Origin of the sequence: Mesorhizobium sp. M1348, from assembly GCF_040317925.1 — a bacterium.
Taxonomy (GTDB): Bacteria; Pseudomonadota; Alphaproteobacteria; order Rhizobiales; family Rhizobiaceae; genus Mesorhizobium.
Map to the genome: position 1 here is coordinate 1 of NZ_JAMYLH010000002.1, position 221,280 is coordinate 221,280.

Here is a 221,280-nt window from a genome sequence, read left to right on the forward strand (position 1 = left end):
TAAAGCCGCGTTCCAACGCTGAAGGAGCAACTTTGTTCTTGCTTTGTGCCGGCAGCTATGCTACTAATTTGGTTATGGTGCTAATTGGCTCCAACGACCCGCCTCCCGAGGCGGGTTTTTTGTTTTGGCCCCATTCATGGCAAAATGGCCCAAGCGGAATATGATTCCGTTGCGGCCAATCAGCTTTCGCCGCGTTAGCGGATCTTCTGAATCGACGGTCGCTGAGTTTGACGCACCCCATCGTTCGAGCCTTCAGCCGGTTCAATCAATTCGATCCCGAACTGTCACTTTTTGCTCGGATCGTCCGCCGGGTTGACGTAGGTGATCTTGAATGGCCCCTCGCCATGAACCTGGATAATCGTGTCGCTTGTCGTCCAGGCGAAGTGATTCATTCCGGCCGGCGCGACGCCGAAGCCGCCAGCAGTCAGTTCGACACCTTTCGCCTCGTCGAGCTTATCGCCCATTCCAATATGGAAGTTGCCGGAAAGCACCGTTACGTATTCCGTGGTGGGATGATTATGTGCGGCAATTTTGTAGCCGGCGGGTGTCTTCAACCGCAGCACATAGGCGCCGTCCTTTGAGGGATCTCCAGAGATAACAGCCATTTCAGCGCCAGCGGGAATGACAGCAGGCGCAGGAGCCCATTTGATGTCTTTGGCGTTCATCGGCATGTCATCGGCAAACAGAGGCGCCGTCCCAACAAGCAGCAGTGCCAGGGCAGTGGCAAGCTTGAGCATGACAATCTCCCAGTGGTTCGTAGAGGACGGCGTCGAGTATCGGCGCGCCGATCCCCTTGCCAATTCGAGTCTATCAGGGCGGAGCGCCTCAACGCATCCTGCGAACGGGGGACGCGCATTCGCGGTAGCCGCGGAAGCTGCCGCTAAAAACTTTCCAGGTGAAACGATTTTGTTTGTATCTCTGTAGGTAATAGGCCCTCGCTAGCTTCCAGTGCCAGATTTGTCGACGGCAGAAGACGGCTTGACGGCCTTTGGCTGCCGGCTGAAAAGGGCTGGCCTGCGGACGTGGCGGAATTGGTAGACGCAAGGGACTTAAAATCCCTCGATCTCTGATCGTACGGGTTCGATTCCCGTCGTCCGCACCAGATTGGTCTTCGTTTGATACCCTTCGTAACTGGAGACCAGACCGCTCGACCCGGTTCTGGCCGCCTCACCTCCCGATCGGGTTCAGCTTCAAATGCTGGATCAGGATGATCGTCTTGGCGTCGATAATCCGACCGTCGTGGATGCCGGCCAGCGCCTCGTCGAGCGGCATTTCCAAAACCTCGATGTCCTCGCCTTCGTCATGGGCGCCGCCACCGTCGGAAATGCGATCGGCGGGCGAATAGCGGGCGACGAAGAACCAGAGCCGCTCGGTTACGCTGCCGGGGCTCATATAGGGCGAAAACAGCCGCTGCACGTCCTTCAGGCGGTAGCCGAGTTCCTCCTCGGCCTCCTTGCGGATACAGGTTTCGGGATCGTCTTCGTCGAGCAGACCGGCGCAGGCCTCGATCAGCGGCTCCTTGTGGCCGGTGACGTAGGCAGGGTAGCGGAACTGCCGCACCAGAAGCACCGTCGAGCGGTCGGGATCGAAAGGCAGGATCACCGCGCCGTCACCGCGATCGTAGGTCTGACGGGTGTGCGTTTCCCATTTGCCGTCGCGCCGGCGGTAGTCGAAGACGGTCTTTTTCAAAACCGCCCATTCGTCGGAAAGGACTTCCTCCGAGCGGATGCGAATGCGATCTTCCATGGTGGACTCCCTGCTGCCGCGGCAAGGCGTAGCCGCGAATGGCGGTTCGTGCAATCCGGCCAGCTATTGGTCCAGAGCACCGGTTCACCGTCTCGTGTCTGGCGCTGGCACAATCGGCTGCATAAATAGCGGCAACCCTTCGCGGAGTTTTTTATGACCTCATCGCTTTTCCAGCCGATCACCCTCGATGGCCTCACCTTCCCCAACCGCATCGCGGTCGCGCCGATGTGCCAGTATTCGGCCGAGGACGGCTCGGCCAGCGATTGGCACCTCTATCACTGGATGAACCTGGCGATGTCGGGTGCCGGCATGGTCACCGTCGAGATGACCGAGGTCGAACGGCGCGGCCGCATCTCGCATGGCTGCCTCGGCCTCTATTCCGAAGACAACGAGGCGGCGGCGCGACGCACGCTGGATGCAGCCAAGCGGGTCGCCGCGCCGGGCACGAAATTCGGCACGCAACTTGCGCATGCCGGCCGCAAGGCGTCGAACCGCAAACCCTGGGAAGGCGGCGGACCGCTGACCGCCGATCAGGACCCGTGGCCGATCGTGTCGGCGTCGGCGATCGCCTACGACACCGGCTGGCAGGTGCCGCGGGCGCTGGAGGACGACGAGATCCTGCAAATCATCGAACGCTTCGCCGAAGCGGCAAAGCGGGCCGAGCGCGCCGGCTTCGACTTCATCGAGCTGCATGCCGCGCATGGCTATCTGATCTTCCAGTTCCTGTCGCCGCTCTCCAACCGGCGCACCGACCGCTGGGGCGGCTCGCTGGAAAACCGCATGCGTTTCGCCGTCGAGATCGCCAAGGCGGTGAAGAAGGCGGTGCCCAGGCTGATGCTGGGCGCGCGCCTGTCGATCAAGGAATGGGTCGATGGCGGCTTCGACGTCCAGGATGCGATCGAAGTGGCAAAAGCGCTGAAGGAAGCCGGCGTCGCCTATCTCTGCTGCTCGAGCGGCGGCAATTCGCCGTTGCAGAAGCTGCCGTCCGGGCCCGGCTACCAGGTGCATCTGGCCGAAGCGGTGCGCAAGGCCGTCGGCATCCCGACGCGGGCCGTCGGCCTGATCGACGATCCGAAACAGGCCGAGGCGATCGTTGCCGACGGGCGCGCCGACATGGTGGCGCTGGCGCGCGCCTTCCTTGCCGATCCGCGCTGGGGCTGGCGCGCCGCGGCCACCTTCGGTGAAAAAATCCACCCGGCGCCGCAGCTTGCCCGCTCGGTTACGACGATGCAGCATTGGATGAAGGCGGTGAACTGACGGCGGGTTCGTCTCGCTGGACAGGGCACCATAGCTTCGCTTTGATCCTCTGCCGGTGTAGAGTAGCCGGGGCCGCGGCTGGGCGCGGCGGGTTGGGGGAGCAGGGACATGTCGTTCAGGGGGATTTCCATTGCGGCTGCCGCCGCGGTTGTGGCCGGGCTGTCGTTCGCCTCATCGACGCCGGCCGGGGCGCAATATTGCGAAGGTACGGTGCACGGTCTTTCCAGGCACTACAATCTGGCAACGGGAAGCGGCTTTCTCGCCGTTCGGGCCCGGCCGAACTCGTCGTCGCGTATGATCGGGCAATTGTTCAACGGCGACCAAACCGAGATCTTCGATCGCCGCGGAAACTGGTACAAGGTCGATTTCGGCGGCCGCACCGGCTGGGCGAATGCACGCTGGCTGCGCAACGACTGCGGCTATTGAGCTATTTTCGCCTGAGCTAAAATAGCAGTTGCAACCAAATCGGCCGCTCCGCGTTGGCGGCGATGATGGACAGCAAGCCATTTGAAAAGCCGGTCGTGGTCGAACTCGGCCATGTCGGCAAGTATCGCCATATCCGCAGCGCCCAGGAGGCGGCGGAGTGCCTGATGACGGTCTGGCCACTCAATCGCGGGCCGCGTCATCGTGATGCCCTCGACACTTGCCTAAAAGTGCTGGAAGGTTATCGTTCGACGGCGGATGCGCGCCGGGCACTGATCGAAGCCGCCAGGGAATCGGACGTGCTGGTCCCAGACGACAGGCTGCCAGACGACAGACTGGCCGACGACAGACTGGCCGACGACAGGCTGCATTGAGGCAACGGGCTTTCAACCGGAGGGTTTCATGGCGAAACTGACCTACAAGATCGTCGAGCATGACGGAGGCTGGGCCTACAAGGTCGGCTCGACATTCTCCGAAACGTTCCCTACCCATCAGGACGCGTTGCGCGCCGCCGAGATCGCTTCCGCCGAACAGCAGGTCGCCGGCAACACCGACGGCATCCAGTACGAGGACGCCGACGGCAAATGGCACGACGAGCTCGCAGACGGCCGCGACCGGCCGCAGACCGAGGTTTCGGATTAGGGTGTGTCGATATCCAGGTGATGCCGGCGTGCTTTACAGGTCGGTTTGGTAGCGCTACCGTCTCACATCGCGCGTGACCGGGGAGGAGCCTGGCGCTGTCGCGGGCCAGGCAGGAAAGCGGTTTCCTTCGAAGTCGTTGCAGGAATCAATCGGGAGGAGATCGATGGCGTCTGTCGCAATCGGCGATGTCTACAAATCATTTGGGACCGTCGAGGTCCTGCACGGGGTCAGCGTCGATATAAATGACGGCGAGTTCGTCACGCTGGTCGGTCCTTCGGGTTGCGGAAAGTCGACCCTTCTCAGAATGATCGCCGGCCTGGAAAAGATCTCGCGCGGCCAGATCGCGATCGGCAAACGTGTCGTCAACAACGTTGCGCCAAAGGAGCGCGACGTCGCCATGGTCTTCCAGAACTATGCGCTCTACCCGCATATGACGGTCGCCGAGAACATGGCGTTCTCGCTGATGCTCAAGGGCGTTCCCAAGACGGAGAGCGATGCCGGCGTGCGGCGCGCGGCCGAAATCCTGGGACTGGTGCCGCTGCTCGACCGCTATCCGCGCCAGCTTTCCGGTGGCCAGCGCCAGCGCGTTGCCATGGGCCGGGCGATCGTGCGCGATCCGCAGGTCTTCCTGTTCGACGAGCCGCTCTCCAATCTCGATGCCAAGCTGCGTGTCCAGATGCGCGCCGAGATCAAGGAACTGCACCAGCGCCTGAAGACGACGACGGTCTACGTCACCCACGACCAGATCGAGGCGATGACCATGGCCGACAAGATCGTCGTCATGCATGACGGCATCGTCGAGCAGATCGGGCCGCCGCTCGAGCTGTACGACCGGCCGAACAACCTCTTTGTCGCCAGCTTCATCGGCTCCCCCGCCATGAACATGCTGAGGGGCGAGATCGTAAGCGACCGCTCGCCGTCGTTTCGCGGCGCCGGGGGGATTTCAGTCCCGTTGGCGTCGGCACTTTCCATCGGCAATGGTGAGCCGGTCGTGCTGGGAATACGGCCGGAGCATTTACGGCTGTCCGACCACCAGGGCATTCCGGTCACCGTCGTGGTGGTCGAGCCGACAGGGTCCGAAGTGCAGCTCATCGGCCGCACCGCCGGCGGCGAGGAGATCGTCGCCAATTTCCGGGAACGCCATTCCTTCACGCCGGGCGAAACCATCTGGCTTACGGCCGAACCTGGCCTCATCCATCTCTTTCACGGCAAAACCGGACAGCGGTTCGAAACACCCATCGAGCAGTAGGACGGCAAGGACAATAAGCAGGAGGAAGCAAGCATGAAATTCACCAGACGCGACGTGATCCGCACCACCGCCGGCGTGGCGGCGGGAGCCTTGGGAAGCCGGCTCATCGGCTCTCCCGCCTTTGCCCAGGAGGGATTGAAATACAAGCCCGAGGACGGCGCCAAGCTCAGGCTGCTGCGCTGGTCGCCCTTCGTGCAGGGCGACGAGGATCAATGGCTGGCCAACACCAAGCGCTTCACCGAAGCGACCGGTGTGGAGGTCCGCGTCGACAAGGAAAGCTGGGAGGACATCCGCCCCAAGGCGGCGGTCGCCGCCAATGTCGGCTCCGGCCCGGACCTGATGTTCGTCTGGTTCGACGACCCGCACCAATATCCCGACAAGCTGCACGACGTGACGGAGCTGGGCGAATATCTCGGCTCGAAATATGGCGGCTGGTACGACGGACCGCATCAATATGCGACGCGGCAAGGCAAGTTCCTCGGCCTGCCGCTGGCGACCATCGGCAATGCCATCGTCTATCGCGAAAGCTGGGTGAAGGAGGCCGGCTTCTCCGAATTTCCGAAGGACACGGCAGGCCTGCTCGAGCTTTGCAAGGCATTGCAGGCGAAGGGACACCCGGCCGGCTTCACGCATGGCCACGGCGTCGGCGACGGCAACAACTACGCCCACTGGCTGCTATGGAGCCATGGCGGCCAGATGGTCGACGAGAGCGGCAAGGTGACGATCAACAGCCCCGAGACGCTCAAGGCGATCGAATACGCGCAGGAGCTCTACAAGACCTTCATTCCCGGTACCGAAAGCTGGCTCGACGTCAACAACAACCGCGCCTTCCTGGCCGGCGAATTGAGCGTCATCGCCAACGGCATCTCGGCCTACAACACCGCCAAGATCAACAAGGATAAGGATCCGAAGTTGACCGAGATGGTCAAGGACATCCGCACCACCAACCTGCCGATCGGTCCGGTGGGGAAATCCGTCGAGCTGTTCCAGGTGACCACGGCCGTGATCTTCGACTACACGCCCTACCCCAACGCGGCCAAGGCCTACCTGCAGTTCATGTTCGAGGATCCGCAAATGTCGCAATGGATCACGTCCTCGGCGGGCTATTGCTGCCAGACGCTCAAAGCCTTCGACAACAACCCGGTGTGGACGGCCGATCCGAACAATGCCGCCTACGCCAAGGCCTCGGCGACGCTGCGGCCCAACGGCTATGCCGGCCCGCTCGGCTATGCCTCGGCTGCGACCATGGCCGACTATGTGCTGGTCGACATGTTCGCCAAGGCGGTGACAGGCCAGGCGACGCCGCAAGAAGCGATGGAAGAAGCCGAGAAGCGCGCAAACCGCTACTATCGCGTTTGAGCCGGGTTCAGCCGGGCAGCCATGGCTGCCCGGCTTCGAATCGCGCATGGCCGCCTGGCCGATCAATGGGACCTTAGAGGAGCCGACCCATGGCCGTGACCTCCGCTGCCGCTCAGCCACGCCGGTCGACGCTGTCGCGCATTCTGACGTTCGTGTCTGAAAGTCATAACGCGCTCGGCTTCGGCTTCATGCTGCCGGCGGCGGCCCTGCTGCTGGTCTTCCTGACCTATCCGCTCGGGCTCGGCGTCTGGCTCGGCTTCACCGATGCCCGCATCGGCCGCCCCGGCATCTTCATCGGCATCGAGAACTACGAATATCTGTGGGATGACGCCGTCTTCTGGCTCTCCGTCTTCAACACCTTGCTCTACACGATCAGCGCCTCGATCCTGAAGTTTGCGCTCGGCCTGTGGCTGGCGCTTATCCTCAACCAGAACCTGCCGTTCAAGTCGTTCTTCCGCGCGATCGTCCTGCTGCCATGGGTGGTGCCGACGGTGCTGTCGGCGATCGCCTTCTGGTGGATCTACGATTCGCAGTTCTCGATCCTGTCCTGGGCGCTGATGGAAATGGGCCTGATCGACCATCGCATCAACTTCCTCGGCGATCCGGAGAATGCGCGGGCTTCGGTCATCGCCGCCAATGTCTGGCGCGGCATTCCTTTCGTGGCGATCACGCTGCTTGCCGGCCTGCAGACGATTCCGCAGTCGCTCTACGAGGCCGCCACGCTCGACGGCGCCAGCCGCTGGCAATTGTTCCGCTATGTGACGCTGCCGCTGCTGACGCCGATCATCGCCATCACCATGACGTTTTCGGTGCTGTTCACCTTTACCGATTTCCAGCTGATCTATGTGCTGACCCGCGGCGGGCCGGTGAACGCGACGCATCTGATGGCGACGCTGTCGTTCCAGCGCGGCATTTCCGGAGGCCAGCTTGGCGAAGGCGCCGCGATCGCAGTCGCCATGATCCCGTTCCTGCTGGCAGCGATCCTGTTCAGCTACTTTGGCCTGCAACGCCGCAAATGGCAGCAGGGCGGCGGAGATTGACATGACCGCGATCGAAACGAGCAAACGCCCTGAACTCGACGAAGGCGGCATGGGTTACCTGCAGAGTGTGCCGCGCCGCGTGGTGACGGTCTACCTGCCGCTGCTGATATTCGTCATCGTGCTGTTGTTTCCGTTCTACTGGATGACGATCACGGCGGTTAAGCCCAATCTCGAGATGACCGACTACGCCAATTTCAATCCGTTCTGGGTGGTGCATCCGACGCTCGAGCATATCCGCTATCTGCTCTTCGAGACGTCTTATCCGGGCTGGCTGCTCAACACGATCATCATCTCGACCGCCGCCACGTTCCTGTCGCTGCTGGCTGCGGTGTTCGCTGCCTATGCGATCGAACGCTTGCGGTTCTCCGGGGCGCGGCAGGTCGGCCTCGCGGTGTTCCTCGCCTATCTCGTACCGCCCTCGATCCTGTTCATTCCGCTGTCGGTGATGGTGTTCAACCTTGGACTTTACGACACGCCCTTTGCGCTCATCCTCACCTATCCGACCTTCCTGATCCCGTTCTGCACATGGCTGTTGATGGGTTATTTCCGCTCGATCCCGTTCGAGCTGGAAGAATGCGCGCTGATCGACGGGGCGAGCCGATGGCAGATCCTCACCAAGATCGTGCTGCCGCTGTCGGTGCCGGGCCTGATTTCCGCCGGCATCTTCGCATTCACCCTGTCATGGAACGAGTTCATCTACGCCTTGACCTTCATCCAGTCGTCCGAAAACAAGACTGTGCCGGTCGGCGTGCTCACCGAGCTGGTGCGCTCGGACGTCTATGAATGGGGGGCGCTGATGGCGGGAGCGCTGATCGGCTCGCTGCCGGTGGTGGTGCTCTATTCGTTCTTTGTCGAGCACTATGTTTCCTCGATGACCGGAGCCGTGAAGGAATAGCCGACATGGTGAGGAATGCGCGAGGTCCCGGAAGGGTGTCAGCTGCCGGTGTCGGACTTCGGCGCAAATGCGCGGTCGGCAATGCGTTCGATGAAAGCGACGACCCGTTCCGGCTCGACGAATTGCGGCATGTGGCCAAGCCCCTCGACCGGCTCGAAATCGAGCCCGCTGATCTTTTCCATCACCGGCCAGCCATGGATATCGATGCCCAGAACGATGTCGGAAGCACCAAACAGAATGCCGGCCGGCATGGTGATCTCACCATAGCGTTGCTCGATGCGGCCAAGATCCTGCTCGATGGCCACGACATCGGTCGACGTTGCGTAGAAATGGCTTGGCCTTAGCCCGCACCAGCCGCCGCCCTCGACCATATAGTCGGCCGGCGTCGCCTGCGGCGCGAAGATGAAGGCCAGCGTGCGCTCTGCGTATTTGAAAGCCGCCGGGATCGCCATCGTATGAGCCATGATCCGGCGCCGCAGCGGCGACTTGACGTATAGCGGGCCGAACTTCTCGCGCGCGTCCAGCTCCAGATGGGTCAGCGGTGCCAGCAAGGCGATGCCGGAAATCGCCTCTGGATGCTCGACAGCCAGCGTCAGCGCGATGGCGCCACCCAGCGAATGGCCGACGACCAGAGGCTTTTCCAGCCCAAGCGCCTCAATAAAGCGCCGCACGATCTCGGCCTGCTCGGGCAGCCGTCCGCTGGCGCCCCCGGCCCGCACCGAATAGCCGGAACCCGGACGATCGAGCGCGATCAGCCGATAGTTCGGGCCGAAGCGTCCGAACAGCCTGTGGCGGAAATGATGAAGCTGCGCGCCAAGGCCGTGCAGGAAGACGATCGGCCGCCCCTCGCCCGTCTCGACATAATGGATGCGGTTGCCGTCGATCTCGATGAATTTACCGCTGGCCGGCACCAGCTTTTCGGCTTTCGCCGCAATCCGCCGCGTCGCCAGAAACGGATAGGCTGCCATGACGAGCGCCAGCAAAAACAGCACGCCAAGCAGCCATAGAAGAATCGATAACGGCATGTTCTTGCTCAAGGCCCCAAACCGGCACGCAGCATCACCCGCCGAAGGGTCCACTGCAAGGGAGGTGGTACAGGTGGATCCGTGGTTTGGCGGCATTGCCGCCGGCCGTTCCCCGCGCTATCTCAGGCGACCCGTTGCCGGAGCCTGCCATGACCGAAATCGTCACCGCCGCCATGCTCGTCATCGGCGACGAGATTCTGTCCGGCCGCACCAAGGACAAGAACATCGGCCACCTCGCCGACATCATGACGGCGATCGGCATCGACCTGAAGGAAGTGCGTATCGTTGCGGACGAGGAAGACGAGATCGTCGCTGCGGTGAATGCGCTGCGCGCCCGCTACACCTATGTCTTCACCACCGGCGGCATCGGCCCGACGCATGACGACATCACCGCCGATTCCATCGCCAAGGCCTTTGGCGTGCCATGCGAATACGACGCCAAGGCCTACGCCCTGCTGGAAGCAAGCTATGCTGCCCGCGGCATCGAATACACCGAGGCGCGCAAGCGCATGGCCCGGATGCCGCGCGGGGCAGACCACATCGACAATCCGGTGTCGGTTGCGCCGGGCTTTCGCATTGGCAACGTCCATGTCATGGCCGGCGTGCCGGCGATTTTCCAGGCGATGCTCGACAATGTCGTGCCGACGTTGCGGGCCGGCACCAAAATGCTGTCGGCAACCGTGGAATGTCCGCTCGGCGAAGGCCTGATCGGCGGCCCGCTGGGCGACATCCAGAAGGAGCATCCGGACACGATCATCGGCTCCTACCCGAAATATGGCGACGGCAAATTCTGGACCGAACTGGTGGTGCGCGCCCGCAGCCAGCAGGCGCTGGACTCGGCACGCGCCGACGTAGAGGCTATGGTGGCGAGCTTGACCAGGGCAAGCAGAGTGGGCTGATCGGCCGGCCTGACGGAACCAGCATCGCGCAGTGACGTTTGTCACGAGTGGGATCGCCGTAAAACTGAGGGATTGCCATGCGCTTCAAGACCATCGTCGCCATATTGCAGAATGAACAGGACGCCGAACGCGTCCTCGACTGCGCGATCCCGCTGGCCAGCCGATTCCAGAGCCATCTGATCGGCATCCATGCCGAGGCGCTGCCCGTGCCCTACACCTCGGCCACCGGCTTTCCGGACACCGAGTTCCTGCAGGTTTCCGCCGACATGAACCGGGAGCGCGCCGAGAAGTTGCAGGCCGCCTTTCACAAGCGCATCGAGAATTCCGGCCTGTCGTTCGAGTGGCGCAGTCTCGAGAGTTTTTCCGGCGACAGTGCGCTGACCGGCATCTCGACCGTTCGCACCGCGGACCTGATCATCGCCGCCCAGCGCGAATCGGGCAGCGACCCGAGCGCCGACGTCGACACGCTGGTCTACGATGCCGGCCGGCCGGTGCTGGTGGTACCGCATTTGGGCCCCCTCGTCACCAGCTTCAAGCATGTGCTGCTCGCCTGGAACGGCAGCAAGGAGGCCGCGCGCGCGGCCTTCGATGCCCTGCCCTTCCTCATCGAGGCCGAGAAGACGGACATCATCGTCATCGACCCGCCGGACACGCTCGACGAGGCGCCGGAAACGGCCGGCGCCGAGATCGCCGCCTCGCTGTCCAGGCACGGCGCGACCGTGAGCGTCTCGGTGCTGAGGTCCGGCGGCGCCTCGGTCGACGACATCATCCAGACCAGGGTCGCCGAATCGGGTGCGGACCTGCTCGTGCTCGGCGCCTACAGCCATTCCTGGCTGCGCCAGCTGCTGTTCGGCGGAGTGACGCGAACGGTGCTGCGCACCGCACCGGTGGCGGCTTTCCTGTCGCGGTAAGTTCGTAGGGACCGCTGGCAGGACAATCGCTTTGCCACTCCCCTTGCCAAGGCCAAGCCTTTCCAGTTAATTCCGCGCGCATTCCATAGTGTCTGCGCGCGATGCGCGCTTTGCGGAGTGCGCGAAAGATGTCCCTGCCCGAAAAAGCCTTCCCGGTCTCCTGGGACCAGTTCCACCGCGATGCGCGCGCGCTCGCCTGGCGGCTTGCCGGCGCCAACAAGGGGCAATGGAAAGCGATCGTCTGCATCACGCGCGGCGGCCTGGTTCCGGCCGCCATCATATCGCGCGAGCTCGGCATCCGCATCATCGAGACGGTCTGCGTCGCCTCCTACCACGATTATACCAGCCAGGGGCAGTTGCAGGTGCTGAAGGAGGTCACGCCGGCGCTGCTCGCCGATGATGGCGCCGGCGTGCTGATCATCGACGACCTCACCGACACCGGCAAGACGGCGGGCATCGTGCGCGCGATGATGCCCAAGGCGCATTTCGCCACCGTCTATGCCAAGCCGAAAGGCAGGCCGATGGTCGACACCTTCGTCACCGAGGTCAGCCAGGACACCTGGATCTATTTTCCCTGGGACATGGGCTTCACCTACCAGAAGCCAATCGCCGACGACCACGCCGGCTGATTCGCGCAAGGTGTTCCCTTCGGAACGCACTGGCGCACACTCCTTGAAAAAGTGCCGTCGCGCACGATATTTCCTGAATCTACGCCTCTTGGCGTAGTTAACAAGTCGATATGAAGTTTTTTACTTTCATTGCTTATGATTAGCCGTAAGATTCACGAGACGGCAAATGATTCTGGGAGCTGGGGCAAGCTTCTCCGATGTTGACGAGGCCAACGACGCATAACCATCTGGCCGAAAGGGTCCGGCGACTCTTCGGTACGGCGCCGTGTCGCCTGCAGGTTGCAGCGCTGCCCTGGCGCGATAGCGGGCACGGCGTCGAGATCATGCTGATCACCAGCCGCGACACCGGCCGCTGGGTGCTTCCCAAGGGCTGGCCGGAAGCAAAGGAGCCGCTTTGCGAGGCGGCGGCGCGCGAAGCCGGCGAGGAAGCCGGGCTGCGCGGCACGATCTCGCATCACGAGGCCGGCCGCTATTTCTATGCCAAGGTGCTGGCGTCCGGCGAGGAAGTGCCGTGCGAGGTGCTGGTATTCCCGCTGCACGTCGACAAGGTCGCCGACCGGTGGAAGGAAAAGCGGGCGCGCATCCGCAAATGGGTCAGCGCCGCCGAGGCGGTACGCATGGTCAACGAGCCCGACCTTTGCCAGATCATCGCTCATTTCGGTGCTGACCCGCATCGCTTCAACTGAGTCGGCACATGGCTTCCGAGTCGGCATGGTCTTCGCTGCGGCGAAGGGCCTTCGAGCGTCGGCACCAGGCTTGTGGCTACAAGCCATAAAAAACTGAATCAGCGCGCGCTTCTATCCCCGTTATCCACATATGTGACACACAAGATGTTGGGGTCATAAAAGCTACGCAAACGAATCCTTGACGCCGCAAAACGAGTCGCCTTTTATAGGCCATGCGCTCCTGTTGAGAGTGCGACCGGAAAAGTTTCGAGGCCGGTCTTTTTCCCGGAATATGTGCGTTTTGATCCGCATTCCCGCCTGTTTACGAGGCCGGCGAAGGCGTGGGATTTTGAAGCCTTGGGTGGCGAAAGGGGAGGATTGTCGGACTTGAATAAATTGTCTGTTAACACTATATTTAGTGTTTGCAGGTAGGTTCGACGCTAGATAATGTGAATTTCCCTCGATCGAGGGCGTTACAAAAAGTTTTCAGTTTTGAGGGACCCACAGGGTCCGTGAGCGCGTTGGACAGCGGCCTCGCAAGAGGTTCGACCGGCAGGGCGGCGGAGACTGTGACGATGAGAGCCGGGGTTTTCGAACGCCGGCAGACGGCGGCCATGCGCGTTTCGTCAAGAGGGCAGAAATCCTCTGGGAAAAGCGCTATATGTAGACAAAAGGGACCGGACCAATGCGCATCGAGCGTCGTTTCACCAAGCCAGGGCAATCAGCTTACGCGGAGATCGAATTCCGCAAGGCGCTTTCGGAGATCAAGAATCCGGATGGCTCGGTGGTGTTCCGCTTGGACAATATCGACGTGCCGGCGCAGTTCTCCCAGGTTGCCGCCGATATCCTGGCGCAGAAATATTTCCGCAAGGCGGGCGTCCCGGCACGGCTGAAGAAGGTCGAAGAGACGCAAGTCCCCTCATTCCTGTGGCGCTCCGTCGCCGACGAAGCTGAACTGGCAAAGCTGCCGGAAGCCGAGCGCTACGGTTCCGAGACCGATGCCCGCCAGGTCTTCGACCGGCTTGCCGGTACTTGGACCTATTGGGGCTGGAAGGGCGGCTACTTCAAGTCGGAGGAAGACGCGCGCGCCTTCCGCGACGAGCTCGCCTATATGCTGGCCACCCAGCGCGTCGCGCCGAATTCGCCGCAATGGTTCAACACCGGCCTGCATTGGGCCTATGGCATCGACGGTCCCAGCCAGGGCCATTTCTATGTCGACCCGTTCACCGGCAAGCTGACCAAGTCGAAGTCTTCCTACGAGCATCCGCAGCCGCATGCCTGCTTCATCCAGGGCGTGCAGGACGACCTCGTCAATGAAGGCGGCATCATGGACCTGTGGGTGCGTGAGGCGCGCCTGTTCAAATACGGCTCCGGCACCGGCTCCAATTTCTCATTCCTGCGCGGCGAAGGCGAAAAGCTGTCGGGCGGCGGCCGCTCGTCGGGGCTGATGAGCTTCCTCAAGATCGGCGACCGTGCTGCGGGCGCCATCAAATCGGGCGGCACGACGCGTCGCGCCGCGAAAATGGTCATCGTCGACGCCGACCATCCCGATATCGAGGAATTCATCGACTGGAAGGTCAATGAGGAGCAGAAGGTCGCCTCGCTGGTCACCGGCTCGAAGATCGTCAAGAAGCACCTCGAAGCGATCATGAAAGCCTGCATCAACTGCGAAGGCAACGGCGACGATTGCTTCGACCCGGCGGTCAACACAGCGCTGAAGCGCGAGATCAAGGCGGCCAAGAAGGACGCGGTGCCGGAGAACTACATCTACCGCGTCATCCAGTTCGCCAAGCAGGGCTATACCTCGATGTCGTTCAAGACCTACGACACCGACTGGGATTCCGACGCCTATCTCACCGTTTCCGGCCAGAACTCCAACAATTCGGTGTCGCTGAAGGACGATTTCCTGCGCGCCGTCGAGCAGGACGGCGACTGGCATCTCACCGCCCGCAAGGACGGCAAGGTGCTGAAGACGCTGAAGGCGCGCGATCTCTGGGAAAAGATCGGCTATGCCGCCTGGGCGTCGGCCGATCCGGGCCTGCATTTCAACACGACGATGAACGACTGGCACACCTGCGCCTCGGCCGGTGCGATCCGGGCATCCAATCCGTGCTCGGAATACATGTTCCTCGACGACACCGCCTGCAATCTGGCCTCGATCAACCTTCTGCCCTACCGCAACGCCGACGGCACTATCGACATCGCCGCCTACGAGCACACGGTGCGGCTGTGGACCATGGTGCTGGAAATCTCCGTCATGATGGCGCAATTCCCGTCGAAGGAGATCGCCAAGCTCTCGTACGAATACCGCACGCTCGGCCTCGGCTACGCCAATATCGGCGGCCTGCTGATGACCTCGGGCATTCCCTATGATTCCGACGAGGGCCGCGCCATCTGCGCCGCCCTCACCGCGATCATGACCGGCACGGCCTATGCGACTTCGGCCGAAATGGCCGCCGAGCTCGGCGCCTTCCCCGACTATGACCGCAACGCGCAGAACATGCTGCGTGTCATGCGCAACCACCGCCGCGCGGCCTATGGCGAAAGGGACGGCTACGAGAAGCTTGCCGTCAACCCAGTGCCGCTGGTCGCCTCAGACCTCAAGCAGCAGGAGCTTGCCGACCATGCCAAGGCCGCCTGGGACCGCGCCATCGAGCTCGGCGAGGAGCATGGCTACCGCAATGCGCAGGCAACGGTGATCGCCCCGACCGGCACGATCGGCCTGGTGATGGATTGCGATACCACCGGCATCGAGCCCGACTTCGCGCTGGTAAAATTCAAGAAGCTCGCCGGCGGCGGCTATTTCAAGATCATCAACCGCGCGGTGCCCGAAGCGCTGCGCACGCTCGGCTATTCCGAGGCCCAGATCGCCGAGATCGAGGCCTATGCCGTCGGCCACGGCAATCTCAACCAGGCGCCGGGCATCAATCCCGGCTCGCTCAAGGCCAAAGGCTTTACCGACGACAAGATCGCTGCGCTCAATGCCGCGTTGAAGTCGGCTTTCGACATCAAGTTCGTCTTCAACCAGTGGACGTTGGGCGCCGACTGGGTGAAAGAGACGTTCGGCTTCACCGATGAGCAGCTCAACGATTTCTCGTTCGAGATGCTGCCGGCGCTGGGCTTTTCCAAGAAAGACATCGAGGCCGCCAACATCCATGTCTGCGGAGCGATGACGCTGGAAGGCGCGCCGTTCCTGAAGGCCGAACACCTGCCGGTGTTCGACTGCGCCAGCCCGTGCGGCAAGATCGGCAAGCGTTCGCTGTCGATCAACAGCCACATCATGATGATGGCGGCGGCACAGCCCTTTATCTCCGGCGCCATTTCCAAGACCATCAACATGCCGAACGACGCGACGGTGGAAGATGCCAAGGGCGCCTACATGCTGTCGTGGAAGCTGGCGCTGAAAGCCAACGCGCTCTATCGCGACGGCTCGAAGCTGTCGCAGCCGCTCAACGCCTCGCTGCTCGCCGATGGTGAAGAGGACGAGGACGAAGCCGTCGAGCAGCTGATCGCGGCACCGGCCGCACAGCGCGCCGTTCAGGTGACCGAGAAGATCGTCGAGCGCGTCGTCGAGCGTCTCTACCGCGACCGCGAGAAACTGCCGAACCGCCGCAAGGGCTACACCCAGAAGGCGGTCGTCGGCGGCCACAAAGTCTATCTCAGGACCGGCGAGTTCGACGACGGCCGTATCGGCGAGATCTTCATCGACATGCACAAGGAAGGTGCCGCCTTCCGCGCGATGATGAACAACTTCGCCATCGCCATTTCGCTCGGCCTGCAATATGGCGTGCCGCTCGAGGAATTCGTCGAGGCCTTCACTTTCACTAAATTCGAGCCGGCGGGCATGGTGCAGGGCAACGACGCCATCAAGAACGCCACGTCGATCCTCGACTATGTCTTCCGCGAACTTGCCGTCTCCTATCTCGGCCGCAACGACCTCGCCCATGTCGATCAGTCGGACTTCGACAAGACCGCACTCGGGCGCGGCATCAACGAAGGCAAGGCGACGCCCTTCTCCAAGGGTCTCACCCGCGGTGCCTCGCCGGTCAAGCTGGTGTCGGGCATGGGTGCCGAGCCCAAGGGCTTTGCCGGTTCGGGCTCCGGAACTCCGGCCCGTACCGCCCCGACCGCCTTCTCCGGCTCCAACGTGCTGACGCTGAAGCCGGCAAGCGACGAAGCCATCGCCTACAAGCGCGACTACGAGGAGCGCGCCAGGGAACTGGTCGAGGACATCGTCTACGCGGAAGCGTCCGACCCGACGGAGCTGTTCACCGACGAGGCGGCGAAAGAAGCAGCCGAAGCCAAAGCGCTCGCCGCCAACCGGCGCCAGCAATCGCTGATGCAGGGCTACACCGGCAACGAATGCTCGGAGTGCCACAATTTCACGATGGTGCGGAACGGGACGTGTGAAAAGTGCGATACTTGTGGGGCTACGAGCGGGTGCAGCTGAGATAGCTGATAGGCAAGTTGATCGCTTAGAGGTGGGTTGACGGCAACCCACCTCTAACGGTCAAAGCAAGCCAATTGCCACTACCCGATCAGGCACGCCCGATGCCTAGCTACTCAAAGCTCGCGACGTTGCTCGTGCGGTCGTTCAAACGCTGTGCTCGGCCCTAACCCAATAAGCGGGTCAGTAGTCCCAGACAGCCGGCACGCAACGAAAGACATCGCCGTCCACCGCCACATGGCAGATAGACGGGAACGGCAGGTGAGTGGCCACCAGCGGCTCGCGGGTCGCCGCCAGCTCCCGCAAAAGATTGATGCGGACGCGGGCCGCCTCCTCGGGGTCGTGTTCGAAGCCGTTGTGCCAGTCGGGTTGGTCGAACCCGACCTGGAACACGGCGTCGCCGGCGAAGGTCAGTCGATCGCCGCCGGACGCTAGGCGGACCACGCTGTGCCCGGGGGTGTGGCCACCGGTGAGCGTGACGACCACCCCCGGCGCCACCTCGTGCTCCGTCTCAAACGGCCGCAACTGGCTGTGGTAGTCGTTCACGAACCGCTTGGCCGCCCGCCGCAGCGCATCCGGGAACCCCGTTGGCATGGAGACGCGGGAGAAATCGGGCGACTCCCAGAACTTGAGCTCGGCGGCCGCCACGTGAATCCGCAGATCCGGACGCAGCCGGTCCTTCACCCCGTCGATGAGCAGCCCGCCGATATGGTCCATGTGCATATGGGTAAGCACCACGTCGGTGACTGATGCGAGATCGATGCCGGCGGCCTCCAGTCGCGAGACCAACCGCCCGGCCCTCGGCAAGTGCAAGTCCGGGTCCATCCCCAGCCCGGCGTCCACCAGTATGGTCCGGTCGCCGCTGCGTACGACGACCACGTTCAGCGGCCACTCGAGCACGTCCGGCGGCAGGAACATGTCGTCCAGCCAAGCCTCCCGGAGGGCCGGGTCGACGTTGTATGCCATAACCGGCGCTGGTATCGGCAGCACTCCATCGCTGACCACCAGCACGTCGATGTCGCCGACCTGCAGCGCGTAGCGCGACGGAACCAATTCGGGCTCCGGTCTACCGTTGCTGTGCTTGGCGTTCAGGCTGTCGGCGCAGTGCTGGATCGAGGGGTGTGAAATGTTGTCCAAGCTCATGTTTGTCTCCTGCTGACCAGTCGTGCGGGTTTTTGTTTCTGCCTGCGACATGATGCGCTCCTGTTTTGCGTGATCGAGACGTGTCGGTCACAAGCCACGTCGGGGACCCTATGGGGAAGCGTGTCGGCTATCGAGCTACACCTGAGGATGGGTCAGCCTGTGCTCTCAGTGGACCGCAGCGAGGATTTGGTGGTGAAGAGGCTGGCATGAGGGAGTAGACGCCCTCGCCCACCGAACGGCGCCCTGCGCTCAGCGTTGACTCGAAGCCGTCCTCGATATCCGCGACGATGTGCTCTTTCGAGCAGGAAGGATGTCAGGAGGAGCTGCTATTCAACTACGTCAGTGTAGATGATCGGCCGCTGGCCATAATGACATTTCCAACCGAAGAGGTTGCGCAATGCGTTACGCGGCGGTCATCGAAAAAGCCGGAAACAATTTTTCCGCTTAGCTGCCGGACCTACCCGGCTGCATTGCGATCGGTGCTCGAGGTGGAAACCGAAATTCGCGACGCAATACGCTTTCACATCGAAGGCTTGCGAGCCGATGGACTGGATGTGCCCAAAGGGGTCAGCTTGGCGAATATATAGAGGCGTAGAGCCGCCAGCCGAACCAAGGGCTGGTAGCTATCACCGCGCGTTTCTCTTCGACGGCACGGCATGGATCCTAGGGTCTGCGCTCCGCTTCGCGTTCGCTCCGCCCTAGGATGACGAAGACACGGAGGCCGAAGGCCAATCGCCAAGGCCGGTAACTAGCGGGAACATCCCTTCCTTCGTCATCCTAGGGCGGAGCAGGAGCGAAGCGACGTTGCGGAGACCCTAGGATCCACGCCGTGACCGCGGCGGGATACCGACGGTGGAAGCCAAGCACCCGACCCGCCGCGCTACTCCGCCTCGGCCACCATCTGCCGGCCGCCAGTCCAGTCTCGCCAAGCCTTCTCATCGCCGTGGAAGACGTTGAGGTCGATGCGGCCCCTCACCCCGTGCGACAGGCCAGAGCCGGAATATTGCCAGAACAGCCATTTGCGGTCGGGATAGACCTTTGATGGGTGCGCCGCCACGGCGCGCAGCCAGAATGGGTAATCGGGAAAGGCGCCCCTGAGATTGTCGCGGTAGAAGTCGGGCGCGGTGTAGATGATCGGGCGCTGGCCGTAGTGGCGCTCGAGCTTGTCCATGAACACCTGCATCTTTTCCAGCACCTTTTGCCGCGACGGGCGGCGCTTGCAGCTCGATTCGCCGTTCCACTCGACGTCGATCACCGGCGGCAGCGCGCCCTCGACCCTCGGCACGTTGCGGATGAACCAGTCGGCCTGCTCGCCGGCGGTGCGGCACCAGTAGAAGAAGTGATAGGCGCCGCGCTTGAGGCCGGCGGCGTCGGCATTGCGCCAGTTCCTGGTAAACATCGGGTCGATATGATCGCCGCCGTCGGTGGCCTTGATGTAGGCGAAGTTGGCGCCCTGGGCGCGCAGCTTTTGCCAGTTCACATTGCCCTGCCAGCGCGAAACGTCGACGCCGTGAACGGCAAGGCGCCTTGGCGAGGAGGACTTGCCGAAATTGATCGGCTTGGCGTCGCGAAAGCCATAGCGCGTGACCGGCTCGGCAAGCATCGCCGGTGCTGCGCGTGCCAGCCGCTTCGGCGGCGACATCAGCGCGATCACCTCGGCCGGCGGTTCGACGCCCTGATCGGGTACGTCCATCGCGACCGGCTGTTCGTCCTGCTCCTGTTCGGCAAAAGCGGGCGCGGCATCAGTTTTCGCCACGGATGCCACCGGCGCGGGTGGCCGTACAACCGAGCTGGTGGTCTCGCTGGACGGCATTTGCAGCGCATCGACGCCGGAGGTCGACGTGCAGCCGGCAAGGCACAGCGCTGCGATCGAAAAGATGACGACGCCTGATATCCGCATCTGGACCTGTACGCAAAACACAACAGACCGAAGGCAGGACAACGCCGCCGGACAAACCAAGCTGGATTCCTAACAAGAAACTACCAACAAAGTTTGAATCGACTTGTTAGGGCTTTGTATCGGGAAATCGGCCGGACAGAGGGGCGCTATCCCTCCGACGTTCGGCCACGTCGCTGCCTCGCAATCCCGCTTGACAACTCACTGCATGAGATTAGTCTCCCCTAATCTTACAGTGTAAGGCCATACTTGGGAGGACGTCATGCAGCCTGCCGCCTTGTCAGAATTGCAGCCCGTCGTCCCGCCGGAGCCGCACTCGCCTGCCATCAGGATTGACGAGATATCCCGCGACCTCAGCCGCGTTATCGAACGCGCCGAGGTCAATGCCTGGCTCGATCTCTATCGCGCCGCTCCGGCAGACTTTGCCGCAAGGCAAGGCTTGGCCATCGCCGAAGATGGCGATCTCGTCTGGACCACCTGCACGACGATCCCGTTCATCCATTTCAACTGCGTCAAGAATTTCGGTGTCGATAGCGCGGCCACCGAGAGCCGGCTCGATGCGCTTCTGACGCATTATCGCGAGGCCGGTATTCTGCGGCCCTGGTTCTACACCAATCCGCATACCGAGCCCGCGACGCTCAGCTGCTGGCTCGAGGCACGCGGCCTGCAGCGTCAGGGCGGCTGGGAACGCATCTTTCGCGACGCCACGCCATTGCCAACGGAGCCGCTTTTCCCGACGAAGGATGTCTCGGTCGAGCGGGTGACGCCGGCAACGGCAAGAGAATGGGCTGGGTTCATCGACAGCCAATATCGGTTGCCGACCTCACCGTGGTTGCTGGTGCTGGCCGGCCGGCGCGGCTGGCATCATTACATGCTGCGGCGGGAGGGCACGGTGGCGGCGGTGCGCTCGATGTTCATCGGTGCCGACGGCATGGCCTGGAGCGGCATCGACGCACCGGTGCCCGGCATCATGGCGCCGAGCTTCGACCTCGATGCAATGCTCGGCGAACCGATGGTGCGCGACGGACTTGCGGCCGGTGCAAAACTGTTCGTGGCCGACATCGAGGCGCCGCACGCCGAACGCGACGGGCCGGCGTATCGCAACTATGCGCGCCTCGGCTTCAGGCTCGCTTATTTCCGCAGCCATTACAGCTATTTGCCGGCAAATTCCGGCTGACCGCTTCAAGACCCTAGCCGCACAGCCACAGCTTGTGGCAGGTCGTGGCCATCAAGTGGGCCGGCGGTACAAAACGATCGTTGACCGCCACATCATCGTCCGCCCGGCGGACCTTTTCCTCGAGCAGAGTGCGAAGTTCCGCCGGCTGCACGCGGTCGCGCTCCATCACCAGCTTGATCATCGGATCGCTCAAGAGTTCGTCCAGGGTGTTGATGCTGTCGTTCATCCGTCGCCTCCTCGACTGCCTGCCCGCACACAATAGATAGGCAGCAATGATGGCCCACCAATGACGCTTTGCCGGCTATCTCGTGTCGCTTCGGATTAAATTTTGTCCAGATTTCACCTCAAACCGGCGGTGGCGCGCCTTCATATTGCGGCAGGCCGTCGTCGATCTGAACCCAGGGCTGCTTCGAGGCGGTCCAGATGTGCATCTCAGGCCTGAACACTGAGGGATCGTCGAGCGAGCCAGTGGTGACGCCCACGATGCCGGCGGAATCGCGTCGGGAAAACATCGTCGTGCCGCAGCGCGGACAAAAGCCGCGCTTGAGATCGGGGGAGGAATTCACCATCGCCAGCGGTCCTTCGACCGTCACATCGTCGATGCGGAACAGCACGCGCGCGTTGAAGGCGGCACCCAGCGCCTTCTGGCAGATCCGGCAATGGCAGACGCGCTCATTGATCGGTGCCGCCTCGGCGCGGTAGCGCACCGCCCCGCATAAACATCCACCCTGATATCTTGCCATTGCTCCGATCCGTCATTTGGAGAAGATCGGCGAACCGTAGCGACGGGCATGGCAGCGTCAATTGAAAAGCTTTGATAGGGCGCCATCGGTTCCTGTGATCCGGCCGATACACGATGCCCGACGCGCCGGGCCCAAGGCCTCATGCCGCGAAAACCGGCCATCTCGCGAGAGACGGCCGGCAGACAATTGACCGGGCGTCAGTTAGTTTCGTTGACGACCTCATCCCAGGTCTTGACCTTGGTCTCGCCATTGAGGAACGGCAGCGCGGCAGCTGTCAGTTCCGGCGCGAAGAACACGTCGTAATGGGTGCGGTTCGGCACGATCGCCAGACGGTTCTGCGACAGGTTCTCGCGCATCCAGCCGGCGTCCTTCAGCCCGCCGCCAAGCATCTGATAGAATTTGATCTCGTGCTCGGGCCGGTACATGTCGCTGTCGCCGAACACCAGCATCACCGGCATTTTCAGCTTCGGCACGTCGGCCGAATAGTCGTAGTCCTTGCGCATGTAGGCGCCGAGCTGGTCAAGGAGTTTCGGAAAATCCTCCGGATGCAGCGCGACCGCGACGTAGGATTTGTACATCGGCGTGTCCTTCATCATGTCGGCCATCGCCGCGCCGACTTGTGCCTGCTGGCCACGCATCTCGGCATAGAAGCCGTCCGCGGCGTAGCCGGTCGAGACCAGGACGAGCCGTCGCACCACGTCGGGATGCTGCACGGCCATGCGGAAGGCGACGCCGCCACCCAGCGAATAACCCATGACGTCGACCTTGTCGTAGCCGAGCGCCTTGACGATCGCCGCCATGTCGTCGCCCATCGCCTCCAGGCTGAGCGGCCGATCGCCGAGCGCGGTGCGGCCATGGCCCTGCAGGTCGACCCCGATGACGGTGCGGTTTTCGGTAAGCTTCGGCAGGATCGGCGCGAACATGTCGGTCGTGCCGAGACCGCCATGCAGCAGGAGCAGCGGCTCGCCCTTGCCATAGACGGCGTAATAATAGTTCAGGCCGTTGATCGGCAGCAGGCCGGATTTTTCCGGCGTCGGCAGTGTTGCGGTTGCGGTCGTCATGGCGGGCTTGGCCTCCTCTGCGTTGATGGTGCCCGGCGCCGCAAAGAGCGCGGCGGCCGAGGCGAAAATGGCAAAAAATATAGATCTGGACATATCAGTCTCCCTCTCCCGTTTGCATCAAAGTCGCTTTGCGACCTCCTCGAGCTGTTCGGCGCACTGGCCCCAGCCCTCGTGAAAACCCATTTTCTCGTGCTGTTCGCGGTCGGCGACCGACCAATGCGCAACCCGGGCGATGTAGCGGGTCTTGCCCGTGCCCTCGTCCTCGAGTGTCACAATCCCGGTCATGAACGGTTTGGCGGAAGGCTCCCACGCCTTGGTATAGGCATCGGTGAAGACGAGCTTCCTGCCCGGCACGACTTCGAGGAAGACGCCGGGGTTCGCAAACTCGTTGCCGTCAGGACCGGCCATGACGACGAGGCTGGTACCGCCGGGCCGAACATCCATCTCCGCGCGCGGCGTCGTCCACGGCTTCGGCGCGAACCATTGCGTCAAGAGCTTCGGCTCGGTCCAGCAGCGATAGACGTTCTCGCGCGGCGCATCGATGATGCGGGCGAGAACCAACTCGCGGTCGGAGTTGGGGGCGATGTCGAGCTTGGTGGTCATGGTGTTTCCTCACATGTCGGTTTTGGCTTTCGTGTCTAGGACGAACCGACAAGACGCAAGCCGACACGGTTCGCGAGAAAAAATCCGCGGGACCGGAGATTCGAACGACGGAAATGAGTGGCTTCAGTGACGCTTGGCTTGCACCAGATAGGCGTCGATCTCGGTCTCGCCGAGCCACTTGGCCGCTTCCAGCCGATGCAACCCTTCGACGAGGATGTGGCGCTTGCCGTCATGGCGCACCTGGATCGGCATCTTCATGCCGTTTTCCAGAATGTCCTCGGCCAGATGGCGGACGGTTTCGGGATGCAGCGTCTTCTTGCGCGCGGTCGGCACGTAGATGTCGTCGACCCTGACCTTTTGCACTCTCAGCATATCGGCTCCCATGCGGACAAGGCCGCCCTTGTGAGATAGTCTGTTTGGCCGGCAAGGCCAAGGGAGCGGCCCGGCAATGGCTGGCCCGATCGTTTCCAATTGACGCTTGGCCGGCCGATGGCCGAAATGGCGGCCTTCGACCTTAGCGGTGTCCATGAACCATCTGCCGACAGAGTTTCCCGATTTCGGACTGACGCCGGAGCAGCGACGCCAGGCGGTGCGCAGCCATTACTGGGAATGGCCGGGGATGGATGGCGGGCGTGGCGAAATCTGGTGCTACAGCGACCGTTTTTCCTACCGTCCTGGCGACATGATGGCGCTGCATGTCAGTTCGACAGCCGCCAGTTTCGGCATCGCGATCATCCGCGACGGCGGCGCGGAAGCGACAATGTTCGAGGAGGCCGGTATCGCGGCGCGCTGGCAGGATACGCCCGATCAATGTTCGGTCGAAGGCTGCGGCTGGCAAGTGTCGTTCGAGTTTCGCATCGGCGACGATTGGCCGTCCGGCGCCTATCGCGTCACACTGACGGCAGATGGCCGGGACGGCGAGGTGATCCGCTGCCACCATCTTTTCGTCCTTGCGCCGCAACCCGGCAAGAAACCCGGCCGCGTGCTGCAGGTCGCGGCCACCGGCACCTGGCTCGCCTACAACACATGGGGCGGTTCCAACCATTACGAAGGCATCACCGGGCCAGGCCGCGACCAGTATGCACGAATGGTATCGACGCAGCGGCCGTGGTGCCGCGGCTTCGTCGTGCTGCCCAAGGACGCGCCGCGCGTGCCGCTCGAAGTCGCCGTGCAGCCGAAAACCGTGCCGCGCTATCCGCATATGGAATGGGCCTTTGCTACCGGCCATTCCAAGAAATACGCCTCGTCGGGCTGGGCAAGCTACGACAGCCATTTCTTCCGCTTCGCCGAGCGTGCCGGCTACGCCGTCGATCTCGCCAGCCAGCACGATCTGCATTTTTCGCCCGACATCCTCGACGGCTATGACTGCGTCGTCTTCGTCGGCCACGACGAATATTGGACCTGGGAAATGCGCGATGCGGTCGACACCTATGTCGAGCGCGGCGGCCATGCAGCGCGCTTTGCCGGCAATTTCATGTGGCAGACCAGGCTGGAGGACGAAGGGCGTCGGCAGGTCTGCTACAAATACCGCGCCCGCGCCGAGGACCCGGCCTATCGCGGCGGCGACATAAGGCGCGCCACTAACTCCTGGGAGGCGCCGGAAATCGGCCGGCCGGGTGCGGCGACCTTCGGCCTCAACGCGACAAGAGGCGTCTATGCCGGCTGGGGCGGCTGCGCGCCGCGCGGCGTGCGCGGCTTTCCGGTCTACCGGCCGGAGCATTGGGCCTTTGCCGGTACCGGCATCTACTATGGCGACCTGCTCGGCGCCGACAGCCATGTCTATGGTTACGAGGTCGACGGGCTCGACTTCGAGATCCGCGGCGGCCTGCCCTACCCCGAGCCCGACAGCGGCGCACCGGACGGCCTGCAAGTGCTGGCCGTCGGCATGGCGAGCCAGGTCGAGGAAAGCGCCGACATTCCGCTCAAGGACCAGTTTCTCGGCGACGAGGACGGGCGCTTCACCGCCGAAACGCTGTTCGGCGAGGCAAGCGATGCCAATCTCGACAAGGTCAAACGCGGCAACGGCATGATCGTCAATTTCCGGCGCGGCAAGGGCGAGGTGTTTCACGCCGGAAGCTGCGAATGGGTTGCCGGCCTGCTAAGGCAGGATGCGATGGTCGAGCGTGTCACCAGAAATGTCCTCGACCGCTATCTTGGAAAGTCATGACATGCTGAAGTCCCCTGCCCCGGAAGCCCGCGAAGCCTCGCATCTGTTTTATCTGTCCAGCCTGCGCCGGCCGTTGATCGACCGCGCCGAAGGCATCTACATGTGGACGCAGGACGGCCGCTGCTTCATCGACGGATCGAGCGGGCCGATGGTCGCCAATATCGGCCATTCCAACCGCAACGTGCTCGACGCGATGAAACGGCAGATGGACCGCGCCACCTTCGCTTACCGCCTGCATTTCGAGAACGAACCGGCCGAGGAGCTCGCGCGGCAACTGGCGGCCAAACTCCCCGAGGGCCTGGACCGCATCTTCTTTGTCTCCGGCGGCTCGGAAGCTACGGAATCCTGCATTAAGCTGGCGCGGCAATGGGCGGTCGCCACGGGCCAGCCCAGCCGCTGGAAGGTGATCACGCGCTTTCCCTCCTATCACGGCGGCACACTGGGTGCGCTCGCCGTCACCGGCGACGATGCGCTGGCCGAAAATTTTACGCCGATGATGCAGGTCATGCCGACCGTGCCGGCGCCCATCGCCTGGCGCGACCGCGACAATCTATCGATGGAACAGCGCGGCATCCGCTACGCCGATATGCTGGAAGAAAAGATCCTCGCCGAGGGGCCGGAAAGCGTGCTCGCCTTCATCATGGAGCCGGTCGGCGGCGCTGCCACGGCAGCACTTGTGGCGCCGGACAGCTATTATCCGCGCATCCGCGAGATCTGCGATCGCTACGGCATCCTGCTCATCCATGACGAAGTGATGAGCGGTGCGGGTCGCACCGGAAAATTCCTCGGCGGCGACCACTGGAACTGCAAGCCCGACATCGTTGCGCTATCGAAGGGGCTGGGCTCGGGCTACGCGCCGCTCGGCGCGCTGGCGGCACCGATGCGGCTGGTGCAGCCATTGCTCGCATCGGGCGGCTTCCAGCACGGCCATACTTATGCCGGCAATCCGCTCGCCTGCGCCGCCGGGCTCGCCGTACTCGGCGAAATGGACCGCCTCGGCCTAATCGCCAACGCGGCTGTCATGGGCGACCTTTTGATGGACGAACTGAAGGGATTGGCCAAACGGTTTCCATTCATCGCCGATGTCCGCGGCAAGGGCCTGCTCACCGGTGCCGAAATGGTCGCCGATCCCGACACTCTGAGGCCGATCGAGCCCGCGAAAATGGCCACCCAGCGCCTGCTCGACCTCGCCTATGAGCGCGGCCTGATCATCTACGGACGCAAGGTCAAGGGCGGTGTCGACGGCGACAATTTCATGGTCGCGCCGCCGATGATCGTCACCGCCGCGCAGATCGGCGAGATCGTATCCATCATCGGCGACTCGCTCGAGGTGCTGGCCGGCGAGCTCGACCTGCCGGTCGAAGGTTGAGGCGACCATGGCACCGCGAAAAGTCATTATCACCTGCGCCGTCACCGGGTCGGTGCATACGCCGTCGATGTCGCCGCATCTGCCGGTGACGCCGGACCAGATCGCCGCCGACGCGATCGCCGCCGCCGAAGCCGGTGCCTCGATCCTGCATCTTCACGCCCGCGACCCTAAGGACGGGCGGCCGACCGCCGACCCCGAGGTGTTCATGCAGTTCCTGCCGCGCATCAAGCAGGCGACCGATGCGGTGATCAACATCACCACCGGCGGCTCCTCGCTGATGACGCTCGACCAGCGGTTGGCCGCCCCGCTCAGGGCCGCGCCGGAAATGTGCTCGCTCAATATGGGCTCGATGAATTTCGCGCTGTTCCCCATGCTCGACCGGCCGCGGGAGTGGCAGCACGAATGGGAGCCGAAGCTGCTCGAAGCGACCCGCGACACGATCTTCAAGAACACCTTTGCCGACATGGAGACGGTGCTCGAAAAGCTTGCGCGCGGATGCGGCACGCGCTTCGAATTCGAATGCTACGATGTCGGCCATCTCTACTCGCTGGCGCATTTCCGCGACCGCGGGCTGGTGTCGGGACCGCTGTTCATCCAGTTCGTGTTCGGAATCCTCGGTGGCATCGGCGCCGATCCCGAAAACCTGGTCCACATGAAGCACATCGCCGACAAACTGTTCGGCGACAGCTACCAGTTTTCGGTGCTGGCCGCCGGACGCCACCAGATGCCGATGATCTCGATTGCGGCGGCGATGGGCGGCAACGTCCGCGTCGGGCTGGAGGACAGCCTCTACGACGGGCGCCAGCTCGCCAAGTCCAATGCCGACCAGGTGCGCCGCATCCGCAGCGTGCTCGACGGATTGTCGCTGGACGTTGCAACGCCGGCCGAGGCGCGGCAGATGCTGGCGCTCAAGGGCGGCGACCGTGTGGCGTTCTGATGGTTGTGGCCTGAGATGATTGTGATCCGTCACACCCCCCTCTGTCCTGCCGGACATCTCCCCCTCAAGGGGGGAGATTGGACATCACTGCGGCCTTCGCCAATTGCCGATGTTGCAGGATGGGCGACAAGATCGAAGCTACCAATCTCCCCCCATGAGGGGGAGATGTCCGGCAGGACAGAGGGGGGTGCCTGGGCACTCTGCCTGCCGTGAGTACGCCATCGACAAACGTACTTATCCGCCCCGGCACCAGCGAAGACGTCGAAACCATCCACGCCGCGCTCCTACGGCTGGGCGCGCATGTCGGCGCCCATCAGGAGATCGCCTCGACAGCTCAGGATCTCCGCACCTATGGCTTTGGCGAAAAGCCTGCCTTCTCGACCTTGATCGCCGAAGTCGGCGGCGAATTTGCCGGGCTGTGCCTCTATTTTCCGATCTTCTCGACATGGATGGGCCGGCCCGGCGTCTATGTGCAGGACCTCTATATCGAGGACCGGTTTCGCGGCCGCAGGATCGGCGAGCGCCTGCTGCGCCGGGTCGCGGCGCAATGCCGCAAAGACGGCGGCGTTTACCTCAGGCTGTCCGTCGACACCGACAACGAGACCGCCAAGGCTTTTTACGAACGGTTGGGCATTGCCTGGTCGAGCTACGAGCAGGTGCAAAAGATCGTCGGCGAGGCCTTTTTCGCCTTTGCCGACGCACCGGAGGAGCCAACATGAAAGCCTTCTATGCCGAAGAACAGAAGCGCCACGACCCGAAGGCGTTCCTCTCAAGCGGCGCGCCGCAGCCCAATCCGGAAAAGCCGGTACGGGTCGAGCGATTGTTAGCCGGCGCAAAGGCTGCCGGCTGCACGATCGAACGGCCGCGGGATCACGGGCTCGGCCCGATTGCGGCGGTGCATACGCCGGAATATCTCGATTTCCTCCAGCATATCTTCGCGCGCTGGCAGCGCATCGAGGGCGCCTCGGCCGAGGTCATCCCCAACATCCACCCGATCGCGCGGAACGGCTCCTATCCGGCCTCGGCGGTCGGCCAAGCCGGCTACCACATGGCCGACACCGCCTGCCCGATCTCCGGGGAGACGTGGCAGAGCGCGCTTTGGAGCGCCTGGAGCGCGGTTGAAACCGCCGAGGCGGTGATGTCGGGAGCGCCGGCCGCCTATGCGCTGTGCCGGCCGCCCGGCCATCACGCCTTTGCCGATGTCGCCGGCGGCTTCTGCTTCATCAACAATTCGGCGGTCGCCGCACAGGTTCTGCGCAAGCAGGCGGCGCGGGTGGCGATCCTCGATGTCGACCTGCACCACGGCAACGGCACGCAAGGCATCTTCTATGCCCGGCCGGACGTGCTCACCGTGTCGCTGCATGCCGATCCGGTGCGGTTCTATCCGTTTTTCTGGGGCTATGCCGACGAGCGCGGCGAAGGCGCCGGCCTCGGCTACAATCTCAACCTGCCGCTGCCGCGCAAATCCGGCGATGCGGCTTTCCTCGAAGCGCTCGCGGCAGCGTTCCAGCGCATCAACGCCTTCTCGCCCGATGCGCTTGTGGTGGCGCTGGGGCTAGACGCCTTCGAAGGCGATCCGTTCGGCGGACTGTCGGTGAGCACGTCTGGTTTTTCGCGCATTGGCGAGGCGATCGCCGGGCTCGGCCTGCCGACGGTCATCGTCCAGGAAGGCGGTTATCTCTGCGACGAACTCGGCGACAATCTCACCGCCTTCCTCACCGGTTTTGGCGGCGCCCACAAGCGATGATCCGCCCGCGTGGCCCGCTCAGGATCGCTCCTGCCTCAGCATGGCGACAACGCGGTGCACGCTCTCCAGCGTCTCTTCGATCTCGGCTGCAGTGTTGTAATGAGCGATGCCGATGCGCACCACGCCCTGCTCGGCCGGAATGCCGAGCTGGTGCACGATCTCCCAGGCGTAGTTGTGGCCGGACCACAGGAAGATGTTTTCGGCATTCGTCTGCCGCACGATCGTCTCCGGCACGATGCCTTCGACAGTGAACGACACCGTCGGCACACGCTCATTGATCCGCTTCGGATCGGTGATGCCGTGGATGGTCAGGCCGGTAATATCCGACAGACCATCGATCAGCTGTTGCGCCAGCGGGTTCTCGTAAGCGATTGAAACTTCGAAGGCCTTGGCGATTTTCTGCCGACGCGACGCTTGCGCGCCGGCTGCCGCGCCCAGGTCGGCAAAATAATCGACAGCCGCCGACAGGCCGGCCATCAATTCAATTTGCGGCGTGCCGAGCTCGAAGCGCTCCGGCAGGGCATTGGACGAGCAGCGGCATTTGTACGGCTGCAGTGCATCGACGACGTCCAGCCTGGCCCACAAAATTCCCATATGCGGGCCGAAGAACTTGTAGGCCGAGCAGATCAGAAAATCGCAGCCGAGGTTTTGGACGTCGATCAGGCCATGCGGCGCGAACTGGACGGCATCGACGTAGACCAGCGCACCAGCCTGCCTCGCGATGCCGGTCAACGCCTTCACCCGGTTGATCGACCCGGTGAGATTGCTGGCATAGTTGAGCGCGACGAGCCGCGTCCTCTCGGAAAGCAGCGCGGCGAGTGCTGCCTCCTCGACCTGCCAGCTCTGCTGGTCGAAAGGCAGCCAGCGCACGACAAGGCCAAGGTCTTCAGCCAGTTGCAGCCAGGGCGAGATGTTGCCCTCATGGTCCATGCGGGTGAGGATGATCTCGTCGCCGGGTTTCATCGTACGGCCAAGCGTTCGCGACATCTGGTAGGTCAACGTCGTCATGTTGGCGCCGATAATGACTTCCTGCGGACTTGCCGCGCCAAGGAAATCCGCCATCGCCAGATGGGCCTCGTCGACAATGTCCTGTGCCGCAATGGTGGTCTCGAAGAAGCCGCCGAGATTGGCATTGGTGGTCAGTAAGCAACGCGATACTGCGTCCGCCACCGCCTGCGGCACCTGCGTGCCGGCAGGATTGTCGAGATAAATGCGCCTGCGGCCCTTGTCGGTCAACGACAAGGCCGGAAATTTCGCGCGCACCGCGTCGATCCGGAAGTCCATGGCTGTTCCCTCCCCTTATGACTATCGGACAACTACGTCCCGACGCATCAAGGGCACGGATTGCCGACGCGCTGGTGGATCGCGTCGACGGCTTTCTGCATCTCGTCGGTCCAGACCACGTCGGCGGAAGAGAGCGCCATTTCGAGTTGCGAAATGGTCGTGGCGCCGATGATGTTCGAGGTGACCAAGGGCCGGTTCGAGACATAGGCATTGGCAAACAGCGCCGGCTCCATGCCGAAGGTGCGCGCCAACCGGTTATATTCGAGCTGCACCTCGGCAGCATTCGGCGTCTCGTAGCGCTGGCCGCGGTTGAACAATTGCGAGCGCGAGCCCTGCGGCCGCGCGCCATGATCGTATTTGCCGGTCAAATAGCCTTGCGCCAGCGGCGAATAGGCAAGCAGCGACACCTGCTCGCGCTCGCAGACTTCGGCAAGGTTCACCTCGAAGGTGCGATTGACGAAATTATAAGCGTTCTGCAGCGAGGCGACGCGCGGGCCGAGGCCCTTGTCGGCTTCGGCAATGAAACGCATGACGCCCCAGGAATTCTCGTTCGACAGGCCGAAATGGCGGATCTTGCCGGCCTTCACCAGTTCATCGAATACGGCAAGCGTCTCGGCGATCGGCGTCTCGCCTTCCGGCACGCCGGCGGCATCGGATCGTCGCGGTACGGCCCCGATGCGGTTCGGATTGGCGCCCCACGGCACGTCGCGTTCCGGCCAATGGATCTGATAGAGGTCGATGTAATCGGTGTTGAGCCTGGCGAGTGACTTTTCAATAGCGTCGACGATATCGGCGCGCACCAGCTTAGACGGGCGGTCGCCGCGAAACCAGGTGTTGGCGGTGCGACCAACCACCTTCGAGGCGATGATCACCTGGCCGCGATTGCGCTTCTCCTTCATCCAATTGCCGATGATTGTCTCGGTACGGCCTTGTGTCTCCGCCTTGGGCGGGATCGGATAGAGTTCCGCGGTGTCGATGAAATTGACGCCGCGCGCAAACGCCAGATCCAGCTGGGCGTGACCGTCCGCCTCGGTGTTCTGCTGGCCCCAGGTCATCGATCCGAGGCAGATCTTCGACACGAAAAGATCGGTCTGGCCGAGACGGCGTTTGTGCATGGAGTTTCTCCGGCGGGAATTTTGCGCGGCTGCGCGAGGAGGAAGCAATAGCATACAGGAAAGCGCCGCCCGCTTCCAAGCCCACCGACGGCAGGTCAGGCGACTTTCCCAGGACGCCGGCGGACGGGGTTCATCCCAGCGGCCAATAAAAAGCCGGACTGCATGTGAATGCAGTCCGGAAGTTCGCCAGGAATGGCGAGGAAAAACCGGCCAAGGGCCGGCACTGAGGCCTACGGTCGAAGCACCGCAGAAGTTTCGCCGGAACAGCCGAATTATGTCAAAAAAGATCAGGGCAGCATGGCTGCCATGCGAATGCTGCACTGCACAATTGTCATGATCTGCCTATATTGACGGCCGTGGAGGTTCAATAAGGGGCTTGAATCATGGGATTCTTCACTGAAATGTTCGCCCGTCCGCGTCCGCGGGAACAGCTGCGCTATCGTGCGGCACTGGCGCTGCTCCATTCGATGAGCAATGCCGATCGCGCCGATATCGGCGTCAAGCCGGCCGATTTCCCGCGCATCGCCCGAGAAATGTCCCTGCGCTAAACAGCGCACCGTGAGATATCCCGCCGCAGCGGGAAATCTCACGAGCGGACCTCAACGCAATCCGAGGAAGATCGACTTGCCCAATGGCACGCCGTTGTGGCGCAGGATGTCGTAGGCGGTGGTCAGGTGGAAATAGAAATTAGGCATGGCGGCATGCAGCAGATACTGCATTCCCGGCATCGAAACCTCGCGTCCCGCAAGCCGCAGTTCGACCATTCTGTCATCTGAACCATCGAATTCGGCTGCCGAGAACGTGGCGAGTAGATCGAGCGTCTTGGCTATGCGCGCCTGCAGATCGGCGAAGCTCGCCTCATTGTCCTCGTATTTTGGCACCTCACGCCCGGCAAGCCGCGACGGCGCGCCCTTGGCGTGATCGGTGGCAATCTGTACCTGCCTGGTCAGCGCAAACATGTCCGGCGCCAGCCTCGCCGTCAGATACACCTGCGGATCGATCTTGCGATCAGCCGCATTTTGCTCGGCAATGTCCAGCACATTGGCTAGTGCCTTCAGCCTCGCCGAAAATACCGGCACGGATGCTTCATACATTGATATGGTCACAAGAAATCTCCACGCGGCCCGACTGCCGACGGCGAGAGGTAGCGCTTTCGCAGGCGATTGTTCAAGCGTCACCACGTCGCCGCAATCGATATGATAGGATTTTTCATCGAGTGGAGGTTCCCGATGAGACGCGCCCTTTTTGCAGCGACCGCTTTTATCTCGCTTGCCGTTGCTGGCCAATCGGCGCTCGCCGCAGACGCGCCTTATATCGACGACAGGTCGAATGCCGAAGCGGTCATCCGGTCGCTTTATAGTGCCATCAGCCGGCACGAATTCGCGCGCGCCTGGGACTATTTCGGCGACACCAAGCCGGCCAAGGATTTCAATTCCTTCGTCAAAGGCTATGACAGCACCGACACGGTCGAAGTCAAAACCGGTGGCGTATCCGAAGATGGGGCTGCCGGCAGCATCTACTACAGCGTTCCGGTCGCCATCCGGGCGACGGCCAAGGACGGCAGCGAGAATGTCTTTGCCGGCTGCTATACGCTGCGCCAGATCAACGCCTCGATCCAGGAACCGCCATTTCGCGCGATCTTCATCGACAAGGGTGCGCTGAAACCGTCAAAGGCCGATTTCGAGGATGCCGTGCCGGCAAGCTGCGGCGAAGGACCGCCGCCGCCTAAGAAGGACGCAGCGCTTGAGCAGGCCAACAAGGCGTTTGCCGCGACTTATGGCGACCAGTGCGACAAGGATCTTTTGGCGCAGGAGCCGGACATTTTCTCGATCCACTATAAGGACAAGGATGCGGCTGCCAGCGATCCCGAAAGCGAAACGCGGCTTTTCCATTTCGCCTGCTCGGCCGCGGCCTACAACGAAAACTCGATCTATTACATGAGCGACGACGTGCTTGGCGTGAGACAATTGCAGTTCGCCGAACCTGAAATGGACATCCGCTACGAGAACAATGACAGCGACGGCAAATTGCTGGGCATGACCATAGTTGGCTTCCAGACCTCCGACTGGGCAACTAATTCCGACTACGACGAAGAGACCAAGACGATCACCACCTTCAACAAATGGCGTGGCATCGGCGATGCCTCTTCATCAGGAACCTATCTGTTCCGCAACGGCGATTTTTCCCTGGTCCAGTACGATGTCGACGCGTCTTACGACGGCGAGGAAAATCCGCAGACGGTCGTCGACTACAACACCGCGCCCTAAGGGGCCTTCGACAACATCCAGTTGAGTGTGCCGCGCCAGTCGGTCATGCGGATCGGTGTGCCATGCGTGCCGGTCTCGAAGCGGACGAAGCGCGTGGGATAGCTCTTCGATTTGGCCAGGATGGAGCGGAAGAAGCCTTCCTGTTTCTCGACCGGAAACACCGGATCCTTGCTGCCCTGGCCGAAGAAGACCGGAACACGGCGCTTGAAGGCCGGGCTTGAGAAGAAACTCTCATCCCACAGCGAGCCGAGCAGCAGCAGCCCGTCGATGCGCCCGCCGGTATCCTTGCGGGAGGCCAGCTTCCAGCACAACGCGCCTCCCATAGAGCCGCAGGCGACGAAGATTTTTGCGCGCGGCGATTGTTCGGCATAGTGGCCGATCAATGCGGCGATCTGGGCGGCACCGGCGTCGCCGAAGTCGGAAAAATCCGGCGACAGATAGAGGCCGCCATTGCCGGCCATCAAGTTCTTGATGCGGTTGAAATTACCGCCGAAGGTGAAGTCGTCGGTGCCCTGCTTACGGCTGCCACCCTGTCCGTGCAGATAAAGTACGATGATGCTGGCGCCCCCGACCTTGCCGACGGCGATGTGGCGGACATTGCCTGCATCGGTCGGCAGCAACAGATCCTGCTGCACCTTACGCACGCCGGTGTCGGTGTATTGCGCATGCACACGACGTTCAGGCACTTCGTCGCGGGCGTTGATGTCGCGCATCTCACGATAATCGATAACCGAATAGGCGCCGTTGTTTTCGGATGAGAGCGTCGCCGGATAGGCGAAGAGATCATCCTTGAAGGGTTTGAGTTCGAGAGCGTTGGCGTAGGCGGCGCAAGAGAGCGGCAAAAGAATCGCCATCAGCAGGGCTGGGAGGCCAGAGGGAGGCAAGCGGAACCGGAAGCAGGAACGAAAGGCCATCCCGCAGCCATGCGTTTTTCGGCTTTGGTTTGTCAATCCTGCAGCACGCCGCCGGCGCTTTCCAGCGCCTCGGGCGTGTCGACATCGACGGCTGCCCCTTCGCCGATCTCGACATCGATGACGTCGAGCCCTTCGGCCTCGACCAGATGGCGGGCACCGGTATCGCCTCCGAGGTGAGCGATCGCGGCGAACAGCGAGCGCGGCAGCACCACCGGGTTGCCGCGCCGGCCATCATGGGAGGCGCGCACCACCGATCGCCATTCGGACTTGCGGAACGCCTCGATCAGCCTGTCGAGGTCGGCCGAGGCGACGCCGGGCATATCGCCGAGGACGATCATGGCGCCGGTGGCGTCTCCGGAAATCTTTGCGATGCCTGCCTTCAGCGACGAAGACAGGCCCTCGGCGAAATCCGGATTGTCCGCGAAGGTCACATCCATGCCCGACAGTGCATCGCGCACGCGCTCGCGCTGGTGGCCGGTGACGACGATGGTGGCCGCGGCTTTCGAAGCGATCGCGCGTTCGGCAGTGCGACGGACCAGCGGCTTGCCGTCGAAGAGCGCCAAGAGCTTGTTCGGCCCGCCCATGCGGCTGGAGCGACCGGCGGCCAGAAGCACGATCTCGACCTTTGGTTCGGCTTTGGCCGGCAATGGCTCGCGCGGCTGCGGCCGCGTCGGAATTTCCATCAACAGCCCGCCGACACCCATGCCGGCAATATCCCTGGCGGTCACGTCGAGACCGGCGATCAGCCGGTCGAGCACCCAGTCGAAGCCGTTCTCCTTGGGGCTGCGGGCGCAGCCTGGCGCACCGATGATGCGCTTGCCGCCTAGAGTGCCTAGCACCAGCAGATTGCCGGGATCGACCGGCATACCGGCGCGGATGACAGTGCCGCCTGCCTTTTCGATGGCAGCGGGAACGACGTCGCCAAAATCGGCCATCGCCGAGGCGCCGAAGATAACCACCATATCGTTGTCACGGATCAGCGAGGCCGCAGCCTCGGCGACGGGAATAATTTCATGCGGCGTTCGACGCTCCGCCGTCAGCCTGCCGCCCGAACGCGCCAGGCGTGCTTCGGTGACGCGCAGCGTCTTATCGAGCACGCTGGGTTTGATGCCGGGCAGCACCGTCTGGATGACGCCGACGCGCACCGGCTGATAGGCGTTGACGGCAAAGATCTCGCCGCCGGCGCAGATCCTTGCCACCGCATCGACCAAAGCGGAGGCGACCGCAAACGGAATGATCTTCACCGTTGCTACCATCTGACCTTTTTCGACCGGCGCATGCTGCGCGAGCGTGGCGATGGTGATCGTCGGATCAACAGCGTTGATAGCGTCGATCATCGCCGCGTCGACGGTGAACATGCCGGCAGCGTGCGCGTGGAGGTTGACCCTGCCGGTCGCGGCGGGCTTCGCCTCGATGTTGCGGTGGACCATACATGCGGCGATCTTTTCGGCGGCCGCATCCTCGCTAAGATCATCGGGCGCCAACACCGCCGCGACGACCTCGGAAATGCCAGCGGCCTTCAACAGGGACAAATCCTCGGCGCTTAGCCTGTGCGCCTTGCGGAAGCGGCGCTCTCCGGCTGTGGTGGCGTGCGCAAGCACTGCCCCTTCGGCCGCATCGATCGCAACGGGACCAAATTTCACGCGACCGCGCCTTTGGATTCGAGGCCGCGGGAGCGAAAGGCGTGGATCGCTTGCGCCAAGACCGCGACGGCGATCTCGGCCGGGCTGGCGGCGCCGATGTCGAGGCCGATCGGGGCATGAATGCGAGCGATCTGGTCGGCGGTCGCCCCCGAAGCCAGCAGGCGTTCCACACGTTTGGTGTGGGTCTTGCGGCTGCCGAGCGCGCCGACATAGAAGCAGCCGGCGTCGAGCGCCGCCTTCAGCGCGAAATCGTCGATCTTCGGATCGTGGGTGAGAGCAGCCAGCGCCGTATAGCTATCGAGCGGCTGACGCTTCAGCACATCCTCCGGCCATTCGGCATGCAGCGCGATGTCGGGAAAGCGGTCGGACGTGGCAAAGGCCGTGCGCGGATCGATGATCTCGACAGGATAGCCGGCGATCCTGGCCATCGGTGCCAGCGCCTGGCTGATGTGGACGGCGCCGATCACCACCAGGCGCGGCTGCGGCAGATGTGCGTTGAGGAAGAACGTCCGCCCCTCAGCTTCGACCGAACCGGAATTGCCCGTGCGAAATGCCTTGGCGATGGCCGCCCCGAGTTCGCCGGCTACCCGGTCGCCCTCGCGCACGACACGGTCGCGGCCGTCGCCGAGGTCGGTGACCAGGATCGCCGCGCGGCGTGCGCGGCGTTCGGCGTTGAGTGTCTTCAGCGCGTAAGGATCCATCGAGAATCAGCCCAGCCTTTCGACATAGACCTTGATGCGGCCGCCGCAGGACAGGCCGACCTGCCAGGCGGTTTCGTCGGCGACCCCGAACTCCAGCATCTTCGCCTTGCCGCTATCGATAACATCGACCGCCTCGGTCACCACGGCGCCTTCGACGCAGCCGCCCGAGACGGAGCCATGGAAATTGCCTTCGGCGTCGATGACCAGGTGGCTGCCGACGGGACGCGGTGCCGAACCCCAGGTTTCGACCACGGTGGCGATGGCGACATCCTTGCCGTCCTTCATCCAGCTCTCCGCGATGATCAGCGGGTCGCGGGCCTCATCGAGATAGATGCTGTGTTCCATGATTTTCTCCCAGGGAGACATGTGGTTATGCCACGCGCTTCGCACCAGCCTCGATCCATCTGCGCGGGTCGACCGAACGGACCGAATTTTTTATCCAGCGACGCACAGAGATCGGCGAGCGCATCGAGATTGTGCACCGAACGGAATTCGTCGACATGCGGCAGCATCGCCTTGACGCCGCGGGCACGCGCCTCGAAGCCGTCGAAGCGCAGCAGCGGGTTCAACCAGATCGGCCGCCGGCAGGATTTATGCAGCCGTTCCATTTCTCCGACAGGCGTCTCGTCGATCGTCCGCGGCGCCGGACACTGTTTCAACTCGGTCATTCTGTCTCCGTGGGCGCGGCCATCTAAAGCCTCTACAGAGCGTGATAGCCGCGGTTGTGATAGATCAGTGGCCGCAAATTATCGCCGATGCGCAAACCTGTCACGTTGCCAAAAAGCACACGGTGCGTGGCCAGATCCTTGGTGTCGACCAACTCGCAGTCGAAGACGGCAAGGGCGCCCTTCAACGTCGGTGAACCGGTCGAGATCACATCCCATTCGGCCAGCGCGAAACGCTCCTCGACCGGTAGGCCGGTAATGCCGGAAAAGCCGATCGACAGCGGCTCCTGATCCGAAGCCAGCGTGTTCAGGGCAAATTTGCCGTTTTCCACGAACGGCTCGTTCTTGGAATTTTCACGATTGAGGCAAACCAGGATGGTCGGCGGCGTGTCCGACACCGAGCAGGCCGCGATCACCGTCGCGCCGCGCCTGCCGGCGGGGCCATCGGTGGTGACTACATGTACATGGCCGGCAAAATGGGCCATCGCGTCGCGGTAGGCCTGCGGCCCGATGTCATTCTTCTTCAGCACCGATGATTTCCACTAGTCAGAACCAACCGTTATATATGGCGGGATATTGCATGCCACAAGCGAAGTGCTTGAGCTATATCCCGAATTCCCGTGTTGCGCCAAAGCTGGCCAGCCTTTAGGTCTTGACGGCATTGGCGCCGGCAAAACACGCGATCGGCGCGGAGGAATTCTTCGCTCGCATGCGACCTTGGACAACCACGATAGCGGTGCTGGCCTGGCTCTCGGTCGCCTGCAGTGCAAATGCCGAGACGCTGCTGGTCGGCGTCGCGGCACCTTTGTCGGGGCCGTCGGCTATGCTCGGCAAACAGATCGAGGCAGGCGCGAAAATGGCGGCTGAAGCTGACGGTACCGAGATCAGGACGATCGATGACGCCTGCACGGCCGATGGTGGCGCCGCCGCAGCGAGGGAATTCGCCGCGGCGAAAGTCAATGTCGCCGTCGGTTTTCTCTGCACCGACGCAATCGAGGCGGCGCTGCCGATCCTGAAGGACGCTGGCATCCCGGTGATCACCGTCGGCGTCCGCACGGAAAGCCTGACCGACCGGCGCGCCAAGACGGGATGGCCGATCTATCGTCTCGGGCCGCGCGGCGACGACGAGCGCAATGCCGTCGCAGCCATCCTCACCCGCCTATGGCAGAACGAGCTGTTCGCCGTCGTCGACGATGGCACCATCTACGGCCGCGAAATGGCCGAGACGTTTCGGGCAGCCGCCGAGCAGGCGGCTCTGAAGCCGGTGTTCGTCGACACGTTCCGGCCGCAGCTCGACAACCAGATCGGCCTGATCGGCCGGCTGAAGAAAGCCGGCGCAACGCATGTCTTTGCCGGCGGCGACGGCGATGATGTCGCCATTATGGGCCGCGATGCCGGCCAGCTCGACACCGGCATGGTGTTTGCCGGCGGCGAAGCGTTGCGGGCGCCGCTCGGCGACGCGCCTTATGCCGCCGGCACGCTGATGATCGCGCCGCCCGAATGGGCCGATGTCGCCGACCCAAAGGTGCTGCAAAGCTTTGCCGGACAAAACATCGTGCCGGAAGGTTACACGCTGCCCGCCTATGCCGCGGTCGAGATCGCCAAGGCGGCCTCAGCATTGACGCAAAGCTCCGGCGAGAGGCTGGCCAACGTGTTGACCGCGCACGACTTCACCACGGCGATCGGACCGATCCGCTTTGACGAAAAAGGTGACCTGACGCAAAATCCTTATCGCGCCTACCGTTTCGACGGCGGCCGTTTCGTGCCGGTGGAGAGCCAATGATGTCCAGCACAGGGATGTTCCATACGGGTCCGCGCAATCTCATCACCGACGTCGCCGGCCTGCGTGTCGGCAATGCGGCTAATGCCAAGCTGAAATCCGGTGTGACCACCGTTGTCTGCGACGAACCGGCCGTCGCCGGCGTGCAAATCCTGGGCGGTGCGCCGGGCACCCGCGAAACCGACCTGCTCGAGCCGCACAATTCGATCCACGCCATCCATGCCGTGGTGCTTTCGGGCGGCTCGGCTTTTGGCCTTGACGCCGCGTCGGGGGTGCAGGCGTCATTGCGCGAAAGAGGCATCGGCGTCGAGGTCGGCGGCTTTCGGGTGCCGATCGTGCCGGCGGCGATCCTGTTCGACCTGCGCAATGGCGGCGACAAGGATTGGGACCGGTATCCGCCTTACCGTGACCTTGGCTACGAAGCCGCGCAAGCCGCCGCGATCGACTTTGCGCTCGGCACTGCCGGCGCAGGTAGCGGGGCTTTGAGCTCCGGCCTGAAGGGCGGGCTCGGCTCGGCCTCGACAGTGCTGGACAGCGGCGTCACCATCGGCGCGCTCGCCGCCGTCAACCCAACCGGCTCGGTGACGGTCGCCGGGACCCGCCATTTCTGGGCGGCGCCGTTCGAGATCGGCGACGAGTTCGGCGGCTTAGGCTATCCCCACCCGATGCCTGACGATGCCAGAAAGATCCTGCTGAAGTTCCGTGACAGGCATGCCGGAGAGCAGGCGGAAACCGGCGCCAACACGACCATTGCCGTGATCGCCACCGATGCGGTACTCACCAAGGCCGCCGCCAAACGCCTGGCGATATCAGCGCATGACGGCTTTGTCCGTGCCATCTGGCCGACGCACACGCCCGCAGACGGCGATCTGGTCTTCGCGCTGGCAACGGGCAAGAGCGGCATCGAGCTCGCACCCAACGATGCCATCGATCTCTACGCCGCGGCCGGCGCCACGATGGCGCGGGCCATCAGCCGCGGCGTCTTTGCCGCGACGCCGGCCGAGGGCGATCTGTTCCCGGTCTGGTCGTCGCGCTGACCGCGCCACGCTCATTCGGGTGAGCCGTAATCAGACTGGACTTATGATCAGGTGGGTTCGGATTTTTCTTCTTCGAACGTGACCGCAACATCCGAGTTTGCTGAGAGCCGCACCTTCTGGCCCTCGACCTCGGCGACAAGGCTGAGAGGAATGAAGTGGTGATGGCCCCTGTGAGCGCCCTCGCCGCTGTCGCGCTTGGTCAGCTTGATACGATCTCCGTCAACCTTGTCGACGGTACCGACATGGACGCCGTCGGCGCCGATCACTTCCATACGTTCGCGAATCTTGGCTGCATCTGTCATGGGGGTCTCCCTTAGAGCGCCGCGCGTCCTTTTGAACGCGCAAAGGACGCTCTAAACATTTTTAATCAATGCACCGTGCCTTCCGAAAATCGATACTGATTTTAGGAAGGCACGATGCGGTGAAGCTGCCGACAATAACAAACGACGGCCGGATTGGATGCATCGACTTTGTGTTTCAGTCAGCACGATCTTTTGACGGCATCGTGATAGGAATTTAACGGCGTCGACCGCCTGAATGGAAAGCCCCATGCGAAATCTTGCCCTGTTTGCCGTCTGCCTGCTTGCCCCGCTTGCAACCTTGGCCGCCGCCCACGCAGGCGATGTCGCCGAGCTTGAGATCCTCGGCTTCAGCCGTGATGGCGGGGTCTTTGCCTTCGAGGAATACGGCGTCCAGGACGGATCGGGATTTCCCTATGCGAACCGCTATTATATCGACACGGCCGACGACAGTTTCCTGAAGGGTTCGCCGATCCATGTCCGGCTCGACGACGAGAATGCCGCGGTGGACGCAGCGCGGCTGCAGGCCCGGCAAAAGGGCGAAGCGATCGTCAGTCAGGCGGAACTGACGGCAAATCGCGGCATCACCGCCGGCCTCAACCCGGTGACCGAGCTTTCTGCCGATCCCTTCCGGATGGTGGTCAATCCGCGCCCGATCTTTTCGCCGGTCGACGATCCGCTTGAGTTCCGGCTCGACCAGATCGGCATGAATGACACCGAACGCTGCCAGAGCCAGGGCGAGATCAATGGCTTTCGCCTGCTGCGCATCGAGGCGAAGGACGGCGGCCAGACGAGGATTATCCACGAGGACAAATCGATCCCGCAAAGCAGAGGCTGTCCGAATGGCTACCAGATCGGCGCGGTTCAGACATTTTCGCTGGATAGCCTCAGCGCCTATGCCGTGCTGATCGCGGTGCGCCAATACGGCTTCGAAGGGCCGGACTATCGCTGGATCGCGGTAACCGGTCGCCTTTGACGTTCCCCGCCATGCGCTATAGCGCTCTGCGCCGTCTCCGCCGCGCTCTGCCGTCGCTGCGCGCCGCATTTGCCGGTGCCTTGCTGTGGGCCACAGCGATGGGCGCCAGCGCGCTGCTCAATCTGCTGCAGTACGATTGGGAGACCCCGGCAAAGATCCGCTTCGTCTCGCTGCTTTATGCTGCCGGCGGTGCGCTCGCTTTCCCGATTGGGCTGTTCCTGGCGCGGCTCGTCTCGCTCGGACGCCACTGGGAGATCGCCCTCGCCGCCGCCTTCGTCTGCCTTCTCGCAGCGACGATCGCCTGCACCGGCGGCCTCTTTGGGCTGCAATACCGCTCCTACTATGTCCAATGGCATGCGCCCGTGTTCACCATCACCTGGGTTTTCCAGTTCGTGTTCACGATGTTGACGGCACTCTATCAGTTCGTCGTCCTCGGCATCCGGCTGTATTTTCCGCTCGGTTTCATTGCGCTCGCTGTCGCCAGTGTCTGGTTTGCACGCCAGCAACGTTGAGCATTTTGCCTGCCTCTGTTAGGACGCGGGCAAATGCTCTCGCAAGTCAGGACCGACTGATGATCCCTCGCTACTCCCGGCCGGAAATGGTGGCCATCTGGTCGCCCGAAACCCGGTTCCGCATCTGGTTCGAGATCGAGGCCTACGCGTGCGACGCATTGGCGGAGCTCGGCGTCATCCCGAAGGAGGCCGCCAAGACCATCTGGCAGAAAGGCGGGGCGGCGAAGTTCGATGTCGAGGCGATCGACGAGATCGAGCGCGTCACCAAGCACGATGTCATCGCCTTTCTCACCCATCTTGCCGAATTCGTCGGGCCGGATGCCCGCTTCATCCACCAGGGCATGACATCCTCCGACGTTCTCGACACCTGTTTTGCCGTGCAGCTCACCCGCGCCAGCGACATCCTGCTGGCCGACATTGACGGGCTGCTTGCGGCGCTCAAGCGCCGCGCCTTCGAGCACAAGGACACGATCACAATCGGCCGCAGCCATGGCATCCATGCCGAGCCGACCACCTTCGGCGTCAAGCTGGCGCAGGCCTATGCCGAATTCTCGCGTTGCCGCGAGAGGCTGGTGCACGCACGCGAGGACATCGCCACCTGTGCCATCTCCGGTGCGGTCGGCACCTTCGCCAATATCGACCCCTATGTCGAAGAATATGTGGCCAAGAAACTCGGACTGAAACCGGAGCCGGTGTCGACGCAGGTGATCCCGCGCGACCGCCATGCGATGTTCTTCGCCACTCTCGGCGTCATCGCCTCGTCGATCGAGCGGCTGGCGATCGAGGTGCGCCATCTGCAGCGCACCGAGGTGCTCGAGGCAGAAGAGTACTTTTCACCCGGACAGAAGGGTTCGTCGGCGATGCCGCACAAGCGCAACCCGGTGCTGACCGAGAACCTCACCGGCCTTGCCCGCATGGTGCGCTCCTTCGCATTGCCGGCAATGGAGAATGTGGCGCTCTGGCACGAGCGCGACATCTCGCATTCCTCGGTCGAGCGCATGATCGGGCCCGACGCGACGGTGACGCTCGATTTCGCGCTCTCACGGCTGACCAGCGTTGTCGATAAACTGCTCGTCTACCCCGACAACATGCTGAAGAACATGAACAAATTCCGCGGCCTTGTGCATTCGCAGCGCGTGCTGCTAGCGCTGACGCAAGCCGGCGTTTCGCGCGAGGACGCCTACCGGCTGGTGCAGCGCAATGCGATGAAGGTATGGGAGCAAGGCGCTGATTTTCTTGAGGAACTTCTGGCCGACAAGGACGTTGTCGCAGCCTTGCCCGAGGCCGAGATCCGCGAGAAATTCGACTTGGGCTATCATACCAAGCACGTCGATACGATCTTCAGCCGAGTGTTTGGAGAAGCCTGATGATTTCGGCGGCCGGAGATTTCGATTTCCTTGCCCTGCCCGGGCGCGGCAATTCCGGGCCAGATCATTGGATGTCGCATTGGTGCCGGGTGTTCCCCAATTCGAGCCGCGTGCTGCAGGCTGAGTGGGACCGGCCGAAGCCTGAAGACTGGATCGGCCAGGTAGATGCCGCGGTGGCCGCCGCACCGCGCCGCATCGTGCTGCTTGCGCATTCGCTAGCGGTGGCGACGGCGGTGAAGTGGGCTGCTAGCGCCAGTCAAAGCCAACTCGACAAGGTCGCGGCGGCATTCCTGGTTGCCGCGACCAATGTCGAGGATGCCGATCCCTCATTCGACGCGGTGCGCCCGTTCGCGCCGATGCCGCTGAAGCGCCTGCCCTTCCCGACATTGGTGGTGGCGAGCCGCAGCGACCCACGCGTCACCTTCGACAAGGCGACCGTTTTTGCCGCCGCCTGGGGCGCGGATATCGCCGATGCCGGCGATCTTGGCCATATGGGGAACGAGGCCGGCCTCGGCTTATGGCCAGCGGGCCTGCTCATGCTTGGCCGCTTGCTCGAAAAAGCAAACCTCTAACCTACGCCTTACCGGGAACCGTCCTTATCACCGTGCCCCACGGATCCTCGCGGGTGGTCTCGCTTGCGGCATTGTCCGAACGCATCTCGACCCAGGCCAGGCCGGAGCGGGCGGGATCGCGGCGACCGGCGCCCGCGCTCTGCCACGCATTTGCGCCAATGTGGTGATGATAGCCGCCGGACGACAGGAATACCGCCGCGCCACCGTACTTTGCCACCGTGTCGAAACCGAACTCCTGATGCCACCATGCTTCGGCTTCTTCCGGCCTGCCAACCCGCAAATGGACGTGGCCGATAATGCTGTTTTCCGGCGCGCCCTGCCAGCCGGTGTCGCCGGCCGGCACCTCGGCAACGACCGACGGAATGTTCAGCCGCTCCGTCGCCATCGCTATCTTGTCGCCGTTCCATTTCCAATCCTGCGGGCGGCGGTCGGCATAGATCTCGATGCCGTTGCCTTCCGGGTCGGTAAGATAAAGCGCCTCGCTGACCAGATGATCGGATGCACCCTCGATGCCGATCTTGCCGGCGATGGCGTGGTTGATCCAGCGGCCGAGATCGGCACGGCTGGGTAGCAGGAAGGCGGTGTGGAAAAGACCGGCGCTGCGCGGGTCATCGGGTTTCGCGGCCGGATCCGCTTCGATGTCGAGCAAAGGGCGATTGACTGCGCCGAGCGTAATCGTGCCGCCGGCGCGGCTCAGTTCCTGCAAACCGACGACTTTGCGATAGTAGGCAGCGAGATTTTCTGCATCGCGCGCCCGCAAGCCGACGCGGGCAACGCTGACCGGGGTCGTCGCGGCAAAAGGCAGTTCGCTCATCAAAGTGCTCCGTTCAGGCGGCGCTCGACAAGCTTCCAACAGAGGAACCCGGCGCCATCAATCATTCTACGCCGTGTCCGTGCCAAAATCTCGGAACAGCCATTCTTTCCCGGCGACAGATCGTCGATCGCGATCGTTCACACAAGAGCGCAAGAAGCGAACATGGTGTTCACAATAGCGATCAGAACCGGGTTCGTGAGAGGCCGTTTGCGTGTCGCTGTTGAGTTCATACCCGGTTGCACCCGACAGCGCCTCTCGCTACATGCGCGCCATGAAAGTCAGGGAAGCAGATATTCTCATCGTGCCGGGCTACACCAATTCCGGCCCCGATCATTGGCAGAGCCGCTGGCAGTCGAAACTGTCGACAGCGCGCCGCGTCGAACAGACGGAATGGTCGAAGCCGGTGCGCGAGGATTGGACGGCCGGTGTCGCCAAGGCGGTTAACGAGGCCGAGCGGCCGGTCGTCATCGTCGCTCATTCGCTTGGCGTCGCAGCGGTCATCCAGGCCTTGCCTCGGTTTGAGCGGCCGGTCGCCGGCGCTTTTTTCGTGGCGCCGCCCGATGTCGCCAATCCAAAGATAAAGCCCAGGCACCTGATGACCTTCGGCCCCTATCCGCGCGACCCGCTGCCGTTTCCGTCGGTGGTGATCGCCAGCCGCAACGACCCGTTCTGCGCCTTCGGCGTCGCCGAGGACATTGCCGCGGCTTGGGGGTCGCTGTTCATCGACGCCGGCGATGCCGGCCATCTCAACGCAGATTCCGGCTTTGGCCCTTGGCCCGAAGGCTCGATGACGTTCGCGAAATTCCTGACGGATCTTTAGGAAGCGATCGAATCCCTGACGCTGTTCAGCAGGGTCTTTGCCCCAAGCGAAATCAGCGAATGCTCGGAACCCATCGCCAGCAGCCGGTAACCCATCGACACCACGCGACCGGCGATGGCCGGTTCCATCACATAGATCGCCGCATGCTTGCCGGCTTTGCGGGTGCGCTCGGCGATCGAGGCGACGGTCTCCATCATGCTCTCCAGCGTCGAACTGACGGTGGTGCCCTTCGACCAGGCGATCGAGAAATCCGAAGGGCCCAGGAAGATACCGTCGATGCCCGGCGTGTCGAGGATGCCATCGAGTGCATCAAGCGCGGCGCGCGTTTCGACCATGGCGAACGCCATGGTGCGCTGGTTGCTGTCGCGCAGCCAGTCGGCATAATCGCCCTTGCCATGGCGCGGAAAGGCATAGGTGGGGCCCCAGGAGCGCTCGCCTAGCGGCGGGTATTTCATGGCGGCGGCAAACAGCTTTGCGTCCGCCACCGAATTCACCATCGGGGCGATCACCGCCTCGGCGCCGAAGTCAAGCGCACGGCTGGCCATGTCGAAGCGGCCGACCGGAATGCGCACCAAAGCCGGCTTGTTGGCGGCCAGCACCGGCACAAGCCCGCGCAGCACGCTGTCCTCGTGATGGCCACCATGCTGCATGTCGAGCGTAACCGCGTCGAACCCTTGTCTGGCCAGTATCTCGACCGTCAAGGCATCCGGCACGCCGGACCATGCAGTGAACAGCGTCTCGTCGGCCGCAAGGCGTGACTTCAGGGACATTGGCGATTTCCTCTTTGGTTGCAGCAATTCAGCCGGAAATGACCGCAAAGGCAAAGAAAAACCGCCCGGCTAGGCCGGGCGGTCGATTGGTCCAGAATGCGATCGGAACGAGCGGAAGGATCAGGTGTTCTTGATCTGCTCGATCGCCTGCGCCATCAATTCATCCATGGTGCGGCGGATCTGATGGTCCGACTGGTCGATGCCGGCTGCATCGAAATCCTTGCGTATCTTGCGGAAAACGTCGTGATCGCCTGCTTCCTCGATGTCGCTGACGACCACTTCCCTGGCATAGGCGTCGGCATCGGCGCCTGACTTGCCGAGCTTTTCGGCAGCCCACAGGCCGAGCGCTCTGTTGCGGCGTGCCGCAGCCTTGAACCGAAGTTCCTCGTCGAATGCGAATTTGCGCTCAAAGCCCTCTTCGCGGTCTTTCATGCTGCTCATGGCATCCCTCCGTGAAATCCGATTCGTTGTGCCAATATGTGTTGCCGGAGCACAAACCAAAAGGGCGCCGGCCGGTCAATATGCTACATTGCTTGCTGCGCTGCGGCATTTCGGTCCCCGAAAGCGGTTGATTGAAAGGATTTGCCGATTGAGCAAACAGTGCGATTGGGATAGACACCGGCATTGAACCCCACCGTCGCCATCTTATTTTAGGCAGACGGACAGGAACTGGTCGCTTGCCGCCTGCCCGCAAATCCAGAGAAAAATCAGATGAAAAATCGCCGCCGCATTTATGAAGGCAAGGCCAAGATCCTTTATGAGGGACCGGAGCCTGGCACGCTGATCCAGTTCTTCAAGGACGACGCCACCGCTTTCAACAAGAAGAAGCATGAAATCGTTGATGGTAAAGGCGTACTCAACAACCGCATTTCCGAGCACATTTTCAACCACCTCAACCGGATGGGCATTCCGACCCACTTCATCCGCCGGCTCAACATGCGCGAGCAGCTGATCAAGGAAGTCGAGATCATCCCACTCGAAGTGGTGGTGCGCAACGTCGCCGCCGGCTCGCTGGCCAAACGTCTCGGCATCGAGGAAGGCACCGTGCTGCCGCGCTCGATCATCGAATTCTATTACAAGGCCGATGCGCTCGACGATCCGATGGTCTCGGAAGAGCACATCACCGCCTTCGGCTGGGCGAGCCCGCAGGAGATCGACGACGTCATGGCGCTGGCCATCCGCGTCAACGACTTCCTTTCCGGTCTGTTCATGGGTGTCGGCATCCAGCTCGTCGACTTCAAGATCGAATGCGGCCGCCTGTTCGAAGGCGACATGATGCGCATCGTCGTCGCCGACGAGATCTCGCCGGATTCCTGCCGGCTGTGGGACGTGGCGACCCAGGACAAGCTCGACAAGGACCGCTTCCGCCGCGACATGGGCGGGCTCGTTGAAGCCTATCAGGAAGTTGCCCGCCGCCTCGGCATCATGAACGAGAACGAGCCGCCGCGCCCTGCCGGACCGGTGCTCGTCGCTTCGACCGACGGTGTCAAAGGCAAGCCGCACTGACGGCTTACCCGCTCAACAGGTGAACAGGAGCATGTCCAGCGTGATCAAGGCCCGCATTACCGTAACCCTCAAGAACGGCGTGCTCGACCCACAAGGCAAGGCAATCGAGCATGCGCTTTCCGGAATGGGTTTCGGCGGCGTCGGCCAGGTGCGGCAAGGCAAGGTTTTCGATATCGAGCTTGCCGAGGGCGACAGGGCCAAGGCCGAGGCGGATCTGAAAGCCATGTGCGACAAGCTTCTGGCGAATACGGTGATTGAGAATTATAGTGTGGCCATTACCTGAGGTTGTGCCCGAGGGTAGATGACCGAGATCAATGGAAGCCTGATTTTTGAAGTCCTCAAATCCATTCAGTTGCGGCTGGACACGATGGATTTGACACTTGGCGAGGTAAAGTCCGAGTTGGGTTCGATCCGTGGTCATCTCGTCGCCACCGAGGGCGATGTGAAGAACATTTACGGCGTGCTGGCGCGGCAGGACGATCGCCTCGAACATATCGAACGCCGCCTAGAATTGCGCGAACTCGCCGAAGCCCAGAGGCCCTACGAACCAAAATGAAATCAGCCGTCGTCCTGCTCCCCGGCCTTAATCGCGACCGTGACATGATCGCGGCGCTGACCAAGATTTCCGGCACGCCGCCGGTCACCGTCTGGCAGACCGACACTGAAATCCCCGATGTCGACCTGATCGCCATTCCCGGCGGCTTTTCCTTTGGCGATTATCTGCGCTGCGGCGCTATTGCCGCGCGCATGCCGGTGATGCGGGCTGTCGCCGAAAAAGCGGCCAAGGGCGTCACGGTCATCGGCGTCTGCAACGGCTTCCAGATCCTGGTCGAGGCCGGCCTGCTGCCGGGCGCACTGATGCGCAACACCTCGCTGAAATTCGTCTGCCGGCAAGTCAAGCTGCAGATCGCCAATGCCAACACGATGTTCACCAGCCGGTATCAGCCGGGCCAGGTCATCCGCGCGCCGGTGGCGCATCATGACGGCAATTATTTTGCCGATGCCAAAACGCTGGCCCGCCTCGAAGGCGAAGGCCAGGTGGTGTTCCGCTACGCGGAAGGCACCAATCCCAACGGCTCGATCAACGACATTGCCGGCATCCTCAACGGCCGTGGCAATGTGCTCGGCCTGATGCCGCATCCCGAGAACCTGATCGAAGCGGCGCATGGCGGCAGCGACGGCCGGGCGCTGTTCGAAAGCGCGCTGGGCATCGCCGCTTGATGCATTCAATTTTCCTCCTGGAGCGACGGCCATGAAACTCTATTCGCGACCGCTGTCGCCCTATTCGTCGATCGTGCGGGCCCTGGCCTACATCAAGAACGTGCCGCTCAAGCTCATTGCACCGCCGCCGGGGTTTCCCATCCCCGAGGCATTTCGCGCCATCTCGCCGCTCAACAGGATTCCGGTGCTGATCACCGGCTCGGGCGAAACGATCGTCGAATCGGTGGTCATTGCCGAATATCTGGAGGAGCGCTTTCCCGAGCCCGCACTGCTGCCCAACGATTCGAAGGACCGGGCGCTGGTGCGCATGTTCGCCCGCATCACCGACCTCGACGTGCTCGCGCCGATGATGAAGCTGTTCGAGCTCTATTTCGTGCCGCAGCGCAACGAGGCGGAGATCAAGGCACAGTTCGCCCGATTGCATCACGGGCTTGCGGCAATCGAGGCCCGCATGGCGCATGGCCCGTTCGCGCTCGGCGACGATATCTCCTTTGCCGATGCCTGGCTGACGCCGACCCGCTTCGTCTTCAACAATTTCAGGGCGACGATCGGCCGCCCCGATTTGCTTGAGGCCTATCCGAAATTCGATGCCTACGAGCAAATCGCCTTGCAGCATCCGGCGCTGTCGCGCGTCTGGGGTGAGATGACAGACGGTCTGAAGATCTTTCTGTCCGAACTCGAGATGGGCGCCGCGTGAACATGAGACCGACGACCACGCGCCTCGCCCTCGCCGCTGCCGCCGGTCTTGTACTCGCCTCCTGCCAGTCTGGCCCGAAGAGTACGCCGGCGCCGGCGGGCAAGAGCGCGTCACTGCTTGCCATGGAACAGGTGGCGATCGCAGCCCACAAATGCTGGATCGCCAGCAAGGACCCTGCCTTCAAATCTTATCAGATGGCCAACGAACTGAATTCGTTCAGCGGCACGCCGCGCTTCCTGCTGGTGCCGGCCAAACATTATGGCGGAAAGCCGCTGCTGGTCGTGCAGGCGCAAGGCAGTTCGAGCCGCGTCGACGTGTTCGGCCCATTGATGGCGGAACCGCTCGGCACGCGCATCGGCTCGGACATTGCCCGCTGGCAGGCGGGCAATCCGGCCTGCGGCGCTGCTGCCTAGCCCAATGGGTCGGTTGCTGCAGATCACTGGTCTGGTCGTCGGCCTGGCCGGGCTCGTCCTGCAGCTCTGCATCACCGTCCCGGCGTCAATGGAAGCCGGCCGCGGTTTTGTCGGCTCGCTGGTCTTCTATTTCAGCTTCTTCACCATCCTGACCAACATCGGCGCGGTGCTCGTCCATGCCTCGTTGCTGTCGTCGACGGGTTATGCCTGGTTTCCGGCCTTTGCCGCGCCACGGATGCGGGCGGGCGTAGCCGTCGCCATAACCCTGGTCCTCATCGTTTATGCAACGGTCCTGGCGCAGCTTTGGCAGCCGCAAGGATTGTTCCTGCTCTGCGACGTTCTCCTGCACTATGTGACGCCGCTGTTGTTCGTGCTGTGGTGGCTTGTGGCGGGCGCCGACGGCTCGACGCGATGGCGCGACATCTCCTGGTGGATGATCTATCCGATCGCCTATCTGGCCTACGCATTGCTGCGGGCGCCGATCGCCGGCGAAGTGCCCTACCCGTTCCTCGACGTCTCCAAACACAGTGCGGCCAGCGTCGCGGTCTCAGCTCTGGCCATCACCGGGCTTTTTCTGATGCTGTGCATTGTGGCGGTGCTTGTGGACCACGGTGTCACGCGGATCAGGGCGGAACGCGTCCGTCCGCGATGACGCTCTCCCGCCCTGGTCGCCTTTAGCGTCTTGGCACGGTTCGCGCGGCGCCCTGCACGGATCGCCGCAGCAGCTTCACCGGCGATCCGTGACATGAACTTGCGCGTGAATTGGCCAAGCGGCTTGGCATCCTCGAGCGCCCAGCTCGTCGCGAGATCATCGGTGTTGAATTCATCGACGATAACCCAGGCTGGCGTATAGAGCGTGGCGCGACGGGCCTCCGTCTCAGGAATCTCGACATAGTATGCGTCAGGGCGTGGCGGGCTGACTTGTGATCGGAATGAGCAGGGCCTGCTTGCGGCCATTCTTACCGGCAACGATCAGCATCACGCAAGTCGGCCGCGCCTTGCGTCCGCTCTCCTCGCCGCGGTCATATTTCCTTGCCCAAAGATAGGAGTAGAGAATGATCTGTCCGTGACCAAGCTCAGTCATCCCGGACATCATCTCGCGCGATTGCGTCGAGGCCGGCTAGAAGCTCGTCGCGTTCCTCGGCCGACAGATCCTCAACGCGGTGTGCCCGCTGAGCGCTGCGGCCGGTGATGCGGTCGAACTGCTCCGCCGTCAGGAGCACGAACTTTCGTTTGCCGCGCTTGGTGATGTCGACGGGACCACGGAACGCAGCCTCGACGACCTCGCCGGATTTATTGCCGAGATCTGTGAGCGTGAAACTCGCCATAGTCATCTCCTTCACACCCCGAAAATAGATGAAACAGCTGTTTTCAGCAATATCCCTATTTCATCGGATAGCGTCTAGCGAGACCTGAAGGCGAGAGGACGATCGCATCTCAGCCGTGATGAACCGTAGCTCTCAACGCCGAATGACGACCTCGTCCAAGGACTTTCAGTCCCAGAACGGCCTGAGGCCTTCACGATGGGCATCGCAACGCGTAATGCCGATGTCCTTGAGCTGGTCGTCGGTCATCTCGAGCAGGACCAGCCGGCTGCGCCGACGATCCATTAGCCTGCCGAGCCACCTCGCGAAGGATCCGAGCGTACGCACCAGCCGACTAACATAGGTTGGCCGGCCTAACGGAGGTGCCACCTGCATCTGCAATTCAGCCGTAACGGAGCGGATTGTCTCAATTGTAGCCATTTTCTTTCTGCCAAAACTTCGGATTGTACCCGTCTCGCCGCCGATCTGATATGTATTGACTCCCATGTCGGTGCAATGTAAAAAATTGTCACCATGACAACTTGGCTTCCAGATCTTACCGTCGGTACTGGCCCGCTCTATCAGCGGCTTGCCGATTCCATCGAGACGGACATCGACCGCGGCCTGATCGGTGCAGGGGCAAAGCTGCCGCCGCAGCGTGATCTGGCATACGACATCGGCACGACCGTCGGCACCGTCGGCAGGGCCTATCAATTGCTGCGCGAGCGGGGATTGGTGAGCGGCGAGGTCGGCCGCGGAACCTATGTTCTCGCTCAACAGTCGGAGAGCGCAAAGCCGGAGTTCCTGGGGCCGGTCGAACAAGGCACGCGCTATATGGATGCGCCCGGCGACAAGCTGCGCTTCGATAGCACGGCCGCACCGGATGTCGGCCAGGGTGCCATCGTCGCCGACGTGTTGACACGCACGGCGCAAGACCATCCGCATGAGATTTCAAGCTATACTCGTGATTTCCCGGACCGCTGGTTCGAAGCCGGCAGGCGCTGGCTGTCGCGCAATTCCTTTCGCCCGGCCGCAGATGCAATCGTTCCCACGCTCGGCACCCACGCCGCGGTGATGGCAACCATTGCGGGGCTCACCGCCCCCGGCGACTATGTCGTCTTCGAGCACCTCACCTATTCACAGATTTCCCGCAGCGCCGGCCTGATCGGTCGCCGGACCGCATTGGTGGCGGCTGACGACGGGGGCATCGATCCCCAGGATTTCGAGCGCGTCTGCGCACAAAAGCATCCGAAGATGATGTTTTTGATGCCGACGGCCAAGAACCCAACGCTGATAACGCTGTCGGCATCGCGCCGCGAGGCAATCGCGCGTGTCGCCCGTCAATATAACGTCGTCCTGATCGAGGACGACCTCTATGGCGGATTGACCGACGACCCAACGCCTTTAATGGCCGAATATGCTCCCGAACGGACCATCGTTGCCGGCGGCCTGTCGAAATCGGTTGCGGCGGGTGTTCGCGGCGGTTGGCTCGCTTGCCCGCCGGCCTATCGTCACCGCATCCGGGTTGCCCACAAGATGATGACGGGCGGCTTGCCCTTTCTGCTGGCGGAGGTGGGCTGCCGGCTGGTGCTGTCCGGTCAGGCCGCCGAGATGCGCAAGCGCAGCATTGCCGAGATCGGTGCGCGCATCGCGATCGTGCGCGAGACACTCGACGGCTTCGACTTCAAGGCGCTGGACAATGTGCCGTTCGTCTGGCTCACTTTGCCCGACCCATGGCTTTCCGGCACTTTCAAACAGGCTTGCCTCGAACATGGCGTGCTCATCGACGACGAGGACGAGTTCAAGGCCGGGCGTTCCGAACAGGCCTTTCACGGCGTGCGGTTTGGCATCTCGCAGCCGCGACAGCGGGACGATATTGCGCACGGCGTCGCGGTGATCCGGCGGCTTCTGGACGAAGGCCGCGCCGGCTACGACAGCTTTTCCTGAACCGGCTTGAAACCGGCGGGTCGAGTGGCGATCTTCCGCTACTTGCGGCAAGCTGTTGCTTTCCGTCGTTTTAGTCATCCGACGGGGTGTATCGGCTGCAAAGCTTGCGATAAGACGGGACTCGATCCCAAGGACACAAATTGCCGATCATGACCATTTCCAATTCCGTGCCGATCACTCCGGAACTCATTGCAGCGCACGGGCTGAAGCCCGACGAGTACCAGCGCATCCTCGACCTGGTCGGGCGCGAGCCGAGCTTTACCGAACTCGGTATTTTTTCCGCCATGTGGAACGAGCATTGTTCCTATAAATCCTCGAAGAAATGGCTGCGCACGCTGCCGACCACCGGGCCGCAAGTCATCCAGGGCCCGGGCGAGAATGCCGGCGTGGTCGACATCGGCGATGGCGACTGCGTCGTCTTCAAGATGGAGAGCCATAACCATCCCTCCTACATCGAGCCTTATCAGGGAGCGGCGACCGGCGTCGGCGGCATCCTGCGCGATGTCTTCACCATGGGCGCGCGGCCGATCGCGGCGATGAACGCGCTGCGCTTCGGTGCGCCGGACCATCCCAAAACCAGGCACCTCGTTGCCGGCGTCGTTTCCGGCGTCGGTGGCTATGGCAATTCCTTCGGCGTGCCGACGGTCGGCGGCGAGGTCAATTTCGACGGCCGCTACAATGGCAATATCCTGGTCAATGCGTTTGCCGCGGGCCTCGCGAAGACGGACGCAATCTTTCTGTCCGAGGCCAAGGGCGTCGGCCTTCCGGTCGTCTATCTCGGCGCCAAGACGGGGCGCGATGGTGTCGGCGGCGCCACCATGGCCTCGGCTGAGTTCGACGACAAAATCGACGAGAAGCGGCCCACCGTGCAGGTTGGCGATCCGTTCACCGAAAAATGCCTGCTCGAAGCCTGCCTCGAACTGATGGCGTCCGGCGCAGTTATCGCCATCCAGGACATGGGTGCCGCCGGCCTCACCTGTTCGGCAGTCGAAATGGGCGCCAAAGGCGACCTCGGCATCGAGCTCGATCTCGACAAGGTGCCGGTGCGTGAAGAGCGCATGAGCGCCTATGAGATGATGCTTTCGGAGAGCCAGGAGCGCATGCTGATGGTGCTGCGCCCCGAAAAGGAAAAGCAGGCCGAGGCGATTTTCCACAAATGGGGCCTCGACTTTGCCATCGTCGGCAAGACCACCGACGATCTGCGCTTCCGCGTGCTGCACCAGGGCGACGAGGTCGCCAACCTGCCGATCAAGGATCTCGGCGACCAGGCGCCGGAATATGACCGTCCCTGGGTCGAGCCGAACAAGCCGGCGCCATTGGCTGGCGATACACCGCAAGCCGATGTGGCCGACGCACTGCTCAAGCTGCTGGGCGGACCGGACCTTTCCTCGCGCCGCTGGGTGTGGGAGCAGTACGATACGCTGATCCAGGGCAATTCGCTGCAGCTTCCCGGCGGCGACGCCGGTGTCGTGCGCGTCGACGGCCACCCGACCAAGGCGCTCGCCTTCTCCTCCGACGTGACGCCGCGCTATTGCGAAGCCGACCCCTACGAGGGCGGCAAGCAGGCGGTTGCGGAATGCTGGCGCAATCTGACAGCCACTGGCGCACTGCCGCTCGCGGCCACCGACAACCTAAATTTCGGCAATCCGGAACGGCCGGAGATCATGGGTCAGTTGGTCGGCGCGGTGAAAGGTATTGGCGATGCCTGCAGGGCGCTCGGCTTCCCGATCGTCTCCGGCAACGTCTCGCTCTACAATGAGACCAACGGACAAGGCATCCTGCCGACGCCAACCATCGGCGGCGTCGGGCTGATTGCCGACTGGTCGAAAATGGTGCGCATCGGCTTTGCCGCCGAAGGCCAGATGATCGTGCTGGTCGGCGCGCCGACGATGTGGGGCACGCATCTTGGCCAATCGGTCTATATGCGCGACATCCATGGCCGCGCCGACGGCCCGCCGCCGCCGGTCGATCTCGACCACGAGAAGCGGGTCGGCGACCATGTGCGGGCGCTGATCGGCTCCGGTGTCGTTACCGCGGCGCATGACGTTTCCGATGGCGGCATCGCGGTGGCGCTGGCCGAGATGGCGATGGCCTCCGGCATCGGCGCGACCATCCCCGGCCTGATCGGTACAGATCCGGTCCCGGTCTGGTTCGGCGAGGATCAGGGCCGCTATCTGCTGACGCTGTCGATCGACCCGCAGAGCGAGGCTTGGGACGCCATTCGCGAACAGCAAAGCAAGCTCGGCATTTTTGCACCGTGGATCGGCTCGACAGGCGGCAGCGAATTGAAGCTGGGCGAGGCACGTGCGATACCGGTCGGCGAATTGACCGCCGCCCACGAATCCTGGTTCCCTCGCTTCATGGCAAATGAGGTCGTGGACCCGTGATGTGATCGAGCGGGGCCCTTTCGCTGTGGTTCATCCGCCATTTCGACCATATCTATGAGATCACGACCTGAACAAGGAATCCTCACATGGCAATGGACGCCCATGATATCGAACGGCTGATCAAGGAAGGCATTCCGGACGCCAAGGTGACGATTCGCGACCTGGCCGGCGACGGCGACCATTATGCGGCCGAGGTGGTGGCCGAAAGCTTTCGCGGCAAAAGCCGCGTCCAGCAGCACCAGATGGTCTATGACGCGCTGAAGGGCAATATGGGCGGCGTGCTGCACGCGCTTGCCCTGCAGACCAGCGTGCCTGAGTGAGCTCTCTTGCAGTTACCGACTCGCGATCTTCTTACCGGTCACGGCAATGATCGGCCCGGCAGGATAGTTTCCACCAACAATCATCCTCTCGCCGTTCGACAGCGCCGAAACGACCCCGTCGAGGAAAAGCGCGTTGGGGCAGTCGAGCCCATCGCGAAACAGCCGTGCGAAGCTGCCGAGGCTGACTTCAGAGCGCGAGATCGCCAGCACGACGGTGTTTTCGTCACGCATACCGACGGCATTGCGGATATAGCGCGATGTGCCGTTCTGCTCGAAGCGAGGATGAAGCCGGTCGTCGATCACCAGCATCGGGCCGGATTGCGTGGCGAACATCACGTCCGGCCTGGCGGCGGCATAGGCGCTTGTCTCCATGACAGCCGCCTTGCCGTCCTTGCGGACCAGGAACACGCCATTCGGTTTCAGGAAGAAATTGCCTTCGCTGCCGGCGACGTTGATCGGCGCCTTCTCCCGGCCGTCTTCGACGAGAAGGCCGACTGGGGTCAGGTCTTGGTGATACATGCCGGCGTTCATGGCGAGCAGCACCGGGCGGCCCTGATCCGCCATCGCCTTGTCGAATTTGTCCAGCGAGCCGAAAGCCTTGCCGTCGAGGCCTGTGTGGAACACACCGACGTCATAGCGGCGCAGATCGATTTCGCAGACGACATAGGCGACCGCCTCGAAGCTCGCGTCGCGGCACGGCGCCGGCAATTCACCGCCGACGACAAGCGGTGGCTGTCTCGGCGACCTGGCCCACCAAATCAAGGCCAGTGCGGCGAGCAGAACGGCGAGGAGGAACCCGGCGAGATATCGTCTTTTCATCACGCCTCGGGAAAGATGGTGGCCAACGGCTTGGCCCAAGATCAGACGTTCCTTTGCGCCATTTGCATGGCAAGGCGGCAAACATCTTGTTTCGCGCAACCCATGGGTTTATTTGAAGGGTAATGTTCGAGCCTGACTCCCACAGGCATGAAAGGGTATTCCATGAGCGGCATCAACGACTACATTGACAATGAAGTGAAGGGCAACGACGTCGTTCTCTTCATGAAGGGCACGCCCGGCTTTCCGCAATGCGGATTTTCCGGCCAGGTCGTGCAGATCCTCGACTACATCGGCGCCGACTATAAGGGGGTCGACGTGCTGACGTCGGCCGAACTGCGGCAAGGTATCAAGGACTATTCCAACTGGCCGACCATCCCGCAGCTCTACGTCAAGGGCGAATTCGTCGGCGGCTGCGACATCATCCGCGAGATGTTCCAGGCGGGCGAATTGCAGACCTTCCTCGTCGAAAAGGGCGTCAGCGTCAAAGGCGCCGCCTGACTTCTGTTTCTGCGTATGAGCTTCCGACTGCGATTTTCGGGGGTCATGCGCTAAGCGCCGGGGCAGCCCCACCTTGGCAAAAAGTTCTGCCCGATGTCGGGGCAATCAACGAATGGATGCGTCGGTCAGCCGGCGCATTTTCGTTTGAGGATCGGACTGGCCGTGGATCAGCAAGCACAAGCGCAGCAAAAGGCAAGCACCTTGCCTATTCCGCGCTGGGAATTCATTGCGCTGTGCGCGGCGCTGATGGCGCTCAATTCGCTGGCCATCGATATCATGCTGCCGGCACTGCAGCAGATCGGCGCCTCGCTTGGCGTCGCAAATGAAAACCACCGGCAATATGTGGTCACCGCCTATATCCTTGGCTTTGGCGGCGGACAGCTGTTCTTCGGGCCGATCTCGGACCGCTTCGGGCGCCGCGCGCCTCTTGTCGCAGGGCTGGTGATCTACGTCGTGGCGGCCGGCGGTGCGGCAATCGCCCCGTCATTCGCCACGCTTCTGCTATGCCGGGCGGTGCAAGGCATCGGCGCGGCGGCGACGCGCGTCATTGCCGTCTCGATCGTGCGCGATACGTTCGACGGAAGGCGTATGGCCGAAGTCATGTCCTTGATCTTCATGGTGTTCATGGCCATCCCGGTGGTGGCGCCCGGTATCGGCCAGTTCATCATGCTGTTTGCGACCTGGCACGTGATCTTCGTCACCATGGCAGCCGGCGCACTGATCGTGTCCGCCTGGTCGCTGCTGCGCCTGCCCGAGACGCTACACCCCGAATATCGCCGGCCGCTGACGCTGTCCTCCATCATCGGCGGCTTCCGCATCGTTCTCACCAACCGCATCGCGCTCTGCTACGCCTTCGCCAGCACCTTCATCTTCGGCGCCATGTTCGGCTTCATCGCCTCGGCCCAGCAGATCTATGTCAGCGTGTTCGATGTCGGCGAGATGTTCCCGGTCATCTTCGCGGGGGTTGCCGGCGTGCTTGCTTTTTCGAACTACCTCAACGCGCGTCTCGTCGGCCGCATCGGCATGCGCCGTCTGTCGCAAAGCGCGCTGCTGCTGTTTCTGGCCATCAGCTTTGCCTGGCTGGTCGTTTCCATCGAAATGAAGATGCCGCTCTGGCTCTTCATTACCTTCTTTGCCTGCGCCATGGTCCCGTTCGGCGCGCTCGGCGCGAACTTCAACGCGCTCGCCATGGAGCCGCTGGGTCACCTGGCCGGCACTGCATCGTCGATCCTCGGGTTCATGCAGACATTTCTTGGCGGCATCCTCGGCACGCTGATCGGCCAAGCCTTCAACGGCACGGTGACGCCGCTGGCCGCCGGGTTCTGCAGCGTGTCGGTGGCGGCGCTGCTTATGATCCTCCTGGCCGAGCGCGGCAGACTATTCCAGCCGCATAACCCGCCGGTTTAATGCACATTGCCGGGCGCGCCTAGGATGCACCCTCACTGACCGCGGTGAAGCGAGGGAACAGCGTACGTCCTGCGATTGCTCCACCCATGCTGTCCGAAACGGGCAATGGAAGAGCCTTGTCGAGCGCCTCGAGGACGGAAGCCACGAAGGCCCGGTTGAGCGAGCCATCGTCCCCTAGATGGGAGTAAGTGGCGCGCGGCTTGCCAATAAGCGTGCCGTTTCGGCGAATTGAGAACTGCAGCGTCAGGGTCATGCCCGCGGTTCCGGGCGGCGGCTTCCAACAGGCGACGATCGCGGAGAACATCTCGTCTATGGTGTCGACGGGGTCGGGACTGCGACATGCGCGTTCCCCAGATCTTGCTTCATTGACACCGGCAACCAAGGCAAGGGCAAAGGCCGTTGCAACAATTGCGGACCGAGGTTTCATTCGAGGTCTCCGGTTTCGCACAAGATTGGACAACTTTGGCAGTGAATAGTTATTCCGCCCAGAGCTCGCGGCGCAGCTCTCGCCAGCTTTCCCGGTCCGGCGCGACCAGCAGGCCACCTCCGACATGCGATGGCAGATAGGCGCTGCCGTCGAAGCGCGCGGCATGGCCGCCGGCCTCCGCATGGATCAGCACGCCGGCCAGGTGGTCCCAGGGCATCAGCTTGTTGTAGACGACGAAATGGCCGTGGCCGCTGGCCAGCAGGCGGTATTCGTGGGCGGCGCAGCGATAGTTGAACTGCGATAGCGACTTGGTCTGGTTGCGCGCCAAACGTGAGCGGTCCGGCTCGGGCACATAGTGCCAAGAGACCGCACCGGTCATTTCCGACATCGGCGCGGGTTTGGCGACATGAACCTTTTCCAGATTGCCATGGGCATGGCGGATATGGCTGCCGGCGCCGCGAACGCCGATCAGCCAGTCCTTGCCGACCGGATCGTGGATGATGCCGGCGACCGTCTCGCCCTTGACCACGACGCCAAGCATGACGCCGAACAGCGGCACGCCGGAGGCGAAGTTGAAGGTGCCGTCGACCGGGTCGATGACGAAGGCGAGTTCAGCATCGCCAAGACCGTCGAGCAGCGTCGGGTCGTCGGAGCAGGCCTCCTCGCCGACAATCATTGCGTGGGGATAACGCTGGCGCAGCCTGGCGGTGATGAGCCGTTCGGCATTCACGTCGGCCTCGGTCACAAGATCGGCGGCCGAGGTCTTGCGACGGACGTCGCCCTCACTCAACCGGCGAAAGCGCGGCATGATCTCGGCGACGGCGGCGTCCGACAGAAGGTCGGCAAGCCAGTCGATCGCGCTATCGTCAAATGTCATCGGGACGCCTGGTGGTGAGGGTTTCGTTGAGGGCGGCGAAATCGAACAGCGTCCTGTCGAGCAGATGCGAGCGCCGCACATTGCTCATGGCGCGGATCATCGTATCCTTGCGGCCGGGCATGCGTTTCTCGATGTCGTCGAGCATCGCCTTCATGACGTTGCGCTGCAGGCCTTCCTGGCTACCGCACAGATCGCACGGAATGATCGGGAACTTCATGGCGCCGGCGAATTTCTCGAGATCGGCTTCCGCGCAATAGGCGAGCGGCCGCAGCACCATGACATCGCCTTCGTCGTTGAGCAGCTTCGGCGGCATGGCGGCGAGGCGCCCGCCATGGAATAGGTTCATGAAGAAGGTTTCCAGTATGTCCTCGCGGTGGTGGCCGAGCACCAGCGCCGAGCAGCCCTCCTCGCGGGCAATGCGATAGAGATGGCCGCGCCGCAGCCGCGAGCACAGCGAGCAATAGGTGCTGCCTTCGGGCAGCTTGTCGGTGACCACCGAATAGGTGTCCTGATATTCGATGCGATGCGGAATGGCATGGCTGTCGAGATAGTCGGGCAATATGTGCTTGGGAAAGTTCGGCTGGCCCTGGTCGAGATTGCAGGCCAACAGCTCGACCGGCAGCAGCCCGCGCCATTTGAGATCAAGCAGCACGGCAAGCAAGCCGTAGGAATCCTTGCCGCCCGACAGAGCGACCAGCCAACGGTCGCCGGGCCTCACCATGGAGAAATCGTCGATCGCCTGGCGTGCAAGCCGCAACAGCCGTTTGCGCAGCTTGTTGAACTCGACGGAGGACGGCACATCGGCAAACAGCGGATGAAAGCCGCCTTTGGCATCGGCGACCGGTTCAAGCGTTTCGGCGTCTGGCTGCATGTTCACGGCGCGTCGGCCCTAAAGTCCTGTTGCCGCCCGCAGTAGCGCATCGGACCGAAAATCGAAATCGATTTCGGAATCACGCCGCCGAAAAGGAACGAAAAAAGAAAAGGCCGCCTGGACGGGCGGCCTTCGGTTGTATCGCGACGAAACGCGCCGATCAGCGCGAATAGAATTCGACGACCAGGTTAGGTTCCATCTGCACGGCAAACGGAACGTCCGCCAGGCCGGGGATGCGCGTGAAGGCCGCGGTCATCTTGTTGTGGTCGGCCTCGATGTAATCGGGCACATCGCGCTCGGCCAGGCCCACCGATTCCAGCACGATGACCAGCTGCTTCGATTTCTCGCGCACTTCGATGACGTCGCCCGGCTTGCAGCGGTACGAGCCGATGTTGACGCGCTTGCCGTTGACGTTGACGTGGCCGTGATTGACGAACTGGCGCGCCGCAAAGATCGTCGGCACGAACTTGGCGCGATAGACGACCGCGTCGAGACGCGATTCGAGCAGGCCGATCAGGTTCTCCGAGGTGTCGCCCTTGCGGCGGTCCGCCTCTTCATAGACCTTGCGGAACTGCTTCTCCGAAACGTCGCCATAGTGGCCCTTCAGCTTCTGCTTGGCGCGCAGCTGTAGGCCGAAATCGGAAAGCTTGCCCTTGCGGCGCTGGCCATGCTGGCCGGGGCCGTATTCACGCTTGTTGACCGGGGACTTCGGGCGGCCCCAGATGTTTTCGCCAAGACGGCGGTCGATCTTGTACTTCGCGGATTCGCGCTTGCTCATCGCATTCCCTTTCAAAACAACACACCCGGAACCTCATGGTCCGGGTGAAGGAAACGCGCCCTCCTCTGGCCTCCGTTTTCGAGACCTGACAGGGTTTTCCACGCAACGCGACGGAAAACCCACGGGACACGTCATTTGAAACAAGACACAAGGAAAGTAAAACCGGCTTCCCAAACGTCTTGCACACATAAAGAAAACCACCGGGCATTGCGGCCCGGTGTTGGTGGGCTGGTTAAACGGAGATTTAACCGCTGTCAAGCTTCCGGCTGGCGCGAATCGCCGAACCGGATAGTGTTATGGTTGTAGAACGTGCCGGATGTGGCGGCAGGTTGCGCCAGCGGCATCAGGAAGGGACTGAAGTCAGAGGAGCTGGAATTCGCATGAAGAAGTTCTTCCTTACGTTGGTAGGAGCCGCGGTGATGGCCGGCACGATGGCGGTCGCGCCCGAGCCGGCGCAGGCCCGGCATTGGCATGGGCACAGACATCACCAGGTCTGCCGCATCGTTGTCAAGAAGAAGGTGGTGTGGCGCCACGGTTATCGCAAGGTCATCCGTTACAAAGTGCGGCGCTGCGGCTGGGGCTGGAACTGGTAATTTTTCGCCCTCGCCCGTTGAGACTTCATGGCCCGCGGCTCAGCCGCGGGCCTTTTATTGACCGGCATCCGCCGCCAGAATGGTCAGTCGATCAGTGTTTCGACTTCTTTTCCGGCAGGCCCTTGCGCTTGGTCTCGGCGAATTCCTCGAGCTGTTTTTCGCTCATGGATTTATACATTCCCTTCGACGCGCCTTTGAGCGCGCCCTTCTTGGTCTCGCCGCGCTTGGCTGACAATGCCGCGCCGGCCGCTTTCTGCTGGGCTTTTGAGGTGGCTGGCATGATGGTTTCTCCCGTTTCCGATGAGAGGAAAACGCATTGTCTGGTGCGATGTTCCCAAAGCGACAATTGCCTGCGGTCAGGATATGGCCAGGCCAAATCCCTGCATCAGCCGGCGCGTCGGAAAATCGGCGCTGTTCGAGGTGAAGAATGCAAGGTCGGCGCCTTCCGGCAGTGCCTCTCTGCGATAGCCAGCCTCGGTATCGGCAAGCAGCGACAGCGCCCGGCGTGCGATCGCCTCGGCCGGGTCGAGCCAGTCGACCGGCCAAGGTGCTGTCTTGCGCATGCGGTTGGCCAAAAAAGGATAATGAGTGCAGGCAAGCACGACGATGTCGGTGCGTAGCCCGTCATGCTCGACGAAGCACGGCGCGATCTCGGCGCGCACGGCCTCCTCGTCGACAAAACCATCGCGCATATAGGCTTCGGCCAATCCAGCCAGCCTGTCGCTGCCGACCAGGCGGACATGGCATTTCTGCGCCCATTTGCTGATCAGATCGCGCGTGTACTGGCGCTTGACGGTGCCGGGCGTCGCCAGCACCGAAACCAGGCCTGAGCGCGTGCGTTCCGCCGCCGGCTTGATGGCCGGCACGGTGCCGACGAAAGGGTGGCCGGGAAACCTCTCGCGCAAGGCATCGATGACCAGTGTCGAGGCGGTGTTACAGGCGATGACCGAAATGGCCGGCGAAAACCGGTCGAGCAGCCTGGCGAACAACTCCAGGATATGTGTTCTCAGCGCCGGCTCCTCCCAGGCGCCGAAGGGGAACGCCGCGTCGTCGGCGACATAGATGAAGCGGCGGTCAGGCATCAGGACGCGCGCCTCACGCAGCACGGTGAGGCCGCCAATGCCGGAATCGAACATCAGGATCGGACGGGCGCTCGATGGATTGGTCATTGTCATTGAGTCACTAGGGGCTGGGAATCACTAAGGACTGGGAATCACAAACGAGATCACGAGAGAAGGCCGGCCCATGCATTTTGCTTCGGCCAATGATGCATTATCCCGGCCGCTTCTATGTGGAACCATCGTGGCCTTGATGCGGCGAGCCGGTTACACAAGGCCCCGCTTGCCGAAGCCGCCGGCCCGCGGCCGGCCGGTTGCCGGAGATGCAGGTTGAGATGCAGGGCGGTTCGACGGCACCGGTGCGGCGCGCATGGCGTAGGGCGGAGCCAGGGCCGTCACGCCGGCGGCTGACCCTGAATGGGGCGCCGCGGTACCGCGCAGCGGCCCGGGCGGGTCGAAATCGTCGAAACTCAGGGATGACGCCATATCCGAAGAGCCACCGCCCGCCGGCTTGGCCGCCAAGATGACGGCCCACAGCCCGACGAGAGCGAGTCCCAGCAGGTTAAGGCTGGAATGCGAATCTTCGCCGTCGAATTTTACGACAAGAACAGTGCCGGCCTGCAGAATCGCAAACAGGGTCGAGAACACGATATACGACCAAAGGATCCAACCCGACCCTTGCGCGTCGCGGCTTCGACGCCAGGCGAAATTCGCGCGGAACAGAACGATCACCAGCGAGGTAACGAGAACGGCCGCGGCCAGCCCTTCCCTGGAAGGTCCCGGCTTCGAATTGGCCAAACCCTCGATGCCGATGGTCAGCACGACGCACAGCACAAAGGTCACGATTTCCGCAACCAGCAGAGCCACGGAATAGAAGAAAAAGCGAAGACGACCGATATCCGAGCTAAACATCCGAGGATCCATCGTTTTGAAAACCATGGATCAAACCAAATAAAATTCGGTTACTGGTAAGACAGCTGCATTCGCAAGCCTAGTCTTTGTCTTTCGCCTTGCCGGCGCGTGCCGCCGCTGCCGGAAGCCGCCTTGGATCGTCGCCGGGCGATCCGTCGCCGCGCGGCATGGCCGGCGAGAACCTGTCCAGCGATGATATTATTCCGCGCAGCACCTTGAGCTCCGGCTCGGCAAAGCCGGGGCGGGTCAGCACGGCGCGCAAATTGTCGACCATCTTCGGCTTCTTCGCTGCCGGGCGGAAATAGCCGCGCGCCTCCAGTGCACCTTCCAGATACGCAAACAGGCCGTGCAATTCTTCCTTGGCAGCCGGCAGCATTTCGGGGCCGGAGAAGTTGGTCCTGGTCTCGTCTTCCAGGCCGGACTTCATCCATTCATAGGACATCAGCAGGGCCGCCTGGGCGATGTTGAGCGAGGAGAAGGCTGGATCGACTGGGAAGGTGACGATCTCGTCGGCGAGGCCGACCTCGTCATTATAGAGGCCGAAGCGCTCGCGGCCGAACAGGATGCCGGTGCGCTGGCCGGCCCGCTGCCGCGCCCGCAGCGTCCTGCCCGCCTCGACCGGACCGCGCACCGGCTTGAAATTGTCGCGCGCGCGCGCCGTGGTGGCGAAGACGAAGTTCAAATCGCCGACTGCCGAGGCGAGGTCATCGAACACCACGACGGCATCGATGACGTGGTCGGCGCGGCTTGCGGCGGCACGCGCCTTCTCGCTCGGCCAGCCGTCGCGCGGATTGACGAGCCGCAGCTCGGCAAGGCCGAAATTGGCCATGGCGCGTGCAACCATGCCGATATTCTCGCCGAGCTGCGGCTCGACCAGGATGATCGCCGGTCCGGACGCAGGAGTTCCGGAGGCAAGAGGGTTGTCGGGATCCTGGGTGGCGGTCATGATTGTCAACGAACTGCTGTTTGCGGCATTTCGCAGTCCCCTGCCACATTCGGCGGCGAAAATGAAGCTTTCGCAAGGAATGCAGTCCCTGCGGAGCGGTTCGCCGTTTGCGCGGCCAAAAAGCCTTTGATATACGGGCCGCATCCCAGGGCCGGCAGCCGTGCGGGCAAGGCCGTTCCGTTCCCCAAAAGCGAGGCATTCTTTCCATGGCGAAGATCAAGGTGGCGAACCCGGTCGTCGAACTCGACGGCGACGAGATGACCCGCATCATCTGGCAGTTCATCAAGGACAAGCTGATCCACCCTTATCTCGACCTCAAGCTCGAATATTACGACCTCGGCATCGAGCACCGCGACGCCACCAACGACCAGGTGACCATCGATTCGGCCAACGCCATCAAGAAATACGGCGTCGGCGTGAAATGCGCGACGATCACGCCCGACGAGCAGCGCGTCGAGGAATTCAAGCTGAAGAAGATGTGGAAGTCGCCGAACGGCACCATCCGCAACATCCTCGGCGGCACCATCTTTCGCGAGCCGATCATCATGAAGAACGTGCCGCGGCTGGTGCCCGGCTGGACCAAGCCGATCATCGTCGGCCGCCACGCCTTCGGCGACCAGTACCGCGCCACCGACTTCCGCTTTCCCGGCAAGGGCAAGCTGACGATCAAATTCGTCGGCGAGGATGGCCAGGTGATCGAGCACGATGTGTTCGACGCACCCGGCGCCGGCGTCGCCATGGCCATGTACAATCTCGACGAGTCGATCCGCGAATTCGCCCGCGCCTCGCTGAACTACGGCCTGCTGCGTAATTACCCCGTCTACCTCTCGACCAAGAACACGATCCTCAAGGCCTATGACGGCCGCTTCAAGGACATCTTCCAGGAGGTCTACGAGGCGGAGTTCGAAGCAGAATTCAAAGCGAAGAAGCTCTGGTACGAGCACCGGCTGATCGACGACATGGTGGCCTCCAGCCTGAAATGGTCGGGTGGATATGTCTGGGCTTGCAAGAATTATGACGGCGACGTGCAGTCCGACACGGTGGCGCAAGGCTTCGGCTCGCTCGGCCTGATGACCTCGGTGCTTATGACGCCGGACGGCAAGACCGTCGAGGCGGAAGCCGCGCACGGCACCGTCACCCGCCACTATCGGCAGCACCAGAAGGGCGAGGAGACCTCGACCAATTCGATCGCCTCGATCTTCGCCTGGACGCGCGGCCTCGCGCACCGCGCCAAGCTCGACGACAATGCCGAACTGAAGCGCTTTGCCGAGACCCTGGAAAAGGTCTGCATCCAGACGGTCGAGTCCGGCTTCATGACCAAGGACCTGTCGCTGCTGATCGGCCCCGACCAGCCCTGGCTTTCGACCACCGGCTTCCTCGACAAGATCGACGAGAATTTGCAGAAGGCGATGGCCTGAGCCTGCGACATGGGCAAGCCCGTCGTCTACGGTGCGGACTACAGCGTCTATGTGCGCATCGTGCGGCTGGTGCTCGAGGAAAAGGGCGTCGGCTACGAGCTGGTGCCCGTCGACATCTTTGCCGCGGACGGCATTCCCGGCTGGTACTTCGAGCACCAGCCGTTCGGCCGCATCCCGGCCTTCGAGCATGATGGCTTTCGCCTCTACGAGACCGGCGCGATTGCCCGTTATGTCGACGAAGCCTTTGACGGCCCGGCGCTGCAGCCGGTCGAAGCCCGGCCTCGAGCACGCATGAACCAGATCACCGGCATGCTCGACGCCTACGCCTACAAGGCCATGGTCTGGGATGTCGCCGTCGAGCGGCTGGAAAAAACGCCGCCCGACGAAGCCGTGATCGCCAACGGGTTGAGGCAGGCGAGAACGGCATTGCAGGCGCTGTCTTCGCTGAAAGCCGAAGGGCTTTGGCTGTTGGGGACGGACCTGACGCTGGCCGACCTGCACGCCGCGCCAATCATCGGCTATTTCGTCAAGGTGGCCGAGGGGCGAAAACTGCTGGCCGAGTTTGCCGATATTCGGGATTGGTATGCGCGCATCGCCGGACGCGAGAGTTTTGCGAAGACCGAAAAGGCAGAATGAGGAGACAAGCGTTCGGCAACAGGCCCTCTGGTGATTAGCGAAAGCCGAAGTGACATCCAATCTCCCCCCTTGCGGGGAGACGTCCGGCAGGACAGAGGGGGGTGTGAAGGATCGCCAACCTTCGACTGATCCTTTCCAACTGGGAACGGCCTGAGAACATGGCTCCGATTGGGCTGGCAAGTCGGAGGGACAGCACCCCCCTCTGCCCTGCCGGGCATCTCCCCCGCAAGGGGGGAGATCGACAGCTTCGCCGAAGGCGACCCACTGCGAAATACCGCTCATTCGGGAAGGTAAATCTCCGCCTTCATGAAGGTCTTCGCACGGCCTGTGATCAGCACGCGATCTCCGGCCAGTTCGCATTGCAAATGCCCGCCGCGCTGCGAGCATTGGAATGCCGACAGACGCGTCTTGGCGAGTTTTTCAGACCAATAAGGCACCAGCGTCGCATGAATGGAGCCGGTTACCGGATCCTCGGGAATGCCCGCCCAGGGCACGAAATAACGCGAGACGAAATCGTGGGCTCGCCCAGCCGCGGTAATGACCAGGCCGAGAGGATGAAAGGTTCCGATCCTGAGCAGATCGGGAACAAAAGATCGCACGGTTGTCTCGTCGGCAAGCTCGACAAACAGGTTCTCGAAATTGCGGAAGCTCGCAACCGGCCGCTGAGGCAATATCGCTTGCAACGCCGAGTTCAGCTCTTCCTCGATGGGCTGCGGCGGAAAACACGGCAGATCGAGCTGATAGGTCTCTTCCCGCCGGGAAACCCGCAGTTCGCCCACCCGGGTGGCGAAGGCCATTTCGCCCTGACCATTGTATTCCGTAGTCAGCACATGGGCGGCCGCAAGAGTGGCATGGCCGCAAAAGTCGACTTCATGGACCGGCGTGAACCAGCGCAAATCCCAACCTTTGCCATTCGGCCGCACGAACGCCGTTTCAGCAAGATTGTTTTCGTTGGCAATGGCCTGCATTACCTCCTCCGACAGCCACTCCTCCAGAAGGAGAACGGCGGCAGGGTTGCCCTGGAAGGCCCGTTCGGCAAAGGCATCGACCTGATACATCGTCAGCGTCGGCATATCGGCCCTCAAAGATATCCGCTGGGCGGCGCGCCATTTAGGCCGTGCCGCCCCCGGTGCAGGTTCACGCCGCTTCGAGAGCCGCTTTCACCGCAGCGATCGCGTCTTCGGCCTTCGAGCCGTCCGGGCCGCCGGCCTGAGCCATATCGGGTCGCCCGCCGCCGCCCTGCCCGCCCAATGCCGCGGACGCGACGCGCACCAGATCGATGGCGCTGAAGCGGCCGGTCAGATCATCGGTGACGGCGACGACGACGCTCGCCTTGTTGTCCTCGCCGGCGCCGACAAAGACGACGACGCCGGAGCCGAGCGACTTCTTGCCGGCATCGGCCAGCGGCTTCAAATCCTTTGGCGAGATGCCCGATACCGCCTTGCCGAGAAAACCGACACCGGCAATGGTTTCGTTTTCCGCAGGCACACCGGCAGGCGAGCGATCGCCGAGCGCCAGCTTCTTGCGCGCCTCGGTCAGCTCCTTTTCGAGCTTCTTGCGCTCGTCGAGCAGCGCCTCGACGCGGGCCGGCACATCGGCCGGCGAAATCTTCAGCGCGGCAGCGGCTGCCTTCAGCCGCTTGTCCTGTTCGTCGAGATGCTTTCTGGCGGCTTCGCCGGTCAACGCCTCGATGCGGCGCACGCCGGCAGCGACCGCACTGTCGGACACGATGCGCACCAGACCGATATCGCCGGTCGCCCTGACATGGGTGCCGCCGCATAGTTCGACCGAATAAGGCCGGTTGGCCTTGGCGCCATGCAAGCCCGTGCCCATCGAAACGACGCGCACTTCATCGCCATATTTCTCGCCAAACAGCGCCATGGCGCCTTCGGCGATGGCGTCGTCGACGGACATCAGCCGCGTGGTCACTGGCCCGTTCTGAACGACGATCTCGTTTGCCATGCGCTCGACCTCTTCGAGCTCGTCCGGCGAGATCGGTTTGTTGTGGGAGATGTCGAAGCGCAGACGCTCGGGCGCGACCAGCGAGCCCTTCTGCGCGACATGGGTACCCAGCACCTCGCGCAGCGCCTCATGGATCAGATGCGTGGCGGAATGGTTCGCGCGCAGCCCGGAGCGGCGCGCGTGGTCTACCTTCAGCTCGACGGTCGCGCCCGTCTTGACGGTGCCGTTGGCCACCTTGCCGAGATGGACGAAAAGCCCATCGGCCTTCTTTTGGGTATCGGATATCTCGATCGAGAACCCGTCGCCTGAAATGACGCCGGTATCGCCCATCTGGCCACCGGATTCGCCATAGAACGGCGTCTGGTTGACAACCACGGCAACGGCGTCACCTTTGCCGGCGCTGTCGACGGTCTTGCCGTCCCTGACCAGCGCCTGGATGAGGCCTTCCGCCTGCTCGGTCTCATAACCCAGGAATTCGGTGGCGCCGGTCTTGTCGCGCACCGCGAACCACACCGTCTCGGTTGCGGCTTCACCGGAACCAGCCCAGCTTTTGCGCGCCTCCGCCTTCTGCCGCTCCATTGCCTCGGTGAAGCCGGCAAGGTTGACCGAGATGTTGCGCTGGCGCAGCGCGTCCTGCGTCAGATCGAGCGGAAAGCCGTAGGTGTCGTAGAGCTTGAACGCTGTCTCGCCATCCAGCATGTCGCCGGAGGCCAGCCTTTCCGTCGCCTCCGAAAGCAAGCCCAAGCCGCGCACCAGCGTCTTGCGGAAACGGGTTTCCTCAAGCTTCAGCGTCTCGGTGATCATCTGTTCGCCGCGCACCAGTTCCGGGTAGGCTTGGCCCATCTCGCGGACCAGCGCCGGCACCACGCGCCACATCAGCGGATCGCGGGCGCCGAGCAACTGCGCATGGCGCATGGCGCGGCGCATGATGCGACGAAGCACGTAGCCGCGGCCTTCGTTGGATGGCAGCACGCCGTCGGCCACCAGGAAGCAGGACGAACGCAAATGGTCGGCGATGACGCGGAACGATGCGACGGTGTCCGCATCCGGACCTTTGCCAAGCGCCGACGACGCAGCGTCGATCAGGTGGCGGAACAGGTCGGTTTCGAAGACGCTTTCAACCCCTTGCAGGATGGAGGCCATGCGCTCGAGGCCCATGCCTGTGTCGATCGACGGACGCGGCAGGTCGACGCGCTCGTCCTTCGTCACCTGTTCATACTGCATGAACACCAGGTTCCAGAATTCGAGGAAACGGTCGCCATCCTCCTCGGGGCTGCCGGGAGGGCCGCCCCAGATATGCTCGCCACGGTCGATGAATATCTCCGAACACGGCCCGCAAGGTCCGGTGTCGCCCATTGCCCAGAAATTGTCCGAAGTCGCGATGCGGATGATGCGATCGTCGGAAAAGCCGGCGATCTTCTTCCAATACGAGGCCGCCTCGTCGTCGGTGTGGTAGACTGTGACCAGCAGTTTGTCCTTCTTCAGGCCGAACTCCCTGGTGATCAGGTTCCAGGCAAGCTCTATGGCCCGCTCCTTGAAATAGTCGCCGAAGGAGAAGTTGCCGAGCATCTCGAAGAAGGTCAGGTGGCGCGCAGTGTAGCCGACATTGTCGAGGTCGTTGTGCTTGCCGCCGGCGCGAACACTCTTCTGGGCAGTCGTGGCGCGCGAATAGGGCCGCTTCTCCAGACCGGTGAAAACGTTCTTGAACTGCACCATGCCGGCATTGGTGAACATCAGCGTCGGGTCATTGCGCGGCACCAGTGGGCTCGACGCGACGACCTCGTGACCTTCCTTGCGAAAATAGTCGAGAAATGCCGACCGGATCTCGTTGACGCCACTCATGAATACTGCCTTTTCGAGAGAACCGCCGGCTGCCGGCGGAAAATAGACATGGCCTTTTAGCGGTCGCACCGCAGCCTGTCCAGAAACACCAAATGGGCTCAAATCCCGGCTTTCACCAGCGCTTTGAAATGCGTCTGACTCGCCGTCAAACGCGAACCGCCGGCACGGGGCCGGCGGTTCGAAACGCATCGATTACGCAAACTCAAAATCAAAACATCAAATCGAAACCTGGCTGACGCTCCGCGAGGCGTCGCTTGCCCTACATCGCCCCGGCGTCGTCCTCGAAACCGTCGTCGCTGCTTTCGGAGCCGCCGTTTTCAAGGAATTTCTCAGCGATCAGCCCGGCATTCTGCCTCAGCGCCAGCTCGATCTCGCGCGCCGTGTCGGGATTGTCGCGCAGGAACAGTTTTGCGTTTTCGCGGCCCTGGCCGAGACGCTGCGAATTGTAGGAGAACCAGGCGCCCGACTTTTCGACCACGCCCGCCTTGACGCCGAGATCGACCAGCTCGCCGGTCTTGGAGACGCCCTCGCCATACATGATGTCGAACTCGACCACCTTGAAGGGCGGCGCCAGCTTGTTCTTGACGACCTTGACGCGGGTCTGGTTGCCGACGACCTCGTCGCGATCCTTGACCGAGCCGATGCGCCGGATGTCGAGGCGGACCGAAGCATAGAATTTCAGCGCATTGCCGCCGGTCGTCGTCTCGGGCGACCCGAACATGACGCCGATCTTCATGCGGATCTGGTTGATGAAGATGACCATGGTGTTGGAGCGCGAGATCGAGGCGGTGAGCTTGCGCAGCGCCTGGCTCATCAGGCGGGCCTGCAGGCCGGGCAGCGAATCGCCCATCTCGCCTTCGATTTCCGCCCGCGGCGTCAGCGCCGCCACCGAATCGACCACCAGCACGTCGATGGCGCCGGAGCGCACCAGCGTGTCGCAGATCTCCAGCGCCTGCTCGCCGGTATCGGGCTGCGAGATCAGCAGGTTTTCAAGATCGACGCCGAGCTTGCGGGCATAGACCGGGTCGAGCGCATGCTCGGCATCGACGAAGGCGCAGATGCCGCCCTTCTTCTGGGCTTCGGCCACTGTGTGCAGCGCCAGCGTCGTCTTGCCCGAGCTTTCCGGCCCGTAGATCTCGACGATGCGGCCGCGCGGCAGGCCGCCGACGCCAAGCGCGATATCCAGCCCAAGCGAGCCGGTCGGCACCGTTTCGATCTCGACAACCTGCTCGTTCGCGCCGAGCCGCATGATCGAGCCCTTGCCGAAGGCACGCTCGATTTGCGACAGCGCCGCATCCAGAGCCTTTGATTTGTCCACCGCTTTGTCCTCTACAAGCCGCAAAGAATTCTGAGCCATGATACATCACCCCGTGGTCGTCAATGGAGGCCGGACAATCCCGCAATCCCTTAAAAGAATGTACCTCATTTGTTCTCATTTGTCAATGAGCACCAAGGGCTTGAAAAATAATGGATATCCATATTTGTTCTATTTTTGTTTCGCAATTTTGCTTCCGGATATATCCCGCCTCGCATGCTGCGCCGTTGCCGTCACCATCCGAATCGGACCCGCGATTGCAGGGTTCCGCCCGGCGACCTAGTCTCCTCCCGGGCAACAGCTAAGGGCATTTTGCCGGCATGATGAAATCCCCGACGATCCTGGCCGTGGGCGGCGCCTATATCGAGCGGCGCGGCCGGGTTGCCGGCGCCTTCGTGCCAGCCGCCTTGAACCCCGGCACGATGCACGAGCATGTTGGTGGCGCCGTCTTCAACGCCTTGCGCTGGGCGATGCGGCGCGGCGTCTCGGCCTCGTTGCTATCGGTGCGCGGCGGCGATGCCCTTGGCGACACGGTTTTACGCGCCGTCACCGAGGCCGGCATTGTCGACCTGTCGGCGGTGTTCCTCGACCGGGCAACGCCAAGCCATACGATCCTGATCGATAGCGACGGCCGGCTGATCGCCGGCCTTGCCGATATGGTGCTCTACGAACTGGCGCTTCCCAAGCAGATCCGCCGCGCCAAGGTGCGTGACGCCATCGGTTCGGCCGACGCGGTGCTGTGCGATGCCAACCTGCCGTCGACCGCGCTGGAGCGGCTGGCGGCACTCGCCGCCGGCAAGCCGGTGTTTGCGCTTGCAGTCTCGCCCAGCAAAGCGGCGCGGCTGACGCCGGTGCTTGATCTTCTGGCGATGGCGTTCATGAACCGGCACGAGGCCGGCGTGCTCGCCGGCGCCGACATCGATGCTGGCGATCAAGGTATCGTCGACGGCCTGAGACGCGCCGGCCTGAAGAGCGGCGTGGTCACTGCCGGCGACGGACCGGTGCTCGGTTTCGACCAATTGGGCGCGTTCTCGATCTCGCCACCGCCGTTACAAAAGCGGACCGATGCGGCCGGCGCCGGCGACGCATTGGCCGGCGCGACGATCGCCGCCCTGCTGCGCGGCCTGACGCTGCGCGTAGCACTACGTGAAGGCGTTGCCGCCGCGATGCTCGTCGTCGAGAGCGCCGCCTTCACCAGCGCTGGCTTTGCCGAAGCGCTGGCGCTCGTGCCCGAGGCGCGGGACCTGGCGTGAAATGCGGCCCAGAATTGCCGAAGCATGGCGCAGCCTATTTGCCGGCGCGCCGTCCTGCCTCGTAGGCGCGGCGCGCCCAGATCGCCATCTCGTCGGGATCGTCGAATGCGCTGTCGGGAACGCTCCAATAGGGCATCGACACGAGCTTGCCGTGGCGCGAGCCGGTATAAGTCCATTGCCGGCAGCCGGCCGCTTCGAAATCCGGGGCGCTTTCGGCGTCGGCCTTCAGCATCAATTCGCCACGGATGACGATGGCGACAATGACGCCGTCGAAATAGATGCCCTTGCCGCCGAACAGCTTGCGGATGCTGACCGGGCCGACGCCTTCGAAAAGCTCTTCTATGCGCTCGTTGTCCATGCGGCGATCATGTCACCCGGATTTCCCCTTGTCATCGACGCAACCGGCACCATCCTGACAAGTTCAGAATCAATTTCGTCGGAGTTTTTCATGCCGCTTCTGCTCAAGGGGTCCTGCCGGTGCAATGCCGTGCGTTTCGAGGTGGAAAGCCACACGCCGGTGCCGTTCATGCTGTGCTACTGCTCGATCTGCCGCAAGCAGCAGGGCGGCGGCGGTTTTGCCATCAATCTCGGCGCCGATTACGAGACGCTGAAAATCCAGGGCAAGCGCCATCTCGGCGTCTACCGCGCCGAGATCGAGGACGACGAGCACCCGCAACGCGAAACCTCGACGGGCGAGCGGAACTTCTGCACGAAATGCGGGACGGCACTCTGGCTCTACGATCCAACCTGGCCGGAGCTGGTGCATCCCTTCGCCTCGGCGATCGACACCGACCTGCCAAAGCCGCCGGAGAAGGTGCATCTGATGCTGAAATACAAGGCGAACTGGGTCGAGCCCGACATCGGCGAGGGCGACAAGGTTTTCGATGTCTACCCGGAGGAATCGATCGCCGACTGGCACAAGCGAACGGGGATGTGGGTGGATTAGCGTTCTTCTCCCCGTTTGCGGCAGAGCTATCGCATATGGGCAAGCGCCCCCTCACCCGGATTGCCAACCGAATTGCGAAGGGCAATTCGGGGCAATCCGACCTCTCGCCGAGGGGAGAGGAAGTCGCCAGCGCTGGCGCCAGCCTCTTCTCCCCATCGGGGAGAAGGTGGCCCGAAGGGCCGGATGAGGGGGCTCCCCGTATGCGATTGCCGCCGGGAACGGCGAAGGAAAAGCCTCAGGCCGAAGCGCGTGCTTCGGCCAGTGCCTTCAGATCAGCCGGCTTCAGCTCGACCGATTCGCCGCAGCCGCAGGCCGAGCTCTGGTTCGGGTTGCGGAAGGTGAAGCCGGTGCGCAACGTCGTCTGCTCGAAGTCCATCTCGGTGCCGAACAGGAAAAGTGCCGCCTCAGGTGCGACATAGACGTGGGCGCCATCACGCTCGATATGGTCGTCCTTGGTGTTGGGTTCGGTCACCAGATCGACCGTATATTCCATGCCGGCGCAGCCGCCCTTCTTGATACCAAGGCGAATGCCATGCGCATTCTCACGGGTCGCGACGATCTCGCGCACCCGGTCGGCGGCCTTTTCGGTCATCGTGATGACGGCGAAGCGTCCCATTTTTTCCTTCTCCATTGCGCGCAGGTTCAAGGCCTGCCGAATGATTCCTCACCTAAAATGGTGAAGTTTTGTACCCGGCGCAAGTGCGCCAGCCTCTGGCTGGTCGGATGCTAGTACCACCCAACCGCCACCTGCGCCTCTTCCGACATGCGGTCGGGCGACCAGGGCGGGTCGAAGGTCATGTTGACCTCGACGCCGGAGACGCCCTCGACGGCGCCGACGGCGTTTTCGACCCAGCCGGGCATTTCGCCGGCCACCGGGCAGCCCGGCGCGGTCAGCGTCATGTCGATCTTGACCGAGCGGTCGTCCTCGATGTCGATCTTGTACACGAGGCCGAGCTCATAGATGTCGGCCGGGATTTCGGGGTCATAGACCGTCTTCAGCGCCGAGACGATGTCATCGGTCAGCCGCGCCAGTTCATCGGCGGGAATCGTTGATCCGGAAACCGCCGCATTGCTCATCGTTTCCGAAGCGGTCTCGGCGGTGTGGCTGGCATCGTCCATGATCGTCACCCGAAGAACTTTCGCGCCTTTTCCAGCGCATCGGCCAAAGCATCGACTTCGGCCCTGGTATTATACATGCCGAACGACGCCCTGCATGTGGATGTTACGCCGAAGCGTTTCAACAGCGGCTGGGCGCAATGCGTGCCGGCGCGGACCGCCACGCCCTGCCGGTCGATGACCATCGACACGTCATGGGCGTGGATGCCCTGCAGCTCGAACGAGATGATGGCGCCCTTGCCCGGCGCATCGCCGAAGATGCGCAGCGAATTGATGGCGCGCAGTTTTTGATGCGCATAATCCTTCAGATCGGCCTCATGCGCGGCGATGCGCTCGCGGCCGATCTTTTCCATGTATTCCAGCGCAGCACCAAGCCCGATCGCCTGGACGATCGGCGGCGTGCCGGCCTCGAAACGGTGCGGCGGATCGTTGTAGGTGACGATGTCTTGCGTCACCTCCTCGATCATCTCGCCGCCGCCCATGAACGGGCGCATGCGCTCCAGAATATCCTTCTTGCCGTAGAGCACACCGATGCCCGACGGGCCATAAACCTTGTGGCCTGTGAAGACGAAGAAATCGCAGTCGAGATCCTGCACGTCGATCGGCATATGCACGGCGCTCTGGCTGCCGTCGACCAGCACCGGAATGCCGCGCGCGTGCGCAATGCGCACGATCTCCTTGATCGGCGTCACCGTGCCCAGCGCATTCGACATATGGGTGATGGCGACCAGCCTGGTGCGGTCGGTCAGCCGCTTCTCGAATTCCTCGATGTGGAAGACGCCGAGATCGTCGACCGGCACCCAGACCAGTTTCGCGCCCTGCCGTTCGCGGATGAAATGCCACGGCACGATGTTGGAATGATGCTCCATGATCGACAGGACAATTTCATCGCCCTCGCCGATGTTCGGCATGCCGAAACCATAGGCGACCGTGTTGATCGCCGCCGTGGTGTTCGAGGTGAAGACGATGTTGTCGGTGCTTGGCGCGTTGAGAAATCTCTGCACTATCTTCCGCGCGTTCTCATAAGCGTCGGTCGCGGCATTCGACAGGAAATGCAGGCCGCGATGGACGTTGGCATATTCCTGGGAATAGGCGTGCTGGATAGCGTCGAGCACGGCCTGCGGCTTCTGCGCCGAGGCGCCATTGTCGAGATAGACGAGAGGTTTTCCGTAGACTTGCCGCGACAGGATCGGGAAGTCGCGGCGGATCGCCTCGACGTCATAGGGGATGTTTTCGACTTTCTGGTCCATTACAAGCTCTCTCGAGGCACCGCCTCATTCCGTCCAGCACCCCTCATCCGACCGAACTTCGCTCGGCCACCTTCTCCCACAAGGGGAGAAGGGAAGGCGCTCTACCCGTGCGCCACGAACCAGTTGTCGAGCCTCGCCTCCAGCGCCTCGACGATGGCCTCGTCGTCCAGTTCCTCGATCACTTCGGCGACGAAGGCCTTGACCAGCAAGCCGCGCGCGGTCTTCTCGTCGATGCCGCGCGCCATCAGGTAGAACAGATGGCTGCGGTCGATCTCGGTGACGGTCGCGCCATGGCCGCAGACGACGTCGTCGGCAAAGATTTCGAGCTCCGGCTTGGTCGAGAACTCGCCGTCGTCCGACAGAAGCAGCGTGTTGCAGGCCATCTTGGCGTTGGTCTTCTGCGCATATTGGTGGACGTTGATGCGGCCCTGGAAGACGCCGCGCGCTCTGCCGGTCACCACGTTGCGGATGACTTCGGTCGAGGCGGTATGCGGCACGGCGTGGTCGAGCACCATGGTGACGTCCGTATGGGTGTCGCCGGCCAAGAGATTGATGCCGCGCAGCGTGAAGTCGGCGCCCTCGCCGGTCGTCTTCACAACGACCTCCTGGCGCACCAGCTTGCCGCCGGCATTCATGACGAACAGCGTCAGTTTCGAATTCTTGCCGAGATGCGCCTTGAACTGGGCGAGATGCGTCGCCGTATCCGGCTGCTCCTGCACGACCAGCCATGTCACTTCGGCGCCTTCGCCAAGCAGCAGCTGGCTGACCGAACTGACCAGCGCCGCCCCCTCGCCTGCCTGGCGTTCGACGACGACAGCGTTGGCGCCGGCACCGACGCGGACGGCCAGGCGTACATGCGTCTGTCCACCGGCCTGCAAATTCTGCAATTCGACCGGCTTGTCCAGTTGGGTACCTTCGGCGATGTCGACGAAATAGCCGTCGGCGACAAAGGCGGTGTTCAGCGCGCCTATGGCATCGTCGCTGCCATAGGAATCCAGCCCAGGCGCTGCGCTGCCGTCGGTCAGCTTCTCCGATAGGCGCTGCACGACAACGCCTTCGATATCGGGCAGTTTCGTACTCGAAACGCCGTTCAGCACCGGCAAAACGCTGGAGCCCTCGACGATCGGCGCAATGGCTTTCGCGACCGCTGCCGGATCGAAGTCCGGCACCGAGGTCAGCAGCCGGCGCAGGTCCGTATAATGCCAGGATTCGATGCGCCGCGTCGGCAGGCCACTCTTGATCGCCTCGATGGCGTCGTCGCGCTTCAGCATCACCGCACCGTCGCCGGGCAGCAGCGACAGCCGCTCGCCAAAGGCGTCGATCAGCGCCGTTTCGGCTAATGTTCGCTGGGGTGTCGTGTGCATATTCATCAGTATCGCCTTGTTTGGCTTGCCTTCCGGGCCTGCTGGCATCTCACGCGGCTTGCCCGATCACGCCGGCATAGCCATTGGCCTCGAGGTCGAGCGCCAGCGACTTGTCGCCCGACTTGATCACCTGGCCCCTGTAGAGCACGTGCACCGTATCAGGCACGATGTATTGGAGCAGGCGCTGGTAGTGGGTGATGACGACGATGGCCCGGTCCGGCGAGCGCAGCGTGTTGACGCCGTCCGCGACGATCTTCAACGCGTCGATGTCGAGCCCGGAATCGGTCTCGTCGAGGACACACAGCTTCGGCTCAAGCAGCTTCATCTGAAGGATCTCGGCGCGCTTCTTCTCGCCGCCGGAAAAGCCGACATTGAGCGGCCGCTTCAGCATCGCCATGTCCATGTTGAGCGAGGCCGCCGCTTCCTTCACGCGCTTGAGGAATTCCGGGATCTTTAGCGGTTCCTGGCCGCGCGCCTTGCGCTGCTCGTTCATCGCCACTTTCAGGAATTCCATCGTCGCGACGCCCGGTATCTCCATCGGGTACTGGAAGGCGAGGAAAATGCCCGCCGTGGCGCGCTCGGCCGGATCCATGTCGAGGATCGACTGGCCGTTGTAGAGGATGTCGCCCTCTGTGACCTCATAGTCCTCGCGGCCGGCGAGGATGTAGGACAGCGTCGATTTTCCCGAGCCGTTCGGCCCCATGATCGCGGCAACCTCGCCGGCCCTGACCGTCAGGTTCAGGCCGCGAATGATCTCGGTGCCGTCATCGACGATACGGGCATGGAGGTTTCTGATTTCAAGCATTCTTATTCTTTCCTGAAAATTCTTTATCGGTCAGCCGACCGAGCCCTCGAGGCTAATCCCGATCAGCTTCTGCGCCTCGACCGCGAACTCCATCGGCAGTTGCTGGATGACGTCCTTGACGAAGCCGTTGACGATCAGCGCGATCGCCTCTTCTTCCGGAATACCGCGCTGCATGACGTAGAACTTCTGGTCCTCGGAAATCTTCGAGGTGGTCGCTTCATGCTCGAACTGCGCGGTCGAGTTCTTGGCTTCCATGTAGGGTACAGTGTGTGCGCCGCACTGATCGCCGATCAGCAGGGAGTCGCAGTTGGTGAAGTTGCGGGCGTTGGTCGCCTTGCGGTGTGCCGAGACCTGGCCGCGATAGGTGTTCTGCGAGAAGCCGGCGGCAATGCCCTTGGAGATGATGCGGCTCGACGTGTTCTTGCCGAGATGGATCATCTTGGTGCCGCTATCGACCTGCTGGTAGCCGTTCGAGACGGCGATCGAATAGAACTCGCCGCTGGAATCATCGCCGCGCAGGATGCAGCTCGGATATTTCCAGGTGATAGCCGAGCCGGTCTCGACCTGCGTCCACGAAATCTTCGAACGATGGCCGCGGCAGTCGCCGCGCTTGGTGACGAAATTATAGATGCCGCCCTTGCCTTCGGCGTCGCCGGGATACCAGTTCTGCACCGTCGAATATTTGATCTCGGCATCGTCGAGCGCGATCAGTTCGACCACCGCGGCATGAAGCTGGTTCTCGTCGCGCTGCGGCGCCGTGCAGCCTTCGAGATAGGAGACGTAAGCCCCCTCCTCGGCGATGATCAGCGTGCGCTCGAACTGGCCGGTGTTCTTTTCGTTCATGCGGAAATAGGTCGACAGTTCCATCGGGCAGCGCACGCCCTTGGGCACGAAGACGAAGGAACCGTCGGTGAACACGGCCGAATTCAGCGTCGCGTAGAAATTGTCGGAGGTCGGCACGACCGAACCGAGATATTTCTTCACCAGCTCCGGATGCTCGCGGATCGCTTCCGAGATCGAGCAGAAGATGACGCCGGCCTGCGCCAGCTCCTTCTTGAAAGTGGTGACGACGGAGACCGAATCGAACACTGCATCGACGGCGACGCGGCCGGACTTGTAGACGTTGTCGCTGGCTTCCTCGAGCTCCGAGGCATCGGTCTTCTGCACGCCGGCGAGGATTTCCTGTTCCCTGAGCGGAATGCCGAGCTTCTCATAGACCTTCAGCAGTTCGGGATCGACGTCGCTGAGCGAAGTCGGCCCGGGCGTGCTCTTGGGTGCCGCGTAATAGTAGAGGTCCTGGAAATCGATTTTCGGATAGTGGACGCGCGCCCACTTCGGCTCGTCCAGCGTCACCCAGCGGCGATAGGCTTCCAGGCGCCATTCCAGCATCCAGGACGGCTCGTCCTTCTTCGCCGAAATGAAGCGGATAATGTCTTCGCTCAGGCCCTTGGGGGCCTTGTCCATCGCGATTTCGGTCTGGAATCCGTATTTATACTGGTCGACATCGATCTTTCGAACTCGATCGATCGTCTCCTGCACAGCAGGCATCAGCGTTCTCCATCCACGCCGGGGTCAAGGCCCGGCAGTTTTCAAACTATGGCACCGCAAGCGAGCACCCTTGGGCATCCGAGGCGGCGTAAGTTTCATATAGTGCGTTCATGCCGGAAATTCACCCGGCCAAATGCGAACGCACGGCTCTACCAGGCCGCAAGGCCCAAATGTTCCGTTGCCGCGCTCAAGCGGCCTTTTCCCTGTTTGCCCGCCGCGCGACGATCGTCGCCAGCGCCGAACGAAACAGCTCGATATCCTCGGCGCATGTCGCGTGGCCGATGGACACGCGCAGCGCGCCAAAGCCGTCGCCATAACCCATGGCTTTCAGCACGTGACTCGGCCCGACTTTGCCCGACGAACAGGCCGATCCAGCCGACAGCGCCACGCCGGCCAGGTCGAAAGCGATCTGCGCCGTCTCGGCCTTGATGCCGGGAATAGCGAAGAACGTGGCGTTGGCAAGCCTCGGAGCGCCGGTCCCGAAGATTTCGGCGTCTGGCACCTGCGTTTTCACGATCGCCTCGACTTCGTCGCGGCGCTGCCGCACCGCATCGATCGTTTGCAACCCGGCAAGCGCCTCGCGCGCCGCCGCGCCAAACCCGGCAATTGCCGCCAGGTTTTCGGTGCCGCCGCGATGGCCTTTCTCCTGGCCGCCGCCGCTGACCAGCGGTTTCGGCATCATCAAGCCCGACGCTGCGACAATGGCGCCGACGCCCTTGGGGCCGCCGATCTTGTGCGAGGAGAGAATCAAATAGTCTGCGTAACCCGCTGACATATCGAGCGGAATGCGGCCGGCCGCCTGCACCGCATCGACAACCAGGATGCCACCCGCCGCCTTGACGATTTCGGCAATGCGGCCAATCGGCTGGATCACGCCGGTCTCGTTGTTGGCGGCGTGGATGGTCACCAGCGGCAAACCGTCAGCCTTGTCATGCGCACTAAGTGCTGACGCCAAGGCGTCGAGCCTGACGATGCCGTCGGCATCGACGCCGATCCGCGTTACCTGCCCCGCGGGGAAGCGCCCGCCATTCAGCAGGCAGGGATGGTCAGCCTCGGACACGTAAAGCCGGCTCATGCGGACGGCGCCGCGCCCCATCTGCCAGTCCGGCGTCAGCAGCGTCGAGGCCGCTTCCGTCGCGCCGGAGGTGAATACGACATGCTCGGCTTTGGCGCTGACCAGTCGCGCCACGTCGCGCCTGGCGTCTTCGATCAGCCGCCGCGCCGCGCGGCCCTCGGCATGGACCGAGGACGGGTTGGCGGCGATGTCGAGCGCAGCGACCACGGCCGCGCGCGCCGAGGCAAGCAGCGGCACGCTGGCGTTGTAGTCGAGATAGGCGCGTGCTCCGGCCATTTCCGTCCAACTGGTCCCTTCAAAAGCCGTTCCGCGAAGATAGCGCGTTATTTCCTTGAAATTGCAAGGCAAGACGTCCTATTTACGCGGCTTGCGGCGCGGGTGGCCGAGCCACAGCTTTTGGCCGCCCAGTTTTGAACAATTCTAAACTAGCTTCTAGAAAGACGCTCGCCCTGCGTCAAGGCCCTAGGGAAGACTGGGGCCTAGGGAAGACTGGGGCCAGAGGAAGAGTTGTTCCGGGCGCCGCGCAATTTATACCAAGTGGAGTATTTCATGCCTGAGGTCATTTTCACCGGTCCCGCCGGCCGTCTGGAGGGTCGCTATCAGCCCTCGAAGGAAAAGAGCGCGCCGATTGCCATCGTCCTGCACCCGCACCCCCAGTTCGGCGGGACGATGAACAACAAGATCGTCTACGACCTCTTCTACATGTTCCAGAAGCGCAATTTCACCACGCTGCGCTTCAATTTCCGCGGCATCGGCCGCAGCCAGGGCGAGTTCGACCACGGCACCGGCGAGTTGTCCGACGCCGCTGCGGCGCTCGACTGGGTGCAGTCGCTGCATCCGGATTCCAAGAGTTGCTGGGTTGCCGGCTATTCGTTCGGCTCGTGGATCGGCATGCAGCTTCTCATGCGCCGGCCCGAGATCGAGGGCTTTATCTCGGTCGCGCCCCAGCCCAATACCTATGATTTCTCGTTCCTGGCGCCATGCCCGTCGTCCGGCCTGATCATCCATGGCGATGCCGACAAGGTCGCGCCGCCCAAGGACGTGCAGGGCCTGGTCGACAAGCTGCACACGCAAAAGGGCATTACCATCACCCAGAAGACCTTGCCCGGCGCCAACCATTTCTTTGCCAACCATGCCGAGCTTCTGATCGAGGAATGCGCGGACTATCTCGATCGCCGGCTGGCCGGGGAACTGTCCGACCCACGGCCTAAGCGGCTGAGATAATCGGGGAACGGCGATGTACCAACCACCTCACTTCCAGGAAACACGGCAGGACGTCCTGCATGGGCTGATCCGGGCGCATCCGCTTGGGCTGCTGGTGTCGAACGGCACCGAGGGGCCGGTCGCCAACGCAATTCCCTTTCTTCTAGACGCGGGTGTGCCGCCGAATGGCAGGCTGCGCGCACATCTGGCGAAAGCCAATCCGCAATGGCGGCTTTTGGCCGACAATCCCCTGGCGCCGGTGCTGGTCGTCTTCCAGGGCGCCGACGCCTATGTGACGCCGTCCTGGTATGAGACCAAGCGTGAAACCGGCAAGGTGGTACCGACCTGGAACTACGCCATCGTCCAGGTGCGCGGCATCGTCACGGTGATCGAAGACCAGGATTGGCTGGCCGAGCAGATTTCCGATCTGACGATGTCGCAGGAGGGCAGCCGCTCGGCGCCATGGGCGGTGACCGACGCGCCGGCGCCCTTCATTCAGTCGCAGATCAAGGGCATTGTCGGCCTGGAGATCGCCATCACCGAAATCAGCGGCAAATGGAAAGTCAGCCAGAACCGCCCGGCTGCCGACCGCGTCGGTGTCGCCGAGGGGCTCGAGAGCGAGACTGCCAACTCGGCCGACATGGTCCAGCTGGTAAGGTCCTACGGCGGGCTGGACGGCAAGTAATCTGGATTGCTTGCTCGACCGGTTCCAGGGCGGTCGCGGGCTCAATCGACCTTGGTCATCGCCGCCTTGCGCTCGTTGGCGATCAGCCAGAGATTGCGGATATAGATCAACAGGCCCATGGCCTGACCGGCGATGAACACCGGATCCTGACGCTGGATGGCGTAGACCAGCAGCAGGCCGCCGCCGAACAGCGAAAAGAACCAGAACGCGATCGGCACGACGCTGCGCTTGGCCTTTTCCGACGCCACCCACTGCACCAGAAAACGCATGGTGAAGAAGAACTGGGCGACGAAGCCGAGCAGAACCCAGGCATCGAATTGCTTGACGAAAACATCGTGAAGCCAGGTCGCCAATTCCTGAAGCACGTTACCCATGCCTGATTTCCTCTACTTTGGGCATTCTGCGGCGCCTGCGGCGCAGCCACCAGACGCCGGCAAGATCGAGCACGCCCTGAAGGCCGCGATCGAAGATGCCGTAATTCGATTTGCCGTAACGGCGGGAACGGTCGACGACGTCGCAATGGACGACGCGGTAGCCCTCCTGGATGACCAGCGCCGGAACAAAGCGGTGGGTGCCGTCGAAGAACGGCAATTTCCGCAAAATGTCGGTGTGGATCGCCTTGAGGCCGCAGCCGGTATCCCGCGTCTCGTCGTGCAGGATGGCTTTTCTCAGCCCGTTGGCGAAACGCGACGCCAGTTGCTTGATCTTGCTGTCGCGGCGCTTCAGACGCTGTCCCTGCGCCGCCCCGACGTCGGGACCAGCCTGCCGCAACGCGTCGATCAACACTGGGATGTAGCCGGGGTCGTTCTGGCCGTCGCCATCGATGGTGGCGACGATATCGCCGCGCGCCGCCCACGCGCCCGACCGCACCGAGAGCGACTGGCCGGCGGATTTTTCATGCCTGAGATGGCGCAGCGGAAACCGGCGAAGCGCTGCTTCTGCGGCAAGCACCGAAGGCGTATCGTCTGTCGAGCCGTCGTCGACGACAATGACCTCGAAGTCCCGCCCGGCCATGGCAGTGCCGATCTCGTCGAGCAGAAGCGGCAGGTTCGCCGCCTCGTTCCGGCAAGGAATGACGATGGATATCTCCGGCATCTCGACTCTGTCACAGGATATGGCATTCGATCGATGCCGCGCGGTCCAGAGGAAGAGTCCCGCTGGCGCGGCGCCTCATTACGCCAGCCGAAACAATGACGCAAGCAGGCCGCGCCGGAAGCGAAGGGCAATCGCTTCAGGTTTGGATTGCCTCTCACGTTACCGTTCCAGGGAGAGCTGGTTGTCTCGCGACGTGCGGCTCTCCCTTCTCCCCTTGTTGTGCGAGAAGGGAAGAGGGCGCGCCAAAACCGGATTCCACTTTTGCTGATCGCGCTTGAGTGCTAAACGCCGGCCTTCACGCATACCCGGGCCGCGTTCGGCCGGAAGCCTTCCAGGAAAGAAAAATGTCCGCCTTCAAATCCGACTTCCTGCGCACGATGAGCGAGCGCGGTTTCATCCACCAGACCTCGGACGATGCCGCCCTCGACCAGCTTTTCGCCACGGAAACGGTGAGCGCCTATATCGGCTTCGACGCCACAGCGAGAAGCCTGCATGCCGGGTCGCTGATCCAGATCATGATGCTTTACTGGCTGCAGCAGACCGGCCACCGGCCAATCGCGCTGATGGGCGGCGGCACCTCGATGATCGGCGATCCGTCGTTCAAGGACGAGGCGCGCAAGCTTTTGACGCCGCAGGACATCGAGGACAATCTCGCCGGCATCCGCCGCAACTTCACGCCCTACCTCAAATTCGGCAGCGGCCCGAACGACGCCGTCATGATCAACAATGCCGACTGGCTGATGGATATCAACTACGTCAATTTCCTGCGCGATGTCGGCCGGCATTTTTCGGTCAACCGCATGCTGGCCTTCGATTCGGTCAAGCTCCGGCTGGATCGCGAGCAGTCGCTGTCGTTCCTCGAATTCAACTACATGATCCTGCAGGCCTACGACTTCGTCGAGCTCTACAAGCGCCTTGGCTGCCGGCTGCAGATGGGCGGCTCCGACCAGTGGGGCAACATCGTCAATGGCATCGATCTCGGCCATCGCATGGAAGGCGCGCAGCTCTATGCGCTGACGACGCCGCTGCTCACCACCTCCTCCGGCGCCAAGATGGGCAAGTCGGCCTCGGGCGCGGTCTGGCTCGATGCGGAAATGTTGAGCCCCTACGAGTTCTGGCAATATTGGCGCAACACCGAGGATGCCGATGTCGGCCGTTTCCTGAAGCTCTACACGACCCTGCCGCTCGCTGAGATCGCGCGCCTCGAACGGCTCGGCGGCTCGGAGATCAACGAAGCCAAGAAGATTCTCGCCACCGAAATCACCGCCATGCTGCATGGCCGCGAGGCGGCGGAGGAGGTAGCCAAGACAGCAGAAGCGCTTTTCGAAAGAGGTCAGTCAACCGAGTCATTGCCGACAGTAACAATCGACAAAGGAGAGGATGACAGATGGCAATTTGGCAGGTCGAATGCTGCAATTGCGGTCGCGTCCGGGCTTGTGTCATCTAACTCGGAAGCTCGGCGCAAGATGGCGGAAGGTGCTCTACGCATCAATGACAGGGTCGTCACCGATCCGAACGAAATTGTCTTGTGGACCGACCTGTACGAAAACACCGGAGCATTCAAAGTTCAACTGGGGAAGAAGAAGGTCGTTCTGGTGCGGCCGATCTAACGCCTGCTGAGGCTCAGGTGAAACCTAGCCGGGGACGGGCGCAAGCAATGGATCGCTGCATTCCTCGGCCACTGTAACGGCATGGATCCTAGGGTCTCCGCGACGTCGCTTCGCGCCTGCTCCGCCCTAGGATGACGAAGGCATGGTGGCTCAAGGCTAGTCGCGGATGTCGGAGAGCGAGGCGGTCGCGTGGCGGCCGATGGCAAAAGCAACCTTCGAGATTGGCTGAAACCACCCCTCGCTTCGTCATCCTAGGGCGGAGCAGGAGCGAAGCGACGTCGCGGAGACCCTAGGATCCATGCCGTTCCCTCTAGGCGCCGCTACGCTGAACAGCACCTCACCGGGCCTTTTCGCCTCACCCGCCTACCCTACCCGCCTCAGCGATACTCGAAGATCGACCGGAATATCCCGGGCGCGATTACCGATAGCGGATTGACGTCGAGGATTGGCTTGTTGGCGTTGCCCCTGAGTCTGTAGGTGACGCCGATCAGGCCGCGGTCGCGGCCGTTGCCGAGCAGCGCGCCGATCAGCGGCAGTTCGCCGAAGATGCGGTTTACGCCGTAGGCCGGCATGAACGTGCCGGTCATGTCCATGTTGTTGTTCTGGTCGTAGAGCGTGCCCTGGAAGGTGGTGCCGATGCGCGAGCCGCGCAGCACGCCGTTGCGCAGCTTGAGATAGCCGCTGCCCTTGTCGATCTCGCTGAAACCGCGCTCGAACTTCACCCTCGACGTGTCGAGATTGCCTTTGACCGCCTCGTTGAGGCTGCGGCTGTCGCCGGCCGGCGTCGTCGACACGATCGAGGCGAGCTTCGGCTCGTTGACGACAACGAAGTCCTTGGCATCGACCTGGCCTTTCATCGGCCCGTCGCCGGCCCCGGTGAGCGCCAGCGTAATCGAGCCGCCTTCCATATGCTCGTAGATGTTGAGGAAGCGCAGTATGGCGCCGGCGTCGGCCGACTTCATGTTGAGCGTTCGCAGGCCGCCGCCGGTCGTGTTGCTGACGGTGATCGCGGCTCCCGAACTTGCCGTGGCGCTCACCTTGAGCCCGTTCACCCGGGAGCCGGAGGCGCTGTAGTCGAGTTTCAGATTCGACAGCACCTCGTCGTGGAAGCCGGTCAGGGAGCTGACGTCGGCGCTGACCGAGATCGCATCGACGCCGGTGGTCTTGGTGGCGGTATCGACATCGGACGTGAATTGCTTGATCAGCGAGCGTGCGTCCAGCGCGCTGCCGCTGACCTCGACCGCATAGGCCTTGCCCGACCGCTTCACCGAGACGGCGACGTCGTCGCCCCTGTTCAACGTGACCTTGCTGAACCGGGCCGAGGACAAGGCGCCGTTGACCAGCACCGCGCTGCCGTCGATGGAGAAGGTCTTGCCGTCGAGTTCGAAATTGGACAGCGTCGTGGTGTCGCCGGTCTTCGCCATGGCGAAGGTGACCTTGGCGGGGATGCCGGGCCCCTTGCTCCAGCCGGCCCAGGGAATGTCCAGCCTGGCATTGGTCAGGTCCGCCGACACGTTCTGGTTGCCGGTGCCGCTCTTGTCGATCGCCACCTTGATGGTTCCGGAAAGCAGCGTCGACAGGCCAGGCATGGCGGTGGCGCGCGTCTTGTCGTCGAGCACCAGCACCACTTTACGACTGCGCGGCGGGCCGCCATCCCTGAGCGGCTCGATCAGATCGAGCTCGGCCGGAATGCCGTTGAGCAGTGCCTTGGCCGAGATCACCGCCCGGTCGGGCGCGACCGTGATCGAGCCGTCGGCATGGCTGACCGTCTGGCCCTCGAACGGCTTGCCCAGCGACAGGTCCTTGTAGTCGAGCGCCACCAGCCAATCGAGTTTGGAAGAGTCGACACCGGACTGCAGCGGGATATCGGCCTTGACGTGGCCGGTCACCGTGCCGGACAGGTCGTCCGGCAGCAGGCCGACATGGCGCATGGCGTTGATCGGGTCAAACGATGCCAGTTCGGCGATTGCCGGCGCCTCGCCGGCGACATCGATATCGAGCGCGCCGATCACCGGCGGATGGTTCGCCGCCTTGACGGTGAGCGTGCCGTTGCTCGCCGCCACGGTGCGGCCGCTCGGCATATAGACGCTGCCCGAGGACAACGCGACGTCGACGTCGTTGCCGTGGAAGCCGACGACGCCGACGGCATCGCGGATCGGCGGAATGCGGCCGGCCGTGTCGAAGCGCGATCCTTCGACCTGGAATCGGCCGAACACTTCATCGGCGGAAAGCGGCACGCCGTTGCCGAGCCGTCCGGGTACGACCTGGAACTGCAGGCTGCCATCGACGACGCGGCCGCCGAACAGGTTCTTAAGCACCCACAACCTGGCGTTACGCGCCGAAAACCATGGCCATAATTGCTTGACGTGCGAGACCGGCATGTCGTGGACATTGAGCGCGACCGATATGCCCGGCGCCTGGTTGGCGACGAATGAAACCGAAGCCGTGCCCAGCACTTCGCTGCCCGGTCCGGACCGGACGCCGATCTGCTCGGCGACCAGCTTTTGGCTCGTCGGCTGGTAGACGCCGGCGATACGGGCAATGAAGCCGAGTGCCGGCTCCGGCGAATCCGAAGGCGCCAGGGTCGAACCGTCGCTGGTCAGGTCGTAACGATAGGATGGCTCCTCGCCCGCTGTGCCGGTAGCCGGCTTCGGCCCGATCGAACCGGCGAAATCGAAGGTCGAGCGGCCGGTTTTCACCAGCAATCCGTCGACCTGGATCTTGTTCGAGCCGGCGACGAGCGTTGCATCGAGATCGATGTCGGCCGGAAGCAGGCCGCGCGAACCGAGATCGAGCACCGATCCGGTCAGCGACAGGGCAGCAGTCAGCCGCGAACCGTTGTCGCCGGCCCCTTCCGATCCCGCCAGCTTCAAGGCGATCGCGCCCAATTTGCCACCTGCTGCCGCAGCGTCGGCATCCGCCGCCAGGATACTGGCGTCCAGCGTGGTGATGCGTCGCGTCGCCGGATCGCGGGTGGCGGAAGCGGCGATGGTAAGCGCCCTGCCGTCGACATCGGCGTCGGATGAAAACTCCATGCTTCCCGGTCCCGACTGCGAGACGGAGGCGTCGGCGATGGTGACCGACTTGACCGATCCGGTCTCGGGCAGTGCCAGCTCGACATTGCGCAGATCGATCTGGCGCATCGAATCCTCGCGCACCGCATCGAGCGCGCGGTTGAGATTGGCGAAGACGGCGGCGGAAAGTTTTTCCGGATCGATGAGGCCGTCCTGGTTGCGCAGCCCGGCCGTCCAGTCGCCGCCGGACGGCATCGCCGCCATGACGATGTGCGCGTCGGAAATCCGGGCGCTGGTCAGCCGTACCTCGCCCGAAAGCAGCGGGATCAGTCGGATGCCGAAGCGGACCCGGCCGGCATCGGCCATCGGTTTTCCGTCGGCGGTCTTGAGGCTAACGTCGCTGACCTGCAGCGCAATGAAGCTCGACCCGTCAAGCGTCAGCCGGGCCGGCCCGACGGCAACGTCGACATCGAAGCCAGCCAATTTCTCGATTGCCGTTTCGGCTTCCGCGCGAAGCCGCTCCGAGCCGAAGCCGGACACGCCGATCGCATAGACGCCGGCGGCAGCCAGCAGCACAAGGGCGACTAGGCCGGCAAACAGCCGCGCCATCAAACGAACGCCGCGACCGATCGACGCCTGGCCGAGCGGCGGGACGCGGCACGCGGACGGAAAGGTTCCCAGGTCGGTGATCTCGTCACGCCTGAACCTGATCTTCTCGTGCTGCGGTAGCTCCTGATCCACGCAATCTTCCGTTGAAACGAATTCGATCGTGGACGAATCCCCGCTCGACATTATATCGATGCAGCCTGGCGCGTAACCTCAAACAAGGGCATCGGTATGGCTGACCTCGACGTGGGCGATGTTGCGCCGCAATTCGATCTTCCGCGCGACGGCGGCGGTTCACTCAATCTCGCCGCACTGCTGGGAAAGTCCATCGTACTCTATTTCTACCCACAGGACGACACCACAAGCTGCACCAACGAGGCGATCGGTTTTTCGCAGTTGAAGCCGGAGTTCGAAAAGGCCGGCGCCGTCGTCATCGGGCTGTCGCCGGACAGCGTCAAGAAACACGACAAATTCAAGGCGAAATACGATCTGAGCATCGACCTTGTCGCCGACGAAGAGCGCAAGGTGATCGAGGCTTACCATTTGTGGGTGGAAAAGAAGCTCTACGGCCGCACCTATATGGGCGTCGAGCGGGCGACGTTCCTGATTGGCCGGGACGGACGCATCGCCAGGATCTGGCGCAACGTCCGCGTCAAGGGGCACGCCGAAGACGTGCTGGAGGCGGTTCGCGCAATTTGAGAGCTGCGGCAGGCCGCTGCAATTCGATACCCGTTTTGCGCGAAGACAAAACTTTGTTAACCCTAATAATGTGTAATCAGGCTCGTCGTTGGTGTCGTAACGAAAGCTTGGTCCCGTGAACGTAGCCAGTCAGTCAGCGGTCTTCGGCAGACGCAAAGAGCCCCACACGGTCATCATCGCCCGGGGCGACCAGATAAGGCATTTCACCATACGCCCGTGGCTGGCTGCATTTTGCGGCTCGGCGCTGGCGGCGGTCGTCATTGGCTACCTGCTGGCGACCTCTTATCTGGTGCTGCGCGACGATCTGATCGGCGCCACGACGGCGCGGCAGGCGCGTATGCAGCAGGCCTACGAAGACCGCATCTCGGCACTGCGCAGCCAGGTCGACCGTATCACCAGCCGCCAGCTTCTCGATCAGCAACTGATGGAAACCAAGGTCAGCGAGCTGCTGGAACGGCAGAGCCAGCTCAGCCTGCGTCACGGCCGCCTCGGCCCGATCCTCGAACGAGCCGAAAATGAGGTCGCAACGCCGCCCGTGCCGACGGCAAAGCCGGACGAACACGCCGACGCGATCGGCAGCATCCAGCCGATGGCCTATTCCGTCGCCAGCCTTGCTGCCCCCCCTGCCAGCAACGACACGAGGCCGTTCTCGCTGTGGTCGACCCGCGCCGATCCGCTGCCGACCGAAAGTGCGGCCGACCGGGCAGACAAGCTCTTCGTTTCGATCAACAACTCGCTGAAGGCCATCGAGAGCCAGCAGCTCACGCGCATCGCCACACTTGCCGACAATGCCTACAAGAGCGCCGACGCGATCTCGCAGGCGCTCGAGGCCGCCGGCCTGCCCGTCGATAGCGAATTCGAAAAGAGCGACGTCGGCGGCCCGCTGATACCGCTCGACAGCTCGTTGGTCTTCGACAGCAAAGTCAAGGAGTTGGACGAAGCGCTTGACGCGCTGGATCATCTTAAAAAGGAAGCGCGCCGGCTGCCGCTCGCCAACCCCGCCCCCGGCCATAGCGTCACCAGCCCGTTCGGCGTGCGCACCGACCCCATCCTCGGCACGGCCGCCTTGCATTCCGGCATGGATTTCAGGGCGCCGGTCGGTATGCCGGCCAAGGTCACGGCAGCCGGCGTGGTCGTCAAGGCCGGCTGGAACGGCGGCTACGGCCGCATGATCGAGGTCGACCACGGCAACGGTTTTGTAACGCGTTATGGGCATCTCAGCGAAATCGACGTCGCCGTCGGCCAGAAGCTCGATGCCGGAGACATCATCGGCAAGACCGGCAACAGCGGCCGCTCGACCGGCCCGCACCTGCACTACGAGGTCCGCCACAACGGCGAGGCCATAGACCCGCTACGGTTTCTGACCGTCGGCAAGAAGGTCGCGCAGTACCTCTAGGAGCCGGGCTGCACCTCAGACGACCCAGCAATTGAGCGGCATCGGGCCTGCGCAGCCAGACCAAGGCGCCTCGCATAAGTATCCTCGGGCGATCGCCCTTCGCTCCATTCTCCCGAGCAAACATTCGGCTCCAGCCCTTGAGGCTTGTGCCCACAGCGTTGACTCCGGCATAGTTGTAGGATGATATGTATAAACCTATGCCTTGGCCCAACAGGCTTGTAATGACCGTTCATGGTATCCCGCCTGAAATTCTGAATGCCCTGGAGGGCGCCGTCGGACAAAGCGGCGTGGCTGCCGACGCTGCCGGCATGGCGAAATACCTCTTGGACTGGTCCGGGGATCATCGCGGCGGAGCCCTTGCGGTGCTGAAGCCTGCTTCCGTCAGCGAAGTCCAGGCCGTGGTGCGGCTCTGCGGTACGCTTGGGCTCGGAATCATCCCGCAGGGCGGGAACACAGGGCTGGTGGCGGGCGCGATCGACATCTACAGCCGTGGCGCGGTGGTCGTCAGTCTGGAGCGGTTGAACGGCATCCGTCTCGTCGACGCTGACAATTTCATCCTGCAGGCCGACGCCGGCTGCATCCTGCAGCGCATCAAGGACGCGGCAGAGGCACAGGATTGCCTGTTTCCGCTGGCGCTCGGCGCACAGGGAAGCTGCCAGATTGGCGGCAATGCGGCCAGCAATGCCGGCGGCACCAACGTGCTGCGCTATGGCATGGCGCGCGATCTCATCCTCGGCCTCGAAGTCGTCCTGCCCGATGGCGAGTTGTGGAGCGGCTTTTCCGGCCTGCGCAAGGACAATCGCGGCTACGACCTGAAGCAGCTCTTCATCGGCAGCGAAGGAACGCTCGGCATCATCACCGGCGTCGAGCTCAAGCTGTTTCCGAAACCGAGCCGGGTCGAGACCGCCTATCTCGGTCTCGCCTCGTTCGAAGCGGCCATCACCCTGTTCAGGCAGGCTCGCCGGGCCTCATCCGATCTGATTTCTGCCTTCGAGATCATTGGTTCGGAGTGCATCGACCTCGCGCGCTTGATCGACGCAGACGTCGTTTCGCCGGTCGAAGCTCCCGTCCACGTGGTGATGGAACTCTCCGCAAGTGCTGCGGTCGATCTGCGCTCCATGCTGGTCGATTTCGTGGCCGGCGCCATTGAGAGCGGTCTGGTTGCTGAGGCCGTGCTTGCTGAAAGCATCGCGCAGGCCAGGGCGTTCTGGGCCATCCGGGAGGGCTTGGTCGAGGGCCAGGCAAAGCGCGGCTACCATGTGCGCACCGACCTTGCGGTCAGGATATCGGACATCCCTGCCCTCATCGATCAGGCCCGCCAATTCGTGGCGCTGGAACATCCCGGTTGGCTGCCGCAGGCCTATGGCCATGCCGGCGACGGCAACATCCATTTCAACGTCCTGCCACCACCTGGGCTCGCCGAGGGTGAAGCTCGTGCCCAAGGCGCGGAGATCACCGCCGGACTCTACCAGATCGTCGGCGCGCTTGGCGGCTCGATCAGTGCCGAGCACGGTATCGGCCGCACCCGCCATCGCACTTTCTGGGCCGGCCTGGCGCCTGCCCATCGCCGGCTCATCACGGCCCTCAAAACGACGATCGACCCTCAGGGATCGATGAATCCCGGCTGCCTGCTGCCACCGACGGAGACCTTTCCATGAAGCAAAGACTGGCCGCTATCGGCACGGTGGAGGCGCTGCCGCATCGCGTCGCCGCATTCCTCAGCCGCGAGATCGAATCCGGCGAGCTCAATCCGGGCACGCGGCTGCCAACCGAGCAGCAGCTCTCGGAAAAATTCGGCGTCAGCCGCAACGTGGTGCGCGAGGCGATCGCTCAACTCAGGGCCGATGGCATGATCGAAGCCCGGCAAGGCGTCGGCGCCTTCGTGCTGGCGCCGGAGCAGCGCGCGTCGATCCGCATCGATGGCGAGGCGCTGAAAGCGACCGGGAATATGGAGCGGCTGTTTGAGCTGCGTTGCATACTGGAAGCCGAGTCAGCCGCGCTCGCCGCCGAGCGGCGTGGGCAGGAGCACCTCGATGCGATCAAGGCGGCGCTCGACCGGATGAGCGGCGAGGAGCGCTGGCAAGAGGGTAGCATCGACGCCGATCTTTTGTTCCATCGCGAAATCGCGCGGGCAACCGGCAACAATTACATCCACACCTTTATCTCTTTCGTTTGCGAGCAGATCCGCCGCTCGATCCACTACGCGCGTCTCACCAATCCGCTGCACGACCTGGTCGAAGTCAATGTCGGGGAGCATGTGCGCATCTACGAGGCGCTGGTCGCGGGCGATCCCACGGCCGCCGAGGCGGCGATGCGCGCCCACATCATCGGCGCCGCCGACCGCGTCGGCGTCAAGCTGCCGGCATCGCGCGCCGCGCACAGCACAGGGAGATAGCCATGCCGGTCGGAGGCGCATATGCGATTTCAGACGTCTGCCTGCTCGTCGAAAACATCGAGCGGACGGTTGAATTTTACGTCGAGAAACTCGGCTTTCGCCTGCGGCGTCGCGCCGAGGGCTTTGCCGACTTCCATGGCGAGGGCGTCACACTGGCGGCGTGGGAGATCGACCACATCAACCGGCACACCGGCGTCTCGAAATTGAGGTCGCCGCGCCAGGCGCACAAGGTCTGCGTGGCGGTCAGGCTAGACGCGCCCGGCGAGATCGACCGGCTCCATGGCGAACTGGCAGCCAAGGGCGTGCCCTTCTACGGCCCGCCGGAGGATTATGTCTGGAATGCGCGCTGCGCCTATTTCACCGATCCCGACGACACGCTTTGGGAACTATACGCCTGGCTCGACGGCGGCCCCGGCGACTACCACGACGAACAGCCGTAGACGACGCCGCGCCACGGGAACGGCGCGCAATGAAGAGACGAGAACGTCTTGCAACAGGAGCGAAAAATGAGTGGGAACAGAGACTACGACATGAACCGCCGCAGCTTCGTGAAAGCCGGCTTCGCCGCCGTCGCGGCAGCTTCGGCCGGAATGCAGCTCGTGCTGACGCCCGGCGCCAGGGCTGCCGGAAAGGTCGTCATCCAGTATGATTGGTTGATGTCCAACGGACAGATCGGCGACATCGCCGCCGTCGCCAACGGCTATTTCAAGGACGTGGGCCTCGAGGTGGAATTCAGCCCCGGCGGCCCCAATGCGGCGACGGTGCCGCCGGTGATTTCGGGCGCCGCACAACTCGGCCAGTTTTCCGAAACACCGCAGCTCTACGCGGCGCGTGCCAGCGGCGTGCCGGTGAAGATCATCGCCTGCGGTTTCCGCACCGGTCCCTATGCCTTCACCTCGAAGCCTGCCAAGCCGATCCGCGGCGTGGCCGATCTCAAGGGAAAGAAGATCGGCATCCAGCCGACGGCGCGCTTCGTCATCGATGAGATCCTGGCCAAGAACGGCATTGATCCGTCCGAGGTCACCGTCGTCAATGTCGGCTTCGACAAGGCACCGCTGATGCGCGGCGACGTCGACGCGATTGGCGGATGGATCACCAACACCCAGGCACTGAGCGTCGTCGGCGACGACAGGATCGATCTTCTGGTGCGCGATCTCGGGCTGAACTCCTATGCCGACGTCTATTTCGCTACCGACACGGCGATCGAACAGGATGCGGAAACGCTGGCGAAATTCATCGGCGCCGTCGCCAAGGGCTGGGGCTGGGTGCACGCCAATCCGCAGGAAGCAGTCAAGAAGATGGTCGAGGCCTATCCGGAAATGGACCTCGGCTGGGAGCAGAAGACGATCAATCTGGTGCTGAAACTTTCCTTCGACGGTGCAACCGCCAAGGACGGATGGGGAACCTTCGATCCCGCCTCGATCGAGGAGCAGCTGGCACTGCTGGACAAGGTCGGCCAATACCCGAACGGCCGGCCCGCGGCAGCCGATGTCTACACCACCAAGATACTCGAATTGTCGGCCGCCGACCGACCCAAGCTCGACGCGCCCGCCGCTTGATGGCGAACGCGATCGAAGCCCGCAGGCTGGATGTCGGCTATGGCGGCCGGCAGCCGATGGTGAAAGTGCTCTCCGGTCTCGACCTGTCGGTCGAGGTCGGCTCCTTCCTGTCGATCCTTGGGCCTTCGGGATGCGGCAAGTCGACCCTGCTCCGGGTAGTCGCGGACCTGCTCGATCCGCTCGGCGGCTCGATCAGCGTGCTTGGCGACACACCGCATGCGGTCCGTTCGCGGCGCGACGTCGGTTTCGTCTTCCAGGACTCGACCCTGCTGCCCTGGCGCACCGTGCGCGACAACGTCCGCCTGCCGCTCGATATCGGACAGGGACGCCTGACCCGGACAATCGACGACCGAACCGACGAGCTGCTTGATCTGATGGGGCTAGCCGGGTTCGGTGAGCGTCTGCCGCACCAATTGTCCGGCGGCCAGCGCCAGCGCGTGGCGATCGCCCGGGCGCTGCTCGGGCAACCCAGGCTGCTTTTGATGGACGAGCCTTTCGGCGCGCTGGACGAGATCACCCGCGACCGCCTCAACGACGAGCTTTTGTCGTTGTGGCGGCGCACCGGCACGACCATTCTTTTCGTTACTCATTCGATCGCCGAAGCCGCCTATCTCGGAGAACGGGTCATCGTTCTCGCCGCCAATCCGGGCCGCCTGGCCAGGGACCTGGACATGCTGCCGTTCAAGCAGGCGGGCAACCGCTGTTCGCGCGAGGATCCGGCGATCGTTGCCGCGATGGCCGAACTGCGCGGCGCGCTGGAACAGGCCTCATGAGGCAGGCGCCCTTGCCATCGGCGCTGGCCGTCGCCCTGCCCGTTTTTGGCGCGGCTTCGATCCTGCTCGCCTGGCAGTTCCTGCTGCCATGGCTCGGCGTGCCGGCCTATATCGTACCGACGCCGGCGGCCATATCAGGCGTGTTCCGGAAGAGTCTTGCTTTGCTGCTCAGCAATCTCTGGCCGACGCTGATCGAGGCGCTGGCGGGATTTGTCATCGGCAATCTTGCCGGTGTGCTGCTGGCGGTGCTGTTCGTGCACAACCGCATCCTGCAGGCCGCCTATTTTCCGATCGTGCTGTTCTTCAACACCATTCCCATCCTGGCGCTGTCGCCGATCATCATCCTGATCTTCGGGCTCGGCATGACGCCGAAGATCGTGATCGCTGCGGTGATCTGCTTCTTCCCGACGCTGGTCAACATGATCCGCGGGCTGGACTCGGCCAGCGACAACGAGCACGAACTGTTCCGGGTGCTATCGGCTACGCGCTGGGAGATCTTCTGGAGCCTGCGCCTGCCGAGAGCATTGCCGATGCTGTTCTCCTCGCTGAGAATTGCTTCGGCCACGGCCGTGATCGGCGCCATTGTCGGCGAGTGGATCGGGTCGGATAAGGGCCTCGGCGCGCTCATCATCCAGGCGACCTTCAACTATCAGTCGGACCGGCTCTATGCGGCGATCGTGCTGTCGTCGTCCTTGTCGATCGCGATGTTCTCTATCGTGGTTCTGCTGGAGCGACGTGCCATCCGCTATTGATCATGCCGTCGAGCGGCCATCCGCCAGGTTCGCTGTGCGCGGGCTGTAATTTATTTTTGAATTCCATTTGACTGAATAAATCTTCGGTGCCAGTCTGGCTTCTCTCGAGGGCGCAAGGCATGGCACTGCGGGGAACCAATCAGGAGTTCGGGCGGCCGTATAACCGGCGCATCGTGCTCGAATCGATCCGCCTTCATGGCCCGATCGCCCGTGGCGACATTGCCAGGCGGGTCGGGCTCACGGTGCAGACGGTGTCGACCATCGTTCGCGAGTTGGAAGAACACGGTTACGTGCTGTCGCTGCGCGAAGAGCCCAAGGGCCGCGGCCTGCCGCCGGCAACGCTGCGCATCAATCCGGAAGGCGGCTATGCGGTCGGCATCCATGTCACCCCGCTGGGCATCAATGCCGCCCTGATCAACCTGAGCGGCGACGTCATCGAGAGCACCTACCGCGAAGCCCCAAATGCAACGCCCGACCACGCTTTCGAGCTGATCGGCGCTATGGTGCTCGAATTGACCGCATTGCGGCCCGGTGGTCGCGTTCTTGGCATCGGCATGGCGCTGCCCGGACCGTTCGGCGTGGAGTCCATGAGCTTTGTCGGGCCGACCACCATGACCGGCTGGAAAGATGTGGCGCTGCGCGAACGACTGGCCGCCTCGACCGGGCTGCCGGCCTTTTTCGAAACCGACATGGCGGCGGCTGCTATCGGCGAGCGCCTCTACGGCCTCGGCACGGCATATTCCGAATATTACTACCTCTATTTCGGCGTTGGGCTCGGCGGCGTCATGGTGCATGACGGGGCCGCATTGCGCGGCGCCTGGGGAAACGCCGGTGAAATCGGCCACATTCCCGCGGTGCCGGGCGGCGAGCCCTGTCCGTGCGGCAATCGCGGCTGCCTCGAACGGTATCTCTCGCTCGAGGCGCTGCGGCGCCGCAACATCGCCGACGCCGACTGGGTGAGCGAGATCGCGCCGATCTTCCGCAACGCCGTCACCATCATCGAAAACCTGTTCGATCCCGAAACCATCATCCTCGGCGGGCTGGCGTCCACCGACCTGCTCGAAAGGCTTGCCGGCGCGGCTGCGCACCTGCCCAATTCGGTCTCGGCGCGAAGCGACCGCACGACGCCCCGCGTCAGCGTCGCGCGCGGCGGCCAGCATGCGGTCTTGCGCGGCGCCGCCGCGCTTGCCGTCTCAGGAGTGCTGTCGCCACGCTTCGGCCAGATCTTCACCGCCGAACGCGAACGCGGGCGAGATCTCCTGCATAACAAGGGGATCGCAGCATGAGCGAACCGCTGCTGGTGCTCGATAGCGTAGCCAAGAATTACGGCGCCATCGAAGCGCTGAAAGGCATCAGCTTTTCGATCGGCAAGGGCGAAGTGGTGGCGCTTCTGGGTGACAACGGCGCCGGCAAATCGACGCTGGTCAAGATCATTGCCGGCGGCCTGGAGCCGACCTCCGGCCGCATGCTGTTCGAGGGCAAGGAATTCCTCGCCAAATCTCCCGCCGAGGCCAAGGCTGCGGGGATCGAGACGGTCTACCAGGACCTGTCGCTTTGCACCAATGTCGACGTGGTCGCCAATTTCTTCATGGGCCGCGAGATCACCAGGAAGGTTCTCGGCATTCCGGTGCTCGACGAGCGCGCCATGGAGCAGGTGGTGCAAAAGGCGCTGGCCAGCGCCGGCACCCGCATTCCCTCGCTTCGCACCAATGTCGAGCATCTTTCCGGCGGCCAGCGGCAGGCCATCGAGCTTAACCGGTTCGTGCATTTTGGCGGCAAGCTAGTGCTTCTCGACGAGCCGTTCGCGGCGCTCGGTGTCGAGCAAACGCGGCGCGGCCTCGACATGATCCGCCAGGTGGCGAGCCAGGGCATCGGCGTCGTCATCATCACCCATATCATGCAGCAGGCCTTCCAGGTCGCCGACCGGATCGTGGTGATCCGGCAAGGCGTCGTGGCTGGCGATGTCGCACGCAACAAAACAAGTCCCGACGCGGTGATCAACATGATCACCGGAGAGACGCTCGCCGGTGCCGGACCGGCGAGCTGAGGGACAAATGAGGGGTCCGGCGCAAGAGGAGCGAACGACATGAAGAAAATACTTCTTTCCGTCTTCGGTATCCTGGCACTGGCCTTTGCCACGCTCACGCCGGCATTCGCCCAGTCCAAGGGCACCGTCTACTACATGGTGCCGACATTGCTCGATGAGTTCCAGACCGGCTCGGTGAGCGCGCTGGAATTGTTCCTGAAGCAGGTCGGCTACGAGATGAAGACGCTGAACGCCGACAACAAGACCGACGCGCAGCAATCGCAGATGAACGACGTCATCGCGCTGAAGCCGGCGGCCATCATCCTTGCCGCCGTCGATTTCAATGCGCTGAAACCGTCGATCGAGGCGGCCCGTGCCGCCGGCATCCCGGTCGTCGAGTTCGACCGCCAGATCACCTCGACCCCGTCCGACTTCACCTCGGTGGCCGGAACCGTCGAGATCGGCTACGTCGCCGCCGATCAGGCGCAAAAACTCCTGACCGCGAAGAACGGCTCGGTGAAGGGCAAGATCCTGCAGGTGCTCGGCGATCCGGGCGATCCCTATACGCTCGACATCCAGAAGGGTTTCGAGGAGAAAATGAAGGCGTTCCCGGACGTCAAGATCATCTCGCTGCCGGCCATGCAATGGGCAGCGGATGCAGCCGGGACCATCGTGAACGACCAGCTGCTCGCCAACCCCGACATCGATCTGATCTTCAGCCATGCCGCGCATCTTTCGGTCGCCGCCGTCGCCTCGCTCGAGGCCGCCGGCAAGAAACCGGGCGACGTCATGCTGATGAGCTCGAACGGCGCTCCGGTCGGCCTCGACCTGATCCGCAAGGGCTGGCTCAATGTCGAAGTCGAGCAGCCGCTCTACGCCCAGGCCGCGGCGGTCGCCATGTTCATGGACAAGGTGGTCAACAAGCAGGAGATCAAGCCCGGCGAATACGACGTGCTTGGCCTGAAATCGACCCTGACCAAGGAAGCGTGGGGGCCGAACATCAAGATCCCCGGCGCTGCGATCACCAAGGAAAATGTCGATAACCCGGCCTTCTGGGGCAACATGAAGCCGCCGACCGAAACCATAAAGCCGGTCGAATAGCGAACTCGCCGGAAGCTCCGGGCCATGCCGGCCCGGAGCCCAGCCCTGCAGCCCCGGCGCGTTCAAACGGGCGCGCACGGGAACGTTGCAGCAATTTTCAACCGCGCCTGATAGTCCGAAGACCGAGTGGTTTTTTCGGGGCCATGCGCCAACCGGATCCGCAGATGAACCCCCGCACGCGCCAAACCCTCGAGTTCATCCTCGACAATCTCGTCTGGTTCATGCTGGTCTTCGTGCTGGTGGTCTTTTCCATCCTCATCCCGAACTATTTTCAGCTCGGCATCTTCGCCAACATCATCGAGGCGTCGAGCGTGCTCGGCGTGATGTCGATCGGCTTGGCGCTGGTCATCATCGCCGGCCATATGGACCTGTCGGTCGAATCGGTGGCGGCGCTCAGCGCCATGGCGGTCGGCATCCTGTTCTGCTCGTCGGGCATCGGCCTTGGCATCCAGTTGCAGCCGCAATGGCTGATGGTTCCGGTTTCGCTGCTCATCGCGCTTGCCGTCGGCGGCCTCATCGGCGCCTTCAACGGCTATCTGGTGGTCAGGGTGAAGATGAGCGCCTTCATCATCACACTGGCCTCCTACATCTGGGTGCGCGGCCTGGTGCTGGTCATCTCCGGCGGCCGCTCGGCGCAGGACCTTGCGCCGGCGATCCGCTGGTTCGGCATCCAGCGCCTGGGCGGCCTGCCGCTGACTGCCTGGATCGCCATTGCGTGTTTCGTGGTGTTCTCGCTGATCATGGCCAAGACGCCCTTCGGCAGGCACCTGGTCATGATCGGCGGCAACGAGACGGCGACCTTTCGCGCCGGCATCCGCGTCAACCGCAACCTTGTCATAGCCTTCGTTCTCGCCGGCGCCATCGCCGGCCTTGCCGGCTGGCTGCTGGCGATCCGCACCTCCGGCGCAACCGCCAATCTCGGCGTCGGCCTGTTGTTCAATGCCTTCGCCGCGGTCGTCATCGGCGGCGTCAGCCTGAAAGGCGGCGTCGGCACCTTACCCGGCGTCTATGCCGGCGTGCTGCTGCTCTCCGCCATCAACACGGCGATCAATCTGATGGGCCTGCCGGCCAACTTCACCCAGGTGATCCACGGCCTGCTGGTGCTCGCCGCCGTGCTGCTCGACGCGTTCAAGCAAACAATCCGCCAGAGGCTCGCATGAGCAGCCTACCGCAAACCGGGAGACTTTTTGGCAAGGTGGCGCTGGTCATCGGCGCCGCCCGCGGCATTGGAAAGGCGATCGCGCAGCGCTTTGCCGAGGAAGACGCAAAGGTGGTGCTGGCCGATACCGAGACCGAAGCCGGACAAGCAACGGCAGATGAGGTCGGCGCCCACTTCATTCGCACCGACATTTCGCAGATGGCCGATGCGGAAGCCGCCGTGGCGCTGGCCCTCGACCGTCACGGCCGGCTCGACATCATGGTGCAGAATGCCGGCATCTATCCCTGGCAATTGCTGGAAAACACCAGTCCCGACGACTGGGACCGGGTCATGGCAGTGAACTTGCGCGGCAGCTTCATCGCCGCGCGCGCCGCACTGGTGCCGATGAAGGCGCAGCACTTTGGCCGCATGCTGTTCACCTCCTCGATCACCGGCCCGCATGTCACCAGCCCCGGCCACGGCCATTATTCTGCGACCAAGGCCGGCATCAACGGGCTGATCCGTTCGGCTGCGCTCGAATTTTCGGGCTACGGCATTACAGTCAACGGCGTCGAGCCCGGCAACATCCTCACCGAAGGCATAGAGCAGCATCGCGGTGCGGCCTTCATCAAGAACATGGAAGACGCCATCCCGCTCGGCCGCCTCGGCAGCCCGCGCGACGTGGCCAACGCCTTCCTGTTCCTGGCCTCGGATGACGCCAGCTACATCACCGGCACGACCATCATCGTCGACGGCGGGCAGCTTTTGCCCGAGGGCAAGGATTTCCGGCTGCTGCCGCCATGATCCTCGATTTCGGCGGCGGTTTCTTCCTGCGCCGGGCGACCGCCGCCGATCATGCAGCGCTTGCGATGATCTGTCTCAAGACCGGCGATGCCGGCAAGGACGCCAGCGGCCGCGAGGACGACCCGGACCTGCTCGGCCTCCTCTACACCATTCCCTATCAGGTCCTCGAACCCGAGCTGGCCTTCATTGTCGATAGTCCCGCAGGTGCGGCCGGCTATCTGCTTGGTGCAGTCGAAACAGCCGCTTTCAATGCCAGCCTGGCATCAGACTGGTATCCCGACCTGCAGCGACGTGTCGCCGACCCGGGATCCGACAGCTCACACTGGCGCGGCAGCGATTGGGCGCGGCACAGGATCCATCATCCCGCTTTCGCTGTCCCGCCTGCACTGGCGGCCTACCCGTCGCACGGCCACATCGACCTGTTGCCGCAAGCGCGCGGGAAAGGCATCGGCAGGCGCGCGATGGCCTTCCTCGAGCAGCGCCTTGCCGCGAGAGGCTCGACCGGCATCCACCTCGAAGTCATGCCGGAGAACGATGATGCGGTAAGGTTCTACAAGGCGATCGGATTTGAGGTGGTGCAGGTGCCGAAGCGTTGTGTTTATGTGGCGAAACGGCTTGCTCATGCTCCGGCGATTGCAGGCTGAGCTGCGGCAAGCAATCGCTCAGGTTACCGGGAGGCTTATAGAACTACGATGCTGCCGTTCTGCAGCAGCCAGCTGCCCCGCGTGAACACCTTTGCCGCGGGAACGAAACCTTCGTCGGGACCACGTGTTCCACCACCAAAAAAGTCCGCAGCATCAACACGGTGCGGGCTAATTCGAGTGTTAGCGGAGCGTCTACTAGTCCAGCGGGAGCGGAAGGGGAACATCCGTAACCGTTCCCCCGGCCACAATCGAGAGCACATAAAGCAGATAAATGGCTAACACCAACAGCGCAAGGAATGAACCGCTGGCAAAGACTCCCGCAACCGTGGCGTCGGGATAAGGTTCAACTTTTTCTTTCTTGAAGATTTCTTCTTCGTTACGGGTTGTCACAACCCGTTCGCCTGGAAGCCGGTTTTTTTCAGCCTCCTTCGATATCTTATCCGCGAGATCTCCTGCGATCACAGGATCATTCGGAAGATGACTCGTAAGCCACCCAGGAATATTTTCGCTTCCGCCCATGCCCATATGCAAGTAAGATTTAGCTTTCTTTTGTGCTCCCTTAAATTACTGTAAGTTTTAACTTTCGGCAATCGTTTGCCGCATAGCGAGGCATCAGACCAGACTTAAGTCCCAACAGAAAGACCGTTTGAATCAGACTAAAGTCCTAGTAGACTCATCCGCGTCACCCGAACCGTGAAGCATTTGCGAGCGGAGATACGGTAACGACAACGAAACCATTGGTTGTGTTGAGGCTGGTGCTTGCCTGCGGACAACTCAGTATCGAGGGTCCATGTGCACTACGGGGGACCTTAGCGTCGACAAACCACGTGCGTGTTAGCCAATCTCGATACCATCACCCTCGACACGCCTGCCTTGGCTCTGCGACCTCTTCAGCAGTGAATGTGACGCCTCGATCAGCCGGCGCGATAAGGGCGATCGTGTAGCGAAGTTCCTCAATCAGCGCGGTTCCGTGTTCAGTGGTCTGACGAGCATGTGCTACTGGGATGTTATCGGGCTCCCGAGGGAATTCTTTCACGTCCGACCTCCAGGCCGTGCCGACATTATCGCGAAGGGTCAACGCCCGGCATTGACTCTGTATCCGGGCAACCAAAGAAGCCTGCCGCGTCTTTTCGATGCGGCCGGGCGATCAGAGATTGCGCCGGACGGGTCAGCTTTGGGGCGATGGAGTGTAGCCCGGTGCATGCAGATTGGCGAAATGATAAAGGATACCAGATGGTTGCGTCTACCAATCGCCAGTTGGACGAGTCGCCTGCAGTGCAGGCGTATGAGCCTGACGTGGCACGAACATGCCTGGTTGAAACACGTGGCGGAAAATGGTGGGCGATGACGGGCTCGAACCGCCGACATCTTCGGTGTAAACGAAGCGCTCTACCAACTGAGCTAATCGCCCGCTCCGGGCCGGACCTTTAAGCAGTTAGGACCGGCTTCGCAAGGCCAAATGAGCGGCCAGCGGCTTGGCCGGGAGCCGGTTTCGGCAACAAAGTTCTGCTTGTCAAAAAACCTTCTGCTGTTTGCTGTTATGCTGTCCGGGTCCGCTTGACACCCGGTGGCTTACCCCTTATCCACCGCCCCAACGACGAACACGGCTGACACGTGCTCGTCCATGCGCGGGTGTAGCTCAGTTGGTTAGAGTGCCGGCCTGTCACGCCGGAGGTCGCGGGTTCGAGCCCCGTCACTCGCGCCATTTCTCCTTGGGGTCACGTCCCCTTGATGTCGGAGAAATGTCGACGTTGATTTGTCAAAACCATCTTCTTTCGTGACCCAGTCCAGGTTCATTGCTTCGAATGGCATCGATCCTTATCCATCGACCTGCCAGCCTGTTGTGGTCCAGCCTGAAGACGATAATCTCTCGGACAGGCGCCGAGTCTAACCCATTCGCTGCCGCTTACAGTCTCATCCCGCAGCGACGGGCTCACCCCCTCGCCAGCAGCGCCTCGACTTCCGGCAGCGTCGGCATGGACGGGGCGGTGCCTGGACGCGTCACCGAGATGCCGGCGACGGCGCAGGCGAAGCGCACCGCCTGCAAGGGTTCCATCCCTCTCGACAGCGCGGCAGCCAGGCCGCCATTGAAGGCGTCGCCCGCGCCGGTGGTCTCGATGACCGGGCCGGCGGCGACCGCCGCGACATGCTCGGAACGATCGGCCGCATGCAGCAGCGCACCCTTTTCGCCGAGCGTCACGATGACCGCGCCAACGCCTTTCTCCAGCAGGCTGTCGGCAGCACGGCGGGCATCGTCGATGGAGGACACCTTTATGCCGGTCAGTTCCTCGGCCTCAGTCTCGTTCGGCGTGACATAGTCGCAAAGCGTGTAGATACGGTCCGGAAGCTTAGCCGCCGGCGCCGGGTTGAGGATGGTGGTCACCCCTGCCCCGCGCGCGATCTCCAGCGCCCGCAGCGCCGCCTCGATCGGCTGTTCGAGCTGGGTGACGAAGACGCCGGCCGCGCGGATCAGGCCGGCATTTGCCTCGATATCGACGGGCGAGATCAGCATCGCCGCACCGGGGCTGACGATGATGGCGTTGTTGCCGCTCGTCTCCTCGATGAAGATGTAGGCGGCACCGGTGTAGCTTTCCGGCGTGTCGATGACGGCGCTCTTTACGCCTGCATGCGCCCAAGTCTGCCTCGCCATGTCAGCGAAAGGGTCGACGCCGAGCCGGGTCAGGAAGGTGACGTCGGCGCCGAGCCGGCCGGCCGCCACTGCCTGGTTCGAGCCCTTGCCGCCAGGGCCGAGCGTAAAGGACGTGCCCAGGATCGTCTCGCCCATGCGCGGCTGGCGGGCGGCGCGGTAGGCGGTGTCGGCGACGAAGACGCCTAATATGACAACCGGCTTCGTGACGATCGGTTTCGCCGGCATGCCGCTACTCCGCATCCGGCGGCACGATACCCTTTCGGAAGCCAAAACAGCCATAGAAGCGGCGCTCGCCGGTCTGGATGACGCAATAGGCCTTCTTGGCGCGTTCGTAGAAGGCGTAGCGCTCGACCGAGATCATCGGCCAGGCCTTGCCCTCGGCGGCATCGATCTCTTTTTGCACTTCCTGCTGCACGGCGGGAATGTCGTCCGGCTTGCCGACGATCTCCATGCGCGCGGCCGCGTCATCGACGAAGGTGTCCAGCGGATAGAGCGAAAGCACCGCCTTGACCACGTCGGCCGCCGATGCATCGATGCGCAGCAGCCGCCCAAGCACAGTCTGGCGCGCCACCGAATCGGACGGGAAATTGGTGTCGGCGATAATCAGATCGTCGCCGTGGCCCATCGCCCGCAGCGCCTGCAGCACATCGGCATTGAGCAGGGGATTGATTCCTTTGAGCATGGTATTCCTCGCGAAGTTTGCTGGGGCGAAATCAGAGACGCTTGCCGGTCTCTGCGTCGAAGAGATGCACCTGGTCGAGCCGCGGTTTCAGGTGCAGTGTGTCGCCCGGCTTGAAGTCGTGGCGTTCACGGAACAGCGCCACCATCTCGCCCTCGCCGAAGCGCAGGAACACCAAAGTCTCGGAACCGGTCGGCTCGACCACCGAAATCTTCGCCGGAACACCATCGGGATGGATTTCGAGATGCTCGGGCCGCACGCCGTAGACGACATTGCGGCCATCTTCCACGGCACTGTTCGCCGCAATCGGGAACCGCGTCCCGGCGATCTCGACGACGGGCTTGTCGCCCTTGCGCACGACGCCCTTGAGCAGGTTCATCGAGGGCGAGCCGATGAAGCCGGCGACAAACAGGTTGGCCGGCCGGTCGAACAATTCCAGCGGCGCGCCGACCTGTTCGATGCGACCGTCGCGCATCACCACGATCTTGTCGGCCATGGTCATGGCCTCGATCTGGTCGTGGGTGACGTAGATGGTGGTGGTCTTCAGCCGCTGGTGCAGTTCCTTGATCTCGGTGCGCATCTGGACACGCAGCTTGGCATCGAGATTGGAGAGCGGCTCGTCGAACAGGAACACCTGCGGGTTACGCACGATGGCGCGGCCCATGGCGACGCGCTGGCGCTGGCCGCCGGAGAGCTGGCGCGGATAGCGCTTGAGGTAGGGGTTGAGGTCGAGGATGTCGGCGGCGCGCTTGACCCGCTCAGTGACCACCGCCGGGTCGGTTTTGCGCAGCTTGAGAGCAAAGGCCATGTTCTGCTCGACCGTCTTGTGCGGATAGAGCGCGTAGTTCTGGAACACCATGGCGATGTCGCGCTTGGCCGGCGGCAGATGGTTGACGACGCGCTCGCCGATGGCAATGGTGCCGCCGGAGACGGTTTCCAGCCCAGCCACCATCCTCAGCAGCGTGGACTTGCCGCAGCCGGAAGGCCCGACCAGCACCACGAACTGCCCGTCGGCGATGTCGACGCTGACATCGTGCAGAACCTTGACGGTTCCGAACGCCTTGGCAACATTGCGGATCGCGACTTGAGCCATTATTCCCCCTTCAGTTGCCGTGAAGCTAAACAACGCAAACGGCGAGGGCAAGTCAGTCTCTTATAGATAAAAAACCCATTCACGTTGACACCGCACTTCGTTGTGCGAATAGTGACAATTGCCCGGCTTATGACCCTGTTCCGGGCGCACCGGTACGCTTGTCCGGTACTGAATGCCAAGCGTCGCGGGAGGGAGAATTCGGGCCGCTATTTACGGGAGTCGCTGTCGTTGGGAACATAATCGGCGCTCCACCATCTGAACCAATTCACAATTGACCTTCTGGGAGGAACGAGATGAAAGTCAGCCTTTATAACCAACTTGTCCGCGCCGGGGCCACCCGCCGCGACGTGCTGAAGGGAGCGGCCAGCATGGCCGCCCTCGCCACGGCCTCAAGCGCCGGACTTGGTGCCCTGTCGCGCCCGGCTGCGGCCGCCGACGATCTGCGCGCGCAGATCCTGCAGATCCCGGGCGTCGGCAAGGGTCAGCCGACCGATGCCGACTTCCAGCAGGTCGGCGAGCTTTGCCTGGGAGCCACCAAGGCCAATGTCAAGGAAGGCGAATTCGCCGGTGTCGAACTCACCTTCATGGGCCTCAACAATCAGAACCTGCACAATGTGCTGTTTCGCGGTTTCCTGAAGCCGTGGGAGACCTATACCGGCGCCAAGATCAACTGGATCGACCTGGCGCAGGCTGACTACAACGCCCGCCTGCAGCAGTCGATTGCGACCGGCACCGTCGATTTCGACATCATCGAAATGGGAGCACCGTTCGAAGGCGACGTCTGCGGCAAGGGTCTCACCTCCGAGATGCCGGACTGGGTCAAGGACCAGATCGACATGAAGGATGTCGTGGCCTATCTGCAGCCGCCGGTGGGCACATGGGACGGCAAGCAATATCGCGTGACCGTTGACGGCGACGCACATAATTTCAACTACCGCACCGACGTGTTCGCCGATGCCGACCTCGCCAAGGCCTGGAAGGACGGCGGCGGAGAAGGCGAATGGGGCGTGCCGAAGACCTGGCAGCAGGTGCAGGCGGTGACGAAATTCCTCAAGGGCAAGCAGGTGAAGGGCCAGGATGTCTTTGGCTATCTCGATGCGCCCAAGCCCTGGGGCGGTTTCGGCTTTTATTTCCTCGGCAGCCGCGCCAGCGCCTACGCCAAGCATCCCGATGACAAGGCCTGGCTGTTCGATGCCGACACGATGAAGCCGCGTGTCAACAATCCGGCATGGGTGCGGGCGATCCAGGACGTCATCGATGCCCTGCCCTCCGAACCTGCCGACCAGATCAACGCCGACCCGAACACCACCGCCTTCCAGCAATTCCTGGCAGGCACCGGTTCGATGGTCACCTGGTGGGGCGACGTCGGTTCGAACGTCAAGACCAACGATTCCTCGGTGGTCGGCGACATCACCGGCTTCTCGATCCTGCCGGGCTCGGACGATGTCTACAACTCCAAGACCGGCCAGTGGGACAAGCTCGCCAGCGGTCCGAACCATGCGCCGAACTGCGCCTATCTCGGCTGGGGCGTCTATGTCATGGCCCGCGTCGACAGCGACGAAAAGAAGAAGAAGGCGGCATGGTCTGCCGCTGCCCATCTCGGCGGCAAGGACCTGTCGCTCTGGTGCGCGGCCTATCCGTCGGGTTTCCAGCCCTATCGCAACTCGCATTTCAACATTCCGGAATGGGTGGCGGCGGGCTACGACGAGGCGTTCATCACCTCGTATCTGAAGTCGGAAGCCGACAGCTACAACCATCCCAACGCGGCGATCGAGCCGCGCATCCCCGGCATCTTCCAATACTACAGCGCCGCCGAGGACATTTTGGCCAACACCTTTGCCGGCAAGATGAAGGCGCAGGAAGGCGCCGACGCCATCGCAGCCGCCTGGGAGAAGCTGACCGACCAGATCGGCCGCGACAACCAGATCAAGCTCTACAAGGCCTCGCTCGGCATGTAGGCTGAGATCGTGAAACTTGGTCCGGCGGCGCACAGCCGCCGGACCTCCCCGTGACCGACTTGGCCTCGACCGGCTCGGCCGGTCATCGAGCCTCCTGTGAACGGGCAAGACGCGTGGCTGACCGGACCCTGGCTGACCAGACTTTGTCGACAAGTGAATGGCCGGCAGGCGCCGTGCCATCCGACCTGATACCGCGGAGCCGCAAACGGCTTGGCTGGGCGCTGATGGCTGCTGCAACGCTCGGCCTTCTGGCGGTGATTGCGCTGCAGATCCTTTACAAGAGCGATGTCGACGCTATCGGCTTCGAGACTTGGCGGCCGGTGGTCTACGCCTATGTGCTGTGGGGTGTCGCGCTTGGCATCGGCCAGGTGCTGACGCGCGGCGAGGACGGCCAGCGCGCGCTGTTCCTGCTGCCGGCGCTGCTGTTCACCATTGCCATGGTGATCTTCCCGACGCTGTTCGGCTTCTACATCGCGCTGACCGACTGGAACCTCAGTTCCTTCAGCGGAAGGCAGTTCAACGGGCTCGACAATTTCTGGCAGATGCTGAACGACGCCTATTATCGCAACGCGCTGTTCAATATGGTGCTCTACGTGCTGGCGGTGTTCGTCGAATATGTCATCGCCTTCGGCCTGGCGCTGCTGCTCAACGCGCAGATTAGGGCACGAAAATTCTTCCGCGTCGTGTTTCTCATGCCCCTGATGCTGTCGCCGGTCGCGGTTTCGTGGATGATCGGCAAGTCGCTGATGGAATACCGCTTCGGGCCCGCCGCGACGCTGGCGCGGCATCTCGGCTGGGAAAACCCGGCCTTCTTCTCCAACCCGATCACCGCCCGCATCTCGATCATGGTGCTCGATGCCTGGACTTTCATCCCGTTCATGATGATCATGCTGCTCGCCGGCCTGCAGGCGATGTCGCGCGAGGTGCTCGAGGCGGCGCGTGTCGATGGCGCCACCGCCTGGCAGACTTTCTGGCAAGTCACCTTCCCGCTGATGCTGCCGGTGTCGGTGACGGCGGTCATCCTGCGCATCATCTTCAAGCTGAAGCTTGCCGACATCATCATCACCGTCACCTCCGGCGGCCCGGGCGGCGCGACCGATTCGGTGTCCAGTTTCATCTACCGCGAATATCGCGACCGCTCGAACGTCGGCTACGGCACGATGCTGGCGATGGCCTATTTGATCATCATCATCGTGTTCGTGACCTGGCTGCTGAAATTCGCCACCCGCTTCGTGCGCAACGTCAACTGATCGGGCCGGCAAGATGAGCGTTCAAACCACCGACTATGCCGCCTCCGAAATCCGCTCGCCGGCGAGCTTCGTCGCCAACCGCGTCTTCATCTACGGCGCCCTCATCTTCTGGGCTTTCATCTGCCTGTTCCCGATTTATTGGACGATAACCACCTCGTTCAAGACCGCGGTCGACGTCACCCAGGGCCATCTGATCCCGTTCGTCGATTTCCAGCCCGATTGGAAAGGCTGGCGTTCGCTCGGCCTGTCGCCGGACTCGATCTTTCGGACGTCGACGGTGCGCGACGAATTCATCAAGCGCTTCATGAATTCGGTCATCACCTCGGTCGGCGCGTCGACCCTCGCCATCGTCATCGGCAGCCTCGCCGCCTACGGGCTGACCCGCTACCGCTACAAATTCGCCTGGTTCAGGAACGAGGACATCTCCTTCTTCTTCCTGTCGCAGCTGATCCTGCCGCCGGTGGTGCTGGCCCTGCCGTTCCTCGTGCTCTACCGGGAAGTCGGCCTGCTCGACACACGCGTCGGGCTGATCCTGCTCTACACGCTGATGGTGCTGCCGATCGTCATCTGGATCATGCGCGACCAGTTCAACTCCATCCCGGTGGAGTTGGAGGAGGCAGCACTCGTCGACGGCCTATCGATCTGGGGCGCCTTCTTGCGCATCGTCATGCCGATCGCGCTGCCCGGCATGGTCGCGGCCTTCATCCTGGCGATGGTGCTGTGCTGGAACGAGTATTTCTTCGCCGCGCTCCTGACCTCGACCGATGCCAAGACCATTCCTGTCATGGTGGCGAGCCAGACCGGCTCACAAGGCATCAACTGGTGGTCGATGGCAGCGCTTGCCACCGCCGCCATCACACCGCTCGCCGTCATCGGCATCGCGCTCGAGCGCTACCTGATCATGGGCATGACAGCGGGCGCGGTGAAATAACTGCGCCAGCTCTCCCTTCTCCCCTTGTTTGTGGGAGAAGGGAAAACCGCGCTAACCCGAAAGTGTTGCCCGCAAATGCTCGAGGATCATGGCAACCCCTTTTTGCCCCAATTCCGCCGAGGCTTCGGGCGCACTTGCCGTGTACCAGCCGGTGTTGTCGGCGAAGCGGCCGGCATCCACCGCTTCCGGGCACAACGCCAGCATCAGTGACGTCTCGCCGATGCCGGCATGGTCGAACGGATACTGGCTGTGCATTGAGGCCGGCATCAGCGGATGCACCTGCACCCAGTTGAAGAAATTGATGCCCTCGGCGTGCTCGGCATAATAGTCGGCCATCGCCGCAGAGCCCCACCAGCCTTCGCCGCGTTCTTTCTCCAGGAAGCGGAAGATCGCCTGCCGGCCGGCGGCCTTGAAGGCGAGATCGGTTGGCATGCCGGCGGCAAAATTTTCGGTCTGGTGGTGAATGATGGCATGGATGTTGCGGAAGCCAATGCGCAGCAGGCTGTAGAACAGTTCTTCCGCAAATGGCGCCAGCACATTGCCGCCGACCTGCACCGAGCCGCTGCCTTCCGGCGCTGCAACCGTATAGCTCGCCGCGCCGTAATAGAAGGGCGGCAGCATGACGATGTCGGCTTCTTTTTCAAACAGTTCCAGGCTCTTGACCACCGCCAGCGTGTCCATGCCGACGGCCATGTGCTCGCCATGATATTCGAGCACACCGAGCGGCAACACGACCGGCCGGTTCTCGGCGATCGCCTTGCGGATCTGGTGCGGCAGCATCAATTCGTAGCGCATGACACCTACTCCATATTGGTGTGGCGAGCGCGCATCGCTTCCGGCGAGACGCCGGTCAGATCCCTGAGCTTCAGCACCATCACTTCGAAGAGGACGAACAGCGCGCCTTCGAAAACCGAGCCCATCGGCAGGACGGATGTCTTTTCCGGGCCCTGGTCGTCGGCCATGGTCTGAGCAGGAATAAGCAGTGTGACGTCGGCCAGCTTTGCGGCAGTGCTGTCGGCTTGCGCGGTGAGCAGCAGGACGGCGGCACCGGCCTCGCGCGCGACCCGCATCAAGGTCAGCACGGTCGAGGTCTCGCCCGGGCCGGAGCTGGCGAGGAAGACATCGCCCGCGCCCAGCGGCGGCGTGGTCATGTCGCCGACGACCGACACCGGCAAGCCGAGATGATAGAGCCGCATGGCAAAACCCTTGACCTGCAGCGCCTCGCGGCCGCAGCCATAGGTGACGATCTTTTTAGCGCCGGCCAAGCTGGCGCAAGCCGCGTCGATGCGGCTTTCGTCGATGCGCTCCAGCACGGTGCCAAGTTCGTTCAGCGCAATCCCAAACAGGTTTTCGCCGGCGTCCGTCATGACATTTGCACCAGCTTGCAGGTGCCGGAGAACCACTTGAATATCTCAGTCACATCTGCCCCGAACGGCTTGTTTTCACTCATGCTATCACCGCGAAAATCGGTGTCCAACGACACGCAGTGCTTTTGATGCGCCGCAGCCGTGATAGTGTCATGGCAAATCGCAAAAACGAGGAAACGGCAGCATATGAAGACACGGCATTTCGACCGCATCGGCAATGGCGGCATCAACTTCACCGAGCTCGGCTTCGGCACCGCGCCGCTCGGCAATCTCTACCGCGCCGTCTCCGACGAGGATGCCAATGCCACTCTGGAGACGGCATGGCGGGTCGGCTGCCGCTACTTCGACACCGCGCCGCTTTATGGGCTGGGCCTTGCCGAAACGCGGCTCAATCCGTTCCTGCGTTCGAAGAAGCGCGACGACTACGTGCTGTCCAGCAAAATCGGGCGCATCATGCGCGCCTGCCCGCCGGAACAGCGCACCGGCATCGGCAAATTCTTCGACACCCCATCGCGCCGCGAGGTCTACGATTACAGCTATGACGGCGTCATGCGCTCCTTCGAAGCCTCGCTGGAACGGCTCGGCGTCGACCGCATCGACATCCTCTTCGTGCACGATGTCGACATCTTCACCCATGGCAGCAAGGAAGCCTCGGACCAGCGCATCCAGGAATTCATGAGCTCCGGCTACTACGGATTGCTGGCATTGCGCGACCAGGGCGTGATCAAGGCGTTCGGCGGCGGCATCAACGAGTGGCCGGTTGCCCAGACGCTGGCCGAGCGCGGCGATTTCGATCTGTTCCTGCTTGCCGGGCGTTACACGCTGCTGGAGCAGGAAGCGCTGCAGTCTTTCCTGCCGCTATGCCAGCAACGCGGCATCGGCATCGTTCTCGGCGGGCCGTACAATTCCGGCATCCTGGCAACCGGGCCGAAGCCCGGCGCCTACTACAATTATTCGGAGGCGCCGCAGGACATCATCGACCGCGTTACCCGCATCGAGGCCGTCTGCAAGCGCCACGGCGTGCGCCTGATCGAGGCGGCGCTGCAGTTCCCGCTGCTGCATCCTTCCGTCGTCTCGGTAATCCCCGGCGGCCAGCGGCCGGGCGAAGTCGAAAGCAATCGCTCGCTGCTCGACGCGAAGCTGCCATCGGCGCTGTGGGCCGATCTCAAGAACGAAGGCTTGATGCGCACTGACGCGCCGACGGCATAGCGCCGCCCTTTCCAACAGAAAAGAAAAACCGGATATGCCGGCTTTTCTTTTCTCTGAAAGACTTAAGGAGGCGCTTAGTTGACAGCGTCCTTGAGGCCCTTGCCGGCCGAGAACTTCGGCACGGTGCGCGCCGGGATCTTCACTTCCGCACCGGTCTGCGGATTGCGGCCGGTCGACGCGGCGCGTTTTGACACGGTGAAATTTCCGAAGCCGACAAGCCGGACATCGCCGCCCTTTTTCAGTTCGCCGGTGATGACGGAAAACACCGCATCAACCGCCGACTGCGCGTCACCCTTCGAAATACTCGCGGCATCGGCGACAGCGGATACCAGTTCGTTCTTGTTCATAAAAATTCCCTTCCATGAGAAAACCGGAACACTCGACTCAATCCGGCAGGAAACGGACTTTAGAAAGAAGCGCTCCGGCAACCAAGTCGAAAAGCGTCAAGAAAGTCGAAAAAAGCCCGGAAATCCGGGGTTCTTCACATGAAAAAGCCGGGCTCAAGGCCCGGCTCTCTCTTTGTGCATTGCAACTTTAGCAAGAGCTAATGCGCTAGCGATTTACCAGCCTCGTCTCCGACATCGACCACGGCCGGCGCATTAACGGGTTCGACCCACTGGATGGGTTCCGGCATGCGCACCAGCGCATGGCGCAACACTTCGCCAACGCGTGAGACCGGAATGATTTCCATGCCGCTCTTCACGTTTTCCGGAATCTCCGCCAGATCCTTGGCGTTCTCTTCCGGGATCAGCACCTTCTTGATGCCGCCGCGGAGTGCGGCAAGCAGCTTTTCCTTAAGGCCGCCGATCGGCAGCACCCTGCCGCGCAGCGTGATCTCGCCGGTCATCGCCACATCGGCCCTGACCGGGATACCGGTCAGCACCGAGACAATCGCCGTCGCCATCGCCACGCCAGCCGACGGTCCGTCCTTCGGGGTTGCACCCTCTGGCACGTGGACGTGGATATCGCGCTTGTCGAACAGCGGCGGCTCGACGCCGAAATCGATGGCCCGCGAGCGGACGTAAGAGGCCGCCGCAGAGATCGATTCCTTCATCACGTCGCGCAGATTGCCGGTCACGGTCATGCGGCCCTTGCCGGGCATCATGACGCCTTCCACCGTCAACAGCTCGCCGCCGACTTCCGTCCAGGCGAGCCCGGTGACCACGCCGACCTGATCGTCGCTCTCGACCTGGCCGAAGCGGAAGCGCGGAACACCAAGGTAATCGGCAAGATTGTCCGCCGTGATGTTGATCGTCTTCTTCTTCGTCTTCAGGATCTCGGTCACCGCCTTGCGCCCGAGCTTCATCAGCTCGCGCTCCAGGCTCCTGACGCCCGCTTCACGGGTGTAGGTCTGGATGATGCCGCGGATCGCGTCCTCGCCGACGGAGAACTCCTTCGGCTGCAACGCGTGGTCGCGGATCACCTTGGGCATCAGGTGACGCTTGGCGATTTCGATCTTCTCGTCCTCGGTGTAGCCGGCGATACGGATGATCTCCATGCGGTCCATCAAGGGCGCAGGGATGTTCAGCGTGTTCGCCGTCGTCACGAACATCACGCTCGACAGGTCGTATTCGACCTCGAGGTAATGGTCCATGAACGTCGAGTTCTGCTCGGGATCGAGCACCTCGAGCAAAGCCGATGACGGATCGCCGCGGAAATCCTGGCCCATCTTGTCGATCTCGTCGAGCAGGAAGAGCGGGTTGGATTTCTTCGCCTTCTTCATCGACTGGATGACCTTGCCGGGCATCGAGCCGATATAGGTGCGGCGGTGACCACGGATCTCGGCTTCGTCGCGCACGCCGCCCAGCGCCATGCGGATGAACTCGCGGCCGGTCGCCTTGGCGATCGACTTGCCGAGCGACGTCTTGCCGACGCCGGGAGGTCCGACGAGGCACAGGATCGGCCCCTTCAGCTTCTTCTGGCGGCTTTGCACGGCGAGGTATTCGACGATGCGGTCCTTGACCTTGTCGAGGCCGAAATGATCCGTATCGAGCACGTTCTGGGCAAAGGCCAGATCCTGCTTGACCTTGGAGTTCCTGCCCCACGGGATCGACAGCAGCCAGTCGAGATAGTTGCGCACGACGGTCGATTCAGCCGACATCGGCGACATCGTCCGCAGCTTCTTCAGTTCGGCTTCCGCCTTTTCGCGGGCCTCCTTGGAGAGCTTGGTCTTCTTGATGCGCGCCTCGATCTCGGCGGCCTCGTCGCGGCCGTCCTCGCCCTCGCCGAGCTCCTTCTGGATCGCCTTCATCTGCTCGTTGAGGTAGTATTCACGCTGCGTCTTCTCCATCTGGCGCTTGACGCGCGAGCGGATGCGCTTCTCCACCTGGAGCACCGAGATTTCGGCTTCCATGAAGCCCATCGCCTTCTCCAGCCGTTCCTTGACGGACAGCGTGGCGAGCATCTCCTGCTTCTCGGGGATCTTGATGGCAAGATGCGAAGCGACCGTGTCGGCGAGCTTGGAATAGTCGTCGATCTGGCTGGCGGCACCTACCACTTCGGGCGAGATCTTCTTGTTCAGCTTGACGTAGTTCTCGAAGTCGGTGACCACGGAACGCGCCAGCGCCTCGACCTCGACCTCTTCCTCATCCGGTTCGACCAGCGCAGCAGCACGGGCCTCATGGAAGTCGGGACGGTCGGTGAACGCGACGATTTTCGCGCGCGAGGCGCCTTCGACCAGCACCTTCACGGTGCCGTCCGGCAGTTTCAGCAATTGCAGCACATTGGCGAGCGTGCCGATGTCAAAGATGGCATCGGGCTCCGGATCGTCGTCGGCGGCATTCATCTGGGTCGCGAGCAGGATCTGCTTTTCCTGACCCATCACTTCTTCCAGCGCTTTGATCGACTTTTCACGCCCGACAAAGAGCGGAACGATCATGTGCGGGAACACCACGATGTCGCGCAGTGGGAGGACTGCAAAGACGCCGTCGCTGGGAGCCTTGGATAATTTGGCCATTGTCCAACCTTTCATGTCGCGGCCGCCAATCGGCCAACCGCGAATCTCATATTAACGACCGGGGATCGTTCCGCCTACCACCGTTTGTGACGGGAGTTTTACAGCACAGAATTCGGCACCACGGCCTTCTGCCATTAGTTGGAGGCACAGGGGGTAAAGATCAAGGGTCAACACGGTCCGTCCCTCCAATCCGCGGCCATTACGCGGCGCCATACGCGGTGTGCGACAGCAAAACGGCGCCCTGCGGCGCCGTTTCAGAAAAATCCATTGCCGGCTCACGTCAGGCGCTGACGTTGCCCTTCTTTTCCTTCTGCTCGGAATAGATGTAGAGCGGCCTGGCGTTGCCTGACACCACCTCTTCCGAAATAACCACTTCGCGCACGCCTTCTAGTGCCGGCAGCTCGAACATGGTGTCCAGCAGGATCGCTTCCATGATCGAACGCAGGCCGCGTGCGCCGGTCTTGCGCTCGATGGCGCGCTTGGCGATCGCCGAGAGCGCGTTCTCGTGGAAGGTCAGGTCGACATTTTCCATCTCGAACAGCCGCTGATACTGCTTGACCAGCGCGTTCTTCGGCTCGGTCAGGATCTGGATCAGTGCCGGCTCGTCGAGATCCTCCAGCGTGGCCAAGACAGGCAGACGGCCGACGAACTCGGGAATGAGGCCGAACTTCAAGAGATCCTCAGGCTCGACCAGGCGGAAAACATCGCCGGTGCGGCGATCCTCGGGCGAAGCGACGATGGCGCCGAAACCGATCGAGGTCTTCCTGCCGCGATCCGAGATGATCTTGTCCAGGCCGGCGAAAGCGCCGCCGCAGATGAACAGGATGTTGGCGGTGTCGACCTGCAGAAATTCCTGCTGCGGATGCTTCCTGCCGCCCTGCGGCGGCACGGAGGCAACGGTGCCTTCCATGATCTTCAAAAGTGCCTGCTGCACGCCCTCGCCCGACACGTCGCGGGTGATCGAGGGATTGTCCGACTTGCGCGAGATCTTGTCGATCTCGTCGATATAGACGATGCCGCGCTGGGCGCGCTCGACATTGTAGTCGGCCGACTGCAACAGCTTCAGGATGATGTTCTCGACATCCTCGCCGACATAGCCGGCCTCGGTCAGCGTCGTCGCGTCGGCCATGGTGAAGGGGACGTCGATGATACGGGCCAGCGTCTGCGCCAGCAGCGTCTTGCCGCAACCGGTCGGGCCGATGAGCAGGATGTTCGACTTCGCCAGCTCGACGTCGTTGTTCTTGCCGGCATGGGCGAGGCGCTTGTAGTGGTTGTGGACGGCCACCGACAGTACGCGCTTGGCGTAGGGCTGGCCGATGACGTAGTCGTCGAGAACTTTTAGGATTTCCTGCGGGGTCGGCACGCCCTCGCGCGACTTCACCATCGAGGTCTTGTTCTCCTCGCGGATGATGTCCATGCACAGTTCGACGCATTCGTCGCAGATGAACACCGTCGGCCCGGCGATCAGCTTGCGCACTTCGTGCTGGCTTTTGCCGCAAAACGAGCAATAAAGCGTGTTCTTGGAATCACCGCTGTTGTTGCCGACCTTGCTCATTTTCCTGTCCTTTCATGGCCGCCCGCCGATGGTCTGGTTGAAAGGGCGTATATTCAATCTATCGCGGGAATCCGCTGCCGCCAGTGCCCCGGCTCCCGCAACGCATTCCGTACGAAACACAAATCGGAAAACGGGGCAATGATTCGAACAACCCCACGCGCAAAGCTAAGCCGTCGAAAATCAACATAGCCTTAACGTAGGCAATTGCACCCGTCGAGGGAACAGCCAATTGTGGCCGAAATGCCGCAAGCTGCGCCAAAAGCGCGTGATCCCGCCACTCATTGCCACCGCGGGGCCACCGCGGACCTATAAGGCAATACCTTCGACCGGCTCACGTGACGAAATGACCTTGTCGATGAGGCCGAAATCCCTGGCCTCGTCGGCAGTCATGAAATGGTCACGGTCGAGCGTTTTTTCAATCTCATCGTAGCTCTTGCCGGTGTGCTTGACGTAAACCTCATTGAGGCGGCGCTTCAGCTTGATGATGTCCTGGGCATGACGCTCGATGTCGGAGGCCTGGCCCTGGAAGCCGCCGGAAGGCTGGTGGACCATGATGCGGGCGTTCGGCGTGGCAAAGCGCATGCCCTTCTCGCCTGCGGTGAGAAGCAGCGAGCCCATCGATGCGGCCTGGCCGATGCACAGCGTCGACACAGCGGGCTTGATGAACTGCATGGTGTCGTAGATCGCCATGCCGGAGGTGACGACGCCGCCGGGTGAGTTGATATAGAGGTTGATTTCCTTCTTCGGATTCTCCGCCTCGAGGAACAGCAGCTGCGCGCAGACCAGCGTCGCCATGCCGTCCTCGACCGGACCGGTGATGAAAATGATGCGCTCCTTGAGGAGCCGCGAGAAAATGTCGTAGGCCCGCTCGCCGCGATTGGTCTGTTCGACCACCATCGGAACGAGGTTCATGTAGGTTTCGACGGGGTTCTTCATGGACTATCCCTTTTTGAGGATGGGATTCCGGCGCCGGAGATTTGCAATCGGGCAGAATCGGTTCTGGATCGTTATTGTGTAAATAGGATGCCGGCTCACCCTAGCGCAAGGCCGCCTCTCCTAGCCATCCGGTTAAGTCGAATCAAGGTTTCCAAACCAGTTTCGCCTGTCGCCGTGCCGGCAGCCCCTCTCCTGCGGTGGGAAGGGGCGCTCATGTCTGGCCGTTGTTTAGCAGTTTCTTAACCGCATCGCTTAACGAAAAGTGGTGAAACCGCTTTTTCCGGCCGCGGCTTGCCCTACAATCCAACGTTGAACCCGCTTCACGCAGTTCAAATAAGGGGGAGTGCGATGATCAGGAAAACTGCTTCCTTGGCCCTTACCGGCATCACCGTTCTCGGCATGGCGTCCGAGGCGGCTGCCGGCGGACGCGCGGTCGAATGCTACGAGCAGGTCAACCGGCCGGCCGTCTACGACACGCTCTACGAGGACGTGCTCGTCAGCCCAGCCGGCCAGCAGGTGGAATACGAGGCGCCAATCTACGGGACGCGCGAGCGCGTGGTCCAGATCGCGCCGGCGCGCGTCAGCTACGAGATCGTGCCCGCCATCACCCGCACCATCCACCGCTCCGTGAGGGTCGATAACAGCGGCTATTCCTGGGAATGGCGCATCATCAATGGCCGCAAGGTGCTGTGCAAGGTCAGGCACAGGGCGCGCTATGAACGCGTGGCCGAAATCGTCGTGGTTGAGCCGGAACGCCGGCGGCGCGTTGTCCTCCCCGCCGAATACGAGAGCGTCGCCGGAGAGGTGCTGGTGCGGCCGGAGCAGCGGCGCATCATCGACATTCCGGCGTCCTACCAGACAGTGGCTCGCCGCGTGGTGGTCAGGGAGGGCTCGTCGAGCTGGCGGCGCGTGCATATTCCGAGGCATTGCCGATACTAGGCGCTCAGGCCGCCTCGGCCCTGAGCCATTTCTTCAGGCCGTCGACATCGCCATTGCCGACGCAGGCCGCAACCCTTCTGCCAACTGCCGCGCCGAACTTGTAGCCGTGGCCGGAGCAGGCCGAGATAACCAGGCATTTGCCTTTCCGGTGGGCCAGGAACTTCTCGTCGGCGGTGAAGGTGTAGGCGCAGGTGACCACTTCGGTGACCTTGTATTCCGCGATGCGGGCAATCGGCGGCGAAAACAGGTTGCGGATCGCCTCACCCTCGCCCGGCACCGGCTGGCGGTTCCAGTCGGCATCGCTGGTCGGCACCCTGTGCAGGCCCGAGCCGAATTTCATGCTGGCGCCACCTGTCGGCGGGATTGCATAGCCGTCGACGCTGCCGCCGATGTCGAGGACAACGGGTGCAGCCTGCCAAGCTGCTTTCAGATCCGCCGGCGGTTCGACATAGGCGAGCGCGGTGCGCCAGGTTTTCAGTTGGCCATCCAGCTCCGGGAACAGTTTTAGCACCCAGGCGCCGGCAGCGACGATGATCCGGTCGGCCTGCATCGTTTCGCCGCTCGCAAGCACGACATGTCCGGCGTCGGCGTCGATCTCGACCACCTTGCTGTTTTCGTAGACATTGGCGCCATTCGCGCGCAGCCACGTGGCGAGGCCCCAGGCGATCTTGCGGCAGTGCAACGCGCCACCGTCCGGCGAAAAATACGCATAGCGGAACGAACCGGGCTGCAGGAACGGCCAGCGTTCGACCGCGGCGTCCGGTTCGAACAATTCGAACGGATAATTCCCGGCTTCCATGCCTTCGCGGTATTCCTCCGCCTCATCTCCCGGCTCCCGCGAAATACAGATGAAGCCGCGCGGATCGAGATGGCTTTCGCCGAGATCGGCCCACATCTCGTCCCATGCTTCGTAGGCTTCGGTGATCAGCCGGCCGTAGCCCGTTCCGGCCCGGTAGGCGCGGCGGATAATGCGATGATGGTCGCCCGACGCTGCAAGCGGATTGGGAATCGGTCCCTGCTCGACGATCGAGACGAGGTGACCGGCCTTGACCAGAGACCACGCTGTGGAAAGCCCGGCAATGCCCGCACCGACCACGATCACATTCATGAAACCGTCCTTCCGCAACCGCTTCGGCGGCTCACCTCTCGGGAGGGCCAACATACGGTCTGGCACCAGACTGGCAAGCCGCGCTAATGATCTGGCATGACCGAATTGAAGCCGCCCTACCTTGCCTTTGATCCAGCCACGCGTCGCCTGCGGCTCGATCCGCACGAGCCGGCTTTTTTCCAGGACCCTTACGAAGCTTACACCTTCCTGCACGGCGCATCGAACGCCTTCGTCTGGGAAGAATTTGGTTTCTGGTGCTTTGGCGGCTTCGACGACGTCAACCGTCTGTTGCGCGATCGCCGCTTCGGCCGGCAGAACCCGGCCGGCATTCCGGACAGCCGGGGCATCGGCCAGGACCGCACGCATCTCAGCGCCTTCGACGGCGTCGAGGCCAATTCGATGCTGGAGCTGGAGCCGCCCGTCCACACACGGCTCAGAACGCTGGTCAACCGCGCCTTCGTCTCGCGCCAGGTTGAGCGGCTCAGGCCGCGCGTCGAGGCGCTGGCCAACGAACTGATTGACCGTTTCGAACCAGGAGGAGTCGACCTGCTGCCGGCGTTCGCCGCTCCCTTGCCGATTACCATCATTGCGGAAATGCTCGGCGTGCCGGTCGACATGGGGCCGCAGCTGCTCGACTGGTCGCATCGGATGGTCGCCATGTATATGCATGGCCGCACCCGCGAGATCAAGAGACGGCCAATCGCGCCGCGCGCGACTTTTCCGATTTTCTGCGCGGCTACGTCGCCGAGCGGCGAAAGAGGCCGGGCGAGGATCTTCTGTCGCTGCTGATTGCGGCACAGGAGGACGGCCAGAAACTGTCGGAGGACGAACTGGTGTCCTCGGCAATCCTTTTGCTCAATGCCGGTCATGAGGCAACTGTCCACCAGACCGGCAATGCGGTGCGCTCGATCCTTGCGCAAGGCGGCGACCCGCGCCGCTTCTTCGCCTCACTGGAAGCAACAGCCGCGACGGTCGAAGAGTGCCTGCGCTTCGACGCGCCGCTGCACATGTTCACGCGCTACGCCTATCAGGAGGTCGAGGCCGGGCCGGGGATCATCGTCCAGCCGGGCGAGACGATCGGGCTGTTGCTCGGCATGGCCAATCGCGACCCTACTGCGTTTGCCGAGCCCCTCGCCTTCAGGCCGGACCGTGCCGACCAGAAGAACGTATCGTTCGGCGCCGGCATCCATTTCTGCATCGGCGCGCCGCTCGCCCGGCTCGAACTGCAGGTGTCGCTGAAAACCCTGTTCGAGCGCTTGCCGCGGCTCCATCTCGCCGAACAGCCACGCTTCCGCGACAGCTATCATTTCCACGGGCTGGAAACGCTCGCGGTACGCTTTTGAGCATTCGATCCGGCAGGCTCAGCCGCAGGGTGATCAAAGCTTGATCACATACTCCTTGCGAGTCGTTTCAAGCACTTCCCAGCTGCCCTTGAAGCCCGGCCTCAGCACGAAACTATCGCCGGCCCCGACAGTGCGCGCATCGCCGCCGTCTTCGGCGATCACCGAGACCCCTGAAAGGATGTGGCAGAACTCCCACTCATCATATTCGATGCGCCATTTGCCTGGCGTCGCTTCCCATATGCCGGCATAGAGGCCGCCGTCCTGCTCCTCAACATTCCAGGTGCGGAATTTCGGATCGCCCGAAATCAGGCGATCCGGCGCCGGTGCGCCAAGCTCCGGTTCGACCTTGTCGACGCCGACGGAAAGAAATTTCGGCCTGGTCATGGCGATCAAACCTTGGCGAGAGCCTGTTCCAGATCGGCGACGATGTCGTCGACATCCTCGATACCGACCGAAAGCCTGACCGTGTCCGGCCCTGCCCCGGCGTTGATCTTCTGCTCGTCGGAAAGCTGGCGATGCGTGGTCGATGCCGGGTGGATGACCAGCGACTTGGTGTCGCCAACATTGGCCAGGTGCGAGAACAGTTCGAGCGCTTCGACGAATTTGATGCCCGCCGCGTAGCCGCCCTTCAACCCGAAGGTGAACACCGCGCCGGCGCCAAGCGGCGAGTACTTCTTCTGCAACGCGTTGTTCTTGTCACTGGGCAGGCCGGGATAGGACACCCAGGCGACCTTGGGGTGGTTGGAGAGCCATCCGGCGACCGCCGCCGCGTTGTCGCAATGGCGCTGCATCCTGAGCGGCAAGGTTTCCAGGCCAGTCAGGATCAGGAACGCGTTGAACGGCGAAATCGCGGCGCCGATATCGCGCAGGCCGAGCACGCGGGCGGCAATGGCGAAAGCGAAATTGCCGAAGGTTTCGTGCAGGACGAGGCCGCCATATTCAGGGCGCGGCTCCGAAAGCATCGGATATTTGCCCGACTTCGACCAGTCGAAGGTGCCGCCGTCGACGATGGCGCCGCCGATCGAATTGCCGTGGCCGCCGATGAACTTGGTCAGCGAATGCACGACGATGTCGGCGCCATGTTCGATCGGCCGCAGCAGATAGGGCGAGGCTAGCGTGTTGTCGACGATCAGCGGCAGGCCGTGCTTACGGGCAATGTCGCCGATCTTCTCGATATCGACGAAGACGCCGCCCGGATTGGCCAGGCTTTCGATGAAGATCGCCTTGGTCCTGTCGTCGATCTGGCTCTCGAAGGTCGACATGTCATTGGTGTCGGCCCAGCGCACCTGCCAACCGAAATTCTTGAAGGCGTGGCCGAACTGGTTGATCGAGCCGCCGTAAAGCTTTGTCGCTGAAACGAAATTGTCGCCGGGCTGCATCAGGTTGTGGAAGACCAGCACCTGCGCGGCATGGCCGGAGGCGACGGCAAGGCCTGCCGTGCCGCCTTCGAGTGCCGCGATGCGCTCTTCCAGCACCGCTTGGGTCGGGTTCATGATGCGGGTGTAGATGTTGCCGAACGCCTTCAGCCCGAACAGCGAGGCGGCATGGTCGGCATCGTCGAAGACGAAGGAGGTCGTCTGGTAGATCGGCGTCGCTCGCGCCCCTGTCGCCGGATCCGGCTTAGCGCCGGCATGGACGGCGAGCGTATTGAAACCGGGCGTGCGGGCCATCGAAAACCTCCCTCAATGGTGAATGGTGAATGGTGAATGGTGAATGGTGAATGGTGAATGGCAAAGTCGGCCAGCCCCACCCTCATTGCAAGCGGCTCATATGCCGCCTTGCCCGCCTTTCAGAAAAATCCTTCTATTCACCATTCACCATTCACCATTCACTACCTACTTCTGGCGAACGCCGAAACTCTGGAACCCCGGGCGCATCAGCGGCTTCTTCGAGGACAGCACGCCTGAATTGACGCCGGTCCAGCCGATCTCGCCGGACAGCTTGCCATATTCGATCTTGGGGCAACGGTTCATCACCACCTTAATGCCGGCGGCTTCGGCGCGCGCGGCCGCCTCGTCATGGCGTATGCCAAGCTGCATCCAGATGACCTTCGGCAGCGGATCGAGCCGCAACACCTCGTCGACAATGCCCGGCACGGCAACGGAAGCGCGAAAGACGTCGACCATATCGACCGGCTCGGGAACATCAGCAAGCCTGGCATAGGTCATCCGGCCGAGGATTTCCTTGCCGGCCTGGCCGGGATTGATCGGGAACACCGAAAACCCCTTGCCGAGCAGATATTTCAGCACGAAATAGCTCGGCCGAACGTCATTGGCCGACGCGCCGACCATGGCGATGGTCTTCACCGAATTGAGGATGCCGGCGATATAGGCGTTGTCGTAGGCGTCGTGGTTCATGCCTCGTCCTCATACAGCGCTTCGGCGAGAAAACCATCTGGATCGTTGCAAAAATTGCGCATCATGCGGAAATGGTCGGTATCGCTAAAATCGGTGGGGTCGAGCCCGGACCGGCTGATGCGGAACAGCCGCGCGCCGGGACAGGCCATCAGCAGCGGCGAATGCGTCGCCATGATCACCTGTGCCGTGCCGGACTGGTCCATCCGCCGCAGCATCTTGAGAAGTTCGATCTGCCGCGTCGGCGACAAGGCGCTTTCGGGCTCGTCCAGGATGTAAATGCCTTGCCGGCGGCAGCGCTCCTCGAAGAACCTGATGAAGCCCTCGCCATGCGACCAGGACAGGAAGTCGGGCGGCGCCTCATGTGCGTCGATGGCAGCCTGATCGAGATAGCGGGCGACCGAATAGAAGGATTCGGCGCGAAAGAACCAGCCTGCGGTGACCTTCGGCAGCCAGTGGCCACGCAACGTTGCCGCCAGCGCCGCGCCGCTCTTGTCGATGGCTCGGGAGTGGTCGACCGGCATGTAGCCCTTGCCGCCGCCAGCTTCATCGTAGCCGGCCAGCGCGCCGATCGCTTCGAGCAATGTCGATTTGCCGGTGCCGTTCTCGCCGACGATGATGGTGATCGGCGTGGTGAATTCGAGCTCGAATTCGTGGCCGTGAAAGATCGGCAGGTTCCAGGGATATTTTTCCCAATCGACGACCCGGCCGGGCTCGATCAGGATACGCTTGAGATAGGGCGCCTTCAGCCGCGTCAGTTGCTTGCGATGAGCCAGAGGGAACCTCGTCAAGCCGGCAGCGAAATCGATCCGTCTTCCGCGATCGGAAAAGCCGGATTGTGCGCCACTTCCCAGACATGCCCGTCGGCATCGGCGAAATAGCCATACCAGCCGCCCCAGAAGGCGCGTTGCGCCGGCTTGACGATACGGCCGCCGGCCGTCTCGGCCAGCGCCAGCACTGCATCGACCTCGGCGTCGGAGCGGGTGTTGTAGGCAAGGTAAACGGCCGACGGCGCTTTGCCGAAGGTCACGCCTGAATCCTCCTCGGCGCTTGGGCGCGGAAACAGGGCAAGGATGGCGCCGCCCATCTGGAAGAAGGCAACGCCGTCGGTGATCCCAGCGTGGCGGGTCAGGCCCATCGCCTCATAAAAGCGCGTGGCGCGGTCGAGATCGTCCGTGGCGATGGTGATGATGGAGATGCGCGGTTCCATATCCGCCTCCTATTCCTCCGGCCATTCCGGCTTGCGCTTGCCGATGAAGGCGCCAATGCCCTCTTCCGCATCGCGCGCCAGCATGTTCTCGACCATGACGCGCCCAGTGTAATCATAGGCCTCGGCCAGCCCCATTTCCGCCTGCTCGTAGAAGGCTTCCTTGCCGATCTTGACGACCAAGGAGGATTTGGACGCAATGGTTTGCGCGTATTTGGTGACGATCTGATTCAGATATTCGCGCGGCACGACGCGGTTGACCAAGCCGAATTCCTTGGCGGTTGCCGCATCGATCGTCTCGCCGGTCAAAAGCATCTCCATGGCGTGCTTGCGCGAGACATTGCGCGACAGCGCCACCATCGGTGTCGAACAGAACAGTCCGATATTGACGCCAGGCGTGCAGAAGGTCGCCTCGTGCGAGGCGATGGCGAGGTCGCAGCTGGCGACCAGCTGCGACCCGGCCGCCGTCGCCAGTCCGTCGACTTCGGCGATCACCGGCTTGGGATGGCGAACGATCGCCTGCATCAGTGAAGCGCAGGCGGAAAACGTCTTTTCGAAGAAGGCCCTGCCGCGATCGGCATCGGCGCGATGCGTGCTCAACTCCTTGAGGTCGTGCCCGGCGCAGAACACTTTGCCGGCCGCCCCAAGGACGATGACGCGGACGGACTTGTCGGCCTTGGCGCGGTCGAGTTCCGTCATCAGCGCCGCCATCACTGCAAGCGAAAGAGCATTGGCCGGCGGATTGGCGAGCGTAAGGCGCAGCACGCCCTTATCCAGCCGGGCGGCGACCGGCCCTTCGGCAACGGCAGGCTTGATGGCGACGATTTCGGCCATGATCGTTCCTCCGCGATTCCGGATCGGTGATGGACTAATCTAGTATGCGGGTCTCGCTTCGTCCAACACCCCGCTTCTGCAATAATGAATGGCTGTTGCCAGAAACGGCACGCTACGCTCATACAGGCAGGCGCAAACGAGAGACCGACATGCCTGCTCAAAGCAATCTCAAGCCGGTGCTGACGGCTGCCGAAATCAACGCGCTGATGGCGACCGTTTTCCCGCAACTCAACGACCAGTTCACCTTCTATGAGGCGTTGGAGGTGTTTCCAGGCGGCTGTATCGTGCGGCTCAATGCAGACGAGCGCCATTTGCGTCCCGGCGGCACCGTCTCGGGTTCGTCGCTGTTCACGCTGGCCGACATAGGCGGCTATGTCTGCGTGCTCTCGCATGCCGGGCCGGATGCGCTTTCGGTCACCACCAGTCTCAACATCAATTTTGTCCGGAAGGCCGAGGCCGGGCCGATCGACGGCTATTGCCGCATCCTCAAGCTCGGCAAGAGCCTGATGGTGTTCGATATCGACATCGTCGCCGGCCCGGAGGGACACACGGTAGCGCACGCAACGGGCACCTATTCGATCCCGCCAAAGCGGATTGGCGATGTGGTAAAATAATACCTTATTCTCAAGCCATTGTTTTTGTTTGCTTTTACCCCAGAGATGGCTTTTCACGCGCCTTGACGTAGTCGCCGCTCTCTCCTATAAGCCCTCACGGAACAGCGGCCCGCAAAGGCCGCCGTTTTGTTATTGGCGACGGCAAGTGCCTTTCGCCAATCCAAGCAACAAGAAACGCCTTCTTTGAAGGTCCGAACCGAAAGCAACAATCCATGGCAACCTTTTCGCAGAAGCCTGCGGATGTGGTGAAGAAGTGGGTGCTGATCGACGCCGAGGGTCTCGTCGTCGGCCGTCTCGCCACTGTCATCGCCAATCATCTTCGCGGCAAGCACAAGCCCACCTTCACCCCGCACGTCGACGACGGCGACAACGTCATCGTCATCAATGCCGACAAAGTGGTGTTCACCGGCAAGAAGTTCACCGACAAGGTCTATTACTGGCACACCGGCCACCCCGGCGGCGTCAAGGAGCGCACCGCGCGCCAGCTGCTCGAGGGCCGCTTTCCCGAGCGTGTCGTGGAGAAGGCCGTTGAACGCATGATCCCGCGTGGCCCGCTCGGCCGTCGCCAGATGAAAAATCTCCGCGTCTATGCAGGCACGGAACATCCGCATGTCGCCCAGCAGCCCGTCGTCCTCGACGTGGCCAAGCTGAACGCCAAGAACAAGAAGGTTTCGTAAAATGGCTGAGCTTTCCTCGCTCGCAGAACTCGGAACTGCCACCGGCAACACCAACACCCAGCCGGCAGCACCCGTCCATGTCCAGAAGCTCGACAAATCGGGCCGCGCCTATGCTACCGGCAAGCGCAAGAACGCCATCGCCCGTGTCTGGGTGAAGCCCGGCTCCGGCAAGATCGTCGTCAACGACAAGGTGTTCGCCGAATATTTCGCGCGTCCGGTGCTGCAGATGATCCTCAACCAGCCGATCATCGCCGCCAACCGCGCCGGCCAGTACGACATCGTTGCCACCGTCATCGGCGGCGGCCTCTCCGGTCAGGCCGGTGCCGTGCGCCACGGCATCTCCAAGGCGCTGACCTATTACGAGCCGGCGCTGCGCGCCGTGCTCAAGAAGGGTGGCTTCCTGACCCGCGACAGCCGCGTCGTCGAGCGCAAGAAATACGGCAAGGCGAAGGCCCGCCGGAGCTTCCAGTTCTCCAAACGCTAAGCACTGCGCAATTACACACTATCAAAAGGCCGCCTCCGGGCGGCCTTTCTTTTCGTGCAGAGCCATCACCCATCGGGCGCGGCTCGTACGCATGCTGGCGGACTTCAGACTTTGATGAAGTCAATGAACGCCCGCAGCGGCGCCGGCACGAGGCGCCGGCCGGGATAATAAAGGAACGGCCCGGAGAAGGTCTGCCACCACGGTTCAAGCACCGGTTCGAGCGCCCCGCTCTCGAAGTGAGGGCGCAGCCAATCCTCGAACAGGCTGACGATGCCTGTGCCGGCGATGGCTGCATCGACCTTGAGGTCGGTCGCCCCGCCCAGTGTCACGAGAAGCGGCCCACTTGGGTCGACCCGCACCACCTCGCCGTCGCGCTCGAATTCCCACGGCGGCATCGCACGGTTGGCGAAGCGGCCGCGCAGGCAGGCGTGGCCGAGCAGATCGCGCGGGTGCTGCGGGCGGCCGTGACGATCCAGGTAGGCAGGGCTGGCGGCGGTGGCGAAGCGCTGCACTCGCGGTCCTATCGGCACGGCGATCATGTCCTGCTCCAGCCGCTCGTCATAGCGGATGCCGGCGTCGCAGCCCGCCGCCAGCACATCGACAAAGCTCTCCTCGGCGACCACCTCCAGCCGGATGCCGGGATAGGCGGCAAGGAACCGCGGGACGATGCTGGGCAGGACCAGCCGCGCCGCGCTGACCGGCACGTTGAGGCGCAGCGAGCCGGCCGGCCTGTCGCGAAAGCCGTTCACCACGTCCAGCGCTGATTGCACCTCGGTCAAGGCTGGACCGAGCCGCGCCAGCAGACCTTCGCCGGCTTCCGTCAGGACGACGCTGCGGGTCGTCCGGTTGAGCAGCCTGACACCGAGCTGCGTCTCCAGGCGGCGCACCGCCTCGCTCAAGCCGGACGCACTGCCGCCGCTGGCGCGTGCCGCATCCCGAAAACCTTTGGCGCGCGCTACGGCCACGAAGGCGTTCAGATCCCCGAGATCAATCTGCATTGTTCGTCATTCCGCACAGCCCGTGCGAATTGTACCCAATTATCACGAGATCGGACAGCGTCTATCTGTGCACCATCCCTGAAGGAGAAAGACCATGTCCAGCGTCGACCAGTCCGGTACATTCATCCTCGGCGACCGCAAGGTGAGACGGCTCGGCTACGGCGCCATGCAGCTCGCAGGGCCCGGCGTCTTCGGCCCACCAAAGGACCACGATGCGGCATTGGCCGTGCTGCGCGAGGCCGTTGCGCAAGGCGTCAATCACATCGACACCAGCGACTTCTATGGCCCGCACGTCACCAACTTGTTGATCCGCGAAGCGCTCGCACCCTATCGCGACGACCTCGTTATCGTCACCAAGATCGGCGCCCGGCGCGGCCGGGACGGAGCATGGCTGCCGGCCTTCTCGGCCGAAGAGCTGACCAAGGCGGTGCACGACAATCTGCGCAATCTCGGGCTCGACGTGCTGGAGGTGGTCAACCTTCGGGTCATGTTCGACGCGCATGGCCCCTCCGAAGGGTCGATCGAGGCGCCGCTTGCGGCACTCGCCGAGCTTCAGCGACAGGGCCTCGTGCGTCACATCGGGCTGAGCAACGTCACCGCTGCGCAGATCTCCGAAGGCCGCAGGGTTTGCAAGATCGTCTGCGTGCAGAACCAGTACAATCTGGCGCATCGGGGCGACGATGCGTTGATCGACGACCTGGCCCGCGACGGCATCGCCTATGTGCCGTTCTTCCCGCTTGGCGGCTTCAACCCGCTGCAGTCGTCGACCTTGTCCAAGGTCGCCGCACGCCTCGGCGCCACGCCCATGCAGGTCGCGCTCGCCTGGCTGCTTCGCCGCGCGCCCAACATTCTTCTGATCCCCGGCACGTCTTCAGATGCGCATCTCAGGGAGAACCTCGCCGCGGGCGATCTCGCGCTGCCGGAAGATGCGCTCGAGGCGCTGGAGGGCGTGGCGATGGCGGCCTGAGAGTGCGGTAGATCACCGAAGGCGGTCACGAGCTAATCTCCCCAAGTGGGTTCCCGTGCCGGGGAGATGGCCGGCTGGACAGAAAGGGCGCGAAGGCGCGCGACCTTGCAGGCGGACAGCCGAGGCGCTGAAGGACAGTCGCATTTTTCTACCGCCACGCCACATTTTGTTCTTGCTTTGTGCCGGCAGCTATGCTACTAATCTCGGTATGGTGCTGATTGCGCCGACGACCCGCCCATCGTGGCGGGTTTTCTGTTTCTGGGTTCCTTCGAAAGTTTTAGCGCTGCCGGCCTGGGGCCGGCGCGACAGCGCTCCCCTCTGCCTGCCGGGCATCTTCCGCACAAGGGGGGAGATCGCAAATTCTCGTCGCGCCGGTCTAGTTGATGCTGGCCGTGTTGGCCGGCTCGGCAGGTCGCTTCTCATCGGCATAGGGCACGCGAAAACCGTTCGCCGCCAGCCAGCCGATCGCGGCCTTCGGTTCGTCGGTCTGGATGATGGTGGCGCCGCGCTCGACCCAAAAGCCGTAGGTCTCGCGCGGCAGGCTGGCCGCGACCGCCAGCTCGTCGCCGCGGCCGCCGGCGAGGAAGCCACCTGGCTTGTTGACGATGGCATAGGTGTCGGCCCAGATGTGCCAGTCGCCCCTCACCGCCAGCGCGCGCATGTGCGGGCTGAACAGCGGACCACCGGTCTCGGTCAGCGTCTCTGATCCTGCGCGCCAGTTGATCATCTCGACCGCGCGCACTGGGAAGGCCCGGCTGACTTTCTCGGCAAACATGGGGTCGCGAACCGCATCATCGGCGATGATCGGCATGAACTGGAAGCCGCTGCCGATCGCGTCCATGGCAGCCTTGACCGTGGCGATCCGCTCCGCATTCCACAGGTTCTCCTTGACGATCACCTGTTCGGCCATGCCGAGGTCGCGCGCAACCGCGACCATGCCGACGAGGCTTTCGGTATCGAGCTTGTTGTCGAGATTGATGAGGATCCTGTCCCTGGTCGTCATCAACATCTCGCGCAACGTCGAGACCGTCTCGCCCGTAACGGCGCCGGTGCCTTCGATCACCAACCGGCACGTCTTGAGTTCGGCCAGCGTGCGGTTGACCGCCTCACCCTTGCAATTCGTCGTGCGGTCGAGCCAGCTGTCATGCATGACGACGAACTGTCCGTCCTTCGAGCGTCTGATATCGACCTCGACGATTTCGGCGCCCATTGCGATCGACGCCTCGACGGCGGCGATCGAGTTTTCGGGATAGAGCGTCTTGCCGGATTGCATGCCACCGGCACGGTGCGCAGCCACCATCACATGATCGCGCCATTGGTTGGCGTGCTCGAAGCGGTCGAGAATCTGCCTGGCGCGCGTTTCGCCTGCCGATGCATGGCCAAGGGAGACCGCCAGCGCCGCGGAAAGCAGAAGGCTCAGCCAAATCGTTCGCATGAGAATCGCCCGTACCGGGATCGCACCCCGGTTAAGCGATGCCCGTGACAGGCAGGTGAACGAAGCCGGCTTGCAAAATGCCGGAAAACCAGGTCAGCGCCGGCCGAAGCAGCCGTTGGCGGCTACTTTCGGTTGCTTGCCAGGCAATCTCCTGGCCAGCCATGCGGAGCGCGTCTGGCAAGCAAGAATTTGTGACCGGGCTCGAATGGCCTCGGTTCTCCGAAGGAGTCGCAATTCTGAGAATTATGTCCAATAAGGTTGCGCGTCGACGCACAGGAGATCGCTTCATGCCGCCAAGGACCATCGATCATGCCTTCACGACCCGCTCCAGGACGGGCGCGTCGTTCGAGCCGACCTATGCCGGCGCGCTGTCGTTCATGCGGCGCAAATATTCGAAGGACGTGAAGGACGCCGATGCGGTGGTGTGGGGCATTCCCTTCGACGCTGCGGTCACCAATCGGCCGGGCGCCCGTTTCGGACCGCAGGCGATCCGCCGCGCCTCGGCCATCCTCGACAACGATCCGCAATATCCGTTTTCGCGCGACCTGTTCGAACAGCTTGCTGTGATCGATTATGGCGACTGCCTGCTCGACAGCGGCAATCACCAGAAGACGCCTGCCACGATCGAACGCGAAGCGGCGAAGATCCTGAAATCCGGCGCGTTTCTGCTGTCACTCGGCGGCGATCACTTCGTCACCTGGCCGCTGCTCAAGGCGCATGCCGCCATCCACGGCCCGCTGGCCCTGGTGCAGTTCGACGCACATCAGGACACTTGGCCCGACGACGGCAAGCGCATCGACCACGGCTCCTTCGTCGGCCGTGCGGTCAAGGAGGGCATCATCGACCCCGACCGGTCGATCCAGATCGGCATCCGCACCCATGCGCCCGACACGTTCGGCATCAAGATCCTGTATGGCCATGAAGTGGAGGAAATGCGAGCATCCGACATCGCCTATGCCATCGTCGACCGTACGGGCGGCAAGAAGACCTATGTCACTTTCGACATCGATTGCCTGGATCCGGCTTTTGCGCCCGGCACCGGAACGCCGGTCGCGGGAGGCCCGTCTTCGGCAAAGATCCTGTCGGTGCTGCGCCAGATCAACCAGGTCGATATCGTCGGCGCCGACGTCGTCGAGGTTGCGCCAGCCTATGATCACGCCGATATAACGGCAATTGCCGGCTCGATGGTGGCCATGCACTATCTCGGGCTGCTGGCGGAACGAAAGGCCCGGCTCGAGGAAATGAACCAGGGCAATCACAGCGTTGCCGGATTGAATCAGGCAAGCGGCATATAGCTTTGAGACAACAGGAATTTTGACAGGCAATGAAACCGAAAATCTTCATCGACGGCGAGCACGGCACCACCGGCCTGCAGATCAGGGCGCTGCTTGCCGAGCGCGGCGACCTGGAAATCATCTCGATCCCGACCGAGCGCCGCAAGGAAACGGCAGCGCGCGCCGAGTTCCTCAATGCCGCCGATGTCGCGATCCTCTGCCTACCGGACGCGGCCGCGAAGGAAAGCGTTTCGTTGATCGCCAACGACACCACCAAGGTGATCGACGCCTCGACGGCGCATCGCGTTGCCGAAGGTTGGGAATATGGTTTCGCCGAAATGGACAAGGACCAGGCGAGGAAGATCGCTTCGGCGAAGCGCGTCGCCAATCCGGGCTGCTGGCCGCAAGGACCGATCGCGACGCTGCGGCCGCTGGTTGCGGCGGGGCTGTTGCCGGCCGATTTTCCGGTCACCGTCAACGGCATTTCCGGCTATTCCGGCGGCGGCCGGCCGATGATCGAGGATTATGTCGCCAAGGGCGAGGATGCGCCGGAATTCCTGCCCTACGGGCTGACGCTGCAGCACAAGCACGTGCCTGAGCTCAGGACCTATGCCAAGCTTTCGCACGATCCGATCATGCAGCCGGCGGTCGGCAATTTCGCGCAAGGCATGATCACCGTGGTGCCGCTGCAACTCGGCGGCCTCGACCATGTGCCGACCGGCGCCGAGCTTCACGCGGCGATCGCCGATCATTTCGCTTCCATCGATGGCGGCGTGGTCGAGGTGGCGCCGTATCTGCATCAGGAACGCATGCCTGGCATCGATCCGGAGATCTACAACGGCACCAACAGGATGAAGCTCTACGTCTTTGCCAATGACGACAGGGCGCAGGCGCTGCTGCTTGCCGTCTACGACAATCTCGGCAAAGGCGCCTCGGGTGCCGCCGTGCAGAACATGGATCTGATGCTCGGCCTCTGAATGGACGTGCCGGCATTTCCGAAGCGCTGGAAGGTCGGCGCGCCCGAACCCGTCGCCGAAACGTTCAGCAGCCGCATCTGGAAGGTTGCTCGCGAGGACGGCTCACCGGCAATCGTCAAGGACCTAAAGCCTTTCGACGATGTCGAGGACGAGTTGCGTGGCGAGCATTTCCTCGCCTGGCGACGCGGCGAAGGCGCGGTGCGGCTGCTCGGCAGCGACGGCCACCGCATGCTGCTCGAATACGCCGGCGAAACCTTGCTGTCACAGATCATTGCGGATCAGGACGACAATGCCGCCACCACCATCGCGGCGGAGGTGATGGCCAAGCTGCATTCGCCTTCGACGCACCCTGCCCCGCCGGACCTTCAGCCGCTGCGGACACGGTTTTCCAGCCTGTTCAAAATGGCGAAGGCCGATCGTGCCGCCGGCGAAAGGAGCCTGTATGTCCAAGCTGCCGAAATCGCGGAACGGCTGTTGTCCAATCCGCATGACGCGCGACCGCTGCATGGCGATCTGCATCACGACAACATCATGCACGGTCCACGTGGCTGGCTGGCGATCGATCCGAAGGGCGTTCTCGGCGACCCGGGCTTCGATGCCGCCAACATGTTCTACAACCCACTCGACCGAGACGATCTTTGCCTCGATCCGCGGCGGATCACCCATATGGCGCAAGTCTTTGCCGCAACGCTCGGCCAGACGGCGCCCGCCATACTGGACCACGCCATTGCCTATGGCTGCCTGTCGGCTGCATGGCACCATGAAGATCGCAATGCGGTCGACGAAAACCGCGAGCTGGCGATTGCCGCGGCAATCCGGCGGGTGCGGCTCAGCCTCTGAGAGCAATCTCGTGGGGCAGCGGGTAAGCGCCCTTGGTACCGCGCCAATGCGCGGCGGCGAAGCCCAGCAGAACCAGCGCGAATGCCTGATGCGTCAGGGCCATGTGCAGCGGCACCTGCATCAATAGGGTGCCGATGCCGATCGACGCCTGCACCACGACAATCAGGAACAGCAGCGTCGCGCGCCGGGCATGCGTCGTGCCCGGCAGGCGCCGGCGTGTCGCGATCATGTGCCAAAGCGCGACCGCGAAGATCGTGTAGGCGCCGACCCGGTGGACGAATTGCACCGTCTTCGGGTTTTCGAAGAAATTGCGCCATGCCGGCTCGAGCAGCAGCAGGTCGCCGGGGACCAGCTTGCCGTCCATCAGCGGCCAGGTGTTGTAGCTCAAGCCGGCATCGAGCCCTGCGACCAGCCCGCCGAGATAGATCTGGACCAGCGCCAGCAGCACCAGAAAGCCGGCCACACGTTGCGTCGAGCGGCCGGCGGCAGGTTCCGAGTGCGGCGCCAGCCCACGCGCGACCACCATGGTCGCCGTGAAGATCAGCGCCGCCAGCGTCAGATGCGTCGCCAGCCGATATTGGCTGACCGAAACCCGGTCAACCAACCCGGACGCCACCATCCACCAGCCTATCGCGCCCTGCAGCCCACCGAGCAGGAGGATGCCCGACAATTTCGTGCCGAGGCCGCGCTCGATGCGGCGCGTCGCCCAGAAGAACAGCAACGGCAGGGCGAAGACCACGCCGACACTACGCGCCAGGACGCGGTGCACCCATTCCCACCAGAAGATCGATTTGAACGCCTCGATGCTCATGCCCTTGTTGAGTTCGGCATATTGCGGGATCTGCTGGTAACGCAGGAACTCCTCCTGCCACTCGGCATCATTGAGCGGCGGGATGACGCCGTGCATCGGCTGCCATTCGGTGATCGAAAGGCCGGAATTGGTGAGCCTTGTAGCGCCACCGACCAGTACCAACGCAAACAGCACCAGGAGCACGACATAGAGCCAACCGCGTACCAGCGCGCGGTTGCGAAGGTCGCGATCGCGGGCGGCGAAAGGCGCGGCATCGGATATGGCAGCAGCCATGGGTTTGTCCCGGCAGTTGAGGTCGCGGATTGGTGAACCATCGCAACCCGGCTTGCAAGGCCGGGCGGCGCGGCACGCCGTCGCGCCGTTTCTGGCGGGTTGCGCGCATCGGCTGTTCGGCCTAAGCGATAGCGATCAACGAGATCGCGCCATGCCCATTCGCCTGAAAAAGCTGATCGGAAGCTTCCTGCTGGTAGTGCTGGTCATCGTCTATGCGCTGGTCGCATCGATCGTGGCGGTTGCCCAACTGGCGCAGTCCGGGCCGCTGGCGCACTTCATCTTCTTCCTGCTCAGCGGGCTTTTGTGGGTGCTGCCGGCGATGGGCATCATCAAATGGCTGATCCTGGAGCCGCGCCCGAAGAGCCGAGGCAACAGTTAGATCGTCACCACCGTCTTGCCGGCATTGGCCAGCGGCGTCGTCACGCCCGACAACATTGTTCGGATGTGGGCGACGCTCTGATAGCGGCCATTGACCGAAATGCGCGGCAGGGCATGCAGGAACCCGGCATGCTCGGCGCGGAGTATGCCGTGGCGGGTCGTCACCGCCGAGGCATAGCCGGCATCGCGGACAAGGCTCACTTCGCGACGGCCGACGGCGCCGGCATAACCGTAGGGATAGGCGAAATGGCGCGGCTCCTCGCCGAGTTTGGCCTGCAATATGCGCTTGACGTCGCCGATCTCATGTCGCGCATCGCTCTCGGAAAGCCGCTTCAGATTGCAGTGGTTGACGCTATGCGCGCCGATCGTCACCAGCGGGTGCTCGGCCATGGTGCGGATCTCGTCCCAGTTCATCAGCGTGCTCGGGCGCGGACCGCCCAACTCGATGCCGTTCGAGCGCGCCAGATCGCGCAACACCGCACGCTGGTCCTGCTCGCGCACCTTCAGCGTCAGATGAGCGTGCAGGCGCGCATTGGCCTGGACCTTTTTTCCCGGACTCGAGCAGTCGATCGTCACCGGGCCATCCGGCGTCGTCAGCGTCAGGCGATCGCGCGCATTGACGATGTCCTCGACCATGTCCCACCACAAATCGGCAGCGCCGTCGATCAGTCCCGGCGCGACGTAGATGGTGATCGGCGCGCCGTGCTTCTCCAGCACCGGCAGCGCCTCGGTCATGTTGTCTCGATAGGCGTCGTCGGCGGTGATCGTCGCGAACTGGCTGTCCTTGTCGCCAGCCTCGATGCGCTCGATCGCTTCGTCCAGCGTGACGAAACTGTAGCCGTTCGCCTTCATGTCGGCGATCACGGTGTCGAGAAACCCAGGCGCGATGTTCAAGTGGCGGTTGACGCCGTTCGGCTTTTCCGGTGTCGCGGTGACCCGATGCAGCATCAGGATGGCGCCGAGGCCGCCGATAAACGGCTTGGCCAGCGGCGCGAGACCGGAATAGCGGGCGAGATTGAGCGCCAGTTTGCGGATTGCCTCGCCCCCGTCGATCATTCATTCACCTTTTGCGCCTAAGCTCATCAAGCATGGAATGCGCCTGCGCGGACCCCCAATCGCGACGAATACGCCCTAAGGATTGAGGTATGGTTGACGCCACCGCGTCATTTGACGGCAATCGGCTGGCAAGCAGCGAGGCGTCGCCGTGTGCCTTGCCGGCCGGCAAAGCCGGTCTGTCAACCTCGGTCGCCGACAGTGCGGCGCTGGCGGCGTACGCCGAATTCTGCCGTTCGGCGCTTTTTGCCCCGGCGCAGAGCGCAGGCTGGATCCTGAACTGGGCCGCACATACCGGCGCCGACGTTGTCGTTGCGACGCTGCGCGCCGACGACAGGCCGGTTTTCTCGCTGGCGCTGGAGGTCACTCGCAGTGGAGCGTTCCGCGTCGCCCGCTTCATGGGCGGCCGCCATGCCAACGGCAATTTTGCCGCCGCCGACCCGCAATGGCTGGCGAGTGCCGATAGCGCGGCGATCCGTACTATGCTGGCTGCGATTGCCAAGGCGCGGCGCGACATCGATCTTGTCGCGCTAGAGCGGCTGCTGCCCGATTTCGACGGCGTACACAACCCGCTCTCCGCCTTGCCGCATTTTTCGAGCCCCAATCTGTCGCTGGCCGCTGGTCTTGCAGGAGGGTTTGATGCACTGCTCACCCGGGTGAGTGGCAAGCGCAGGCGCAAGAAGCATCGCTCGCAGGCGCGCAAGTTCGAGGCCGTCGGCAGCTGTCGCCGCATCGAGGCGAAGACTGCGGACGAGGTGAACAGGCTGCTCGACGCCTTTTTCGAGATGAAGGAATTCCGCTTCCGCAAGATGGGCATCGCCAATGTTTTCGGTGAGGCGGAGGTGCGCGCTTTTTTCCGCTCGCTGTTTACCGACGCGCTCCAAGAGGAAGATCCGTCCTTCGTGCTGCATGGGCTGGAAGTCGCCGGCAAGCTTCGTGCAGTCACCGGATCGAGCCGCTCGGGCAAGCGGCTGATCTGCGAATTCGGGGCGATCGCCGAGGATGACCTCGCACATACCAGCCCCGGCGACTTCCTGTTCTTCGAGAACATCCAGGAAGCCTGCGAGGCGGGTTTTGAAATCTATGATTTCTCAGTCGGCGACGAACCCTACAAGCGATTGTGGTGCGACCTCGAAACGCAGCATTTCGAGGTGCTGGTTCCGCTGACGCTGAAGGGTCGGGGGCTGGCGCTTGTGCTCAGGCATGGCGCGCGCGCGAAGGCCTTCATCAAGCACAGGCCGACAGTCTGGAAGCTGACCAAGCTGCTGCGCCGCAAGGCCGCGGGGCAGACAGTGCCGGCCGCGGGCGAAGACGACAGCTGATTTCGATTTGAGAAAACTGCCTCAGGCGGCCGAGCGCCGTCCCGGCATTGGCCCCGGCGCGACATGACCGATCGGCGTGACCAGCGTCAGGTCGGGATAGCCGCTCTCGATGAGCGCGACCGCGGCCTGCGTCACCTCGTCGTCCGGCTCCAGCATGGAGAGCAAGACCTCGGTCCCCTCGCCCACCAGGCGGCTGATGCCTTGCGCGTCGGCCGGTCCGCATTCGACCACGACCAGATCATAGGCGGTGGTCAGCGACTGCATGATGATCGGCAGCCGGTCGGCGGCGCGCATGGCGCGGACCGGATCGGCTGTGCCGACGGGAATAACGTGGCAGTCCGAATAGAGATCGGGGTGGATCACATCGCTGAACTGCGCTTGCGAGGCGAGCAGATCGGTGATGCCCGGAAACAGCCCGCTGTCCAGCATCGGCCGCGAGGCGGCACCCGAAGCGGTGAGATCAAGCAGCAGCACGCGTAGCCCGGCGTCGGAGACTGCGCGCGCCACCAGCACCGCCGAGGCGGTCGCCTCGTCGCCTTCTGGCGACACGAATATGGCGCGGGCGGCACCGGTGGCGATCAGTTTTTCCGCGGCCTTGTCGATGTCGACCTCGCCGAGGGTAGAACGTGCCGGTTCAATGTCTCCAGCAGCCATCTCAGAGTACTCCGGTTCGATTTTCTCGGCAGCCGCTTCCGCCACCGCGACGGGTTCCGGCTCCACTTTGGTTTCGATAATCTTGTCGTCGTCGGTCTCATCGATCTCGACGACTGCCGGTTCGGGCCGGGCAACCGGCGGGCCGGGCTCGGCCATTACGCGGTCGGCCTGGACAGCCGGCATCGCAACCTGCTCGATGCGCTCGAAATGGGCACCGGCGGCCGGACGCATGGCGCGGCCGGAAAACAGTTCCTGCAGCAGCGTGACGATCGCCATGATGAGCAACGAGCCGACAAAGGCCGCACTGACAATCGGACCAATCTTGGGGAAATAGGGTTCGGTCGGCACCTGGGCCTCCGAAAAAACGCGAGCGTCGACAGGCAGGTAGTTGCGATCCTTGCGTGCGGCCGCCTGGAGATAGCTGGACGAATAGAGATCGAGCTGCTGACGCTTGGTCGCGGCATCACGCTGCAGCGCATCGAGTTCCACCTGCTCTTCGCCGGCGCGGGCGGACGCCGCCTTCAGCGTGTTGACGTCGGCCATGAGTTGAGCCTCTCGCGCCTTCGCCGTCTCGGCCTGCGCCATCAGACCCTTCATGATCTTTTCCGCTTCGTTGCGGATCTGGCGGTCGAGATCGGCGAGCTGCGACTTCAGCGCGCGGATGCGCGGATGGTTGTCGAGCAAGGTGGTGGAAAGGTCGGCGATGTTGTTCTTGAGTTCGACTTGCCGCTCGCGCAGGCGCTGGATCAGTTCGGAAGACAACACCTCCGGAACGGCATCCAGCGAGCCGCCATTACGCAACGCCCTGCGCACGCTGTCGGCGGTCGCGTCCGCCGAAGCGCGGTTGGCGCGCACCCGTGACAGTTCGCTCGACAATTCGGACAGCTGCTGGGTGGCAAGCACCGAATTGTTGTTGCCCATCAAAAGATCGGACTGCGCACGGAATGCGGCAACCTTGGCTTCCGCCTCCTTCACCCGATTCTGCAGATCCGCGATTTCCGGCGCCAGAAAGTCGGTGGCGGCAGAATTCGATTCGAGCTTGGCATTGCCCTTGGAGGCGATATAGGCGTTTGCAATGGCGTTCGGGATCGCGGCGGCAAGCTTTGGATCCTCCGACGAGAACTCGATTGCTATCGCGCGGGTTTTTTCGACGCCATAGACGTTGAGCTTCTCATGCATTGCGTCCAGCACGCGCTCTTCCAGCGGGATCTCGAAGGGATCGCTTTTCAAGCCAACGAGGACAAGGGTGCGGCTCAGCGCCGACATCTTCAGCGCCTCGTCGAATTCGGGCAATTTCGCGAGGTTGAGCTTCGCCGCCACCTGTTTGAGGATGTCGGGGGACGAAATTATCTGGACCTCGGTGGCCACAGCCTCTTCGTCGGGAATCGACCGCTCGTTGCCGTTGGTACCGGCCGGCCGCGTGAACTCCGATTCTCGAGGCCCGATCTCCAGCTTGGCTGCCGCCTTGTATTCGGGCGTTGCAAGCCAGGCGAGCGCAAAGGCCAGGCCGGTTACCACCAGCGCGACGACAACGATGCGCAGCCAGTTTCGCGTCAGGCTGGCGAAAAGCTGCCTGAGATCGACGTCGACATCTGCGGCCGCGGATTGAACGGACATGCATCCCTGCTCCGGTACTGAGTCAGCATGCACCGTAAACAACTATGGTAACTCAGCCGTTAATATCGCGGTAAGAACCTGTTAGGCTCTACTAACAAGCCGCAAACAAGAGGCTGAAAACCATCTGCATTGGTCGATCGGCCCCGCATCGGCCGTGCGCCTTTACCGGCCATTAACCCTAACAGGATGATAACCGAGCTCGATCGTTAAGGTTTGCCGCAGAGTCGCCGGCTATTCAAAGGTACGTGTCCGCTCATGAAAAGCACTGCTCCCCTTTTCCGCGCGCTGCTTGCCGTATCGATGCTTTCGGGCTGCTCCAGCTACCGGCCGACGCCGGCCGCATTCCATGAAGTGCTCGACCAGCCCTATCGCCTCGGTGCCGGCGACCGCGTCCGCGTCACCGTGTTCGAGCAGGAAGGATTGACGAACACCTACAGCGTCGACCAGTCCGGCTATCTCTCGCTGCCGCTCGTCGGCAACGTGCCGGCGCGCGGCCATACCGCCCAGCAGCTCGAGGGCGAGATCGCCGAGAAACTGCGCCAGGGCTATTTGCGGGATCCCGACGTTTCGGTCGAAATCGATCGCTACCGACCGATCTTCGTCATGGGTGAAGTGGGCGCGGCGGGCCAGTATTCCTACGTTCCGGGCCTGACCGTGCAGAAAGCCGTCGCAATCGCCGGCGGGTTCACGCCGCGCGCCAACCAGGAAAGCGTCGACATTACCCGCGACATCAACGGCAAAGTGATAACTGGACGCGTGGTGACCTCCGACCCGCTGTTGCCCGGGGATACAGTCTACGTTCGCGAACGCCTGTTTTGATGTGCTGACCAAGTGGCGGACACACTCAGGATCGTCCACTGCTTTCGCTCACCGGTCGGAGGCATCTTCCGGCACGTGCGCGACCTGACCGAGGCTCAGGTCGCCGCCGGCCATGCCGTCGGCATCGTCTGCGATTCGACGACTGGGGGCGATTTCGAGGAACGGCTGTTCGAACAGATGAAAGGCAGCCTGGCGCTCGGTATTCACCGCACGCCGATGCAGCGGCATGTCGGGCCGGGCGATCTCGCCTCGGCCCGGCGCACCTATAGGATCATAAAAGAATTGCGGCCGGACGTGCTGCACGGGCATGGCGCCAAAGGTGGCGCCTATGCCCGTCTGTTCGGCTCATTGTTGCGGGTATCCAGGTCTCGCGTAGCCCGCCTTTATTCGCCGCATGGCGGCTCGCTCCACTATGACGAGACCACCGCCATGGGGAAGCTGTTCTTCGCGCTCGAGCGCTTCATGGCTCGCTTCACCGATTGCCTGTTGTTTGTTTCCGATTATGAGCGGCGGACTTATCGCAGGAAGGTCGGCGAGCCGCCCATTCCGAACGCTCTCGTCCACAACGGCCTGCGCGCCGCCGAGTTCGAGCCGGTGCGGACCGAGCACAATGCGGTTGACCTCCTCTATATCGGCATGATGCGAGACCTCAAAGGCCCGGACATCTTCATCGATGCGCTGGGGATAGCCGCAACGGGGCTCGGCCGCCCATTGAAAGCGCTGATGGTCGGCGATGGCGACGACCTGCCGCGCTATCGCGCCCAGGTGAATCAGAGCGGCCTGGACGTCGGTTTCCTGCCGCCGATGCCAGCCCGGCTCGCCTTCGCGCTGGCCAAGCTGGTCGTCGTTCCCTCGCGTGCGGAAGCCATGCCCTACATCGTTCTGGAAGCACTCGCCGCCGGCAAGCCGATCATTGCGACGTCGGTCGGGGGCATACCGGAAATCTTCGACACCGGCTCGCCTTCCCTGATCCGGCCCGACCCACGCGAACTTGGCGACAAGATAAGCACTGCACTGGCCGATCTCGACGCCTACAAGGGCCTGATGCCCGGCGCCGCCAACCTCAAGGCACGCTTCGGCGCCGATGTAATGGCCGCTGAAATCGAAAAAGCTTATTTCGCCGCGCTCAAACAATAGAGCAACTGGTTCCACTCGGCTGCAAAACGCCCTTGGTGAAAGCGTCTCCAAAGCCATCTGTTGTTTCAAGGGTTTCTTAGCTCTCTTTTGCTATTCACGTGAGGGAAACCTACGGACGCCCCATGAACGAAATCGATCCCGCGCGCCGTTTTTCGCTAGACGCGGTGCGCAAATTCGACGCCCCTGCCGAGAACAACACGGCCGGCGGCATGAACGACGTCGCCCGCCAGGTCGCCTCGCAATACCGGCGCGATACGATGTCGCCGATCATGGTGAGCGGCGTCCTGCGCATGGTTGAATTCGCGCTGCTGTTGGTGTCAGGTCTGGCCGTCTATTTCTATTACGTCGGCTTTTTCAACTATCTTGCCTGGCAGTACTCACTGACGATCGCCGCCACCTCGTTCCTCGCGGTCGTTCTGCTCGACGTCACCGACTGCTACCAGATCGTCGCGCTGATGCGGCCGATCGCCAATTTCGGCCGGCTCCTGCTCGTCTGGGCCGGAACCTTCGCCTTGATGGCGCTCACCGCCTTCACCATGAAAATGTCGGAAGACTATTCGCGCCTGCTCTTCGGCACGTGGTTCATCGTCGGTTTCGTGCTGATACTGGGTCTCCGCCTGGTGATGTCGAAGCTGATTCGGCGATGGGCGCGCGACGGGCGGATGGAGCGCCGCGCCGTCATCGTCGGCGGCGGCAAGGCGGCAGAGGTGCTGATCCGCTCGGTCGAAAAGCAGCCCTACAACGACATTCGCATTTGCGGCATCTTCGACGACCGCGGCGACAAGCGGTCGCCGCCGGTTGTCGCCGGTTATCCCAAGCTCGGCACAATTTCCGAACTCATCGAATTTGCCCGCATCGCGCGCATCGACATGCTGATCGTGTCGCTGCCGCTGACCGCGGAATCGCGCGTGCTGCAACTATTGAAGAAGCTGTGGGTGCTGCCGGTCGACATCCGGCTGTCGGCGCATTCGAACGCACTGCAGTTCAGGCCGCGTGCCTATTCCTACATCGGCTCGGTGCCGATGCTCGATATCTTCGACAAGCCGATCAACGACTGGGATTCGGTCGCCAAGCGCGCCTTCGACATTGTCTTTTCGATCATCGGCATCATCGTGTTCTCGCCGGTGATGCTGGCGACCGCAATCGCGATCAAACTCGACAGCAAGGGGCCGGTGCTGTTCCACCAGAAACGACACGGCTTCAACAACGAGATCATCGAGGTCTACAAGTTCCGGTCGATGTACACCGACAAGGCCGACCCGACGGCGAAGCAGACCGTGACCAAGAACGATCCACGCGTCACCCGCGTCGGCCGCTTCATCCGCAAGACCTCGATCGACGAATTGCCGCAGTTCTTCAATTCGCTGTTCGGTTCGCTGTCGCTGGTCGGGCCGCGCCCGCACGCCATTGCCGCGCAGTCGCACAACCTCCTCTACAATGAAGTGGTCGACGGCTATTTCGCCCGCCACAAGGTCAAGCCCGGTGTGACCGGCTGGGCGCAGATCAATGGCTGGCGCGGCGAGATGGACACCAACGAGAAGATTCGCATGCGGACGGAATACGACCTCTATTACATCGAGAACTGGTCGCTCTTGTTCGACCTCAGAATCCTGTTCCTGACGCCGATCCGTCTACTCAATACGGAAAACGCGTATTGAGCGCGACGGCCTACGAATTGCCGGCGGCGGCGGTCAACGCCAAGCTGATCGCACTGATTGCGTCGGGGGCGGTTTTCCTCGGCGTCTTCCTGTCCGGCTTCGTCATTGCCGAGCCCGCGCCGTACGACCTCTATATGATCGGGCTGATCGTGGTGTGGCCCTTCTTCGGCATGCGCATACAGCGCGCGGCGGTGCCGCTGCTGGTGCTGCTGGTTATCATGAACATCGGCGGTATGATCTCGATGACGCAGATGTCGGACCTCGCCGGCACGCCGCTCTATCTAGCCGTCTCGCTGTTCCTGGCCTTCACGGCCGTGTTCTTTGCTTCGGTAACGGCCGTCCAGCCCAGTCTCTACCGGGTGATCTTCGTCGCTTATGTGATGTCGGCGGTGCTGACCTCGCTGGTCGGCATAGCCGGCTATTTCCATGCCTTTCCAGGAGCGGAGATCTTCACCAAATACGACCGCGCCGCCGGCGCCTTCCAGGACCCGAACGTGTTCGGGCCTTTCCTGGTGCTGCCGGGCATCTACCTGCTCTATCTGCTGCTTACCGGCTCGGTCGCGCGCATGCCGCTATTGGCGGTGCCGCTGCTGATCATCACCGCCGGCATCTTCTTTTCCTTTTCGCGCGGCGCCTGGGGCATGTTCGCCGTTTCAGCGATCCTGCTGACCGGTGCCTTGTTCCTGCAGAGCGCCAGCGGCAAGTTCCGGCTGCGCGTCGTCGTCATGACCATCGCCGCCGTCGGACTGCTGGTCATCGCAACGATCGTCATCCTGCAACTGCCGGGCGTCGCGGAGATGTTCTCGAACCGCGCACAGCTCGAACAAAGCTACGACACCGCCCGCCTCGGCCGCTTCGCCCGCTACACGATCGGCTTTCAGATGGCACTGGAGCATCCGTTCGGCATCGGCCCGCTCGTCTTCGGCAAGATGTTCGGCGAGGACACGCACGACATCTGGCTGAAGATGCTGATGGATTACGGCTGGCTCGGCTTCGTGTCGTTCCTGACGCTGACGTGCTGGACGATCGCCGCCGGCTTCCGAATTCTGCTGCGCGACCGGCCCTGGCAGCCTTATCTTCTATGCGCCTACGTCGCCTTCATCGGCAATATCGGGCTCGGCACCTTCATCGACATCGACCACTGGCGCCATGTCTACCTGCTGCTCGGCCTGATCTGGGGTGCCATCGCGCTCGAATACCGCCACCAGTGGCAGTTGCGGGCGGCGCAGCGACCGGCAATCCCCGTTGCTGTTGCTTCAGGCAGGACAGCAACCGAATTCGGTTGACCGGAGCCTGTCTATCACGATACATCGCGACCGGTCCGGAGTGTAGCGCAGCCCGGTAGCGCACTTGACTGGGGGTCAAGGGGTCGTCGGTTCGAATCCGGCCACTCCGACCATTAAAATCCAAAGGCTTAGCCAGTTTCCCCCCAAACTGGCTATGCAGTCAGTAGCCGCATGGCACCGCCCAGCCGATGGGCCGCGGACGCGGTTTTCGGCGGCCTTGATGTTGCGCGGACTGGGCCAGGAGGCGATGGCGCCCGGCTTTCAGACGATCACCGATTGCATGACCGAGGCCGGCTCGACGTGGGGAGATCATGCGGTCCCTCAGTCGGCTGATCGCGGCCGACAAGAGGCGGCCGGCGCCGGCACTTACAATTTTACGCCCAGGTACAAAGATCATATTAGCCAGAGCGAACACAACGATTTCCGCGTTGATGCCGCAACGAAAGCTGCTTGCCCACGTTGCCATTGATCCGAAGCTCCACCAGGAGGACCATATGGCCGACGACAAGAGCACGCGCGACCGAGACCGCCTGGGGTCCAGCCAGGACTATGACTTGGAGCATTTCGCGCGGCAGAATGGCATCGCCGTGGACCAGGTCCCCGAACTGATCCGGGCCAATGACAACGACCGCGCGGGCGTTGCGGAAGCCACCAAGGCCCTCCGGCGGGCGGCCGGCCGGAGCCGATCGGACGGCAAGGGAGATCCGCCAGGAAAGAGCACGAATGCACCTCGGCGAAGCGAAACTGATTGCCAAAAAAGGTGATTGTCACCAATGGGCGAGGACGAGACCGACCGCGAGCGTATCAAGTATCTTCATGCGCGGCTGCTCGCAGATGAGACCGGTATAACGGAGGCGCAGGCCCGCGATCTCATCGAAATGATTGGAATTGACCACGCATCACTCGTGCGCGAGGCACGGATGCTGAAGTCTAGCCAGAAGCCCGCCGAGAAACCGCGCGGTAGTGGCTAGGTAAGCTTTGCCAACCGTCACCCGTCAGCCTGTGTTCCACCTTCAATAAAAAAGGTCCCGCCGCACATGCCAGAACGGCGGGACTCGATCAGGCGCCTTGCATCAGGCAGGGGTGACTCGGGGGTTGGGCATGCCCGGTGCGCGCGGATCGTAATGAACCCTAGGCGCATCAGCTGCAATGCGTCCACCAACCGTCGGTTGGAAAGGACTAGTTCAACGCCGGCGGCTGGCCTGGCCTGAAACTTTTCAGGGCGGCAGCGATGCCCATCATGACGGAGGGGTCAGGAAAGTCGAGCAAGCGCAACGTGCCCGGCCCTCGTTGCTTGCGGGAATGCCGGAAGCATCAATGGCAGCAAGCATGAAGAACCCAACCTGGATGCTGGCGGCATGCGAACGAAACGTGGCAGCTCACTCCGCCGGTTTCCGTGAAGACGCCTGCCGCCAAGATGGCGACGAGCGCATCGTCCGCTACCGCGATTGGCGGCTGAACGCAAACAAGCACGCCGCGTCTTTCGGCACGGCGGGCTTCAGGCAGAAAATCAGTCGTAGATCTTAACAATTTTGCGGGTACCTGGATCCACCAGGACGGTTCGTCCCTCGACGACTACATAGCGGTACTGAACGTCCGGCACTTCGTAAAGCTCGACTGTGTCGGGCAGAGCGGTGCCAATGTTGAGCTCAACACCGGGAAGGCTCAGGGATGCTATCGGCTTCTTCTTTACATACTCCCGGATCACCATGTCTTGCTCAGGCTGAATGATGACGTCCTGGGCGGCGGCAGTTCCAATACCTACGAAAAGAAAAATTCCTGTCGCAGCAGATAAGAGTTACTTTCCCATATAGCAGTCCTCCAGCAAGGCAACCTTCCGCTACAGCGCTTGATGCTCCCGTGCGGGGCTACTTACCTAAACGGGCCAAAGGACTTGTTGTTCCGCTGGCGGTGGGCGAACCCCTCTGCCACGGCCATGAGGCCGCCAACGAACAAGCGCACGCTCAAGGCTTAGTTTCTTCCTGAGGAGGAGCTTTTGGGTCAGGACAATCAGGATAGGGCAATTCTTCACACGGAGAGGGCCTGTCGCCAACGCTGCCATAACGTTCCACGAGTTTTGCGAAACCGTAGGCGAAGGCGAAAAGAAGCGCGAGGACAACCGCTATTCGGACGGCCATACCGTATTGTAGCAGGATCCTCCCATTGGAGCGCGGGCGGCGTTTTTAATACGTTCGAATGTTGAGTTCGAAAAAGGTTGGCTCTAGTTGAATTGCCGTCGTCCGCAGTTGTAAGGGCGAGCGGACGCTTCGAAGATGACACGCCCTTTCGCCCTTTTCGGGAGAGATGCAATGTCGCTTCAAGGAGCTACCTGTCCTGCCGAGCTGACCATGTTGACCAAAGCACTTGATGCCCGATTCCGTGAATTAGGCCTCGCTGACGGCGATAAAGGCAGAGAAGTGCTCGGCCGCAGGGTGATGGATTTGTTCGAAAGTGGTCAGCTCAGCGCCGAAGATTTGAGACTGGCTCTGAGCGGCGAGATTTTTAACGCCAAAAATCCTCCGGCCGGAGCCGGTGGGCTTTGATACGGCAAGCGACTATCCGCGCAACCATTTGAATTATTGGTCCAGCGTAGGCTTCCGTGCACGCAAGGGCGCGCGTGAACAAATGTGATTTTGCGGTCGGTGCCAGACGGGCTAATCTTCCCAACGAATATCCAATGAAAGAGGAGAATGATCATGAAGACATTCCTCGCAATAGCCGCCGCACTGACCATGTTCATATCAGCTGCCTCTGCGGATTGCCCCGCGCATTCAAAGGTCCAGGCATCGGTCGACACGCAGACGAGGACAGCGAGTGTCGAGAAGGCCGATATGTCGACTGCCACGGACGCTCAGACGATCAAGAAAGAAGAGCCACAGAAGACCGAATAGCGGTAACGCTCAGCGGATCCCGCGACCCGGATAAATGGCTACTGGCACACATCCACCCACTCGGCGTCGACGAGTTCGGCCAGGCTTTGCGGGCTGAGCCGCACGGCGGCATTCGTCGCGCCTGCCGCCGGGACGACCTCGTCAAAGGCGCGCAGCGAGATGTCGCAGTAGACCGGGAGCGGCGCCGGTAGGCCGAACGGGCACACCCCACCGACGGGATGATCGGTCGCTGCGAGCACCTGCTCGGCATCCAGCATTCGCGCCTTGCCACCAAACCGGTCCTTGAATTTGCGATTGTCCAGCCTGGAGATCCCGCTGGCCACGATCAGCATCGTCTGGTCGCCGGCGCGCAAGCAGATCGTCTTGGCAATCTGCGCCGGCGCTACGCCATGCGCTTCGGCGGCCAGAGGCACCGTCGCCGAGCTTGCCTCCGTGACGATGACGTCAATGTCGGGCGCGTGGGCGGCGAAGAAGGCGCGAACGGATTCGAGGCTCATCTCCAGCAATTTCCGTCTGGCGTCGCCGTGGCGGCCGGCAAGTCCACTACGTGGCCGAAAAAACGAAGCCCGCCAGGGCGACCCATGGCGAGCTCGTGGAATAAAAGCATGGTACGCCGCTACGACACGGATCGCCTTTTGGCAGGCAACACGGCTTCGTCAAACAGAGCGCTTTCCGGAAGTTGAAGCGCGGAGGCAATACGCCGACGTTTCGAAGGATCGGCATCCTTGCCGCTTTCAATGTCGGCGATCTCATAGGCTGCCAGCCCGCACGCCAGGGACAGCTCTTCGATGCTGTATCCACGGGCTTCCCGGGCGGTTCGGACGGCACTGCGTTCAGGCGTAACCGCGCTCGCCGCCAGTTCGGAGTAAGCTTCGCGTTTTGCTATTTGGGGCATTGGCAACTCCGTGGGATGAAAGAGTTAGATCAAATCATGTTTTTGCCTGAGACGATCGGGAGAATGCCCGCTCGCCGGTGATTTGCCAAGCATCAAAGATAGCGTCACGGCATCGTGAACCGACGCCGGAATGAATGGCGGATGCCGGCGAGCTGACATCTGGCCGGATCGTCAGCAGACACAGTTCGGAAACAAAATTCTACAGGCCGGAAAAACTGCCGAAAAACTCCAAGGCGATAGTCCCAACCGCAGCGCTCGAGTCACCGACCTGAATCAGTGACGCTCAAATTCCGCCTGCGCAAAAAGGAAACGATGTCATGAACAAGCCTCTTCTCTCCGCCCTTGGGCGGCGCTCTTGCCGGGCTTTCCGTGTCGGCGAAAAAGGGCGGCGGTCCGCTGACCACCGCCATTTGCTTATCTCAACGTGCCGATCTTGAACGCCCTCGCGGTGCTTGTTGCTGCCGGCCGCCGAGGAACAGACTGGCGACCAGCCCGACCAGAACCAGCCCGACAGCGGCCGCCGTCGCCGGGTGATCTCGGGCGGTCTTCTCGATCGCCCGGCCTTGCCTTCTGATTGTCGGCAAGGCGTCGCCGAGGCGCTCAGTGATATCCGAATAATAATCCGACGCGGTATCGCGCCCGTCTTCGTAAAAGGCGCCGCCCTGCTTCAACACGGCTTTCTTCAAGGTGGCCAGTTCCCTGGTCAAGGCCGCGACCTGCTTGTTCAGATCGGTGTCGGAGATGCTCGAAAGCGATGCCATGACGTGCTTCCTTCAGCTGTAGAAGGAAGCCTAACGCATGACCCTGAAGACCGTTCCGGTCAGCCCGGCGGGCTCTAGCGAACCTGATCGAGCAGGCGCTTGCATTCAAGGAGGTCGAACAGCGCCTCCTGCAGCAAAGCGCGATTGTCACGGGAAAGTTTTGACGTGTCCGGCGGAACCGGACCTTCCTCGTCGGTCTTGCCGATGCCGAAAAAACGACGGCTGGGTTTCACCCTCGGCTGGCCGACCAGCATTTCGTCGTCCGGGCCGCGCGGCTGCGCCGCTTGCGTCAGCGGTACCGTGTCAGCCTGTCGGCGCTGCGAGATCGCCTCGACCGCCGCCATGTCGCCACTGCCGACGGCGATCAGAAACTGGTTGCCGTTCTCGCGCAACAGCTTCTGCACCCCCTTGATCGTATAGCCCTGATCGTAGAGCATATGGCGAATACCCTTGATCAGTTCGACGTCCTGCGGACGGTAGTAGCGGCGGCCGCCGCCGCGCTTCATCGGCTTGATCTGGTTGAAACGCGTCTCCCAGAAGCGCAGCACGTGCTGCGGCAAATCCAGATCCTCCGCGACCTCGCTGATGGTGCGGAAAGCATCAGGGCTCTTGTCCATGGGCGAATCCTCACGCTAGAGCATGATCGCGAAGGCGGGAACCGGGTTCGGGCGACATCACGCTTAACAAAGAGAGCAGCTTTCCGTCCCGCCGGAGCGGATCACACCCAAATACCGATCCGGCCTACCGAATCGCATCTTATTTCAGCGGTTTATGAAACAATATTCAAGCCCAGCGCAAAAGCAGGGTTCGTTTTTCAACCGAAGCCTGGAGCATGATTCTCGGCAAAGTGGATCGGGCGTCTACTTGCTGCCCTTGGCTTTGCTGTTTTGATGGGAGCGCAGGATACGGTTCTTCAGCACGTTCGACGACTTGAAGGTCATCACCCGGCGCGGCAGGATCGGCACTTCCTCACCGGTCTTGGGATTGCGCCCGATGCGCTCGTTTTTGGAGCGGACGTGGAAGGTCGCGAAGGACGACAGCTTCACCGTCTCGCCGCGAACGATCGCCTCGCAGATCTCATTCAGCACCGCCTCGACAAGCTCGGCCGATTCAGTACGCGACAGCCCAACCTTGCGGTAAACGGCTTCGGCGAGGTCGGCGCGCGTAAGTGTCTTTCCCCCCATACGAACCGTCCCATCAGCTCAAAAACATAAATCGATACAAGCAACGGCAGAACCTAAGTAATTGATCCGTCAAGGTCAAGGACCCGAACCCGATAGTTCGGCACTTACCAGCGGAGCAGGACGGCGCCCCAGGTGAAGCCGCCGCCCATCGCCTCAAGCAGTACTAGGTCACCCTTTTTGATGCGACCGTCGGCGACGGCCGCGGACAGTGCCAGCGGCACGGAAGCAGCCGAGGTATTACCGTGCAAATCGACGGTCACCACCACCTTCCGCTCCTCTATCCCGAGCTTTTTGGCCGAAGCGTCAATAATTCGTTTATTGGCTTGATGCGGCACGAACCAGTCGAGATCGGCGGCGCTGACGCCGGCCTGTGCGAACGTCGCCTCGATGACGTCGGTGATCATGCCAACCGCATGCTTGAACACTTCGCGGCCTTCCATCCTGAGGTGCCCGACCGTTCCTGTGGTCGACGGCCCACCGTCGACGAAAAGCTTGTCCTTGTGGATGCCGTCGGAGCGCAGGCTGGCCGCCAGAACGCCTCGGTCGGCGATGCCGCCTGCCCCCGTGCCTGCTTCCAGCACCATCGCGCCGGCGCCGTCGCCGAACAAAACGCAGGTCGAGCGGTCGTTCCAGTCGAGAATGCGCGAAAACGTTTCCGAGCCGATCACCAGCACGCGTCTGGCCAAGCCGCTGCGGATATAGAGGTCGGCGGTCGTCACTGCATAGACGAAGCCGGAGCAGACCGCCTGCAGGTCGAAGGCAAAACCGTGGTGCATGCCGAGCCGGTTCTGGATCTCGACCGCGGTCGCGGGAAAGGTGTTGTTGGGCGTCGAGGTCGCCAGCACGATCAGGTCGATGTCGTCAGCCGTCAGGCCGGCGTTGTCGAGGGCTGCGCGCGCTGCCGCCTCGCCCAGCGAGGCCGTCGTCTCGTCGTCGGCCGCGATGTGGCGCTGGCGAATACCGGTGCGCTGGACGATCCACTCGTCCGACGTCTCGACCATGCCTTCGAAATCGGCATTCTTCATAATGCGGCGGGGCAGCGCGGCGCCCGTGCCGCGCACGACTGATCTGATCAATGCTCTTTCCTATTCCTTTGCGTCGATGACGACGTCGGATTTCCGGATTGTCTGGGCATTCGGATTGCGGGCATGGAACAGGTCGAGATCGGCTTCGATGCGGTCAAGCAGATTGTTACGCACCATGTCGTAGCCAAGCTCGATCGCCGCCGCGAAGCCATCCGAATCAGCCCCGCCATGGCTTTTCACCACGATGCCGTTCAACCCGAGGAAGACGCCGCCATTGGAGCGGCCGACATCCATCTTCTCGCGCAGACGATCGAAGGCGGTCTTGGCAAAGATATAGCCGATCCTGGCCATCAGCGTCCGGTTCATCGCCGCGCGCAGATAGCCGGCGATCTGCCTGACCGTGCCTTCCGCCGTCTTGAGCGCGATATTGCCGGCAAATCCTTCGGTAACGACGACGTCGACACTGCCCTTGCCGATGTCGTCACCCTCGACAAAGCCATGGTAGTTCATCGAGGCCATGTTGGCCTCGCGCAGCATACGGCCCGCCTCCTTGACCTCCTCCTGGCCCTTGATCTCCTCGACGCCGACATTGAGCAGGCCGACGCTCGGCCGTTCGATGCCGAAAACCGAGCGCGCCATGCCGGTGCCTAGAATGGCAAAATCAACCAGTTGATGCGCATCGGCGCCGATGGTAGCGCCGACGTCCAGTACCACGCTTTCGCCGCGCAATGTCGGCCAGAGCGCCGCGATTGCCGGGCGATCGATGGTCGCCATGGTGCGAAGGCAGAATCTGGACATCGCCATCAACGCGCCGGTATTGCCGGCCGAGATGCAGGCATCGGCAGTGCCTGCCTTGACCGCCTCGACGGCCTTCCACATCGATGATTTCCAGCGACCATGGCGCAGCGCCTGGCTCGGCTTGTCGTCCATCCGGACTGCGATCTCGCAGTGGATGAACTCGCTCACTTCCGCCAGCTTGGGGAATTTGGCGAGTTCGGGCCGTACCACTTCTTCACGCCCATAAATGACGAAGCGTATATCCGGCCGGCGGGTGGCGACAGTCATGAGCGCCGGGATGACCACGCTTGGCCCGTGATCGCCGCCCATGGCATCAATGGAAATCCTGATCACGCGGTGTTCATCTCACGGTTGCTTGGCCAGCGGGCTTGCCAAGGTACGGGGCTCGCGAAGGTTCGGCGAAAATAACGGTTTTGGGCTGCCGCACAACCAACTTTTCTCAAATTGGGTCAGCTATCAGGATTTTCCCAATAGTGATCTGAGCTTTTGCTGGAATTCATTCTCCACAGGCTCGGCATCGCCGGCGGCCTCCAGCGACACACCCGGCTTGCGCGGATAGGGATCGATCGCCAAGCCAAAGAACTGTTCGGCAAGCGCCCCGACGTCAATCGCGTCGCCGGAAAAGGTTTCCGGGCTATCCGGCCCTTCGGCGTCGAGCAGGATCTCACCGCCGCCGTCGAAACCTTGCCGCCCGAGCTTGGATTGCTCCGGCAGGAACAGTGCTTCGATCGGCTCGTCGATATGCGCCTCGACCGGGTCGAGGGTGACGATGCAGGCCTGCGTTATATCGGCCTCGACATGGCCGCTGACTTTCACTCCGTTGCGCTTCCAGGGCTCGACCAGGAGTTCGGCGCGATAGTTTTCGACCGAAAGCAGCTCGTGCTCGGCGGCCAGCAGGGCGCGCTGCCCGGCGTCGGCATCGATCACCACCGGCAGCCCCTTTTGCGGCAGCCGGGCGACATTTGCCCGGAATGACACTGGGCTGTGGGTATCAGGATGTTTCATCTTCGCCTCCACTTCGCCACCTTCATTCGGCCTGCCGCCGCTCAAGCGTTGGCCACGGGAAATGCCACCGTGCCGGAAACGATCGATTCGGTCGGCTGTTGCGTAAGTTGCCTGGATGCATCGGCGGCATAGAGTGCCAGTTGCGACGCTTGCGGCCAGGCGCCGGCATCGGGCCTGACATTGCGGGCAAGGGCGGCGGCAAGTGCATCATGGTCATTTCGTTGCAGCGCATCGTCATAGGCGGCGGTGCGGCCATAGAACATCTTCGCCAGTTTCCGCATGCGCTTCGGCACGCCGACGTCGCCAATGCCCAATTCCCGCAACGAATGTTCGACATCCATGAAGAACTCGTCGATCAGCACCTGCGCAACCTCTGCCGCAGCACCACCCTCGCCGCGCAACCGGTGCTGGAACAGGAACATGTGCAACGACAGCATCTCGAAGCGGCCGAGCGGCGTGTCCGGCACGTTCCAGGCGGAATAAAACACCGTTTGCCGCGCCGCCGCCACGATTTGTGCGTAAAGCGCCTCGGTGATGGCGCGGTTGGCATGACGTTCGCGGCCAAAGAGGCGCTGGAACATTTGAGGGTGGTCTCCCGGGACCGTTTGTTGAAGTGGCCTTGTTGCATCGGCAAGCAAGCTGGTTTACCGGTTTTGCGGCCCAGCGCAAGTTGCGGCCAGCTTATGGAGTTGTAGTTGCGCGCGCTGAAATTCAAGTCGACTTTCCTGCCCAGGCCCGCCGGTGCGGTTTCGCTGCTGGTGATCGCCGCGGCGCTTTCCGCCTGCAATTCGTCCAAGATGATCGGCGATCTCAATCCGAGCGAGACGCTGACGCAGGGCTACGTCATTGACCAGCAGGCGATCGACCTGGTGCCGGTCGGCTCAAGTCGCGAACAGGTGCTGCTGGCGCTCGGCACTCCCTCGACGAAGGCGACCTTCGACAACGAGGCCTTTTATTACATTTCGCAGACGCGCAAGCGCTATGTCGCCTTCGACAAGCCGCGGCTGGTCGACCAGCATGTGCTGGCGGTCTATTTTGGCGATGACGGGCGCGTCACCCAGATCGCCAATTACGGCCTGAAGGACGGCAAGGTGTTCGACTTCATCTCGCGCACCACGCCGACCGGCGGCAAGGACCAGAACTTCCTCAGCCAGATCATCAGTGGCGCCAGCAAGCTGGCGCCTGGTGTTCCGGGCGCCAGCGGCAGCAGCACGCTCGGCGGCACCTGATCCACCCCGGCGGTATCGGCTTTCGTTCCTTTCGCTTCCCTGTAAGCGGCACATCTCAGGCAATGAAAAACCCGCGGGAGCGATCCCGCGGGTTTTGTCTTGAGTCGTAGCGGCTGAGCTTAGCCGTGCGCGAGCACGGCCAGCAACAGCAGCGCGACGATATTGGTGATCTTGATCGCCGGGTTGACCGCCGGCCCAGCAGTATCCTTGTAGGGATCACCCACCGTGTCGCCGGTCACCGAGGCCTTGTGCGCTTCGGAGCCCTTGAGGTGCTTGAGGCCGTCCTTGTCGACGAAACCGTCTTCGAACGACTTCTTGGCGTTGTCCCAGGCACCGCCGCCGGAGGTCATCGAGATGGCAACGAACAGGCCGTTGACGATGACGCCGAGCAGCGAGGCGCCGAGCGCGGCAAAGGCGGATGCCTTCGAACCGGAGATCAGGAGGACGCCGAAATAGACCACCAGCGGCGCCAGCACCGGCAGCAATGACGGAACGATCATCTCCCGGATCGCTGCCTTGGTCAGAAGGTCGACGGCGCGCGCATAGTTCGGCTTCGAGGTGCCGGCCATGATGCCCGGATCCTCGCGGAACTGCTTGCGCACCTCCTGGACGATAGCACCCGCGGCGCGGCCGACGGCGGTCATGGCGATGCCGCCGAACAGATACGGGATCAGGCCACCGAAGATCAGGCCGGCGACGACGTAAGGATTGGAGAGGTCGAAGGAGACGTCGCCCATGCCCTGGAAGTAGGGGTATTTGTCGCCATTGGCGGCAAAGAACTTCAGGTCGTTAGAGTAGGCCGCGAACAGCACCAGCGCGCCGAGGCCGGCCGAACCGATAGCGTAGCCCTTGGTTACCGCTTTGGTGGTGTTGCCGACCGCGTCGAGCGCGTCGGTGGACTGGCGCACTTCCTTTGGCAGGCCGGCCATTTCGGCAATGCCGCCGGCATTGTCGGTGACCGGGCCGAAGGCGTCGAGCGCGACGATCATGCCGGCGAGGCCAAGCATCGTCGTCACCGCGATCGCCGTGCCGTAGAGGCCGGCAAGCTGGTATGTCGAGATGATGCCGCCGACGATGACGATCGCCGGCAACGCCGTCGATTCCAGCGAGACCGCTAGGCCCTGGATGACGTTGGTGCCGTGACCGGTGACCGAGGCCTGGGCGATGGAGTTCACCGGACGCTTGTTGGTGCCGGTATAATATTCGGTGATCACCACGATGAGGCCGGTCACTACAAGGCCGACCAGGCCGCAGATGAACAGGTTCGTGCCGGTGATGGCCATGCCGGCGACGGTGCCGATCTCACCCCAGCCGATGCATGCCGAAGTGGCAACGGCAAGGCCGACAATCGACAGCAGGCCGGTGACGATCAGGCCCTTGTAGAGCGCGCCCATGATCGAGCCGCTGGAACCGAGCTTGACGAAGAAGGTGCCGACGATCGAGGTCAGGATGCAGGCGCCGCAGATGGCCAGCGGATAGAGCATGGCCGCGCCGAGAACGGCGGTGCCACCGAAGAAGATGGAGGCGAGGACCATGGTGGCGACCACGGTCACCGCATAGGTCTCGAACAGGTCGGCGGCCATGCCGGCGCAATCGCCGACATTGTCGCCGACATTGTCGGCAATGGTCGCCGGATTGCGTGGATCGTCTTCGGGAATGCCGGCTTCAACCTTGCCGACGAGATCCCCGCCGACGTCGGCGCCTTTTGTGAAGATGCCGCCGCCAAGACGGGCGAAGATCGAGATCAGCGAGGCGCCGAAGCCGAGCGAAACAAGCGAGTCGATGACGACGCGATCGTTTGGCTGCAGTCCCATGAACTGGGTCAGGATCAGGTAGTAGATCGAGACGCCGAGCAGGGCCAGGCCAGCAACCAGCATGCCAGTGATGGCGCCCGACTTGAAGGCGATCTCGAGGCCGGCAGCGAGGCTGTTGGAAGCTGCCTGCGCGGTGCGCACATTGGCGCGCACCGAGACGTGCATGCCGATGAAGCCAGCGGCACCCGATAGAACGGCGCCGATCAGGAAGCCGATGGCGGCGGTGATCGAAAGCAGCCACCAGGCGAGCAGCAGGACCACAACGCCGACCATGGCGATGGTGGTGTATTGGCGCGCCAGATAAGCCTGAGCGCCTTCGCGGATGGCCGCGGAAATTTCCTGCATGCGTGCATTGCCCTGATCGGCCGCGAGGACCGAACGTGTCGCCCAGATGGCGTAAAGGACTGAAAGCAGACCGCAGGCGATGACAGCAGAAATTATGGTCATTGCCGAATTTTCCTCGATTGGTGGCCCAAAAGAACCCCTCCCCGGACCGTTGAGACAGGGACGAATTTTCCGCAACCGGAATCCGTCCCTTCGCAGCGGCTTATGCGAAACAGGGCTCAGAACGTCAAGATATTGTTCGGTTCCTGTCCGGCTTTCGCCCAAAAGATCCCGGGTTTCGTCCAAAAGGCCGGACGGCAGTGCGCCTGTCGACACTGCCATCCGGTTAGATCGATTGAAATCGGCGAACGGCCGTCAGGCTTTGCGCGGGTCGCCGTCCGGCTGGATGACGAAGACCAGCACCACCAGCATGGTCATGTAGAATTTGAACGCCGCCTCCTGACCATTCCATGTTGAAGACTGCCACATGGCGAACCACTCGCCGCCAACGACCATGAAGCCGAAATACCAAACGAGGAAACCCATGGTGGCGGCAATGATGGCGAACTTCTTGGCGTCGTTGAAAGCCTGTCCGCTGGCGTTGCGCGCCTGCCAGAGTTGCCAGGCGGCGATCAGGTAGAGCAGACAGGTCAGCGCCTCGCCAATAATGATCAGCCAGTAGCCTGCCGTCCACAAGGCCGGGCTGGTGATCGAGCGGTACATCAGCGCATTGCCGGGAAAGGTCGTGTCCATGCTCAGCACATGCTGGACAAAGGCGAAGTTTGAGCCGTAATCGGTGATGTTGCCGAAGGCGACGAGGAAGGCGAAAGCCGCCAGACACAAACACATGACGATCTTGGAGAAACGCGCGGTCATGGCAAGAACTCCTGCTGAAAGATCGGGGCATCGCACTCATCAATCGCCGAGTCCCGAAGATCGCGCAACGGGTGGGCCAGTGATCATCGTGCTCACAGCCATTGCGAGACATTATGCCGGCAAGCAAGACATTGCCGAGACTATCGAAGCCCTCGATCTCGACGGTGATTGCGCTGTGGGCGACTTGGTCTCTGTGGTTAGAGCCGGCACACAGCATGATTTCGCCATCATCCGCCGCCGCTGGGTCGCCAGCGAAACGGGCACCACGCTCGAACTGACGCTCGACCATCCAGCGCGTTCAACGGGCCGCTGAAAGAAACGAACTTCGCCCCGAGAGGTTACTCGGCCTCGCGTCCCATGCGCCGAGCCGTGTAGCGCTCGATCGCCGACAGCCCATCATAGATCAGCACTGCAAGGGCGGCGACGATCAGGCCGCCCTGCAGGATGAAGGCGAGGTTGTTCGATAGCAGGCCGGCGATGATCACCTCGCCCAATGTCCTCGCCGCCACCGTCGAGCCGATGGTCGCGGTGGCGAGGCTGATCACCACCGACAGCCGGATACCGCCGAGAATGATCGGCGCGCTGAGCGGCAGCTCGACCTTGACCAGCCTTTGCCAGCCAGTCATGCCGGCGCCACGCGCCGCCTCGACGACGTTGGCCGGCAGCGTCGTCAGGCCGGTCAGCGCGTTCTCGAAGATCGGCAGCAGCCCATAGAGAAACAGCGCAATCAGCGTCGGCTTTTCGCCGAAGCCGACCGCCGGCACGGCAAGCGCCAGCACCGCCACCGGTGGAAAGGTCTGGCCTATATTGACCAGGCTGCGCGACAGCGGCAGGAATTCGGCGCCGGCTGGCCTGGTGACCAGGATGGCGAGCGCGACCGCAACGATTGTCGCGGCAACCGTTGCGATCAGCACGGTCCGCAGATGCAGCAGCGTTAGCGTCAACAGGCTGCCCTGATTGTAGATTACCGGCGCATTGTTCTCTGTCAGCGGCTTCAGCAGCGGTTCGAACCAGCCGGGATTGGTGACGAAGGCGATAAGCACCACCACCACGGCAAGCCTGAGCAGTGATGGAAGCCAAGCCTTTAAGCCAGCCTCTTTCATGCCGGCCTCGCCGCGCGCTTGACCAGCCCGTCCACCGTGACGCGGCCAAGCGGCTTGCCGTCGGTATCCTTCACCGGCAGCGCCGGGCGGCCCGACCACAGGAGTTCGGCGAGCGCGTCGCGCTGGCTGGCATCACCGGGGATCGCCTCGCCTTCGGCGGTGCCTTTTTCCACCGCGTCGCGGACCCGGCCAAGCGACAACAGCCGGAACGGTTTTTCGCTGGCACCTACCAGGGTTTCGACAAACGCACTGGCCGGTTTTGCCAGTATCTCGGCCGGCCCGGCATATTGCACCACTTTGCCGCCATCCATCACTGCGATCTTGTCGCCCATGTGAACAGCCTCCTCCATGTCATGGGTGACAAGGATGATGGTGGTGCCGAAGCGCTTCTGGATCGCCAGCAGATCCTCCTGCGCCTTGTTGCGAATGATCGGATCGAGCGCGCCGAACGGCTCGTCCATCAACAGCACGTTGGGTTCCGCGGCAAGCGCGCGGGCGACGCCGACGCGCTGCTGCTGGCCGCCGGAAAGCTCATGCGGATAGCGTGGCCCGTAGGCTTGCGGGTCGAGCTGGTAGAGCGTCATCAGCTCGTCGACGCGGGCCTTGATGCGGTTGGCATCCCAGCCGAGCAATACCGGCACAGTGGCGATGTTCTGCGCCACCGTGCGATGCGGAAACAGGCCATGGCCCTGGATGGCATAGCCGATGCTGCGACGCAGCTCGTAATCCGGCACCGAGCGGTTGTCTACGCCGTCGAGCTTGATCACGCCCGATGTCGGCTCGACCAGCCGGTTGATCATGCGAAGCAGCGTCGTCTTGCCGGAGCCGGAGGTGCCGACGATGACGGCGATGCTGCGCGGCTCGATTACTATCGACACGTCGTCGACAACTGTCGTCTCGCCGTAGCGCTTGGTGATGCCTTCGATCTCGATCATGCCGTTTCAACCCTGCGCTTGCTGGCGGTCATTTCGATCACTGCATCGAGGATGATGGCGGCGGCGAAGGCCAGCGCCACCGTGGGCACGGCGCCAAGCAGCACCAGGTCCATCGCCGTCTGGCCGACGCCCTGGAACACGAACACACCAAAGCCGCCGCCGCCGATCAACGCGGCAATCGTGGCGAGGCCGATATTCTGCACCAGCACGATGCGGATGCCGGTGAGGATCACCGGGAAGGCCAGCGGAAACTCGACGCCGAACAGCCGCTGGCGGTCGGTCATGCCCATGCCGCGCGCTGCGTCGTTGGCGGCACGTGGCACACCGGCAAGGCCGACCACGGTGTTGGCCACCACCGGCAGCAGCGAATAAAGGAACAGGGCGACGAAAGCCGGCGCTGTGCCGATGCCGCGAATGCCGAGCGCGGCAGCTCCCGGCACATGCGAAGCAACCCAGCCGAGCGGTGCGATCAAGAGGCCGAACAGCGCGATCGAAGGAATAGTCTGGATGATGTTCAGTACGTTGAGCACACCGGCCCGCAATTTCTCGACGCGGTGGCAAAGGATGCCTAGCGGCAAGCCGATAATTACTGCTGCCGCCAGTGAACCCAGCGCCAACGTCACGTGCTTGGAGCCTTCCGCCCAAAAACTATCTGCGCGATTGAAATATTCCTTGAGGATCGACAGGCTGTTCCAGCTCCCCGAGACCAGCAGCAGGCCGATCGCCGCTGCGGCGACAACAAGCACGCCGACCCGTGCCTGCGGCGACAGGTTCAGCCTTGTAAGCACGTCGGCGAGCAGAAGCGTGAAGGCGAAGATAAGCAGCCAGAAGCCCGAAGCCGGCGAGACACGGGCGAAGGTGTTGCCGGCAGGCGTCAGGAAGCTGCCGGCAACGCCGATCAGCAGCGCCAGCGCCGCAAGTGCAACCACACTGGCGACGAGGCGCAGAGCAAGCGGCGTTTTCAGCAATGCAATGAGCGCCGCTGCGACAACAATCGCCATCAATACCGGACCGACCGCCGCAGGCAAAGATTCGAGGATCGAGCGCGCCTCGCCGGGTACGATGCGATTGGCGCGGAACGTGGCGAATGGTGCCGCAAAAGCCGCATAGGCTGATATCGCCGCGATGACCACGCCGAGCTTGTCGAACCGGATGCGCACGCCCTCCCCCATCGGCCGATCCGGCGCACCTCGAAAGCGGCGCGCCGGAATCGCCTTACTTCAGGAAGCCGTTCTTTTTCAAAAAGTCCTCAGCGACGCCCTTGACCGGCTCGCCGCCAACCTGCACGCGGCCATTCAACTCCTGCAGCGTGACGAGATCGAGCTTGGCGAAGACCGGCTTCAGCAGCGTCTCGATTTCGGGATGCTCCTTCAGCACCGCCTCGCGGATGATCGGCGCCGGCTGATAGACCGGCTGCACACCCTTGTCGTCTTCAAGCACGACGAGGCCGGAAGGCGCGATGCCGCCGTCGGTGCCATAGACCATGGCGGCGTTGGCGCCGTTAGTCTGGTTGGCCGCAGCGGCAATGGTCGCCGCCGTGTCGCCGCCCGACAGCGTGATCAACTGGTCCGGCTTCAGTGTGAAGCCATAGGTCGTCTGGAAAGCGGGCAGCGCGGCCGCCGAATTGACGAACTCGGCGGAGGCCGCCAGCACCACCTTGCCGCTGCCCGAAACGTATTTGCCGAAGTCGGACAGCGTCACAAGCTTGTTGGTCTCGGCGACCTCCTTGCGCAGGGCGATCGCCCAGGTGTTGTTGGCCGGTGACGGGGACAGCCAGACGATCTTGTTGGCGTCGTAGTCGAGCTTCTTGGCAGTCTCGTACGCCTTGGCGGCATCTTTCCAGACCGGATCGTCGGCCTTCTCGAAGAAGAAGGCGGCGTTGCCGGTGTATTCCGGATAGATGTCGATCTCGCCGGCTGTAATCGCCTTGCGTACCACGGGCGTGCCGCCGAGCTGGATGCGGTCGGTGGTCTGGATATTATTGGCGTTCAGCACCAGCTGGATGATGTTGCCGAGCACACCGCCCTCGGTGTCGATCTTCGACGACACCACCACCTGGGCGCTTGCCGAGGCTGCCGTGATGCCGAGCCCCAGTACAGCACCGGCCAGAACCTTGATTGAAAACATCTCACAAATCCCTTGCTGTGAACCGGAATACGGCTGCCGCATATGAGCATGGCTTCGATGCCCCGTCGGGCTACACGGTTTCATAAGAAGAGGGATGGGCGCAATAATTTTGTTCGAATGCGAGTGACTCCGCTGCCGCGCCGTCCCGACAGCGTGACGTCAGTTGGCCGCGCGCAAGCCCGTCATCTTCAACACGCCCAGTGCCACGAAGCACAGCACGACGACCGGGAAAATCATCCAGTTCAGCATCTCCCAGCCCCAGGCATTGTAGACCGCCCCCGACATCAGTGAGGCGAAGGCGACGGAGCCGAACAGGACGAAATCGTGGAACCCCTGGACCTTGCCTTTTTCGGACGGCTGGTAGCTGTCGGCCACCATGGCGGTGGCGCCGATGAAGCTGAAGTTCCAGCCGAGGCCGAGCAGGATCAGCGTCGTCCAGAACTGCCACAGTGCCAACCCCGACAGCGCGACTATACCGCAGCCAATGAGCAGCACCAGGCCGATGGCCACGATCCGCTCCGCGCCAAAACGATGGATCAGCGACCCCGTAAAGAAGCTCGGCGCGAACATCGCCATGACGTGCCAGGAAATGCCGAGCGTGGCGTCGTCGGTCGACAGGCCGCAGCCGACCATGGCCAGCGGCGCTCCGGTCATGACGAAGCTCATCAGCGCGTAGCTGCCGACGGCGCAAAACAGCGCCGCGACGAAGCGCGGCCTGGTGACGATTTCTGAGAGCGGCCGGGCGTCGCTGTCGGCGATTTCCACCTTGTCGGTTGCCTTGGCCGGGATGCGCAACAAAGAGAGAATGGCGCCGCCGACCGCCGCCAGCACCAGGACGGACGCAAACGAGCCGGCAAACTTCACCGGCGAGAACAGATCGCCGGTGAAGATGACGATCTGCGGCCCAAGGATGGCGGTGACGATGCCGCCGGCCAGCACGAAGGAGATGGCGCGCGCCTTGAATTCAGGCGGCGCATTGTCGGCGGCGGCAAAGCGGAACTGCTGGACGAAGGCGCCGCCGATCCCGATCACGGCCAAGCCGAAAGCGAACAGCCAGAAGCTGGCATGAAACAGCGCCAGCGTGGCGACCAGGCCGCCAAGTGCTGTCACCGCCGTGCCGGTCATGAAACCGTCGCGCTGGCCGAGCCGGCGGATGATCGCCGCGGCCGGCAGGGAACCGAGCGCCACGCCGACATTGAAACCGGTGATCGGCGCGGTTGCCAGCGACTTGTCGGCGTCGAGCAGGTACTGCCCGGCCAATCCGCCCATGGAAATGGCGATGGGTGCGGCCGAGCCGATGATCGCCTGCGAGGCTGCGAGGATGAAGGCGGTACGACGCGCTTCCTTGCCGGCCTCAACGGCGACGACAGCAGTCATGAGGCGTCCTTGCCGCGGCCCTCGCCACGCACCCGGCGCGACACGCGATCGAGCACCGCATTGACCAGTTTCGGCTCGTCTTCTTCGTAAAATGCCTTGGCGATGTCGACATATTCGGAGACGATGACCGCCACCGGCACGTCCTCGCGCTGCATCAGCTCGTAGACGCCGGCGCGCAATATGGCGCGCAATGTCGAATCGAGCCTCGACAGCGGCCAGTCCTCGGTCAGCGCCTGTCGGATGATCGGATCGATGGTCTTCTGGTGCTCGACGACGCCGGCAAGAATGGCGCGAAACCATTGCGCATCGGCTTCGCGATAGAGCGCGCCGTCGACTTCCTTGCCGAGCCTGAACGCCTCGTATTCAGCGGTGATCTCAAATACGCCGCTGCCGGCGACGTCCATCTGGTAGAGCGCCTGCACGGCGGCCAGACGGGCAGCACCACGCTTGTTGGCGTGACGAACCGCAGGCTGTCCGGGCGCAGCGGGTTCGCTCACGATGGCTCTCCCAACTGCTGCTTGAGCGCAATCATTGTGAGCGCCGCACGCGCCGCAAAGCCGCCCTTGTCGCCTTCCGAACGCCTGGCCCGTGTCCAGGCCTGTTCGTCGTTTTCGGTGGTCAGGATGCCGTTGCCGATGCAGACCGAATCCTGCACGGACAGGTCCATCAGGGCACGGCTGGAATCATTGGCGACGATATCGAAATGATAAGTGTCGCCGCGGATCACCGTGCCGAGGGCGACGAAACCGTCATAGTTCGTCCCGCCTTCGGAGGCACCGTCGAGCGCGAAGGAAATCACCGCCGGGATTTCGAGCGAGCCAGGAACGGTGACGACATCGTATGTCGCGCCCGCTTCGTCGAGCGCGCTGGTCGCGCCTTCGAGCAACGCGTCCGCAAGGTCGTCGTGAAAGCGCGCCTCGATGACAAGAAGGTGGGCCTTCTTCTTCGGACGGATGAACGCTTTGCCGTGTTGGGATGTGCCTGCCATAGATGTCTCCGGGGATCGCCGGTGACTTAGGCCGAAGCCGGTTTGATCGCAAGCGGAAGATTGCCGAACGAACTTTCAAGGCCAACCCGGTGGCGGTCGCATCAGGGAATGGGCTTTATGGACGACCGCCTCAAAGTCCCTCCTTCGCCGCCTCCACCAATCGCGCCGCGTAGCGGGCCATGGTGTCGATCTCGAGATTGACCCAGTCGCCGACCTGGCGTTCGCCCCAGGTGGTGACGGTCAGCGAATGGTGGATCAACAGCACGTCGAAGCGGGTGCCTTCGACCTTGTTGACGGTGAGCGAAGTGCCGTCGAGTGCGACGGAACCCTTGGGGGCGATGAATTTGGCAAGCTCGCGCGGTGCTTCCAGGGTAAAGCGCACGGCGTCACCCTCTTCCTTGCGGGCCACGATCTCGGCCATGCCGTCGACATGGCCTGACACGATATGGCCGCCAAGCTCGTCGCCGATCTTCAGCGCCCGCTCCAGGTTGATGCGCGTGCCGGATTTCCAGCCCATCGCGGTCGTCAGCCTGAGCGCCTCTTCCCAGGCCTCGACCTCGAACCAACTTGCGTTGGCGCCATCTTCCGGCAATCCCGTCACCGTCAGGCAGACACCGCCGCAGGAAATCGAGGCGCCGATGGCAATGGTCTGCGGATCGTAGGCGGTGTCGATACGCAAACCTACGCCTTCCCTGAGCGGCTTCACGGCAGCGACGGTGCCGACATCGGTGACGATTCCAGTGAACATTAGTTTGGCCCCGTGAACATCAGTTCGGTCCTAGATGTCTCTTATCCATTCCGCATATGTGTCTTCGCCGAAACGCATGTTGCGCAATTTGCGAAATCCCGGTGGGATATTGTTGGCATCGATCGGCGATGCAATGCCGCCCTCGCCGATCGCGTCCGGCCCCCGAAACAGCACGATGCGATCAACCAGTTGTTCGTCGAGGAACGCCTTGGCCACCCTGGCGCCGCCCTCGACCAGGACGCTGGCCATGCCGAGCGCCGCCAGATCCTCGAGCAGTTCCGGCAACGCAATATCGCCTTCATACGTCTCAGTGCCGATGAAGCGCACGCCGGCGCGTTCGAGTGCGGCGCGCCGGTGCGGATCGGCCTCGGCGCAGGCAGCGATATAGAGCGGCACGCGGTCGACGCCGGCGACCAGTTTCGAAGTCTCGGGTAGCCTGATCTGACGGTCGAGCACGATGCGCGCCGGCGAACGGCTCTCCAGTCCCGGAAGCCTAACCGTCAGCGCCGGATCGTCCTCCAGTGCCGTGCCGATGCCGATCAATATGCCATCGGCTTCGGCGCGCATCAGATAAACTTCGCGCCGGGCGATATCGCCGGTGATGGAGATCTGTCCCTCGCCTTTCACGCCGATCTTGTTGTCGCTCGAAAGCGCAAGCTTCAGAATCACTTCCGGGCGTTTTTTCAGAGATCGAATCAAATAGCCGGCCATCTGCTCCGCGGCCTCGGCCGCCAGCACTTTTTCCACCACCTCGACGCCGGCGGCATGCAAGATTGCATAGCCCTTGCCGGAAACACGCGGGTCCGGATCGCTGGCAGCGCCGACCACACGCGTCACGCCGGCACTGACCAGCGCATTGGCGCAAGGCGGCGTGCGGCCGTGATGGGCGCAAGGCTCCAGCGTTACATAGGCGGTGGCGCCGCGCGCCAGTTCGCCGGCCTCCGCCAAAGCCTCGGTCTCGGCATGCGGCCGGCCGCCGACGGCCGTGACGCCGCTGCCGACGATCATCGGCCCATCGCCGTCGTCGCGTACGATCAGCGTGCCGACGGAAGGATTGGTCGAGGTCCGGCCGGCATTCTTGCGCGACAGCCTAAGGGCTGCCGCCATATAGCGGCGATCGAGGACCTCTTGCTCCGCCGTGCTGCGCTCGGACCTTGCCATGCTCAGCCGGCGTCCTCTTCGCTCTTCAGCTCTTCGCCCCTAGGCTCGTCAGTTTTGAGCTCGTCGCCCTTGAGCTCACCCAACACGTCGTGGAAATCCTTGGCCTCGCGGAAATTACGGTAGACGGAGGCAAAGCGCACATAGGCGACATCATCGAGTGACTTCAGTGCCTCCATGACCAGCCGGCCCACTTCGCCGGATGCGACTTCGGTCTCGCCCGAGCTCTCAAGCTGGCGCACGATGCCGGTCACCGCGCGGTCGATGCGCTCGGGATCGACATTGCGCTTGCGTACCGCGATTTCGACCGAGCGCAGCAGCTTGTCGCGGTCGAATGGCACCTTGCGTCCAGACTTCTTCACCACGACGAGGTCGCGCAGCTGTACCCGCTCGAAAGTGGTGAAGCGGCCGCCGCAATCCGGGCAGACGCGCCGCCTGCGGATCGCCGCGCCGTCTTCGGCGGGCCGCGAATCCTTCACCTGCGTATCTTCAGACTGGCAGTAGGGACAGCGCATGGAGAGCCTTCGGTTCGCGATTCTCGTGGAGCGAAAGGCTTAGAGGTTTTTGCCACGATGGCAAAGTATGGCCGATGACCGATCGCGCCTCTGAGATAGCGAGGCACGAGGAAAATTGCGAGAGCGGCAATCAGTTGGACGGCAATACGCCAATCAGGGAGCGACGTCGCCGGTCGGGAAGCCGCAGGACGTGCCGAGATAGCGATAGGCCTTGGTGAAGCCGTCCATCGATATGGTCGCGACCGGCTTGTCGGCCAAGCTGACATCGAGGGCGCTGGTACGGCGCATGGCACGCAGTATGGCAAGCGTGGTCTCGGGCTTGTTGTTCATCATCCACTGTCCGTCGGCGATAAGATGAAAACCAGCCTTGATCTTGTCGTTGACGTCGCGGAACACGGCCGGGATGTTGTCACCCTTGGGCAAGTCACTGTTTTTCACGGCGATGATGAGGCTCGGATAGCCCTCGGGCGGCAGCACGTCGCCATTCGAGATGGCCAGCGTAAGGGTGCCGCTGGTCCCGTTAGCGTCGAAAAAGACCGTCGAGGCGGCACAGGTCTTGCGCACATCCTCACCGGTGTTGACCTCGTCCACCGTGGTGGACCACCTGCCGAAGGTCTCTGTCTTGGGTGCTGCTGGCGTCGGCTCGGTCTGCGCCAAGGCGGCGTCGGACTGCTGCGAGATGGCTAAGGTGAGCAAGGCGCCAACGCTGGCGAAACGGAAAATTCGCATCATCATCAAGCCTCTCCGAGATGCCGCCGTGCCCAGTTGATCGGCGCCGTCACAGTTGGGGAACGACGCCCTGCGTCAGCCAAGATAGGGGTAAAGCGGAAAACGATCCGTCAATGCCGCCACCTTGGTCTTCACGGCTGCCTCGACGGCCGCATTGCCCTCGTCGGAATTGGCGACTTTCAGTCCATCCAGCACTTCGGCGATCAGCTTGCCGATCTCGCGGAACTCGGCCTGGCCGAAGCCGCGCGTGGTGCCGGCCGGCGTGCCGAGCCGAACGCCGGAGGTGACGAAAGGCTTTTCCGGGTCGAAGGGGATGCCGTTCTTGTTGCAGGTGATGTTGGCGCGGCCAAGGGCAGCCTCGGCGCGCTTGCCGGTGGCGTTCTTGGGGCGCAGGTCGACCAGCATCAGATGGTTGTCGGTGCCGCCGGAGACGATGTCGAGACCGGTCTCCTGCAGACTGGAGGCCAGCGCCTTGGCATTGGCGACGACGCTCTCGGCATAGATCTTGAAGCTCGGCTTCAGCGCCTCGCCCAGAGCCACCGCCTTGGCGGCGATGACATGCATCAGCGGTCCACCCTGCAGGCCGGGGAAGACGGCCGAATTCATCTTTTTGGCAATATCCTCGTCGTTGCAAAGGATCATGCCGCCGCGCGGGCCGCGCAGCGATTTGTGCGTCGTGGTGGTGACCACGTGGGCATGCGGCAGCGGCGAAGGATGCATGCCGCCGGCGACCAGGCCGGCGATGTGGGCCATATCGACCATCAGATAGGCACCGATCGAATCGGCGATCTCGCGAAAACGCTTCCAGTCCCAGACGCGTGAATAGGCGGTGCCGCCAGCCAGGATCAGCTTTGGCCTGGTCTCATGGGCGGTCTTCTCGATCGCGTCCATGTCGAGCAGATGATCTTCCCTGCGCACGCCATAGGAGACAACCTTGAACCATTTGCCGCTCATATTGACCGGCGAGCCATGCGTCAGGTGCCCGCCGGAATTGAGGTCGAGGCCCATGAAGGTGTCGCCGGGCTGCAGCAGCGCCAGGAACACCGCCTGGTTCATCTGGCTGCCGGAATTCGGCTGGACGTTGGCGAAGTTGCAGCCGAACAGCTTTTTCGCGCGTTCGATGGCCAGTTCCTCGGCGACATCGACGAATTGGCAGCCGCCATAGTAGCGCTTGCCCGGATAGCCCTCGGCATATTTGTTGGTCATGATCGACCCTTGCGCCTCGAGCACGGCGCGCGAGACGATGTTTTCCGAGGCAATCAGCTCGATCTCGTGGCGCTGGCGGCCGAGTTCGTTGCGGATCGCGCCGAAAATCTCGGGGTCGGCATCGGCAAGCGTGGTTTCGAAGAAGGATTCGAATTTGTTCGACACTGCCGCTGCTGTTGCCATGGGCTGAAATCCTCAAGGTTCGGGGTCTGTCGCGCCATTAACACAGTTGCTTTCGGCCCGCCACGTTTGCAGCGCGAAATTTGCTGGCCGGATTGCGGCAGCCCCCCTGAAAGCACATTATTTCTTCGCCTGCCGGCCGGCAGCAGGGCTTCGCGTGATCTCCTGAACAGCCCCGCATGGTTTGCATATGATCCGTGGCGAAAACCGATTTTCGGAATCATGCGCAAAGCTCAGGGAACGACGGCGACAATAAAAAGGCCGCCCTTCCGGCGGCCTTTTTGCAAATGAACTCAGCTGCTTAGAGCGCGGATGTGATCTGCAGCTCGTTGGCCCCGTCGAGGCCGTAAATGTCGTCGCGGAACTGCACCACGCCCGGCCCCGTCGACCAGGCCGAGATGTAGAGGAAATAGACCGCCACCGGATTGGTGACCTGCACCGGGACGTTTTCGCCGCTCTTGATGGCCGCCTCGAAATGCTGGCGATTCCAGCCCGGCGTGTCGCGCAGGATCCAGGTGACGAGATCGCGCACATTCTGGACGCGCACGCAGCCCGAGGAATCGAAGCGCATCATCTTGCCAAACAGGCTCTGCTGCGGCGTGTCGTGCATGTAGACGCCGTCCGGGCTGGGGAAATTGATCTTGACCGAGGCCATCGCGTTGCCAGCACCCGGATCCTGGCGGAAGCGGTACTTCTCGGCGTCGTCGGTCGACCAGTCGACGGTCAGCGGATCAACCTCGCTGCCATCCGGCGCGAACAGACGGATGTGGCTGTCCTTGAGATAGTTGGGGTCCTTCCGCATCAGCGGAATGATGTCCTTGCGCACGATTGAGACCGGCGCGTTCCAGTAGGGATTGACGATGATCTCGTTGATCTTGGAATTGACGATCGGCGTCTGGCGGTCGATCTTGCCGACGATCGCGGTATGGCGCAGCACGACGCGATCGTTCTCGACCGCCTCGATCTGGGCGCCTGGAATGTCAACCAGCACGTAACGGTTGCCAAGCGTGCCGGCGCGCTCGCGCAGCCGCTGCAGATTGGTCTGCAACTGGCCGAGACGAATTGGCGCCGAAACATTCATCGCCGCATAAGAATATTGGCCCAGCGTCCCGTCGGCGGGCAGGCCATGGCGCGCCTGAAAGCGCTTGACCGCGGAGTCGACATAGGAATCGAAGGCTGTCGAAATGCCGGCGCTCTGCGCCAGATCGCCCGCAATCATCAGGCGTTTGCGCAGCGGGACCACGTCGGGATCATCGACGCCGAGCTGCAATTTCTTGGTGTCGGGAACCGGCTCCCAGCCGCCCTGGGCGACGATGTTCTGGTATTGCGCGACCGCCTGTTCGGTAAACGAAACGGTCTGCAGGCTGAAGATCGGCAGCGTCGAGGCCACCTTGCCGCCCTGGCTGGGGCGCGCGTCGAACTGGTCGTCCCAATTGCCGCGGGCCGAGGATTTCAGGATATCCCCGATCACATCCTGCGCACTGGCTCGGCCGGCGACCATAGCGGCTGCGAGCGCGGAGGCCCCTGAAAGGAAGAAACGGCGGCTGGTTCTCATGGACGTTCCAGACATTCTTGCTACAATTCCACTCACCGGGCGGTCTCGCCCGCACTCTAGGGTTGGCTTCTTAACAATTAGCCAACCATGGTCCGCATCACTTCGGTGTAAAAACACATGGGAAGTGACTTGGGCACAGGACAAATGCACGGCTTTGGCCCCAGCATCACCCGCATCTTCGGTTCCATTGGAATATGGCGGCAACGTGGCTGTTGCTCGAATTTGGATCGGCAGGCCTGACGAAACGGAAAGACCGGTGCTTTTCGGCACCGGCCTTTGGTCTGCTCCGCGGCAGCGCTTCCGTGGTCCAGCTTCAGATCTTGCTGCGGCGGATGCGACTACATCCGATAGGCAATCGTATCGTTCCAGAACCGATCCAACCGCTGCAGGGCGCGGTTCATCTGCTTGAACTCTTCGGTGTTGATACCGCCGACCTGCTCGATCGAGCCGACATGGCGCTCGTAAAGGCCGGCGACGACTTCCGCCACCTCATTGCCCTTCGGTGTCAGCGAAACCCGCACGGAACGGCGGTCGATGCGCGAGCGCTGGTGGTTGATGAAGCCGAGATCGACCAGCTTCTTCAGATTGTAGGAGACATTCGAGCCGAGATAATAGCCGCGCGAGCGCAGTTCGCCGGCGGTCAGCTCCGAATTGCCAATGTTGAACAGGAGCAGCGCCTGGATGGCGTTGATGTCGGAGCGGCCGTTGCGGTCGAATTCGTCCTTGATCACATCAAGCAGACGGCGATGCAGCCGCTCGACCAGCTGCAGCGATTCCATGTACAGCGAACGGATCGCCTCGCGGCGGTCATCGGATACGTTGGCGGTCTTCGCCGCCGGACGCGAATTGATCATTGTCTTTGCCTCTCGTTTGTCGCCCGGTGATTTTTTGTTCTTCACCTTGATCGCGACACTATCGAATACTCATAAAATTCGACTTAAACGCCAAGGCTAACAAGAGCTTACCGGTAAAGGGTTTCGAAAGAGGCTTAACGGACGGTCACCCGAGCAAGGATAATTAACCTAAAGATTTAGCCAACGATCCTGGCCGGAATTGCTATCGCCGGGCTTGCCGTTTCTGGATCCAGATCACCACGCGGAACACGATGTAGAGCAGCGCCACCGCAAGGTGCGAGGCGACGATCAGCAGCCGGTGGCCGAACAGCTCGGGGAAGCCGGCATACATGACGCTCTCGGTCACCGCGCAGATGAACCAGATCACCGGCCCCCAGGACGCCAGCATCCAGAGGCCGGCGGCAGCGAATGGAAAAAACACCGCCAGCACCACCGCCGCCACCTGCCAGTGCACCGGCATCAGGTCGAAGCGCCACAACGGGCCGGGGTAAAAGCCGATCAGCCGGATCCAGTACAAGATGCCGAACAGCAGGCAGTAGCCGGCGATGACGCGCTGGAACCAGGCGAAGATGACCTCGACCGTCGAGGGCTGCAGCACCACGCGTCTCGAGGCGACCTCGCTCACAGCTTCAGTTCCCGTTCGCCGAGCGGTGCGAAATAGGCGTCGACGTCGGCGGCGCTGACGTCATCGATGCCTGCCGGCCGCCATTGCGGCGTCGAGCCCTTGTCGATGATGGCGGCGCGGATACCTTCATAGAAGTCGTGCCCGGCAAGCATGCGGTTGAGGATACGGAACTCCATTTTCATGCACTCGTCCATCGACAACGTCTGCCCGGCGCTGATCTGGCGCCAGGCGACATGCAGGCTGGTCGGTGAACGGGTGCGGATGGTGGCCAGCGTCTTTGCCGCGAACTCGTCGGCAGTGGCTGCCCGCTCCAGACTGGCGACGATATCGGCCAGCGACGGCTGCGCGAAATGCCGGGCGATGGCCTCCAGTGTCGGCCTGTCGGTCTCGCGCCTGGCCGGGATGAAGCAACCGCGCAGCACTGATTCCGGGTCGCCGCTTTCCGCCAGACGGTCGAGAAAGCCGGCCTGGTCCTCCGCCTTGATCGTATGGGTGGCGAGGCCCGACCACAAAGCATTGCCATAGCGGATGCGGTTGCCGGTCAGCGCCAGATACATGCCGAAGCTGCCGCCGAGATCCGGCAACAGATGGCTGGCGCCGACATCCGGGAAAAAGCCGATGCCGACTTCGGGCATGGCAAACTGGGCGTTCTCGGTCAGCACCCGCTGCGAGCCATGGAAGGAGATGCCGACGCCGCCGCCCATGACGATGCCGTCGATCAGCGCGACATAGGGTTTCTTGAAACGGGCGATGCGGGCGTTCAGCCGGTATTCGTCGGCGAAGAACTCGACCGGCGGCTTTCCTGCCCGGCCGGCCTCGTAGATGTGGAGGATGTCGCCGCCTGCGGAAAACGCCCTGCCTTCGGCCTTGACGACGACAACATCGACGCCGTCGTCGCGTTCCCAACTGCGCAGCGCCTTATCCAGCGCCTTGACCATGCGGTGGGTTACGGCATTGAGCGCCTGCGGCCGCGTCAGCGTGACGATGCCGGCCCTGCCCAATCTTTCGAAGCGAATCTCGTCGCCTCCGCCAAAATCCATCGCCAGAGACTCCCTCCCCCGCGCCCCGCCGGGAGTGAAGTGCTAAAGCGTGGCGCATGGCCGCGTCAATGGCGGGCGGCCAATCCCGCTGCTTGGCCGTTGGCAGCAGCCGGTGCTAAAGCTGGTTCTTTGAACCGGAGGTTGAACCCTTGTCTTGGTTGCCGCGCCTTGCTGTTGCGGTGGTCGGCCTGATCGGCGCGATCACTTCTCCCGTGTCGGCCGCAACCGTCGACGAGCTCTACCGATCGCAGACCATCGTCACCGGCCAGGGCGAAGAGAACCGCCAGATCGGCTTCAAGGCCTGCCTCGATGCGGTGCTGGTTCGCGTCTCCGGCGATCAGCGGCTGCCGAAAAGACCTGATATGGCGGCGTTGCGCGACAAGGCCGGGAGCTTCGTTGCCGAATTCCGCTATCATGATCGTCTCGAAGGCATTCCGGTCCATGACGAACAGGGCACCCACGACCGACCGCACGATCTCACCTGCCTTTATAAGCCCGAAGTCATAGATCCCGTGCTTGCCGGGCTTGGCAGCAAACCATGGCTTGGCGAGCGGCCACGCTTGGCAATTTTCCTCAGCGCGGAGCAAGGCGCGAGACATTTCGCGCTGACCGCGGACGATCAGCGCGGAGCGGCGATGCGCGAATCCTTTGCCAATGCCACCGGTCCACTGGTCATGCGGATTGTATTTCCGGCAGCGTCGCTGCTCTCCGCCTCAAAGCTGGACGACCGAAGCCTCAGCCATGCCGACATGGCGACATTGGACCAGCTTGCCCGAAAAGCCGGTGCCGATCAGGCGCTCGCCGGCAGCATCGTCTGGAGCGACAAGGAACTGGGCTGGATCGCCGATTGGCGGCTTGCCATGAAGGGCAAGAGCTACAAATGGCAAGTGCGCGGCGTCAGCTTCGACGAGGCATTCCGCGTCGCCATGCGGGGCGCGGCGCAGGTGTTGTCCGGCAACGGCGCGCCAGAGTAAGGTTTTGAACCAGCACTGGCACAATCGTGTCGCATTGGTCAGCGGGGAAGGCTCGTGGTAAAAGCCGCCGATCCGGAGTTTTTGCGATGAACAAATTCACCCCTGCAAAGCCTGCCGGCGCGCGCAGCGTCGACGAGATCACCGGCAGCCGGCGGCTGCGGCGCATGCGCAAGGCCGATTGGTCGCGCCGCCTTGTCCAGGAGAACCGGCTCTCGGTCGACGATCTGATCTGGCCGATCTTCGTCGTCGACGGCAGACAAGTGCGCGAACCGATCGCCGCCATGCCCGGCGTGTTCCGCCTGTCGCTCGACCTCGTTGTCAAGGAGGCTGAGCGCGCGGCTAAGCTTGGCATTCCGGCGATCGCCACTTTCCCCAATGTGGAGCTCGGCCTGCGCGATCAGACCGGTTCGCACATCCTCGATCCGGAAAACATCATCAACCGTGCCACCCGCGCCATCAAGCACGCAGTCCCGGAGATCGGCATCATCACCGACGCCGCGCTTGACCCGTTCACCTCGCATGGCCATGACGGCATCTTGCGCGAGGGCATTATCGTCAATGATGAAACGGTAGAGCAGGTGACGGCGGCGGCCGTCATTCAGGCGGCGGCGGGGGCCGACATCATTGCCCCGTCGGACATGATGGACGGTCGGATCGGTGCCATCCGCGATGCGCTCGACGCCAATGGGTTTCAGGATGTAGCGATCATGTCCTATGCGACCAAGTTCGCATCCGCTTTTTACGGCCCCTATCGTGAGGCGGTCGGCACCGCCGGCCTGCTCAAGGGCGACAAGAAGACCTATTACATCGACCACGCCAATTCCGACGAAGCGGTGCGCGAGGCCGAGCAGGATCTCGCCGAGGGCGCCGACATGCTGATGGTCAAGCCCGGCCTGCCCTATCTCGACATCATCCGGCGGCTGAAGGACGAGTTGCAGATGCCGACCTTCGCCTATCAGGTCTCGGGCGAATATTCGATGATCAAGGCCGCCGCCGCCAATGGCTGGATCGACGGCGAAAAGGCGATGCTGGAATCGCTGCTCGCCTTCAAGCGCGCCGGCTGCGACGGCATCCTGACCTATTTCGCGCCGGAAGTGGCTGAAATGCTGAAGGGGTAGCAGACGTTGTTGTGGGGGCTGGGCAAGCATTTCAAAACGGTGTTTGGCCCTAAACCACGCGGCGACACGGATACGCTTGGGTATCACGCGTACGTCACGCTTTATGACTGGACTGTGCCGAGTTCCAAGCTGTCCAGCGCTATTGGTCGAATTTCGGACAAGCAAAAATCCGCGCTCGACGCCGCATGGATCGAGCTGGAAAGCGGTCTCGCCGGGTGGAAGACGAACAACCATATCCTGGCGGCGGATATAGCGGCAGAGGTCCGAAACAGCCTCTCGGAATCAGACCTCGATGACATGGTCGTTTCTATCCTCTTCGATCAATCCGGCTCGATGCGCGGCCAGAAAATTCTGTACGCGGCTGCATCCGCCGACATTGTTCAGGAATTCCTGCGCACGCTCGGCCCCAAGGTCGAACTCCTGGGCTTCACAACGCGCAATTGGCGCGGCGGAGAATCAAGACGCATCTGGAATGAAGATGGCCGGCCCGCCAATCCGGGAAGACTGAACGACCTGCTTCATATCATCTACAGGGAGGCTGGCGACAAGCGCCAGAGCAGTATAGGCCATGCCCTCAAGCCGATGCTGCGACCCGACCTGCCCAAAGAGAATGTCGATGGCGAAGCCATCGAGTGGGCGGCCGGGCGGCTGCTGGAACGTCCTGAATCCCGTAAAATACTGCTTGTCGTGTCTGACGGCGCGCCGGTCGACGATGCCACACTTTTAGCAAACGGCCCGCGCTATCTCGACGATCATCTCATTCATGTGGTTCGGCAGCTCGAGACAACCGGCAGAGTTGATTTGCTGGCGGTTGGGTTAGGCTTTGATGCAAGCCGCTACTATCGTGTCTCAGCCAATTGCGAGGCTCCCGATCAACTTGCCAGAACCATGCTGACGTTGTTGAAACGTGAGCTTGTCGCCGGGCCGAGAGCGAGTAGCGGCGACCGTGGCTGACGAGAGGCTGGTTTCGTCCCGGCGGCTGTCGTCCCACGATGCTATCCATCGTCAACTCACAGAGGCGGCCGTAAATACCGCTTGCAATTTGCAATCAGATAAGCTACCCAATAACCGATTGCAAAATGCAACTAGTTATGGAGGCTCTCATGTCCAAACTTCGCGTCAAGGCTTTCACCCTGTCGATCGACGGCTTCGGCGCCGGTCCCGACCAAGACCTGAAGAATCCGCTGGGTATTGGCGGGGAGGCCCTGCACGAATGGATGTTCGGCACCCGCACCTTCCGCAAGATGGTCCTCGGCAAGGATGGCGGGACCACGGACACGGACGAGGCGTTCGCGGCGCGCAGCTTCGAAAATGTCGGCGCATGGATCCTGGGCCGCAACATGTTCGGGCCGATCCGCGGCGAATGGCCGGATGACAGCTGGAAAGGCTGGTGGGGTGACAACCCACCCTACCACGTGCCGGTCTTCGTGCTGACGCACCATGCGCGTGAGCCCATCGTCATGGAAGGTGGCACGACTTTCCATTTCGTCACCGACGGCATCCATTCGGCGCTGGAGAAGGCGAAAGCAGTGGCTGACGGCAAGGATGTACGGCTCGGCGGCGGCGTCGCCACGATCCGGCAATATCTCCAGGAAAAGCTCATCGACGAAATGCATCTGGCGATCTCACCGGTCCTGCTAGGCGCCGGCGAGAGCCTTTTTGCCGGCATCGACATGCCCAAGCTCGGCTATCGCTGCAGCGAGCAGGTCGCGACGCCGAAGGCCACGCACGTCATCATCGAGCGCGATTAGGAAGTAGCGTGGGCGTTTTTGTCTGCGCTATTGGCGAAACCTTTGGTGCAGGCCCCTTTCTCCCCGTCACTATACGGGGAGAAATGCCCGGCAGGGCAATGAGGGGCGGCGCAAGCGATCAAAGATTACGCTGCCGGACAATACCCCCGAGGGCAATATGACGTCAGAATAAGTTTAGTCCACGAAGTGATTTGAGCGGGTTCAATTGTCGAGGTTGGCGCCGCCCCTCATCCGCCTGCCGGCACCTTCTCCCCGTATGGTGACGGGGAGAAGGGAGCCCTGCCTCAGTACTTCTCCGGCACATACAGTTCGCGCGGCAGTACCTGGCGCTCGTATTCGGGATTGAAGACGCGCTCCGGCAGTGTGATCTCCTCGTGCGGCACCTCCTCATAGGGCATTTGCTTGAGGAGATGGTCAATGCAGTTCAGCCGTGCCCGCTTCTTGTCGTTGCCCTCGACGATGAACCACGGGGCTTCCGGGATATTGGTGCGGGCGAAGGTCTCTTCCTTGGCCTTGGTGTACTGCTCCCAGCGCACGCGCGACTGGAGGTCCATCGGTGATAGTTTCCATTGCTTCATCGGGTCATGGATGCGCATCAAAAAGCGCATCTGCTGCTCCTCGTCGGTGATCGAAAACCAGTATTTGACAAGCGTAATGCCTGAGCGGACCAGCATGCGTTCGAAATCCGGAACGTCGCGGAAGAACTCCTCGACCTGATCCGGCTGGGCAAAGCCCATTACCCGCTCGACGCCCGAGCGGTTGTACCAGGAGCGGTCGAACAGCACGATCTCGCCGCCGGCCGGCAGATGCGGAACGTAGCGCTGGAAATACCATTGCGACTTCTCGCGCTCGGTCGGCGCCGGAAGTGCTGCGACGCGGCAGATGCGCGGATTAAGCCTCTGGGTGATGCGCTTGATAACACCACCCTTGCCCGCCGAGTCGCGGCCCTCGAAGACCACGACGAGCTTCTTCTTGTGATAGGCGACCCAGGATTGTAGCTTGATCAATTCGGATTGCAGCGTGATGAGATCGCGAAAATACTGCAGGCGGTCGATCGATGGCGGATGCGCATTCTTGTAGATCTTGGCGATCTCCATCGACAGCGCCGGCTCCGAGATTTCCAGCTCATAGTCTTCATCGAGCGTGTCGGCGAGTTCCGCTTCCAGCCAGTCCCTGGCCGGGGAATTCTGTTTTATCTCGGTCATTTGCGCTGCTCCGCTTACAGGCCTTGCCGGCCGCTGTCAGGCGCTCTGCCGCCCGGCCCGGCGGCCGGAAATCGAAGCGCTGGACCGATGTTAGTATAGGCCGGCAATGACGGTTTTATTGCAGCCACTACTGCGCTGGCTGTGCGTTCAATCCGGAAGATGTGATCGAGCTTGCCATGCGGAACGGGCGACAAGCGGAACGAATTATCCTACAAATACCCGGTTCATTGAGGGCTGTCGTTTGCAACGCCCTTTCCCGATAAATCGTGAGGATACGACATGGAATACCGCACTCTCGGCCGTTCCGGGCTGAAGGTTTCGACGCTGACCATGGGCACCATGACGTTCGGCGGCGGCGGCGCGTTTTCGGCGGTCGGCAAGACCGACCTCGACGAGGCGCGCCGGATGATCGACCTTTGCATCGATGCCGGCGTCAATGTCATCGACACCGCCAACGTCTATTCGAACGGGGTGTCGGAAGAGATCATCGGCGAGGCGCTCGGAGGCAAGCGCAAGGGCGACGTGCTGATCGCGTCCAAGGCGCGCATGCGGATCGGCAAGGGCCCCAACGATGAAGGCTTGTCGCGCTACCATCTGATCCGCGAATGCGAGAGGAGCCTGAAGCGCCTCAGGACCGATGTCATCGACATCTATTTCCTGCACGAGTGGGATGGCCTGACACCGCTTGAGGAAACCATCGCCGCGCTCGACACGCTGGTCGCGCAGGGCAAGGTCCGTTATGTCGGCTGCTCCAATTATTCCGGCTGGCAAGTTATGAAGGGGCTGGGGATCAGCGACCGTCATCACCAGCCGCGCTTCGTCACCCAGCAGATCCATTACACGCTGGAAGCGCGCGAGGCCGAGTATGAATTGTTGCCGATCTCGGTCGACCAGGGGCTCGGCGTGCTGGTCTGGAGCCCGCTTGCCGGCGGGTTGCTGTCCGGCAAATACCACCGTGACCAGCCGACCGCCCGCCAGCTCAGCGGCTGGTCGGAACCGCCGATCCGCGACGAGGACCGGCTGTGGCGGATCGTCGACGCGCTGATCGATATCGGCAATAACCACGGCGTGTCGGCGGCGCAGGTGGCGCTTGCCTGGCTGCTCGGCCGGCCCGCTGTCAGTTCGCTGGTGATCGGCGGACGAACCGAAGCGCATTTCAAAGACAATATCGCCGCTGCAAGCCTTGTGCTTGCCGATGAGGAGCGCACACGGCTCGACGTGGTCAGCAGGCCGCCCGTGCTCTATCCCTACTGGCACCAGCAATTCACGGCAAAGGACCGGTTCGGGCCGGCCGATCTCGTCCTCGACCGGGACGGCGCCTGAAAAGTCGGGCTCTCCGGACAGCGCCGAGATATGGAGCCGATCGTGCCTTGCGGTGTTGTGTTTGCGGTCCAATGCTCCTAGGCAAAGGCCAAGCACAATGAAAGGAAACGATATGGCACGAGCACCGAACTACGGTCAGGAACGCAAGGAACGCGACCGGCAGAAGGCTGCCAAGAAGGCGGAAAAGCAGGCTGCCAAGGTCGCGGCCAAGGAGCGCTCGAAGCCCGAGGGCGAAAGCGAGCCCCAGACCAACACCGAAACGGCCGAGTGATGATATCAGGCCTGTCAGGTGGCCCGGGTCTCGGTCAAGTCCCCGCTATGCCTCAGGCCGGCGCCTTGTCGCTGACGAAGACGTTCACTTCACGGGCGGCGGCAATGAAGGCCCGTCTTGCGTTCATGGCCGGCTTGTCGCCGGCCAGCGCATCATGACAGGCCTGCAGCGCTTCGCGGTGCTTGGGGCTGCGCTTGCCGGGCCAATTGTTGAGGAGGTAGTCGGAAGCCTCGCGGGCTGTACGCAAGAGCTGGTTGCTTCCCGCCGCGCCCTTGACGGTCACGGGTGTGTCAAATCGGTTGTTTTCCATCGCCGCTCTTACGCCATCGGCATTTGCGAAGCGAGACCGAAAGTAGCTTTCTTCGCTCATCTGCCTTTTTCGTGATCAATGGCCGCCGATCCGCACTCAAGCGACGACGGCAAATCCCCTGGCGCGCAGGCCGCGCCGGTCGTTGCGCAGCGACGTCACCAGCCGGTCGCGGCTGCCGACGATATGGGCTGAAACCAGGCGGGCGGCCCCATCGGCGTCGCCGGCCCGCACCGCCGACAGAATGGCATGGTGTTCGGCCCAGGCGCGGCTGAGCGCTGCCTCGTCGCGAACCTCGAGCCAGCGGGCGCGCGACAGGCGCGTCATCGCGTCGCGAACCGCTCTGAACAGGAACTCGTTGCCTGACAGGCGTGCCAACTCGATATGAAAATCCATGCCGACGCGATGCCATTCCTCGCGCGGGGTTTGGTCGTCGCAGGAATCGAGCATCGCCTCGATGATTTCGACGGCGCTCCTGTCCTGCAAGGCACAAGTCAGCCTGAGCGCCGCGACCTCGACCGCCTCGCGATAGACGGCGATCTGCTCGAGTTCGGCGAGATTGATAGGCGAGACCGTCCAGCCGCGGCCGTCGCGGCAAATCAGGCCTTCGGTCTCGAGCCGCAGCAAGGCCGCCCTGACCGGCGTGCGCGAGGCACCGAAGCGGCTTTCGATCCAGCGCTCTGTCAGCCGCTCGCCGGGACCGATCTCGAGCCCGAGGATCATTTCGCGAAGCTGCTTTTCGACGTTCTGCATCTGCGACATTGGCGTTCCGTTCAGGTCATTTGTTCCGGCAATCGGGTCACTGGCCAGCGTTGGCCGATCACGCCGGCCTTTGTCGATCATGTTGGAGAGGCCCGCATTGACAGCGACGAGGCTTGCGTTCATGACAGATACCAGCTTGGTATCCCAAAATGGTATCCGCAGCAAGTTTTCATGCAAGCTGGCCGGACAGGACAGGACATGCCGCAAGACGCCACCCTCGCCACGCAAGGCACGCATAACGTCCACTGGCGTCGCAATCTCGCCGTGTGTTTGGCCGGCTCGTTCAGCACGCTCGCAGCGATGACGCTGCTGTTGCCCTTCCTGCCGCTCTACGTCGAGCAGTTGGGCGCCGAGGGCCATGCGGCGATCGTGCAGTGGTCGGGCATCGCCTACGGCGCCACCTTCCTTGCTGCCGCGCTGGTGGCACCCCTATGGGGCCGGCTAGGCGACCGCTACGGCCGCAAACTGATGCTGGTGCGCGCCAGTTTCGGCATGGCGCTGTGCATGTCGCTGACCGGCATGGTGCAGACTGTCTGGCAATTGGTGTTCTTGCGCCTGCTGATCGGCTTTGCCGGCGGCTATTCTTCGGGCTCGACCATCCTGGTTGCCATGCAGACGCCGAAGGATCGCTCGGGCTGGGCGCTGGGCGTGCTGTCGGCCGGAATCACGGCCGGTGCCCTGGTCGGTCCGCTGCTCGGCGGCGCGCTGCCGCCGCTGATTGGCATCCGGGCCACATTCCTGCTCGCCGGCGGCGTCATTTTCCTGGCCTTTCTGGCAACCACCTTGCTGATCAAGGAGGCCCCTCGCCCGGTTGCCGCCAAGGCCGCGTCAGAAGAAAAGGCGAAAGGCGGCTGGTCGCAGATTCCCGACAAGCGCCCCGTCGTCGCCATGCTGGCGACAGGCATGCTGTTGAGTTTCGCCACCATGTCGATCGAGCCGATCATCACCGTCTATGTCCAACAGCTCATCGAAGATCAGAGCCAGGTCACGCTTGTCTCCGGCATCGTCATGTCGGCGGCAGCGCTCGGCGCCATCCTGTCGGCGTCGCGGCTCGGCAAGCTCGCCGACCGTATCGGCCACTGGAACGTCATCGTTGCCTCACTCGCAGTCTCGGCGCTGCTCTTGATTCCGCAGGCCTTCGCCACGCAAGGCTGGCAGCTCGTCGGCCTGCGTTTCCTGATGGGCCTGGCGCTTGGCGGTCTTTTGCCCTGCATCACCAGCGTCATCCGCCACAATGTGCCCGACGGCGTCGGCGGCAATGTGCTGGGCTTGTCGATCTCGGCGCAATATGTCGGGCAGGTCGCCGGGCCGTTGCTCGGCGGCTTCGCCGGTGGCCATTTCGGTATGCGCTCGGTGTTTCTCGGCACATCCGTTCTGATGGCGGGCGGAGCGGCCTATAACTGGCTGGTCCAGTCGCGCCGCGAACGCGACATGCTGGCGGAAGCCGGCAAATCCTGACACGGTTCGCGGCACTATCTCAGGCGGTCGCCAGGAATCATGGAGGCGTGGAAATGAGCACGGATGAACACGCGGCAGGCGGCCGCATTCTGGTTCTTGCCGGCGGCCTATGCGGCGCAACCGGCGTGGCGCTTTCGGCGGCGGCGGCGCATCTCGGCGGCGCTTTCGTCGGTACGGCCGCGTCCTTCCTGCTCATGCATGCGCCGGTCTTCCTTGTCGTCGGGCTGCTCGGTGGAAATAGCATCCTGCGAACCGGAAGCCTCATCCTTCTCGTCGGGCTTCTGCTGTTCTCGGGAGATCTTCTGGCCCGCGACTTCCTTGGCTCGCGGCTGTTCCCGATGTCGGCGCCGATCGGCGGCACGTTGCTCATCGGCGGCTGGCTGGTGATGGCCGCCTCGGCGCTGGTGCGCCCGCGCCCTTGACGCGGCAGCCAGGTTCGCCAGTTCTGTCAGTCGCGCGGACGCTCGGGCCGGACTTGGCCGTCGCGCTTGGTCGTCTTGACCACACGCCGTCGCTCCGGCCGTTCGGTGGCCGGCGAGATGCCCCAATAATTGCGATAGATGTCTTCGAACAGATGCTTGATCGGGTGCATGGCTTAATCTCCTCTAGCTTTTTGAATCGATCCAATCAGCGGGCACAAAAAATAGGCCGCCGATCAGCTCCACTTGCGTCCTACGAGGAAACGCAGGTCGCGAATCCACGGACCGGTCCTGTCGCGCCCCTTACCGGCCTCCGCGTTCGAGCGGATGCTCCAGTCGTTCCGGTAAATGTCCTCGAACAGATAATTGACGGGGTGCATGGCACTCTCCTCTTGTATCGATCCAATCAGCGGACGAAAAACGCTCTTGGATCGATTCAAAGAATATGCGTCGCACCATAAATGTCAAGCAAAAATTTGAATCGATCCAACGAAGGTGTTAGTTAATTGGCGATACTGTTGGACAGGAGTCCTGGAGACAAACAAATGGCATCACTCACCGAAGGCGGCAGGAGACCCATCCGGCTGGCGGACATCGCCAAAGCCGCGGGCGTATCGCACGGCACTGCCTCCAATGTCTTCAGCCGTCCCGAAATCGTGCGCGAGGAAGTCCGCGAGCGGGTCAAGGCGGCGGCCGACGCGCTGGGCTACGCCGGCCCGGATCCCAAGGGCCGCCTGCTGCGCGCCGGCAAGGTCAATGCAATCGGCGTCGCCACAACCGAGCCGCTGTCCTATTTCTTCGACGACCCCTTTGCCCGCGTGATGATGGCCGGCATCTCGGAAGCCTGCGACGCCACCGGCGCGGGAATAGCCCTCGTGTCGGCTGGCAACGAGGAAAAACTTGCCTGGAATATCCAGAGCGCCCTCGTGGACGGCTTCATCCTGTTCTGCATCGAGGGCGGTCCGCGCCTCGTTGAGCTGACGCGCGAACGAAAGCTCCCCTTCGTCGCGCTCGAGCTCGGCTCGCAGGACGACACGGTCTCCGCGATCAGTATCGACAATGTTGCCGGCGGCCGACTCGCGGCGCGCCATCTGGCGGAACTTGGACATCGCCGCTTCGCCGTGTTGTCGCTGGCCTTCGCCGACGACAGCACCGGTCTTGTCTCGCCCGAGCAGGTCCGGACGGCAACCTATACCGGAACCCGTGACCGCCTCCTCGGCTATTTCGAAGAGCTTTCCCGGTTTGGTGTCGACACCGCCGAGGTGCCGGTCTACGAGACCGAAAACGACAAGGCGAGCACAAGGGCTGGTCTCGAAACCATCTTCGCCTCGGCGGAACCGCCGACCGCCATCCTGGCGATGTCGGACCGGATCGCAATGGTGGCATTAGAATGGCTCAACGCACGGGGCATCGCGGTTCCCCGCGATGTTTCCGTCGTCGGCTTCGACGGCGTGCCTGAAGCCGCAACTTGCGAGCCTCCGCTCACCACCATCGCCCAGCCGATCGCCGAGATCGGCCGCCGGGCAGCGCGAAGAATCCTCGACTTCGACGGCACGGTGCGGCGAGAAACGCTCGATGTCGAACTTGTCGTCAGGGCATCGTCCGGACCGCCGCCGAGCATAGCTTGAGGCCGGCAGATCGACCGTCCAGGTCTATCGGTTCGCTTGTGCGGCCATCGGCCCGATTTCAAAAGACGAGCGGGCCGCCTCGTTGCGGACCGGCTTGCCCTTGCCGGACCAGCCGATGGCGGACAGCCACTCCAGATAGAAGGCGAGTGCGAACTGCATGGCGATGCCGGCGGCGAGCAGCAGACTGTCATAGGCAATGCCGCCCGGGTTGATCAGCTTCATCACCTGCGCCGCCATGGCAATCACCGTGCCGGCGATGAAAACCGGCAGCGAGCGTTTGCCCAATATGGCGAGCGGATTGTCGCGGCCGGTGCGGAACAGGTTCGAGACGAAAGGCAAGGCGACGACCAGATAGCTCATCGCCAGGATGTGCAGCAGCCGCGGCAACGACAGGAACGTCTTGTCGAAACCGGTCAGCACCACCGGCAGGTCGAGCCATGACACATGCCCCCACAGCGGGCTGTGCACCCAGACGAGCGCCGTCAGCACGTAGGCGGCCGCCACGCCGACCAGCCAGCGATTGACCGGGATGGTGCCGCCGCGCCGCACATGCAACACGCTGGCCATGCCGATATTGAACAGCAATTGCCATGACAGCGGATTGAGGAACCAAAACCCGGGCTCCGGGTAGTTCGGCGGCGCGATCTGGTAGATTCCGGCAACCAGCCAAAGGGCTGCGGACACGGCAAGCGCGGCCAGTGGCCTGTAGCTGATGAACAGCAGGAAGGCCGGCGCCATCAACAGCAGCGCCGCATAGACCGGCAGTATGTTGTTGTAACCGAGCTGATGGCCGAGCGTGACGATACCGACCAGGACTTGTGGTGGGTTCCTGACGAGCGGCTCGATGTTGATCAGCGTCAGAAGGTCCGGCCGTTTCGCAAACACCGCCGCCGCGCAGAAGATAGCCATGACCACCATCGTCGTGACGATGTGGGTGACATAGAGCACACCGGCGCGGCGCCACATTTTCAGCGTTGCAATCAGCCGGTTTCCCGGCTGGAATTTAGTGCCGTAGGCGAGAGCGACGGACATGCCGGAGATCAGCACGAAGGCCTCGGCCGCATCCGAAAACCCGAAATTCTTGTAGGTCAGGGTTTCGAAAACAGTGCCCGGCACGTGGTCGACGAATATGGTCAGGAGAGCGAGTGCCCGGAACACATCAATACGCGTATCGCGTTCCGGCGAAACTGGCATGGTCATCGATAAAAGGCCTTAAAGCTGGTTGTTCATGCGCGGCAATGCGACCACCCGGGCGCACACTGCTTCGATCCCTCCCGCGGGGATTATATCGGCGAAGAAACGGACTGAAATGCGCCCGGTTCAATCAACTTTGGCGGAGCTTGAAAATATTTCGTTTTGAAGCCGGCAAATTAACGAAAGTAACGCAAAATCAAAAGGATGCGACTATGGCCGAGGAGAGCCTCGAAGACGGTATTTTGCAGGAAAATTCAGGCTTTTTCTACCGGCTCCTTCGACCCGCCAATTTACCCGGTGACTGGCTGTTCCTGTTGCATGGATCGGGTGTAGACGAGACGACCTTGCTGCCGCTTGGTCGGCAAATCGCGCCGCACGCGGCGCTGGTTGCGGTCCGTGGCCGCATTCCTCAGGAGCACGGGTTCCGTTGGTTCACGCGAATCACCCCGACGCGTTTCGAACAGGCCAGCATCCGTGCTGAGGCGGACGCATTCGCGGGCTTCGTCGACGGCATCGCGAAGCGCCGCCGCTTCGATCTCAGCCGCGCGACCTTTCTCGGTTATTCGAACGGCGCCAACCTGGTCTCAAGCGTCATGCTGCTGCGTCCGGGCCTGATCGAGCGCGCCGCATTGCTGCGTCCGATGCCGGTGCTCGACTCGGTGCCGCCGGCCGACCTGTCGAAGGCGCGAGCGTTGATCATCGCCGGCGCTGCCGACCTGACCTACGCGCCATTCGCGCCGGCGCTGGCCGCTCTACTGAGCTCGCATGGCGCCAAGGTCGAGACCCACACCATTGCCTCCGGCCATGAAATCGGCGATCCGGACGCCGAGATCGTCAGGCAATGGCTGACGGATCCTGCAGTCGCCGTTGCATCGTCAAATCGATGAGCCTCGAAGCTACCCTCGCCCCATGCGGTTCCAGGCGTCCAGCCCGGCGATCTTGTAGGCTTCGGCCAGCGTCGGATAGTTGAAGGTGTTGTTGACGAAGAAGTCGACAGTGCCGCCGAGATTAATCACCGCCTGGCCGATGTGGATGAGCTCGGTCGCGCCCTCGCCGACAATATGGGCGCCGAGCAGACGGCGTGTTTCGATCGAGAACAGAAGCTTCAGGAACCCGGTGTTGACGCCCATTATGTGGCCGCGCGACGTCTCGCGGAACCGCGCCACGCCGACCTCGTAGGCAGCACCACTCTCGCGCACCTGCTCCTCCGACTGGCCGACGGTGGAGATTTCCGGCACGGCGTAGATGCCGTAGGGAAAGGTTTCGGGCGGCGGCGGCAAGGGCACGCCGAACGCATGGCAGGCGGCCACCCTGCCCTGCTCCATCGAGGTCGAGGCCAGGCTCGGAAAGCCGATGACGTCGCCGGCGGCATAGATATTGGGCGCGCTGGTCTGGAAGGTGTGCGGATCGACCTTGATGCGGCCCCTGGGATCGGCCTCGATGCCGACCGCTTCCAACCCCAGGCTGCCGACATTGCCGGTACGCCCTGCAGCGTAGAGCACGATCTCGGAACGGATGGTGCGGCCGTCGGCCAGCGTCACCTCGGCGCAATCGGGTTTCGAGGCGATCTCCTTGACGGCACTGCCTAATCTGATCGTCATGCCGCGATCGCGCATCTGATGGATGAAGTCGTCGACGATCTCGCGGTCGACGAAATCCAACATTGTGTTGCGCGGCTCGACCAGCGTCACTGGAACGTCGAGCGCCGAAAAGATCGTCGCATATTCGACGCCGATAACGCCCGCGCCGATCACCGTCAGCGTGCGCGGCAGGCGGTCGAGTTCCAGCATCTCGTCGCTGTCGAAGATCCGTGTCTTGTCGAACGGCACGTCGCGCGGCCGGTGCGGCCGGGTGCCGACCGCGATCAGCGCATGGGCGAAGCCAACCTCGCTGTAGTCGCCGGTGTCGGTGGTCAGGCTGACCTTGTTGGGGCCGAGGAATTTTACCGCGGCGCGCGCACTCTTGACCGTGTTGCGCATGAACTGGTGCTGCAGCACCTCGACCTCGTGGTCGAGCGTCTTGTGCAGGCGCTCGACCAGATCGCCGACCGAAATGTCCTGCTTGACGCGGTAGCCGCGTCCATAAAAGCCGCGCTCACGCCAGCCGGAGAGGTTGAGCACCGTCTCGCGCAACGTCTTCGACGGTATGGTGCCGGTATGCACCGAAACGCCGCCGAGACGCCGGCCTCTGTCGACCACCAGCACCGACTTGCCGAGCTTGGCCGACTGCACCGCGGCGCGGCGCCCGGATGGGCCGCTGCCGATGACCAGCATGTCGTAGTCCATGTCGCCCCGTCCCCTCGGCTCGGCGCCTTTTGTTGCGCCGCAGCAAGCTAACGCTATCCGCGCCATGAATTCAACAAGTCAGACGGCTCAGACGACATCAGGCAGTCCGTCACCATCTACACGGCGGCGAAAGGCTCGATCTTGATTCCGCCGCGAACCTTCACCATTTCACCAAGGAGCGGCCCCGTGCATTAACCCGGGTTCGATTACGAGGAAATGACATGAACGCTCGCGTTCTCGACGGCGAAATCATCACCAGCAGGCTCGAAGATGTCCGCGCTTATGAGGGCGTGCGCACGCGGCGCATTCTCGCCTTCGTCATCGATTATTTCATCGTCGCGCTGCTCACCATTCCATTCGCGATCCTGGTGTTCTTGTTCGGGCTGTTGACGCTCGGCCTCGGCTGGATGCTGTTTTCCATTCTCGTGCCGGCCGTCGCCATCCTCTACATCTGGAACACGCTCGGCAGTAAAGACCAGGCCACCACCGGCATGAAGGTAATGGGCATCCGGCTCGACCGGCTCGACGGCAGCCGCATCGACGGGCTGACCGCCGTCGTGCATTCGGTGCTGTTTTGGGCCGGCAATGTCATCCTCTCACCGCTGGTCCTGCTGGTGAGCCTGTTTTCCGACCGCAAGCGCACGCTGCACGACCTGTTGCTCGGCACCGTCGTCAGCCGCAGCGGCCGCTGAGCAGACTTTTGAAGCGCGGCCGCAGCCTTTGCGCACAAAAGTGAAGACCTCCAGTCAACCAGGCTTTCACAATCCTGTTGAATTTTTCGGCGTCCGCGCCAAAGGTAGAACGATTCGCAGGAGTGTTTCCAAGGCTCGATGACGCAGCACCCGACCCAGTCGCCACAGTTCTTTCTGACCGCGCCCTCGCCGTGTCCCTATCTCGAGGGCCAGTTCGAGCGCAAGGTGTTCACACACCTGGTCGGCGACAAGGCCCCGGAGATGAACGATCTGTTGACACAGGGCGGTTTCAGGCGGTCGCAGAACATCGCCTACAGGCCGGCTTGCGAGACCTGCCGCGCCTGTGTGTCGGTGCGCATCCTCGCGCAGGAATTCACCGCCAGCCGCAACATGAAACGGGTCATACAGCATAATTCGGATCTGGTCGGCGCCATGCACGACGCCGAACCCTCCACCGAACAGTATTCGCTGTTCCGCAGCTATCTCGACGCCCGCCATCGCCGTGGCGGCATGTCCGATATGACCGTGCTCGACTACGCCATGATGGTCGAGGATACCCATGTCGACACCAAGGTCATCGAATACCGTCGCCGCGGACCCGACAGCTTCATCACCGGCAAGGGCCAGGGCGAACTGATCGCCGTGGCCCTCACCGACAAGATGGCCGATGGCCTGTCGATGGTCTATTCCTACTTCAACCCGGATTTCGAGGACCGCTCGCTCGGCACCTTCATGATCCTCGACCACATCGCCCGCGCCAGGGCGATGGGCCTGCCCCATGTCTACCTGGGTTACTGGGTCAACGGCTCGCGCAAGATGAATTATAAGATGCGCTTCCAGCCGCAGGAGCATCTCGGCCCGAAAGGCTGGGAACGCCACAATCACGAAGCGGTTTCGCGCTGATCTCCGCTTTCGGTATTCACTCTTAAATTGTTTCGAGGAGGATGCCGCTGGGCTTCCGGCCGATCGGCTGGGAGACCGGGCGAGTCAATTTTGCGCCTCCAAGCCTATCGCGAGAATTGCCGCATGCCTTCCCACAACGACCACCAGAGAGGCCTTCTGATCACCGCCATCGGCGGGCTGACGCTGACCGTCGACATTCCGCTGATCCGGCTCGCCGATGGCGAGGCGTGGACGATCCTGCTGTTGCGCACCGGCACAACCTTCGTCACCACGCTCATCATCTGGGCCGTCTGGCGTTCGCTGAGCGCAAAGGCACCGCAGCTTGTGCCGGGCTGGTCGGGGCTCATCGTTGCCGCCCTCTACGGGCTCGGCTCGATCGCCTTCATCACCGGCGTCTACAACACCTCGACAGCCAACCTCGTTTTCATCCTGGCGTTCACAACCATGTTCGCGGCCCTTTTGTCATGGCTGTTCCTGAAGGAGAGGCCACGACCGCTGACGCTTGTCGTGCTGGCATTGATGATCGTCGGCGTCACGATCATTGTCGGCGATTCCGTTGGAACCGGACATCTCTTCGGCGACTTGATGGCGCTATGCTCGGCTTTCATGATCGCCGCGGCCATCACCATCTCGCGCGCCAGCGGCAAGGATATGGGTTTCACGGCGCTGATCGGAGTGGTCCTGCCGCTGGCCGTTGCCGCCCTGATGGTTTCCAAGGTAGGTTTTCACGTCAACGCACCCTGGTGGATCATCTTCAACGGTGCCGTCATCATGCCGATCTCGTTCTTTTGCCTCGCCAACGGCCCGAAATACATCTCCGGGCCGGAAGTGGCGATGTTCTACCTGCTCGAAACCGTGCTGGCGCCGGTCTGGGTGTGGATGATCTTCGCCGAGACCCCGTCGCACAACAGCCTGATCGGCGGCGCGATCCTCATCGTCACCTTGATCGGCCATTCGCTCTGGCAGTTGCACGAGGGGCGCAAGCGCCGCGCCATGTTCGCCGTCAGTCACCCGGCCTGATTCTTTTTCGCGGCGGCGCGTTCGGCGACAATTTCGATCTGCGGCGGTGCGTCATCCTGCTCCGCCGGTTCGGCGGCAGCGAGTTCATCGGTCAGTTCCACCTCGCGCAGCCATTCGCGCCAGATTGCGACCAGCAGCGCCATCAGCACCGGCCCGATGAACAGGCCGAGAAAGCCCATCGTCTTGACGCCGCCGATCAGGCCGAAAAAGGTTGGCAGGAAGGGCAGCTTTATCGGCCCGCCGACCAGCTTCGGGCGCAATGTCTTGTCGACGATGAAGAGTTCGACCGCGCCCCAGATGAACAGCGCCAGCCCGGCCATCGGCGAGCCGCTGGCCGCGAGATAGATCGAGACAAGCGTGAAGGACAGCGGCGCGCCGCCGGGGATCAGCGCCATGATGCCGGTCAGCGCGCCGAGCGTCACCGGCGACGGTACGCCGGCCAGCCAGTAAGCGATACCCAACACCAGCCCTTCGCCGATGGCGATCACGGTCATGCCGGTCACCGTCGAGGAAATAGTCGCCGGCACCACGCGTGAGATCCGTTCCCATCTGGCCGGCAGGATGCGTTCGCCGAGGCGATCGATCTGTCCGGCGAAATGCTCGCCGTCGCGATAGGCGAAGAACAGCGCGATCATCATGAACAGCAGCGTCAGCAAAAGGCCGAAGGCGCTGCCGCCGGCGGCAAGCACGCCGCGATAGATGCTGCCGATATTGGCGCCACTGATCAGCTGGATCAGTTCGCCGATACCGCCGGGGTGGCCAACGTTGACCGTCCATTGTTCATTGAGCCATTCGCCCACCACGGGCATGGTGGCGATCCAGTGCGGCGTCGGCGCACCATAGCGGTTGGTCTCGATGGCCCAGCTGACCCATTCGCGCACCTCATTGATGGCGTAGGTGCCGGCAAGCGCGATCGGCACCACCAGGAAGGTCAGGATGAACAAGATCGCAAGCGTCGCGGCGATCGTGCGGTTGCCGCCGACGCCAGCGAGCAACCGCCGATAGAGCGGCCAACTGGCGAAAGCGATAACCAGGGCGGCAAGGACCGGGAACAGGAAGCCGTGGAAGAAATAAACGCCGGCGGCGACGATCAGCACCAGGAGCCAGCGCGCCGCCGACAGCGGCGGAATGACAGCGGCCCTGAGCGGCGTCGACAGGCCAAACAGGCGCTGCTGCCGCTCCGGCTTCTGTATCCTGACTTCCTTCAAGCGCCCAACTCTCCCTGGCCCATCGCATCGCTTATGCACTGATATAGTGCAGCAATCGTGACGACATTCCAAATGTTTGGGTGGAGCTGCTAATCTCCCCCCTTGAGGGGGAGATGGCCGGCAGGCCAGAGGGGGTCGCCGCGCGTGAGGCGCCAGCCTCCTCTGTTCGCGATTGGAGGTCGCGTCAGGACGTGCCGACCCCCTCTGTCGCCTTCGGCGACATCTCCCCCTCGAGGGGGGAGATTAGCAGCTACCCAAATTTCCCAGTCCTCGGGAATCCCTTCGGCACCATGCGTCCGGCCGAGGCTCGGGCACCGATCCATTCGATCAGCTCTTCACGCGACTTGACGAAGGTGCGGTCGGCCGAATCCTGCCAGGAGAGACCTGCCGCGAGCGTGAAGGTCTTGACGTCGAGGACACCGCCATCCTTGTACTTCTGCAGGCGCACGCCCTTGCCGCGCCCCATCTCCGGGATCTCGGCTAGCGGGAACACCAGCATCTTGCGGTTCTCGCCGACAATGGCGAGATGGTCGCCCGCGACGCTCACGCAGCGCTGGGCCTCGTCGGGCGCCTTGACGTTCATCACCTGCTTGCCCTTGCGGGTGTTGGCGACGACTTCTTCTTCCGGCACGATGAAACCGTTGCCGTCATGCGACACCAGCAGCAGCTTGCGCTTGGGATCATGGACGAAGGCGGTGACGATGTCCTGGTCGTTGTCCATGTCGACGATGATGCGGATCGGCTCGCCATGGCCACGCCCACCCGGAAGCCGGTCGGCGCCGATCGTGTAGAACTTGCCGCCGGTGGTGAAGACCAGCACCTTGTCGGTCGTCTGGGCGTGGAAGGCGAGCTTGAGGCTGTCGCCTTCCTTGAAGGTCAGGGCCGAATGGTCGGTCAGATGACCTTTCATGGCCCTCAGCCAGCCCTTTTCCGACACGACGACGGTGACCGGCTCGCGCTCGATCATGGCATGGGCGATATCGGTCAGGTCATGTTCGGGTGCATCTGCGAACTCGGTCCGGCGCTTGCCGATCTCGGTCTCGGGCCCGTATTTCTGGCGAACATTGGCGACTTCCCACTTGATCGTCGCCCACTGCTTGGCGTCGGACGCAAGCAGTGCCTCGATCTGCTTCTTCTCGCCGGTCAGGCCATTGAATTCCTCGCGGATTTCGAATTCCTCGAGCTTGCGCAGCGCTCTCAGCCGCATGTTGAGGATGGCTTCGGCCTGGGTGTCGGTGAGTGACCAGCGCGCCATCATCACTTGCTTGGGCTCGTCCTCCTCGCGGATGATCCTGATCACCTCGTCGATGTTGAGGTAGGCGATCAAATAGCCGGCGAGGATCTCCAGCCGCCTTTCGATCTCGCCGAGACGGTGCTTGGAGCGGCGGATCAGGACGTCGCGGCGGTGCTCCAGCCATTCCTTGAGCACGCCTTTCAGCGACAGCACGTTCGGCACCTTGCCGCGCGACAACACGTTCATGTTGAGCGGAAAGCGGCTTTCGAGCTCGGTCAGCTTGAACAGCGATTCCATCATGATGCCGGGATCGACCGAGCGGCTCTTCGGCACCAGCACAACGCGGATGTCCTCGGCGCTCTCGTCGCGGATATCCTCGAGCAGCGGCAGCTTGCGCGCCATCAAGAGCTCGGCGATCTTTTCGATCAGCCTGGCCTTCTGGACGCCGTAGGGGATTTCGGTGACGACTATGTTCCAGGTGCCCCTGCCCTGATCCTCCTGGTTCCATTTCGCCCTGACGCGAAAGCCGCCGCGGCCGGTTTCATAAGCTTCGAGGATCGAGGCGCGGCTGTCGACGATGATGCCGCCGGTCGGGAAATCCGGACCTTGTACGAAATCCATCAGCTTCGTCACCGGCGCATCCGGATGCTCGATCAGGTGGAGCGCGGCGTCGCAAAGCTCGGCCGCATTGTGCGGCGGGATCGAGGTCGCCATGCCGACGGCGATACCGGAAGAGCCGTTGGCGAGCAGGTTCGGGAAGGCGCCGGGCAGCACGGCGGGCTCCTCGTCTTCCTCGTTATAGGTCGGTCGGAAATCGACGGCGTCCTCGGTGATGCCTTCCAGCAGCAGCGTCGACACTTCGGTCATGCGCGCTTCGGTGTAGCGCATGGCGGCGGCGTTATCGCCGTCGATATTGCCGAAATTGCCCTGCCCGTCGACGAGCGGGTAGCGCATCGAAAAATCCTGCGCCAACCGCACCAACGCGTCGTAGATCGACTGGTCGCCATGCGGATGGAATTTGCCCATCACCTCGCCGACGATGCGGGCGCATTTGGCAAAGCCCTGGTCGGGGTTGAGTCGCAACAGGCGCATGGCATGCATAATGCGACGATGCACCGGCTTCAGCCCGTCGCGCACGTCCGGCAGTGCCCGGTGCATGATGGTCGACAGCGCGTAGGCGAGGTAGCGCTCTTCCAGCGCCTTCTTCAGATCGACCGGCTCGATATTGTCGCCGCCGCCACTCTCGGGCGGCAAAAGCCTTTTTCCCATGGGCTGGCACTAGCCGAGCGGGTGATTCGCGGCAAGAGGCACCGGTATGCGTCCTCCTAAAGCGCGTCGCGTTCGACCGGCCTCATGCGACGCTTTAGGTTTGTTTTGATGCATGTCGTAATCGCAAAACCGCTGCACACTTTTGCGCGACATCCATTATGAAACAGGAATTGGAAGCGTCACGACGCCGGCCAACATCAACCCGTTACATCCTGCTTCTATCGCAAGCCTGATGGATCGGGTTTGCCTTTGGCCGCGATTTTCGATCATTGTGCCGAGGCACGCCTTTTTCCGGTCCAGTTCGTCACCGAATGGTGACGACGCGACGATTCGAAAAGAATTTCAGGACACTCTCAGGGGAGCTCTCGATGACGATCAGACACTCGACACTTATTAAAAGACTGGCTTTTTCGACCTTTTTGCTGACGCTGCCGCTGAACGCGGCCCTAGCGCAGGATACCGCGGTCGCCGACCGGCTGAAGGCTGCCCTCGCCGCCCAAGGCGTCGACCTCTCCTGGACCGGAGTAACCGGCGACACCTCCAGCATGGTTCTGCAAGGCGTAGCGGTCAAGCCGGCGGCCGAAAAGGAGGCGCTCAAGATCGGCGACGTCAAGCTCGAAGGCGTGACCGAAGCCAATGGCGGCTATCAAATCGCGACCGTATCGACGTCGCCGTTCGAACACAGCGAAGATGGCGTCACGCTCAATCTCAGCCCCTTCGTCATCCACGACATGACGGTTCCGGCCGAAGGCGCAACCGGTCCGCTGGGCTCGCTGATGATGTACAAATCGGCCGAGCTCGACAACATGACAGTCAAAGTGGCTGACAAGACCGCTTTCTCGATGGACGGGCTTGCCATCGCAATCACGCCGCCGGCCGACGGCAAGGCCTTGGCGTTTTCCGGCACCACGGAAAAATTCGCTGCCGACCTGACACTGGTCGAAGATCCGAAGTCCAAGGAAGTCATCAACGCGCTCGGCTACCAGAACATATCAGGCAATCTTGAGATGGAAGGCACCTGGCAGCCTACCGACGGCAGGATGGACTTGTCGAAATACGAAATATCCGTCGACAATGCCGGCACGCTCGGCATGACCTTCGATCTCGGCGGCTACACGCTGGACGTCATCAAATCACTGCAGGAGATGCAGAAGAAGATGGCAGCGCAGCCCGAAGGCGCGGACAATTCCGCTCAAGGCATGGCCATGCTCGGGCTACTGCAGCAGCTTTCGTTCAACAGCGCCTCGATCCGCTTCGACGACGATTCGCTGACCAAAAAGGTGCTCGATTATGCCGGCAAGCAGCAAGGCATGTCCGGCAAGGACATCGCCAACCAGGCCAAGGCGATCGTGCCATTCGGCATGGCGCAGCTCAACAATCCGGAACTGACGGCGCAGGTTTCGGCCGCGGTCAACAAGTTCCTCGACGATCCGCAAAGCATCGAGGTCTCGGCCGAGCCGTCGGCAGCGGTGCCGTTCGCGCTGATCATGGCGGGCGCCATGTCCAACCCGCTCGACCTGCCGAAAACGCTCGGCGTGACGGTTACGGCGAACGAAGATTGATAGAGACAGGCTTCAAGCAAAAAGCCCGGCAGCGCTGCCGGGCTTTTTTATGAATCAATAGCACCCGGTTCGGAGCGTTTCCTAAACCTCTTTCTTCGTCGCCACCACGCGCAGCGACAATTCGCGAAGCTGCTGCGGGCTGGCTTCCGACGGCGCGTTCATCAACAGGTCGTAGGCCTGCTGGTTCATCGGAAACATGGTCACTTCGCGCAGGTTCCTTGCGCCGACCAGAAGCATGACGACACGGTCGATGCCGGCCGCCATGCCGCCATGCGGCGGGGCGCCATACTGGAAGGCGCGGTAAAGGCCGCCGAAGCGTTCCTCGACTGTTGCGCGGTCCAGCCCGACGGTTTCGAACGCCTTGACCATGGTTTCGGGCAGATGGTTGCGGATGCCGCCTGAGGCGATCTCGAAACCGTTGCAGACCATGTCGTACTGGAACGCCTTGATGCCGAGCAGATCCTCGCCGTTAAGCGCATCGATGCCACCTTGCGGCATCGAGAACGGATTGTGCGCGAAGTCGATCTTCTTCTCCTCCTCGTTCCATTCGAAGAACGGGAAGTCGACGATCCAGCACAATTCGAAGCGGTCGCGGTCGACAAGATTGAGCTCCTCGCCGGCGCGGCTGCGCGCCGCTCCCGCGAAGGAGACGAATTTCTTCGGGTCGCCGGCGACGAAGAAGGCGGCATCGCCATCGGCAAGGCCGAGTTGTTGGCGGATCGCCTCGGTGCGCTCCTCGCCGATGTTCTTGGCCAGCGGCCCGGCGCCTTCAAGCTTCTCGCCCTCCTTGCGCCAGAAGATGTAGCCCAGCCCTGGCTGGCCCTCGCCTTGCGCCCATGAGTTCATGCGGTCGCAGAAGGCGCGAGACCCGCCGGTTTTCGCTGGAATTGCCCAGACCTCGGCCTTCGGATCGTTGGCAAGGATGTTGGCGAATACCTTGAAGCCGGAATCGCGAAAATTATCCGAGACGGCCTGCATCTCGATCGGGTTGCGCAGATCCGGCTTGTCGGTGCCGTATTTGCGCATGGCGACATCATAGGCGATGCGCGGAAACTTCTGCGTCACCGGCTTGCCGGCGGCAAAGGTCTCGAACACCCCCCGCATCACCGGCTCCATGGTGGTGAACACGTCCTCCTGCTCGACGAAGCTCATCTCCACGTCGAGCTGATAGAATTCACCCGGCAGACGGTCGGCGCGCGGATCCTCGTCGCGGAAGCACGGCGCAATCTGGAAGTAGCGGTCGAAGCCGGACACCATGATCAGCTGCTTGTACTGCTGCGGTGCCTGCGGCAGCGCGTAGAACGTGCCGGGGTGAATGCGCGACGGCACCAGAAAGTCGCGCGCCCCTTCCGGCGACGAGGCGGTCAAGATCGGCGTCGAGAATTCGGTGAAGCCGACCTCGCCCATCAGCTTGCGCATCTCGGCGATGATTTTCGTCCGCGCGACGATATTCTTGTGCAGCGTGTCGCGGCGCAGATCGAGGAAGCGGTATTTGAGGCGGATGTCCTCCGGATAGTCCGGCTCGCCGAAGACCGGCAGTGGCAATTCCTTGGCCGCCGACAGCACCTCGATCTCGCGCGCAAAAATCTCGATCTCGCCGGTCGGCAAATTAGGGTTAACAGTGTCGGCGAGGCGCGCCTTGACCTCGCCGTCGACGCGGACGACCCATTCGCCGCGCAAGGTCTCGGCAATCTTGAAGGCCGGCGAATCCGGATCGGCGACGATCTGCGTCAGGCCGTAGTGGTCGCGCAAATCGATGAACAGCAAGCCGCCATGGTCGCGCACGCGATGCACCCAGCCCGACAGGCGAACGGAGGAACCGACGTCGGCCTTCCTCAACTGGGCACAGGTATGGCTGCGGTAACGATGCATTGTCATTCTTAAAGTCCGGATGTTGGGTTGCGGCCGAGGCATGATGGCCCAGCCTGAAAATTTGCGCGAAAAGCACATGAGAGGGTGCATTTGTCAAGGCAAGCGGCGCACGGGTCGATTTCGCGTTTCTTCCCGCCCCTGCCCCACCAGCATCAATTTATCCCAGAGGCCTCAATCCTAATTCGCTGCTCTGTGCGGCAGTTCAACTATCCACCTTATCCCTTGACCCCGCCCGCCGTGAGGCCGGAGACGATCTTGCGCTGGAAGATGAGGACGAGGATGACGAGCGGCACGGTGACGATCACCGATGCGGCCATGATGTTGCCCCACGGGATCTCGAACTGCGAGTTGCCGGAGAGCAGCGCGATCGCGACCGGCACGGTTCGCTGCTCGTTGCTGGAGGTAAACGTCAGAGCGAACAGGAACTCGTTCCACGCACCGATGAACGCGAGAAGCCCGGTGGTCGCCAGCGCCGGCCACATCAGCGGCAGGAAGACGCGGCTGATGATGATCCAGGGCGTGGCGCCATCGAGGATCGCCGCTTCCTCCAGCTCGATCGGCAGGTCGCGAACGAAGGCGGTGAGCACCCAGACGGTGAACGGCAAGGTGAAGATCATGTAGGACAAGATCAGCGCGAACGGCGAATTGTAGAGGCCGAAGGTGCGGATCAGCTCGAAAAGACCGGCAAGCACCGCCAATTGCGGGAACATCGAGACGGACAGGATAATGAGGAGCAGAGCCGAGCGGCCTCTGAAGCGGATGCGCGCCAGCGCATAGGCGGCGGTGACGCCGAGGAACAGCGAAATGACGACAACGGCGCTCGAGATGAACAGCGAGTTCACGAGGTTGCGCAGGAAGGTCCCCTCGGTGAAAACGGTCCGGTAATTGCTGAAGGTAATCGTCGTCGGCCAATAGTCGATCTGGAAGAGCGCCGTCCCCGATTTCAGGCTGGTGATGATGGCGTAGTAGAACGGGAACACCGCGACGACGACGATGACGGCGACGAGGAGGTAGAAAGCCGCGCGCTTGACGATCCACATGGTCAGTAGTCCCACATGATCAATAGTCCTTGTCCAGTCTTATCCGGCCGAGCCAGAGAACGAGCATGGTCAGCAGAGCTAGGATGAGGAAGAGCAGCGTCGAGGCGGCGGAACCGTAGGCGAACTTGTCGAACTCAAACAGGCTCTCGCGGGCAAACACCGACATCGACTTGGTGTGTATGTTGTTTGGCGTGAGCACGTAGATCAGATCGAAGATGCGCAAGGCATCGAGACCGCGAAAGATCATGGCCACCATCAACGCCGGTCGGATGAGCGGCAAGGTGATCTTCCAGAAAATTCTCCACGCGCCGACGCCGTCGAGCTTGGCGACCTCGTAGATTTCCTGTGGAAGCATCTGGAGACCGGCGAGAATGAGAAGCGCCATGAAAGGGGTCGCTTTCCAGATGTCGACAACGAGGACGGCGACCATCGCCGTGTCGGCGCTGGCCGCCCAGGCGATTTTTGTGCTGATCAGGCCAAGCTTGAGCAGGACGTCGTTGATGATGCCGAACTGGTCGTTGAGCATCCACTGCCACATTTTCGCCGAGACGATCGTCGGGATCGCCCAAGGGATGAGGATCGCGGCGCGCACGATGCCACGGCCGCGAAACTTGGTGTTGAGCACCAACGCGACGATCATGCCGAGCACCGTCTCGCAGGTCACCGAAATCACCGCGAAGCGCACCGTGTTCCAGACAGCGCGCCACCAGACCGGATCGGCGAGCAGCCCGTCATAGATGACGCGGCCGCTCGGCATTTGCAGGACGGAGAAATAGTTGGCGAAGCCAACCCAGCGGCGGGCTTCGAGGTCGGCGAGCGAGGCATCCGTGAACCCGAAATAGATCGTGCGCATCAACGGCCAGCCGGCAACGGCGGCAAGCACGATGAGCATCGGGGCAAGCAGCAGCCATGCCGAGCGCGCACGCTGACGCGCCAGCAGCGAGCCTGAGCGCGGCGAGGTCACCAGGCGGTGCCTTTGAGTCTGGTCAAGGAGAACTCCAGATCGGCAAGGTTGTCCGCAGCCGTGCCCTCGCCGGAAATGGTGTTGTGGACGGCGGTCCAGAACTCGCTCGATGCCTCATTGTACCTGCTCTTGGCCTGGGCCGAGGGACGCGGCACCGCGTTGAGGACGACTTCCTTCCAGCGCGGAATCACCGGCTGGGCGCTGGCGATGTCGGCATCGTCATAGAGTGCCTCGATGGTCGGCAGATATGCCCCCTTCAAGGCGCGGTACTTCTGCATCTGAGGCGAGGCGATCCATTTGACCAGCTCGATCGCTGCATCCGGGTTCTTCGAATATTTGGAAACCGCGAGATTCCAGCCGCCAAGCGTTGCTGCCGGGCGGGCGCCCTCACCCGACCCCGGCGGCAGCGTCGTCACCTCGAACTTGGCTTTGATGGGTGAGCTTTCGCTGTTGCCAAGCGCGTAGGCGTAGGGCCAGTTGCGCATGAAGACGGCGTTGCCGGTCTGCCAGACACCGCGCGACTCTTCTTCCTGGTAGGCCAGAACGCCGGGCGGTGAGATGGTTCCCACCCAGCTCCTCGCCATTTCCAGCGCCGCGGCTGCTTGCGGATTGTTGATGGAGATCGTGCCGTCCGGCTCGATAACCTGGCCGCCGCCGTTCGACTTCACCCATTCGAGTGCATCGCAGGTCAGCCCCTCGTAGGCGTTGCCCTGGAAAAGGAAGCCCCACATGTCCTTGTTGCCGGCCTCGCGCTCCTTGTCCATGACACGCTTGGCGGTGTCGGCAAGCTCGGCCCAGCTGGCCGGCACCCTGGCGCCGTATTTGTCGAGGAGATCCCTGCGGTAGTAGAGCGCCGGAGCGTCGGTGAAGATCGGCAACGCGACGAGCTTGCCGTCCACGGTCTGCGATTTGATGATCGATGGGAAATGGGCGCCAACGACATCCTTGGTCGCTTCGGTCAGGTCGATGAACTGCCTTGCAAGCTGGGGGGCCCAGATGATGTCTGTTTGATAGACGTCGACGTCGCTGCTTCCGGCAGCGAGCCAGAGCCGGTATTGGCCAAACTGGTCCGTCGCCGAGGGCGGCAGCGGAACGACGCTAACCTTGTTGCCGGTCTTCTTCTCGTACTGATCGAGGATCTCGCGAAGGATTCTCTGGCCGTTGCCGGTGTCGCCGGACACCATCGCGAGGTCGACAGCCCGCGCCGGCCCGGCCGCCAGAACTGCGGCCACGGCAAATGCAGCAAATGCGGGATGAAATTTCATGATGGCGGACCTCCCTTTGGAGCTTCAGGCCGGGCAGCAGAAACGGACGTCGATGCCCGACACCGTCTCCGCACACCGGCAGCTCACAAGACGCGTATTCGCCCACCAGCACTGAACTACAAAGATACGCCTTGGTTCCCAACACGGAGCGTCGGGCGCCACGCGGCAGCGCAAGCTCCCACGTCGGTAGTGGACCTAAAGCGCGTCGCGTTCGATCGGCCTCATGCGACGCGGTTTAGGTTCTTGTTTTTATGCATGTCGTTATCGCAAAACCGCTGCACACTTTTGCGCGACATGCATTAAGGCCCCCCGGCTGGCCCCAACGCCACCGGGAATTGCCGCTGGCATTGGCGAAGGCGATGGTTCAAGAAGGATCAACGACAGGCATTCCTTCATGTCCTCCATCCGCCCGCTGATCCCGCTCCTGATCGCCGCCGGCATCCTGCTCGGCGGCAACGGCCTGCAGAGCACCTTGATTGCGCTGCGTGGTGCGCAGGAGGGTTTTCCCGCTTCCTCGATCGGCCTGATGGGCACGTTCTATTTCGCCGGCTTCCTGCTCGGCTGCCTTGCCGTGACCCGCATCATGAAGTCCGTTGGCCATGTGCGCGCCTTTTCGGCACTCGCGGCGATCGCCTCGGCGGGAACGCTGCTTCTGGTGCTGGTCATCGATCCGGTGATGTGGTGCGCCGTGCGCTTTGCCGGCGGGTTCTGCTTTGCCGGCCTGTTCACCATCATGGAAGCCTGGCTGAATTCCGGCGTCACCAACACCGACCGGGCGCGGGTGCTTGCCATCTACCGCATGGTCGACATCGGCTCGGTGACGGGCGCCCAGTTCCTGATCCCGATCTTCGGCGCCGGCGGCTTTGCCATCTTCGCCATCATGTCGATGATGATCACCGTTTCGCTGGTGCCGGTTTCGCTCGGCGACCGCTCCAATCCGACGCCGCCGGAAGACGTCAAGCTCGATTTGGCGCGCGTCTGGCGGATTTCACCGCTCGGCTGCTTCGGCTGCATCGCCGTCGGCGTCACAAACAGCGCCTTCCGCACCCTGTCGCCGGTCTATGCCGAGCAGATCGGCATGTCGGTCGCCGACGTCGTCACCTTTGTCAGCGTCGGCATTTTTGGCGGCGCCATCATCCAATACCCGCTTGGCTATCTCTCCGACCGCTGGGACCGGCGCTCGGTCCTGCTGATGACGACGTGCTGTGCGATGGTGGCGGCACTGGCGCTGGCGTTCGTGGCAGGCGGCAGTCCGTTCCTCAACTTCCTGCTCGTCTTCATCTTCGGCTGCTTCGCCATGCCGCTCTATTCGCTGTCGGCCGCGCATTCCAACGACCGCGCCGACAAGGGCGAGTTCGTGCTGATCAATGCAGCCTTGATGCTGTTTTATTCCTTTGGCGCCATCGGCGGGCCGTTCGCCGCCTCGACGGTGATGCAATTTTTCGGGCCGAGCGCGCTGTTCGTGTTCAGCGCCACCGTCTATGCGATCTTCGTGGCCGTCATCCTTTACCGGATGCAGGCGCGCTCCGCCGTGCCGGCCAGCCATCGCAGCCGTTTTACGGCGCTGTTGCGCACGTCTACGGTTTTTGCCCGGTTGGCGAAGCGGAATGCTGATCCCGATGAACCCGTAAAGCCCCGATAGAGGTGCTTGCGCTTGACGAAAGCGCGCGCGGCTGAAATTGAAAGAGACCCTATCCCTTGCCAAAAGCGATTTGATGCACGTCATCACCACCCAGAAAGAACTCGAGACCGTTATTGCCGCTTTCGAAAAGGCGGAGTTCGTCACCGTCGATACCGAATTCATTCGCGAAACGACCTTCTGGCCGATCCTGTGCCTGATCCAGATGGCAGCGCCCGGGGTGACGGCGCTGATTGATCCGCTGTCGCCCGACATCGACCTGAAACCGTTCTTCAGGCTGATGGCCAATGAGGCGATCGTCAAAGTCTTCCATGCGGCGCGGCAGGACATCGAAATCATTGTGCATCTCGGCGATCTGGTGCCGCATCCGGTGTTCGACACCCAGGTCGCGGCGATGGTCTGCGGCTTCGGCGACAGCGTCTCCTACGACCAGCTGGTGCAGCGCATCACCGGCGCGAGGCTCGACAAGTCCTCGCGCTTCACCGACTGGCGCCACCGTCCGCTGTCCGAAAAGCAGCTCGACTACGCGCTCGCCGACGTCACCCACCTGATCGAGGTCTACAAGCATCTCAGCGCCGAGCTGGTGCGGGAAAACCGCGCCCACTGGCTGAACGAGGAGATGGACGTGCTGACCTCGCGCGAGACCTACGATCCGCATCCCGAGGATGCCTGGAAGCGGCTCAAGATGCGGCTGCGCAAGCCGCAGGAACTGGCGATCGTCCAGGCGGTGGCCGCCTGGCGCGAACGCGAAGCGCGCGAGCGCGACGTGCCGCGCGGCCGGGTGCTCAAGGACGATGCGATCTACGAAGTAGCGCAGCAGGCGCCGCGCGACGCTGCGGCGCTGAGCAAGCTGCGCACCACGCCGAAGGGCTGGGAGCGCTCGTCGACGGCTACGGCACTGCTTGGAGCAGTAAACGCTGCGCTCGCCCTGCCCAGGGAAGAGATGCCGAAGCTGCCGAAGAGCTTCCAGCCGCCAGAGGGGTCGAGCGCCGCGGCGGAGTTGCTGAAGGTGCTGCTGCGGATCGTTGCCGAAAAGGAAGGCGTCGCATCCAAGGTACTCGCCTCCAGTGACGACATCGACCGCATCGCTGCCGAGGGCGAGGAAGCCGACGTGCCTGCATTGCAAGGTTGGCGGCGTGCCGTTTTCGGCGAGGCCGCGCTCAAGCTGGTGCGCGGCGAACTCGCCATCAGGTTCGACAAGCGCAAGATTGCAGTGTTCGATTTGTAGCCTTGAGCTTGCTCAGACCAAGCCGAGCAGATGCAGCGCCAGCCATATCCAGCCAAGTGCGAGAACTACCGCGCCCAGGTAGAATGCCCTGCTGCGCAGGAGTAGCCGATTGCTGGTCAAGTGGACCGATGCGTGAAGATAGCGGGAGACGACAAAGATCCACATCAGTGCCAAGGTCAGATAATTGACGCCATTGGTCACGTGCAGGGTCAAGCATAAGACGTAGAAGAGCACCGGCAGTTCGAACTGGTTACTCAGATTGTTGGCGACGCTGATGCTGGAACCAGGCTCCGTCGAGCGCGTCTTGAACTGGCCGGTCTTGGCTTCGCCCGATCTGACCGCACCATAACGGCGCCGGCCCATTACGAAATAGACGATATAGACCAGCAGCACCTGCGCCAGCATCGGCCAGAAGATCGCGGTCTGGTTCAAGACGCCCCCTGTCGTTGTCACCCAGCCTTCAAGGCCGTTTCTGAGCCATCAGAGTGAAAGCCGCAATGACGGTCACCGGTATCGCCAGTAGGGCGAATTTGGTGACGATCAGCGCCGAGGCGAAGGATAGCGAATCCGGATTGGCTGACAGGAAATCGGACAATAGACGAGCCACGGCGATGTTCTGGGCATAGTCGGCAAGCGTGTAGGGCAGCACCAGCACGGCTGCGAATATCGCCTGGGTTTGCGCAGGCAGTGCACGGAAGTTTTTCAGCCGCCTGCCCGTGGCCAGGATCAGGCTGACCATCGTCAGCGATAGCAGCGCCGGAAAAAGCAGGTCGAAGGTCAGGTAATGCCAGACGAGAATAATCTCGCTGCCGCGCCGGCCGAGGGCCGTTAGCCAGGCCATGCCCTCATCCGGAGTGAAACCGGCATAGCGCATGTCGAGCGACGGCAGACCGCCGCTCAATTGGCGAAAATAGAGGAACTCCATCGCCGTCATGATGATGAAAACCGCCACGGTGGCGACACACAGTGCGGCCGCGTGGCGCGACAGCCGCAGGATCATTGCCGCCAGATTGCGCCAAGACGCATGACGGTCAGGCTCCGCCAGGATAATTCGGGCTTTCGCGGGTAATCGTGACGTCATGGGCGTGGCTTTCACGAAGTCCGGCATTGGATATCCGCACAAAAGTGGCGCGCTCGCGGAAATCGGCAAGGTCGCGGCCACCGACATAACCCATAGCGGCTTTCAGGCCGCCTGCAAGCTGGTGCAGCACGCCAGACACAGGTCCTTTGTACGGCACCTGCCCTTCGATGCCTTCCGGGACCAGTTTCAGCGTGTCGCGCACCTCGGCCTGGAAGTAGCGATCGGCGGAGCCGCGCGCCATCGCGCCGACCGAGCCCATGCCGCGATAGGCTTTGAAGGAGCGGCCCTGATGCAGATAGACCTCGCCCGGGCTCTCGTCGGTGCCGGCCAGCAGCGAACCGATCATCGCCGCGCTGGCCCCGGCGGCCAGCGCCTTGGCGAGATCGCCCGAATATTTGATGCCGCCATCGGCAATGACCGAGACGCCCGATTTCTGCGCCGTCTCGACCGCCGACATGATCGCCGAGAGCTGCGGCACGCCGACGCCGGCGACGATGCGGGTGGTGCAGATGGAACCCGGCCCGATGCCGACCTTGACTGCGTCGGCGCCGGCATCGATCAGCGCCAGCGTGCCTTCTGACGTGGCGACGTTGCCGGCCAGGATGCGAACCGAGTTGGAGAGTTTTTTGGCCCGCGTCACCGCATCCAGGACGCGCTGCGAATGACCGTGCGCGGTGTCGATCACCAGAAGGTCGACGCCGGCCTCGATGAGGCGCTCGGCCCGTTCGAAACCGTCATCGCCGACGCTGGTGGCGGCGGCGGCCCGCAAGCGTCCCTGCGCATCCTTGGTGGCGTGCGGGTTGAGCTGCGACTTCTCGATGTCCTTGACCGTGATCAGCCCAACGCAATTGCCGTCCCGGTCGACCACAACAAGCTTCTCGATGCGGTGCTGATGGAGCAGTCGCTTGGCCTCGTCCTGATCGACGTTCTCCTTGACCGTGATCAGGTTCTCGCGGGTCATCAGCTCATAGACCTTTTGCGCCGGGTCGGAGGCGAAGCGGACGTCGCGGTTGGTCAGGATGCCGACCAGCCGGCCCACCGTGTGGCCGCCGCTGCCGCCGTTCTCGACCACCGGAATGCCCGAGATGCTGTAGGTGCGCATCAGACCCAGCGCATCTGCAAGCGTCGCCTCGGGACCGATGGTGACGGGGTTGACCACCATGCCGGATTCGAATTTCTTCACTTGCCGCACCTGCTCGGCCTGTTCGGCCGGCGAGAAATTGCGGTGGATGACGCCGATGCCGCCGGCCTGGGCCATGGCGATGGCAAGCCTTGCCTCGGTGACCGTGTCCATGGCGGCCGACAGGATCGGCACGTTGAGGTCGATGTCGCCGGCGATGCGGGTGCGGATGTCGGTCTCGCCGGGCATGACCTCGGAATGACCCGGCTGCAGCAGCACGTCGTCAAAAGTCAGCGCCAATGCGCCGGTGGACGTCTCGATGATTTTTGCCATGGCCAGCCCTCGGAATGCAGGAAAGGCGCTCGCCCTGATGGACAGCGCCGACTCGTCTTCTTCCCTTTCAGGATTGGCGCTGGCTCGTAACACGTCCCGTCGCCGTTGAAAAGCCGATGGTTGTGTAGTGGCAAAGCTGCATTTGCCCCAGGTGCTGCAAGACTTGCGGTCGCACAAACGTGACAGCAATTTAATGCGACATCCGGGCCAAGGCATGATAACCGCCCTACGTGTCGGTTTGGCCCTCAAGGCCGGCAAGCAAGCGGCGACGCACATTTCAAGGCCGGATCCATCGTGAACCGCACCATTCCGCTTATTCTGGCGGTCGCTCTATTCATGGAGAACATGGATTCGACCGTCATTGCGACATCGTTGCCGGCGATCGCCATCGACATCCACACCAGCCCGATCGCGCTCAAGCTGGCGCTGACCGCCTATCTGGTATCGCTGGCGATCTTCATTCCGATCAGCGGCTGGATGGCCGACCGCTTTGGCGCCAAGAATGTCTTCCGTGCCGCGATCGCCGTGTTCATCGCCGGTTCGGTCGCGTGCGCCATGTCCAATTCGCTGCCGGCTTTCGTGGTGTCACGCTTCCTGCAAGGCATTGGCGGCGCCATGATGACGCCGGTCGGACGCCTGGTGCTGGTACGCGCGACGCCGAAAAGCGAACTCGTCGCCGCCATGTCATGGCTGACCGTCCCGGCTCTGGTCGGCCCGCTGGTCGGCCCGCCGGTCGGCGGCTTCATCACGACCTATTTTTCCTGGCACTGGATTTTTCTGATCAACGTGCCGATCGGGCTGATCGGCATCTGGCTGGCCACGCGTTTCCTGCCAAAGACCGACCCTGCCGAGACACCGCCACTCGATTTCATCGGTTTTGTGCTGAGCGGGCTGGCGGCATCGGGCATTGTGTTCGGCCTGTCGGTGGTCAGCCTGCCGGCTCTGCCGCCCGCTGCCGGCTTTTTCACCGTAGCCGTCGGGCTGGCGTCGGCGGTGCTTTATCTGCTGCACGCGCGCCGCGCCAAGAATCCGCTGCTGGCGCTCGAGCTGTTTCGCAATCGGGTGTTCCGCTCGTCGGTGCTCGGCGGCGGATTGTTCCGCATTGGCATTGGTGCCGTACCTTTCCTGTTGCCGCTGATGTTCCAGATCGGTTTCGGGCTGACGCCGTTCCAGTCCGGCATGATCACCTTTGTCTCGGCGATCGGCGCCATAGGCATGAAATTCGTCACCGCGCTGATCTTCAGGGTCGCCGGCTTCCGCCGTGTGCTGATTTCAGGCTCGCTCATCGCTGCCGCGTCCATCGCCATCAACGGCCTGTTCACACCCGATACGCCCTATGGGCTGATCCTCGCCATGCTGCTCGCCGGGGGCTTCATCCGCTCGATGTTCTTCACCGGCATCAATGCGCTTGCCTACGCCGAGATTTCGGCCGCCGACACCAGCAAGGCGACGCCGATCACGGCGGTGTTCCAGCAGTTGGCGATCGCGCTCGGCGTGGCGCTGGCCGGCGGCATCCTGGAAGTGTCGACCAAGATCCATGGCGGCCCACTGACGCTGAGCGACTTCCACACCGCCTTCTTCATCGTGGCGGCGGTGTCGGCGGCGGCCTCGCTGTCGTTCATGCGGCTGGCGCCGGACGCCGGCAATGCCGTATCGGGACATGGCCGACTGACGCCGCCGAAGACCCTGGAGCCGGTGAGCCCGCCGGGGAGTTGAGGGGGCGGAGCGGTACAGAACGGAGCAATGCAGAACCGTAGCGATCCTTCCCACCCCCCTCTGTCCTACCGGACATCTCCCCCGCAAGGGGGGAGATCGGTTGTGCTACCGCTTTCGCCAATGTTCAACGTTGCAGGATTAGACGGCGCGCCGAAGCTGCCAATCTCCCCCCTCGTGGGGGAGATGTCCGGCAGGACAGAGGGGGGTGCTGTCCCTCCAGCGTCAACAAGCTGAGGCAGCTTAACCCTTAAAATCCTTCGCCAACAAATAGAGCTCCACCGACTCATCGCGCGAGGCCGGCGGCTTGACGTGATGGACCGAGCGGAAATTCCGCTTCAGCCTGGCCAGCAATTCGTTCTCGGCGCCGCCCTGAAACGTCTTGGCGAGGAAATGTCCGCCCGGCTTCAATACCGACAGCGCGAAATCGGCCGCCACCTCGCACAAATGCATGGTGCGGATGTGGTCGGTCCGCTTGTGGCCGGTGGTGGGTGCGGCCATGTCGGAGAGCACGATGTCCGGCGGCCCGCCCAGCGTCTCGGCCAGCTTCTGCGGCGCCTGGGGATCGAGGAAATCCATCAGCAGCACCGGCGCGCCCGGCACCGCGTCCATCTCGAGGTAATCGATGCCGACGACGTTCGGGTGTTCCGCCGTAGATTTCGTACGTGCGGCGGCGACCTGGCACCAGCCGCCGGGTGCCGCACCAAGGTCAATCACCTTCATGCCGGGCTTGAGCAAATGGTGCTTGTCGTCGATCTCGATCAGCTTATAGGCGGCGCGCGAGCGATAGCCATCGGCCTTCGAGCGCTGGACATAGGGATCGTTGATGTGGCGCTGCAGCCAGCGGCGCGACGATTCCTTCAGCCCGCTTTTCTTCTTGATCTTCGTCTTCAGCACGCGAATGCCGGCCGAACTCGGTCTTTCCGGTTTCTTCGTCATTGCCGGCCACGCCCACTGTTGCGCCAGACGCCGTCATCGGCCATCAATTCGCTCAATATTCCCTCGCGCAGGCCACGGTCGGCGACACGCAGCCGCTCCGACGGCCAGACGGCGCGGATCGCCTCCAATATGGCGCAGCCGGCCAGAACCAGGTCGGCGCGGTCGGCGCCGATGCAAGGGTTGGCGACGCGCTGTTGGAAATCCCAGCCGACCAGTTTTTCGACCATGCGATCAACGCTGTCGCGATTCATCCACAGCCCGTCGACGCGGCGGCGGTCGTAGCGTTCGAGATCGAGGTGGACGCCGGCCAGCGTCGTCACCGTGCCCGACGTGCCGAGCAAATGGAATTTCGGGCTGGACAGGAGGTGGCTCAGCCGGTCGCGCCCGTCGAAGGCGCGCAGCCGCATTGCGACATCCTCGACCATGGCGCCAAAGATCTCGCGCGTCACCGCGCGGCCGCCGAAACGCTCCGCCAGCGAGACGACGCCGACCGGCAGCGAGGTCCACGACACGATATGGTTGGCAAGCCTTGGCGAGCGCTGACCGGTGAGGTCGATCAGCGCGATTTCGGACGAGCCGCCGCCGATGTCGAACAGCACGACGCCTTGCGTGTCGCGCTCGACCAGCGAGCCGCAGCCCGACACTGCCAGCCGCGCCTCGGTCTGGCGGTCGATGATTTCGAGCTTCAGGCCGGCCTCGCGCTCGACGCGCTCGAGGAACTCGACGCCGTTGGCGGCGGTGCGGCAGGCCTCGGTGGCGATCAGCCTGGCCTTCCTGACCTTGCGGTTACGCAATTTGTCACCGCAGATCTTCAGCGCCTCGACAGCGCGGTCCATTGCAGCCTCGCCGAGCCGGCCATTGGCGGTAAGGCCCTCGCCCAGCCTGACGATGCGCGAGAAGGCATCGATGACGCGGAACTGGCCATGACGCGTCGGCACCGCGACCAGCAGGCGACAATTGTTGGTGCCGAGATCTAGCGCGGCAAAGACCGGCAATTCCTGCAGCGGCGGCGGCGTGCGGGCACCTTGCCCCGGCCTTGGCGAGGCTGGAGGCAATTGCGCGATTGAAGCCGATTGCGCGATCGAGGACTGGGGCGCGATCGAAGCCGCTGGCTGGGGCTGGCGAGCGGCCGGGGCATCGCCGGCGGCTGGCACCGAAGTGCCTGATATCACCGGACGAGCCTCGTCGCGTGCGAAAACCTTGCGCCCGCGCCGCCGCTTGCGCCGCTTCTTGGGTTTGCCGTTCTGATGAGGGCCGTTCTGACCCTTGTGATCGTGGGACGTGTCGCCAGCCTGTCCATTGCCGGACCGGGGCTGCGCCTGACGGCCGTAGCGTCCGGCGGATGGGCTTGCCTGGCCGGGCGGCGGCGAACCCCTGGACACGCCCACTTCCGGCGCGCCAGCGCCGGCGTCGTGGTCTTCCACTGTCGTTCCTTCCGGCGCCGCGCGAACCGAGACCGGACGCAGCAGGCGCTTTTACATGTTCAAGTTGCGGCCAGACTATCAGCGCCGGGCCGGATCACCAAGAGTGCTCGCGGCGAATTTTGCCGGCGGCGTTGTCTCGCCCCTGCCCTCGGCGGATGATGGCGCGCCTTCCCGGTTGAATAGCCGGCTTCAATGAGGCATTTCTGAAATGAACCATTCGGGAGCGCCGGCGATTTTCCTGCTGCGAACCGGAAAAACGGGTACGGGCTGCAACGCATGATCGTCACGCCATGAACTGGAGGCGTTATTTCTGGCCCGTCATCGGCATCGCCGCGGTGGTGTTCTCGCTGTGGCTGCTGCTGCACGAATTGCGCGGCATTTCGCTCGACGACGTCTGGGACGGCATCGTCGCCATCCCGGCGCGCGGCTGGATGCTGGCGGCGCTGAGCTCGGTCATCGCCTATGCCTCGCTCGCCGGCTACGACCACATAGCGCTGCTGCACATCGGCAGACGAGTCTCGTGGCTGTTCGTCACCTTCTGCTCGTTCACCACCTACGCGCTGTCGCACAATATCGGCGGATCGGTATTTTCCGGTGCGGTGATCCGCTACCGCGCCTACGGCACCAAGGGCCTGACCGGCCAGGATGTCGGCATTCTGGTGGCGATCTGCTGGATCACCTTCGTGCTGTCGACGCTGTTCGTCTCAAGCATCGTCCTGCTGCTCGAGCCTGAGGTGATCGACCGGTTTTCCGGCACGCCGCACCACAAGCTGTCGCAAGCGGCAGGGCTCGCCATGCTGCTCTTGGTGGCGGCCTATGTCTTCGGCAGCTGGCTGCATCTGAGGCCGCTGAGGATCGGCAGCTTCCAGTTGCACTACCCGGCGCTGCCGATCGTAGCACGGCAATTGCTGGTCGGCCCGATCGAGCTGCTGGCGGCGGCGGCGATCATCTTCTTCGCCCTGCCCGCCACCGGCAATCCCGGCTATTTCGTCGTGCTCGGCGTGTTCCTGGTGTCGTTCTCGATCGCGCAGATCTCGCATGCGCCGGGCGGGCTCGGCGTCTTCGAGGTGGTGTTCCTCGCCGGCTTGTCACATATGGACCAGGTCGGCGTGCTGGCGGCGCTCCTGGTATTCCGGCTGTTCTACCTGATCATCCCGCTGCTGATCGCGCTCGGCGTGGTGCTGTATTTCGAGCGCTCGCAATTCAGCCGTAGCGCGAATTGACGCGCCGGAAGCCGACGATTGAGCCCAGACACAGGGTTGACTATTTTCCGGCGGCGGCTACAAGGCACGCGCGGCGACATCGTCGCCCTGCCCGCGTGGTTTTCAACAGCCGCGCCTGCTGGGGAATAGGTTAACGGTAGACCCACGGACTCTGACTCCGTTAGTCCTGGTTCGAATCCAGGTTCCCCAGCCAAAAACTTCATGAATGAAAACAATCGGTTACGCAGCACCATCGCGACCGGTGCGTGTTGCATGGGTTTTCACGTCCTGTAGCGCTCAACCCCTTGCTTTCCGGGCCTGTCTCGGTCCGTCCCTTGTTGTCATTGCAACATGACTGCAACACGGATCAGCCCATTTGTTCCCGCCATGTTCGCAGCGAAGAAAGCCCGCAACTGTGAGGCAGCGGGCTTGTTTGATTCGCAGTTGAGGGATTTAGGCGCTCGCCTTTCTGTGCCTTGGCGTCGGCCATCGCCTTATCGATACACGCGCCAGCCGCCTCGTTCAGGCGTTCGGCGAGGTCGCGGGCGATCATGGGCAGCGCGCTTATTTGGTCCGCCAAAGCGACCCTCTTCCCGTCGCGTTCGAACTCCTGTTCCGTGGTCTGGTCGTAGAGCACTTCGAGACCCAAAGCTGTCATTCCGCCCGAACGTGTCGTAGTTTCTAATGGCTCTGCCGATGGGAGGGGTCATGTCCGAGCGCCCGATTGCCGATGGAGGCCGCCAGCTACATCGCAGACGCACTCGTTATGAGCGATAACTTTGAATGGAGTGACGATGCAGTGGCCGAGGCTCTATTCTTCCTCTCCGATGAGAGCCGACCGCAAACGGCCTTTTGAGCAAACCGCAGAGAGGCAGAAGGCACTGTCAAGTCAACTACTTGGACGGATGGCCAAACGGTGTGAAAGCCACGTGTGCTGTGAGTAGGACATCAATTCGTGCCAGTCGTTTTGCGGTCATTGTCCTATTCTCAACACCACTTTGCGCCCGTCGGAAAGGGTTCCCGTTCCTGTGCCAACCGGGGGTTGTCTGCTGGTCAGCGAGAACACGAATCGGGTTGAGAGTTGCCCGCAAACCATCGTTCCTTCTCCACGCGAGAAGGTAAGATTGGCAGTGGTCGTGCCTCGGCATTCGACCCCAGTGTTGGTCTGTCCGCGAATAGTACCGCGCCGTGTAATACTGTTGACGAAAGCCGTCCCGGAAAAGGAGAGCGTCCCATCAACAGTCTGACCGGAGACTGGTGCGGTGATGGTGAGCAGATTTTGCGCCTGCGCGTAGCCGGCAGCGTCTGCGACACCACAGGCAATCAACATTGTCGCCAAGATTCCCCGGAAAGTACGGTGCATATGGACGGTTCCTTTGAGACCGCTCCTGCGAGGCTAAAGCAAATCCGCCTTCAAATCCGCAAATGCCGTTGAAAGAAATTGCAGACTGCTGCAGCGCCTTGCGAGCGTTCGGCATTAGGCATGAACGGTAGTGGTTTTCTGCCCTTTCACGGCGGTAACAGGGGTTCGATTCCCCTTGGGCGTACCAGCAAAATCAAGCACTTAGCCGAATTTCGGGTCGATACGTCGAATGTGCACCGAATAAACGCCCGCGAATTTCCGTGAACAGCTTCGGGGTGAGCGCCCGGCGGATACCCTAGAGAAGGTCGTGCGACTGTAGCCGTAGGGGAATGGCGCTGGCCTGTGTCGAGGATAGTAGCGCCTCCATATTAGGAATCGCTATGGTTGTGTTACGCTACGTAACGAGATAGACAGATTCGACAACCGGCACCCTATTTCCTCAAAGATAACAACGGGTTAGTTCGCAAAATGGCCACCCAACCGGCACCCCTTGGACAGCTCGTTTTAGATATTGGGATTGAAGTTCAGCGTGACGTGAACGGCATTGAGATGGGCGTGCTCGAAAACGGCATCCCCTTTCTCGTCAAAGGCCGCTCTCATAAAAAGCCCGCCACCGTGAGGCAGCGGGCGCTAGTTCGGGAGGAGTCGGGCGTCCCCTTTGCCCGTGTGAACAACGGTACGCCTCGCTTAGCTGGATAATAAGCTCGCGCCGGTTGAAGTGCTGCATATTCAAGCTGCGTGACTTTTCTGCCACAAGCTAAAGAAGGCCCGCCACCAGAGGCAGCGGGCTGGACGAGGAACATTCCCGCTTAACATATGTTATACGGGGGTATGGCAAAGCTCCCGCCGCTCCCGCCGCCCTCATCTCGCATCGTGCTTCTCGCGCTCTGCCTCGATCTTGCTTTGCGCAAGCAGCAACAGGCTCAAGCAAACGAGCCAGCCTACCGTTAGGCAGCGGGCTCTGGCCCTCATTTGAGCGTGATTAGATCCAGCGGTCCCGGCGCTGGTCGCTGCCCACAAGAACGAGGCCCACCAGCGAGCCTACAGCCGCACCCAGCATGAAGGCGGCCGAAACCGCGCCAGGATTTTCTTGAACGACACCGGAGGCCGTAGACGCCCTGTTCCGAAGTGCCTGCGTTGTCCGAGACACGCTATTAGCCGCGCCCTCATACCAACCAGTGGCTTCCTCGACCACCTCTTCAGCGCGATCCGCGAGCGTCCGATTGATCTTGCTGATCTCGCGCTTCAGCTGCGCAACCTGCTTCTCCAAGGCTTCCTGAGCTTCCCGCTGACTCACGGTCGGCTTTGCGGCTTCGTTTGGGTCGTCGGCCATTGTGATCTCCCTTTGGGGTGGGGCTCAACGGCCGCCCGAGCGTATGGTTCCTCAGCAACAAAAAAGGCCGCCACCGTGAGCCAGCGGGCTTCAAGTGTCCGAAGGGCAATTGATCAGGCTTTGGTATCTGCCTGTCTCGTTTTTGCCAGCTCCAGGGCATTAAGCGATGCTCCGGTCATCTGTCCCACCATCCGCAACAACCTCACGATGTCGCCAGCGGCTTCGTTGACAAGAGCGTCTTGGCCCAGCTCGGGAATTTGCTCCATCGCCAGTTCGCAAACGCGGACTATCGCGCATGCATCATAGCCGCGATCGATATCAGCCTCGGTGATTAGACCCTGATCCGACGCGACAGGTGCAGCGGCGTTCATAAGACGCCCCCTTTCCCGGCGATACGCGCAATGTCTTCCATGATGAATTCGAAGTCCTCCCCGTCGTATTCCAAGACGCGATGCACCCGCACCTTGGCGGCAAGGTCATCAAGCGTCTCGGCCGGATGGCGTAGGAGCGCGTCGGCCGCGTCCGCAGTGCGGTGTGTGGCGTCGGAATATGCTTTATCGAGCTTGCCAAAGCCCGTCTTGCGGCGAGCAGCAGCATCGGCCTTCTTATACGCGCGCATTGCTTCGACATGTTCGACGCTGGCGCGGCTCGGCGGCATCTTTGCGAGATCAGCGACAGCGGTTTTGCGAAGCGTTTCGACTTCCTCCGCGGTCATCTCGCCCATGACGGGTCGCTTACCCCTGACAGCCATATAACGTAGCTCGGCCGCATTCAGCGCCGGCTCCAAGGAGCGGAGCGTTGCCCATTCGGCATGGAATGCGGCTTCGAGTTCGGCAACCTGGCTGGTAGGTGCGGCGACAGATGGCTTCGTAGCCATTGCAGTTGCGGCGAGCGCGAGCCCCGCCCCGGTCAGATTGAGCAGGCGGCGGCGGTTGATTGCGGGCATGCCTTCGGCGGCTGCCCGAACAGTGGTGTTCGGCATGGTGTTGCTCCTAGAGCGTGATTGATGTAACATCATGCAAAATACATGACATCAGCATCAAGTCAATACATTCTGCATGAAGTTGGAGCCTAATGACGATCACAGCAAGTCAATTGAGGGCAGCGCGCGGCCTGATCGGATGGTCGCAACAGGACCTTTCGGAGAAGGCCGAAGTCGGAAGGGCAACGATCGCAGACTTTGAATCCGGGAAACGCGCGCCTTACGCCACAACACTTGCAAGACTTCAAGAAACGCTGATCACGGCCGGCGTCGAGTTCATCCCCGAGAATGGGGGTGGCGCCGGGGTACGGCTTAAAAAGCCCGCGTCAGCCGCCCCTCACCTGCCCGACGGGGAGGCCGGCATCATCGAAAACAATGACATGTAGGCGCGACTGCGGAGTTGCATCGTTGGTAGTGTGGAATTTTGGCTGTGGCTGGCAACTTGCGGTATGGCGCGCCTGTTGGAACGGCGTGATTGCGGCAAGGAGCGGACGTCGCCCCGCGTCCGCGGGCTGTTGTATCGAAAACGCTACGAAGCCTACGGGGCAGACGTTGGCCCTCTGCGCCCGAGCATCTCAATGATGCCAAAATCCACAGATTCACCACAGGACGGTGGTCGTCGCGCGAGTTTTCAGCAGCCTATTTCAGCAGCTTGTTAATGTGCGACTTGGGAAGCTGCTGACATCAATTCCTCGAGATTCGGCGCCCGGCATACATTTTGGCCCTCCTCTTCAGCTTCCGTGAAGCTCCAGCGCACAAAGCCTTCCTGATCGAGCAGGAACTCGCCGATCAGTGGCATGTGACCGGCGATCATTATCTGCCGGTCGGCCTTCGTAATTTCGTACCCGTCCTTCTTCTCAAGAAGTCGCCCGCCGCAGCCGGGTTCATCGGTTCGGGCAATTCCCCCGGCAGATCGATCCGCATTGTCATGACCAGGTCCATTCCGACCTTGTGCGGCCATTCGGTTTCATTCTCCGTGAACTCGACGATGGGTAACCCCAAGGCGCGGTGTGAAGCGCCCTCCGGGTCGGATGCGCTAAGAAGATCGGGTAGCGGATGGTAACGGAAGTAGAGCCGCGCCCGCTCGACCGGCGTCTTGACCACCGCCAGGCATTCGACGCCTTTCTCACGCAGGGCCGGCTTAAGCTGCGCCATCGCCGCGACATGGCGCCGGCAGAACGGACAGTGCAGGCCTCGAAACAAACCGACCAGTAACGAGCTACGGCCCCGAAAATCATCGAGCGCGATCTTGCCTTCGCGTGAGATCGCATTGAGCACAACATTCGGTGCCCGGTCGCCCGGCTGCAGCGGGCGGTCAACACTACTCGTGGACATGGACAACCTCCTCGCCCCGGGTCAGTCAGGGAAAGCAGCACCCAGCGTTTCGGAGGCGATCAAGTGCTGGGGCGCAAGCTTCCTGTGCCAAGGCAATAGCTTTCGACCTCTGCCATATTGCCGAGGTCGAGATTACGCGCGTTGCAAGCCCATCATAGCACGAAAAAGCATCTGCGGGTCGCCGCCAAATGTGGTCAATGACCTCACGCGAGCGCACTCCCGAATGCTCTTGTGCTGAAGGTCAGGTTCCCGACCTCGTTTTGGACGTTCAAGTCTGCAACGACCAAGGTCGTCAACGGGTCGTGAGCCGATATTCAAATTGAGACATCGTTTCGTCGGTTGACTCGAGCAATGCACCGGCAGCTAATCTCCCGCCAGGGCAAAGAGGGGCCACGAACAGGGAGAAAACGATGGCCGTGCAAAAGGAAGACTATCGAACGAACAGAGCCGACTTTGCCATTGCTGCTATGCATAATCGAGCGACCGCTGAGGACGATCGTGAGGAGCTAATCGCAAGAAAGAAGTCCCTTTGGCTCAGAGATCGGCGATCTGCAATATTGGCTGCGAACCCGTCAGAAAGCACCCCTCAACCGAAGTCCAAACCGCGCGGTTAGCGGGTCGGGTCCTAGCCACTTCCTCCTGCTATCGTCAATCGCGCCCTTGCTCGGGCGAAGCTTTTGACGTTCAGTGTGGGTAGGGGGATATCACATTGCGCCAACACCACACCTTCGCGGCGGCGGGGGCCGCGATTATCCTTTTGAGCGGCTGCTCTGGTTCCGGGCTTGGAATGCCTGGCTCACCGGCTTGGTTTGCCACCACACCACAGGCGGAGCAGGTAACCTACTTCCGGAATCGATGCGTCTCCTACGGCTTCGAACCAGGAACCCCAGCCATGGCCCAGTGCATCCAAAACGAGTCCATTTCGTCTCGCGGCAGGGCATCCGCCAGAGCAAATGCGGCTTTTACCAACATGCAAAACAGCCAACCAAAAACAACGACCTGCAATCGCTTCGGCAACACCGTAAATTGCACGACGTTTTGATATTTGCGGAAATATGAAGGGCACGAGGATAACGCATGCCGCCCCTAGTGCGAACGCTCCACCGCAAATGTCGGCGCGTCTGAATGACCCGCCTAACTGTTGCGGAAGAGCTTGAAAGCGCCGCCGACCGCATCGCCGATATGTCGCGCGCCGATCTGCAGGTCATCCTGCGTCGCGCTGCATTGATGCTTAGAAACGTCTCTGGCGTGCCGCTGGAGCCCGCGACGGAGGACGCTCTCAACTCCATCGCGGCTGAAATGAAAATTGGCCGGTCGGACCTCATCCAGATCGTGCTGCGCGAATGGCTGGAAACCAACGCCTATCTGCCAGTGCGCGAAATCGATGAAGAGAGCGAAACAGACGGGAGCGCCTAGTGGATAGAGTCTAACGCTTGGTGCCCGCGTCTGACGGCAGCGATGATCTTATCGGGGTCGGCGGCGGAAACCACAGGGTAGCTTGGGCCAAAATTGATTTGACAGTAGGCCATCCCAAGCGCCGAGTCTCTTTGTGCGCATGCGCGCACGTATTGACTAGGGAGGAAAACCCCATGGAAGAGATCAATCGTCGGTCTGCATTGACGATCGGTCTAGCGACAGCCGCCGCGACCCCTCTATTCGCTTTAGCGACGCCCGCGGGAGCCGCAGAGATCGTCCCGACAT

At 62.5% G+C, this 221,280-nt stretch carries 229 protein-coding genes, 6 tRNA genes and 3 pseudogenes (1 of these 238 only partly in view); 114 read left to right on the top strand and 124 right to left on the bottom strand.

Translation table 11 applies throughout. The annotated features are described in order from the left end of the window. Positions 1 to 284: 284 nt before the first annotated feature. Positions 285 to 737 carry a cupin domain-containing protein gene (locus NKH13_RS03975; protein WP_352714620.1) on the bottom strand — a complete coding sequence of 151 codons (453 nt, stop codon included), beginning with the start codon at positions 735 to 737 and terminating at the stop codon, positions 285 to 287. 279 nt (positions 738 to 1,016) lie between these two features. Here NKH13_RS03975 and NKH13_RS03980 point away from each other — a divergent pair. Further along, positions 1,017 to 1,102 (top strand) — tRNA-Leu (locus tag NKH13_RS03980). A gap of 65 nt (positions 1,103 to 1,167) precedes the next feature. Here NKH13_RS03980 and NKH13_RS03985 read toward each other — a convergent pair. Continuing rightward, entirely contained in the window at positions 1,168 to 1,746 is a 579-nt protein-coding gene (locus NKH13_RS03985; protein WP_023674774.1) for an NUDIX domain-containing protein, read from the bottom strand. Between the two features lie 153 nt (positions 1,747 to 1,899). Here NKH13_RS03985 and NKH13_RS03990 point away from each other — a divergent pair, with 153 nt between their 5' ends. From NKH13_RS03990 to NKH13_RS04025, 8 genes are all read left to right on the top strand, one after another. Next, the gene (locus NKH13_RS03990; RefSeq protein WP_352714623.1) at positions 1,900 to 3,003 is read left to right on the top strand and encodes an NADH:flavin oxidoreductase/NADH oxidase; all 1,104 of its coding nucleotides are present in this window, start codon (positions 1,900 to 1,902) and stop codon (positions 3,001 to 3,003) included. 108 nt (positions 3,004 to 3,111) lie between these two features. Next, on the top strand, positions 3,112 to 3,429 hold the full coding sequence (locus NKH13_RS03995; RefSeq protein ID WP_352453483.1) for an SH3 domain-containing protein: 318 nt from the start codon (positions 3,112 to 3,114) through the stop codon (positions 3,427 to 3,429). A 62-nt stretch (positions 3,430 to 3,491) separates the two neighbouring features. Beyond that, positions 3,492 to 3,800, top strand: a complete 309-nt coding sequence (locus NKH13_RS04000) for a DUF982 domain-containing protein (protein WP_352714625.1) — start codon at positions 3,492 to 3,494, stop codon at positions 3,798 to 3,800. A gap of 28 nt (positions 3,801 to 3,828) precedes the next feature. Continuing rightward, positions 3,829 to 4,068 carry a DUF2188 domain-containing protein gene (locus NKH13_RS04005; protein WP_023674770.1) on the top strand — a complete coding sequence of 80 codons (240 nt, stop codon included), beginning with the start codon at positions 3,829 to 3,831 and terminating at the stop codon, positions 4,066 to 4,068. Between the two features lie 163 nt (positions 4,069 to 4,231). Next, positions 4,232 to 5,317 carry an ABC transporter ATP-binding protein gene (locus NKH13_RS04010; protein WP_352910801.1) on the top strand — a complete coding sequence of 362 codons (1,086 nt, stop codon included), beginning with the start codon at positions 4,232 to 4,234 and terminating at the stop codon, positions 5,315 to 5,317. 33 nt (positions 5,318 to 5,350) lie between these two features. Next, positions 5,351 to 6,676 (top strand): ABC transporter substrate-binding protein, encoded by a 1,326-nt coding sequence (locus tag NKH13_RS04015; RefSeq protein ID WP_352714629.1) that lies wholly within the window; start codon positions 5,351 to 5,353, stop codon positions 6,674 to 6,676. A 188-nt stretch (positions 6,677 to 6,864) separates the two neighbouring features. Next, complete coding sequence (locus tag NKH13_RS04020; RefSeq protein ID WP_376705884.1) at positions 6,865 to 7,716, top strand: carbohydrate ABC transporter permease; 852 nt, start codon at positions 6,865 to 6,867, stop codon at positions 7,714 to 7,716. Position 7,717: 1 nt separating this feature from the next. After that, positions 7,718 to 8,611 (top strand): carbohydrate ABC transporter permease, encoded by an 894-nt coding sequence (locus tag NKH13_RS04025; RefSeq protein WP_023717433.1) that lies wholly within the window; start codon positions 7,718 to 7,720, stop codon positions 8,609 to 8,611. A gap of 38 nt (positions 8,612 to 8,649) precedes the next feature. On the opposite strand, the gene NKH13_RS04030 is transcribed toward NKH13_RS04025, so the two are convergent. Next, positions 8,650 to 9,636 carry an alpha/beta fold hydrolase gene (locus NKH13_RS04030; RefSeq protein WP_352714631.1) on the bottom strand — a complete coding sequence of 329 codons (987 nt, stop codon included), beginning with the start codon at positions 9,634 to 9,636 and terminating at the stop codon, positions 8,650 to 8,652. A 149-nt stretch (positions 9,637 to 9,785) separates the two neighbouring features. On the opposite strand from NKH13_RS04030, the gene NKH13_RS04035 reads away from it, so the two are divergent. The 5 genes from NKH13_RS04035 (at position 9,786) to NKH13_RS04055 (ending at position 17,190) form a co-directional block, all read left to right on the top strand. After that, positions 9,786 to 10,535 carry a competence/damage-inducible protein A gene (locus tag NKH13_RS04035; protein ID WP_352910806.1) on the top strand — a complete coding sequence of 250 codons (750 nt, stop codon included), beginning with the start codon at positions 9,786 to 9,788 and terminating at the stop codon, positions 10,533 to 10,535. Between the two features lie 77 nt (positions 10,536 to 10,612). Beyond that, positions 10,613 to 11,446, top strand: coding sequence for a universal stress protein (locus NKH13_RS04040; protein ID WP_352910809.1), 834 nt, complete (start codon positions 10,613 to 10,615; stop codon positions 11,444 to 11,446). Between the two features lie 128 nt (positions 11,447 to 11,574). Then, positions 11,575 to 12,075: a xanthine phosphoribosyltransferase gene (gene gpt, locus NKH13_RS04045; RefSeq protein WP_023674762.1), complete on the top strand. Its 501-nt coding sequence runs from the start codon at positions 11,575 to 11,577 to the stop codon at positions 12,073 to 12,075. Between the two features lie 197 nt (positions 12,076 to 12,272). After that, positions 12,273 to 12,761 carry an NUDIX hydrolase gene (locus tag NKH13_RS04050; RefSeq protein ID WP_352714638.1) on the top strand — a complete coding sequence of 163 codons (489 nt, stop codon included), beginning with the start codon at positions 12,273 to 12,275 and terminating at the stop codon, positions 12,759 to 12,761. A gap of 664 nt (positions 12,762 to 13,425) precedes the next feature. Further along, entirely contained in the window at positions 13,426 to 17,190 is a 3,765-nt protein-coding gene (locus tag NKH13_RS04055; RefSeq protein WP_352714639.1) for a vitamin B12-dependent ribonucleotide reductase, read from the top strand. Positions 17,191 to 17,370: 180 nt separating this feature from the next. Here NKH13_RS04055 and NKH13_RS04060 read toward each other — a convergent pair whose 3' ends face one another. Then, on the bottom strand, positions 17,371 to 18,381 hold the full coding sequence (locus tag NKH13_RS04060) for an MBL fold metallo-hydrolase (protein ID WP_292657726.1): 1,011 nt from the start codon (positions 18,379 to 18,381) through the stop codon (positions 17,371 to 17,373). An 829-nt stretch (positions 18,382 to 19,210) separates the two neighbouring features. Further along, entirely contained in the window at positions 19,211 to 20,230 is a 1,020-nt protein-coding gene (locus tag NKH13_RS04070) for a GH25 family lysozyme (RefSeq protein ID WP_352714640.1), read from the bottom strand. A 259-nt stretch (positions 20,231 to 20,489) separates the two neighbouring features. Here NKH13_RS04070 and NKH13_RS04075 point away from each other — a divergent pair, with 259 nt between their 5' ends. Then, entirely contained in the window at positions 20,490 to 21,404 is a 915-nt protein-coding gene (locus NKH13_RS04075) for a hypothetical protein (protein ID WP_352910814.1), read from the top strand. Between the two features lie 13 nt (positions 21,405 to 21,417). Here the strand turns inward: NKH13_RS04075 and NKH13_RS04080 are convergent, their stop codons facing one another. The 5 genes from NKH13_RS04080 to NKH13_RS04100 all read right to left on the bottom strand — a co-directional run bounded on the left by NKH13_RS04080 (position 21,418) and on the right by NKH13_RS04100 (position 24,183). Then, positions 21,418 to 21,630: a hypothetical protein gene (locus tag NKH13_RS04080; RefSeq protein ID WP_023717422.1), complete on the bottom strand. Its 213-nt coding sequence runs from the start codon at positions 21,628 to 21,630 to the stop codon at positions 21,418 to 21,420. Positions 21,631 to 21,748: 118 nt separating this feature from the next. Beyond that, positions 21,749 to 22,147, bottom strand: a complete 399-nt coding sequence (locus tag NKH13_RS04085; RefSeq protein WP_352714642.1) for a GFA family protein — start codon at positions 22,145 to 22,147, stop codon at positions 21,749 to 21,751. 197 nt (positions 22,148 to 22,344) lie between these two features. After that, positions 22,345 to 23,301: an alpha/beta fold hydrolase gene (locus NKH13_RS04090; protein WP_352714644.1), complete on the bottom strand. Its 957-nt coding sequence runs from the start codon at positions 23,299 to 23,301 to the stop codon at positions 22,345 to 22,347. Positions 23,302 to 23,325: 24 nt separating this feature from the next. Beyond that, entirely contained in the window at positions 23,326 to 23,811 is a 486-nt protein-coding gene (locus NKH13_RS04095) for an SRPBCC family protein (protein ID WP_352714646.1), read from the bottom strand. Positions 23,812 to 23,934: 123 nt separating this feature from the next. Then, positions 23,935 to 24,183 carry a ParB N-terminal domain-containing protein gene (locus tag NKH13_RS04100; RefSeq protein ID WP_352492428.1) on the bottom strand — a complete coding sequence of 83 codons (249 nt, stop codon included), beginning with the start codon at positions 24,181 to 24,183 and terminating at the stop codon, positions 23,935 to 23,937. A gap of 154 nt (positions 24,184 to 24,337) precedes the next feature. Between NKH13_RS04100 and NKH13_RS04105 the strand changes: the two genes are divergently transcribed. The 5 genes from NKH13_RS04105 to NKH13_RS04125 all read left to right on the top strand — a co-directional run bounded on the left by NKH13_RS04105 (position 24,338) and on the right by NKH13_RS04125 (position 30,031). Further along, entirely contained in the window at positions 24,338 to 25,978 is a 1,641-nt protein-coding gene (locus NKH13_RS04105; protein ID WP_352714648.1) for a N,N-dimethylformamidase beta subunit family domain-containing protein, read from the top strand. Between the two features lies 1 nt (position 25,979). Further along, a complete protein-coding gene (locus tag NKH13_RS04110; protein WP_352714649.1) occupies positions 25,980 to 27,347 on the top strand; it encodes an aminotransferase family protein in 1,368 nt (455 codons plus the stop codon). A gap of 7 nt (positions 27,348 to 27,354) precedes the next feature. Further along, positions 27,355 to 28,284 carry a 3,5-dioxohexanoate:acetyl-CoA acetone transferase gene (gene kce / locus NKH13_RS04115; protein WP_352714651.1) on the top strand — a complete coding sequence of 310 codons (930 nt, stop codon included), beginning with the start codon at positions 27,355 to 27,357 and terminating at the stop codon, positions 28,282 to 28,284. A 209-nt stretch (positions 28,285 to 28,493) separates the two neighbouring features. Next, on the top strand, positions 28,494 to 29,003 hold the full coding sequence (locus NKH13_RS04120; RefSeq protein WP_352714653.1) for a GNAT family N-acetyltransferase: 510 nt from the start codon (positions 28,494 to 28,496) through the stop codon (positions 29,001 to 29,003). After that, positions 29,000 to 30,031, top strand: a complete 1,032-nt coding sequence (locus tag NKH13_RS04125) for a histone deacetylase family protein (RefSeq protein ID WP_352714654.1) — start codon at positions 29,000 to 29,002, stop codon at positions 30,029 to 30,031. Before NKH13_RS04120 ends, NKH13_RS04125 begins: the two co-directional genes overlap by 4 nt. An 18-nt stretch (positions 30,032 to 30,049) precedes the next feature. On the opposite strand, the gene NKH13_RS04130 is transcribed toward NKH13_RS04125, so the two are convergent. Together NKH13_RS04130 and NKH13_RS04135 are read right to left on the bottom strand one after the other, a co-directional pair. Continuing rightward, entirely contained in the window at positions 30,050 to 31,315 is a 1,266-nt protein-coding gene (locus tag NKH13_RS04130; protein ID WP_352714656.1) for a cysteine desulfurase-like protein, read from the bottom strand. Between the two features lie 47 nt (positions 31,316 to 31,362). Next, positions 31,363 to 32,430: an aldo/keto reductase gene (locus NKH13_RS04135; protein ID WP_352714658.1), complete on the bottom strand. Its 1,068-nt coding sequence runs from the start codon at positions 32,428 to 32,430 to the stop codon at positions 31,363 to 31,365. Positions 32,431 to 32,813: 383 nt separating this feature from the next. On the opposite strand from NKH13_RS04135, the gene NKH13_RS04140 reads away from it, so the two are divergent. Next, positions 32,814 to 32,978, top strand: a complete 165-nt coding sequence (locus NKH13_RS04140) for a hypothetical protein (RefSeq protein ID WP_023674744.1) — start codon at positions 32,814 to 32,816, stop codon at positions 32,976 to 32,978. 51 nt (positions 32,979 to 33,029) lie between these two features. Here NKH13_RS04140 and NKH13_RS04145 read toward each other — a convergent pair whose 3' ends face one another. After that, entirely contained in the window at positions 33,030 to 33,536 is a 507-nt protein-coding gene (locus NKH13_RS04145; protein ID WP_352714660.1) for a DUF1993 domain-containing protein, read from the bottom strand. Between the two features lie 123 nt (positions 33,537 to 33,659). On the opposite strand from NKH13_RS04145, the gene NKH13_RS04150 reads away from it, so the two are divergent. Further along, complete coding sequence (locus NKH13_RS04150) at positions 33,660 to 34,697, top strand: DUF1176 domain-containing protein (protein ID WP_352714662.1); 1,038 nt, start codon at positions 33,660 to 33,662, stop codon at positions 34,695 to 34,697. Here NKH13_RS04150 and NKH13_RS04155 read toward each other — a convergent pair. From NKH13_RS04155 to NKH13_RS04180, 6 genes and pseudogenes are all read right to left on the bottom strand, one after another. Further along, the gene (locus tag NKH13_RS04155; protein WP_352714663.1) at positions 34,694 to 35,551 is read right to left on the bottom strand and encodes an alpha/beta hydrolase; all 858 of its coding nucleotides are present in this window, start codon (positions 35,549 to 35,551) and stop codon (positions 34,694 to 34,696) included. The genes NKH13_RS04150 and NKH13_RS04155 overlap by 4 nt on opposite strands. 92 nt (positions 35,552 to 35,643) lie before the next feature. After that, positions 35,644 to 37,254, bottom strand: coding sequence for an NTP transferase domain-containing protein (locus NKH13_RS04160; protein ID WP_352910821.1), 1,611 nt, complete (start codon positions 37,252 to 37,254; stop codon positions 35,644 to 35,646). Further along, positions 37,251 to 37,955, bottom strand: coding sequence for an XdhC family protein (locus tag NKH13_RS04165; protein WP_352714667.1), 705 nt, complete (start codon positions 37,953 to 37,955; stop codon positions 37,251 to 37,253). Before NKH13_RS04165 ends, NKH13_RS04160 begins: the two co-directional genes overlap by 4 nt. Before the next feature lie 6 nt (positions 37,956 to 37,961). Further along, positions 37,962 to 38,300 carry an XdhC family protein gene (locus NKH13_RS04170; protein ID WP_352714669.1) on the bottom strand — a complete coding sequence of 113 codons (339 nt, stop codon included), beginning with the start codon at positions 38,298 to 38,300 and terminating at the stop codon, positions 37,962 to 37,964. Positions 38,301 to 38,325: 25 nt separating this feature from the next. Continuing rightward, a pseudogene (locus NKH13_RS04175) lies at positions 38,326 to 38,566 on the bottom strand (VWA domain-containing protein); the annotation flags it as partial. 89 nt (positions 38,567 to 38,655) lie between these two features. Further along, on the bottom strand, positions 38,656 to 39,150 hold the full coding sequence (locus NKH13_RS04180) for a flavin reductase (protein WP_352467274.1): 495 nt from the start codon (positions 39,148 to 39,150) through the stop codon (positions 38,656 to 38,658). A gap of 179 nt (positions 39,151 to 39,329) precedes the next feature. On the opposite strand from NKH13_RS04180, the gene NKH13_RS04185 reads away from it, so the two are divergent. Continuing rightward, positions 39,330 to 40,403: a branched-chain amino acid ABC transporter substrate-binding protein gene (locus NKH13_RS04185; RefSeq protein WP_352714671.1), complete on the top strand. Its 1,074-nt coding sequence runs from the start codon at positions 39,330 to 39,332 to the stop codon at positions 40,401 to 40,403. Between the two features lie 14 nt (positions 40,404 to 40,417). Then, positions 40,418 to 41,437, top strand: a complete 1,020-nt coding sequence (locus tag NKH13_RS04190) for a P1 family peptidase (protein ID WP_352715208.1) — start codon at positions 40,418 to 40,420, stop codon at positions 41,435 to 41,437. 47 nt (positions 41,438 to 41,484) lie between these two features. On the opposite strand, the gene NKH13_RS04195 is transcribed toward NKH13_RS04190, so the two are convergent. Continuing rightward, positions 41,485 to 41,739, bottom strand: coding sequence for a DUF2171 domain-containing protein (locus NKH13_RS04195; RefSeq protein WP_023674734.1), 255 nt, complete (start codon positions 41,737 to 41,739; stop codon positions 41,485 to 41,487). A gap of 247 nt (positions 41,740 to 41,986) precedes the next feature. Between NKH13_RS04195 and NKH13_RS04200 the strand changes: the two genes are divergently transcribed. Genes NKH13_RS04200 through NKH13_RS04215 form a run of 4 tightly spaced genes read left to right on the top strand, consistent with a single transcriptional unit; the run spans position 41,987 to position 45,163 of the window. Then, complete coding sequence (locus tag NKH13_RS04200; protein WP_352714673.1) at positions 41,987 to 42,712, top strand: DUF2259 domain-containing protein; 726 nt, start codon at positions 41,987 to 41,989, stop codon at positions 42,710 to 42,712. An 11-nt stretch (positions 42,713 to 42,723) separates the two neighbouring features. Then, positions 42,724 to 43,224 (top strand): hypothetical protein, encoded by a 501-nt coding sequence (locus tag NKH13_RS04205; RefSeq protein ID WP_352714675.1) that lies wholly within the window; start codon positions 42,724 to 42,726, stop codon positions 43,222 to 43,224. A 59-nt stretch (positions 43,225 to 43,283) separates the two neighbouring features. After that, positions 43,284 to 44,591, top strand: coding sequence for an adenylosuccinate lyase (gene purB / locus NKH13_RS04210; RefSeq protein WP_352714677.1), 1,308 nt, complete (start codon positions 43,284 to 43,286; stop codon positions 44,589 to 44,591). Next, positions 44,591 to 45,163, top strand: a complete 573-nt coding sequence (locus tag NKH13_RS04215; protein WP_352714679.1) for an RBBP9/YdeN family alpha/beta hydrolase — start codon at positions 44,591 to 44,593, stop codon at positions 45,161 to 45,163. Before purB ends, NKH13_RS04215 begins: the two co-directional genes overlap by 1 nt. A gap of 1 nt (position 45,164) precedes the next feature. Here NKH13_RS04215 and NKH13_RS04220 read toward each other — a convergent pair whose 3' ends face one another. Next, positions 45,165 to 45,977 (bottom strand): VOC family protein, encoded by an 813-nt coding sequence (locus NKH13_RS04220; protein ID WP_352714681.1) that lies wholly within the window; start codon positions 45,975 to 45,977, stop codon positions 45,165 to 45,167. 271 nt (positions 45,978 to 46,248) lie between these two features. Between NKH13_RS04220 and NKH13_RS04225 the strand changes: the two genes are divergently transcribed. Next, a complete protein-coding gene (locus NKH13_RS04225) occupies positions 46,249 to 46,797 on the top strand; it encodes an RBBP9/YdeN family alpha/beta hydrolase (protein ID WP_352715211.1) in 549 nt (182 codons plus the stop codon). Here the strand turns inward: NKH13_RS04225 and NKH13_RS04230 are convergent. Together NKH13_RS04230 and NKH13_RS04235 are read right to left on the bottom strand one after the other, a co-directional pair. Further along, positions 46,794 to 47,567 carry an HpcH/HpaI aldolase family protein gene (locus tag NKH13_RS04230; protein ID WP_352714683.1) on the bottom strand — a complete coding sequence of 258 codons (774 nt, stop codon included), beginning with the start codon at positions 47,565 to 47,567 and terminating at the stop codon, positions 46,794 to 46,796. The genes NKH13_RS04225 and NKH13_RS04230 overlap by 4 nt on opposite strands. A 120-nt stretch (positions 47,568 to 47,687) precedes the next feature. Then, the gene (locus tag NKH13_RS04235) at positions 47,688 to 48,008 is read right to left on the bottom strand and encodes a DUF1476 domain-containing protein (protein ID WP_023674726.1); all 321 of its coding nucleotides are present in this window, start codon (positions 48,006 to 48,008) and stop codon (positions 47,688 to 47,690) included. A 270-nt stretch (positions 48,009 to 48,278) separates the two neighbouring features. Between NKH13_RS04235 and purC the strand changes: the two genes are divergently transcribed. From purC to NKH13_RS04270, 7 genes are read left to right on the top strand one after another with little or no spacing between them, the layout of a single operon-like run. After that, positions 48,279 to 49,073, top strand: coding sequence for a phosphoribosylaminoimidazolesuccinocarboxamide synthase (purC, locus tag NKH13_RS04240; protein ID WP_023674725.1), 795 nt, complete (start codon positions 48,279 to 48,281; stop codon positions 49,071 to 49,073). 40 nt (positions 49,074 to 49,113) lie between these two features. Then, positions 49,114 to 49,356: a phosphoribosylformylglycinamidine synthase subunit PurS gene (gene purS, locus NKH13_RS04245; protein ID WP_292659850.1), complete on the top strand. Its 243-nt coding sequence runs from the start codon at positions 49,114 to 49,116 to the stop codon at positions 49,354 to 49,356. Between the two features lie 18 nt (positions 49,357 to 49,374). Next, the gene (locus tag NKH13_RS04250) at positions 49,375 to 49,629 is read left to right on the top strand and encodes a hypothetical protein (RefSeq protein WP_352467267.1); all 255 of its coding nucleotides are present in this window, start codon (positions 49,375 to 49,377) and stop codon (positions 49,627 to 49,629) included. Continuing rightward, positions 49,626 to 50,294 carry a phosphoribosylformylglycinamidine synthase subunit PurQ gene (purQ, locus tag NKH13_RS04255; RefSeq protein WP_352714685.1) on the top strand — a complete coding sequence of 223 codons (669 nt, stop codon included), beginning with the start codon at positions 49,626 to 49,628 and terminating at the stop codon, positions 50,292 to 50,294. Before NKH13_RS04250 ends, purQ begins: the two co-directional genes overlap by 4 nt. A 31-nt stretch (positions 50,295 to 50,325) precedes the next feature. Further along, on the top strand, positions 50,326 to 50,991 hold the full coding sequence (locus tag NKH13_RS04260) for a glutathione S-transferase family protein (protein WP_352714687.1): 666 nt from the start codon (positions 50,326 to 50,328) through the stop codon (positions 50,989 to 50,991). 2 nt (positions 50,992 to 50,993) lie between these two features. Further along, positions 50,994 to 51,404, top strand: coding sequence for a hypothetical protein (locus NKH13_RS04265; RefSeq protein ID WP_352714689.1), 411 nt, complete (start codon positions 50,994 to 50,996; stop codon positions 51,402 to 51,404). A gap of 4 nt (positions 51,405 to 51,408) precedes the next feature. Then, entirely contained in the window at positions 51,409 to 52,056 is a 648-nt protein-coding gene (locus NKH13_RS04270; protein ID WP_352714691.1) for a Pr6Pr family membrane protein, read from the top strand. Between the two features lie 249 nt (positions 52,057 to 52,305). On the opposite strand, the gene NKH13_RS04275 is transcribed toward NKH13_RS04270, so the two are convergent. The 3 genes from NKH13_RS04275 to NKH13_RS04285 all read right to left on the bottom strand — a co-directional run bounded on the left by NKH13_RS04275 (position 52,306) and on the right by NKH13_RS04285 (position 53,215). Beyond that, a complete protein-coding gene (locus tag NKH13_RS04275) occupies positions 52,306 to 52,488 on the bottom strand; it encodes a hypothetical protein (RefSeq protein WP_352714693.1) in 183 nt (60 codons plus the stop codon). Next, positions 52,481 to 52,732, bottom strand: coding sequence for a type II toxin-antitoxin system prevent-host-death family antitoxin (locus tag NKH13_RS04280; protein ID WP_352662547.1), 252 nt, complete (start codon positions 52,730 to 52,732; stop codon positions 52,481 to 52,483). Before NKH13_RS04280 ends, NKH13_RS04275 begins: the two co-directional genes overlap by 8 nt. Positions 52,733 to 52,897: 165 nt before the next feature. Further along, positions 52,898 to 53,215: a DUF1127 domain-containing protein gene (locus tag NKH13_RS04285; RefSeq protein WP_502909109.1), complete on the bottom strand. Its 318-nt coding sequence runs from the start codon at positions 53,213 to 53,215 to the stop codon at positions 52,898 to 52,900. 27 nt (positions 53,216 to 53,242) lie between these two features. On the opposite strand from NKH13_RS04285, the gene NKH13_RS04290 reads away from it, so the two are divergent. The 3 genes from NKH13_RS04290 to NKH13_RS04300 all read left to right on the top strand — a co-directional run bounded on the left by NKH13_RS04290 (position 53,243) and on the right by NKH13_RS04300 (position 57,362). Continuing rightward, positions 53,243 to 54,655, top strand: a complete 1,413-nt coding sequence (locus tag NKH13_RS04290) for an aminotransferase-like domain-containing protein (RefSeq protein WP_352714696.1) — start codon at positions 53,243 to 53,245, stop codon at positions 54,653 to 54,655. A 149-nt stretch (positions 54,656 to 54,804) separates the two neighbouring features. After that, complete coding sequence (purL, locus tag NKH13_RS04295) at positions 54,805 to 57,042, top strand: phosphoribosylformylglycinamidine synthase subunit PurL (RefSeq protein ID WP_352715214.1); 2,238 nt, start codon at positions 54,805 to 54,807, stop codon at positions 57,040 to 57,042. An 86-nt stretch (positions 57,043 to 57,128) separates the two neighbouring features. Further along, entirely contained in the window at positions 57,129 to 57,362 is a 234-nt protein-coding gene (locus NKH13_RS04300) for a BolA/IbaG family iron-sulfur metabolism protein (protein WP_023798252.1), read from the top strand. Positions 57,363 to 57,374: 12 nt separating this feature from the next. Here NKH13_RS04300 and NKH13_RS04305 read toward each other — a convergent pair whose 3' ends face one another. After that, positions 57,375 to 58,181 (bottom strand): phosphodiester glycosidase family protein, encoded by an 807-nt coding sequence (locus NKH13_RS04305; RefSeq protein ID WP_352714698.1) that lies wholly within the window; start codon positions 58,179 to 58,181, stop codon positions 57,375 to 57,377. Positions 58,182 to 58,343: 162 nt separating this feature from the next. On the opposite strand from NKH13_RS04305, the gene grxD reads away from it, so the two are divergent. Both grxD and NKH13_RS04315 read left to right on the top strand, forming a co-directional pair. Beyond that, positions 58,344 to 58,679 (top strand): Grx4 family monothiol glutaredoxin, encoded by a 336-nt coding sequence (gene grxD / locus NKH13_RS04310; RefSeq protein ID WP_023674712.1) that lies wholly within the window; start codon positions 58,344 to 58,346, stop codon positions 58,677 to 58,679. Between the two features lie 207 nt (positions 58,680 to 58,886). Continuing rightward, entirely contained in the window at positions 58,887 to 60,086 is a 1,200-nt protein-coding gene (locus tag NKH13_RS04315; RefSeq protein ID WP_502908380.1) for a multidrug effflux MFS transporter, read from the top strand. Between the two features lie 19 nt (positions 60,087 to 60,105). Here the strand turns inward: NKH13_RS04315 and NKH13_RS35595 are convergent, their stop codons facing one another. The 4 genes from NKH13_RS35595 to rpsD all read right to left on the bottom strand — a co-directional run bounded on the left by NKH13_RS35595 (position 60,106) and on the right by rpsD (position 63,039). Continuing rightward, positions 60,106 to 60,678 carry a UCP034077 family protein gene (locus tag NKH13_RS35595; RefSeq protein WP_502909110.1) on the bottom strand — a complete coding sequence of 191 codons (573 nt, stop codon included), beginning with the start codon at positions 60,676 to 60,678 and terminating at the stop codon, positions 60,106 to 60,108. Further along, positions 60,563 to 61,390 carry an inositol monophosphatase family protein gene (locus NKH13_RS04325; protein ID WP_352714704.1) on the bottom strand — a complete coding sequence of 276 codons (828 nt, stop codon included), beginning with the start codon at positions 61,388 to 61,390 and terminating at the stop codon, positions 60,563 to 60,565. Before NKH13_RS04325 ends, NKH13_RS35595 begins: the two co-directional genes overlap by 116 nt. Continuing rightward, positions 61,380 to 62,267 (bottom strand): tRNA 2-thiocytidine(32) synthetase TtcA, encoded by an 888-nt coding sequence (gene ttcA, locus NKH13_RS04330; RefSeq protein WP_352714705.1) that lies wholly within the window; start codon positions 62,265 to 62,267, stop codon positions 61,380 to 61,382. The genes NKH13_RS04325 and ttcA overlap by 11 nt, the downstream gene beginning before the upstream one ends. A 154-nt stretch (positions 62,268 to 62,421) precedes the next feature. Continuing rightward, a complete protein-coding gene (gene rpsD, locus NKH13_RS04335; protein ID WP_023717376.1) occupies positions 62,422 to 63,039 on the bottom strand; it encodes a 30S ribosomal protein S4 in 618 nt (205 codons plus the stop codon). A gap of 380 nt (positions 63,040 to 63,419) precedes the next feature. On the opposite strand from rpsD, the gene NKH13_RS04340 reads away from it, so the two are divergent. Next, positions 63,420 to 63,632 carry a hypothetical protein gene (locus tag NKH13_RS04340; RefSeq protein WP_352714707.1) on the top strand — a complete coding sequence of 71 codons (213 nt, stop codon included), beginning with the start codon at positions 63,420 to 63,422 and terminating at the stop codon, positions 63,630 to 63,632. Positions 63,633 to 63,723: 91 nt separating this feature from the next. Here NKH13_RS04340 and NKH13_RS04345 read toward each other — a convergent pair whose 3' ends face one another. The 4 genes from NKH13_RS04345 to NKH13_RS04360 all read right to left on the bottom strand — a co-directional run bounded on the left by NKH13_RS04345 (position 63,724) and on the right by NKH13_RS04360 (position 66,548). Beyond that, positions 63,724 to 63,912 (bottom strand): DUF3008 family protein, encoded by a 189-nt coding sequence (locus NKH13_RS04345; RefSeq protein WP_023674705.1) that lies wholly within the window; start codon positions 63,910 to 63,912, stop codon positions 63,724 to 63,726. 76 nt (positions 63,913 to 63,988) lie between these two features. Beyond that, complete coding sequence (gene murI, locus NKH13_RS04350) at positions 63,989 to 64,801, bottom strand: glutamate racemase (protein WP_352910830.1); 813 nt, start codon at positions 64,799 to 64,801, stop codon at positions 63,989 to 63,991. Between the two features lie 156 nt (positions 64,802 to 64,957). Next, entirely contained in the window at positions 64,958 to 65,602 is a 645-nt protein-coding gene (locus NKH13_RS04355; protein ID WP_352714711.1) for a DUF805 domain-containing protein, read from the bottom strand. Positions 65,603 to 65,681: 79 nt separating this feature from the next. Beyond that, the gene (locus NKH13_RS04360; protein WP_352714712.1) at positions 65,682 to 66,548 is read right to left on the bottom strand and encodes an RNA methyltransferase; all 867 of its coding nucleotides are present in this window, start codon (positions 66,546 to 66,548) and stop codon (positions 65,682 to 65,684) included. 206 nt (positions 66,549 to 66,754) lie between these two features. Here NKH13_RS04360 and NKH13_RS04365 point away from each other — a divergent pair, with 206 nt between their 5' ends. Further along, positions 66,755 to 67,966, top strand: a complete 1,212-nt coding sequence (locus NKH13_RS04365; protein WP_096445278.1) for an NADP-dependent isocitrate dehydrogenase — start codon at positions 66,755 to 66,757, stop codon at positions 67,964 to 67,966. A 9-nt stretch (positions 67,967 to 67,975) separates the two neighbouring features. Then, complete coding sequence (locus tag NKH13_RS04370) at positions 67,976 to 68,602, top strand: glutathione S-transferase family protein (protein WP_352910833.1); 627 nt, start codon at positions 67,976 to 67,978, stop codon at positions 68,600 to 68,602. 278 nt (positions 68,603 to 68,880) lie between these two features. Here the strand turns inward: NKH13_RS04370 and NKH13_RS04375 are convergent, their stop codons facing one another. The 3 genes from NKH13_RS04375 to recA form a co-directional block, all read right to left on the bottom strand. After that, positions 68,881 to 69,675, bottom strand: coding sequence for a PhzF family phenazine biosynthesis protein (locus NKH13_RS04375; protein ID WP_352714714.1), 795 nt, complete (start codon positions 69,673 to 69,675; stop codon positions 68,881 to 68,883). 64 nt (positions 69,676 to 69,739) lie between these two features. Further along, a complete protein-coding gene (alaS, locus tag NKH13_RS04380) occupies positions 69,740 to 72,406 on the bottom strand; it encodes an alanine--tRNA ligase (protein ID WP_352715217.1) in 2,667 nt (888 codons plus the stop codon). A 259-nt stretch (positions 72,407 to 72,665) separates the two neighbouring features. Further along, a complete protein-coding gene (recA, locus tag NKH13_RS04385) occupies positions 72,666 to 73,763 on the bottom strand; it encodes a recombinase RecA (RefSeq protein WP_023717366.1) in 1,098 nt (365 codons plus the stop codon). Between the two features lie 278 nt (positions 73,764 to 74,041). Here recA and NKH13_RS04390 point away from each other — a divergent pair, with 278 nt between their 5' ends. Beyond that, complete coding sequence (locus tag NKH13_RS04390; RefSeq protein ID WP_352714716.1) at positions 74,042 to 74,974, top strand: PfkB family carbohydrate kinase; 933 nt, start codon at positions 74,042 to 74,044, stop codon at positions 74,972 to 74,974. 34 nt (positions 74,975 to 75,008) lie between these two features. Here NKH13_RS04390 and NKH13_RS04395 read toward each other — a convergent pair whose 3' ends face one another. Beyond that, positions 75,009 to 75,332: a TfoX/Sxy family protein gene (locus tag NKH13_RS04395; protein ID WP_352714717.1), complete on the bottom strand. Its 324-nt coding sequence runs from the start codon at positions 75,330 to 75,332 to the stop codon at positions 75,009 to 75,011. Between the two features lie 90 nt (positions 75,333 to 75,422). Between NKH13_RS04395 and NKH13_RS04400 the strand changes: the two genes are divergently transcribed. Further along, complete coding sequence (locus tag NKH13_RS04400) at positions 75,423 to 75,920, top strand: GFA family protein (protein ID WP_352714718.1); 498 nt, start codon at positions 75,423 to 75,425, stop codon at positions 75,918 to 75,920. Positions 75,921 to 76,155: 235 nt separating this feature from the next. On the opposite strand, the gene sufA is transcribed toward NKH13_RS04400, so the two are convergent. The 7 genes from sufA to NKH13_RS04435 form a co-directional block, all read right to left on the bottom strand. Beyond that, positions 76,156 to 76,536, bottom strand: a complete 381-nt coding sequence (sufA, locus tag NKH13_RS04405; RefSeq protein ID WP_006206001.1) for a Fe-S cluster assembly scaffold SufA — start codon at positions 76,534 to 76,536, stop codon at positions 76,156 to 76,158. A gap of 110 nt (positions 76,537 to 76,646) precedes the next feature. Next, positions 76,647 to 77,039, bottom strand: a complete 393-nt coding sequence (locus NKH13_RS04410; protein WP_352714720.1) for an SUF system Fe-S cluster assembly protein — start codon at positions 77,037 to 77,039, stop codon at positions 76,647 to 76,649. A gap of 5 nt (positions 77,040 to 77,044) precedes the next feature. Then, a complete protein-coding gene (locus NKH13_RS04415; RefSeq protein ID WP_352714722.1) occupies positions 77,045 to 78,286 on the bottom strand; it encodes a cysteine desulfurase in 1,242 nt (413 codons plus the stop codon). Between the two features lie 101 nt (positions 78,287 to 78,387). Then, the gene (sufD, locus tag NKH13_RS04420; protein ID WP_352910838.1) at positions 78,388 to 79,656 is read right to left on the bottom strand and encodes a Fe-S cluster assembly protein SufD; all 1,269 of its coding nucleotides are present in this window, start codon (positions 79,654 to 79,656) and stop codon (positions 78,388 to 78,390) included. Between the two features lie 43 nt (positions 79,657 to 79,699). Beyond that, a complete protein-coding gene (sufC, locus tag NKH13_RS04425) occupies positions 79,700 to 80,455 on the bottom strand; it encodes a Fe-S cluster assembly ATPase SufC (RefSeq protein WP_352528789.1) in 756 nt (251 codons plus the stop codon). A gap of 30 nt (positions 80,456 to 80,485) precedes the next feature. Beyond that, on the bottom strand, positions 80,486 to 82,003 hold the full coding sequence (sufB, locus tag NKH13_RS04430) for a Fe-S cluster assembly protein SufB (protein WP_352910840.1): 1,518 nt from the start codon (positions 82,001 to 82,003) through the stop codon (positions 80,486 to 80,488). A 187-nt stretch (positions 82,004 to 82,190) separates the two neighbouring features. Further along, positions 82,191 to 83,354: a cysteine desulfurase family protein gene (locus NKH13_RS04435; protein ID WP_352714728.1), complete on the bottom strand. Its 1,164-nt coding sequence runs from the start codon at positions 83,352 to 83,354 to the stop codon at positions 82,191 to 82,193. 273 nt (positions 83,355 to 83,627) lie between these two features. Between NKH13_RS04435 and NKH13_RS04440 the strand changes: the two genes are divergently transcribed. Both NKH13_RS04440 and NKH13_RS04445 read left to right on the top strand, forming a co-directional pair. Further along, positions 83,628 to 84,302: an alpha/beta hydrolase gene (locus NKH13_RS04440; RefSeq protein WP_023674683.1), complete on the top strand. Its 675-nt coding sequence runs from the start codon at positions 83,628 to 83,630 to the stop codon at positions 84,300 to 84,302. A gap of 13 nt (positions 84,303 to 84,315) precedes the next feature. Beyond that, positions 84,316 to 84,966, top strand: a complete 651-nt coding sequence (locus NKH13_RS04445) for an FMN-binding negative transcriptional regulator (protein ID WP_352714730.1) — start codon at positions 84,316 to 84,318, stop codon at positions 84,964 to 84,966. 41 nt (positions 84,967 to 85,007) lie between these two features. Here NKH13_RS04445 and NKH13_RS04450 read toward each other — a convergent pair whose 3' ends face one another. After that, a complete protein-coding gene (locus NKH13_RS04450; RefSeq protein ID WP_023717355.1) occupies positions 85,008 to 85,340 on the bottom strand; it encodes a lipid-A-disaccharide synthase N-terminal domain-containing protein in 333 nt (110 codons plus the stop codon). Continuing rightward, on the bottom strand, positions 85,333 to 86,061 hold the full coding sequence (locus NKH13_RS04455; protein WP_352714732.1) for a glycosyltransferase family 2 protein: 729 nt from the start codon (positions 86,059 to 86,061) through the stop codon (positions 85,333 to 85,335). Before NKH13_RS04455 ends, NKH13_RS04450 begins: the two co-directional genes overlap by 8 nt. A 344-nt stretch (positions 86,062 to 86,405) precedes the next feature. On the opposite strand from NKH13_RS04455, the gene tyrS reads away from it, so the two are divergent. Continuing rightward, positions 86,406 to 87,671, top strand: a complete 1,266-nt coding sequence (gene tyrS / locus NKH13_RS04460) for a tyrosine--tRNA ligase (protein ID WP_352714734.1) — start codon at positions 86,406 to 86,408, stop codon at positions 87,669 to 87,671. A gap of 377 nt (positions 87,672 to 88,048) precedes the next feature. On the opposite strand, the gene NKH13_RS04465 is transcribed toward tyrS, so the two are convergent. Next, positions 88,049 to 91,426 (bottom strand): hypothetical protein, encoded by a 3,378-nt coding sequence (locus NKH13_RS04465; RefSeq protein WP_352714736.1) that lies wholly within the window; start codon positions 91,424 to 91,426, stop codon positions 88,049 to 88,051. A gap of 96 nt (positions 91,427 to 91,522) precedes the next feature. Here NKH13_RS04465 and NKH13_RS04470 point away from each other — a divergent pair, with 96 nt between their 5' ends. The 14 genes from NKH13_RS04470 (at position 91,523) to NKH13_RS04535 (ending at position 104,578) form a co-directional block, all read left to right on the top strand. Next, positions 91,523 to 91,990 carry a peroxiredoxin gene (locus NKH13_RS04470; protein WP_352714738.1) on the top strand — a complete coding sequence of 156 codons (468 nt, stop codon included), beginning with the start codon at positions 91,523 to 91,525 and terminating at the stop codon, positions 91,988 to 91,990. Positions 91,991 to 92,105: 115 nt separating this feature from the next. Next, positions 92,106 to 93,386: a M23 family metallopeptidase gene (locus tag NKH13_RS04475; RefSeq protein ID WP_352714739.1), complete on the top strand. Its 1,281-nt coding sequence runs from the start codon at positions 92,106 to 92,108 to the stop codon at positions 93,384 to 93,386. A gap of 221 nt (positions 93,387 to 93,607) precedes the next feature. Beyond that, positions 93,608 to 95,044, top strand: coding sequence for an FAD-binding oxidoreductase (locus NKH13_RS04480; RefSeq protein ID WP_352714740.1), 1,437 nt, complete (start codon positions 93,608 to 93,610; stop codon positions 95,042 to 95,044). Next, entirely contained in the window at positions 95,041 to 95,781 is a 741-nt protein-coding gene (locus NKH13_RS04485) for a FadR/GntR family transcriptional regulator (RefSeq protein WP_352714741.1), read from the top strand. The genes NKH13_RS04480 and NKH13_RS04485 overlap by 4 nt, the downstream gene beginning before the upstream one ends. A 2-nt stretch (positions 95,782 to 95,783) precedes the next feature. Continuing rightward, positions 95,784 to 96,221 carry a VOC family protein gene (locus tag NKH13_RS04490; RefSeq protein ID WP_023717347.1) on the top strand — a complete coding sequence of 146 codons (438 nt, stop codon included), beginning with the start codon at positions 95,784 to 95,786 and terminating at the stop codon, positions 96,219 to 96,221. A gap of 90 nt (positions 96,222 to 96,311) precedes the next feature. Continuing rightward, positions 96,312 to 97,340 (top strand): ABC transporter substrate-binding protein, encoded by a 1,029-nt coding sequence (locus tag NKH13_RS04495; protein WP_352715220.1) that lies wholly within the window; start codon positions 96,312 to 96,314, stop codon positions 97,338 to 97,340. Continuing rightward, positions 97,340 to 98,113 (top strand): ABC transporter ATP-binding protein, encoded by a 774-nt coding sequence (locus tag NKH13_RS04500; RefSeq protein ID WP_352714742.1) that lies wholly within the window; start codon positions 97,340 to 97,342, stop codon positions 98,111 to 98,113. The genes NKH13_RS04495 and NKH13_RS04500 overlap by 1 nt, the downstream gene beginning before the upstream one ends. Next, positions 98,110 to 98,865, top strand: coding sequence for an ABC transporter permease (locus NKH13_RS04505; RefSeq protein ID WP_352714744.1), 756 nt, complete (start codon positions 98,110 to 98,112; stop codon positions 98,863 to 98,865). Before NKH13_RS04500 ends, NKH13_RS04505 begins: the two co-directional genes overlap by 4 nt. A 119-nt stretch (positions 98,866 to 98,984) precedes the next feature. Further along, positions 98,985 to 100,151, top strand: coding sequence for an ROK family transcriptional regulator (locus NKH13_RS04510; protein WP_352465582.1), 1,167 nt, complete (start codon positions 98,985 to 98,987; stop codon positions 100,149 to 100,151). Next, positions 100,148 to 100,912, top strand: coding sequence for an ATP-binding cassette domain-containing protein (locus tag NKH13_RS04515; RefSeq protein WP_352714746.1), 765 nt, complete (start codon positions 100,148 to 100,150; stop codon positions 100,910 to 100,912). Before NKH13_RS04510 ends, NKH13_RS04515 begins: the two co-directional genes overlap by 4 nt. A 39-nt stretch (positions 100,913 to 100,951) precedes the next feature. Continuing rightward, entirely contained in the window at positions 100,952 to 101,992 is a 1,041-nt protein-coding gene (locus NKH13_RS04520) for a sugar ABC transporter substrate-binding protein (RefSeq protein ID WP_292663104.1), read from the top strand. A 164-nt stretch (positions 101,993 to 102,156) separates the two neighbouring features. Beyond that, positions 102,157 to 103,152: an ABC transporter permease gene (locus NKH13_RS04525; RefSeq protein WP_031193507.1), complete on the top strand. Its 996-nt coding sequence runs from the start codon at positions 102,157 to 102,159 to the stop codon at positions 103,150 to 103,152. After that, a complete protein-coding gene (locus NKH13_RS04530) occupies positions 103,149 to 103,934 on the top strand; it encodes an SDR family oxidoreductase (RefSeq protein WP_352714748.1) in 786 nt (261 codons plus the stop codon). Before NKH13_RS04525 ends, NKH13_RS04530 begins: the two co-directional genes overlap by 4 nt. Beyond that, the gene (locus NKH13_RS04535) at positions 103,931 to 104,578 is read left to right on the top strand and encodes a GNAT family N-acetyltransferase (protein WP_352714750.1); all 648 of its coding nucleotides are present in this window, start codon (positions 103,931 to 103,933) and stop codon (positions 104,576 to 104,578) included. The genes NKH13_RS04530 and NKH13_RS04535 overlap by 4 nt, the downstream gene beginning before the upstream one ends. A gap of 195 nt (positions 104,579 to 104,773) precedes the next feature. Here the strand turns inward: NKH13_RS04535 and NKH13_RS04540 are convergent, their stop codons facing one another. Continuing rightward, entirely contained in the window at positions 104,774 to 105,097 is a 324-nt protein-coding gene (locus NKH13_RS04540) for a hypothetical protein (protein WP_352714752.1), read from the bottom strand. Between the two features lie 816 nt (positions 105,098 to 105,913). Beyond that, positions 105,914 to 105,989, bottom strand: a tRNA-Val gene (locus NKH13_RS04545). 217 nt (positions 105,990 to 106,206) lie between these two features. Between NKH13_RS04545 and NKH13_RS04550 the strand changes: the two genes are divergently transcribed. After that, positions 106,207 to 106,283, top strand: a tRNA-Asp gene (locus tag NKH13_RS04550). 228 nt (positions 106,284 to 106,511) lie between these two features. On the opposite strand, the gene rbsK is transcribed toward NKH13_RS04550, so the two are convergent. The 3 genes from rbsK to NKH13_RS04565 are packed head-to-tail and all read right to left on the bottom strand — an operon-like array spanning position 106,512 to position 109,000. Further along, the gene (gene rbsK / locus NKH13_RS04555) at positions 106,512 to 107,453 is read right to left on the bottom strand and encodes a ribokinase (RefSeq protein WP_352714754.1); all 942 of its coding nucleotides are present in this window, start codon (positions 107,451 to 107,453) and stop codon (positions 106,512 to 106,514) included. Positions 107,454 to 107,457: 4 nt separating this feature from the next. Then, entirely contained in the window at positions 107,458 to 107,910 is a 453-nt protein-coding gene (locus NKH13_RS04560; protein WP_352714756.1) for an RbsD/FucU family protein, read from the bottom strand. A 31-nt stretch (positions 107,911 to 107,941) separates the two neighbouring features. Then, positions 107,942 to 109,000, bottom strand: coding sequence for an ABC transporter ATP-binding protein (locus tag NKH13_RS04565; RefSeq protein ID WP_352714758.1), 1,059 nt, complete (start codon positions 108,998 to 109,000; stop codon positions 107,942 to 107,944). A gap of 293 nt (positions 109,001 to 109,293) precedes the next feature. Here NKH13_RS04565 and NKH13_RS04570 point away from each other — a divergent pair, with 293 nt between their 5' ends. From NKH13_RS04570 to NKH13_RS04580, 3 genes are all read left to right on the top strand, one after another. Continuing rightward, positions 109,294 to 110,958: an ABC transporter substrate-binding protein gene (locus NKH13_RS04570; protein ID WP_352714760.1), complete on the top strand. Its 1,665-nt coding sequence runs from the start codon at positions 109,294 to 109,296 to the stop codon at positions 110,956 to 110,958. Positions 110,959 to 111,086: 128 nt separating this feature from the next. Continuing rightward, a complete protein-coding gene (locus NKH13_RS04575) occupies positions 111,087 to 112,208 on the top strand; it encodes a carbohydrate ABC transporter permease (RefSeq protein WP_352715223.1) in 1,122 nt (373 codons plus the stop codon). Positions 112,209 to 112,221: 13 nt separating this feature from the next. Next, positions 112,222 to 113,139, top strand: coding sequence for a carbohydrate ABC transporter permease (locus NKH13_RS04580; RefSeq protein ID WP_352449354.1), 918 nt, complete (start codon positions 112,222 to 112,224; stop codon positions 113,137 to 113,139). A 51-nt stretch (positions 113,140 to 113,190) separates the two neighbouring features. On the opposite strand, the gene NKH13_RS04585 is transcribed toward NKH13_RS04580, so the two are convergent. Both NKH13_RS04585 and hxlB read right to left on the bottom strand, forming a co-directional pair. Next, the gene (locus NKH13_RS04585) at positions 113,191 to 113,934 is read right to left on the bottom strand and encodes a creatininase family protein (protein ID WP_352714761.1); all 744 of its coding nucleotides are present in this window, start codon (positions 113,932 to 113,934) and stop codon (positions 113,191 to 113,193) included. Between the two features lie 5 nt (positions 113,935 to 113,939). Beyond that, positions 113,940 to 114,506, bottom strand: coding sequence for a 6-phospho-3-hexuloisomerase (hxlB, locus tag NKH13_RS04590; protein ID WP_352910849.1), 567 nt, complete (start codon positions 114,504 to 114,506; stop codon positions 113,940 to 113,942). A gap of 186 nt (positions 114,507 to 114,692) precedes the next feature. Between hxlB and NKH13_RS04595 the strand changes: the two genes are divergently transcribed. Beyond that, positions 114,693 to 115,715 carry an aldo/keto reductase gene (locus NKH13_RS04595; RefSeq protein ID WP_352714765.1) on the top strand — a complete coding sequence of 341 codons (1,023 nt, stop codon included), beginning with the start codon at positions 114,693 to 114,695 and terminating at the stop codon, positions 115,713 to 115,715. Positions 115,716 to 115,789: 74 nt separating this feature from the next. Here NKH13_RS04595 and NKH13_RS04600 read toward each other — a convergent pair whose 3' ends face one another. The 4 genes from NKH13_RS04600 to clpP form a co-directional block, all read right to left on the bottom strand. Continuing rightward, complete coding sequence (locus NKH13_RS04600; protein WP_006201846.1) at positions 115,790 to 116,062, bottom strand: HU family DNA-binding protein; 273 nt, start codon at positions 116,060 to 116,062, stop codon at positions 115,790 to 115,792. Positions 116,063 to 116,259: 197 nt separating this feature from the next. After that, the gene (lon, locus tag NKH13_RS04605; protein ID WP_352491903.1) at positions 116,260 to 118,671 is read right to left on the bottom strand and encodes an endopeptidase La; all 2,412 of its coding nucleotides are present in this window, start codon (positions 118,669 to 118,671) and stop codon (positions 116,260 to 116,262) included. Between the two features lie 280 nt (positions 118,672 to 118,951). After that, positions 118,952 to 120,226: an ATP-dependent Clp protease ATP-binding subunit ClpX gene (gene clpX / locus NKH13_RS04610; protein ID WP_006332719.1), complete on the bottom strand. Its 1,275-nt coding sequence runs from the start codon at positions 120,224 to 120,226 to the stop codon at positions 118,952 to 118,954. 306 nt (positions 120,227 to 120,532) lie between these two features. Continuing rightward, positions 120,533 to 121,162, bottom strand: a complete 630-nt coding sequence (clpP, locus tag NKH13_RS04615) for an ATP-dependent Clp endopeptidase proteolytic subunit ClpP (protein ID WP_352516802.1) — start codon at positions 121,160 to 121,162, stop codon at positions 120,533 to 120,535. Positions 121,163 to 121,510: 348 nt separating this feature from the next. Here clpP and NKH13_RS04620 point away from each other — a divergent pair, with 348 nt between their 5' ends. Beyond that, on the top strand, positions 121,511 to 122,101 hold the full coding sequence (locus tag NKH13_RS04620; RefSeq protein ID WP_352714767.1) for a hypothetical protein: 591 nt from the start codon (positions 121,511 to 121,513) through the stop codon (positions 122,099 to 122,101). 4 nt (positions 122,102 to 122,105) lie between these two features. On the opposite strand, the gene NKH13_RS04625 is transcribed toward NKH13_RS04620, so the two are convergent. Continuing rightward, entirely contained in the window at positions 122,106 to 123,209 is a 1,104-nt protein-coding gene (locus tag NKH13_RS04625) for an NAD(P)/FAD-dependent oxidoreductase (RefSeq protein WP_352910852.1), read from the bottom strand. Between the two features lie 96 nt (positions 123,210 to 123,305). Between NKH13_RS04625 and NKH13_RS04630 the strand changes: the two are divergent. Beyond that, positions 123,306 to 124,552: pseudogene (locus NKH13_RS04630) on the top strand (cytochrome P450). Between the two features lie 33 nt (positions 124,553 to 124,585). On the opposite strand, the gene NKH13_RS04635 reads toward NKH13_RS04630, so the two are convergent. The 6 genes from NKH13_RS04635 to NKH13_RS04660 all read right to left on the bottom strand — a co-directional run bounded on the left by NKH13_RS04635 (position 124,586) and on the right by NKH13_RS04660 (position 128,947). Continuing rightward, a complete protein-coding gene (locus NKH13_RS04635; RefSeq protein WP_352714773.1) occupies positions 124,586 to 124,936 on the bottom strand; it encodes a cupin domain-containing protein in 351 nt (116 codons plus the stop codon). A 5-nt stretch (positions 124,937 to 124,941) separates the two neighbouring features. Next, entirely contained in the window at positions 124,942 to 126,222 is a 1,281-nt protein-coding gene (locus NKH13_RS04640) for an O-acetylhomoserine aminocarboxypropyltransferase (RefSeq protein ID WP_352714775.1), read from the bottom strand. Positions 126,223 to 126,387: 165 nt separating this feature from the next. Then, complete coding sequence (locus tag NKH13_RS04645) at positions 126,388 to 126,909, bottom strand: CoA-binding protein (protein WP_352714777.1); 522 nt, start codon at positions 126,907 to 126,909, stop codon at positions 126,388 to 126,390. After that, positions 126,906 to 127,682, bottom strand: a complete 777-nt coding sequence (locus tag NKH13_RS04650) for an AAA family ATPase (protein ID WP_352715225.1) — start codon at positions 127,680 to 127,682, stop codon at positions 126,906 to 126,908. Before NKH13_RS04650 ends, NKH13_RS04645 begins: the two co-directional genes overlap by 4 nt. A gap of 11 nt (positions 127,683 to 127,693) precedes the next feature. Beyond that, positions 127,694 to 128,116, bottom strand: a complete 423-nt coding sequence (locus tag NKH13_RS04655) for a VOC family protein (protein WP_352910857.1) — start codon at positions 128,114 to 128,116, stop codon at positions 127,694 to 127,696. 9 nt (positions 128,117 to 128,125) lie between these two features. Further along, positions 128,126 to 128,947, bottom strand: a complete 822-nt coding sequence (locus NKH13_RS04660) for an enoyl-CoA hydratase (RefSeq protein ID WP_352714780.1) — start codon at positions 128,945 to 128,947, stop codon at positions 128,126 to 128,128. A 149-nt stretch (positions 128,948 to 129,096) separates the two neighbouring features. Between NKH13_RS04660 and NKH13_RS04665 the strand changes: the two genes are divergently transcribed. From NKH13_RS04665 to rpsI, 3 genes are all read left to right on the top strand, one after another. Continuing rightward, positions 129,097 to 129,561: a PaaI family thioesterase gene (locus NKH13_RS04665; protein ID WP_352714782.1), complete on the top strand. Its 465-nt coding sequence runs from the start codon at positions 129,097 to 129,099 to the stop codon at positions 129,559 to 129,561. Between the two features lie 212 nt (positions 129,562 to 129,773). Continuing rightward, positions 129,774 to 130,238, top strand: coding sequence for a 50S ribosomal protein L13 (gene rplM, locus NKH13_RS04670; RefSeq protein WP_023674645.1), 465 nt, complete (start codon positions 129,774 to 129,776; stop codon positions 130,236 to 130,238). A 1-nt stretch (position 130,239) separates the two neighbouring features. Continuing rightward, entirely contained in the window at positions 130,240 to 130,722 is a 483-nt protein-coding gene (rpsI, locus tag NKH13_RS04675; protein ID WP_023717316.1) for a 30S ribosomal protein S9, read from the top strand. Between the two features lie 104 nt (positions 130,723 to 130,826). Here rpsI and NKH13_RS04680 read toward each other — a convergent pair whose 3' ends face one another. Further along, on the bottom strand, positions 130,827 to 131,720 hold the full coding sequence (locus NKH13_RS04680) for a LysR family transcriptional regulator (protein ID WP_352910861.1): 894 nt from the start codon (positions 131,718 to 131,720) through the stop codon (positions 130,827 to 130,829). Positions 131,721 to 131,814: 94 nt separating this feature from the next. On the opposite strand from NKH13_RS04680, the gene NKH13_RS04685 reads away from it, so the two are divergent. After that, on the top strand, positions 131,815 to 132,687 hold the full coding sequence (locus NKH13_RS04685; protein WP_352714785.1) for an aldo/keto reductase family oxidoreductase: 873 nt from the start codon (positions 131,815 to 131,817) through the stop codon (positions 132,685 to 132,687). 376 nt (positions 132,688 to 133,063) lie between these two features. On the opposite strand, the gene NKH13_RS04690 is transcribed toward NKH13_RS04685, so the two are convergent. Next, positions 133,064 to 134,122 (bottom strand): glycerophosphodiester phosphodiesterase family protein, encoded by a 1,059-nt coding sequence (locus tag NKH13_RS04690; RefSeq protein ID WP_352714787.1) that lies wholly within the window; start codon positions 134,120 to 134,122, stop codon positions 133,064 to 133,066. 287 nt (positions 134,123 to 134,409) lie between these two features. Here NKH13_RS04690 and speB point away from each other — a divergent pair, with 287 nt between their 5' ends. Genes speB through NKH13_RS04705 form a run of 3 tightly spaced genes read left to right on the top strand, consistent with a single transcriptional unit; the run spans position 134,410 to position 137,213 of the window. Next, a complete protein-coding gene (speB, locus tag NKH13_RS04695; RefSeq protein WP_292654214.1) occupies positions 134,410 to 135,417 on the top strand; it encodes an agmatinase in 1,008 nt (335 codons plus the stop codon). Between the two features lie 29 nt (positions 135,418 to 135,446). Then, positions 135,447 to 136,373 (top strand): N-acetyl-gamma-glutamyl-phosphate reductase, encoded by a 927-nt coding sequence (gene argC / locus NKH13_RS04700; protein WP_352714789.1) that lies wholly within the window; start codon positions 135,447 to 135,449, stop codon positions 136,371 to 136,373. After that, entirely contained in the window at positions 136,374 to 137,213 is an 840-nt protein-coding gene (locus NKH13_RS04705) for an aminoglycoside phosphotransferase family protein (RefSeq protein ID WP_352714791.1), read from the top strand. Here the strand turns inward: NKH13_RS04705 and NKH13_RS04710 are convergent. Continuing rightward, on the bottom strand, positions 137,203 to 138,297 hold the full coding sequence (locus NKH13_RS04710) for a COX15/CtaA family protein (protein ID WP_352714793.1): 1,095 nt from the start codon (positions 138,295 to 138,297) through the stop codon (positions 137,203 to 137,205). The genes NKH13_RS04705 and NKH13_RS04710 overlap by 11 nt on opposite strands. 151 nt (positions 138,298 to 138,448) lie before the next feature. Between NKH13_RS04710 and NKH13_RS04715 the strand changes: the two genes are divergently transcribed. Continuing rightward, the gene (locus tag NKH13_RS04715) at positions 138,449 to 138,676 is read left to right on the top strand and encodes a DUF2842 domain-containing protein (protein WP_352715228.1); all 228 of its coding nucleotides are present in this window, start codon (positions 138,449 to 138,451) and stop codon (positions 138,674 to 138,676) included. Here NKH13_RS04715 and NKH13_RS04720 read toward each other — a convergent pair. Next, positions 138,673 to 139,731, bottom strand: coding sequence for a polysaccharide deacetylase family protein (locus NKH13_RS04720; RefSeq protein ID WP_352714795.1), 1,059 nt, complete (start codon positions 139,729 to 139,731; stop codon positions 138,673 to 138,675). The genes NKH13_RS04715 and NKH13_RS04720 overlap by 4 nt on opposite strands. 89 nt (positions 139,732 to 139,820) lie before the next feature. Here NKH13_RS04720 and NKH13_RS04725 point away from each other — a divergent pair, with 89 nt between their 5' ends. Then, complete coding sequence (locus NKH13_RS04725; protein ID WP_352714797.1) at positions 139,821 to 141,050, top strand: GNAT family N-acetyltransferase; 1,230 nt, start codon at positions 139,821 to 139,823, stop codon at positions 141,048 to 141,050. Positions 141,051 to 141,071: 21 nt separating this feature from the next. On the opposite strand, the gene NKH13_RS04730 is transcribed toward NKH13_RS04725, so the two are convergent. After that, positions 141,072 to 143,321, bottom strand: a complete 2,250-nt coding sequence (locus tag NKH13_RS04730) for a GumC family protein (protein WP_352714799.1) — start codon at positions 143,319 to 143,321, stop codon at positions 141,072 to 141,074. 255 nt (positions 143,322 to 143,576) lie between these two features. On the opposite strand from NKH13_RS04730, the gene NKH13_RS04735 reads away from it, so the two are divergent. From NKH13_RS04735 to NKH13_RS04770, 8 genes are all read left to right on the top strand, one after another. Then, positions 143,577 to 144,140 (top strand): polysaccharide biosynthesis/export family protein, encoded by a 564-nt coding sequence (locus NKH13_RS04735; RefSeq protein ID WP_254817578.1) that lies wholly within the window; start codon positions 143,577 to 143,579, stop codon positions 144,138 to 144,140. A 12-nt stretch (positions 144,141 to 144,152) separates the two neighbouring features. Then, the gene (locus NKH13_RS04740; protein ID WP_352714801.1) at positions 144,153 to 145,277 is read left to right on the top strand and encodes a glycosyltransferase family 4 protein; all 1,125 of its coding nucleotides are present in this window, start codon (positions 144,153 to 144,155) and stop codon (positions 145,275 to 145,277) included. A gap of 122 nt (positions 145,278 to 145,399) precedes the next feature. Beyond that, positions 145,400 to 146,935: an undecaprenyl-phosphate glucose phosphotransferase gene (locus NKH13_RS04745; protein WP_352910867.1), complete on the top strand. Its 1,536-nt coding sequence runs from the start codon at positions 145,400 to 145,402 to the stop codon at positions 146,933 to 146,935. After that, the gene (locus NKH13_RS04750) at positions 146,932 to 148,221 is read left to right on the top strand and encodes an O-antigen ligase family protein (protein ID WP_352910870.1); all 1,290 of its coding nucleotides are present in this window, start codon (positions 146,932 to 146,934) and stop codon (positions 148,219 to 148,221) included. The genes NKH13_RS04745 and NKH13_RS04750 overlap by 4 nt, the downstream gene beginning before the upstream one ends. Before the next feature lie 36 nt (positions 148,222 to 148,257). Further along, positions 148,258 to 148,334 (top strand) — tRNA-Pro (locus NKH13_RS04755). A 381-nt stretch (positions 148,335 to 148,715) separates the two neighbouring features. Further along, positions 148,716 to 148,985: a hypothetical protein gene (locus NKH13_RS04760; protein ID WP_352714807.1), complete on the top strand. Its 270-nt coding sequence runs from the start codon at positions 148,716 to 148,718 to the stop codon at positions 148,983 to 148,985. Positions 148,986 to 148,994: 9 nt separating this feature from the next. Further along, entirely contained in the window at positions 148,995 to 149,192 is a 198-nt protein-coding gene (locus tag NKH13_RS04765; RefSeq protein ID WP_352910872.1) for a hypothetical protein, read from the top strand. Positions 149,193 to 149,538: 346 nt separating this feature from the next. After that, positions 149,539 to 149,748 carry a hypothetical protein gene (locus tag NKH13_RS04770; protein ID WP_352714811.1) on the top strand — a complete coding sequence of 70 codons (210 nt, stop codon included), beginning with the start codon at positions 149,539 to 149,541 and terminating at the stop codon, positions 149,746 to 149,748. Here the strand turns inward: NKH13_RS04770 and NKH13_RS04775 are convergent. After that, the gene (locus NKH13_RS04775) at positions 149,732 to 149,998 is read right to left on the bottom strand and encodes a DUF1236 domain-containing protein (protein ID WP_352715231.1); all 267 of its coding nucleotides are present in this window, start codon (positions 149,996 to 149,998) and stop codon (positions 149,732 to 149,734) included. The two genes, NKH13_RS04770 and NKH13_RS04775, sit on opposite strands and share 17 nt — an antisense overlap. Positions 149,999 to 150,530: 532 nt before the next feature. On the opposite strand from NKH13_RS04775, the gene NKH13_RS04780 reads away from it, so the two are divergent. Further along, positions 150,531 to 150,764, top strand: a complete 234-nt coding sequence (locus tag NKH13_RS04780; protein ID WP_352714813.1) for a hypothetical protein — start codon at positions 150,531 to 150,533, stop codon at positions 150,762 to 150,764. A gap of 153 nt (positions 150,765 to 150,917) precedes the next feature. Beyond that, a complete protein-coding gene (locus NKH13_RS04785; protein WP_352714814.1) occupies positions 150,918 to 151,112 on the top strand; it encodes a hypothetical protein in 195 nt (64 codons plus the stop codon). A 38-nt stretch (positions 151,113 to 151,150) separates the two neighbouring features. Here the strand turns inward: NKH13_RS04785 and NKH13_RS04790 are convergent, their stop codons facing one another. The 9 genes from NKH13_RS04790 to NKH13_RS04830 form a co-directional block, all read right to left on the bottom strand. Beyond that, the gene (locus NKH13_RS04790; RefSeq protein ID WP_352715232.1) at positions 151,151 to 151,609 is read right to left on the bottom strand and encodes a YbaK/EbsC family protein; all 459 of its coding nucleotides are present in this window, start codon (positions 151,607 to 151,609) and stop codon (positions 151,151 to 151,153) included. Positions 151,610 to 151,728: 119 nt separating this feature from the next. Beyond that, positions 151,729 to 152,007: a helix-turn-helix domain-containing protein gene (locus NKH13_RS04795; protein ID WP_352714816.1), complete on the bottom strand. Its 279-nt coding sequence runs from the start codon at positions 152,005 to 152,007 to the stop codon at positions 151,729 to 151,731. Positions 152,008 to 152,426: 419 nt separating this feature from the next. Further along, positions 152,427 to 152,768: a hypothetical protein gene (locus tag NKH13_RS04800; protein ID WP_352714818.1), complete on the bottom strand. Its 342-nt coding sequence runs from the start codon at positions 152,766 to 152,768 to the stop codon at positions 152,427 to 152,429. Between the two features lie 74 nt (positions 152,769 to 152,842). After that, a complete protein-coding gene (locus NKH13_RS04805; protein WP_023674511.1) occupies positions 152,843 to 153,385 on the bottom strand; it encodes a MerR family transcriptional regulator in 543 nt (180 codons plus the stop codon). Positions 153,386 to 153,628: 243 nt separating this feature from the next. After that, positions 153,629 to 153,952 carry an integration host factor subunit alpha gene (locus NKH13_RS04810; protein ID WP_023717292.1) on the bottom strand — a complete coding sequence of 108 codons (324 nt, stop codon included), beginning with the start codon at positions 153,950 to 153,952 and terminating at the stop codon, positions 153,629 to 153,631. Between the two features lie 104 nt (positions 153,953 to 154,056). Next, positions 154,057 to 155,028, bottom strand: coding sequence for a beta-ketoacyl-ACP synthase III (locus tag NKH13_RS04815; RefSeq protein WP_352714820.1), 972 nt, complete (start codon positions 155,026 to 155,028; stop codon positions 154,057 to 154,059). A 9-nt stretch (positions 155,029 to 155,037) separates the two neighbouring features. Next, a complete protein-coding gene (gene plsX, locus NKH13_RS04820; protein ID WP_352449317.1) occupies positions 155,038 to 156,108 on the bottom strand; it encodes a phosphate acyltransferase PlsX in 1,071 nt (356 codons plus the stop codon). A gap of 123 nt (positions 156,109 to 156,231) precedes the next feature. Further along, complete coding sequence (locus NKH13_RS04825) at positions 156,232 to 156,780, bottom strand: YceD family protein (protein WP_352714822.1); 549 nt, start codon at positions 156,778 to 156,780, stop codon at positions 156,232 to 156,234. Between the two features lie 41 nt (positions 156,781 to 156,821). Beyond that, positions 156,822 to 157,361, bottom strand: coding sequence for a ubiquinol-cytochrome C chaperone family protein (locus NKH13_RS04830; protein WP_352714824.1), 540 nt, complete (start codon positions 157,359 to 157,361; stop codon positions 156,822 to 156,824). Positions 157,362 to 157,475: 114 nt separating this feature from the next. Here NKH13_RS04830 and NKH13_RS04835 point away from each other — a divergent pair, with 114 nt between their 5' ends. Further along, positions 157,476 to 158,009 (top strand): outer membrane protein assembly factor BamE, encoded by a 534-nt coding sequence (locus NKH13_RS04835; protein ID WP_352714826.1) that lies wholly within the window; start codon positions 157,476 to 157,478, stop codon positions 158,007 to 158,009. Between the two features lie 119 nt (positions 158,010 to 158,128). On the opposite strand, the gene NKH13_RS04840 is transcribed toward NKH13_RS04835, so the two are convergent. Then, complete coding sequence (locus NKH13_RS04840) at positions 158,129 to 160,270, bottom strand: sodium-translocating pyrophosphatase (protein ID WP_352714828.1); 2,142 nt, start codon at positions 160,268 to 160,270, stop codon at positions 158,129 to 158,131. A gap of 252 nt (positions 160,271 to 160,522) precedes the next feature. Next, entirely contained in the window at positions 160,523 to 161,023 is a 501-nt protein-coding gene (locus NKH13_RS04845) for a DUF2165 family protein (protein WP_352714830.1), read from the bottom strand. Positions 161,024 to 161,102: 79 nt separating this feature from the next. Here NKH13_RS04845 and NKH13_RS04850 point away from each other — a divergent pair, with 79 nt between their 5' ends. Beyond that, a complete protein-coding gene (locus tag NKH13_RS04850) occupies positions 161,103 to 161,336 on the top strand; it encodes a hypothetical protein (RefSeq protein WP_352714832.1) in 234 nt (77 codons plus the stop codon). A 25-nt stretch (positions 161,337 to 161,361) separates the two neighbouring features. On the opposite strand, the gene NKH13_RS04855 is transcribed toward NKH13_RS04850, so the two are convergent. The 16 genes from NKH13_RS04855 to NKH13_RS04930 form a co-directional block, all read right to left on the bottom strand. Continuing rightward, positions 161,362 to 162,126 carry an ABC transporter permease gene (locus NKH13_RS04855; RefSeq protein WP_352714834.1) on the bottom strand — a complete coding sequence of 255 codons (765 nt, stop codon included), beginning with the start codon at positions 162,124 to 162,126 and terminating at the stop codon, positions 161,362 to 161,364. After that, positions 162,123 to 163,061 carry an ABC transporter ATP-binding protein gene (locus tag NKH13_RS04860; RefSeq protein ID WP_352714836.1) on the bottom strand — a complete coding sequence of 313 codons (939 nt, stop codon included), beginning with the start codon at positions 163,059 to 163,061 and terminating at the stop codon, positions 162,123 to 162,125. The genes NKH13_RS04855 and NKH13_RS04860 overlap by 4 nt, the downstream gene beginning before the upstream one ends. Next, entirely contained in the window at positions 163,058 to 164,233 is a 1,176-nt protein-coding gene (locus NKH13_RS04865) for an ABC transporter permease (RefSeq protein ID WP_352910877.1), read from the bottom strand. The genes NKH13_RS04860 and NKH13_RS04865 overlap by 4 nt, the downstream gene beginning before the upstream one ends. Positions 164,234 to 164,276: 43 nt before the next feature. After that, positions 164,277 to 165,188 carry a glycine betaine ABC transporter substrate-binding protein OsmF gene (gene osmF, locus NKH13_RS04870; protein WP_352714840.1) on the bottom strand — a complete coding sequence of 304 codons (912 nt, stop codon included), beginning with the start codon at positions 165,186 to 165,188 and terminating at the stop codon, positions 164,277 to 164,279. 159 nt (positions 165,189 to 165,347) lie between these two features. Continuing rightward, the gene (locus tag NKH13_RS04875; protein ID WP_352910879.1) at positions 165,348 to 166,565 is read right to left on the bottom strand and encodes an MFS transporter; all 1,218 of its coding nucleotides are present in this window, start codon (positions 166,563 to 166,565) and stop codon (positions 165,348 to 165,350) included. Next, a complete protein-coding gene (gene nusB / locus NKH13_RS04880; RefSeq protein WP_352714844.1) occupies positions 166,562 to 167,062 on the bottom strand; it encodes a transcription antitermination factor NusB in 501 nt (166 codons plus the stop codon). Before nusB ends, NKH13_RS04875 begins: the two co-directional genes overlap by 4 nt. After that, the gene (ribH, locus tag NKH13_RS04885) at positions 167,059 to 167,553 is read right to left on the bottom strand and encodes a 6,7-dimethyl-8-ribityllumazine synthase (RefSeq protein WP_352714846.1); all 495 of its coding nucleotides are present in this window, start codon (positions 167,551 to 167,553) and stop codon (positions 167,059 to 167,061) included. Before ribH ends, nusB begins: the two co-directional genes overlap by 4 nt. Positions 167,554 to 167,683: 130 nt before the next feature. Then, a complete protein-coding gene (locus NKH13_RS04890) occupies positions 167,684 to 168,301 on the bottom strand; it encodes a riboflavin synthase (RefSeq protein ID WP_352714847.1) in 618 nt (205 codons plus the stop codon). Between the two features lie 30 nt (positions 168,302 to 168,331). Then, positions 168,332 to 169,462, bottom strand: coding sequence for a bifunctional diaminohydroxyphosphoribosylaminopyrimidine deaminase/5-amino-6-(5-phosphoribosylamino)uracil reductase RibD (gene ribD / locus NKH13_RS04895; RefSeq protein ID WP_352910882.1), 1,131 nt, complete (start codon positions 169,460 to 169,462; stop codon positions 168,332 to 168,334). A gap of 2 nt (positions 169,463 to 169,464) precedes the next feature. Next, positions 169,465 to 169,974 (bottom strand): transcriptional regulator NrdR, encoded by a 510-nt coding sequence (gene nrdR, locus NKH13_RS04900; protein ID WP_292658679.1) that lies wholly within the window; start codon positions 169,972 to 169,974, stop codon positions 169,465 to 169,467. A 153-nt stretch (positions 169,975 to 170,127) separates the two neighbouring features. Further along, entirely contained in the window at positions 170,128 to 170,709 is a 582-nt protein-coding gene (locus NKH13_RS04905) for a hypothetical protein (RefSeq protein ID WP_352714850.1), read from the bottom strand. 69 nt (positions 170,710 to 170,778) lie between these two features. Further along, complete coding sequence (gene glyA / locus NKH13_RS04910) at positions 170,779 to 172,092, bottom strand: serine hydroxymethyltransferase (protein WP_292658681.1); 1,314 nt, start codon at positions 172,090 to 172,092, stop codon at positions 170,779 to 170,781. A gap of 298 nt (positions 172,093 to 172,390) precedes the next feature. Continuing rightward, positions 172,391 to 173,644: a L,D-transpeptidase family protein gene (locus NKH13_RS04915; RefSeq protein WP_023717271.1), complete on the bottom strand. Its 1,254-nt coding sequence runs from the start codon at positions 173,642 to 173,644 to the stop codon at positions 172,391 to 172,393. Between the two features lie 338 nt (positions 173,645 to 173,982). Next, positions 173,983 to 174,498: a transcriptional regulator LdtR gene (ldtR, locus tag NKH13_RS04920; RefSeq protein WP_023674486.1), complete on the bottom strand. Its 516-nt coding sequence runs from the start codon at positions 174,496 to 174,498 to the stop codon at positions 173,983 to 173,985. A 202-nt stretch (positions 174,499 to 174,700) separates the two neighbouring features. Further along, positions 174,701 to 175,123 (bottom strand): DUF6163 family protein, encoded by a 423-nt coding sequence (locus NKH13_RS04925; protein WP_352714852.1) that lies wholly within the window; start codon positions 175,121 to 175,123, stop codon positions 174,701 to 174,703. Then, positions 175,120 to 176,163, bottom strand: a complete 1,044-nt coding sequence (locus NKH13_RS04930) for an enoyl-CoA hydratase/isomerase family protein (protein ID WP_352714853.1) — start codon at positions 176,161 to 176,163, stop codon at positions 175,120 to 175,122. Before NKH13_RS04930 ends, NKH13_RS04925 begins: the two co-directional genes overlap by 4 nt. A 149-nt stretch (positions 176,164 to 176,312) precedes the next feature. Between NKH13_RS04930 and NKH13_RS04935 the strand changes: the two genes are divergently transcribed. The 4 genes from NKH13_RS04935 to NKH13_RS04950 all read left to right on the top strand — a co-directional run bounded on the left by NKH13_RS04935 (position 176,313) and on the right by NKH13_RS04950 (position 180,006). Further along, positions 176,313 to 177,137, top strand: coding sequence for a DUF8605 domain-containing protein (locus tag NKH13_RS04935; protein WP_352714854.1), 825 nt, complete (start codon positions 176,313 to 176,315; stop codon positions 177,135 to 177,137). 86 nt (positions 177,138 to 177,223) lie between these two features. Then, positions 177,224 to 178,255 (top strand): porphobilinogen synthase, encoded by a 1,032-nt coding sequence (hemB, locus tag NKH13_RS04940; RefSeq protein WP_352714855.1) that lies wholly within the window; start codon positions 177,224 to 177,226, stop codon positions 178,253 to 178,255. Between the two features lie 9 nt (positions 178,256 to 178,264). Further along, a complete protein-coding gene (locus NKH13_RS04945) occupies positions 178,265 to 179,209 on the top strand; it encodes a cobaltochelatase CobT-related protein (RefSeq protein WP_352910888.1) in 945 nt (314 codons plus the stop codon). A 149-nt stretch (positions 179,210 to 179,358) separates the two neighbouring features. After that, positions 179,359 to 180,006, top strand: coding sequence for a dihydrofolate reductase family protein (locus NKH13_RS04950; protein WP_292658699.1), 648 nt, complete (start codon positions 179,359 to 179,361; stop codon positions 180,004 to 180,006). Positions 180,007 to 180,290: 284 nt separating this feature from the next. Here NKH13_RS04950 and ppk2 read toward each other — a convergent pair whose 3' ends face one another. Further along, positions 180,291 to 181,211, bottom strand: a complete 921-nt coding sequence (ppk2, locus tag NKH13_RS04955) for a polyphosphate kinase 2 (RefSeq protein WP_352472021.1) — start codon at positions 181,209 to 181,211, stop codon at positions 180,291 to 180,293. 279 nt (positions 181,212 to 181,490) lie between these two features. Between ppk2 and NKH13_RS04960 the strand changes: the two genes are divergently transcribed. After that, positions 181,491 to 182,534: an aldo/keto reductase gene (locus tag NKH13_RS04960; protein ID WP_352714858.1), complete on the top strand. Its 1,044-nt coding sequence runs from the start codon at positions 181,491 to 181,493 to the stop codon at positions 182,532 to 182,534. 112 nt (positions 182,535 to 182,646) lie between these two features. Beyond that, complete coding sequence (locus NKH13_RS04965) at positions 182,647 to 182,805, top strand: hypothetical protein (RefSeq protein ID WP_352714860.1); 159 nt, start codon at positions 182,647 to 182,649, stop codon at positions 182,803 to 182,805. A 52-nt stretch (positions 182,806 to 182,857) separates the two neighbouring features. Here NKH13_RS04965 and NKH13_RS04970 read toward each other — a convergent pair whose 3' ends face one another. Further along, positions 182,858 to 183,115, bottom strand: coding sequence for a DUF982 domain-containing protein (locus NKH13_RS04970; RefSeq protein WP_023674477.1), 258 nt, complete (start codon positions 183,113 to 183,115; stop codon positions 182,858 to 182,860). A 96-nt stretch (positions 183,116 to 183,211) separates the two neighbouring features. Beyond that, the gene (locus NKH13_RS04975; protein ID WP_352715233.1) at positions 183,212 to 183,874 is read right to left on the bottom strand and encodes a GntR family transcriptional regulator; all 663 of its coding nucleotides are present in this window, start codon (positions 183,872 to 183,874) and stop codon (positions 183,212 to 183,214) included. A 198-nt stretch (positions 183,875 to 184,072) separates the two neighbouring features. Between NKH13_RS04975 and NKH13_RS04980 the strand changes: the two genes are divergently transcribed. Together NKH13_RS04980 and NKH13_RS04985 are read left to right on the top strand one after the other, a co-directional pair. Continuing rightward, complete coding sequence (locus NKH13_RS04980) at positions 184,073 to 185,332, top strand: multidrug efflux MFS transporter (RefSeq protein ID WP_352910892.1); 1,260 nt, start codon at positions 184,073 to 184,075, stop codon at positions 185,330 to 185,332. A gap of 53 nt (positions 185,333 to 185,385) precedes the next feature. Continuing rightward, positions 185,386 to 185,754 carry a DUF423 domain-containing protein gene (locus NKH13_RS04985; RefSeq protein WP_352714865.1) on the top strand — a complete coding sequence of 123 codons (369 nt, stop codon included), beginning with the start codon at positions 185,386 to 185,388 and terminating at the stop codon, positions 185,752 to 185,754. A gap of 26 nt (positions 185,755 to 185,780) precedes the next feature. Here the strand turns inward: NKH13_RS04985 and NKH13_RS04990 are convergent, their stop codons facing one another. Then, positions 185,781 to 185,924: a hypothetical protein gene (locus tag NKH13_RS04990; protein ID WP_352481237.1), complete on the bottom strand. Its 144-nt coding sequence runs from the start codon at positions 185,922 to 185,924 to the stop codon at positions 185,781 to 185,783. A 63-nt stretch (positions 185,925 to 185,987) separates the two neighbouring features. Then, positions 185,988 to 186,131: a hypothetical protein gene (locus NKH13_RS04995; protein ID WP_352910895.1), complete on the bottom strand. Its 144-nt coding sequence runs from the start codon at positions 186,129 to 186,131 to the stop codon at positions 185,988 to 185,990. Positions 186,132 to 186,296: 165 nt separating this feature from the next. Between NKH13_RS04995 and NKH13_RS05000 the strand changes: the two genes are divergently transcribed. After that, complete coding sequence (locus NKH13_RS05000) at positions 186,297 to 187,379, top strand: LacI family DNA-binding transcriptional regulator (protein WP_352714867.1); 1,083 nt, start codon at positions 186,297 to 186,299, stop codon at positions 187,377 to 187,379. Between the two features lie 24 nt (positions 187,380 to 187,403). Here NKH13_RS05000 and NKH13_RS05005 read toward each other — a convergent pair whose 3' ends face one another. Then, positions 187,404 to 188,579, bottom strand: coding sequence for an OpgC family protein (locus NKH13_RS05005; RefSeq protein ID WP_292656152.1), 1,176 nt, complete (start codon positions 188,577 to 188,579; stop codon positions 187,404 to 187,406). Here NKH13_RS05005 and NKH13_RS05010 point away from each other — a divergent pair. Continuing rightward, positions 188,525 to 189,460, top strand: a complete 936-nt coding sequence (locus NKH13_RS05010; RefSeq protein WP_352714869.1) for an alpha/beta hydrolase — start codon at positions 188,525 to 188,527, stop codon at positions 189,458 to 189,460. The two genes, NKH13_RS05005 and NKH13_RS05010, sit on opposite strands and share 55 nt — an antisense overlap. Before the next feature lie 9 nt (positions 189,461 to 189,469). On the opposite strand, the gene sthA is transcribed toward NKH13_RS05010, so the two are convergent. Beyond that, positions 189,470 to 190,858, bottom strand: coding sequence for a Si-specific NAD(P)(+) transhydrogenase (sthA, locus tag NKH13_RS05015; protein ID WP_352465511.1), 1,389 nt, complete (start codon positions 190,856 to 190,858; stop codon positions 189,470 to 189,472). Positions 190,859 to 191,079: 221 nt separating this feature from the next. Here sthA and NKH13_RS05020 point away from each other — a divergent pair, with 221 nt between their 5' ends. The 3 genes from NKH13_RS05020 to NKH13_RS05030 all read left to right on the top strand — a co-directional run bounded on the left by NKH13_RS05020 (position 191,080) and on the right by NKH13_RS05030 (position 193,473). Further along, positions 191,080 to 191,550 carry an RDD family protein gene (locus tag NKH13_RS05020; protein ID WP_352714871.1) on the top strand — a complete coding sequence of 157 codons (471 nt, stop codon included), beginning with the start codon at positions 191,080 to 191,082 and terminating at the stop codon, positions 191,548 to 191,550. Between the two features lie 138 nt (positions 191,551 to 191,688). After that, complete coding sequence (locus tag NKH13_RS05025) at positions 191,689 to 192,453, top strand: arginyltransferase (protein ID WP_352714873.1); 765 nt, start codon at positions 191,689 to 191,691, stop codon at positions 192,451 to 192,453. A 123-nt stretch (positions 192,454 to 192,576) separates the two neighbouring features. Continuing rightward, positions 192,577 to 193,473, top strand: coding sequence for a DMT family transporter (locus NKH13_RS05030; RefSeq protein ID WP_352910899.1), 897 nt, complete (start codon positions 192,577 to 192,579; stop codon positions 193,471 to 193,473). On the opposite strand, the gene NKH13_RS05035 is transcribed toward NKH13_RS05030, so the two are convergent. Both NKH13_RS05035 and parC read right to left on the bottom strand, forming a co-directional pair. Beyond that, complete coding sequence (locus NKH13_RS05035) at positions 193,461 to 194,681, bottom strand: AI-2E family transporter (RefSeq protein ID WP_352714876.1); 1,221 nt, start codon at positions 194,679 to 194,681, stop codon at positions 193,461 to 193,463. The genes NKH13_RS05030 and NKH13_RS05035 overlap by 13 nt on opposite strands. Before the next feature lie 250 nt (positions 194,682 to 194,931). Further along, positions 194,932 to 197,184 carry a DNA topoisomerase IV subunit A gene (gene parC, locus NKH13_RS05040; protein WP_352714878.1) on the bottom strand — a complete coding sequence of 751 codons (2,253 nt, stop codon included), beginning with the start codon at positions 197,182 to 197,184 and terminating at the stop codon, positions 194,932 to 194,934. 368 nt (positions 197,185 to 197,552) lie between these two features. Here parC and NKH13_RS05045 point away from each other — a divergent pair, with 368 nt between their 5' ends. Further along, positions 197,553 to 198,746, top strand: a complete 1,194-nt coding sequence (locus tag NKH13_RS05045) for an aq_1923 C-terminal domain (RefSeq protein ID WP_352714880.1) — start codon at positions 197,553 to 197,555, stop codon at positions 198,744 to 198,746. Positions 198,747 to 198,827: 81 nt separating this feature from the next. Here NKH13_RS05045 and aspS read toward each other — a convergent pair whose 3' ends face one another. The 4 genes from aspS to NKH13_RS05065 all read right to left on the bottom strand — a co-directional run bounded on the left by aspS (position 198,828) and on the right by NKH13_RS05065 (position 203,887). Continuing rightward, on the bottom strand, positions 198,828 to 200,618 hold the full coding sequence (aspS, locus tag NKH13_RS05050) for an aspartate--tRNA ligase (RefSeq protein ID WP_352715234.1): 1,791 nt from the start codon (positions 200,616 to 200,618) through the stop codon (positions 198,828 to 198,830). Positions 200,619 to 200,833: 215 nt separating this feature from the next. Continuing rightward, positions 200,834 to 201,658, bottom strand: coding sequence for a carbohydrate ABC transporter permease (locus NKH13_RS05055; protein WP_352911599.1), 825 nt, complete (start codon positions 201,656 to 201,658; stop codon positions 200,834 to 200,836). 19 nt (positions 201,659 to 201,677) lie between these two features. Continuing rightward, positions 201,678 to 202,550 (bottom strand): carbohydrate ABC transporter permease, encoded by an 873-nt coding sequence (locus tag NKH13_RS05060; protein ID WP_352715237.1) that lies wholly within the window; start codon positions 202,548 to 202,550, stop codon positions 201,678 to 201,680. Between the two features lie 68 nt (positions 202,551 to 202,618). Continuing rightward, positions 202,619 to 203,887 carry an ABC transporter substrate-binding protein gene (locus NKH13_RS05065; RefSeq protein ID WP_352910902.1) on the bottom strand — a complete coding sequence of 423 codons (1,269 nt, stop codon included), beginning with the start codon at positions 203,885 to 203,887 and terminating at the stop codon, positions 202,619 to 202,621. A gap of 394 nt (positions 203,888 to 204,281) precedes the next feature. On the opposite strand from NKH13_RS05065, the gene NKH13_RS05070 reads away from it, so the two are divergent. Next, entirely contained in the window at positions 204,282 to 205,529 is a 1,248-nt protein-coding gene (locus NKH13_RS05070) for an MFS transporter (RefSeq protein ID WP_352714884.1), read from the top strand. Positions 205,530 to 205,602: 73 nt separating this feature from the next. Then, positions 205,603 to 206,754 carry a ribonuclease D gene (gene rnd, locus NKH13_RS05075; protein ID WP_352506534.1) on the top strand — a complete coding sequence of 384 codons (1,152 nt, stop codon included), beginning with the start codon at positions 205,603 to 205,605 and terminating at the stop codon, positions 206,752 to 206,754. A gap of 12 nt (positions 206,755 to 206,766) precedes the next feature. Here rnd and NKH13_RS05080 read toward each other — a convergent pair whose 3' ends face one another. Genes NKH13_RS05080 through guaB form a run of 3 tightly spaced genes read right to left on the bottom strand, consistent with a single transcriptional unit; the run spans position 206,767 to position 209,288 of the window. After that, positions 206,767 to 207,186 (bottom strand): MAPEG family protein, encoded by a 420-nt coding sequence (locus NKH13_RS05080; protein ID WP_352910905.1) that lies wholly within the window; start codon positions 207,184 to 207,186, stop codon positions 206,767 to 206,769. Between the two features lie 28 nt (positions 207,187 to 207,214). After that, entirely contained in the window at positions 207,215 to 207,754 is a 540-nt protein-coding gene (locus tag NKH13_RS05085; RefSeq protein WP_352714886.1) for a hypothetical protein, read from the bottom strand. A gap of 31 nt (positions 207,755 to 207,785) precedes the next feature. Continuing rightward, complete coding sequence (gene guaB, locus NKH13_RS05090) at positions 207,786 to 209,288, bottom strand: IMP dehydrogenase (protein WP_352910907.1); 1,503 nt, start codon at positions 209,286 to 209,288, stop codon at positions 207,786 to 207,788. A gap of 294 nt (positions 209,289 to 209,582) precedes the next feature. Here guaB and NKH13_RS05095 point away from each other — a divergent pair, with 294 nt between their 5' ends. Next, a complete protein-coding gene (locus NKH13_RS05095; protein ID WP_352910909.1) occupies positions 209,583 to 211,004 on the top strand; it encodes an MFS transporter in 1,422 nt (473 codons plus the stop codon). 240 nt (positions 211,005 to 211,244) lie between these two features. Here the strand turns inward: NKH13_RS05095 and NKH13_RS05100 are convergent, their stop codons facing one another. Together NKH13_RS05100 and NKH13_RS05105 are read right to left on the bottom strand one after the other, a co-directional pair. Beyond that, positions 211,245 to 211,940, bottom strand: coding sequence for an RlmE family RNA methyltransferase (locus NKH13_RS05100; RefSeq protein WP_352714891.1), 696 nt, complete (start codon positions 211,938 to 211,940; stop codon positions 211,245 to 211,247). After that, the gene (locus tag NKH13_RS05105; RefSeq protein WP_352714893.1) at positions 211,937 to 213,364 is read right to left on the bottom strand and encodes a Ppx/GppA phosphatase family protein; all 1,428 of its coding nucleotides are present in this window, start codon (positions 213,362 to 213,364) and stop codon (positions 211,937 to 211,939) included. The genes NKH13_RS05100 and NKH13_RS05105 overlap by 4 nt, the downstream gene beginning before the upstream one ends. Before the next feature lie 290 nt (positions 213,365 to 213,654). On the opposite strand from NKH13_RS05105, the gene NKH13_RS05110 reads away from it, so the two are divergent. Together NKH13_RS05110 and NKH13_RS05115 are read left to right on the top strand one after the other, a co-directional pair. Further along, positions 213,655 to 214,587, top strand: coding sequence for a putative bifunctional lysylphosphatidylglycerol flippase/synthetase (locus tag NKH13_RS05110; RefSeq protein ID WP_352714895.1), 933 nt, complete (start codon positions 213,655 to 213,657; stop codon positions 214,585 to 214,587). Between the two features lie 119 nt (positions 214,588 to 214,706). Beyond that, positions 214,707 to 214,780: transfer RNA gene (locus NKH13_RS05115), tRNA-Gln, on the top strand. A 153-nt stretch (positions 214,781 to 214,933) separates the two neighbouring features. On the opposite strand, the gene NKH13_RS05120 is transcribed toward NKH13_RS05115, so the two are convergent. Beyond that, positions 214,934 to 215,215 carry a hypothetical protein gene (locus NKH13_RS05120; RefSeq protein ID WP_352910914.1) on the bottom strand — a complete coding sequence of 94 codons (282 nt, stop codon included), beginning with the start codon at positions 215,213 to 215,215 and terminating at the stop codon, positions 214,934 to 214,936. A gap of 324 nt (positions 215,216 to 215,539) precedes the next feature. Next, positions 215,540 to 215,929 carry a hypothetical protein gene (locus NKH13_RS05125; protein WP_143744454.1) on the bottom strand — a complete coding sequence of 130 codons (390 nt, stop codon included), beginning with the start codon at positions 215,927 to 215,929 and terminating at the stop codon, positions 215,540 to 215,542. A gap of 124 nt (positions 215,930 to 216,053) precedes the next feature. Here NKH13_RS05125 and NKH13_RS05130 point away from each other — a divergent pair. Continuing rightward, positions 216,054 to 216,116, top strand: a tRNA-Ser gene (locus tag NKH13_RS05130). A 795-nt stretch (positions 216,117 to 216,911) separates the two neighbouring features. Here the strand turns inward: NKH13_RS05130 and NKH13_RS05135 are convergent. From NKH13_RS05135 to NKH13_RS05145, 3 genes are all read right to left on the bottom strand, one after another. Beyond that, a complete protein-coding gene (locus NKH13_RS05135; protein WP_352910917.1) occupies positions 216,912 to 217,262 on the bottom strand; it encodes an SH3 domain-containing protein in 351 nt (116 codons plus the stop codon). Between the two features lie 113 nt (positions 217,263 to 217,375). Then, positions 217,376 to 217,633 carry a hypothetical protein gene (locus tag NKH13_RS05140; RefSeq protein ID WP_352910920.1) on the bottom strand — a complete coding sequence of 86 codons (258 nt, stop codon included), beginning with the start codon at positions 217,631 to 217,633 and terminating at the stop codon, positions 217,376 to 217,378. After that, complete coding sequence (locus tag NKH13_RS05145; RefSeq protein WP_352910923.1) at positions 217,630 to 218,208, bottom strand: hypothetical protein; 579 nt, start codon at positions 218,206 to 218,208, stop codon at positions 217,630 to 217,632. Before NKH13_RS05145 ends, NKH13_RS05140 begins: the two co-directional genes overlap by 4 nt. Before the next feature lie 128 nt (positions 218,209 to 218,336). On the opposite strand from NKH13_RS05145, the gene NKH13_RS05150 reads away from it, so the two are divergent. Next, positions 218,337 to 218,630: a helix-turn-helix domain-containing protein gene (locus tag NKH13_RS05150; protein ID WP_352910926.1), complete on the top strand. Its 294-nt coding sequence runs from the start codon at positions 218,337 to 218,339 to the stop codon at positions 218,628 to 218,630. 269 nt (positions 218,631 to 218,899) lie between these two features. Here NKH13_RS05150 and NKH13_RS05155 read toward each other — a convergent pair. After that, positions 218,900 to 219,579 (bottom strand): annotated as a pseudogene (locus tag NKH13_RS05155) (redoxin family protein). A 1,125-nt stretch (positions 219,580 to 220,704) separates the two neighbouring features. On the opposite strand from NKH13_RS05155, the gene NKH13_RS05160 reads away from it, so the two are divergent. Further along, a complete protein-coding gene (locus NKH13_RS05160; protein WP_352910928.1) occupies positions 220,705 to 220,995 on the top strand; it encodes a hypothetical protein in 291 nt (96 codons plus the stop codon). Positions 220,996 to 221,168: 173 nt separating this feature from the next. Continuing rightward, positions 221,169 to 221,280 carry the 5' portion of a hypothetical protein gene (locus NKH13_RS05165; protein ID WP_352910930.1) on the top strand. It continues 329 nt past the right edge of the window, so the window shows 112 of its 441 coding nt (coding positions 1-112); the start codon lies at positions 221,169 to 221,171; its stop codon lies off the right edge, out of view.

Bases quoted from the DNA above. Each gene is read 5' to 3' on its own strand.
- NKH13_RS04790 (WP_352715232.1), bottom strand. From the start codon at position 151,609: ATGAGCCTCGAATCCGTTCGCGCCTTCTTCGCCGCCCACGCGCCCGAC.
- NKH13_RS04225 (WP_352715211.1), top strand. From the start codon at position 46,249: ATGAAAGTCAGGGAAGCAGATATTCTCATCGTGCCGGGCTACACCAAT.
- recA (WP_023717366.1), bottom strand. From the start codon at position 73,763: ATGGCTCAGAATTCTTTGCGGCTTGTAGAGGACAAAGCGGTGGACAAA.
- NKH13_RS04510 (WP_352465582.1), top strand. From the start codon at position 98,985: ATGGCACTGCGGGGAACCAATCAGGAGTTCGGGCGGCCGTATAACCGG.
- NKH13_RS04170 (WP_352714669.1), bottom strand. From the start codon at position 38,300: ATGGAACACAGCATCTATCTCGATGAGGCCCGCGACCCGCTGATCATC.
- NKH13_RS04200 (WP_352714673.1), top strand. From the start codon at position 41,987: ATGCGAAATCTTGCCCTGTTTGCCGTCTGCCTGCTTGCCCCGCTTGCA.
- NKH13_RS04435 (WP_352714728.1), bottom strand. From the start codon at position 83,354: ATGGCCGGAGCACGCGCCTATCTCGACTACAACGCCAGCGTGCCGCTG.
- NKH13_RS05160 (WP_352910928.1), top strand. From the start codon at position 220,705: ATGACCCGCCTAACTGTTGCGGAAGAGCTTGAAAGCGCCGCCGACCGC.
- NKH13_RS05055 (WP_352911599.1), bottom strand. From the start codon at position 201,658: ATGTGGATCGTCAAGCGCGCGGCTTTCTACCTCCTCGTCGCCGTCATC.
- NKH13_RS04745 (WP_352910867.1), top strand. From the start codon at position 145,400: ATGAACGAAATCGATCCCGCGCGCCGTTTTTCGCTAGACGCGGTGCGC.
- NKH13_RS04030 (WP_352714631.1), bottom strand. From the start codon at position 9,636: ATGCCGTTATCGATTCTTCTATGGCTGCTTGGCGTGCTGTTTTTGCTG.
- NKH13_RS03985 (WP_023674774.1), bottom strand. From the start codon at position 1,746: ATGGAAGATCGCATTCGCATCCGCTCGGAGGAAGTCCTTTCCGACGAA.
- kce (WP_352714651.1), top strand. From the start codon at position 27,355: ATGGCACCGCGAAAAGTCATTATCACCTGCGCCGTCACCGGGTCGGTG.
- sufB (WP_352910840.1), bottom strand. From the start codon at position 82,003: ATGCCTGCTGTGCAGGAGACGATCGATCGAGTTCGAAAGATCGATGTC.
- NKH13_RS04620 (WP_352714767.1), top strand. From the start codon at position 121,511: ATGATCAGGAAAACTGCTTCCTTGGCCCTTACCGGCATCACCGTTCTC.
- NKH13_RS04440 (WP_023674683.1), top strand. From the start codon at position 83,628: ATGCCTGAGGTCATTTTCACCGGTCCCGCCGGCCGTCTGGAGGGTCGC.
- NKH13_RS04625 (WP_352910852.1), bottom strand. From the start codon at position 123,209: ATGAATGTGATCGTGGTCGGTGCGGGCATTGCCGGGCTTTCCACAGCG.
- NKH13_RS04110 (WP_352714649.1), top strand. From the start codon at position 25,980: ATGCTGAAGTCCCCTGCCCCGGAAGCCCGCGAAGCCTCGCATCTGTTT.
- NKH13_RS04515 (WP_352714746.1), top strand. From the start codon at position 100,148: ATGAGCGAACCGCTGCTGGTGCTCGATAGCGTAGCCAAGAATTACGGC.
- argC (WP_352714789.1), top strand. From the start codon at position 135,447: ATGAAACCGAAAATCTTCATCGACGGCGAGCACGGCACCACCGGCCTG.
- NKH13_RS05060 (WP_352715237.1), bottom strand. From the start codon at position 202,550: ATGCTCATCGTGCTTGCCGCCGTTGCCGGCTGGCCGTTGATGCGCACG.
- NKH13_RS04645 (WP_352714777.1), bottom strand. From the start codon at position 126,909: ATGAACCACGACGCCTACGACAACGCCTATATCGCCGGCATCCTCAAT.
- NKH13_RS04130 (WP_352714656.1), bottom strand. From the start codon at position 31,315: ATGGACTTCCGGATCGACGCGGTGCGCGCGAAATTTCCGGCCTTGTCG.
- NKH13_RS05150 (WP_352910926.1), top strand. From the start codon at position 218,337: ATGACGATCACAGCAAGTCAATTGAGGGCAGCGCGCGGCCTGATCGGA.
- NKH13_RS04390 (WP_352714716.1), top strand. From the start codon at position 74,042: ATGATGAAATCCCCGACGATCCTGGCCGTGGGCGGCGCCTATATCGAG.
- NKH13_RS04930 (WP_352714853.1), bottom strand. From the start codon at position 176,163: ATGGATTTTGGCGGAGGCGACGAGATTCGCTTCGAAAGATTGGGCAGG.
- nrdR (WP_292658679.1), bottom strand. From the start codon at position 169,974: ATGCGCTGTCCCTACTGCCAGTCTGAAGATACGCAGGTGAAGGATTCG.
- lon (WP_352491903.1), bottom strand. From the start codon at position 118,671: ATGGCCAAATTATCCAAGGCTCCCAGCGACGGCGTCTTTGCAGTCCTC.
- NKH13_RS04080 (WP_023717422.1), bottom strand. From the start codon at position 21,630: ATGAACGACAGCATCAACACCCTGGACGAACTCTTGAGCGATCCGATG.
- speB (WP_292654214.1), top strand. From the start codon at position 134,410: ATGCCGCCAAGGACCATCGATCATGCCTTCACGACCCGCTCCAGGACG.
- NKH13_RS04535 (WP_352714750.1), top strand. From the start codon at position 103,931: ATGATCCTCGATTTCGGCGGCGGTTTCTTCCTGCGCCGGGCGACCGCC.
- murI (WP_352910830.1), bottom strand. From the start codon at position 64,801: ATGACCAATCCATCGAGCGCCCGTCCGATCCTGATGTTCGATTCCGGC.
- NKH13_RS04185 (WP_352714671.1), top strand. From the start codon at position 39,330: ATGCGACCTTGGACAACCACGATAGCGGTGCTGGCCTGGCTCTCGGTC.
- NKH13_RS04470 (WP_352714738.1), top strand. From the start codon at position 91,523: ATGGCTGACCTCGACGTGGGCGATGTTGCGCCGCAATTCGATCTTCCG.
- NKH13_RS04050 (WP_352714638.1), top strand. From the start codon at position 12,273: ATGTTGACGAGGCCAACGACGCATAACCATCTGGCCGAAAGGGTCCGG.
- NKH13_RS04000 (WP_352714625.1), top strand. From the start codon at position 3,492: ATGATGGACAGCAAGCCATTTGAAAAGCCGGTCGTGGTCGAACTCGGC.
- NKH13_RS04500 (WP_352714742.1), top strand. From the start codon at position 97,340: ATGGCGAACGCGATCGAAGCCCGCAGGCTGGATGTCGGCTATGGCGGC.
- NKH13_RS05085 (WP_352714886.1), bottom strand. From the start codon at position 207,754: ATGATCCTGCGGCTGTCGCGCCACGCGGCCGCACTGTGTGTCGCCACC.
- NKH13_RS04005 (WP_023674770.1), top strand. From the start codon at position 3,829: ATGGCGAAACTGACCTACAAGATCGTCGAGCATGACGGAGGCTGGGCC.
- sufD (WP_352910838.1), bottom strand. From the start codon at position 79,656: ATGAATATGCACACGACACCCCAGCGAACATTAGCCGAAACGGCGCTG.
- aspS (WP_352715234.1), bottom strand. From the start codon at position 200,618: ATGCATCGTTACCGCAGCCATACCTGTGCCCAGTTGAGGAAGGCCGAC.
- NKH13_RS04680 (WP_352910861.1), bottom strand. From the start codon at position 131,720: ATGCAGATTGATCTCGGGGATCTGAACGCCTTCGTGGCCGTAGCGCGC.
- NKH13_RS04345 (WP_023674705.1), bottom strand. From the start codon at position 63,912: ATGCCAGCCACCTCAAAAGCCCAGCAGAAAGCGGCCGGCGCGGCATTG.
- NKH13_RS04410 (WP_352714720.1), bottom strand. From the start codon at position 77,039: ATGGACGATGCCAGCCACACCGCCGAGACCGCTTCGGAAACGATGAGC.
- NKH13_RS05145 (WP_352910923.1), bottom strand. From the start codon at position 218,208: ATGCCCGCAATCAACCGCCGCCGCCTGCTCAATCTGACCGGGGCGGGG.
- NKH13_RS04085 (WP_352714642.1), bottom strand. From the start codon at position 22,147: ATGGCAAGATATCAGGGTGGATGTTTATGCGGGGCGGTGCGCTACCGC.
- NKH13_RS04950 (WP_292658699.1), top strand. From the start codon at position 179,359: ATGTCCAAACTTCGCGTCAAGGCTTTCACCCTGTCGATCGACGGCTTC.
- NKH13_RS04455 (WP_352714732.1), bottom strand. From the start codon at position 86,061: ATGCCGGAGATATCCATCGTCATTCCTTGCCGGAACGAGGCGGCGAAC.
- NKH13_RS04265 (WP_352714689.1), top strand. From the start codon at position 50,994: ATGAGACCGACGACCACGCGCCTCGCCCTCGCCGCTGCCGCCGGTCTT.
- NKH13_RS04305 (WP_352714698.1), bottom strand. From the start codon at position 58,181: ATGAAAAGACGATATCTCGCCGGGTTCCTCCTCGCCGTTCTGCTCGCC.
- NKH13_RS04415 (WP_352714722.1), bottom strand. From the start codon at position 78,286: ATGGACCAGAAAGTCGAAAACATCCCCTATGACGTCGAGGCGATCCGC.
- NKH13_RS03975 (WP_352714620.1), bottom strand. From the start codon at position 737: ATGCTCAAGCTTGCCACTGCCCTGGCACTGCTGCTTGTTGGGACGGCG.
- NKH13_RS04965 (WP_352714860.1), top strand. From the start codon at position 182,647: ATGGCACGAGCACCGAACTACGGTCAGGAACGCAAGGAACGCGACCGG.
- hemB (WP_352714855.1), top strand. From the start codon at position 177,224: ATGAACAAATTCACCCCTGCAAAGCCTGCCGGCGCGCGCAGCGTCGAC.
- NKH13_RS04995 (WP_352910895.1), bottom strand. From the start codon at position 186,131: ATGCACCCCGTCAATTATCTGTTCGAGGACATTTACCGGAACGACTGG.
- NKH13_RS04125 (WP_352714654.1), top strand. From the start codon at position 29,000: ATGAAAGCCTTCTATGCCGAAGAACAGAAGCGCCACGACCCGAAGGCG.
- NKH13_RS05025 (WP_352714873.1), top strand. From the start codon at position 191,689: ATGACGCAGCACCCGACCCAGTCGCCACAGTTCTTTCTGACCGCGCCC.
- NKH13_RS04760 (WP_352714807.1), top strand. From the start codon at position 148,716: ATGGCCGACGACAAGAGCACGCGCGACCGAGACCGCCTGGGGTCCAGC.
- NKH13_RS04990 (WP_352481237.1), bottom strand. From the start codon at position 185,924: ATGCACCCGATCAAGCATCTGTTCGAAGACATCTATCGCAATTATTGG.
- NKH13_RS04810 (WP_023717292.1), bottom strand. From the start codon at position 153,952: ATGGGGGGAAAGACACTTACGCGCGCCGACCTCGCCGAAGCCGTTTAC.
- NKH13_RS04360 (WP_352714712.1), bottom strand. From the start codon at position 66,548: ATGACCGCCACCCAGGATCCCGACAACCCTCTTGCCTCCGGAACTCCT.
- tyrS (WP_352714734.1), top strand. From the start codon at position 86,406: ATGTCCGCCTTCAAATCCGACTTCCTGCGCACGATGAGCGAGCGCGGT.
- sufC (WP_352528789.1), bottom strand. From the start codon at position 80,455: ATGCTTGAAATCAGAAACCTCCATGCCCGTATCGTCGATGACGGCACC.
- NKH13_RS04280 (WP_352662547.1), bottom strand. From the start codon at position 52,732: ATGGCGAGTTTCACGCTCACAGATCTCGGCAATAAATCCGGCGAGGTC.
- NKH13_RS04865 (WP_352910877.1), bottom strand. From the start codon at position 164,233: ATGGGGGAGGGCGTGCGCATCCGGTTCGACAAGCTCGGCGTGGTCATC.
- ribD (WP_352910882.1), bottom strand. From the start codon at position 169,462: ATGGCAAGGTCCGAGCGCAGCACGGCGGAGCAAGAGGTCCTCGATCGC.
- NKH13_RS04275 (WP_352714693.1), bottom strand. From the start codon at position 52,488: ATGACTGAGCTTGGTCACGGACAGATCATTCTCTACTCCTATCTTTGG.
- purL (WP_352715214.1), top strand. From the start codon at position 54,805: ATGACCATTTCCAATTCCGTGCCGATCACTCCGGAACTCATTGCAGCG.
- NKH13_RS04525 (WP_031193507.1), top strand. From the start codon at position 102,157: ATGAACCCCCGCACGCGCCAAACCCTCGAGTTCATCCTCGACAATCTC.
- NKH13_RS04725 (WP_352714797.1), top strand. From the start codon at position 139,821: ATGGTTGACGCCACCGCGTCATTTGACGGCAATCGGCTGGCAAGCAGC.
- NKH13_RS04095 (WP_352714646.1), bottom strand. From the start codon at position 23,811: ATGACCACCAAGCTCGACATCGCCCCCAACTCCGACCGCGAGTTGGTT.
- rpsD (WP_023717376.1), bottom strand. From the start codon at position 63,039: ATGAGCAAGCGCGAATCCGCGAAGTACAAGATCGACCGCCGTCTTGGC.
- NKH13_RS04855 (WP_352714834.1), bottom strand. From the start codon at position 162,126: ATGAAAGAGGCTGGCTTAAAGGCTTGGCTTCCATCACTGCTCAGGCTT.
- NKH13_RS04660 (WP_352714780.1), bottom strand. From the start codon at position 128,947: ATGGCCGAAATCGTCGCCATCAAGCCTGCCGTTGCCGAAGGGCCGGTC.
- clpP (WP_352516802.1), bottom strand. From the start codon at position 121,162: ATGAAGAACCCCGTCGAAACCTACATGAACCTCGTTCCGATGGTGGTC.
- NKH13_RS04770 (WP_352714811.1), top strand. From the start codon at position 149,539: ATGGCAGCAAGCATGAAGAACCCAACCTGGATGCTGGCGGCATGCGAA.
- NKH13_RS04830 (WP_352714824.1), bottom strand. From the start codon at position 157,361: ATGTTCCAGCGCCTCTTTGGCCGCGAACGTCATGCCAACCGCGCCATC.
- NKH13_RS04060 (WP_292657726.1), bottom strand. From the start codon at position 18,381: ATGTCGCAGGCAGAAACAAAAACCCGCACGACTGGTCAGCAGGAGACA.
- NKH13_RS04860 (WP_352714836.1), bottom strand. From the start codon at position 163,061: ATGATCGAGATCGAAGGCATCACCAAGCGCTACGGCGAGACGACAGTT.
- NKH13_RS04705 (WP_352714791.1), top strand. From the start codon at position 136,374: ATGGACGTGCCGGCATTTCCGAAGCGCTGGAAGGTCGGCGCGCCCGAA.
- NKH13_RS04105 (WP_352714648.1), top strand. From the start codon at position 24,338: ATGAACCATCTGCCGACAGAGTTTCCCGATTTCGGACTGACGCCGGAG.
- NKH13_RS04560 (WP_352714756.1), bottom strand. From the start codon at position 107,910: ATGCTCAAAGGAATCAATCCCCTGCTCAATGCCGATGTGCTGCAGGCG.
- NKH13_RS04215 (WP_352714679.1), top strand. From the start codon at position 44,591: ATGATTTCGGCGGCCGGAGATTTCGATTTCCTTGCCCTGCCCGGGCGC.
- NKH13_RS04800 (WP_352714818.1), bottom strand. From the start codon at position 152,768: ATGGCATCGCTTTCGAGCATCTCCGACACCGATCTGAACAAGCAGGTC.
- NKH13_RS04015 (WP_352714629.1), top strand. From the start codon at position 5,351: ATGAAATTCACCAGACGCGACGTGATCCGCACCACCGCCGGCGTGGCG.
- NKH13_RS04735 (WP_254817578.1), top strand. From the start codon at position 143,577: ATGAAAAGCACTGCTCCCCTTTTCCGCGCGCTGCTTGCCGTATCGATG.
- NKH13_RS04640 (WP_352714775.1), bottom strand. From the start codon at position 126,222: ATGGCCCGCACGCCCGGTTTCAATACGCTCGCCGTCCATGCCGGCGCT.
- NKH13_RS04905 (WP_352714850.1), bottom strand. From the start codon at position 170,709: ATGATGATGCGAATTTTCCGTTTCGCCAGCGTTGGCGCCTTGCTCACC.
- rbsK (WP_352714754.1), bottom strand. From the start codon at position 107,453: ATGCCGGCGAAACCGATCGTCACGAAGCCGGTTGTCATATTAGGCGTC.
- sufA (WP_006206001.1), bottom strand. From the start codon at position 76,536: ATGGGACGCTTCGCCGTCATCACGATGACCGAAAAGGCCGCCGACCGG.
- NKH13_RS04960 (WP_352714858.1), top strand. From the start codon at position 181,491: ATGGAATACCGCACTCTCGGCCGTTCCGGGCTGAAGGTTTCGACGCTG.
- NKH13_RS05140 (WP_352910920.1), bottom strand. From the start codon at position 217,633: ATGAACGCCGCTGCACCTGTCGCGTCGGATCAGGGTCTAATCACCGAG.
- NKH13_RS04540 (WP_352714752.1), bottom strand. From the start codon at position 105,097: ATGGGCGGAAGCGAAAATATTCCTGGGTGGCTTACGAGTCATCTTCCG.
- NKH13_RS04270 (WP_352714691.1), top strand. From the start codon at position 51,409: ATGGGTCGGTTGCTGCAGATCACTGGTCTGGTCGTCGGCCTGGCCGGG.
- NKH13_RS04635 (WP_352714773.1), bottom strand. From the start codon at position 124,936: ATGACCAGGCCGAAATTTCTTTCCGTCGGCGTCGACAAGGTCGAACCG.
- NKH13_RS05100 (WP_352714891.1), bottom strand. From the start codon at position 211,940: ATGACGAAGAAACCGGAAAGACCGAGTTCGGCCGGCATTCGCGTGCTG.
- NKH13_RS04915 (WP_023717271.1), bottom strand. From the start codon at position 173,644: ATGAGAACCAGCCGCCGTTTCTTCCTTTCAGGGGCCTCCGCGCTCGCA.
- NKH13_RS04070 (WP_352714640.1), bottom strand. From the start codon at position 20,230: ATGCGGATATCAGGCGTCGTCATCTTTTCGATCGCAGCGCTGTGCCTT.
- purC (WP_023674725.1), top strand. From the start codon at position 48,279: ATGAAAAATCGCCGCCGCATTTATGAAGGCAAGGCCAAGATCCTTTAT.
- NKH13_RS04490 (WP_023717347.1), top strand. From the start codon at position 95,784: ATGCCGGTCGGAGGCGCATATGCGATTTCAGACGTCTGCCTGCTCGTC.
- sthA (WP_352465511.1), bottom strand. From the start codon at position 190,858: ATGGACTACGACATGCTGGTCATCGGCAGCGGCCCATCCGGGCGCCGC.
- NKH13_RS04235 (WP_023674726.1), bottom strand. From the start codon at position 48,008: ATGAGCAGCATGAAAGACCGCGAAGAGGGCTTTGAGCGCAAATTCGCA.
- NKH13_RS04565 (WP_352714758.1), bottom strand. From the start codon at position 109,000: ATGGCTCAAGTCGCGATCCGCAATGTTGCCAAGGCGTTCGGAACCGTC.
- rplM (WP_023674645.1), top strand. From the start codon at position 129,774: ATGGCAACCTTTTCGCAGAAGCCTGCGGATGTGGTGAAGAAGTGGGTG.
- NKH13_RS04445 (WP_352714730.1), top strand. From the start codon at position 84,316: ATGTACCAACCACCTCACTTCCAGGAAACACGGCAGGACGTCCTGCAT.
- NKH13_RS04365 (WP_096445278.1), top strand. From the start codon at position 66,755: ATGGCGAAGATCAAGGTGGCGAACCCGGTCGTCGAACTCGACGGCGAC.
- NKH13_RS04715 (WP_352715228.1), top strand. From the start codon at position 138,449: ATGCCCATTCGCCTGAAAAAGCTGATCGGAAGCTTCCTGCTGGTAGTG.
- NKH13_RS04025 (WP_023717433.1), top strand. From the start codon at position 7,718: ATGACCGCGATCGAAACGAGCAAACGCCCTGAACTCGACGAAGGCGGC.
- gpt (WP_023674762.1), top strand. From the start codon at position 11,575: ATGTCCCTGCCCGAAAAAGCCTTCCCGGTCTCCTGGGACCAGTTCCAC.
- NKH13_RS04980 (WP_352910892.1), top strand. From the start codon at position 184,073: ATGCCGCAAGACGCCACCCTCGCCACGCAAGGCACGCATAACGTCCAC.
- NKH13_RS04875 (WP_352910879.1), bottom strand. From the start codon at position 166,565: ATGACTGCTGTCGTCGCCGTTGAGGCCGGCAAGGAAGCGCGTCGTACC.
- rpsI (WP_023717316.1), top strand. From the start codon at position 130,240: ATGGCTGAGCTTTCCTCGCTCGCAGAACTCGGAACTGCCACCGGCAAC.
- NKH13_RS04485 (WP_352714741.1), top strand. From the start codon at position 95,041: ATGAAGCAAAGACTGGCCGCTATCGGCACGGTGGAGGCGCTGCCGCAT.
- NKH13_RS04720 (WP_352714795.1), bottom strand. From the start codon at position 139,731: ATGATCGACGGGGGCGAGGCAATCCGCAAACTGGCGCTCAATCTCGCC.
- NKH13_RS04825 (WP_352714822.1), bottom strand. From the start codon at position 156,780: ATGAAACATCCTGATACCCACAGCCCAGTGTCATTCCGGGCAAATGTC.
- NKH13_RS05125 (WP_143744454.1), bottom strand. From the start codon at position 215,929: ATGCACCGTACTTTCCGGGGAATCTTGGCGACAATGTTGATTGCCTGT.
- NKH13_RS04400 (WP_352714718.1), top strand. From the start codon at position 75,423: ATGCCGCTTCTGCTCAAGGGGTCCTGCCGGTGCAATGCCGTGCGTTTC.
- NKH13_RS03995 (WP_352453483.1), top strand. From the start codon at position 3,112: ATGTCGTTCAGGGGGATTTCCATTGCGGCTGCCGCCGCGGTTGTGGCC.
- NKH13_RS05000 (WP_352714867.1), top strand. From the start codon at position 186,297: ATGGCATCACTCACCGAAGGCGGCAGGAGACCCATCCGGCTGGCGGAC.
- NKH13_RS04595 (WP_352714765.1), top strand. From the start codon at position 114,693: ATGAAGACACGGCATTTCGACCGCATCGGCAATGGCGGCATCAACTTC.
- purQ (WP_352714685.1), top strand. From the start codon at position 49,626: ATGAAATCAGCCGTCGTCCTGCTCCCCGGCCTTAATCGCGACCGTGAC.
- NKH13_RS04570 (WP_352714760.1), top strand. From the start codon at position 109,294: ATGAAAGTCAGCCTTTATAACCAACTTGTCCGCGCCGGGGCCACCCGC.
- NKH13_RS04970 (WP_023674477.1), bottom strand. From the start codon at position 183,115: ATGGAAAACAACCGATTTGACACACCCGTGACCGTCAAGGGCGCGGCG.
- NKH13_RS04655 (WP_352910857.1), bottom strand. From the start codon at position 128,116: ATGGAACCGCGCATCTCCATCATCACCATCGCCACGGACGATCTCGAC.
- NKH13_RS04260 (WP_352714687.1), top strand. From the start codon at position 50,326: ATGAAACTCTATTCGCGACCGCTGTCGCCCTATTCGTCGATCGTGCGG.
- NKH13_RS04600 (WP_006201846.1), bottom strand. From the start codon at position 116,062: ATGAACAAGAACGAACTGGTATCCGCTGTCGCCGATGCCGCGAGTATT.
- NKH13_RS04780 (WP_352714813.1), top strand. From the start codon at position 150,531: ATGTCGCTTCAAGGAGCTACCTGTCCTGCCGAGCTGACCATGTTGACC.
- NKH13_RS04040 (WP_352910809.1), top strand. From the start codon at position 10,613: ATGCGCTTCAAGACCATCGTCGCCATATTGCAGAATGAACAGGACGCC.
- NKH13_RS05045 (WP_352714880.1), top strand. From the start codon at position 197,553: ATGACGATCAGACACTCGACACTTATTAAAAGACTGGCTTTTTCGACC.
- NKH13_RS04150 (WP_352714662.1), top strand. From the start codon at position 33,660: ATGAGACGCGCCCTTTTTGCAGCGACCGCTTTTATCTCGCTTGCCGTT.
- NKH13_RS04890 (WP_352714847.1), bottom strand. From the start codon at position 168,301: ATGTTCACTGGAATCGTCACCGATGTCGGCACCGTCGCTGCCGTGAAG.
- NKH13_RS04075 (WP_352910814.1), top strand. From the start codon at position 20,490: ATGCAGCCTGCCGCCTTGTCAGAATTGCAGCCCGTCGTCCCGCCGGAG.
- NKH13_RS04395 (WP_352714717.1), bottom strand. From the start codon at position 75,332: ATGGACAACGAGCGCATAGAAGAGCTTTTCGAAGGCGTCGGCCCGGTC.
- NKH13_RS04100 (WP_352492428.1), bottom strand. From the start codon at position 24,183: ATGCTGAGAGTGCAAAAGGTCAGGGTCGACGACATCTACGTGCCGACC.
- NKH13_RS04730 (WP_352714799.1), bottom strand. From the start codon at position 143,321: ATGTCCGTTCAATCCGCGGCCGCAGATGTCGACGTCGATCTCAGGCAG.
- NKH13_RS04010 (WP_352910801.1), top strand. From the start codon at position 4,232: ATGGCGTCTGTCGCAATCGGCGATGTCTACAAATCATTTGGGACCGTC.
- NKH13_RS04325 (WP_352714704.1), bottom strand. From the start codon at position 61,390: ATGACATTTGACGATAGCGCGATCGACTGGCTTGCCGACCTTCTGTCG.
- NKH13_RS03990 (WP_352714623.1), top strand. From the start codon at position 1,900: ATGACCTCATCGCTTTTCCAGCCGATCACCCTCGATGGCCTCACCTTC.
- grxD (WP_023674712.1), top strand. From the start codon at position 58,344: ATGAGCGGCATCAACGACTACATTGACAATGAAGTGAAGGGCAACGAC.
- NKH13_RS05135 (WP_352910917.1), bottom strand. From the start codon at position 217,262: ATGGCCGACGACCCAAACGAAGCCGCAAAGCCGACCGTGAGTCAGCGG.
- NKH13_RS04690 (WP_352714787.1), bottom strand. From the start codon at position 134,122: ATGCGAACGATTTGGCTGAGCCTTCTGCTTTCCGCGGCGCTGGCGGTC.
- NKH13_RS04230 (WP_352714683.1), bottom strand. From the start codon at position 47,567: ATGTCCCTGAAGTCACGCCTTGCGGCCGACGAGACGCTGTTCACTGCA.
- NKH13_RS04285 (WP_502909109.1), bottom strand. From the start codon at position 53,215: ATGGGAGTCAATACATATCAGATCGGCGGCGAGACGGGTACAATCCGA.
- NKH13_RS04805 (WP_023674511.1), bottom strand. From the start codon at position 153,385: ATGGACAAGAGCCCTGATGCTTTCCGCACCATCAGCGAGGTCGCGGAG.
- NKH13_RS35595 (WP_502909110.1), bottom strand. From the start codon at position 60,678: ATGCCGCGCGCTTCGACGGCAGCGCCTATCTGCCATCGCATGTCGGAG.
- NKH13_RS05070 (WP_352714884.1), top strand. From the start codon at position 204,282: ATGTCCTCCATCCGCCCGCTGATCCCGCTCCTGATCGCCGCCGGCATC.
- alaS (WP_352715217.1), bottom strand. From the start codon at position 72,406: ATGAGTGGCGTCAACGAGATCCGGTCGGCATTTCTCGACTATTTTCGC.
- NKH13_RS05005 (WP_292656152.1), bottom strand. From the start codon at position 188,579: ATGACCATGCCAGTTTCGCCGGAACGCGATACGCGTATTGATGTGTTC.
- NKH13_RS04355 (WP_352714711.1), bottom strand. From the start codon at position 65,602: ATGTTTAGCTCGGATATCGGTCGTCTTCGCTTTTTCTTCTATTCCGTG.
- rnd (WP_352506534.1), top strand. From the start codon at position 205,603: ATGCACGTCATCACCACCCAGAAAGAACTCGAGACCGTTATTGCCGCT.
- NKH13_RS04165 (WP_352714667.1), bottom strand. From the start codon at position 37,955: ATGGATCCTTACGCGCTGAAGACACTCAACGCCGAACGCCGCGCACGC.
- NKH13_RS04520 (WP_292663104.1), top strand. From the start codon at position 100,952: ATGAAGAAAATACTTCTTTCCGTCTTCGGTATCCTGGCACTGGCCTTT.
- NKH13_RS04140 (WP_023674744.1), top strand. From the start codon at position 32,814: ATGGGATTCTTCACTGAAATGTTCGCCCGTCCGCGTCCGCGGGAACAG.
- NKH13_RS04055 (WP_352714639.1), top strand. From the start codon at position 13,426: ATGCGCATCGAGCGTCGTTTCACCAAGCCAGGGCAATCAGCTTACGCG.
- NKH13_RS04840 (WP_352714828.1), bottom strand. From the start codon at position 160,270: ATGACCATAATTTCTGCTGTCATCGCCTGCGGTCTGCTTTCAGTCCTT.
- NKH13_RS04375 (WP_352714714.1), bottom strand. From the start codon at position 69,675: ATGCCGACGCTGACGATGTATCAGGTCGATGCCTTTGCCGAACGGGCC.
- NKH13_RS05065 (WP_352910902.1), bottom strand. From the start codon at position 203,887: ATGAAATTTCATCCCGCATTTGCTGCATTTGCCGTGGCCGCAGTTCTG.
- ldtR (WP_023674486.1), bottom strand. From the start codon at position 174,498: ATGATCAATTCGCGTCCGGCGGCGAAGACCGCCAACGTATCCGATGAC.
- NKH13_RS04190 (WP_352715208.1), top strand. From the start codon at position 40,418: ATGTTCCATACGGGTCCGCGCAATCTCATCACCGACGTCGCCGGCCTG.
- NKH13_RS05030 (WP_352910899.1), top strand. From the start codon at position 192,577: ATGCCTTCCCACAACGACCACCAGAGAGGCCTTCTGATCACCGCCATC.
- NKH13_RS04480 (WP_352714740.1), top strand. From the start codon at position 93,608: ATGACCGTTCATGGTATCCCGCCTGAAATTCTGAATGCCCTGGAGGGC.
- NKH13_RS04685 (WP_352714785.1), top strand. From the start codon at position 131,815: ATGTCCAGCGTCGACCAGTCCGGTACATTCATCCTCGGCGACCGCAAG.
- clpX (WP_006332719.1), bottom strand. From the start codon at position 120,226: ATGAGCAAGGTCGGCAACAACAGCGGTGATTCCAAGAACACGCTTTAT.
- NKH13_RS04495 (WP_352715220.1), top strand. From the start codon at position 96,312: ATGAACCGCCGCAGCTTCGTGAAAGCCGGCTTCGCCGCCGTCGCGGCA.
- NKH13_RS04710 (WP_352714793.1), bottom strand. From the start codon at position 138,297: ATGGCTGCTGCCATATCCGATGCCGCGCCTTTCGCCGCCCGCGATCGC.
- NKH13_RS04765 (WP_352910872.1), top strand. From the start codon at position 148,995: ATGGGCGAGGACGAGACCGACCGCGAGCGTATCAAGTATCTTCATGCG.
- NKH13_RS04585 (WP_352714761.1), bottom strand. From the start codon at position 113,934: ATGCGCTACGAATTGATGCTGCCGCACCAGATCCGCAAGGCGATCGCC.
- NKH13_RS04845 (WP_352714830.1), bottom strand. From the start codon at position 161,023: ATGACCGCGCGTTTCTCCAAGATCGTCATGTGTTTGTGTCTGGCGGCT.
- NKH13_RS04135 (WP_352714658.1), bottom strand. From the start codon at position 32,430: ATGCACAAACGCCGTCTCGGCCAGACCGATCTTTTCGTGTCGAAGATC.
- NKH13_RS04020 (WP_376705884.1), top strand. From the start codon at position 6,865: ATGCTGCCGGCGGCGGCCCTGCTGCTGGTCTTCCTGACCTATCCGCTC.
- NKH13_RS04450 (WP_023717355.1), bottom strand. From the start codon at position 85,340: ATGGGTAACGTGCTTCAGGAATTGGCGACCTGGCTTCACGATGTTTTC.
- NKH13_RS04300 (WP_023798252.1), top strand. From the start codon at position 57,129: ATGGCAATGGACGCCCATGATATCGAACGGCTGATCAAGGAAGGCATT.
- NKH13_RS04195 (WP_023674734.1), bottom strand. From the start codon at position 41,739: ATGACAGATGCAGCCAAGATTCGCGAACGTATGGAAGTGATCGGCGCC.
- NKH13_RS04975 (WP_352715233.1), bottom strand. From the start codon at position 183,874: ATGTCGCAGATGCAGAACGTCGAAAAGCAGCTTCGCGAAATGATCCTC.
- parC (WP_352714878.1), bottom strand. From the start codon at position 197,184: ATGGGAAAAAGGCTTTTGCCGCCCGAGAGTGGCGGCGGCGACAATATC.
- NKH13_RS04290 (WP_352714696.1), top strand. From the start codon at position 53,243: ATGACAACTTGGCTTCCAGATCTTACCGTCGGTACTGGCCCGCTCTAT.
- NKH13_RS04580 (WP_352449354.1), top strand. From the start codon at position 112,222: ATGAGCGTTCAAACCACCGACTATGCCGCCTCCGAAATCCGCTCGCCG.
- NKH13_RS04370 (WP_352910833.1), top strand. From the start codon at position 67,976: ATGGGCAAGCCCGTCGTCTACGGTGCGGACTACAGCGTCTATGTGCGC.
- NKH13_RS05110 (WP_352714895.1), top strand. From the start codon at position 213,655: ATGAACTGGAGGCGTTATTTCTGGCCCGTCATCGGCATCGCCGCGGTG.
- NKH13_RS04340 (WP_352714707.1), top strand. From the start codon at position 63,420: ATGAAGAAGTTCTTCCTTACGTTGGTAGGAGCCGCGGTGATGGCCGGC.
- NKH13_RS04035 (WP_352910806.1), top strand. From the start codon at position 9,786: ATGACCGAAATCGTCACCGCCGCCATGCTCGTCATCGGCGACGAGATT.
- NKH13_RS04795 (WP_352714816.1), bottom strand. From the start codon at position 152,007: ATGCCCCAAATAGCAAAACGCGAAGCTTACTCCGAACTGGCGGCGAGC.
- NKH13_RS04665 (WP_352714782.1), top strand. From the start codon at position 129,097: ATGCCTGCTCAAAGCAATCTCAAGCCGGTGCTGACGGCTGCCGAAATC.
- NKH13_RS04090 (WP_352714644.1), bottom strand. From the start codon at position 23,301: ATGTCCAGATCTATATTTTTTGCCATTTTCGCCTCGGCCGCCGCGCTC.
- NKH13_RS04505 (WP_352714744.1), top strand. From the start codon at position 98,110: ATGAGGCAGGCGCCCTTGCCATCGGCGCTGGCCGTCGCCCTGCCCGTT.
- glyA (WP_292658681.1), bottom strand. From the start codon at position 172,092: ATGGCAACAGCAGCGGCAGTGTCGAACAAATTCGAATCCTTCTTCGAA.
- NKH13_RS04530 (WP_352714748.1), top strand. From the start codon at position 103,149: ATGAGCAGCCTACCGCAAACCGGGAGACTTTTTGGCAAGGTGGCGCTG.
- NKH13_RS04205 (WP_352714675.1), top strand. From the start codon at position 42,724: ATGCGCTATAGCGCTCTGCGCCGTCTCCGCCGCGCTCTGCCGTCGCTG.
- hxlB (WP_352910849.1), bottom strand. From the start codon at position 114,506: ATGACGGACGCCGGCGAAAACCTGTTTGGGATTGCGCTGAACGAACTT.
- purB (WP_352714677.1), top strand. From the start codon at position 43,284: ATGATCCCTCGCTACTCCCGGCCGGAAATGGTGGCCATCTGGTCGCCC.
- NKH13_RS04785 (WP_352714814.1), top strand. From the start codon at position 150,918: ATGAAGACATTCCTCGCAATAGCCGCCGCACTGACCATGTTCATATCA.
- NKH13_RS04155 (WP_352714663.1), bottom strand. From the start codon at position 35,551: ATGGCGATTCTTTTGCCGCTCTCTTGCGCCGCCTACGCCAACGCTCTC.
- NKH13_RS04220 (WP_352714681.1), bottom strand. From the start codon at position 45,977: ATGAGCGAACTGCCTTTTGCCGCGACGACCCCGGTCAGCGTTGCCCGC.
- NKH13_RS04250 (WP_352467267.1), top strand. From the start codon at position 49,375: ATGACCGAGATCAATGGAAGCCTGATTTTTGAAGTCCTCAAATCCATT.
- NKH13_RS05020 (WP_352714871.1), top strand. From the start codon at position 191,080: ATGAACGCTCGCGTTCTCGACGGCGAAATCATCACCAGCAGGCTCGAA.
- osmF (WP_352714840.1), bottom strand. From the start codon at position 165,188: ATGTTTTCAATCAAGGTTCTGGCCGGTGCTGTACTGGGGCTCGGCATC.
- NKH13_RS04985 (WP_352714865.1), top strand. From the start codon at position 185,386: ATGAGCACGGATGAACACGCGGCAGGCGGCCGCATTCTGGTTCTTGCC.
- ppk2 (WP_352472021.1), bottom strand. From the start codon at position 181,211: ATGACCGAGATAAAACAGAATTCCCCGGCCAGGGACTGGCTGGAAGCG.
- ribH (WP_352714846.1), bottom strand. From the start codon at position 167,553: ATGGCAGGCACATCCCAACACGGCAAAGCGTTCATCCGTCCGAAGAAG.
- guaB (WP_352910907.1), bottom strand. From the start codon at position 209,288: ATGGCAAAAATCATCGAGACGTCCACCGGCGCATTGGCGCTGACTTTT.